Annotated in this window: 188 protein-coding genes, 8 tRNA genes and 2 pseudogenes (1 of these 198 cut by a window edge); 79 read left to right on the top strand and 119 right to left on the bottom strand. The window is 60.5% G+C overall.

Annotated elements, in window-relative coordinates; genetic code table 11:
• The 3 genes in view from J1G33_RS16860 to J1G33_RS16850 are tightly spaced (each overlapping or abutting the next) and all read right to left on the bottom strand, a layout consistent with a single transcriptional unit that may run on beyond the window.
• On the bottom strand, positions 1-1073 hold the 5' portion of the coding sequence (locus J1G33_RS16860) for a hydroxymethylglutaryl-CoA synthase (RefSeq protein ID WP_032877019.1). 193 nt of this gene lie to the left of the window's left edge; only the first 1073 of its 1266 coding nucleotides appear in the window; its start codon is at positions 1071-1073; the stop codon falls past the left edge of the window.
• Positions 1070-2308: a beta-ketoacyl synthase N-terminal-like domain-containing protein gene (locus J1G33_RS16855; RefSeq protein WP_032877020.1), complete on the bottom strand. Its 1239-nt coding sequence runs from the start codon at positions 2306-2308 to the stop codon at positions 1070-1072. The genes J1G33_RS16860 and J1G33_RS16855 overlap by 4 nt, the downstream gene beginning before the upstream one ends.
• Complete coding sequence (locus tag J1G33_RS16850) at positions 2295-2531, bottom strand: acyl carrier protein (RefSeq protein ID WP_032877021.1); 237 nt, start codon at positions 2529-2531, stop codon at positions 2295-2297. The genes J1G33_RS16855 and J1G33_RS16850 overlap by 14 nt, the downstream gene beginning before the upstream one ends.
• A gap of 161 nt (positions 2532-2692) precedes the next feature.
• Here J1G33_RS16850 and J1G33_RS16845 point away from each other — a divergent pair, with 161 nt between their 5' ends.
• Positions 2693-3703: an NAD-dependent epimerase/dehydratase family protein gene (locus J1G33_RS16845; protein WP_223018436.1), complete on the top strand. Its 1011-nt coding sequence runs from the start codon at positions 2693-2695 to the stop codon at positions 3701-3703.
• 20 nt (positions 3704-3723) lie between these two features.
• Here J1G33_RS16845 and J1G33_RS16840 read toward each other — a convergent pair whose 3' ends face one another.
• The 16 genes from J1G33_RS16840 to J1G33_RS16765 all read right to left on the bottom strand — a co-directional run bounded on the left by J1G33_RS16840 (position 3724) and on the right by J1G33_RS16765 (position 48656).
• Positions 3724-3975, bottom strand: coding sequence for an acyl carrier protein (locus J1G33_RS16840; RefSeq protein ID WP_032877023.1), 252 nt, complete (start codon positions 3973-3975; stop codon positions 3724-3726).
• Positions 3976-4031: 56 nt separating this feature from the next.
• Positions 4032-5054 carry a zinc-binding dehydrogenase gene (locus J1G33_RS16835; protein WP_032877025.1) on the bottom strand — a complete coding sequence of 341 codons (1023 nt, stop codon included), beginning with the start codon at positions 5052-5054 and terminating at the stop codon, positions 4032-4034.
• A 23-nt stretch (positions 5055-5077) separates the two neighbouring features.
• On the bottom strand, positions 5078-5821 hold the full coding sequence (locus tag J1G33_RS16830) for an SDR family NAD(P)-dependent oxidoreductase (protein ID WP_032877026.1): 744 nt from the start codon (positions 5819-5821) through the stop codon (positions 5078-5080).
• 40 nt (positions 5822-5861) lie between these two features.
• On the bottom strand, positions 5862-6140 hold the full coding sequence (locus tag J1G33_RS16825; protein ID WP_032881025.1) for a phosphopantetheine-binding protein: 279 nt from the start codon (positions 6138-6140) through the stop codon (positions 5862-5864).
• Positions 6141-6218: 78 nt separating this feature from the next.
• Positions 6219-7478, bottom strand: a complete 1260-nt coding sequence (locus J1G33_RS16820) for an NADH:flavin oxidoreductase/NADH oxidase family protein (protein WP_032877027.1) — start codon at positions 7476-7478, stop codon at positions 6219-6221.
• Between the two features lie 32 nt (positions 7479-7510).
• The gene (locus J1G33_RS16815) at positions 7511-27073 is read right to left on the bottom strand and encodes an SDR family NAD(P)-dependent oxidoreductase (protein ID WP_223018435.1); all 19563 of its coding nucleotides are present in this window, start codon (positions 27071-27073) and stop codon (positions 7511-7513) included.
• Entirely contained in the window at positions 27070-30402 is a 3333-nt protein-coding gene (fabD, locus tag J1G33_RS16810) for an ACP S-malonyltransferase (protein ID WP_223018434.1), read from the bottom strand. Before fabD ends, J1G33_RS16815 begins: the two co-directional genes overlap by 4 nt.
• Before the next feature lie 73 nt (positions 30403-30475).
• Positions 30476-36706, bottom strand: a complete 6231-nt coding sequence (locus tag J1G33_RS16805) for an SDR family NAD(P)-dependent oxidoreductase (protein ID WP_223018433.1) — start codon at positions 36704-36706, stop codon at positions 30476-30478.
• A gap of 141 nt (positions 36707-36847) precedes the next feature.
• Positions 36848-37753: a hypothetical protein gene (locus J1G33_RS16800; RefSeq protein WP_223018432.1), complete on the bottom strand. Its 906-nt coding sequence runs from the start codon at positions 37751-37753 to the stop codon at positions 36848-36850.
• Positions 37754-37787: 34 nt separating this feature from the next.
• Entirely contained in the window at positions 37788-46325 is an 8538-nt protein-coding gene (locus J1G33_RS16795) for an SDR family NAD(P)-dependent oxidoreductase (protein ID WP_223018431.1), read from the bottom strand.
• The gene (locus tag J1G33_RS16790) at positions 46322-47431 is read right to left on the bottom strand and encodes a MupA/Atu3671 family FMN-dependent luciferase-like monooxygenase (RefSeq protein ID WP_223018430.1); all 1110 of its coding nucleotides are present in this window, start codon (positions 47429-47431) and stop codon (positions 46322-46324) included. The genes J1G33_RS16795 and J1G33_RS16790 overlap by 4 nt, the downstream gene beginning before the upstream one ends.
• Before the next feature lie 30 nt (positions 47432-47461).
• Entirely contained in the window at positions 47462-47830 is a 369-nt protein-coding gene (locus tag J1G33_RS16785) for a hypothetical protein (protein WP_032877032.1), read from the bottom strand.
• Between the two features lie 306 nt (positions 47831-48136).
• Positions 48137-48213: transfer RNA gene (locus tag J1G33_RS16780), tRNA-Asp, on the bottom strand.
• 19 nt (positions 48214-48232) lie between these two features.
• Positions 48233-48308, bottom strand: a tRNA-Val gene (locus J1G33_RS16775).
• A 176-nt stretch (positions 48309-48484) separates the two neighbouring features.
• Positions 48485-48561: transfer RNA gene (locus J1G33_RS16770), tRNA-Asp, on the bottom strand.
• A gap of 19 nt (positions 48562-48580) precedes the next feature.
• Positions 48581-48656 (bottom strand) — tRNA-Val (locus J1G33_RS16765).
• Between the two features lie 159 nt (positions 48657-48815).
• Between J1G33_RS16765 and rdgC the strand changes: the two genes are divergently transcribed.
• The 3 genes from rdgC (at position 48816) to sugE (ending at position 51289) form a co-directional block, all read left to right on the top strand.
• The gene (gene rdgC, locus J1G33_RS16760; RefSeq protein ID WP_003172886.1) at positions 48816-49736 is read left to right on the top strand and encodes a recombination-associated protein RdgC; all 921 of its coding nucleotides are present in this window, start codon (positions 48816-48818) and stop codon (positions 49734-49736) included.
• 166 nt (positions 49737-49902) lie between these two features.
• Entirely contained in the window at positions 49903-50862 is a 960-nt protein-coding gene (locus J1G33_RS16755) for a bile acid:sodium symporter family protein (protein ID WP_032877033.1), read from the top strand.
• A gap of 112 nt (positions 50863-50974) precedes the next feature.
• Positions 50975-51289 carry a quaternary ammonium compound efflux SMR transporter SugE gene (gene sugE / locus J1G33_RS16750; protein WP_010211634.1) on the top strand — a complete coding sequence of 105 codons (315 nt, stop codon included), beginning with the start codon at positions 50975-50977 and terminating at the stop codon, positions 51287-51289.
• A gap of 106 nt (positions 51290-51395) precedes the next feature.
• Here sugE and J1G33_RS16745 read toward each other — a convergent pair whose 3' ends face one another.
• The 3 genes from J1G33_RS16745 to J1G33_RS16735 form a co-directional block, all read right to left on the bottom strand.
• The gene (locus tag J1G33_RS16745) at positions 51396-53270 is read right to left on the bottom strand and encodes an MFS transporter (protein ID WP_032877034.1); all 1875 of its coding nucleotides are present in this window, start codon (positions 53268-53270) and stop codon (positions 51396-51398) included.
• Positions 53271-53329: 59 nt separating this feature from the next.
• Positions 53330-54478: a TDT family transporter gene (locus J1G33_RS16740; RefSeq protein ID WP_032877036.1), complete on the bottom strand. Its 1149-nt coding sequence runs from the start codon at positions 54476-54478 to the stop codon at positions 53330-53332.
• A 111-nt stretch (positions 54479-54589) separates the two neighbouring features.
• Entirely contained in the window at positions 54590-55777 is a 1188-nt protein-coding gene (locus tag J1G33_RS16735) for an MFS transporter (protein WP_223018429.1), read from the bottom strand.
• Positions 55778-55867: 90 nt separating this feature from the next.
• On the opposite strand from J1G33_RS16735, the gene J1G33_RS16730 reads away from it, so the two are divergent.
• Positions 55868-56407, top strand: coding sequence for a TetR/AcrR family transcriptional regulator (locus J1G33_RS16730; RefSeq protein ID WP_032877039.1), 540 nt, complete (start codon positions 55868-55870; stop codon positions 56405-56407).
• Positions 56408-56553: 146 nt separating this feature from the next.
• Here J1G33_RS16730 and J1G33_RS16725 read toward each other — a convergent pair whose 3' ends face one another.
• The 4 genes from J1G33_RS16725 to J1G33_RS16710 form a co-directional block, all read right to left on the bottom strand.
• Positions 56554-57333, bottom strand: a complete 780-nt coding sequence (locus J1G33_RS16725) for an ABC transporter permease (protein ID WP_005786689.1) — start codon at positions 57331-57333, stop codon at positions 56554-56556.
• Positions 57330-58262 (bottom strand): ABC transporter ATP-binding protein, encoded by a 933-nt coding sequence (locus J1G33_RS16720; protein WP_032877040.1) that lies wholly within the window; start codon positions 58260-58262, stop codon positions 57330-57332. The genes J1G33_RS16725 and J1G33_RS16720 overlap by 4 nt, the downstream gene beginning before the upstream one ends.
• 135 nt (positions 58263-58397) lie before the next feature.
• Positions 58398-59015, bottom strand: a complete 618-nt coding sequence (locus J1G33_RS16715) for a glutathione S-transferase (protein WP_005786686.1) — start codon at positions 59013-59015, stop codon at positions 58398-58400.
• 56 nt (positions 59016-59071) lie between these two features.
• Entirely contained in the window at positions 59072-59731 is a 660-nt protein-coding gene (locus tag J1G33_RS16710) for a transglutaminase family protein (protein WP_216090979.1), read from the bottom strand.
• A gap of 191 nt (positions 59732-59922) precedes the next feature.
• On the opposite strand from J1G33_RS16710, the gene J1G33_RS16705 reads away from it, so the two are divergent.
• Both J1G33_RS16705 and J1G33_RS16700 read left to right on the top strand, forming a co-directional pair.
• Entirely contained in the window at positions 59923-62370 is a 2448-nt protein-coding gene (locus J1G33_RS16705; RefSeq protein ID WP_223018428.1) for an acyl-CoA dehydrogenase, read from the top strand.
• Positions 62371-62445: 75 nt separating this feature from the next.
• Positions 62446-62853 (top strand): PA2817 family protein, encoded by a 408-nt coding sequence (locus J1G33_RS16700; RefSeq protein WP_003190109.1) that lies wholly within the window; start codon positions 62446-62448, stop codon positions 62851-62853.
• Positions 62854-62913: 60 nt separating this feature from the next.
• On the opposite strand, the gene J1G33_RS16695 is transcribed toward J1G33_RS16700, so the two are convergent.
• The gene (locus J1G33_RS16695) at positions 62914-63888 is read right to left on the bottom strand and encodes a LysR family transcriptional regulator (RefSeq protein WP_050549327.1); all 975 of its coding nucleotides are present in this window, start codon (positions 63886-63888) and stop codon (positions 62914-62916) included.
• Positions 63889-63977: 89 nt separating this feature from the next.
• Here J1G33_RS16695 and J1G33_RS16690 point away from each other — a divergent pair, with 89 nt between their 5' ends.
• Positions 63978-64658 (top strand): alanyl-tRNA editing protein, encoded by a 681-nt coding sequence (locus J1G33_RS16690; protein WP_223018427.1) that lies wholly within the window; start codon positions 63978-63980, stop codon positions 64656-64658.
• Positions 64659-64723: 65 nt separating this feature from the next.
• On the opposite strand, the gene J1G33_RS16685 is transcribed toward J1G33_RS16690, so the two are convergent.
• Positions 64724-66298: an alkaline phosphatase D family protein gene (locus tag J1G33_RS16685; protein WP_223018426.1), complete on the bottom strand. Its 1575-nt coding sequence runs from the start codon at positions 66296-66298 to the stop codon at positions 64724-64726.
• Positions 66295-66417: a hypothetical protein gene (locus tag J1G33_RS16680; protein WP_262416846.1), complete on the bottom strand. Its 123-nt coding sequence runs from the start codon at positions 66415-66417 to the stop codon at positions 66295-66297. Before J1G33_RS16680 ends, J1G33_RS16685 begins: the two co-directional genes overlap by 4 nt.
• A gap of 190 nt (positions 66418-66607) precedes the next feature.
• Between J1G33_RS16680 and J1G33_RS16675 the strand changes: the two genes are divergently transcribed.
• The 6 genes from J1G33_RS16675 to J1G33_RS16650 all read left to right on the top strand — a co-directional run bounded on the left by J1G33_RS16675 (position 66608) and on the right by J1G33_RS16650 (position 73834).
• The gene (locus J1G33_RS16675) at positions 66608-67015 is read left to right on the top strand and encodes a biopolymer transporter ExbD (RefSeq protein WP_005786670.1); all 408 of its coding nucleotides are present in this window, start codon (positions 66608-66610) and stop codon (positions 67013-67015) included.
• Between the two features lie 2 nt (positions 67016-67017).
• Positions 67018-67743 carry an energy transducer TonB gene (locus J1G33_RS16670; RefSeq protein ID WP_148852257.1) on the top strand — a complete coding sequence of 242 codons (726 nt, stop codon included), beginning with the start codon at positions 67018-67020 and terminating at the stop codon, positions 67741-67743.
• A gap of 24 nt (positions 67744-67767) precedes the next feature.
• Positions 67768-70053 carry a TonB-dependent receptor gene (locus tag J1G33_RS16665; protein ID WP_223018425.1) on the top strand — a complete coding sequence of 762 codons (2286 nt, stop codon included), beginning with the start codon at positions 67768-67770 and terminating at the stop codon, positions 70051-70053.
• A gap of 24 nt (positions 70054-70077) precedes the next feature.
• Positions 70078-70725: a MotA/TolQ/ExbB proton channel family protein gene (locus J1G33_RS16660; RefSeq protein WP_005786664.1), complete on the top strand. Its 648-nt coding sequence runs from the start codon at positions 70078-70080 to the stop codon at positions 70723-70725.
• A gap of 56 nt (positions 70726-70781) precedes the next feature.
• Positions 70782-71999, top strand: a complete 1218-nt coding sequence (locus J1G33_RS16655; protein WP_223018424.1) for a phospholipase D-like domain-containing protein — start codon at positions 70782-70784, stop codon at positions 71997-71999.
• A 95-nt stretch (positions 72000-72094) separates the two neighbouring features.
• Complete coding sequence (locus J1G33_RS16650; RefSeq protein WP_223018423.1) at positions 72095-73834, top strand: dipeptidase; 1740 nt, start codon at positions 72095-72097, stop codon at positions 73832-73834.
• Positions 73835-74165: 331 nt separating this feature from the next.
• Here the strand turns inward: J1G33_RS16650 and J1G33_RS16645 are convergent, their stop codons facing one another.
• On the bottom strand, positions 74166-75827 hold the full coding sequence (locus J1G33_RS16645; RefSeq protein WP_223018422.1) for a M24 family metallopeptidase: 1662 nt from the start codon (positions 75825-75827) through the stop codon (positions 74166-74168).
• A 78-nt stretch (positions 75828-75905) separates the two neighbouring features.
• Here J1G33_RS16645 and J1G33_RS16640 point away from each other — a divergent pair, with 78 nt between their 5' ends.
• The 3 genes from J1G33_RS16640 to J1G33_RS16630 all read left to right on the top strand — a co-directional run bounded on the left by J1G33_RS16640 (position 75906) and on the right by J1G33_RS16630 (position 80681).
• The gene (locus J1G33_RS16640) at positions 75906-77396 is read left to right on the top strand and encodes a PLP-dependent aminotransferase family protein (protein WP_223018421.1); all 1491 of its coding nucleotides are present in this window, start codon (positions 75906-75908) and stop codon (positions 77394-77396) included.
• A 113-nt stretch (positions 77397-77509) separates the two neighbouring features.
• Positions 77510-79690: a hypothetical protein gene (locus J1G33_RS16635; RefSeq protein ID WP_223018420.1), complete on the top strand. Its 2181-nt coding sequence runs from the start codon at positions 77510-77512 to the stop codon at positions 79688-79690.
• On the top strand, positions 79677-80681 hold the full coding sequence (locus tag J1G33_RS16630) for an FAD-dependent oxidoreductase (protein ID WP_148852263.1): 1005 nt from the start codon (positions 79677-79679) through the stop codon (positions 80679-80681). The genes J1G33_RS16635 and J1G33_RS16630 overlap by 14 nt, the downstream gene beginning before the upstream one ends.
• Positions 80682-80779: 98 nt before the next feature.
• On the opposite strand, the gene J1G33_RS16625 is transcribed toward J1G33_RS16630, so the two are convergent.
• From J1G33_RS16625 to J1G33_RS16600, 6 genes are all read right to left on the bottom strand, one after another.
• Positions 80780-81067: a hypothetical protein gene (locus J1G33_RS16625; protein WP_005786654.1), complete on the bottom strand. Its 288-nt coding sequence runs from the start codon at positions 81065-81067 to the stop codon at positions 80780-80782.
• A gap of 48 nt (positions 81068-81115) precedes the next feature.
• Positions 81116-82219 carry a polyamine ABC transporter substrate-binding protein gene (locus tag J1G33_RS16620; RefSeq protein ID WP_078820751.1) on the bottom strand — a complete coding sequence of 368 codons (1104 nt, stop codon included), beginning with the start codon at positions 82217-82219 and terminating at the stop codon, positions 81116-81118.
• 316 nt (positions 82220-82535) lie between these two features.
• Positions 82536-82611: transfer RNA gene (locus J1G33_RS16615), tRNA-Gly, on the bottom strand.
• 3 nt (positions 82612-82614) lie between these two features.
• Positions 82615-82690, bottom strand: a tRNA-Glu gene (locus J1G33_RS16610).
• Between the two features lie 105 nt (positions 82691-82795).
• A tRNA-Gly gene (locus tag J1G33_RS16605) sits at positions 82796-82871 on the bottom strand.
• A 3-nt stretch (positions 82872-82874) separates the two neighbouring features.
• Positions 82875-82950: transfer RNA gene (locus J1G33_RS16600), tRNA-Glu, on the bottom strand.
• Positions 82951-83319: 369 nt separating this feature from the next.
• Between J1G33_RS16600 and J1G33_RS16595 the strand changes: the two genes are divergently transcribed.
• Positions 83320-84078, top strand: a complete 759-nt coding sequence (locus J1G33_RS16595; RefSeq protein ID WP_005786648.1) for a hypothetical protein — start codon at positions 83320-83322, stop codon at positions 84076-84078.
• Positions 84079-84213: 135 nt separating this feature from the next.
• Positions 84214-85026, top strand: a complete 813-nt coding sequence (locus tag J1G33_RS16590; RefSeq protein ID WP_032877070.1) for an alpha/beta hydrolase — start codon at positions 84214-84216, stop codon at positions 85024-85026.
• A 35-nt stretch (positions 85027-85061) separates the two neighbouring features.
• On the opposite strand, the gene J1G33_RS16585 is transcribed toward J1G33_RS16590, so the two are convergent.
• From J1G33_RS16585 to J1G33_RS16575, 3 genes are all read right to left on the bottom strand, one after another.
• Positions 85062-87029: a methyl-accepting chemotaxis protein gene (locus tag J1G33_RS16585; RefSeq protein ID WP_223018419.1), complete on the bottom strand. Its 1968-nt coding sequence runs from the start codon at positions 87027-87029 to the stop codon at positions 85062-85064.
• Positions 87030-87142: 113 nt separating this feature from the next.
• Positions 87143-88555 carry a PLP-dependent aminotransferase family protein gene (locus J1G33_RS16580; RefSeq protein WP_032877072.1) on the bottom strand — a complete coding sequence of 471 codons (1413 nt, stop codon included), beginning with the start codon at positions 88553-88555 and terminating at the stop codon, positions 87143-87145.
• A gap of 200 nt (positions 88556-88755) precedes the next feature.
• On the bottom strand, positions 88756-89517 hold the full coding sequence (locus J1G33_RS16575) for an SDR family oxidoreductase (protein WP_223018418.1): 762 nt from the start codon (positions 89515-89517) through the stop codon (positions 88756-88758).
• A gap of 228 nt (positions 89518-89745) precedes the next feature.
• Between J1G33_RS16575 and J1G33_RS16570 the strand changes: the two genes are divergently transcribed.
• Complete coding sequence (locus tag J1G33_RS16570) at positions 89746-90753, top strand: NADP-dependent oxidoreductase (RefSeq protein ID WP_148852269.1); 1008 nt, start codon at positions 89746-89748, stop codon at positions 90751-90753.
• 580 nt (positions 90754-91333) lie between these two features.
• On the opposite strand, the gene pyrF is transcribed toward J1G33_RS16570, so the two are convergent.
• A complete protein-coding gene (pyrF, locus tag J1G33_RS16565) occupies positions 91334-92032 on the bottom strand; it encodes an orotidine-5'-phosphate decarboxylase (protein WP_005786636.1) in 699 nt (232 codons plus the stop codon).
• A 257-nt stretch (positions 92033-92289) separates the two neighbouring features.
• Here pyrF and J1G33_RS16560 point away from each other — a divergent pair, with 257 nt between their 5' ends.
• A complete protein-coding gene (locus J1G33_RS16560; RefSeq protein WP_032877075.1) occupies positions 92290-93054 on the top strand; it encodes a response regulator in 765 nt (254 codons plus the stop codon).
• Positions 93054-94088 carry an ATP-binding protein gene (locus J1G33_RS16555; protein ID WP_005786632.1) on the top strand — a complete coding sequence of 345 codons (1035 nt, stop codon included), beginning with the start codon at positions 93054-93056 and terminating at the stop codon, positions 94086-94088. Before J1G33_RS16560 ends, J1G33_RS16555 begins: the two co-directional genes overlap by 1 nt.
• 452 nt (positions 94089-94540) lie before the next feature.
• On the opposite strand, the gene J1G33_RS16550 is transcribed toward J1G33_RS16555, so the two are convergent.
• The 9 genes from J1G33_RS16550 to J1G33_RS16510 form a co-directional block, all read right to left on the bottom strand.
• Entirely contained in the window at positions 94541-95605 is a 1065-nt protein-coding gene (locus tag J1G33_RS16550) for an AI-2E family transporter (protein WP_005786630.1), read from the bottom strand.
• A gap of 72 nt (positions 95606-95677) precedes the next feature.
• Positions 95678-96496, bottom strand: a complete 819-nt coding sequence (locus tag J1G33_RS16545) for a DUF4892 domain-containing protein (RefSeq protein WP_148852271.1) — start codon at positions 96494-96496, stop codon at positions 95678-95680.
• A 102-nt stretch (positions 96497-96598) separates the two neighbouring features.
• Positions 96599-97453 carry an alpha/beta fold hydrolase gene (locus J1G33_RS16540; protein ID WP_223018417.1) on the bottom strand — a complete coding sequence of 285 codons (855 nt, stop codon included), beginning with the start codon at positions 97451-97453 and terminating at the stop codon, positions 96599-96601.
• The gene (locus J1G33_RS16535; RefSeq protein WP_032877079.1) at positions 97450-98253 is read right to left on the bottom strand and encodes an alpha/beta hydrolase; all 804 of its coding nucleotides are present in this window, start codon (positions 98251-98253) and stop codon (positions 97450-97452) included. Before J1G33_RS16535 ends, J1G33_RS16540 begins: the two co-directional genes overlap by 4 nt.
• A gap of 97 nt (positions 98254-98350) precedes the next feature.
• Complete coding sequence (locus tag J1G33_RS16530) at positions 98351-98794, bottom strand: hotdog fold thioesterase (protein WP_078820736.1); 444 nt, start codon at positions 98792-98794, stop codon at positions 98351-98353.
• Between the two features lie 30 nt (positions 98795-98824).
• On the bottom strand, positions 98825-100474 hold the full coding sequence (locus J1G33_RS16525) for an AMP-binding protein (protein ID WP_223018416.1): 1650 nt from the start codon (positions 100472-100474) through the stop codon (positions 98825-98827).
• A 604-nt stretch (positions 100475-101078) separates the two neighbouring features.
• A complete protein-coding gene (sixA, locus tag J1G33_RS16520) occupies positions 101079-101534 on the bottom strand; it encodes a phosphohistidine phosphatase SixA (RefSeq protein ID WP_032877082.1) in 456 nt (151 codons plus the stop codon).
• Positions 101531-101878, bottom strand: coding sequence for a DUF4389 domain-containing protein (locus J1G33_RS16515; protein ID WP_032877083.1), 348 nt, complete (start codon positions 101876-101878; stop codon positions 101531-101533). The genes sixA and J1G33_RS16515 overlap by 4 nt, the downstream gene beginning before the upstream one ends.
• Positions 101879-101888: 10 nt before the next feature.
• Positions 101889-102914: an NAD(P)H-dependent glycerol-3-phosphate dehydrogenase gene (locus tag J1G33_RS16510; protein WP_223018415.1), complete on the bottom strand. Its 1026-nt coding sequence runs from the start codon at positions 102912-102914 to the stop codon at positions 101889-101891.
• Positions 102915-103109: 195 nt separating this feature from the next.
• On the opposite strand from J1G33_RS16510, the gene J1G33_RS16505 reads away from it, so the two are divergent.
• The 5 genes from J1G33_RS16505 (at position 103110) to fabB (ending at position 110059) form a co-directional block, all read left to right on the top strand.
• Positions 103110-105233, top strand: a complete 2124-nt coding sequence (locus J1G33_RS16505; RefSeq protein WP_316247298.1) for a TonB-dependent receptor — start codon at positions 103110-103112, stop codon at positions 105231-105233.
• Between the two features lies 1 nt (position 105234).
• A complete protein-coding gene (locus J1G33_RS16500; protein ID WP_078820727.1) occupies positions 105235-106164 on the top strand; it encodes an ABC transporter substrate-binding protein in 930 nt (309 codons plus the stop codon).
• On the top strand, positions 106161-108062 hold the full coding sequence (locus J1G33_RS16495) for an ATP-binding protein (RefSeq protein ID WP_032877085.1): 1902 nt from the start codon (positions 106161-106163) through the stop codon (positions 108060-108062). The genes J1G33_RS16500 and J1G33_RS16495 overlap by 4 nt, the downstream gene beginning before the upstream one ends.
• A gap of 249 nt (positions 108063-108311) precedes the next feature.
• Positions 108312-108827, top strand: a complete 516-nt coding sequence (fabA, locus tag J1G33_RS16490) for a 3-hydroxyacyl-[acyl-carrier-protein] dehydratase FabA (RefSeq protein ID WP_003210552.1) — start codon at positions 108312-108314, stop codon at positions 108825-108827.
• An 11-nt stretch (positions 108828-108838) separates the two neighbouring features.
• Positions 108839-110059: a beta-ketoacyl-ACP synthase I gene (fabB, locus tag J1G33_RS16485; protein ID WP_005786601.1), complete on the top strand. Its 1221-nt coding sequence runs from the start codon at positions 108839-108841 to the stop codon at positions 110057-110059.
• 187 nt (positions 110060-110246) lie between these two features.
• On the opposite strand, the gene J1G33_RS16480 is transcribed toward fabB, so the two are convergent.
• Together J1G33_RS16480 and J1G33_RS16475 are read right to left on the bottom strand one after the other, a co-directional pair.
• Positions 110247-111872, bottom strand: a complete 1626-nt coding sequence (locus tag J1G33_RS16480) for a methyl-accepting chemotaxis protein (RefSeq protein WP_223018414.1) — start codon at positions 111870-111872, stop codon at positions 110247-110249.
• 97 nt (positions 111873-111969) lie between these two features.
• Complete coding sequence (locus J1G33_RS16475) at positions 111970-112992, bottom strand: amidohydrolase family protein (protein ID WP_216090965.1); 1023 nt, start codon at positions 112990-112992, stop codon at positions 111970-111972.
• Between the two features lie 137 nt (positions 112993-113129).
• On the opposite strand from J1G33_RS16475, the gene J1G33_RS16470 reads away from it, so the two are divergent.
• On the top strand, positions 113130-113546 hold the full coding sequence (locus J1G33_RS16470; protein WP_005786596.1) for an OsmC family protein: 417 nt from the start codon (positions 113130-113132) through the stop codon (positions 113544-113546).
• A gap of 64 nt (positions 113547-113610) precedes the next feature.
• Positions 113611-114477, top strand: coding sequence for a pirin family protein (locus tag J1G33_RS16465; RefSeq protein ID WP_223018413.1), 867 nt, complete (start codon positions 113611-113613; stop codon positions 114475-114477).
• Between the two features lie 98 nt (positions 114478-114575).
• Here the strand turns inward: J1G33_RS16465 and J1G33_RS16460 are convergent, their stop codons facing one another.
• From J1G33_RS16460 to J1G33_RS16445, 4 genes are all read right to left on the bottom strand, one after another.
• Complete coding sequence (locus J1G33_RS16460) at positions 114576-115304, bottom strand: dienelactone hydrolase family protein (RefSeq protein WP_078820724.1); 729 nt, start codon at positions 115302-115304, stop codon at positions 114576-114578.
• A gap of 65 nt (positions 115305-115369) precedes the next feature.
• Positions 115370-117274, bottom strand: a complete 1905-nt coding sequence (htpG, locus tag J1G33_RS16455) for a molecular chaperone HtpG (RefSeq protein WP_223018412.1) — start codon at positions 117272-117274, stop codon at positions 115370-115372.
• Positions 117275-117363: 89 nt separating this feature from the next.
• Positions 117364-117816, bottom strand: coding sequence for a PaaI family thioesterase (locus tag J1G33_RS16450; protein ID WP_005786590.1), 453 nt, complete (start codon positions 117814-117816; stop codon positions 117364-117366).
• On the bottom strand, positions 117813-118289 hold the full coding sequence (locus J1G33_RS16445) for a PaaI family thioesterase (protein ID WP_005786588.1): 477 nt from the start codon (positions 118287-118289) through the stop codon (positions 117813-117815). The genes J1G33_RS16450 and J1G33_RS16445 overlap by 4 nt, the downstream gene beginning before the upstream one ends.
• Positions 118290-118445: 156 nt before the next feature.
• Here J1G33_RS16445 and J1G33_RS16440 point away from each other — a divergent pair, with 156 nt between their 5' ends.
• Positions 118446-118703 (top strand): hypothetical protein, encoded by a 258-nt coding sequence (locus tag J1G33_RS16440; protein ID WP_005786587.1) that lies wholly within the window; start codon positions 118446-118448, stop codon positions 118701-118703.
• 83 nt (positions 118704-118786) lie between these two features.
• Here J1G33_RS16440 and J1G33_RS16435 read toward each other — a convergent pair whose 3' ends face one another.
• From J1G33_RS16435 to sdhC, 11 genes are all read right to left on the bottom strand, one after another.
• Positions 118787-119527: a DUF599 family protein gene (locus J1G33_RS16435; RefSeq protein WP_005786585.1), complete on the bottom strand. Its 741-nt coding sequence runs from the start codon at positions 119525-119527 to the stop codon at positions 118787-118789.
• A 256-nt stretch (positions 119528-119783) separates the two neighbouring features.
• Entirely contained in the window at positions 119784-121097 is a 1314-nt protein-coding gene (brnQ, locus tag J1G33_RS16430; protein WP_005786584.1) for a branched-chain amino acid transport system II carrier protein, read from the bottom strand.
• 422 nt (positions 121098-121519) lie between these two features.
• Positions 121520-122401, bottom strand: a complete 882-nt coding sequence (gene sucD, locus J1G33_RS16425) for a succinate--CoA ligase subunit alpha (RefSeq protein WP_003190013.1) — start codon at positions 122399-122401, stop codon at positions 121520-121522.
• On the bottom strand, positions 122401-123567 hold the full coding sequence (gene sucC / locus J1G33_RS16420; RefSeq protein ID WP_003190011.1) for an ADP-forming succinate--CoA ligase subunit beta: 1167 nt from the start codon (positions 123565-123567) through the stop codon (positions 122401-122403). Before sucC ends, sucD begins: the two co-directional genes overlap by 1 nt.
• Before the next feature lie 204 nt (positions 123568-123771).
• Entirely contained in the window at positions 123772-125208 is a 1437-nt protein-coding gene (gene lpdA, locus J1G33_RS16415; protein ID WP_005786578.1) for a dihydrolipoyl dehydrogenase, read from the bottom strand.
• A gap of 99 nt (positions 125209-125307) precedes the next feature.
• Positions 125308-126537, bottom strand: coding sequence for a 2-oxoglutarate dehydrogenase complex dihydrolipoyllysine-residue succinyltransferase (gene odhB, locus J1G33_RS16410; protein WP_032877091.1), 1230 nt, complete (start codon positions 126535-126537; stop codon positions 125308-125310).
• A 44-nt stretch (positions 126538-126581) separates the two neighbouring features.
• Positions 126582-129413 (bottom strand): 2-oxoglutarate dehydrogenase E1 component, encoded by a 2832-nt coding sequence (locus J1G33_RS16405; protein ID WP_005786575.1) that lies wholly within the window; start codon positions 129411-129413, stop codon positions 126582-126584.
• Positions 129414-129674: 261 nt separating this feature from the next.
• Positions 129675-130379: a succinate dehydrogenase iron-sulfur subunit gene (locus tag J1G33_RS16400; RefSeq protein ID WP_005786573.1), complete on the bottom strand. Its 705-nt coding sequence runs from the start codon at positions 130377-130379 to the stop codon at positions 129675-129677.
• 11 nt (positions 130380-130390) lie between these two features.
• Positions 130391-132163, bottom strand: a complete 1773-nt coding sequence (gene sdhA / locus J1G33_RS16395; RefSeq protein WP_005786572.1) for a succinate dehydrogenase flavoprotein subunit — start codon at positions 132161-132163, stop codon at positions 130391-130393.
• A gap of 3 nt (positions 132164-132166) precedes the next feature.
• A complete protein-coding gene (gene sdhD, locus J1G33_RS16390) occupies positions 132167-132535 on the bottom strand; it encodes a succinate dehydrogenase, hydrophobic membrane anchor protein (RefSeq protein ID WP_003172805.1) in 369 nt (122 codons plus the stop codon).
• Positions 132529-132903, bottom strand: a complete 375-nt coding sequence (gene sdhC, locus J1G33_RS16385; RefSeq protein WP_003190005.1) for a succinate dehydrogenase, cytochrome b556 subunit — start codon at positions 132901-132903, stop codon at positions 132529-132531. Before sdhC ends, sdhD begins: the two co-directional genes overlap by 7 nt.
• 365 nt (positions 132904-133268) lie before the next feature.
• On the opposite strand from sdhC, the gene gltA reads away from it, so the two are divergent.
• Positions 133269-134558 (top strand): citrate synthase, encoded by a 1290-nt coding sequence (gltA, locus tag J1G33_RS16380; RefSeq protein WP_005786568.1) that lies wholly within the window; start codon positions 133269-133271, stop codon positions 134556-134558.
• 237 nt (positions 134559-134795) lie between these two features.
• Here the strand turns inward: gltA and J1G33_RS16375 are convergent, their stop codons facing one another.
• The 3 genes from J1G33_RS16375 to J1G33_RS16365 form a co-directional block, all read right to left on the bottom strand.
• Positions 134796-136454 (bottom strand): cation acetate symporter, encoded by a 1659-nt coding sequence (locus J1G33_RS16375; protein WP_005786566.1) that lies wholly within the window; start codon positions 136452-136454, stop codon positions 134796-134798.
• A complete protein-coding gene (locus J1G33_RS16370) occupies positions 136451-136762 on the bottom strand; it encodes a DUF485 domain-containing protein (RefSeq protein WP_005786564.1) in 312 nt (103 codons plus the stop codon). Before J1G33_RS16370 ends, J1G33_RS16375 begins: the two co-directional genes overlap by 4 nt.
• Before the next feature lie 258 nt (positions 136763-137020).
• Positions 137021-137872 (bottom strand): glycine betaine ABC transporter substrate-binding protein, encoded by an 852-nt coding sequence (locus tag J1G33_RS16365; protein ID WP_032877092.1) that lies wholly within the window; start codon positions 137870-137872, stop codon positions 137021-137023.
• 333 nt (positions 137873-138205) lie between these two features.
• On the opposite strand from J1G33_RS16365, the gene J1G33_RS16360 reads away from it, so the two are divergent.
• Positions 138206-139759, top strand: coding sequence for a glycosyl hydrolase family 17 protein (locus tag J1G33_RS16360; RefSeq protein ID WP_103735079.1), 1554 nt, complete (start codon positions 138206-138208; stop codon positions 139757-139759).
• Positions 139760-139865: 106 nt separating this feature from the next.
• On the opposite strand, the gene J1G33_RS16355 is transcribed toward J1G33_RS16360, so the two are convergent.
• Positions 139866-140234, bottom strand: a complete 369-nt coding sequence (locus J1G33_RS16355; RefSeq protein WP_148852278.1) for a hypothetical protein — start codon at positions 140232-140234, stop codon at positions 139866-139868.
• A gap of 234 nt (positions 140235-140468) precedes the next feature.
• Here J1G33_RS16355 and J1G33_RS16350 point away from each other — a divergent pair, with 234 nt between their 5' ends.
• Both J1G33_RS16350 and J1G33_RS16345 read left to right on the top strand, forming a co-directional pair.
• Entirely contained in the window at positions 140469-141767 is a 1299-nt protein-coding gene (locus tag J1G33_RS16350) for a serine/threonine protein kinase (protein WP_223018411.1), read from the top strand.
• Positions 141760-142548 carry a VacJ family lipoprotein gene (locus tag J1G33_RS16345; RefSeq protein WP_032877095.1) on the top strand — a complete coding sequence of 263 codons (789 nt, stop codon included), beginning with the start codon at positions 141760-141762 and terminating at the stop codon, positions 142546-142548. Before J1G33_RS16350 ends, J1G33_RS16345 begins: the two co-directional genes overlap by 8 nt.
• Positions 142549-142612: 64 nt before the next feature.
• Here the strand turns inward: J1G33_RS16345 and J1G33_RS16340 are convergent, their stop codons facing one another.
• Complete coding sequence (locus tag J1G33_RS16340) at positions 142613-142987, bottom strand: DUF805 domain-containing protein (RefSeq protein WP_148852280.1); 375 nt, start codon at positions 142985-142987, stop codon at positions 142613-142615.
• Between the two features lie 133 nt (positions 142988-143120).
• Positions 143121-144035 carry a DUF808 domain-containing protein gene (locus tag J1G33_RS16335; RefSeq protein ID WP_032877096.1) on the bottom strand — a complete coding sequence of 305 codons (915 nt, stop codon included), beginning with the start codon at positions 144033-144035 and terminating at the stop codon, positions 143121-143123.
• A 134-nt stretch (positions 144036-144169) separates the two neighbouring features.
• Here J1G33_RS16335 and J1G33_RS16330 point away from each other — a divergent pair, with 134 nt between their 5' ends.
• Both J1G33_RS16330 and J1G33_RS16325 read left to right on the top strand, forming a co-directional pair.
• The gene (locus J1G33_RS16330) at positions 144170-144775 is read left to right on the top strand and encodes a TetR/AcrR family transcriptional regulator (protein ID WP_032881048.1); all 606 of its coding nucleotides are present in this window, start codon (positions 144170-144172) and stop codon (positions 144773-144775) included.
• Between the two features lie 203 nt (positions 144776-144978).
• Positions 144979-145437, top strand: a complete 459-nt coding sequence (locus tag J1G33_RS16325) for a transposase (protein ID WP_103735075.1) — start codon at positions 144979-144981, stop codon at positions 145435-145437.
• Positions 145438-145568: 131 nt separating this feature from the next.
• Here the strand turns inward: J1G33_RS16325 and J1G33_RS16320 are convergent, their stop codons facing one another.
• Positions 145569-146009, bottom strand: coding sequence for a heme-binding protein (locus tag J1G33_RS16320; RefSeq protein ID WP_005786547.1), 441 nt, complete (start codon positions 146007-146009; stop codon positions 145569-145571).
• A gap of 255 nt (positions 146010-146264) precedes the next feature.
• Between J1G33_RS16320 and gcl the strand changes: the two genes are divergently transcribed.
• From gcl to J1G33_RS16275, 9 genes are all read left to right on the top strand, one after another.
• Positions 146265-148040: a glyoxylate carboligase gene (gene gcl, locus J1G33_RS16315; RefSeq protein WP_032877099.1), complete on the top strand. Its 1776-nt coding sequence runs from the start codon at positions 146265-146267 to the stop codon at positions 148038-148040.
• Between the two features lie 10 nt (positions 148041-148050).
• Complete coding sequence (gene hyi / locus J1G33_RS16310) at positions 148051-148833, top strand: hydroxypyruvate isomerase (protein ID WP_032877100.1); 783 nt, start codon at positions 148051-148053, stop codon at positions 148831-148833.
• A gap of 128 nt (positions 148834-148961) precedes the next feature.
• Positions 148962-149852 (top strand): 2-hydroxy-3-oxopropionate reductase, encoded by an 891-nt coding sequence (locus J1G33_RS16305; protein ID WP_103735074.1) that lies wholly within the window; start codon positions 148962-148964, stop codon positions 149850-149852.
• Positions 149853-150031: 179 nt separating this feature from the next.
• Positions 150032-151312, top strand: a complete 1281-nt coding sequence (locus J1G33_RS16300; protein WP_078820718.1) for a glycerate kinase — start codon at positions 150032-150034, stop codon at positions 151310-151312.
• Positions 151302-152717 carry a pyruvate kinase gene (gene pyk, locus J1G33_RS16295; RefSeq protein ID WP_223018410.1) on the top strand — a complete coding sequence of 472 codons (1416 nt, stop codon included), beginning with the start codon at positions 151302-151304 and terminating at the stop codon, positions 152715-152717. Before J1G33_RS16300 ends, pyk begins: the two co-directional genes overlap by 11 nt.
• A 119-nt stretch (positions 152718-152836) precedes the next feature.
• Positions 152837-153712, top strand: a complete 876-nt coding sequence (locus tag J1G33_RS16290) for an urea transporter (protein WP_078820717.1) — start codon at positions 152837-152839, stop codon at positions 153710-153712.
• A gap of 31 nt (positions 153713-153743) precedes the next feature.
• A complete protein-coding gene (locus J1G33_RS16285) occupies positions 153744-154568 on the top strand; it encodes an ion transporter (protein WP_005786531.1) in 825 nt (274 codons plus the stop codon).
• Positions 154569-154662: 94 nt separating this feature from the next.
• On the top strand, positions 154663-155664 hold the full coding sequence (locus J1G33_RS16280) for a sulfate ABC transporter substrate-binding protein (RefSeq protein WP_223018409.1): 1002 nt from the start codon (positions 154663-154665) through the stop codon (positions 155662-155664).
• 241 nt (positions 155665-155905) lie between these two features.
• Complete coding sequence (locus tag J1G33_RS16275) at positions 155906-157102, top strand: MFS transporter (protein WP_223018408.1); 1197 nt, start codon at positions 155906-155908, stop codon at positions 157100-157102.
• On the opposite strand, the gene J1G33_RS16270 is transcribed toward J1G33_RS16275, so the two are convergent.
• The 14 genes and pseudogenes from J1G33_RS16270 to ccmA all read right to left on the bottom strand — a co-directional run bounded on the left by J1G33_RS16270 (position 157099) and on the right by ccmA (position 167760).
• Positions 157099-157503, bottom strand: coding sequence for a type II toxin-antitoxin system HicB family antitoxin (locus J1G33_RS16270; protein ID WP_032877106.1), 405 nt, complete (start codon positions 157501-157503; stop codon positions 157099-157101). The genes J1G33_RS16275 and J1G33_RS16270 overlap by 4 nt on opposite strands.
• A gap of 179 nt (positions 157504-157682) precedes the next feature.
• Positions 157683-159164, bottom strand: coding sequence for a M10 family metallopeptidase C-terminal domain-containing protein (locus J1G33_RS16265; protein ID WP_262416845.1), 1482 nt, complete (start codon positions 159162-159164; stop codon positions 157683-157685).
• Between the two features lie 406 nt (positions 159165-159570).
• Positions 159571-160158: a phosphonate metabolism protein/1,5-bisphosphokinase (PRPP-forming) PhnN gene (gene phnN / locus J1G33_RS16260; protein ID WP_032877108.1), complete on the bottom strand. Its 588-nt coding sequence runs from the start codon at positions 160156-160158 to the stop codon at positions 159571-159573.
• Positions 160158-160319, bottom strand: a pseudogene (locus J1G33_RS27915) (hypothetical protein); the annotation flags it as partial. The pseudogene J1G33_RS27915 and the gene phnN, both read right to left, overlap by 1 nt.
• A gap of 84 nt (positions 160320-160403) precedes the next feature.
• Complete coding sequence (locus tag J1G33_RS16255) at positions 160404-160799, bottom strand: hypothetical protein (RefSeq protein ID WP_005786516.1); 396 nt, start codon at positions 160797-160799, stop codon at positions 160404-160406.
• Between the two features lie 10 nt (positions 160800-160809).
• Positions 160810-162000: a c-type cytochrome biogenesis protein CcmI gene (ccmI, locus tag J1G33_RS16250; protein ID WP_223018406.1), complete on the bottom strand. Its 1191-nt coding sequence runs from the start codon at positions 161998-162000 to the stop codon at positions 160810-160812.
• Positions 161993-162466, bottom strand: coding sequence for a cytochrome c-type biogenesis protein (locus J1G33_RS16245; RefSeq protein WP_005786512.1), 474 nt, complete (start codon positions 162464-162466; stop codon positions 161993-161995). The genes ccmI and J1G33_RS16245 overlap by 8 nt, the downstream gene beginning before the upstream one ends.
• Positions 162463-162999, bottom strand: coding sequence for a DsbE family thiol:disulfide interchange protein (locus J1G33_RS16240; protein WP_005786510.1), 537 nt, complete (start codon positions 162997-162999; stop codon positions 162463-162465). Before J1G33_RS16240 ends, J1G33_RS16245 begins: the two co-directional genes overlap by 4 nt.
• Positions 162996-164984, bottom strand: coding sequence for a heme lyase CcmF/NrfE family subunit (locus tag J1G33_RS16235; protein WP_032877111.1), 1989 nt, complete (start codon positions 164982-164984; stop codon positions 162996-162998). Before J1G33_RS16235 ends, J1G33_RS16240 begins: the two co-directional genes overlap by 4 nt.
• 3 nt (positions 164985-164987) lie before the next feature.
• Positions 164988-165446: a cytochrome c maturation protein CcmE gene (gene ccmE / locus J1G33_RS16230; protein ID WP_005786506.1), complete on the bottom strand. Its 459-nt coding sequence runs from the start codon at positions 165444-165446 to the stop codon at positions 164988-164990.
• Complete coding sequence (gene ccmD, locus J1G33_RS16225; protein ID WP_078820712.1) at positions 165443-165619, bottom strand: heme exporter protein CcmD; 177 nt, start codon at positions 165617-165619, stop codon at positions 165443-165445. Before ccmD ends, ccmE begins: the two co-directional genes overlap by 4 nt.
• On the bottom strand, positions 165616-166371 hold the full coding sequence (locus J1G33_RS16220) for a heme ABC transporter permease (RefSeq protein ID WP_032877112.1): 756 nt from the start codon (positions 166369-166371) through the stop codon (positions 165616-165618). Before J1G33_RS16220 ends, ccmD begins: the two co-directional genes overlap by 4 nt.
• Before the next feature lie 88 nt (positions 166372-166459).
• Positions 166460-167128 (bottom strand): heme exporter protein CcmB, encoded by a 669-nt coding sequence (gene ccmB / locus J1G33_RS16215; protein ID WP_005786500.1) that lies wholly within the window; start codon positions 167126-167128, stop codon positions 166460-166462.
• Positions 167125-167760 (bottom strand): cytochrome c biogenesis heme-transporting ATPase CcmA, encoded by a 636-nt coding sequence (ccmA, locus tag J1G33_RS16210; RefSeq protein WP_223018405.1) that lies wholly within the window; start codon positions 167758-167760, stop codon positions 167125-167127. The genes ccmB and ccmA overlap by 4 nt, the downstream gene beginning before the upstream one ends.
• Positions 167761-167960: 200 nt before the next feature.
• On the opposite strand from ccmA, the gene J1G33_RS16205 reads away from it, so the two are divergent.
• A complete protein-coding gene (locus tag J1G33_RS16205; protein WP_223018404.1) occupies positions 167961-169529 on the top strand; it encodes a flagellar hook-length control protein FliK in 1569 nt (522 codons plus the stop codon).
• Positions 169526-169855, top strand: coding sequence for an EscU/YscU/HrcU family type III secretion system export apparatus switch protein (locus J1G33_RS16200; RefSeq protein ID WP_032877115.1), 330 nt, complete (start codon positions 169526-169528; stop codon positions 169853-169855). Before J1G33_RS16205 ends, J1G33_RS16200 begins: the two co-directional genes overlap by 4 nt.
• A gap of 130 nt (positions 169856-169985) precedes the next feature.
• Here the strand turns inward: J1G33_RS16200 and glp are convergent, their stop codons facing one another.
• Together glp and moaB are read right to left on the bottom strand one after the other, a co-directional pair.
• Positions 169986-171212 (bottom strand): gephyrin-like molybdotransferase Glp, encoded by a 1227-nt coding sequence (glp, locus tag J1G33_RS16195; protein WP_103735065.1) that lies wholly within the window; start codon positions 171210-171212, stop codon positions 169986-169988.
• A complete protein-coding gene (moaB, locus tag J1G33_RS16190; protein WP_032877117.1) occupies positions 171196-171735 on the bottom strand; it encodes a molybdenum cofactor biosynthesis protein B in 540 nt (179 codons plus the stop codon). The genes glp and moaB overlap by 17 nt, the downstream gene beginning before the upstream one ends.
• A 76-nt stretch (positions 171736-171811) precedes the next feature.
• Here moaB and mobA point away from each other — a divergent pair, with 76 nt between their 5' ends.
• Positions 171812-172414, top strand: coding sequence for a molybdenum cofactor guanylyltransferase MobA (gene mobA / locus J1G33_RS16185; RefSeq protein WP_148852293.1), 603 nt, complete (start codon positions 171812-171814; stop codon positions 172412-172414).
• 79 nt (positions 172415-172493) lie between these two features.
• Positions 172494-172715 (top strand): YgdI/YgdR family lipoprotein, encoded by a 222-nt coding sequence (locus tag J1G33_RS16180; RefSeq protein ID WP_005786486.1) that lies wholly within the window; start codon positions 172494-172496, stop codon positions 172713-172715.
• 55 nt (positions 172716-172770) lie between these two features.
• On the opposite strand, the gene J1G33_RS16175 is transcribed toward J1G33_RS16180, so the two are convergent.
• The 3 genes from J1G33_RS16175 to J1G33_RS16165 form a co-directional block, all read right to left on the bottom strand.
• On the bottom strand, positions 172771-173661 hold the full coding sequence (locus tag J1G33_RS16175; RefSeq protein WP_223018403.1) for a pseudouridine synthase: 891 nt from the start codon (positions 173659-173661) through the stop codon (positions 172771-172773).
• A gap of 69 nt (positions 173662-173730) precedes the next feature.
• The gene (locus J1G33_RS16170; protein ID WP_003189932.1) at positions 173731-174066 is read right to left on the bottom strand and encodes a hypothetical protein; all 336 of its coding nucleotides are present in this window, start codon (positions 174064-174066) and stop codon (positions 173731-173733) included.
• Positions 174067-174140: 74 nt separating this feature from the next.
• The gene (locus tag J1G33_RS16165) at positions 174141-174377 is read right to left on the bottom strand and encodes a glutaredoxin family protein (RefSeq protein ID WP_005786480.1); all 237 of its coding nucleotides are present in this window, start codon (positions 174375-174377) and stop codon (positions 174141-174143) included.
• A gap of 153 nt (positions 174378-174530) precedes the next feature.
• Between J1G33_RS16165 and J1G33_RS16160 the strand changes: the two genes are divergently transcribed.
• Positions 174531-176267 carry a monovalent cation:proton antiporter-2 (CPA2) family protein gene (locus J1G33_RS16160; RefSeq protein ID WP_143508419.1) on the top strand — a complete coding sequence of 579 codons (1737 nt, stop codon included), beginning with the start codon at positions 174531-174533 and terminating at the stop codon, positions 176265-176267.
• Here J1G33_RS16160 and J1G33_RS16155 read toward each other — a convergent pair.
• Positions 176254-177462, bottom strand: coding sequence for an ammonium transporter (locus tag J1G33_RS16155; protein ID WP_032877119.1), 1209 nt, complete (start codon positions 177460-177462; stop codon positions 176254-176256). The two genes, J1G33_RS16160 and J1G33_RS16155, sit on opposite strands and share 14 nt — an antisense overlap.
• Positions 177463-177807: 345 nt before the next feature.
• Between J1G33_RS16155 and J1G33_RS16150 the strand changes: the two genes are divergently transcribed.
• The 7 genes from J1G33_RS16150 to J1G33_RS16120 all read left to right on the top strand — a co-directional run bounded on the left by J1G33_RS16150 (position 177808) and on the right by J1G33_RS16120 (position 185449).
• Positions 177808-178122: a YqjD family protein gene (locus J1G33_RS16150; RefSeq protein ID WP_005786475.1), complete on the top strand. Its 315-nt coding sequence runs from the start codon at positions 177808-177810 to the stop codon at positions 178120-178122.
• A gap of 2 nt (positions 178123-178124) precedes the next feature.
• Entirely contained in the window at positions 178125-178529 is a 405-nt protein-coding gene (locus J1G33_RS16145) for a phage holin family protein (RefSeq protein ID WP_005786473.1), read from the top strand.
• Complete coding sequence (locus J1G33_RS16140) at positions 178526-178864, top strand: hypothetical protein (RefSeq protein ID WP_032877120.1); 339 nt, start codon at positions 178526-178528, stop codon at positions 178862-178864. The genes J1G33_RS16145 and J1G33_RS16140 overlap by 4 nt, the downstream gene beginning before the upstream one ends.
• A gap of 163 nt (positions 178865-179027) precedes the next feature.
• Positions 179028-180359: a deoxyguanosinetriphosphate triphosphohydrolase gene (locus J1G33_RS16135; protein ID WP_005786469.1), complete on the top strand. Its 1332-nt coding sequence runs from the start codon at positions 179028-179030 to the stop codon at positions 180357-180359.
• Between the two features lie 169 nt (positions 180360-180528).
• Complete coding sequence (locus tag J1G33_RS16130; protein WP_032877121.1) at positions 180529-180909, top strand: response regulator; 381 nt, start codon at positions 180529-180531, stop codon at positions 180907-180909.
• 269 nt (positions 180910-181178) lie between these two features.
• On the top strand, positions 181179-181805 hold the full coding sequence (locus J1G33_RS16125; RefSeq protein ID WP_005786466.1) for a response regulator transcription factor: 627 nt from the start codon (positions 181179-181181) through the stop codon (positions 181803-181805).
• Positions 181806-181813: 8 nt separating this feature from the next.
• Positions 181814-185449, top strand: coding sequence for a transporter substrate-binding domain-containing protein (locus J1G33_RS16120; protein WP_078820706.1), 3636 nt, complete (start codon positions 181814-181816; stop codon positions 185447-185449).
• A gap of 67 nt (positions 185450-185516) precedes the next feature.
• Here the strand turns inward: J1G33_RS16120 and J1G33_RS16115 are convergent, their stop codons facing one another.
• Both J1G33_RS16115 and J1G33_RS16110 read right to left on the bottom strand, forming a co-directional pair.
• Positions 185517-185999 (bottom strand): GAF domain-containing protein, encoded by a 483-nt coding sequence (locus J1G33_RS16115; RefSeq protein WP_032877122.1) that lies wholly within the window; start codon positions 185997-185999, stop codon positions 185517-185519.
• Positions 185996-186886 (bottom strand): ATP-binding protein, encoded by an 891-nt coding sequence (locus J1G33_RS16110; protein WP_032877123.1) that lies wholly within the window; start codon positions 186884-186886, stop codon positions 185996-185998. Before J1G33_RS16110 ends, J1G33_RS16115 begins: the two co-directional genes overlap by 4 nt.
• Positions 186887-187050: 164 nt before the next feature.
• Here J1G33_RS16110 and J1G33_RS16105 point away from each other — a divergent pair.
• A pseudogene (locus J1G33_RS16105) lies at positions 187051-189358 on the top strand (response regulator).
• Between the two features lie 22 nt (positions 189359-189380).
• Here J1G33_RS16105 and J1G33_RS16100 read toward each other — a convergent pair.
• Both J1G33_RS16100 and msrB read right to left on the bottom strand, forming a co-directional pair.
• Positions 189381-189866, bottom strand: coding sequence for a glutathione peroxidase (locus J1G33_RS16100; protein ID WP_005786456.1), 486 nt, complete (start codon positions 189864-189866; stop codon positions 189381-189383).
• Positions 189867-189940: 74 nt separating this feature from the next.
• Complete coding sequence (msrB, locus tag J1G33_RS16095; RefSeq protein ID WP_005786454.1) at positions 189941-190339, bottom strand: peptide-methionine (R)-S-oxide reductase MsrB; 399 nt, start codon at positions 190337-190339, stop codon at positions 189941-189943.
• A gap of 202 nt (positions 190340-190541) precedes the next feature.
• Between msrB and J1G33_RS16090 the strand changes: the two genes are divergently transcribed.
• Complete coding sequence (locus J1G33_RS16090) at positions 190542-191753, top strand: pyridoxal phosphate-dependent aminotransferase (protein WP_003189906.1); 1212 nt, start codon at positions 190542-190544, stop codon at positions 191751-191753.
• Positions 191754-192057: 304 nt separating this feature from the next.
• Positions 192058-192945 carry a protease HtpX gene (htpX, locus tag J1G33_RS16085; protein WP_005786451.1) on the top strand — a complete coding sequence of 296 codons (888 nt, stop codon included), beginning with the start codon at positions 192058-192060 and terminating at the stop codon, positions 192943-192945.
• A gap of 57 nt (positions 192946-193002) precedes the next feature.
• Here the strand turns inward: htpX and J1G33_RS16080 are convergent, their stop codons facing one another.
• Entirely contained in the window at positions 193003-193659 is a 657-nt protein-coding gene (locus J1G33_RS16080; RefSeq protein WP_223018402.1) for a thiopurine S-methyltransferase, read from the bottom strand.
• Between the two features lie 104 nt (positions 193660-193763).
• Here J1G33_RS16080 and J1G33_RS16075 point away from each other — a divergent pair, with 104 nt between their 5' ends.
• Positions 193764-194531: a class III extradiol ring-cleavage dioxygenase gene (locus J1G33_RS16075; RefSeq protein ID WP_223018401.1), complete on the top strand. Its 768-nt coding sequence runs from the start codon at positions 193764-193766 to the stop codon at positions 194529-194531.
• Between the two features lie 89 nt (positions 194532-194620).
• On the opposite strand, the gene J1G33_RS16070 is transcribed toward J1G33_RS16075, so the two are convergent.
• Positions 194621-196294, bottom strand: coding sequence for a DEAD/DEAH box helicase (locus tag J1G33_RS16070; protein ID WP_223018400.1), 1674 nt, complete (start codon positions 196292-196294; stop codon positions 194621-194623).
• Between the two features lie 422 nt (positions 196295-196716).
• On the opposite strand from J1G33_RS16070, the gene J1G33_RS16065 reads away from it, so the two are divergent.
• Positions 196717-197508 carry a crotonase/enoyl-CoA hydratase family protein gene (locus J1G33_RS16065; protein WP_223018399.1) on the top strand — a complete coding sequence of 264 codons (792 nt, stop codon included), beginning with the start codon at positions 196717-196719 and terminating at the stop codon, positions 197506-197508.
• A gap of 118 nt (positions 197509-197626) precedes the next feature.
• On the opposite strand, the gene J1G33_RS16060 is transcribed toward J1G33_RS16065, so the two are convergent.
• Positions 197627-198382 (bottom strand): spermidine synthase, encoded by a 756-nt coding sequence (locus J1G33_RS16060; protein WP_005786442.1) that lies wholly within the window; start codon positions 198380-198382, stop codon positions 197627-197629.
• 122 nt (positions 198383-198504) lie between these two features.
• On the opposite strand from J1G33_RS16060, the gene J1G33_RS16055 reads away from it, so the two are divergent.
• Positions 198505-199851 carry a 3-deoxy-7-phosphoheptulonate synthase class II gene (locus J1G33_RS16055; protein WP_032877128.1) on the top strand — a complete coding sequence of 449 codons (1347 nt, stop codon included), beginning with the start codon at positions 198505-198507 and terminating at the stop codon, positions 199849-199851.
• On the opposite strand, the gene J1G33_RS16050 is transcribed toward J1G33_RS16055, so the two are convergent.
• Both J1G33_RS16050 and J1G33_RS16045 read right to left on the bottom strand, forming a co-directional pair.
• Positions 199841-201061 (bottom strand): winged helix-turn-helix domain-containing protein, encoded by a 1221-nt coding sequence (locus J1G33_RS16050; RefSeq protein ID WP_223018398.1) that lies wholly within the window; start codon positions 201059-201061, stop codon positions 199841-199843. The genes J1G33_RS16055 and J1G33_RS16050 overlap by 11 nt on opposite strands.
• 45 nt (positions 201062-201106) lie before the next feature.
• Entirely contained in the window at positions 201107-201313 is a 207-nt protein-coding gene (locus J1G33_RS16045) for a DUF1127 domain-containing protein (protein ID WP_032877129.1), read from the bottom strand.
• A gap of 70 nt (positions 201314-201383) precedes the next feature.
• Here J1G33_RS16045 and J1G33_RS16040 point away from each other — a divergent pair, with 70 nt between their 5' ends.
• A complete protein-coding gene (locus tag J1G33_RS16040) occupies positions 201384-202265 on the top strand; it encodes a LysR family transcriptional regulator (protein WP_005786436.1) in 882 nt (293 codons plus the stop codon).
• Here the strand turns inward: J1G33_RS16040 and J1G33_RS16035 are convergent.
• Positions 202255-203004, bottom strand: a complete 750-nt coding sequence (locus J1G33_RS16035) for a sulfite exporter TauE/SafE family protein (protein WP_032877131.1) — start codon at positions 203002-203004, stop codon at positions 202255-202257. The two genes, J1G33_RS16040 and J1G33_RS16035, sit on opposite strands and share 11 nt — an antisense overlap.
• A 106-nt stretch (positions 203005-203110) precedes the next feature.
• Here J1G33_RS16035 and J1G33_RS16030 point away from each other — a divergent pair, with 106 nt between their 5' ends.
• From J1G33_RS16030 to J1G33_RS16020, 3 genes are all read left to right on the top strand, one after another.
• Positions 203111-204061 carry a LysR family transcriptional regulator gene (locus J1G33_RS16030; protein WP_005786433.1) on the top strand — a complete coding sequence of 317 codons (951 nt, stop codon included), beginning with the start codon at positions 203111-203113 and terminating at the stop codon, positions 204059-204061.
• 80 nt (positions 204062-204141) lie between these two features.
• Positions 204142-204594 carry a MarR family transcriptional regulator gene (locus J1G33_RS16025; RefSeq protein WP_223018397.1) on the top strand — a complete coding sequence of 151 codons (453 nt, stop codon included), beginning with the start codon at positions 204142-204144 and terminating at the stop codon, positions 204592-204594.
• A gap of 167 nt (positions 204595-204761) precedes the next feature.
• Entirely contained in the window at positions 204762-205181 is a 420-nt protein-coding gene (locus J1G33_RS16020) for an organic hydroperoxide resistance protein (RefSeq protein ID WP_005786430.1), read from the top strand.
• Between the two features lie 65 nt (positions 205182-205246).
• On the opposite strand, the gene J1G33_RS16015 is transcribed toward J1G33_RS16020, so the two are convergent.
• Positions 205247-205819: an elongation factor P gene (locus tag J1G33_RS16015; RefSeq protein ID WP_003172723.1), complete on the bottom strand. Its 573-nt coding sequence runs from the start codon at positions 205817-205819 to the stop codon at positions 205247-205249.
• Positions 205820-205868: 49 nt separating this feature from the next.
• A complete protein-coding gene (gene earP / locus J1G33_RS16010) occupies positions 205869-207002 on the bottom strand; it encodes an elongation factor P maturation arginine rhamnosyltransferase EarP (RefSeq protein ID WP_103735056.1) in 1134 nt (377 codons plus the stop codon).
• A gap of 132 nt (positions 207003-207134) precedes the next feature.
• Here earP and J1G33_RS16005 point away from each other — a divergent pair, with 132 nt between their 5' ends.
• Positions 207135-207503, top strand: a complete 369-nt coding sequence (locus J1G33_RS16005; protein ID WP_005786426.1) for a hypothetical protein — start codon at positions 207135-207137, stop codon at positions 207501-207503.
• Positions 207504-207508: 5 nt separating this feature from the next.
• Entirely contained in the window at positions 207509-207991 is a 483-nt protein-coding gene (locus J1G33_RS16000; RefSeq protein WP_005786425.1) for a GreA/GreB family elongation factor, read from the top strand.
• Positions 207992-207996: 5 nt separating this feature from the next.
• Here the strand turns inward: J1G33_RS16000 and cysB are convergent, their stop codons facing one another.
• The 5 genes from cysB to J1G33_RS15975 form a co-directional block, all read right to left on the bottom strand.
• The gene (gene cysB / locus J1G33_RS15995; RefSeq protein ID WP_005786423.1) at positions 207997-208971 is read right to left on the bottom strand and encodes an HTH-type transcriptional regulator CysB; all 975 of its coding nucleotides are present in this window, start codon (positions 208969-208971) and stop codon (positions 207997-207999) included.
• A 103-nt stretch (positions 208972-209074) separates the two neighbouring features.
• Positions 209075-209575, bottom strand: coding sequence for a universal stress protein (locus tag J1G33_RS15990; protein ID WP_032877135.1), 501 nt, complete (start codon positions 209573-209575; stop codon positions 209075-209077).
• A gap of 48 nt (positions 209576-209623) precedes the next feature.
• Positions 209624-210541, bottom strand: a complete 918-nt coding sequence (locus J1G33_RS15985) for a 5'-nucleotidase (RefSeq protein ID WP_005786420.1) — start codon at positions 210539-210541, stop codon at positions 209624-209626.
• Positions 210542-210556: 15 nt separating this feature from the next.
• Positions 210557-211519 carry a putative 2-dehydropantoate 2-reductase gene (locus tag J1G33_RS15980; protein WP_223018396.1) on the bottom strand — a complete coding sequence of 321 codons (963 nt, stop codon included), beginning with the start codon at positions 211517-211519 and terminating at the stop codon, positions 210557-210559.
• Positions 211516-211902: a hypothetical protein gene (locus J1G33_RS15975; protein ID WP_005786417.1), complete on the bottom strand. Its 387-nt coding sequence runs from the start codon at positions 211900-211902 to the stop codon at positions 211516-211518. The genes J1G33_RS15980 and J1G33_RS15975 overlap by 4 nt, the downstream gene beginning before the upstream one ends.
• On the opposite strand from J1G33_RS15975, the gene J1G33_RS15970 reads away from it, so the two are divergent.
• Both J1G33_RS15970 and J1G33_RS15965 read left to right on the top strand, forming a co-directional pair.
• Entirely contained in the window at positions 211901-212335 is a 435-nt protein-coding gene (locus J1G33_RS15970) for a pilus assembly protein PilZ (RefSeq protein WP_078820697.1), read from the top strand. The two genes, J1G33_RS15975 and J1G33_RS15970, sit on opposite strands and share 2 nt — an antisense overlap.
• 130 nt (positions 212336-212465) lie before the next feature.
• On the top strand, positions 212466-213542 hold the full coding sequence (locus J1G33_RS15965) for a 3-deoxy-7-phosphoheptulonate synthase (protein WP_032877137.1): 1077 nt from the start codon (positions 212466-212468) through the stop codon (positions 213540-213542).
• Positions 213543-213617: 75 nt separating this feature from the next.
• Here the strand turns inward: J1G33_RS15965 and J1G33_RS15960 are convergent, their stop codons facing one another.
• Entirely contained in the window at positions 213618-213899 is a 282-nt protein-coding gene (locus J1G33_RS15960; protein WP_003189869.1) for a GNAT family N-acetyltransferase, read from the bottom strand.
• A 613-nt stretch (positions 213900-214512) separates the two neighbouring features.
• Between J1G33_RS15960 and oprI the strand changes: the two genes are divergently transcribed.
• Positions 214513-214764: an outer membrane lipoprotei OprI gene (gene oprI, locus J1G33_RS15955; RefSeq protein WP_003172710.1), complete on the top strand. Its 252-nt coding sequence runs from the start codon at positions 214513-214515 to the stop codon at positions 214762-214764.
• 71 nt (positions 214765-214835) lie between these two features.
• On the opposite strand, the gene J1G33_RS15950 is transcribed toward oprI, so the two are convergent.
• The 3 genes from J1G33_RS15950 to J1G33_RS15940 all read right to left on the bottom strand — a co-directional run bounded on the left by J1G33_RS15950 (position 214836) and on the right by J1G33_RS15940 (position 216834).
• Entirely contained in the window at positions 214836-215798 is a 963-nt protein-coding gene (locus J1G33_RS15950; RefSeq protein WP_032877138.1) for a L,D-transpeptidase family protein, read from the bottom strand.
• Between the two features lie 78 nt (positions 215799-215876).
• The gene (locus J1G33_RS15945; RefSeq protein WP_003189866.1) at positions 215877-216170 is read right to left on the bottom strand and encodes a hypothetical protein; all 294 of its coding nucleotides are present in this window, start codon (positions 216168-216170) and stop codon (positions 215877-215879) included.
• 58 nt (positions 216171-216228) lie between these two features.
• Positions 216229-216834, bottom strand: a complete 606-nt coding sequence (locus J1G33_RS15940; RefSeq protein WP_223018395.1) for an arylesterase — start codon at positions 216832-216834, stop codon at positions 216229-216231.
• Positions 216835-216844: 10 nt separating this feature from the next.
• Here J1G33_RS15940 and J1G33_RS15935 point away from each other — a divergent pair, with 10 nt between their 5' ends.
• A complete protein-coding gene (locus J1G33_RS15935; RefSeq protein ID WP_005786391.1) occupies positions 216845-217528 on the top strand; it encodes an ABC transporter ATP-binding protein in 684 nt (227 codons plus the stop codon).
• The gene (locus tag J1G33_RS15930) at positions 217528-220038 is read left to right on the top strand and encodes an ABC transporter permease (protein WP_223018394.1); all 2511 of its coding nucleotides are present in this window, start codon (positions 217528-217530) and stop codon (positions 220036-220038) included. Before J1G33_RS15935 ends, J1G33_RS15930 begins: the two co-directional genes overlap by 1 nt.
• A 38-nt stretch (positions 220039-220076) precedes the next feature.
• On the opposite strand, the gene greB is transcribed toward J1G33_RS15930, so the two are convergent.
• Together greB and J1G33_RS15920 are read right to left on the bottom strand one after the other, a co-directional pair.
• Positions 220077-220556: a transcription elongation factor GreB gene (gene greB, locus J1G33_RS15925; protein ID WP_005786387.1), complete on the bottom strand. Its 480-nt coding sequence runs from the start codon at positions 220554-220556 to the stop codon at positions 220077-220079.
• A 112-nt stretch (positions 220557-220668) separates the two neighbouring features.
• The gene (locus J1G33_RS15920; protein ID WP_078820694.1) at positions 220669-221667 is read right to left on the bottom strand and encodes a hypothetical protein; all 999 of its coding nucleotides are present in this window, start codon (positions 221665-221667) and stop codon (positions 220669-220671) included.
• A gap of 238 nt (positions 221668-221905) precedes the next feature.
• Between J1G33_RS15920 and J1G33_RS15915 the strand changes: the two genes are divergently transcribed.
• The 3 genes from J1G33_RS15915 to J1G33_RS15905 are packed head-to-tail and all read left to right on the top strand — an operon-like array spanning position 221906 to position 225312.
• Complete coding sequence (locus J1G33_RS15915) at positions 221906-222832, top strand: ABC transporter ATP-binding protein (RefSeq protein WP_032877142.1); 927 nt, start codon at positions 221906-221908, stop codon at positions 222830-222832.
• Positions 222829-223554, top strand: a complete 726-nt coding sequence (locus J1G33_RS15910) for an ABC transporter permease (RefSeq protein WP_103735052.1) — start codon at positions 222829-222831, stop codon at positions 223552-223554. Before J1G33_RS15915 ends, J1G33_RS15910 begins: the two co-directional genes overlap by 4 nt.
• Positions 223555-223569: 15 nt before the next feature.
• Positions 223570-225312 carry a Gldg family protein gene (locus tag J1G33_RS15905; RefSeq protein ID WP_223018393.1) on the top strand — a complete coding sequence of 581 codons (1743 nt, stop codon included), beginning with the start codon at positions 223570-223572 and terminating at the stop codon, positions 225310-225312.
• A gap of 4 nt (positions 225313-225316) precedes the next feature.
• Here J1G33_RS15905 and J1G33_RS15900 read toward each other — a convergent pair whose 3' ends face one another.
• The 3 genes from J1G33_RS15900 to J1G33_RS15890 all read right to left on the bottom strand — a co-directional run bounded on the left by J1G33_RS15900 (position 225317) and on the right by J1G33_RS15890 (position 227845).
• Positions 225317-225625, bottom strand: a complete 309-nt coding sequence (locus tag J1G33_RS15900; protein WP_032877145.1) for a hypothetical protein — start codon at positions 225623-225625, stop codon at positions 225317-225319.
• A 259-nt stretch (positions 225626-225884) separates the two neighbouring features.
• The gene (locus J1G33_RS15895; protein ID WP_032877146.1) at positions 225885-226319 is read right to left on the bottom strand and encodes a DoxX family protein; all 435 of its coding nucleotides are present in this window, start codon (positions 226317-226319) and stop codon (positions 225885-225887) included.
• A gap of 104 nt (positions 226320-226423) precedes the next feature.
• Complete coding sequence (locus J1G33_RS15890; protein ID WP_223018392.1) at positions 226424-227845, bottom strand: transglycosylase SLT domain-containing protein; 1422 nt, start codon at positions 227843-227845, stop codon at positions 226424-226426.
• Positions 227846-228081: 236 nt separating this feature from the next.
• Between J1G33_RS15890 and J1G33_RS15885 the strand changes: the two genes are divergently transcribed.
• Both J1G33_RS15885 and J1G33_RS15880 read left to right on the top strand, forming a co-directional pair.
• Positions 228082-228888: a TatD family hydrolase gene (locus J1G33_RS15885; protein ID WP_223018391.1), complete on the top strand. Its 807-nt coding sequence runs from the start codon at positions 228082-228084 to the stop codon at positions 228886-228888.
• Between the two features lie 96 nt (positions 228889-228984).
• On the top strand, positions 228985-230466 hold the full coding sequence (locus J1G33_RS15880; protein ID WP_032877149.1) for a methyl-accepting chemotaxis protein: 1482 nt from the start codon (positions 228985-228987) through the stop codon (positions 230464-230466).
• Positions 230467-230686: the final 220 nt, after the last annotated feature.

Below are 230686 nucleotides of genomic sequence, written 5' to 3'. Positions count from 1 at the left end.
TCGAGTTGTTGTGCGATGGCCTGGGCAGACAGATGATCACGACTCTGGGGCGTGACCGTACCGCTGAAAAACTCCGAGCAGCAACCCGAGCCATAGGAAAAGCATCCAATACGCCGAGGCTCATCGAACCGCGCGGTGCTGATGATGCCGGCCAGGGACAGAAACATCGTGGCCCCCATGATATTGCCCACACGTTGGCAGTACGCCAGCCCAGGCGCCACACGCTGGGCGAAATCAGCTTCGATGGCTGGCGGGTCGGCTGGCGCGAACTTGCGCATCATCAAGCGGTGCGCGCCTTTGACCATGCCACCAAAAGGCGTGTGAAACGCCAGGTAGTCGAACGTGCGCGCATAGTCCACGTCGTCGACCCGAAGGCGATATTCATTGAAGGTTTGCTCACAGCAATCCAGGTACGACATCAACGATAGATCGGCGTCCCCGGCTTCGCTGTCGGGCTCCGGCCGACAGGTGTCCATCACCTCGAAGCTGTAATAACCACTGGCGCCGATGTCGAGGCTGAATACATGCGGCTTGTCACTGATCAACATGGCCACTGCGCCCGCACCGCCACTGGGTTCCGAAAAAGCCCAGTCCTGCGCCGCGGCGCCGCCTTCACCAATCATCAGGAAGCGACACAGGTCCACTGCGACCACCAGTGCCTTGGCATTGGGCGAGGTCTGGGACAACACGAACTGCACCGCGCTATGAAAACCGGCAGTGCCCGAGTAGCAGGCCTGCTTGAGTTCGAAAACCCGGCAGTTTTTTTTCAGCCCCAAGTAGTCATGCACATAAGTACTGACGGACTTGCCGAAATCGATTCCCGACTCGGTACAGGTAATCAACAACTCAATCTGATCGCGCTCTTGCGGGCTCAAGGCATCGATCAGTGGCTTGGCGGCATTCACGGCAAACGTCACCGGGTCTTCGCTGTGCAACGCCACGCTCTTTTCGTGCATCAGCAGGTTGCCGAAACGCTGGGAGTCCAGCTTGCGGTGTCGCGCAAGCATGGTCACATCCAGGCTCGCCGCGCCGCCAAATACGTTCATTGCCTCGATACCCACTTGCCTCGTCATTGCAGCCTTCCTGAGTTTTCCAGACACAACGCTGTATTGATGCCGCCGAAGCCATAGCTGAGGTTGAGTGCACAGCGCAGGGCGTGCTGTTCAGCGCGGTCGCAGACCCATGCGAACCCGGTATCCAGGGGGTGATCCAGGTTGCGGTTGGGGTGCAGTTGCCCGGCCTTCATTTGCAGTACCGTGGCTATGGTCTCCACCAGCCCGGCAGAAGCCAGGCCATGACCGATGAGGGACTTAGTCGCGTTGATCGACGCCTCGCGCAAGCCGCAATGAGCCAAGGCACGCAGTTCGGTTTCATCACCCAGTACCGAGCCACTGCCGTGCGGGTTGATATAGTCCACCTGGCGCGCCTGCCAGCCCGACTTGTCCAGGGCCTGGCGGATCACACAGGACTCCCCGTCAAACGAAGGGTTGGGGTTGCGATTGCCGTCCATCGCCACTGACCAGCCGGCAATCCGCGCATACGGCGAAACGCCACGGCGGCGCACGCTGGCCTCGCTTTCAATCACCACGACTGCACTGGATTCACCGTAGATGAACCCATCGCGATCACGGTCAAAAGGGCGGCACGCCAGGGCCGGACTCTCGGCAAAACGGTCCGAGCCCATCGCCCCCAGGGAGCGAAAGCCATGGCACTCCCAATACGACAGATCCATCACCGGCGCCAAGGCAATGCACACGTCCACATCCCCGGCTCGCACAGCCTGGGCCGCATTGATAATCGCCATCTGCCCACTGGCCGACGCAGCCCCCAGAGTGTAAGCGAACCCCCGAATGGGGAAGCGCTCGGTGCAAACTCCACACAGGTCGGTATCGAGAAACTGCGTCGCGTAGCTGGGCTTGATGAAGTACGGGGTCAGCGCGCAAGGCGCATGGGCCTGCTCGATGGCGCGCTGCTGGAAGTTAGAGCCACCGACCACCAGGCCGATACGCGTCGGGTCACACTGATCCAGCTGCGCATCCGCCCACGCTTCTGCCAAGGTCGCCAGGGCAATGCGCGCAGAGAACGACATACCCCGCGAACCGGATTCCAGGTTGGCGCCGGCTTGCTCGTCCACATCGATTTCAGCACCGATGAATGTGCTTTCCAACTGACGACCCGGGCGGCGCATCATCGAAAAAGCATGATTGCCAGCCAGCAAGGCCTGGATAAAGTCATGCTGACCGGTGCCGATGGACGAAGCCACGCCCAGCCCGCTGATCAACAGCCCTTGCGTGTCAGAGCTTGCCATGAAGCAACTCGGCCAATTCGCCGATATTGCGAGCGGCCTGCGTCTGCACCATTGGCATGCGCAACCCAAGGGCGCTCAAAGTCATGGCGACGATGTCGGCGCGGTCCATCGAATTGGCGCCCAGGTCCACCAGGCGGTCGTTCCGGGCGATGGGTTGTTGAAGCTCAGGGAGGGTTTCGCGGGCATGCTTGACGATCAAATCGAAGACTTCGGCCTGGGTCATTTATCTATCCTTTAGCCGGCTCAACCGGTGGTTGCTCAGGGGGTGCAGCGACTAACTTAGCGGATCGAAATCGGCGGGAAACCTATAAGACCTTGTAGTAGTCAGTGATCGCGGTCTGGGCTATACCCAGCAACCGTGTGAACACCCAAGGATCGCTACCGATGCCCCGACACATCTGTATCACCGGCGCCTCAGGCTTTCTGGGCAGCCATATTGTGGAAAAGCTGCTGCACCACGGCTGCACCGTCGACGCCCTGTTGCGCCGCCCCACTGCGCATTTGAAAGGCCTGGCAGCCCGCCACGCGCAACTGCGCCTACACGTAGTCGACCTGGCGCAGCCAGGCGCGTGCAATGCCCTGTTCAGTGAGTGCGACACCGTTATTCACTGCGCCGCCAGCGTCACTAACAACGCCCGGCCTGGCTCGCGGCTTTGGCAGCAAACCCTGGAAATGAATGTCAACGGCACGCAAAACGTAATCGACGGCATACGCCAGGCCGCCAGCGTGCGCACCTTCGTGTACACCTCGTCGATGGCGGCCATTCTGTCGCCAGACATGCCTGCCGGGCACGCCTTCAGCGAGGCCGACTGGAACCATGCCTCCCTGGAAGCCAGCGACCCATACTGGTATTCCAAGACAGCCGCCGAGCGACTGGTGACGGACGCCTTCCAGCCCTGGCCCTGCGAGCCTCGCGTGGTGTGCATCAACCCATCGGTGATCATCGGGCCGGTGCTCGACCCCCGGCATGCTGCCACCAGCATTGCCATCCTCCATGACCTGCACACGGGCAAGACACCGGCCTGCCCGGACCTGAACTTTCATTTCGTGGATGTGCGCGACCTGGCCGAACTGCATGTGCGCGCGGCGCTGGATGACGTCATTGAGGGGCGCTTTATCGTGCCGGGCCATGAGGCTTCGATGCTGGAACTGGCCACAATGATCAAGCAGCGCTTTCCCGACAGCAAGGCACCCCAAAGACGAGCACCCGACTGGTTGATGTACCTCAGCGCGATGCTGAACCCACGCCTGTCGCGTCGCTATCTGCGACAGAACCTTGGCGTGCGCCGGGTATTCGATGACCAGCGCGCCAGGCGCGCCTTTCAATTGAGCTATCGGCCGCTGGAACACAGCGTCGCCGATACCCTTCAATCATTATCCCCGACAGCACCCTGAATCAAGGTTGCGCAGGGCACCTAGCCATGCGCTACCAGGAGATTGACCAGATCGCCTACGGTGTCAAACTTGTAGGCCTCGTTGTTCAGTTGTGCAAACTGGAAATTCGAGCGTTCCTGCAAGCGCGTGAGCAATATCAGCTTGTGCAGGGAATCGATGCCCAGTTCACCCTGCAAGTGCGTTTCAGTCTCGATCGACGCCGTCTCCCATCCCGGCAACTTCAACTCACGGATCGACTCACTGACCGTTTGCTGCGCCACGTTGATTTCCATCTTCACCTCCTCCTACAAGCGACAAAAACGCCGGCGCGTGCAGGCGCCGGCGCGGATTAGAATTGCAATACGATCTTGCCGAACACATCCCGCTCGCGCAGGCGCTGCAAGCCACTTTCGAAACCAGCCACCGGCATCACGCAGTCGATCACGGGCAACACGCCCTGCTGGATCAACGCCAATGCATCGCGCAGCCCACTCAGGGGCGCACCGAAAGAGCCATGAATGTGAATTTGCTGATTGAACAGGTGCATCAGGTTAGTGGGCGCCTCCACGCCTGTGGTCGAGCCGCAGATCACCAGGCGGCCGCCACGCGCCAGGCTCAGGAGACTCTGCTCCCAGGTATCGGCCCCCACATGCTCGAACACCACGTCGACCCCGCGGCGTGCCGTCTGCTCGCGAATCACCCGCAGGAATCGTTCCTCACGGTAATCAATCACATATTCGGCGCCCAATGCCCGGGCACGCTCAACCTTGTCGGCACGACCAACCGTTGCGAATACCGTGACGCCCAGGTGACGGGCCAGGCGAATGGCGATTGAGCCGATCCCGCTGCCTCCCGCGTGCACCAGCAGGGTTTCGCCGCTCATCAGGCGTGCGTTGTCGATCAACATATGGTGCACCGTGGCGAAGGTCACCGGCGCGCAGGCCGCCATTTCCATGGGCACGCCAGCAGGTATCGGCACCAGCATACGCAGCGGGACATCGACGTACTCGGCGGCAACCCCGTCGCAATGAAACCCCATTACGCCGGGCGAGTCGGCGCACAGGTTCTCCCGGCCGGCTAGACAGGCCGGGCAGCACCCACAAAATACACTGGGGTAGATCGCCATGGCCTGCCCGATCAGTTCGGGGTCACTACCTGGCCCCACGTCCTGCACAAAGCCTGCGCCTTCGGCACCCACCGTGACAGGCAATGTCCGTCGTGCGAAGGCCATCCCGCGGTAACCGAAAAGATCCAGGTGATTAAGCGTCATGAACGCCATGCGCACCCGTGCGTGACCCGGCGCGGGCCTGGCAGGCAACACCAGCTCGCGCAGCGCCAGGCGCTGTTTATCAACCAGTTGAAGCGCCCGCATCAAACCTCCTCATTACAGGTTGGCTAGCCGGCCATGCTGCGTGACAGGCCACCATCGACGGTGAGATGTTGCCCGTTGATGTAGCTGCCGGCCTCTGAAAACAAAAACGCCGCCAGCCCCGCCACTTCTTCCGGCGAACCATAGCGACCCGCTGGGATCCGCCGGTCGATGGCCGAACGCTGTTCGGCGTAGCGATCCAGCAGTGCCGTCTCGATAAAACCCGGCTCGATACAATTGATCGTAATAGCGCGTGAGGCGACTTCGGTCATGCTCGAACGTACAAAACCCCGCAGCGCTGCCTTGCTGCTGGCGTACAACGCATTTCCCTTCATACCGAAGTCGGCTGCGACCGAGCCGATGCACAGGATTCTGCCTGCGCGGCGCATGGACATGGGCCGCACCAGGGCCTGGTACAACTGCACAAATGCCCAGAAATTGACTTGCATCATGTGCCGCGCGGTATCCAGGTCCGCAACGGCGGCCAGGCTGTCCTGGCTGACGCCCGCGCAATGCACCAGACCATAAATGTCTTCTGCCTCCAGCGAGCGGCACAGGCCCTCCACGGCCAAGGCATCGCCCAGGTCGCAGCCAACCCAGCGTGCGCTGCCTGCGCCGTATCGGGCGTCCAGCTCTTCGCACAAGGCAACGCCCGCGCTGATGCCACGGTGCCCGACAATCAATACGACAAACCCGGCCTGCACCAACGCCGTGGAAATACTGGCGCCAATGCCTCGGCCGCCGCCGGTAACGACTACCTGCCTACGCATGCCTGAATCTTCCGGGGCCAACCGACGGCCCAGGTATCACTCATGCCGAGGCTGCCGCACGAGCAGCGATCTGGGCAACGAAGTGTTCCATCACGAAGTAATCAGTCATTGCCGCGTTGCCTTCGTTGACGGCACTCATCCATTGGCCCACCGGGATACGGATGTCGTAGTGCTTCTCGATGCAGAACACCGCATCGAGAAAATCCACGCTATCGATCCCCAGATCGGCGAACAAGTTGGTGGTCGGTTCGATATCGCCGGGTTGAACCTTGCAACTGGAAGCCAGCGTACTGACTACGAACGTATAGATTTCTTCCATGTACATGTTCCGCCTTTCAGGGTTCATGGGAGGGACTGTCGGGCGCAATGTACAAGAGTGCCCAAGGGCTGCCACCTATCAGCGCTTATAGGTTGAGCACTGCGTACTGCGCTTTTTCCTGGCGCAGGCGGCAAAATCCAGCAGGGTCTTGCCCAGGCTGAGCCACTCGCTCAGGCCGGGCTTAGGCAACTGGTGGCGGGCCATACGTTGCAATTGATGTTCGTACCACGACACATCGAGCGTCGCGATGCGGTCCAGGGCGGCAAAGCCTGTACTCAAGGGCCGCAGGTCGACACGGTAAGTGGCTTCGGACAACAGCTTGACCGGCATGTCCGGCTCCAGCGCCAGTGGACGTGCCAGCCCAATGAAGTCGGTGGCCGCGTCTCGCAGCGCCGCGGTCATCGCAGCGCCAGAGCGGAAACCACCGGTGACTACCAACGGCAGCGTACTGACCTCGCGCACCCTGGCCGCGTAATTGAGAAAGTAGGCTTCGCGCTCGCGGGTGCTGGCGGCCTGGTTGCCGACCATCACCGGGCTTTCGTAGGTGCCGCCGGATATTTCCAGTTGATCGAGCCCCAAATTGCCAAGAGCTACCACCACCTGCAACGACTCCTCTTCGGTAAAGCCACCCCGCATGAAGTCCGCCGAGTTGAGTTTGATCCCCACTGGAAACGCGTCACCCACCACGCTGCGGATCGCCTGGTAGACCCGGACCAAAAAGCGCATGCGGTTGGCCAGGCTCCCGCCCCACTGGTCGCTACGCTGATTGTGCAGCGGTGACAGGAACTGGTTGATCAGATAGCCATGGGCCGCGTGGATCTGCACGCCAGTGAACCCGACGACCTTGGCCAGTCGCGCACTGGTGGCGAACTGCGCAATGATCTTTTCGATGCCGTCCTCAGTCAGTGCGCGCGGGCAATTGAAGTGTTTTTCCAGCCCGCTGCCCAGGCTGATGGCCGATGGCGCCACCGGCTCGTCGCACAGCAGCTTGATGATCTGCTTGCCCGGATGGTTGAGTTGGGCCCATAGGTGCGTGCCATGGCTACTGCCTGCCAGGGCCCAGCGCCGGAATGCATTCAGGTCGCTGTGGGCATCCAGCACGACGTTTCTCAACTCGCCGATGGCATTGCGATCGACCATGATGTTGCCGGATATCGACAAACCTATGCCGCCCTGTGCCCACTGGCGGTAGAGGTTCTCCATGCCAGACCCTGGATCATGGCGTCGATCTCCGAGCTGTTCGCTCATGGCGGCCTTGACCAGGCGGTTTTTCAGGCGCACGCCATTGGGCAGCACGAAGGAGCTGCCCAGATCGGGCAGCGCTGGACTCTGGTCCATGGTCACATTCCTTGAGAGTGAAGAGTGATCGGTCATTGGGTGGCGGCCTCGTTCCGGCTTTGCAGGAATTCGGCCAGGGCACGAATGGTGGCGTGCTGTACCAGCCAGCGCGGCTCCACCAGCCAACCCAAGGCCCGACTCAATGCCGAAGACACCTGCATGGCGCCCACCGAGTCCATGCCATACCGGGAAAACGCGGTGTCCAGGTCAGGCTCATCAACCACCAGCACCCGCTCAATCACTTCGCGCACTTGCTCAAGCAGTGCACCCGCGCCGACCGTTGCCGGCCGGGGTGCGCTGGGGAAGAACAAGCGGTCGAGACGGTCAATGGTCGCCTCATCCAGAGCGTCGAGTTCAAAGCGGCTGAGCACTTTGCACCATTGCGCGGCATCCGGCGTCGCCCCGGCCTCGCACGCCTGTTCCCAGGCGTGCAGTTGGGCGTGCAAGCCGATGGCATCGCCAGCCGGCGGCACACTCGACGCGGGTAAAGGTTCGATGCCCAGACCGCGACAGGCCAGGGCCGGATCGAGCACTTTCATCGCGCCGACCACACCCGGTTCGGCGCCGGTATGCAGGTACTCGAACGCCGACTGCATGTCGATCAGCCCTAACCCAAGGGCCTGCAAATGCGCCGGGCGATTGGCCGGCATGTATCGATCCACGCACCAGGCACCCCAGGTGCAAGCACTCGATACGCCATGACGCTTGCCCTGGCGCTCAAGCGTCTGACGGTAGCGCACGAAAGCATTCTGGAACGCGGCGGCATACCCGTAATCGGCTGAACCACGGATGCCATAGGCTGCCATGGACGAAAACACGGTGAAAAACGCCAGGGGTTGATCGGCAGTGGCCAGATCCAGGTTTATCGTGCCCTTGACCTTGGCCCCAATCGAGCGTTCGAACGCCTCCCACTGCTTGGCCACAATCAAGCCGTCATCCACTAGCCGCGCCAAGTGAATCACACCCTGCAAAGGCCCGGCCGCCTGCACGCGACGCTCGACCACCTGTTGCAGCGCCGGCAGGTCAGTGATGTCGACGCTGCTGTAATCGACCGTGGCGCCCAATGCGCGCAGCACATCGCAGCGAGCCTGTTGCTCGGCGTTCGGCGCCGAGCGCGAGACGATGCTCAGGCGCGCCTGGAAGGTGCCCGCCAGTTCCTGGCACAACAACTCGCCCACCGGCCCCAGCCCGCCCACTATCAGGTAATGGCCATCGCGGCGAAAGCGCGGGGCTTGCGCCTCAGCCGCCTCACGCTGAACCAATAGCCGGCGCAAACGCTGGGTACCCTGGTACTTGACCACGGCTGGCGCACTGCCCTGACGGTCGGCGGCCAGCCATTCACGCACAATCAGCTGTAAATCGCTGGCGGGGCCGGCCACGGCGTCACATTCCAATAACGTCCAGCCGTGCCGAGCATTCTCCAGGCTCGCGGAAGCCGCAAAACCGCTGATTGCCTGGGCGTCACAGTCGCTGCCGGAACCGCTTGCGCGATACACGTGGAAGCACTCCACGGCATGCTCCCAATCGGTCGCCATCAGATGCCGGCTGACCTCCAACACTTGCTTGATCGCGTCCAACCCTCCAGGTGGCGACGCCCTCCCGTCGCTGGAGTTCTCACCGATGAAGAAGATCACCTCGGGTAACGCCCCCCGAGCCGGCAGTGCATCCGGCAGCAGGCGCTGGACGGACGGCGGCGGGCTCCCTGCCTGCGCCCACAGCGTGCAGAGCAGTTGGCTGAAGGCATCGAAACGCGCTTGTTCACGAGTGACCACCGCCACGCGCGCGCCAGACCTGGCCTTGATGCTTGCTGCCCAGTCAAAGTTGCTCGGCAGGTCGTGAGCCCGCCATTGCTCCGCGCAGAACAACCACTGGCCCGCCACCTCCTCTGCCGGTACCGCCGTCGGCTCCTCGACCTCGGGCGCCGATACCCAATAGGACTGACGCAAGAACGGATAGGTTGGCAACGGCACGCGACGCCGCTCATCGGCCATGAACAGGCTGGAATAATCCAGCTCATACCCTTGTACAAACGCTTGCGCCAGGGAGGTCAATGCCTCGCCACGTGTCGATTGATCGCGATTGCCCATCAGACGAATCAGGCACTCGCGGGCCGCCTGCAGCACCTCCTGTTGTTCAACGAAACGGCGTACGTCCCAATGCCCGCTGTGCACCGTCGCCTCGTCGCGCCCCTGCAACCAGCCTTCAAGACTTTGCTGCAATTGCCCGGCGTCATGGGTGACCATGGCCAGGCGCCATTCGTGGTGCTTGCGCCCCGCCATCAGCGTATAGGCCATCGCTGCCATGTCCAACCGTTGCACGGCCACACAGTGGGCAGCCAGATTGCTCGCCTGCTCGCGCAATTGCTGCGCGGAGCGCGCCGACAGCACTACCAGCCAGGGCCCGGCCCCGGACGCGCCGCGCTGTTGTGGAAGCGGCGCCTGCTCCATCACCAGGTGAGCGTTGGTACCGCTGAACCCGAAGGAGCTGACCGAGGCACGCCGTGGCACACCGTCGAGTGTGGCCCAGGGACGCAGTTGATCCGGCACATAAAAGGGGCTGCCCTGAACGGCGATGGCCGCATTGGCCTGGGTGAAACCCGCTGCCGGAGGCAACTGGCCGTGGCGCAGCGCCAGCGCCACCTTCAGCACACCGGCGACTCCGGCCGCAGTCACACAATGCCCAAGGTTGGATTTGATCGACCCCAGGGCACAGTAGCCTGCCTGCTGCCCAGGTCGGGCGAACGCTCGCGTCAAGCCTTCGAATTCGATCGGGTCGCCCAGCGGTGTACCCGTCCCATGGGCCTCCACCATCGAAATCGTACCCGGCTCAATCGCGAAGTCACGGTGCACCTGGCGAATCAGCCGCTCCTGGGATTGCGCGCTCGGCGCAGTGATGCCATTGCTGGCGCCATCCTGGTTACTGCCAATACCACTGATCACGCCATGAATATAATCGCCATCCGCCTGCGCCTGGCGAAGGCGCTTGAGGATCAGCACACCGACGCCTTCGGCGGGGACGAAACCGTCGGCACGCGCATCGAACGCGTGACAATGCCCGCTGGGCGAGAGCATGCCGGCGGTTTGCGCCGCCTGATAAAACCCGGCGGTTGACTGCACGAACACACCGCCGGCCAGGGCCATGCCGACCTCCTCGGTCCAGAGCGCCTGGCATGCCAGGTGGATCGCGACGAGCGAACTGGAACAGGCGGTATCCACGGCAATGGCCGGGCCCTGTAAATCCAGATGGTAGGCGATACGTGCAGGAATGATCGAGCTGGCGTTGCCCCAGAAGGCTTGCGCGGGCGCAGCTTCAGCGAACAGGCTGCGATAGTCGCTGGCACTGGCGCCTACATAAACCCCCACCGGTTGCCCCTCAGTCGCCTGCCCTACGTAGCCGGCATCTTCCAGTGCCGTCCAGGCCTGCTCGAGGAACAGCCGCTGCTGCGGATCCATGCAAGTGGCTTCAAGGCCAGAGATATTAAAGAACGACGCGTCGAACTCATCGATCCGGGATAACAGGCCACCGCGCTGGCACAGGCCCTTTCCTGACACATCGGCTTGGGAGCCGCGCAGGTCCCAGCGCTCGACCGGGGTGGTCAGGTCGCGGCCTTGGGCCAGATGTTCCCATAATTGATCGAGGGATTCGGCGCCGGGAAAGCGGCCGCTCATACCAATGATGGCAATGGGTTCTCGCACGAAGGACTCGGGCGACTGAACCCTTGGCGCCGGGGCGGCGGCAGGCGAGGACGCCGTCGGCACTGCAACGGCCAAGGGCGCGACCGGTGCGGCTGCCGCACGTGTCACCGCGGGCTGCGGTAAGTGCGCGCCATGTTGCTCGACAATATGCCGGGCCAGACGCGTGGCGGTAGAAAAGTCGAAGAGTGCCGTAGTGCCCAGGTCGATACCCAGGCGCTCATTCAATACCCGTACCAGGTTGACGCCGGTGATCGAGTCAAGCCCGTAATCGGAGAATGACTCCTGTGGATCGATCACCTCCAGGGCGACCTTCAATGCCTTGGCCACACTGGCCATGACTTCCTGGCGCACCTGGGTAAATTGATCCGCGGCCGCGGCCGGTACCGGTGCCGCCACGCCGTGTTGCAGCGCAGCAGCAGGCTGGGCAGCCACCTTCGGCGCCGCTGGTTGGCTGACACGCCGAGGCACCTGCACGACCCCGTTGCTGCGCGCCATCACCACTTGCTGGCCCAGCCCATGAAACGCCTGGCACGGGAACATCACCCCGCGATAACCCGCCTCTTCCAGCACCTGTTGCCAGCGCTCACTGGACAAGCCCGGCGTACCCGGCAGCCGCAACGCCTCGTCGCGATAACGCCACCAGCCCTCCAGCAGGCCGAAGGTCAGGTGACTGAACAGTGACGCCTGGCTCAGCTCGTTCAACAACAACCAGCCATCCGTCTTCAGCGCTGCCTTGGCGTGCTCGACCACTTGGCGAATATCGGCGGTGGCGTGCAGGACATTGGTCGCGATCACCACATCATAGCTGCCCAGTTCCAGGCCCTGCTGCACCAGGTCTTTCTCCACATCCAGGATGCGGTAATCCAGGTAAGACCGCCCCTCGCCATAAGCCGTCTGGGCGTGCATCAAAAACGCCCGCGACAGGTCGGTGTAGGCGTACTGCCCCACCTCGACACCCAAGCTATCCAGGCCCTGCAGCACCCTTGCACTAGTGCCGCCGGTGCCGGCGCCGATCTCAAGGATGCGCACCGGTGCCGCCCCGGCCTGGTGACCGGCGCGTACCCGCGCCAGCACCGCCTGGGTGATCACCTCGTTGAAATAGTCGGACACCGCATTGTGCTTGTAGATGCCCTCGACCCGCGCCATGGAACCCTCGGGGAACATCACCTCGGTCGCACGCAGGTGCCCACTCAGCACCGCAGGCAAGGCGCGCAGGCAGGCGTCAACCAACTGCGCCTGGGCACGCCGGTCGGCGTCGCCCTCGGCCTCGCGCAACGCACTGTCCCAGGCGGCCCAGGCACTCTCGGCGGCCACCACGCGCTGCACGCGCCAAGTGTCGCCATCAGTGGCCAGCCAGCCCTCATCGGCCAGCCAGCGCAGGCTGTGGGCCAGCCAACGAGGATCGACACCTACCGTCCCGCTGGAGCGTTCCTGCAAGCGTTGATACAGGGCTTGGGTGGTCTGCGGCGTGGGTTGGTCGAACAGCCCGGCTGCCTGCAATTGCACCAAAAGTACCTGGCATTGCGGCAGTCGTTCGCGCTGTGCGTCGCGGCGGTATTTGTCTTGCAAGGCCGCAGCGTGCGCACCATCGGCAGCTACCCACTGCGCCACATCAGCCTCAATGTGCAAAGGCCCGTTGGCTACCATTGCCTGGCTGACCCACTGATCGGCCTCGGCATTGCCGTCCAGGGTGATCGGCCGCAACGTCTTGATGAATGCCATCTGGTCCAGTGGGCTGGCCAGCAACGTGCGCACCGCCTGCATGGCCTCACGCGGCTCGATGGAGCCAATGCCTTCACGCTCCATGCGTTGCCGGTAGGCCGCTGACGACACCACGCCGATGCTCCCCCAATAGCCCCAGTTCAACGTTTTGACCGGTACCGACCCGCTGCTTCCCCAGCGCCGCGCCAGGGCATCTTTGAACACGCACCCCATCGCGTAGTTGGCTTGCCCGGCATTACGCGTGAAGGCGATCAAGGACGAAAAGAACAACACGAAATCCAGTGCCTGGCCACCGAACACCTGGGCCATGCGTACACTGATATCGACTTTGGCCTGCAAACTGCGCCGCAGTTGGTCTTCGCTCATATTCGCCAGGCTGCGGTCGTCCAGCACGATGGCTGAATGCACCAGGCCATCGATACGGCCGAAGCGGCTCAGGATCTGCTCGCAGGCTTGTTGCAACTGCCCGGCATCTGTGGCGTCGACGCTCATGTAAAACGGACGTGGGCCGTGCAGCGCAACCTGATCAAGGGCTGCCTGAATGGAAGCATCCAATGCCCTGCGCCCCAACCAGACCACCTGGGCGGCGTGCTCGCGAGCCACGCTTTCGGTCCACACCTGGCCGATGCCGCCACTGCCGCCAATCACCACATACACGCCGTTGCTGCGATAAGCCGGCTGCGCGGACGCCTGCGGCCGATGAAGCAGCAACTGCCGGCCCTCCCAGACGCCATCGCGCAGGCTCCGCGAGGTATGCGCAGGGTCAACGGGCATCACCGCCAAATGTGTGGGGGCCAGACGCTCCTGATGCGCCAGGTCTACGGCCTGTACCGTCCAATGCGGCATCTCCTTGGCGAGACTGCCCGCCAGGCCGTGGACGGCGGCGTGTACGGGTTGGGCGTCATGGGGCGTCCAAGCGTCGCGAGTCACCACCACATAATGCAGCGCACGCTTGTCAAACCCGCAACGCAGCAACGCTTGCACGATACGCAGCTGCTCCAGGGCGCACGCGTGCTGTTCATCGATCAGGCATTCATCGCCCGCGTGCCGGGCGGCACTCGGTGGGATGACTAGCACCAGGCGGTCGAAGGCCGGCAACCCCTGGAACCGCGTCACCCACTGCTCGACACTGTCCGAGGGTACCGACGCACAACTGAGCAACGGCCCCTGCGCGCCCTCCAGGCTGCGCAGTTGCGAAGCATCGGCACCGATGACCAGTGTGGCCGTCGGCGAGGCAGTGACGGCCTGCATGGCCAACGGGCCCCACTGCGGCACCAGTAGCAGCTCGCCAGCCGGCAGCCCGACCTCTTCGTCCCCCTCGACAAGCCCCCCATTACCGGGCGGCGCCCACTGGCGAACCTTCAGGCCGCGCAGGCTGGCGCACAACCAGCCGAGCTCATCGAACAACTCAAGGTCATAACTCTCGCGCTGTGGGTCGCGGTTAACCTGTACCCACATGCGCGGTTCACACGCAGCAAACACCTGCAACTGGTCCAGGGCGAAAGGCACTTGCAGTAGTGCGCTTTCGTCGCTCAATACGCGCGTCGCTTGCAGCGCCGCATCCAACATTGACGGGTGCAGGCCGTAACTCGCCTCGAACGGCTGCGCTGCAGGCCACTCGATCAGGGCCAGGGCGTGCCCGTCGCCAACATACACCGCGCTGAGGCAACGGTGCGTTGCGCCATAATCGATGCCCAGGCCTGCATAGGCGTCGTAGAGCTGTCCGGGGTTACGCTCATGGAAGTCGGCGCTGCTGCGTAGCCGCGCGAGCAAGGCGGGTAGGTCCACCTGGGGACGGGCCGGCATGGGCACCTGTTCAATGACACCTCGTACGCTGAGCGCCTGTGCCTGGGCGCCGCTCGTGGCGATCTCAAAACGCACACGTGCGGTGTCATCGGGAAACAGGCGTACCCGCAGTTGTGCATCGCCGTCTTCCAGCACCAGGGGTGCCAACCACACCACATCGCTCAGGCGCACCAAGGCGCCCTGCTGGTCAGGCGTGGCCACCGCTACTGCTGCTTTTCGCGCCAGTTCCAGAAACGCGGAGCCCGCCATCATGGCCTTGCCTTGGACGTGATGATCGGCGAGAAAGCTGTCTCGCCCACTGACCTGGCAGGTAAAGCCCAGGCCCGTCAGGTCGGAACAGTTGAGCACACTGAGCGGTGCCGCTTGCACACCGGGGCTGCGAGGGTGCTGCTGGCCGATATCGGAATTGATCCCCGTGTACCAAAAGCGTTCGCGGGCAAACGGATAGCCTGGCAAGGAAATGATCCTGCCCCAGCGTCCGGGCAACAGCGCCTGCCAGTCGATATCGCCGCCGCTGACCCACAGTGCCAACAGTTTGTCCTGCTGCCCGGTGGCCGCCCATTGCGCAACCATGGCCGACAGATCGTCTTCGCCCAACAGCCGAACCAGCGGGTTCTCATCCTGCCGGGCCGACCCGACCTGCACACGCCCGGATGTCAGCGCCCCTTGCAGATACTCGCGCAAACACGCCTGCACATCGTCGATAGAATGTGCCAGGAACCCCAGCCGCGCGTTGAGCGCTTCTCGACCGGTTTGCAGGGTATAGGCCAGGTCGTGCAGGGACAGGTCGTGCGCTTCTGGCGCGGCGCAAAATGCCAGGAGGCGCCGGGCCGAGGCTTGCAGGCGCTCGGCGTTGGCGCCGCTCAACAGAACGGCCACCGGCAGTGGCTGCCGGCTTTGCGACTCAGGCTGCGTCGGCGCCAGGTATTCCTCGATGATCAAGTGTGCATTCGAACCGCCGGCGCCGAAGGACGATAACCCGGCCAGGCGTGGGCGCTCCTCGGTGACGCCCTCTACGCGGCGCACCCGTCGCGGCCAGGGCGCCAAGTGGCGCTGGACTACGAAGGGTGACTGGGCAAAATCGATGGCCGGGTTGAGTACCTCACTGTGCAGCGAAGGCACCAACTGGCCCTTTTGCATTTGCAACAGGACTTTGGTCAGGCCGGCGATGCCGGCAGCACTTTCGCAATGACCGAGGTTGGATTTGACCGAGCCCAACGCGCAGAACGCTGTCTGGTCGGTGTAGTGCCGGTAAGCCTTGGCCAGGCCCGCCAGTTCGATAGGATCGCCCAGGGCCGTACCAGTCCCATGGGCCTCGACATAGCCCACATCGGCGGCGTCTACGCCGGCGGCGGCCAACGCCTGGGTGATCACATCGGCTTGGGCATTGGGGTTGGGTACGGTGAATCCATTGGCCTTGCCACCATGGTTAATCTGGCTGCCACGTATCACGCCGTAGATACGATCGCCATCGGCCACCGCCTGGCTCAAGGACTTGAGCAAGACCGCACCGACCCCCTCGGCCGGCACATACCCATCGCCGCCCTCACCGAAACTCTGGCAGCGCCCCTGGCTGGAGGCAAAATTCCCCTGGGCCAGGCCCAAGTATTTGTTGGGGTGCACGCTGACGTTGACGCCGCCTGCCAGTGCCACGTCGCAGTCACCGCTGCGAATGCCCTGGCACGCCAGATGGATCGCCGTCAGCGACGCCGAACACATCGAATCCACAGCCAGGCTGGGACCACTGAGCCCGAGGCTCCAGGACACCCGGTTGGCGATCGACGCACTGCTGCCGGACAACGCCATAGGGCGCCCCAGCAAGGTTTGCTCGGCACCGAACAGTTGGTACTCCTGGTACATGACCCCTACATAGACACCGGTGCGCCGCAATGCACCGGGGCTACGCAGGCCCAAGGCCATGCCGGCATCCTCAAAGGTCGCGTAGGCGCACTCCAGGAACACACGCTCCTGAGGGTCCATGTATTCGGCGTCGTGGGGTGAGATGTTGAAAAACAGCGGGTCGAACTTGTCCACGTCATCCAGGAAGCCTCCCCACCGACTCAGGGTCTTACCGCCGGGCAAGCGTCCCGGTTGCGCCAGGCCGCCCAGGCTCCAACGTTCGGCCGGCACTTCAGTGACACAATCGACACCCTCGGCCAGGTTACGCCAGAATGCCTGCAAGTCTTCAGCCTTGGGGTAGCGGCCGCTGAGGCCGACAATGGCGATCGGCTGCGCGAGCGAGGCGTCCGGCAGTGCGTTCACGGGCGCCACGGGCGTCGACTCGGCGACCGTAGGAGCCGGAGCCACGGGCCCACTACCGGCCAGTTCGCCGAGCCGCTCGGCATGCCTGCGCGTAAAGTAATCGGCCAGCTCTTTGATCGAGCTGTGTTCAAAGAACAAGGTCTTGGATAAGGAGCCAAAGGACTTTTCCAACTCGGCGGTCATCTGGATGACCATCAGCGAGTCAATGCCGTAGTGTTCGAAATGCCGGTCATCCTGGAGCTGGGCCGGGCTGACCCGGGTCACGGTCACCAACACGGTCCTGAGCAGTCCGATAATGAAATCCCTGGCGTGTCGGGTCTGGCTGTCGTCGCGTGTATCCATGGCGGGAGTCTTCTCCGTCAAATCGGTAAGAGGCGGCTGCACGATATGGTCGAGCAAAGCCTGGAGGCATTCGCAGCGCAAAAGGCGGGCGCCCTGCCCTGCCAGGTCACGTGTCTCGCTCAGGCGCTGCACCAGGGCCTGGCGTATAGGCAGGTCGAAGCCGTAATCGGCAAACGGCTGCTGCAGGTCAATGTCAGCTACGGGCACGCCGGTCAGCGCTGCCACGTTGGCCAGCAGCCACTGCTCGAGCGGCTCGACACGATGCGTCGTCGGCGTCAGCAGACGCCGCACACTCGATGCAACGCCGTAGTGCACCAGCGTGTTCGCCTGGCGGTGCTTGAACGCCTGATAAAGCGCGTGCAACCCGGCGTCGCGTGGCATAGGCAGAAGGCCCCAGGCCTGCTTGAGCAAGCCCAGGGACAACGCATCGATACGCATGCCGCCGTCGGCCCAATATCCCCAATCCACAGCCATGCTCAGGCCGTGTCGCAGGCCCTGCTCGGCTTGACGTTGGCGCGCGCGCACGACCCCATCCATAAAGCAGTTGGCCGCTGCGTAGTCGGCTTGACCGACATTGCCCAACTGCGCGCTGATGGACGAAGACACCAGGAAGAAATCGAGCACCACCTCAGCGGTGGCCGCATCGAGGTTCAACACGCCCTGGACCTTGGGCGCAAACACCTCGCGCACGTCTTCGGCGGTCTTTTGCAACAGGTAAGCGTCGCGTGTCACCCCCGCGTTATGCACCACGCCATCCAGCCGCCCATAACGCTCAAGGATCCGTTCGACCAGGGCCTGGGTGGCCAGCCGATCGCTGACCTCCAGGGTGACCACTTCGACCCGCGCCCCACGCTCACGCAAGCGATTGAATGCGGGGTGTAAGTGCGCCAAGCCCTCTAGCGTTGTTGGCCGATGCGTGGCCAGCACCAGGGTCGCCCCGGGTGCATGGCGGAAAATCTCTTCGGCCAGCACCTGGCCCATGCCGCCTGCGCCCCCGGTAATCAAATAGACCCCGGTCGCCTTCCAGGGCACAACACCGGGGCCGCTCGGCAACTGGCGCCAGACAAAGCTCTGCCACTGCCCGTCACACCAGCGTAAGCGTGGATCGCCCAGGGCCAGCGCCTGATTCACGACATTCACAAGCGACGCCGATGGCGCCTGGATCTCCACCAGCAGGCACTGGACCGTCAGCGCCGGGTTCTCCAATGCCGCCGTTTCGAGAATAGCCGCCAGGCCTTCGAAAAGTGCCCAAGGCCCATGTGGCTCCACCAGCAGTTGCACGTGCAACGGCCGGCCGTCAGCCTTGCGCAGGTGCGCCTGCAAGTGTGTGATCAACGAAATCGCGGCCTGGGTATAGCCCTCGCCCACAGGCCATTCACTCTCCACCAGCGAATGCCAGGGCAAGCCGTGCAGCGCCTGCTCCATCAGCAGTCGCTGCGGCGCGGCGGCCACCATCAACAGGCGCTCTCCAACAGAATCAGGTAACGCCATGGTGGCCTCGCGAGGCTGCCAGTCCCCCGTCCACAGGGTGCTCTCCCCGGCATCCAGCGAAGTACCGCCGGGATGCTGCGGTGGCGGTAGGGCGCGAAAACTCAACCCCTGCAATTGCGCACAGATCGTGCCGTTGGCATCGGCCAGTTGAATATCCACGGCCGGAACGCTCGCCCAACCTGCCGCCTGGCGGCGCACTGCATACGCCCATACCGGTTCAGCGGCACTGAACACATCCAGGCGCTCCAGGGAAAACGGCACCAGCGCCCGCGGCTCCGGCCAATCGCGCGCCAGCCAGTGGGCGGCGGCCTGCAGCGCCGAATCAGTCAGGCCTGGTTCGAGCAGCCAGCCGGTGTTGGGGGTCGCACCGGGGTTGCGCGCCAAGCGCACCAACAGTTGCTGCGGATGGTCGATATCGGCGCTGGCGGCGTACTCCACCAGGCAGCGAAAATTCACCCCGTAATCCACCCCCAGGCCAGTGAAGTGCCGGTAACAGTCATGTGCTGAATGAGGTGCCGTTCGGCAGGCCTCACGCAGGGCGGCCAGATCAAGCGCAGCGGGTGCGGTGGCCGGCGCAGCGTAGTGGCCGGCGCAGTGCACCTGCGCAGGGTGCCCGGAGTGGACCTCAACACCGCCAAGCCCTGTGTGTCGGCTCTGAACATCGAGTGTCACCCGTACCTCGACGGGCTCCGAGACCACGCGCAAGGGTGCCTGCCATACCAGGTTGATCAGGCTCAGTGGTGTCAAAGGTGTATGTGCAGCACGTGCAAGGGCGAGCACCTCCAGAAAAGCCACCCCGGGCACCACCGGCTCGCCGTTGATGCGGTGTTGATCAAGGAAGTATTCGTCACCCTCCAGGCGCAAGACCATGGCCGCCCCGTCATTGGGCATCATGGCGGCCGACAGCGGATGGGTAGCCTTGTCCTGGGCGGGCATCGCCTCCACTACCCAATAACGCTCCCGAGCAAAGGGGTAGCCCGGCAGGGGCATGCGCTGGCAATCCAGGGCGTCGAACAGCGGTGCGAAGTCCACTGCCTGGCCGGCTGCCCAGGCATCGGCAAATACAGCCAACTGCTGCAAGTAGTACAGAGACTGACCCGTGGCGCGAGCAGACAAGCCTTGCAATCGGCGCTGGTGTGCTTCGGCCAGATCGGCCGTGTCAGCCGGCATGCCTCTGCGCAGCGCAGCGATCAATTCGGCGCGATCCGCGACCACAACATGGAAACGCTGCTCGAAACGCTGGCGCCCGGTGAGCAGGCTGTAGCTCATGTCTACGACGGCGAATGACGCGTCCCGCTCACATAACGCCAACAGGTCCGCCATGCGCTGGTGCAGTTGTTCGCGGGTGCGTGCATCGAGCACGATCAGTACCGCCGGCACCAGACTGGCCTGGTGGACGCGCAGGGGTGGCTGCTCCAGGACCATATGGGCATTGGTGCCGCTGAACCCGAAAGAACTGATCGCGGCGCGGCGCGGGGCCCCGTCAATCGCGGGCCAATCGCCCAGGTGCTGATTGAGGAAAAAGGGGCTGTCGGCGAAATCGATGGCCGGGTTGGTGTGTTGGAAATGCAAGGACGGCGGCAGTTGCCGATGCCGCATCGCCAACAGGACCTTGAACAGTCCTGCCATGGCGGCGGCGGTGGCGGCGTGCCCCATGTTCGACTTCACCGAACCGATCGCGCAGTAACCCTTGCGCTGGGTGTAACGGGAGAACGCCCCCTTGAGCGCCTGGAATTCGATCGGGTCACCCAGGCGCGTCCCGGTGCCATGGGCTTCGACCAACTGCACGGTGGCCGGGTCAATGCCATAGCGTGCATAGACCGACTCATGCAGGCGCTGCTGGGACAACGCGCTCGGTGCAGTAATGCCATTGCTGGCGCCGTCCTGATTGATACCTGAACCGCGGATCAACCCATGGATGTGATCGCGATCAGCCAGGGCATCGGCGAGGCGTTTGAGCACCACCGCGCCTGCCCCTTCGCCAGGGACGAAGCCGTCCGCCCGGCTGTCGAAGGTATGGCAGGCGCCAGTGAGCGACAACATGCTTGCCCGGTTGGCCTTTTGGTAAAACGCAGGTGTGGACTGAATGAAAACCCCACCCGCCAAGGCCACCTTTGTATCGCCGGCAAGCAGGCTCTGGCAGGCCATGTGGATGGCCACCAGCGCGCTGGAGCAAGCGGTATCGATGGTGATGGCCGGCCCTTGCAAGTCCAGGTAGTAGGCTATGCGTGCCGGCACGATCGAGGGGGCATTGCCCCAGAACGACTGGGGTGGCGGCATGTCATCGAACAGCTGGTCATAGTCGCCCTGTTCGCACCCGACGTAGACACTCACCTCGGCGCGGCGCTGTTCGCCCAGGCACCCGGCATCGGCCAGCGCGTTCCAGGCTTCCTGCAGGAACAGACGTTGCTGAGGGTCCATATAGGTCGCCTCAAGAGGCGAAATATTGAAAAACAGTGGATCAAACTCATCGATCCTCTCAATGAAGCCACCGCGGTCGCAGCCCTGGTCTGCGCCGGCATAGCAATGCCGAGGGTCCCAACGTTGCACGGTACTGACCAGGTCGGCACCAGCCGCCAGGTGCTCCCAGAAGGCATCCAGATCTCGGGACTGCGGGAACCGCCCACTGATACCGACAATGGCAATGGCTTGGTCATCAACCGCTGGCTGTGCCGGCTCGCCAGTCGGCGGGGTTACCGGCAAGGCGTCCGTAGGCTCGGTTGCAGGCGTTGCGAACTGCGGGTATTGGCCCAGCATGTAGTCGACGAGCCGGTTGATACTCGGGTAATCGAAGAGGCACGTCGTGTGCAGGTCAATTGCCAGGCGTGCATTCAGCTGGCGAACCAGCGCCACGCCAGTGATTGAGTCCACGCCGTAATCGGCGAACGGTTCATCGTCGCGAATGTCGCCCAGTTCAAATTGCAGGCTGCTGGCGACCAATTCGCGTACCGATGCCAGCAGCAGGGGCCGCCCATCCTCGGCGCGCCTGGCAGGCGCTGACACTGGCGCGTGACTCTCGGCCGAAGGTGCAGGTGCAGGCGTTGCCTGCGGTTCCCGGGCATGGCGCACCACTCCATCACTGCGCGCCATCACCACTTGCTGTCCCAGCCCATGAAACGCCTGGCACGGGAACATCACCCCGCGATAACCCGCCTCTTCCAGCACCTGTTGCCAGCGCTCACTGGACAAGCCCGGCGTACCCGGCAGCCGCAACGCCTCGTCGCGATAACGCCACCAGCCCTCCAGCAGGCCGAAGGTCAGGTGACTGAACAGTGACGCCTGGCTCAGCTCGTTCAACAACAACCAGCCATCCGTCTTCAGCGCTGCCTTGGCGTGCTCGACCACTTGGCGAATATCGGCGGTGGCGTGCAGGACATTGGTCGCGATCACCACATCATAGCTGCCCAGTTCCAGGCCCTGCTGCACCAGGTCTTTCTCCACATCCAGGATGCGGTAATCCAGGTAAGACCGCCCCTCGCCATAAGCCGTCTGGGCGTGCATCAAAAACGCCCGCGACAGGTCGGTGTAGGCGTACTGCCCCACCTCGACACCCAAGCTATCCAGGCCCTGCAGCACCCTTGCACTAGTGCCGCCGGTGCCGGCGCCGATCTCAAGGATGCGCACCGGTGCCGCCCCGGCCTGGTGACCGGCGCGTACCCGCGCCAGCACCGCCTGGGTGATCACCTCGTTGAAATAGTCGGACACCGCATTGTGCTTGTAGATGCCCTCGACCCGCGCCATGGAACCCTCGGGGAACATCACCTCGGTCGCACGCAGGTGCCCACTCAGCACCGCAGGCAAGGCGCGCAGGCAGGCGTCAACCAACTGCGCCTGGGCACGCCGGTCGGCGTCGCCCTCGGCCTCGCGCAACGCACTGTCCCAGGCGGCCCAGGCACTCTCGGCGGCCACCACGCGCTGCACGCGCCAAGTGTCGCCATCAGTGGCCAGCCAGCCCTCATCGGCCAGCCAGCGCAGGCTGTGGGCCAGCCAACGAGGATCGACACCTACCGTCCCGCTGGAGCGTTCCTGCAAGCGCTGATACAGGGCTTGGGTGGTCTGCGGTGTGGGTTGGTCGAACAGCCCGGCTGCCTGCAATTGCACCAACAGCACCTGGCACAATAGTGTCTGCAAAGGCTCCAGCATCAGCCCGCCACGCAATTGCAGCGAGCCACGACCTTCGACGGCCATGGCAAACAGCGCGAGCATGTTTGCCATCCGTTGTGTTTCGCACGGCATCACGCTGATCAGTTGCCGCGGGCATTCCAATGCCAGCGGCGTGCGCGCCTCCCGCCCCGTCCCTGCAACGCGCAGCCATGGCCGAGACAACGCCAGGTCAACCACCTCCATTGCCGCCGACAAACCGATCAAGCCGGCGCCTGTTTTCTCACGTAGCACTTGCAGCGCAGGCGAACCGGCCAATGCGCCTGCGTCCGCCCAGTAACCCCAGTCGATAACGGCGACCGCACAAGGCAAGTGCTGCGCCAAATAGCCGCCCAGTTCATCGATGAAACAACACCCGGCTGCATAGTTGCTCTGATTGAGCGATCGCTCGAAGGCATTGATCGAGGAGAAAAACACCAGGAAATCCAAGGGCGGTCGTTGCAGCGCCTGCTCCAGCGCCGCGCCGGTAGCGACCTTTGCCGCCAGCACCTGGCTGAACTCGTCGCGGCTCATACGTTGAACACTCTTGCCCCGCATGACCATGGCTGCATGGATCACGCCATGCACCTGGGCGTGCTGGCCGTGCACCCAGTCCAGAGCCTCGCGCAACGCTTGCGGATCGCCCGCATCGGCAGGCAGGTAAATCGGGGCCGGCCCTTCACTCGCCAGACGCTCGATGTCGGCGCGGATGTTTTCGTCCAGAGGTCGCCGGCCTATCCAGTACACCTGAGCCTGGTAATCGACGATCAGGCGTCGCGTCCAGGCCACACCGATCCCGCCGGCACCACCGATGATGATGTAGCACCCACCCTTTCGGTAGACCGGAGGCGCCGCGCAATAATTGACCTCCCGCAGCACCTGGCAATACCACTGACCTTCGCGCCACGCCCCGCTCGCGCCTACCGGCAGGGCAGCCAGTGGCGCAAGCGACGGTGAAGCCGCCATCGGCGCCAGGGGCAGGTCCACCACGCGGACCTGCCACGTTGGGCACTCGTTCGCCAGCGTGCCCGCCAGACCGTGCACGGGCGCATGCGTGGGGTCATGGCGCTCGCCCGGCAGCACCTGCAGTGCCTGGCGAGTCACCACCAGCAACTCCAGCGGGTGCTCGCGCACCTTCAGCATCAACAGCCCCTGGCACAGCGCGAACAGCGCCATTACCCCGTGTTCCTGCGCAGCAGTGGCAGCCTGTGCAGACCAGGCTTCGCCGCTCGGGATCGGGGCCAGCCAGATCAGGCGTTCGAAAGCGCCGGCATTGCCGAGCGCGTCCCGCCATTGCTCTGCCGACCAATCCGATTGGCCTGCCAGCACGCTGGCCTGGGTGCTGCCAGCTGACCAGGCCTGTGCCTGTGCCGGGTCGGCGCTGATAATCAACGTGCGGCGCTGTGCCTCTGCATGCCCTTCTTCAACAGGGTGCAGCACACGCCATTCGACGCTGTGGACCTTGGCCTTGGGCGATTGCTCTTGTTGGACTGGGGCGGCCTTGAGTACAAAATCTTTGGCCGTGGCGCAAACGCGTCCGTCCTCGGCGATCCATTCAATATTGAATCGGCACTGCTGTGCGCCCGTCGTGGCAGCGCTGACATGCACCCAGTAGCGCTCAGGCAACGGAGCCGACAGCTGCAACTGGCCGACCGAAAATCCCAGCCTGGCTTGCTCACCGGATTGACGTATGGCCAAAAGCACCGCTGCTTGAAAAGCCGCATCGACAGCGGCGGGAGAAAACGGCAGGTCATCGGCCGCACCCGCAGGCACCACGACCAACGCCAGCAACGATTGATCACCTTGCAGGTGGCTGTCCTGCAACACCCGGTATGTTGGCCCATATGCCATGCCGACGTTGCGTAATTGCTCATACAGCACCTCCCGCGTCAGCCAGGCGTCAGGGTGAGCCCGCCTCAACGCATGCACGTCACGCCGCACCTCATCAGTCTGGCCGGGCGCCAGTGTGCCGCTGCACAACGGATGCACCAGGCCCTCGACGCGCACCTCGAAATCGGTTGCCCCGGCGCTTGCTGGTCGCAGGCTCACACGCAGCAGCGCACCCTGTAGCGGCACGTCCAGGGCCTGCAGCCACGCCACCTGGCTGGCGCACCAGCCCCCCGCCGGCAGCGCCCCCCAGGCGCGAGCCGCGACCGCCAGCGTCACAGCCCCGGCGACCCGATGCTGGTCGGCAATCACATGGTCACCAATCGACGGGTCATGCCGTTGCAGGCGGTACTCCAGCAGATCGGTCGGCGCGGTCGGCAACCAGAAGCGGTCACGGGCGAACGGGTAACTCGGCAGGCCCAGGTGGTGGCGCGTCTGGTCACTGAACAGCACGCTGAACTTCACCGGCACCGCGCAGCAATAATGCTCGGCCAGCGTTTGCAGGTGGGCCAGGTAGGCCGACGGCTCGTGTGCCAGCGTCGGCAGTGCCTTGATCAGGCGTGCGGCATCAAGTTGGCGCACCGCTGCGCCCTCCTCGTCCATCTCAGGTGCCTGGACCTCGGCCTGCGAGGCAGCCAGTAGTTGAGCAGTCAGCGTGTCGCGATCACTGACCACCCAGGCCTGCCGGCAGGCCAGGTGTTCGCGGCCGGTGAGCAATGCCTGGCTGAGTTGCGCCAGGCTGGCAGATGCGCCGGCACCCTGCAGCCAGTCATGCAACGCGCTGCATTGGCGGCGCAAGCTGGCCGGTGTCTTGGCCGATAATGCGATGAGCCAGCCGGGACGGGCCGCCACGTCGACCTCGGCACACGCGGGAGGTTGTTCCAAGATAAGGTGACCGTTGGTCCCCCCGAATCCGAAGGAACTGACCCCTGCCCTGCGTACCCCTGACGCTGGTTCCCAAGGCTGCAGGCGGGTCACCGGGTAGAAGGGACTGCCTTGCAGGTCGATCCGCGAACTGAGTGCAGAAAAATGGCAAAGGGGAGCCAGTTGCCCGGCCTTGAACGAGAGCAAGACCTTGATCACCCCCGCGACGCCCGCCGCCGCCTCCAAATGGCCGATATTGGATTTGGCCGAGCCCACCCCACAGGTCTGCGGTTCGCTTGCCTGCGGGCAAAATGCCTGGCGCAGGCCTTGGATCTCGATAGGGTCACCCTTGGGGGTGCCGGTGCCATGGGCTTCGATATAACTGACACTCGACGCCGGAATGTGCGCATCCCCAAGCGCCTGCTCTATCACCTGCGCCTGTGCCGCAGAGCTGGGGTAGGTCAGCGTATGGGTCTTGCCACAGTGATTGACCGCGCTGCCCTTGATCACGCCGTGGATCGGATCACCGTCCGCCAGCGCCTTGGCCAGGGGCTTGAGCAGCAGCAAACCGGCGCCCTCGCTGCGCACATATCCGTCCGCCGCTTCATCAAAACTCTTGCAGGCCCCCGTGGGGGACAACATGCCGGTTTTCGCAAACGCGATATGCCGGGTTGGTGTCAGCAGCAGGTTGACCCCGCCAGCCAGGGCCAGCTCGGTTTCACCCAGGCGCAGTGACTGCACGGCATGATGGATGGCACTCAGCGAACCGGAACAGGCGGTGTCCACCAGCACGCTGGGGCCGTGAAGGTCGTAGAAGTGCGAAATACGGTTGGCAATCACGGCCGCTGCGTTGCCCGTGGAGTGATGGGCATCGATGGGCAACCCGGCGCTTTCCAGCAGTTGCTTGTAGTCATAATTGAACGCGGCAACGAACACCCCGGTGCGCGAGCCGGCCAGCGCGGACGGCACCACGCCTGCGTCTTCAAGGCAGGCCCAGCTCAGCTCCAGCATGATGCGTTGCTGGGGGTCCATGATCCGCGCACTGGCAGGCGCGATGCCGAAGAAGCGTGCGTCGAACGCATCGACCGCATCGATGCACCCGGCGTGACGTGCGTGACTTCTATCGTCTTCACTCGTGGGGTCGCCCCAGAATGCTCGCCAATCCCAACGGCTCGCCGGAATCTCCGTGACGCTGTCCCGCGCGTTCGCCAGGTTCTCCCAAAACTGCTGGTAGTCGCCCGCGCCCGGTACCCGGCAGGCCATCCCGATGATCGCGATATCACCGGGGTGACGATGCTTGCCGGCCTCCGCGGCATCGCCGACGCCTCCCTCAGTGTGCGTGTGCCCGGCCAGACGACGAATCAAGGATGACAGTCGATTCTTCATGTCCGCACACTCCCGGCGATGCGTAAGGGGGCGCCCTCGTAGGCGGGCCGCCCCTCCGTCTGCGCCGGCGCTGCGGGCGTCAGCATGGCGCGCAAGCGGGTGTTCAAATAAGCGGCGGCGGCGTTCATCAGCCGCTCGGCCACGAGGTCGACGTGCCGGTTGCGCCAGTCCTCCAGGTCGGTACCCTTGACCCATTGGTTAAACGCGCCCATCGAGGGCCCGCAATGCACCTGGTAATCAACGCGCTGCGCCTCGCTGCCAGTCATGGCCAAGCGTGTGCTGTGAATGAAATACCAGCGGAACACCAGCGCCATTTTGTGCTTGGGGTTGCTAAGAGCCTTGTCGATTTCCTGCGGCGCAACCTTGCTGTAGTAGGCACGCGTTTCTTCGAAGACTTCATCAAAGCTACGCTTGAAGAAACTGTCCTGAATCTGCCGGGCGGTCTTTTCATCCAGCTCGGCCAATGAGTCGTAACGACGCCACAGGTCGTAGAGTTTGTTGGCCCGTGCCGGGAAAAACACCCCGCGCTTGAGTACCTGTACCCTGGCACCCAGTTCGAACATGTCACCGGCAGGCGCGTAATCGGTGTCCTGCACGTTGATGTCCTGCAGCAGAGTCTTCACCACATCGCTGGTACCGGCCTCGGGCGTGCATTGGTTGATCGAACCGGTCACCACAAAGTCGGCCCCCAGCATGAAGGCCGCCGCCACAGACTCGGGTGAGCCGATGCCGCCTGCGGCCCCCACCCGTACCCGTTCGGTATACCCGGCAGCCTGGCATAGGCTGTCACGCAAACGGATGATCGTCGGCAGCAAGACCACGGTGACGCCCATGTCGGTATGCCCACCGGAATCGGCCTCTACGACCAGATCGTCCGCCATCGGCACCGACTGCGCCCACTGCGCCTGCTCGGGCGTCACCAGCCCTTGCGCAAGCAGCTTTTCCACCACCCGCGCAGGTGCCGGATCAAGAAACTGCTGGGCCACCTCCGGCCGCGAGACTTTGGCGACGATCCGGTGGCGCGCCTCGATCCGGTCACCCACCTTGATCAGGCCGCGCAACCGGTACAGCGCCAGCGCCGGGGTGATTTGCATGAAGGCCGCGGCTTCTATCACCGTAACGCCTTTACGCATGAACAACTCGACCAGCTCGATTTCCTTGTGGGGGTTGGACAGGTTGCAGACCAGGTTCATGCCGAAAGCGCGCGGTTGGGTGCGTTGAGCGATTTCGACAATGGCCTGTTCGACCGCTGCGGTACTCAAGCCGCCCGCGCCGAAGAACGCCAGATACCCTGAGTTGACAAGCTTGACCACCAGTTCCACCGACGCGATGCCCTTGTACATGCCACCGGCCATATAGGCATACCGCAGGTTGTAGGCCTGGCGGAATGCGGCGCTCCCCAACCCCTCGGCTGTCAGCGCCAGGCCCGGCACGCCGTCGTCATGCCGCGCAGCCAAAGGCAGCGGTGCAACCACGGCAGATGCCACGACTGGCTGGGCTGGCGAACGGTTTTTTTCGATTTTCGCTTGCAGATTGGTCAATACATTGCCGGGGCCGATCTCCTTGAACTGGGTGATGCCGGCCTGCAGTAAATACTCGATGCTTTCGACCCACTGCACCGATGACGTCATTTGCCGCGCCAACTGGCTGGCGATAGCTTCCTGCTCATAAGGGCGTGCGTCGACATTGGCGATCACCGGCAGCGTCAGGGGCTTGAAGGTCACACGGGCCAGCTCAGCCGCAAACGCTTCTTGGGCGCCACGCATGTAGCGGGAGTGGAAAGGCGCGCTGACATTCAACGCGACACAAATACCCGAGGCGTCTTCAATCTGCGTACGCACGCTTTCCAGTGCGTCGAGCGGTCCGGCCAATACGGTCTGTTGCGGGGCATTGAAGTTGGCGAAATCCAGCTGTGTACTCCCAGCCTGGCGCAACACCTGTTTGATCGTCGCAAGATCCAGATTCAGCACAGCCGACATGCCGCCCCCGGTGGCCTCGGACATGAGTTCGCCGCGCCGCTTGACCAGGCGCAATCCGGTTTCGAAGTCATAGGCGCCGGCGGCAAACAAAGCGCAGAACTCGCCGAGGCTGTGCCCGAGCACATAGTCAGGGGGCGCGGCATCGCCAGCCTGAGCAAGGTACGACAGTACATTGACCACATACAGGGCAGGTTGGGTGAAGCGGGTCTGGCCAAGTTCGTTGCGCGGATCGTTTTCGCACAGCTCACGGATCGAGTAGCCCAGCACGCGATCGGCACAGGCCGTCAGTTCGGCAAAGCGTTCGAACAAGCCCTCACCCATTCCGCGAAACTGCGAGCCTTGCCCGGGAAACATGTACACCGTTTTGCTTTGTTTCATAGCCATGATCTCCGCGCTGACAACGCGCTGTGCCGAAGAAGTGATGCGCCGCTCGAAGGAGCGTGCCGAGGTATCGAAGGGACTCAGAATGAGGCTGTCGGTGGATGCCGAGTGGGCACTGCGACAGCGTTTGGCGAAATTGGCCATCGATCCGGACGGGCCGGCGTCGAGGTATTCATGGGGGCCCAGGCCTTCAAGGTATTCAATGGCGGGGGCCAACTGCAGTGTCGAGCGCACCACATGCCACAGGTGCTCGGGGGCGAACTGGCTGACGGGGCCGCCAAGGGTTGACGAGACATAGCCCATCCGCGGTGTGCGCAGTTGCAATGCCTGGCTGGTTTGAATGAATGCGTCGCGCAATGGATCCATGTGCGAAGAATGAAATGGGCGGTTCACATCAAGCCTCTGAAACACCACGTTGCGCCGCGCCAACTGCATTTGCGCCGCCGCCAATGCAGAGACTGTCCCGCTGATGACCAGATGTTGCGGATAGTTGATCGCCGCCAGCTCAACCTCGATGCCGTCGGCCTGCAATTGCTCGAACACGGCGATATCGGCCAGTACGGCGGTCATCCCTCCCGCCGGGCAATGCTCATGGAATAATCGAGCCTGACGAACCACAAAGCCCAACGCCTGCTCGGCGTCAAGCGCACCACTCACAGCCGCCGCAGCCACTTCTCCCAGGCTGGAGCCGAGTACATGGTCGGGGTATACACCGTGCTCGATCAGCGACTGCGCCAACGCATACTCGACCATGAAGATGGCCGGGTGCGTCACCAGAATGTCGTCCAGCGCCGCTGCCTGGGGCTGGTCGCCATACAACCCATCCAGCACCGAATACCCGCCGGTTTGTCGCACGACCTCATCCAGCGCGCGCATGTGCCGGCCAAACCCGGCGTGCCGCTCATACAACGCCCGCCCCATGTGACGGTATTGCGACCCCTGTCCTGAAAACATGAAAACAATGGACACGCTGGTTTCTCCTATGAACTGCTCAAACCCGGGCACGGCCGCGCCCTTGAGGCGGAGCCTTGCCGCTCCACCTTCAGAATTCGCCTGCGCGTCGCCCTTGGGACTTACCACCCGGTGTATCAAGGTGCAGGCGTAGCGCACGCGCCAAGGTATGGACGTTGCCCGGGTTGAGCATCGACATATGGCCACCGTCCACCGTGGCCACATGGGGGCTCGCGGTCAGGTAGGCGCAATAGCGCGCCAGGGTGTGGGGAAGACTGCTTGCGCCGAGAATGCTTTGCGCCGCGATGATCACGCAGGTGTCGCCGGTGAAGGTGTGGGTGGGGCGATAGTCGACACTCATGGCGATCTGCGCCGCCAGCCATGCACCCGGACCCTGTGCGGGGCCCTGGTTGAGGCTGGCATCACGCATCAGCTCGCGTACCTGCTTGAGGGACACCACGGCGCCTTTGTCCTGGGCGTCCAGCAGGCGTGCGCAGAGCGGTGTATCACCCAGGAAGTAGCGCAACTGCGCGCTGGTCAACACCTCACCTTGAAGCTCTTGAGGTACATAGAAAAAGCTGTCGAGCATGAACAACTGCACCTGGCGTCCGCGTGCCTGGAGTTCAACCGCCACCTCGAAAGCCACGCTGGCCCCAAAAGAGTGTCCGAGCAAACGGACGACGCCAGCGGGGCAGCGACGGGTGACGGTATGAACATGCGCAGCGACCATGCGCTGCATCGACAGATCTGGCGGTGCCTGCGTATCCAGCGGTGGGTACTCCAGCACCTGCAACTGCGCGACATCGCCAAGGGCCGCGGCCAATGCATGAAAAGACTGCGCGCCCGCACCCGCGGCGGGGAAACAGAAGAGCCCTTGCTCGCCAGCGTGATTGAGCAGCGTCACGACCGGGGCGGGCTCACGCAACGGCGACGCAGGCATGCGGCTGAGCGCGGACGCTGGCGAGTCCGCGCCCGCCAGCGAACGCCAATCCACGTCCAGGCCCTGGGACCACAGCTGCAATAACGGCAAGGTGCCGCCTTGATCCAGCCAGCCCTGCACTTGATCGGCCAGGCCTGGCAATGCCATGACGCGATTGAGCACACTGGCATCGACCTCGGCGTTACCCACTTGAGCGTAAGCGCTGTGCTCATCGGTTTGCAGATAGGCGCGCAACTGCTCGGCCAATGCCTCCAGGCTGACCACACTGAGCCCCAACCGTACGGGCATCAAGCCACTGCCGGCCTGGGTCACCCTGGCGAGGGTGTGCAGGTCCACGTCATGGTCGGCCTGGCCGTCGATCAGGTGCAACAAGTTGTCCGCCACCTGCCGTAACTGCGCCGCACTGCCGGCCGATAACAGCACCACGACCGGGCTTTGCCGGTCGGCCCGTTGCTCAGGCTCCGCCAGGGTAACCACGCGTTGAGGAGCCGGGCGCTCCTGCACCTGCGGCACCCGCAGCGAAGCCGGCTCTGCGCCATGGCGCTGCGCCTGTACCTGAGCCACCAAACCGGCCACGGTCGCATCTTCCAGAACACTCCCGGGGTCGAGTTCGACGCCGTAGGTACTGCTGATCTGTGCCAACAGTTGAGTCAGCAGTACCGAGTCGAAACCGAAGTCATGCAGATCGGTGTGCGGGTCGATATCGCCCGCGACGGTTTTCAACAATTGACACACCAATGCCACCAACTCATCGAGCAGCGCTGTATCAGCAATTACCCCACCGCCAGCGCTGGGCTGGCGCTCGATATCGGCACACGCCATCACCACCTGGATGTCGGCAATCGCGGTGGTCAATTCAAGCACGTTGCCAAAAGCCTGGAACGTATCGGCGGCCAATTGGATATCGAAGCGTTCGTTGAGCAGCCCGGTCATTTGGACACTGCTCACCGAGTCCATCCCGTAGTCACTCCAGGGATCATCATCGCCGATGTCCTCCAAACGCACTTTGAGGGCCTCGGCGACCACTTCCCGCACGCCCTGGGCAACCTGCGCCCGGGTCAAGCCCGGTGCCGGCGGCTGCGATTCGGCCGTCCGCGCCCCTTGCAGGTGCGCCGCCAGTGCTTGCAGCGTCGGATGCTCAAACAGCGCCGCGGTACCCAGTTCGAGTGTGTAGGTGCGATTGATGGCGGTTGCCAGCTCGGTCAGCATCACCGAGTCAAAGCCCATGTCCGCAAATGCCGTGGTGTCGTCGATCTCTTGCGCGTCGACTTTGAGGATCTGCCCGACCAGCCCACGCAAAGTATCGCTTGGGTCCACCTGACTGCGCGGTGCCACGGCAGCGGCAACCCCCACGCCAAGCCCGGCTACCAGTGCCTCGAAGGTGGCGCCCTGCCCTGGCAGTACCAACCAGCGTGCGCCGCCTTGGTGGATGATATGGCGCAGCACCTGTAGTCCCTGCGTCGTCGCCAAAGGCCGCAGACCGGTTGCCTTGGTCATCGCGCCCATGTGCTCAGGGCTCAACTGCATGCCTCCGTCCTCCCACAGCGGCCAGTCGATCGCGATGGTATGGCCCTGTCGAGTGCCGTCAGCCACCTGTCGATTACGATATTCAGCGAATTGATCCATGAACGCGTTGGCGCAGGCATAGTCGCTTTGACCCGCATTCCCCAAGGCACCCGCGATGGAGGCAAAGGCCAGGAAGAACTCCAGGGGCTGGTCTTGCGTCGCGCAGTCCAGGTTCCACAGGCCGTCAACCTTGGGCAGCAACACCTGGCGCAGGTGCTCGGCCGATTTGTTCCTGAGCAACCCATCCTGACGACAGCCGGCGATGTGCAGCACACCCGTGAGCGATCCCACGCGAGCTGATACTTCCTGCACAAGTGCGCGTAAAGCTGTCGCGTCCGCGAGGTCGGCCGTGCGATGCAACACCTGCGCGCCCAAGCTCTCGAGTTGCTCGATATGGGCCGCCATGTCGTCATCCGGCACTCCACGCCCCACCAGTACCAGGCTCACGCCCTCTGCTGCGCGGGCGATATCCAGCGCGATGCTGCGTGCCAGGGCGCCAGAAGCTCCCGTGAGCAGGTAAACCCCCGTAGGTTTCCACGGCGCGGCACCCGGCTCGGCCGGCAGTTGTTCGTCAGGCCGGCGCTGCCAGCTGGCGCTGAACAGTTGACCATCATGACGGTGCAGGGCGAGTTCCGCATCTGCGGTGCAGGCGCTCTGCACCAGTGGCGGCAACGCATCGCCCGGCTGCAGGTGGAGCAGTTGCACCCGCAATGAAGTTTGCTCGCGGGCAAATGATCGCAGCAGCCCGAACAACCCGGCGAACAGGCCTGAGCTATCGTCGTCGGCGACGACCAGTTGCGCCAGGCAACCTTGCCCGTCGTGCGGTAATTGGCGCAGGTGCTCGCTCAATGCTTGCGCGGCCCGGCAGTAGCGCTCAGGCAATGTCAGCCCCTGATCATCGCCGGATTCGAGCAGTACGCATTGGGCTTGGGGAAAGTGCTCGGCAACCTGGGCGGCGTAAGCTTCGCTGCCCGGGCACAGGTAAATCCGGTGAGCGTGTGAAAGGCCGGCCCAAGCAGGTTCGACAAATGCCTCAAGGCCGGGTGTCATCAAGGCCAGGCTGGGCGGCGCAGGCGCTCGTGCCATGACCCGTGAGCGCAGGCCATGCAGATGCACACAGGGCTCGCCTTGAGCGTCGAACACCTCCACATCGAAGGCAAAGCTGCCACGACCGCCACCCGATGTGTGTGCAGTAAGCCTCACCCAGGCGGGTGTGCGCCTGGAACGGCCCAGAGTCAATTGCTCCAGGGAGAAAGGCACCTGGGGCCCTTGCGATGACTCACTGCCTGTGGTGAAACCCATGGCTGCCTGCAGTGCACTGTCGAGCAGACAAGGATGCAAGCGGAACTCATCACCCGGCTTGAGGAAGTCTGGCAAGCGCACATGCCCCAGCACTTGCTCGGCGCCGCCACGCAAGGCATGCAGGCCCTGATGGCCAGGGCCATATTCGATACCAACGGCGGCAAAATGGCGATAGAACTCGGTGGTCGACGCCGCGCCTTGCGCCAGCGCCGCGAGTGCGTTCACGTCCAGGTGGGCCAGGGGGGCGGGCTCTGCAGGCACCGACGCCTGGCCGCGGCAATAGACCTGGCGCACCGGTTCGCCCCCCGGCTCACGGGTAAGCCAGGCAAAGAACTCGAACTCCCAACCGCTGCCCTTACGAGCCTGTTCCACAGCCAGGGTAAGGGTGACTGGATCGTTAAAGCACTCAAAGGGGCGCACCCACAGGATGCTGTTCAGGGCCAGGTCGGCTTGCCCAGAAACCCGCGAAAGCGCCGCCAGCGCCATTTCGAGGTAGACCACGCCCGGCAGCACCTTGCGCCCGTTGACACGGTGGTGGTCGAGAAAAAATTCGTCGCCGCAAAACTGCGCTTCAAATTGCTGGCTGTCACCTGCCGTGATCTGTCGTGACAGCAGCGGATGCGGGCCGTCGCCGGGTGCAGCGAAGCGCCCGAGCACTGCAGTCTGCGGCGCAGGTGGCACCCAGCAGCGTTCCCGAACGAACGGGTACAGCGGCAGGCTGATTCGGGCCGGCTGGAACCCTTGATACAACTGCGCCCACTCGACCTGACCGCCGCTGACCCAGTGACGCATCACCGCCTGGTTATCGTCCATGGCCGGCGATTGCACTGGCACCGCCGTTTCGCCCGCACGCAGGCGTACCGGCTTGAGCGCCTGGCCAATGAGCACGTCGGGATGCTGGGCCCCGTCTGCCAAGGCAACCAAGCGTTCCTTGAGCACCTGCACTGATTGGGCCGTGAACGCGGCCCGCGCGTCCAGGGCTTCGCGGCCCACCTGCAAGGTGTAGGCAAGATCATGCAAACCCGCCAGGTCGCAGGCCAGTGGCGTTTGCTCCAGGCGCCCCAGCAACAGCGCCGCTACCGCCTGCAGGCGCTCATGCGTGCGTGCCGACAGCACGATGAGGACGTCGCTCGGCAACGTCGGTACGTGGGTGTGGGCCTGCGCCTGGGGGGAATACTCCTCGACCACCAGGTGCGCGTTCGAACCGCCGGCACCAAATGACGAAATACCTGCACGGCGCGGTTGCACAGCATCGGCGGCGCCCTTGGGTAGCCAGGGCTCCAGGGTTTGTTGGACGTGAAACGGGCTGCCGGCAAAATCAATATTGCGATTGAGCTGCGTGGAGTGCAGCGACGGCACCAACTGGCGGTGCTTGAGCTGCAACAAGACCTTGGTCAGGCCGGCTATCCCCGCGGCGCTTTCACAATGGCCGATATTCGATTTGATCGAGCCGATGGCGCAGGTTTGCGGTTCAAAGCCGTCAGCTTCGAACACGGTGCGCAAACCTTCGATTTCGATCAGGTCGCCTAGGGCCGTGCCGGTGCCATGCGCTTCTATGTAGCTCAGGTCGCTGGACGCCAGGCCGGCCTGGTGCAACGCCGAACGCACGGCCACGGCCTGGGCCGACGATTTGGGCACGGTAAACCCGGTCGCCCGTCCGCCATGGTTGATTGAACTGCCCTTTATCACTGCATGGATACGGTCGCCGTCGGCGATGGCCTGGGGCAACGGTTTGAGCAACACGGCGCCCACGCCTTCGGCCGGCACATAGCCGTCGCCCCCTTGGCCAAAGGTCTTGCAGCAACCCACACTGGACGCGAAACGGCCCTGGGCATGCAGCAGGTACTTGTTGGGATGGATCGACACATTAACGCCACCGGCAATGGCGTACTCCGACTCGCCACTGCGCAGGCTCTGACACGCCAGGTGAATAGTGGTCAGCGAGGATGAGCACATGCTGTCGAGCGTGAGGCTGGGGCCGCGAAAATCACAGAAGAATGACACGCGGTTGGCGATGGAGGCAGGCAGTGCGGCGACCAGCGTCTGTGCGGTGCTGAAGGCGGTGTATTCGGTGTACTGAACGCCAACATAGACGCCAACCCGGCCTTTGGCGCTCAAGCTCTGGCGTGTGTAGCCGGCGTCCTCGAGCACGTGGTAGGCGCACTGCAGAAACAGGCGCTCCTGCGGGTCCATGATCTCGGCTTCACGCGGTGAAATGTTGAAAAAGCGCGGATCGAATTCATCGACTCCACGCAGGAAGCCGCCCCACTTGCTGTAGGTCTTGCCGGAGACACCCTTGGATGGGTCATAGATCGCGTCGTGGTCCCAACGTTGCGAAGGGACCGTGGTAATGCAATCGCGACCCAGCTTGAGGTTTTCCCAAAGCTCCTCGATATTTTCGGCCTGGGGATAGCGGCCCGCCAGCCCGATAATCGCAATGTCGAAAGCATGCGGGTGGGTATCCGACCCGGACGCATTGCCGGCATTCTCATTGCTGTCGAAGTCTTTGACCATGTTCAGTATCGACCCTTGGAGAATTCTTGAGGAATGGCCGCCAGGCGACCCCACATCATTCTCAACTTACAAGAATTCGATCCTGACCAAACCTATGAGCGGTTATAGGTTTGCCCATACAGCCAAGGTAGCCCGCCGGTTTCAGGCATCACTCACTCGTTGCAACAATGTCTGGCAGCGCAGCCCATCGGCATTGGCAGTCAACATCACCAGGCCGCCATGCACCTGCTGCGCACGCGCCTGGTAATCGCACAGGTTGATCAGCGAATCAGCGGAAAAACAATGCCCCACCCGCGTCACGTTATCCACATACAACTGTGTACCGCTCACCCCCTGCCGGCCTTCCTTGATCTTGAGCACTGGCAGGAACACGTTGCTGCACACCACCTGTTCCAGGTCCGCCGTATTAATCTGCTGGCGGTACATAAACTGCTCATGCACCTCACGGAACAGCCGGGTGTCATCCTCCTTGGGGTCGTGTGCCAGCCCGGCATTTGACCTGGCCAGGCTGCCGAGCATCTCGAAGCCGCGGCGGCGCCCTGAAGTCACCAGGCAACTGGCAGCACCGTCACTGAACAACGCGTAATGCTGGAACCGGAAAGCTTCGTCTTCGATACGATTGGCCGAGACCACCAGCACATTGTCCAGCCCGGCCAATACCTGGGCGCGGGCGACCTCAAGGCCTGCCAACAGCATGGTGCAATCGCCCCATGTCACGCCCAGCGGGAAGGCGCGAGCCAGTTGCAGCTCGCGCAGCAGCGGCAGATAGTCCACCACCTGGCCCGACTCGAAATTGCTGCTGCACACCACCAGCGCATCAATGTCACAGCCCCGTAAGCCGCTGCTGGCCAATGTGCCAGCGACTGACTCAACCAGCAGTTCGCCGACCGAGCGTGTCGTACGCCAGTAGGTGCCCCAGCCAAACACACTGGCGAAATCGGGCATGCTGTGTTGCTTGCACACCGCCTCGAAAGAAGCCGCGTCGCGATAATCATGGGCCTGTTCACCCAAGACATAGGCGGTGGAGGCCAAATAGGCAGTTCTCATCGTTACTTACCTGCGACATTCAAAGTCATGGTTGCTACCGCTGCGCCAACACGTCTTCGACCACTGCGCAAGCGCTGTCAGCCGCCAAGGCGCCACTCTGCACCTGGTTCAGGATCGTATCGAGCAAGTCATCGGAGCTGTGTACAACCTGCACCCGGCGATCGACCTCATCCGCCAGGGACTTGAGCGTGGGCCAGGTGTAGATCGCGTCGGCCGCTAGTTGAATGGAAAAGTGCCGGCTGACCCCGCGCATCCATTGTGTGCCTGTGACCGAGTCCATTCCCAGGTCCAGGAACTGCGCGCCACTGCGCAACTGCCCAGGGTCGAGAAACAACAGTTCACCCAGGCTTTGCTTGAGGTAGTCATGGATCGACTCGCGTTGCGCACTTGCCTGCGCGCCAGGCTGCGGTGCCGATGCCACTGGCTCGCGCTGGACCGGCGCAGCCGTTGCTTGAGTTGGCTGAAGCTGGGTGCCCACCCATTGCGTAAAGGCCTTGAATACCGGATAGGTATAAATGCCGTCGGCGGGAATCTTCAACTGGTAGTGCTTGTTGATTTCACGGATCCATTGCGCGGCGATCACCGAGTCCAGACCCAACTCCAGGAAGCGGCTGCCGTCGCGTATTTGGCCTGGCTCGCAATACAGCATGGCCGCCAGGCTCTGGCGCAGGAACTGTGCACATTCGTCGTCGGCCACTGGGACAACCGGCGCCGCCTTGGCCGCTAAAGGCGCGGGTTGGCTGAGTATCCGCGGCGCGGGCGGCACGATGGGTGCGCTATCAGCCACAGGCAAAGTATCCAGTGCACGCAGGCGAATCTTGCCGCCCTGCGCCACGGACGCCACAGACTCAACCGAGACCGCCACCTCACTCGGCGCCCAATAACGTTGCCGGGCAAACGGGTACGTCGGCAGGCCAAGGCGCGCTGGACGGTGCGAGTGATACAGCGGTGACCAGTCAACCGCTTCGCCTTGCACCCAGCGACGCAGGATGCCCCCCAAGTCAGCCTGGTCGAACATCTGCCGAATGGCGGCGCAGGCTTGCTCACTGGGACGCGTCGCCAGGCTGTGCGCCTCGGGAAGGCAGCCGGACCACCAGGACGGCCCCTCTAGCGCGCCATCGATAAAGGCGCGCAGCTCACGCACCAGTTCGTCGCCCGAAGTGACCAACAGCGCCACCCGCCACTCCCAGGCCTCGCGCCCCACTTGCAGCGTGTAGGCCAGGGCTTGCAGGTCTGGCTCGCGATTGGCCGCAGCGTCCAACCACCAGTCCACGAGCCGCTGCGCCACCTCCAGCAAGGCTTCGCGAGAGCGTGCAGAGAGAACGATGGGTAACGGCGCAGTCACTGTCATCGCCGCGTGAGCAGCTTGGGCCAGCGGCGCCTCGCTGACGATCAGGTGAGCATTGGCCCCGCCGGCGCCAAAGGAGGAAATGGCAGCCATGCGCAGGCCCGGGACGCCATCGGAGCCGAGCGGGCGCTCCCAGGGTGCCAGCGTACGCTGCACACGAAAGGGGGTTTCGCTGAAGTCGATATTGGGATTGAGCGTTTCAGCGTGCAGTGAGCTCACCAGCAGTCCGTGCTTCATTTGCAGCAATACCTTGGTCAACCCGGCGATGCCCGCAGCGCTTTCGCAATGGCCGATATTGGACTTGACCGACCCCAAGGCGCAGAACTGCCGGTCCGGCGTGTAAGCCCGCCACGCACGGGACAGGCCGGCCACCTCGATCGGGTCGCCCAACACCGTACCCGTGCCGTGAGCTTCTACATAACCGATCTGCCGCGGCTGCACGTTCGCCTGGCGCAAGGCACGGCTGATCACCGCGGCCTGGGCTGCCGGATTAGGCACTGCATAACCGTTGGTTCGCCCGCCATGGTTGATGGCACTCCCGCGAATCACTCCATAAATACGGTCGCCATCGGCCTGGGCCTGATGCAGCGGTTTAAGCAGTACAGCCCCCACACCCTCACTGGGCACGTAACCGCTGCCACTGGCACCGAAGCTTTCACAGCGGCCACGTCGGGAGGCAAATTTGCCTGCCCCCAGCATGAGGAACTTGGCGGGGTGAATCGATACATTCACGCCTCCGGCCAGCGCTACTTGGCATTCGCCACTGTGCAGGCTCTGGCAGGCCAGGTGAATAGTCGTCAGTGAGGACGCACACATCGCATCGATGGCCATGCTTGGCCCATGGAAACCGTTGACGAACGAAACGCGATTGGCAATCGACGATGGGCTCATGGACAGCACCAGCGGCCGCCCCTCGGCAGTCTGTTGCGCCCCATACAGTTGGTACTCTTCGTACGTTACGCCGACGAATACACCGACCATGCCCTCGGCATCTTCCTGACGGGCGCTGGCTGCCAGGCCCTGGCGGGTATAACCGGCGTCTTCAATGGCCTCGTGAGCGGTCTGCAGGAACAAGCGCTCCTGGGGCTCCATGGCCATCGCTTCACGCGGCGAGATACCGAAAAACGCCGGATCAAATTCAGCCACTCCATCAATGAACCCGCCCCAGCGCGCGTAGGTCTTGCCCGGCGCGTCTTCATCAGCGCTGTAATAACGGGAGTGGTCCCAGCGCTCGGTGGGAATCTCACTGATACAGTCGCGCCCTTGGCTGAGTACCTGCCAAAACTCTTCCAGGGTGCGGGCCTGGGGATAGCGCCCGGCAAGGCCGATGATGGCGACGTCAAAGCGTTGCGACGTCTCCTTGGCGGATGCAGGCGATTGCGCGGCGTCGGCAGGCACGGGGTCGTGGCTGGCAATACCGGCCACCCGCGCCTCATCGGGGCCTGACGCCAGCGTGCCCGCTACGTCGGCGACCAGCGCCACCAACGTCGATGCATGCTCGCGACACAGGTATGCGGCCAAGGCGCGCAGCGTCGAATACTCAAAGAACAAGGTTTTGGGCAGCGCGCCGAATTGCGCCTCCAGCGCGGCGGTGATCGTCATGACCATCATCGAGTCCAGCCCGTAGCGCTCCAGCGGCTCATCACTGTCCAGACGATCCTCCGGCCATTGCACCACAGGGGATAGCACCCGTTTGAGCACTTGCAACGCATGCTCGAGCAGCACTTGCGCTGAGGCGGTGCCGGCCACGGCACGCGGCGCAGTGCCGGCGCGTGGCTGGGCAGGCAGGTGGGCCACCAAATCGTCGAGGCAACGCACTTGCCGATAAACCAATGGCGACACCTCAAGCCCGCATTCGCGCTCAAGTGCCTGGATCAATTGATTAAAGCGCGCCTGATCCAACCCATAGCTATCAAAGTCGTGGTCACCCTCAAGCTCGCTGGTCGCGATGCCGAGCACTTGCCCCGCCAACCTTTTCACCACGTCAAGCATGCGTGTATCAGCGGGCAGCGTCGCCTCGTTCGACAGCGGATGCAGACGCCGGCGCAGGCGCTGTTCATCCCCTTCTATCACCACGATTCGGCACGCATCACTGTCCATCACTTGATGAAACGCCGCAACGCCGTGTTCGCGACTCAACGGGATCATGCCCGACTCACGCTCCAGCAACGCACTGGCCTGTGCATCCAATTGCATCCCGCCGTCGCGCCACAGCCCCCAGGCAATCGAAACGGTTCGGCCTCGACGCTCGCCCATCTGGACCTGCTGGGTGCGCTGTTCGGCGAACCCATCCATGAAGCCGTTGGCCGCCGCGTAGAACGCCTGGCCCGGGTGCCCGACGGCTGCCGCGGCGGATGAAAACAGCACGAAACAGTCCAGGTCGCAGTGACGCGTCGCCTGATCGATCGACCAGGTACCGCCCACCTTGGCGGCCAGCACCCCATCGCCGTGTTGGTGTTTGAAATTACGCAAGAACTCATCGTGCAGCGTTCCTGCACAATGCAGCACACCATTGAGCGCACCGTACTGGGCTTGCACATCAGCCACGAGCCGTTCGGTAGCCGCCTCGTCACTGATATCGACTTGCTCATAGCTGACCTGGCCGCCCATGCGCCGCAGGGCATCCAGCCGATCCTGGCCGGCCTGGCCCAAGGGGGAGCGCCCCACCAGTACCACGGTTGCGCCTTCGACACGGCTGAGAATATCGGCGGCGAAACACTGCGCCAACCCGCCCATTCCCCCTGTCAGCAGATAGACACCCGCGTTCTTCCACCTACAGCGGTGCGTATCATCCAGTACTGTCGCCTGCGTCCACTGACGGGCATGACCACCTTGAGCGTCGAACCGCAACCACGGATGAACCTCCAGGGCCGCAGCCTGCTCCACGGCGTGCCGAACCTGCGTAAAAGTGAAGCTCTGGTCGATTTCAACCAACTGCGTTCGCAGCTTGCTGCTTTCAAGTTGCGCCGACCTCAGCAGCCCATGAATGCCACTCAGCCACGCAGACCGATTGACGGGTATTACCACTTGTACCGAGATAACTTCGTGCGCCGCATCGACAATGATCTGGCGCAAATGCTCAGCAATTTGCCCGACACAGTGCACGTAGCGTTCTGTCGGCAAGCCCTTTGGCGTCAGCACCTGCCACCCTGGATGATCCGACCGTTCTCCAGGCCACTCACACAGGATGACGTGGCGCCGCCGAGGCGCCGCCGCCGCAGGTGAGGCCTGCACCGGCTGCCAGCGCGGGCGCACCAATAATGTCGCGGCGGTGGTAGGTGGTACGGGCGCCCTGCCAGGCTGCGCCGGGGGCCGGGCCACGCTGCCAAGAGGCACCAGTTGCGGTGCCCTGGGGATGGGTTCACGGTCGAACGAATAGCCCGGCAAACTGATACGACGGGCAGTACCCGGCGCCACCAGGCGCGCCCAGTCGATCACCTCCCCCGCTCTCCATAACTGGGCTAATTGCGCCCATTTGCTCTCGGCATACCACTGATCAAGCAACGTCAGCGCTGATTCATCTTGACCGAACAAACTCAGGCGGTCGGCGTCCTTGAGCGTCGTGGACTGCACGCCCGGGTGGGCCTCACCGGCACAATAGCGACGCAATGCATCCATGAGGTCGGCAGTCGACGTGGCGATGCAACTCAATCGCGCATTCATGGCCTGGCGGCCCACCTGCAGCGTGTAGGCAATGTCACGCAAGGGCAGCGACGGATTGCGTTCCAGAAACACTAACAAGGTGTCCACTTGTCGTACAAGTGCAGCCTCATGGCGTGCCGAAAGGACAATCAGGTAGTCGGCCCGCACATCTTCGGCGGGTTCGGCACGCACAGGGGCCTGGCGCAGGATCACGTGGGCATTGGCACCGCCGGCACCGAAGGATGACAGGCATGCAATGCGCTCTTGCGCGCCCTCGCCGTCGACGACCCACGGTTCCAGCGCCTGAGGCACGCGAAAAGGCGAGAGGCTGGCGTCGATATCCGGGTTCATCTGCTGCGAATGCAGCGACGGCGCGATTTGCCCGTGGCGCATCTGCAGGAGGACCTTGCTCAGGCCGGCAATACCAGCCGCAGCTTCAAGATGGCCGATGTTGCTCTTGACCGACCCCAGGCGACAGAAGCCGGTGCGCTCGGTGTCCTGGCGAAACGCCTCGACCAGGCCGCGAAATTCGATGGGATCGCCCAGCGCCGTACCGGTGCCGTGGGCCTCCACATAGGTAACCTGGTCAGCACTGACGCCGGCCCGGTCCAATGCCAGGCGAATCATGGCGCGCTGGGCTTCGGGGTTGGGCACCGTGTAGCCATTGGCTTTGCCGCCATGGTTGACCGCACTGGCGGCGATGACGCCGTGAACCATATCACCGTCCGCCAGCGCGCGTTCCAGCGGCTTTAGCAACAGCGCCCCCACTCCTTCGCCGGGAACAAACCCATTGGCCCCCGCACCGAACGCTCGCGACTTGCCATCGGCGGATAACACGCCCAGTCGTGCGAACTCGGCAAAGGTGGAAGGGTGGGTGTAGGCATTGACGCCACCGACAACCGCCACGGTGCACTCGCCTGCCTGCAAGTGCAGGCAGGCCTCATGCACCGCGGTCAGCGAAGAAGAACAGGCGGTATCCACGGGCAGGCTAGGCCCGGTAAACCCGAAGCGATAAGACACGCGGTTGGCGATCGAAAAAAACGAATCTTTATAGTTATCGTGCCCGGCCTTGGACACTCCCACGAATACGCCGACCTTCTCCTGCTCCAGAGACGCAGGCGTATACCCGGCATCTTCCAGGGCATGCCATGCGCACTGGATGAATTGACGTTCCTTGGGGTGCATGTAGGTAGCTTCGGCCAGGGAAAAGTTAAAGAACATTGGGTCGAAGTCATCCAGGCCTTCGATGAAACCACCCCATTTACCGTAGCTTTTACCCTCTTGGATCGCACGCTGGCGGTCCGCGTTAAAATGCTCGTCAAGGCTCCAGCGTTGCTCGGGCACGGTTTCGATGCAGTCCCCTGCGTTTGCCAGGCAATCCCAGAACGCCGACAAATCCGCTGACTTGGGATATACCCCGGCCATGCCGATTATCGCGATCTGCCCACGCGCGCCCGGACTGGGCAGGTGGTAAGGGGCGGCAATGCGCTGCGCAGGCGCGCAAGCCAGCCAGGCCACCAGTCGCGCCGGCGTAGCGTGCTCGAACAGTACCGCTGGCTCGACCACGATGTCCTGGTCGCGCATATGCCGGCAGAGTTGACGCACCATCATCGAATCAAAACCCAACTCACTGAACTGCGCGTCCAGATCCAGTGATGCCGCAGGCTGTTCCAGCGCTTGGGCCAATGCTTCACGTACCGCTTGCTCGGCGGCGTCCGGGCTCCAGGCTCGGCGCCCTGTACGCGATGTACCAGGAGCCGGATACGCCGCCATGGGTGCAGGCGCGTCATACCAGAACGACTGGGTATCAAAGGGGGTCGTCGGCAGGGGCACCCGTGGTGCGCGGGTGGCCTTCGCCATCGGGCGCTCACCCGCCAGCCAGAGCTCGGCCCAAGGGTCAAGCGCCGCGTCCGTAGGCGCTGCGACGTCCTTGGCGAAGACAACTGCGCCCGTAAGATCGCCCGTGTGTAACTGGGCTAGCACATCGAGCAAGCCTGGGCGCTCCATGGCCACGATGACCACGGCGGCGGCAAATTTCTCGCGCCCGAATTTGAGCGTGTCGCTGACACTTTCCAGGCACAGCGTCGGCTCATCGATCAAGGCCTGGTGCATTTGTGCCGCGAGCAGCGCCAGCAGCGCCGGGGTCGGCGCGCTAAGGGGGAACAGCAATGGGGCCTGACTCGGCACCACACGACCGGGCGCTTGGTGCACGTATTCTTCGACTAAAATGTGTGCGTTGTTTCCGCCTGCGCCATAGGAATGCAAACCCGCCAGGCGCGGGGTAGCCTGGCGTGGCCAATCAACGGTATGGGTAGCGAGCCTGCAAGGCTGTCCGGCGGTATGCAGGTGGAGATTGGGCTGCTCAAAGTCGAGGATTTTATGAATCTTTTCGGTCTGCAAGCTGCGGATGATCTTGAATAGCGCGCCAATAGCTGAAGCGGCATGCATATGTCCGCTCATCGGCTTGAGCGTGCTGATAGCGCACTGGCCTTCCTGCAACTGCACGCCTTGCTCCCGTCCCAAGGCCAGCAAGCCATGATTAAGGGCATCCCACTCAGCGATATCTGCCACGGGGTTGCCCATGCCCTGGGCTTCGATGTAGCTGACGTGGCGTGGATCGATCCCCGCCCGTCGGTAGCAATCCTGTACCAGGCTTGAATGTGCGGACACACTGGGCGCAGCGATTGACGCAGCGTCGCCGCCGTTGTAATTGACCGCCGTATTGCGGATCAGCCCATAAATATGATCGCCGTCGGCCTCAGCCTTCGACAACGGCTTGAGCAACAGGCTGCACACGCCTTCGCCGCGCAGGTAGCCGTCAGCGCCGGCGCCGAAGGATCTCACGGTCGGTTCGGGGCTCATTTGCCCGCTTTGCGACAACGTCACGAACACGTCCGGGCGCAGCAGCAAGTTGCAGGCACCGACGATCGCAGCATTGATCTGGCCACTGCGCAGCGCGGTGACCGCGTGATGAAGCGCGACGGCACCGCCGGCACACATCGCATCGATTCGTTCGCTTGGCCCACGCAGGTCATAGAAATGTGACACCCGGTTGGCGAGCATACTGGCCGCCTGGTCCAGCCCTTCGCCGGGATCAATCTGGGCCTGGAGTAGGTTGAGGTGGTATTCGTTACGCTCGGCGGCGATAAATACACCGGTGGCCGAGCCTTTCCAGTCAGTGTGGCGATAACCGGCGTCTTCAAACGTCTGGCGCACCGACATCAGCAACAAGCGTTGTTGCGGATCCATCTTGCGCGCCTCCGCCGGCAACATGCCAAAAAAGACCGGATCGAATTGATCGATGGCGGGTATAAACCCGCCCCAACGGGTGCGCATTTTCCCTTCTTCAATATTCGATCCGGCGTACCAGGACGTGAAGTCAAAGCGCGTCGCCGGGATCTCCTCGATCAACGAACGATCATCATCCAGCGCCTGCCAGAACTGACGTACGCTAGCCGACTGCGCGACGTTGGCGGACAACCCGATGATCGCCACCGGTTCAGGAAAGGACGGGGCAGGCTGGGCCTTGAGCGAGGCATTGATGGCGGCGGCGAGGCGAGCTTTCTTGCGTTCGATATTCACTGTGCTGACCGCTCCTGGAACGAGGCTACGAGTTGTTCAAGGTAGGGCAAGGACTGATGCACCACGGCGTAGTCCACGCCGAAATCCATCAGGCAGGCAATCTCATCGACGCCGGTCTCAAGCACTTGGCCGACTCGATACCGAACCTCATCGACCGTACCGAACAACGCGCCGGTTTCGTAATACCGCTCAAATGCGTATTGCAGGACGTTTTCCTGCTCTGTGGCATCCAGGGGACGACCGTCAGGCGTCGCCCGTGCTTTCATGTGGGCTACCAGTGAGCTGCGGATATAGTCTTTGAACGGTGCTTCGACGGCTCGGCGAACCCAGGCGCTATCGGGCCCGACCAGGGTATGCAGCATAAGGGTGACGCGCCCGGAAGCCGGGTCGAATCCCGCATCGCGGCGCGCTTGGCGATAAAGCCCAATTTTTTCGGCCAGGTCCGGCAGGTCAATGCCGTACAACATCGTGAAGACGTTGAAACCCGCCTTGCCAGCGGCAATGAACGACTCTGTATTCTGCGCTACCAGGATCCAGACATTCAGGCTGGTCTGTAGGGGTCGGGGAAAGGTGACGACCGACACTGGATCGCCACCAGGCCCCGGGAATGAAAGGCGCTCACCCGCCCATAAGCGACGTACCTGCTCAATGCGTTGCCACATCACCTCGCGCCGGTCCTCGTAGGCGTGCGGCGCCAAGAGAAAATCAGGCCGGCTCCAACCTGAGCCGAACCCAAGGTCTACCCTTCCGCCAGAGAGTACATCGTTCATCGACCAACTTTCGACCACGCGCGCCGGGTGATGCAGGGGCAAACTGATGCCTGCGGTGCGAAAACGAATGTGTCGGGTTTGGGGGATGAGTGACGCCGCCATTACTGCGGAATCGGGGTAAATCGCGCCAAACTCGTGGAAATGACGCTCAGGAAAATACACGGCCTCAAAACCCTGCGCATCGCCAAACAACGTCAACGACCGAGCGAACTCATATTTCTCGCTGGCGCTGATGTCTTCGCGCACATCGGAAAAAAACAACAGGCTGAAGGCAGGCTGACGCGGCGCACGCGCAACGTTCGTCACACCCAGGCCGAGTAATTGTTCAACTGACATGTCTTGAGGCCTCTTGTAGATACATCGGGTTCACGCCACCACAGACGGTCGGCTGAAACACTGTTCCAGTTCGAAGAACTGCGGCTTCATAAACGCCAGGGGGCCACGTAACTTGTCCAGCTCCTCTCGGGGCCCATGCACTTCATAGCGAACAATTGAAGCCAGGTGAAACGCCTCGGAATTCAGCTCAGCGATATTGACCAAGTGGTTCAAAAGCCCTTGGGCATCGCTGTAGACCTCCCGGCAATGGCCTTGGGTGCCATTGAAGCTGAAACCGTAGTACAGGCATCCGGGCTCTTTAGAGGTCTTTTCGATAAACACGGCGCAATACGCCTTGAACGCTTCAAGGTGACGTTCGGGGATTTCGAAATAAGGCATGGCCATGCAGGTGCGATTCATCTTCGGCCGTTCCGTTAGAACCAATGTCCACGAGACCTTACCGCAGCAAGACGAACTGGCACTCCTATCAGCACTTAGGATTGACAAGGTTCTTCAATAGGGATAGAGGCTGCGCACGAACCCTGAAGGCGTGACGATTGACAGCGCAGGATTGGCGACCCAAATAAGACGATGAGGACGCTAGGATGGGCGAGCGAACGCTATGGTTGGAGAGCAACGGCGAGAAAAAATCCGGGCACAAAAAAAGCGGCCAATGGCCGCTTTGTTCGTAGTCTCCAGGTGTTCAGTGGGCCTGGAAGCAAAATATGGCGCAGCGGACGGGACTCGAACCCGCGACCCCCGGCGTGACAGGCCGGTATTCTAACCGACTGAACTACCGCTGCGCGTAACACTTGAAGCGAATGGTGGGTGATGACGGGATCGAACCGCCGACCCTCTGCTTGTAAGGCAGATGCTCTCCCAGCTGAGCTAATCACCCTTCGTTTCGGTGTGGGCGCATCATACACCAAAAAATCGTAATGTCTTGATTTAAATGCAATTTATTTAAAAAAAGTTCCGCGTACGATTTTTTGCCATATTCCGGACAAAGAAAAGCCCGCGATTAAGCGGGCTTTCTGTGGTGACCTGGCGTTCAGCGTTCCAGGTGACCGAATATGGCGCAGCGGACGGGACTCGAACCCGCGACCCCCGGCGTGACAGGCCGGTATTCTAACCGACTGAACTACCGCTGCGCGTAACACATGAAGCGAATGGTGGGTGATGACGGGATCGAACCGCCGACCCTCTGCTTGTAAGGCAGATGCTCTCCCAGCTGAGCTAATCACCCTTCGTTTCGGTGTGGCGCGCATTCTACGTAGCGACCCCATGTCTGGCAAGCACTTTCTTAAATCTTTTTTTTCAGCCCTTCCAATGGCTTAGGCAGGGTTGGCCTACGGCGTGATCAAGAGAATAATGCCCCCCTTTGTATAGAGGAGAGACTCACCCCATGTGGTTCAAGAACCTGCTTATCTATCGCCTGACCCAAGATCTGCCTGTTGATGCCGAGGCGTTGGAAGCGGCCATGGCCACCAAGCTGGCGCGCCCGTGTGCAAGCCAGGAGTTGACCACTTACGGTTTCGTTGCACCCTTCGGTAAAGGTGAAGACGCTCCCCTGGTTCACGTCAGCGGAGATTTTTTGCTGATCGCCGCGCGCAAGGAAGAACGCATCCTGCCAGGTAGCGTGGTGCGTGACGCACTGAAAGAGAAAGTCGAAGAGATCGAAGCCGAGCAAATGCGCAAGGTCTATAAGAAGGAGCGCGACCAGATCAAGGATGAAATCATCCAGGCCTTCCTGCCGCGTGCCTTTATTCGTCGCTCGTCGACCTTTGCTGCGATCGCGCCGAAACAGGGCCTGATCCTGGTCAACTCGGCCAGTCCCAAGCGTGCGGAAGATCTGCTGTCGACCTTGCGTGAAGTGATCGGCACCCTGCCCGTCCGTCCGCTGACGGTAAAAACCGCACCGACCGCAATCATGACCGACTGGGTCACTACCCAGAAACCGGCCGATGACTTCTTCGTCCTCGACGAATGCGAACTGCGCGACACCCATGAAGACGGCGGCATCGTGCGCTGCAAGCGCCAGGACCTGACCGGCGAAGAGATCCAACTGCACCTTACCACCGGCAAGGTCGTGACCCAACTGTCCTTGGCGTGGCAGGACAAGCTGTCCTTCATGCTCGATGACAAGATGACCGTCAAACGCCTGAAATTCGAAGACCTGCTGCAAGACCAGGCGGAACAGGACGGCGGCGACGAAGCCCTGGGCCAACTGGATGCCAGCTTTACCTTGATGATGCTGACCTTCGGTGAGTTCCTGCCGGCGTTGGTGGAAGCGCTGGGCGGGGAAGAAACCCCACAGGGCATCTAAACAACACCGATCCAATGTGGGCACGGTCAGTGTGGGAGCTGGCTTGCCTGCGATAACGGAGTGTCAGCCAGAGTAGTGCCGACTGATACACCGCTATCGCAGGCAAGCCAGCTCCCACATTTGATCGCGTCGCCCTATTCAACACTCTAATAACAAGGACATCCCCATGCGTGCACTCGCTGCCTTGAGCCGCTTCGTCGGCAATACCTTCGCCTACTGGGTGTTGATATTTGCCGTGCTCGCCTTCCTCGAACCCAGCTGGTTCATCGGCCTGAAAAGCGCCATCGTCCCGCTGCTGGGCCTGGTGATGTTCGGCATGGGGCTGACCTTGAAACTTGAAGACTTCGCCGAAGTCGCTCGCCATCCATGGCGCGTGGCCTTGGGCGTGGTCGCGCATTTTGTGATCATGCCGGGCGTGGCATGGTTGTTGTGCCAGGTCTTTCACCTGCCGCCGGAAATTGCCGTCGGCGTGATCCTGGTCGGCTGCTGCCCAAGCGGCACCTCGTCCAACGTGATGACCTGGCTGGCCCGCGGCGACCTGGCGTTGTCGGTGGCGATTGCCGCCGTCACCACCCTCCTCGCCCCACTGCTCACACCTGCGTTGATCTGGCTACTGGCCTCGGCCTGGCTGCCGGTATCGTTCATGGAGCTGTTCTGGTCGATCCTGCAAGTGGTGCTGCTGCCGATTGTGCTCGGCGTGGTGGCGCAACGGGTGCTGGGCGAGCGGGTTCGTCATGCGGTGGACGTGCTGCCGCTGGTGTCGGTGGTCAGTATTGTGATCATCGTCGCGGCCGTGGTTGCCGCAAGCCAGGCGAAGATCGCCGAATCGGGCCTGCTGATCATGGCGGTGGTGATGCTGCACAACAGCTTCGGTTACCTGCTGGGCTACTTCACCGGGCGCTTGTTCAAGTTGCCGCTGGCGCAACGCAAGTCGTTGGCGTTGGAAGTCGGTATGCAGAACTCCGGGCTGGGTGCCGCGCTGGCCAGTGCGCACTTTTCGCCGCTGGCGGCGGTTCCCAGTGCGTTGTTCAGTGTCTGGCACAATATTTCCGGCGCATTGCTGTCGACGTATTTCCGCCGCATGAGCGAAAAGGAAGACCGTCGCGCCCTGGAAACCGCCCCGTAAGCTTGATCGCCTGATCCGTTTTCGGCACTCTACCAAGCTTCGCGAGGACGACCTCGCGACGCTATCAGGCGCTTACCAGGGGACGACCCCACTTTGTAGAAGCGAGGTCATCATGTCCTGGATCATTCTGTTTTTTGCCGGGTTGTTTGAAGTTGGCTGGGCCGTCGGCCTGAAATACACCGACGGTTTCAGCAAGCCACTGCCCACCGCCCTGACGATTGCCGCCATGGCCGTCAGCCTTGGGTTGCTGGGGCTGGCCATGAAAGAGTTGCCGCTGGGCACCGCCTATGCGATCTGGACCGGCGTCGGTGCCGTGGGCACCGTGATTGCCGGGATTATCCTGTTTGGGGAGTCCATGGCGTTGTTTCGGTTGGCGAGTGTGGCGTTGATTATTTGCGGGCTGATTGGGCTCAAAATTTCCACTTAAGCCACTACGCTATCGCAGGCAAGCCAGCTCCCACATTTGACTGTATTCACAATTCAAAAGGTGGGAGCTGGCTTGCCTGCGATGAGGCCCTGACAAACAACGAAAACTACCTGACACTCCCCCGCAAACCACCCACTACTGCCTGCAACTGCACTGGCGTTGCCGCCTCCACAACAATCGGCTCACCCGCCACCAACACCACCCGCGACCAGATCCGATGAAAGAAGCCCTTGTGCGGATCGCGACTGAAGAAACTCCCCCACAGCCCCTGCAACGCCATCGGAATCACCGGCACCGGTGTCTCCTCCAGAATGCGCGTCACCCCACCACGAAATTCATTGATCTCGCCATCGGCTGTCAGCTTGCCTTCCGGGAAGATGCACACCAACTCACCTTCCTTCAGATACTGGGCAATCCGCGCGAACGCCTGTTCGTAGATCTGCATATCTTCATGGCGCCCGGCAATCGGAATCGCCCCGGCGGTGCGGAAGATAAAGTTGAGTACCGGCAAACGGTAGATCTTGTAGTACATGACAAAGCGAATCGGCCGACGCACCGCGCCACCGATCAACAGCGCATCGACAAACGACACATGGTTGCACACCAGCAACGCCGCGCCTTCATCCGGAATGGCCTCCAGGTTGCGATGTTCCACGCGGTACATGGAATGGCTGAGCAGCCAGATCATGAAGCGCATGGTGAATTCGGGGACGATCCTGAAGATGTAGGTGTTGACCGCAATATTGAGCAGCGACACCACCAGGAACAACTCGGGGATCGACAGCTTGGCCACGCTCAACAGCAGGATCGAAACGATGGCCGAGACCACCATGAACAATGCGTTGAGAATGTTGTTGGCCGCGATAACCCGTGCCCGTTCGTTCTCGGCGGTGCGCGATTGGATCAGCGCATACAGCGGCACAATATAGAAGCCACCGAATACGCCCAGGCCGAGGATATCGAACAACACCCACCAGGCCTGGCCGTAGCTGAGCACCGCGAGCCAATCGTTGGCCTGGACGTTCTGCGGGAAGCCGCCGGAGTGCCACCACAGGAGCAGGCCGAACACCGTCAGGCCAAACGAGCCGAACGGCACCAGGCCGATTTCCACCTTACGCCCGGAAAGCTTTTCGCACAGCATCGAGCCCAGGGCGATGCCCACGGAAAACACAGTGAGGATCAGGGTCACCACGGTTTCGTCGCCGTACAACCACTCCTTGGCGTACGCCGGGATTTGCGTGAGATAGATCGCACCGACAAACCAGAACCACGAGTTGCCGACAATGGAACGCGACACCGCCGGCGTCTGCCCCAGGCCCATGCGCAACGTCGCCCAGGACTGGGTAAAGATATTCCAGTCCAGGCGCAGTTGCGGCGTCGAAGCCGCCGCGCGCGGGATGCTGCGGCTGGCAAGGTAGCCCAGCACCGCCACGCCGACAATCGCCACCGCCACCACCGGCGCGTAATGGGTGGAAGACATCATGATCCCGGCACCAATGGTGCCGGCCAGGATCGCCAGGAACGTGCCCATTTCCACCAGGCCGTTACCGCCGACCAGCTCGTCGTCGTGCAATGCCTGAGGCATGATCGAGTACTTCACCGGGCCGAACAGCGCCGAGTGGGTGCCCATGGCAAACAGCGCCAACAGCATCAATTCAAGATGATTGGTCAGGAAGCCCGCCGCGCCGACGGCCATGATCACGATCTCGCCGATCTTGATCGCACGGATCAACGCGTCCTTGTTGAATTTCTCGCCAAACTGTCCGGCCAGTGCCGAGAACAAAAAGAACGGCAGGATAAACAACAAGGCGCACAGGTTGACCCAGATAGAGCGGTCGCCCTCGATGCTGAGCTTGTAAAGGATGGCCAGGATCAGCGATTGCTTGAAGATGTTATCGTTGAACGCGCCCAGCAACTGGGTGATGAAAAACGGCAAGAAACGCCGTGTGCGCAGCAAGGTGAATTGGGAAGGATGGCTCATCGTCGTCCGTGTTCCTGCGTGGCCTTTATTTATCAGGCCACGACTTTACCTAATCCTGCTTACTTATTCGCTAGTCCTGCAATGCAGGGCGAAACAAAAAGCTCGCCTTTATAAGCCCCCTGCACGGTGCGCTTGGCCACGATCAGCCACATCAACGCCAACGCCACCACCAGCGCACTGCCGAAGATGCTGAAGAACCCCAAATGCAACACGTTCGCCAGTTTCAGCGTGGCCAAGGCGTAAACCCCCAGCGGGAAGGTGAAGCCCCACCAGCCCAGGTTGAACGGGATCCCGGCGCGCAGGTAACGCAGGGTGATCAGCACGGCGATCAACATCCACCACAGGCCAAAACCCCATAGGGTGATACCTGCAATCAGGCCCAGGCCATGGGCCATTTCACCGACATTCTCCAGGCCATTGGCGGCGAAGATCGCTGGCGCATCGCCCCCCAACAGCAACATGCCCAAGGCACCGGTACCAATCGGCCCCAGCGCCAACCAGCTCGACGCCGCCATATTGGCGTGGGGCAATTTATGCAAGGCCATGCGCAGCATCAGGATGGTCAGGATGCTGAACGCCACCGGCAGGGAAAACGCCCATAGTACGTAGCTGGTCACCAGCATCACCAGTTGCGCATGGGCATCGGCCAGGTGCGGCGCGAGCAAGCCGCCGCTGGCCGCCGCCACTTCTGCCGCCACCACGGGCAACAGCCAGACGGCGGTCATCTGGTCGATGCTGTGCTCCTGGCGGGTGAACATCATGAACGGGATGAGTACGCCGCAGGCCAGGGACATGGCCACGTCCAGCCACCACAGGGCTTCGGCCAACGGGATGACATCACTGCCCCAACGTGGCAGGCCGAACAACAGCAATCCGTTGAGAATGGTCGCCAGCCCCATGGGGATGGTGCCGAAGAACATCGAAACCGTGGAGTGCCCGAAAATGCGCCGCGCCTCGTGGAAAAACATCACCCAACGGGCGGCATACAACACGCTGAACAACACGAACAGGCCGATGGTGAACATCCACAGGCCTTCAGCGACAGCGTGCAAGCCTGGCAAAGTGACCGGCAACTGAGCCAGGGCCAGCGCCAGCACCCCGGTGCCCATGGTGGCGGCAAACCAGTTCGGGGTGAACTGGCGAATCACTTCCCGGGGACGGGTCAGGTGGCTGAAAGGTTTGTAACGGTGGGTGGTCGAGCAGGTCATGATTTGATCCTCTTCCTCGCATGAGGTTGAGGTCATGGTAGAACCTGAATGAATATCTATATAACGGGTAATATCTCTAACTGTTATCTACTTTATAGATATTTGCCATATCTACGCAGCTGCCCGGCCCCGGGCAGAGCCCTGCCACAACTGCCCGCCAAGAGCCCCCAACGCCAACAGAATAAGGACCGCAGCGTAGCCATCGGTGGTGACGACGAGGCCAAACTCCCGGCTCAGATTGCCCGCCACCAACGCCGGTACGCAGAATGCCAGGTAGCTCAGTACATAGAATGCCGACATCAACCCCGCGCGCTCATGGGGCAACGCCAACCCGACGATACTGCGCACGCTGCCCATAAAGCCGCCGCCGAAACCAAAGCCGGCGATCACACTGGCGACAAAGAACAACCACAGGCTGGCCGTCTGTACGGCAACCAGCAACAGCCCCATGCCGACGGCCAGCAGCGCCGCCGACAGGCGCATGACCTTGTCAGCCGCACGGTTGCGCAGGCTGTAGATCATGACCGCGCCACTTAACGTGACCACCGCGACCAGCCCCCCGCCGATCAAATGCGAGGTCGACCCGGTGGCGACCCGCACCAGCGAAGGCGCCAAAGAAGAAAAGAACCCACCCAGCGCCCATACCGCCACATTCAACGGCATCGCCAACCACAAGGCCCGACGCGCTTGCGGTGGCACATGCAGGGTGGGCGCCAGGGACTGCAAGGCCCCCGGTATACGACTGACCGTCTCGGACAACCGCCAGACATACACGGCCTGCAGCACCATCAAACCCAGCAGAGTGAGATAGATCAATTGCGTCGGCCGTGGCGCGTACTCCACCAGCAAACCGCTACCCAGCCCGCCACTGGCCATGCCCAGCATCGGCGCAAGGCTGTTGAGCATCGGGCCGCGCACCCGGTCAGTATCGAGCAGCGTCGCACTCAGCACCGCTGTGGCAGTACCGGTCGCAAAACCCTGTAATGCACGTGCAGCGAGCAGATAGGCCGTACTGTCCGCGTTGATAAACAGCAGCATCGCTACGATATTCAGCAGCAACGCGGCAAAGATCACCGGCTTGCGCCCCAGGTAATCGGAAAGCGAACCCACCGTCAGCAGCGCCGCCAACAGGCTTAGGGCATAGACGCCAAAGATAGCCGTCAGCATCGCGGCCGAAAAATGCAGGTTGTCCTGATACACCTGGTACAACGGCGTCGGCGCGCTGGAGGCGGCGAGAAAGGTCAACACTGCGATCACGAGGAACGTCAGGCTGGACCGCTGGGAATTGACGCTGATCATGGCACACTCCGCTAAAGCTAATATTTTGCTTTTGTGGAGTGTGCTACTCGCTGACGCTTAAAGCAAATTCTTTGTGTTAAGGTTTTAGCCATGGCAATCAAAGAAGGCCTCCGCCCGGGGGGCCGTAGTGCCCGGGTACAAGAATCCGTCCACAGGGCGGTGCGCCAATTGCTGGAAACCCATGAGCGTTCCGGTGTCACCGTGCCAATGATTGCGGCGTGCGCAGGCGTCACGCCGTCGACCATTTACCGGCGCTGGGGCGACCTGTCAGTACTGCTCGCCGACGTCGCCCTGGCACGTATGCGCCCCGATACCGAACCGGCCAACACCGGTAGCCTGCGCGGCGACCTGCAAGCCTGGGCTGAGCAATATCTGGATGAGATGAGTTCGGACGTTGGGCGCAATATGATGCGCGACGTGCAAAGCAGCCCGACGCCGGGGTATTGCGTGAGCATCCTGAGCGGGCAGTTGCAGGTGATGGTTGATCGCTATCCGCTATCAGCGCCACCGAGCGTCGACCGGCTGATCAACCTGCTCGCGGCGCCGACGGTGTTTCGTATTCTGTTTTCGGCCCAGCCTTTGGCGGTTGAAGAACTGCATGCCCTGATAGAGCTGGCCCTGAAAAACTAAAAACCTACACAAACCAAATGTGGGAGGGGACTTGCTCCCGATAGCGATCTCTCAGTCACTGCATGTGTGACTGAACCACTGCTATCGGGAGCAAGTCGAATCGTCGCACCGCCCCTCCAACATTTTTACTGCATTAAGCTCAGTCCTTATGTACGCATCCCGCGCCCACTCACCAGCAGCCGCGCACAACCGATATACAGCACCACGGTCGCCACGATCATAAAGGTGATCGCTACGCTGATCTTGATATCCGACACGCCCAGAATGCCGTAGCGGAAGGCGTTGACCATATGCAGCACCGGGTTGGCCAGCGACACGGTCTGCCAGAACGGCGGCAGCAAGGTAATGGAATAAAACACCCCGCCCAGGTAGGTCAACGGCGTCAGCACGAACGTCGGGATGATCGAAATATCATCGAAGTTGCGCGCGAACACGGCGTTGATAAAGCCCAGCAGCGAGAAAATCGTCGCCGTGAGCACCACCACCAGAATGGTGACCCCAAGGTGATGCACTTGCAGGTGGGTAAAGAACAGTGACAGCAGCGTCACGATCACCCCGACCATCAGGCCACGCAGCACACCGCCCAGCGTATAGCCGATCAGGATGGTGTGCGGTGACACCGGCGAGACCATGAGTTCTTCGATGGAGCGCTGGAACTTGCTGCCGAAGAAACTGGAGACCACGTTGCCGTAGGAGTTGGTGATCACCGACATCATGATCAGGCCCGGCACGATGTACTCCATGTAGGTGAAACCACCCATGTCGCCAATCTGCCGGCCAATCAGGTTACCGAAGATCACAAAGTACAGAACCATGGTGATCGCCGGCGGCAGCAGGGTCTGCGGCCAGATCCGGGTAAAGCGTTTCACTTCGCGATAAACGATGGTTTGCAGCGCGACAAGGTTGGGTTGCAGTTCGGAACTCATACCGCCACCTTCGCCAGATTTTTCTCCACCAGGGACACAAACAACTCCTCAAGGCGATTGGTTTTGTTACGCAGGCTCAACACTTCGATGTTCTGAGTCGCCAGCTGGGTGAACAGCGCGGTGATGCCCATGGCTTTGTCCACCTGCACCTCCAGGGTGTGGCTATCTACCAGGCGGCTTGGGTAACCCAGCAGGTGCGGCGCCACCGACAGATTGTTCTTCAGGTCGAGCAGGAAGGTTTCCACATGCAACTGGCCCAGCAGGTTGCGCATGCTGGTGTTCTCGACAATGGTGCCGTGGTCGATGATGCCGATGTTGCGGCACAACTGCTCAGCCTCTTCCAGGTAATGGGTGGTGAGGATGATGGTGATGCCTTTCTCGTTCAGCTCGGTGAGGAAGGTCCACATCGAGCGACGCAGTTCGATGTCCACGCCTGCAGTGGGTTCGTCGAGGATCAGCAGGCGCGGCTCATGCACCAGCGCACGGGCGATCATCAGGCGCCGCTTCATGCCGCCGGACAACGAGCGCGAAGGCACATCGCGCTTGTCCCACAGGCCCAGTTGGGTCAGGTACTGCTCGGCGCGTTCCTTGGCGATTTTCGCCGGGATGCCGTAATAGCCAGCCTGGGTCACAACAATGTCGAAGGTCTTTTCGAACTGGTTGAAATTGAATTCCTGGGGCACCACACCGATGGAGCGCTTGAGCGCCGCCGGGGACTTGTCCAGGTCGTGGCCGAAGATGTTCACCGTGCCGCTGGTCTTGTTGACCAGGGTGGAGAGAATGCCGATGGTGGTGGATTTGCCGGCGCCGTTGGGGCCGAGCAAGGCGAAGAAATCACCTTCGGCGACGTCCAGATCAATACCACTCAGGGCCTGGAAACCGTTGCCGTAGGTTTTGGTTAGCTGCCGGATGGACAGAGCGGAACTCATATCGGAATACGCACCAAAGAAGGGAATAGAAAGAATAGATGAGGGCACAGCGCAGGTAGTTCAACCGACGATTCAATGCGGGCATGGTGCTTGCCCATGCCGCACAAGTACAGTCACCCGTATTAATAGTGTGTATTAAGTCAACGCGGTCATCACCGCTTTGCGATACGCCGGGCGCTGTTGCAGGCGCTGGTACCAGGCCTCCAGATGGGGCATTGCCGGCCGCTCGATGGGCATCTCGAACCAGGCATAGATGAAGCAACCCAGAGGGATATCACCCATGCCGAACGCCTGACCGGACAGGTAGGGTTGCTCGGCAAGGGCCTGGTCGACGGTTTTGAGCGCGTCGATACAGGCTTGGCGCCCGGCATTGATACTGTCCCAGTTTTGCCTGTCAGCCGGGGTGCGCACGATCCCCCAGAACACCGCCTTGAACGGGTCGGCGAGCGTGGAGGTGGTCCAGTCCATCCACTTTTCGGCATTGGCCCGGGCTTGCAGGTCGCTGGGGTAGAAGTCCGATGCCTGTTTGGCGCACAGGTAGCGCACGATGGTGTTGGATTCCCACAGCACAAAATCGCCATCTTCGATCATCGGCACCCGGCCATTGGGGTTCAGGGCCCGATATTGCGGGGTGTCGACCACACCAAAAGCCCCGCCCGCATCAATTGCCTCATAGTCCAGGCCGAGTTCCTCGGCGCACCACAGTGCTTTCCTGACGTTTGATGAATTTTTACGACCCCAGATTTTCAGCATGACCGCGCCTTATTGTGGATGAACTTGGCTGGATGAAGGCAGCAGCATACGCCGGATCAGCCACGGCTTAAATCGTCCTGCAGATCGCCCAGCAGGGTCGGTGCATTGTCGGCAAACAAGTGCGGGTAACACTGGCGGATATGCGCGAAAAAGAATGCCTCGGGGACGTCAACAAATTGCCCGTGATCCATCACATATTCCATTGAGCGACGGCCCTGGCGATTGAACGCATGGAAGACACTGTCATGCAAGCCATCGAATTCCAGTGGCGGCACATCAAACACGTCGCACAGTTGCTGATTGAACGCCGGAGTCGCTTTGACCCAGCGGCCGTTCAGGTACAACTCGGTATAACCGTGCATGGCGAACACGTCACTTTTGAGCAGGGCAAGCAGGCGCGGTGTGGACAGGTGGTTGCGCACGTCTGCCAGGCCAATGCGCGCGGGGATGCCACAGTGACGGGCGCAGGCGGCCAGCAAGGTGGCCTTGGGCACGCAATAGCTTTCGCCGGCAGCCAGTGCGAAGCTGGCATTCAATGTGTTGGGGTCGCGGCTGAAGGTGTAGGGGTTGTAGCGAATCGCCTCACGTACGGCGTAATAAAGACTGACTGCCTGGTCACTTAAATCCGTGCGGGTTCCGCGATGTTTTTCGGCGAACTCCACCACCGCAGGGTGGTCACTATCGATGAAGCGGCTGGGACTCAAGTACGCATTCATAAGCTTGATCTCCGAAGTGAGCCTGGAGTTTAACGACAGGCCTGCCACAGAGATAACGACGATTACGCCAAATGTCGGCGCCTGCTGATGGGTATCCCCAGTACAACTTGTAACACCCTGATCACCCGGCTTGTTCGGATGCGGACTAAGCTCCCTGGTGGTTTCGCCCCTGGTTTCACGGAGGATTGCATATGCTGTTGTTGTGGATACTGGTGCTGGTGGTCGGCATTGCCTACCTGGCACACCGCCGAACTGCCCCCCTGCCCGCCCTGGGCGTGGTCGCCGTCTACCTGCTGGCGATGGGCGCCTGGAGCCACGCGCCGGGCTGGCTGCTGCTGATCTTCTGGGTGCTCATCGCCGTGGTGGCCGCGCCGTTGCTGCTGCCTGACCTGCGCCGCCAATACTTCACCAAGCCGCTGTTCAGCTGGTTTCAGAAAGTACTGCCACCGATGTCCGAGACCGAACGCGATGCGATCGATGCCGGCACCGTCTGGTGGGACGGCGAACTGTTCAGCGGGCGCCCCGACTGGGATAAATTGCTGGCCTACCCCAAGGTTCAATTGACCGAAGAAGAACAGGCGTTCATCGACGGCCCCACCGAAGAACTCTGCGCCATGGTCAGCGACTGGGAGATCGGTCAAGGCATGGACCTGCCGCCAGCGGCCTGGGAGCACATCAAGACCCACGGTTTCTTCGCCCTGATCATTCCCAAGGAGTATGGCGGCAAGGGCTTCTCTGCCTATGCGCACTCTCAGGTTGCGATGAAGCTTGCGACCCGCAGCGGTGACCTTGCGTCCACCGTGATGGTCCCCAATTCCCTGGGCCCGGCCGAGTTGCTGCTGCACTACGGCACCGAAGAACAACGCAACCACTACCTTCCGCGCTTGGCGCGTGGCGACGACATCCCGTGCTTCGCCCTCACCGGCCCGCTGGCCGGTTCCGATGCAGGCGCCATGCCCGACACCGGGGTGATCTGCAAAGGCGAATGGCAAGGCAAGGAAACCCTCGGCCTGCGTCTGAACTGGGAAAAACGCTACATCACCCTTGGCCCGGTCGCGACCTTGCTCGGCCTGGCGTTCAAGGCTCATGACCCAGACCACCTGCTGGGCGAAGAAGAAGACCTGGGCATCAGCCTCGCGCTGATTCCAACCGATACGCCCGGCGTAGAAATAGGCCGTCGTCACCTGCCCCTCGGCGCTGCCTTCATGAACGGCCCCAACTCCGGCAAGGACGTGTTCATTCCCCTGGAATACCTGATCGGTGGCCAGGAAATGCTCGGCAAAGGCTGGATGATGCTGATGAACTGCCTGTCGGTAGGCCGCTCGATCTCCCTGCCTGCCGTCGGCACCGGCGCCGCCAAGTTCACCAGCCTGGTGACCGGGCAATACGCGCAGGTGCGCGAGCAGTTCAATGTGCCACTGTCAGCCTTCGAAGGTATCCAGGAAGCCTTGGCGCGCATCGGCGGCAATGCCTGGCTGATGGACAGCGCGCGTATGCTCACCGCCAATGCCGTTGACCTGGGGGAGAAGCCCTCGGTGTTGTCGGCGATCCTCAAATATCACCTCACCGAGCGTGGCCGCGAGTGCATCAGCCACGCCATGGATGTGCACGGTGGCAAGGGCATCATCATGGGGCCTAACAACTACCTGGGCCGCAGCTGGCAAGGTGCGCCGATCTTCATCACCGTGGAAGGCGCGAATATTCTCTCGCGCAACCTGATGATCTTCGGCCAGGGTGCAATTCGCTGCCATCCTTTCGTGCTCAAGGAGATGGCCCTGGCCGGTCGCGAAGACCATGACCAGGCGTTGAAAGAGTTCGACGGCCTGCTAATGCAACACATCGGTTTTGCCGTGAGCAACGCCGCCAGCACCCTGGTGCTGAACCTGGGCTTCGGCCATTTCGAAAAAGCCCCCGGCAACCGTTTGAGCCAGGGCTACTTCCGCGCCCTGAACCGCCAGGCGGCTGCATTTGCCCTGCTGGCCGACCTGAGCATGATGCTGCTGGGTGGTGAGCTCAAGCGCCGCGAACGCCTGTCCGCCCGCCTGGGTGATGTACTGAGCCATATGTACCTGGCGTCCGCAGCGCTCAAGCGTTATCACGACCTGGATTCGCCAGACCATCTGGAGCCGCTGTTTGCCTGGGCCATGGAAGAGAGCCTGGGTGAATCGGAACGCGCACTGGATGAACTGCTGAGCAACTTCCCGAACAAGATACTCGGCTGCCTGCTGCGGGTGATCGTATTCCCGTTCGGGCGTCGGCATACCGGGCCCTCCGATGCACTGGATGCCGAAGTGGCGGCGGTAATCGGTCGTGCCAAGGGCGACCCGACCCTGGAAGAACTGCTAGCCGGGTGCTATCGACCGCAAGCGGCGGAAGATCCAGTAGGCGCTCTGCAACATGCCTACGATTTGCTCGGCGCCAGCCATCCGTTGCAGAAAAAACTGCATACCGCGCTTAAAAGCGGGCAGGTCAAACCGACTGCCGGTGAGTCTGCCATCGATGCCGCCTTGCATGCCGGCGTGCTGCAACCAGGTGAAGCGCAAACCCTGCGCGATGCCGAAGCGGCACGGCGCAAGGTGATTGACGTGGATGATTTCAGCAAGGAAGAGCTGATGCAGGCAGAAGGTAAAGTCCGCTGAGTCGAGCGGTCATATAAAAACGGGCGCGAGAGGCTTATACTCTCGCGCCCGTTTTTGCTTTAGAGGCCTTATCTCGTGTCCAACGTCGTTGCCGATCATCTCGTCTTGCTCGACCACTTGCGCAGCATCCTGGTTGCCGTCGGCGAAGCCGAACAGGTACCCGAGGAAAGCCACTCGCTGTTCCTGGAGCGTTTCGACGAACTGCGCGCCCTGTTGCCGATCGATCCGATCGAAAGCCAGTACCTGGGCCAGGACCTGATGAGCCAGGTCATCCTGCGCTACCCGCAAATCGCCCACTTGGTGCCACGCGACCTGCTGTGGTTCTTTGGCGGCGACTGCCTGCACTTCATGCCCGACGAAGAACTGGACCTGTACCAGGCCCTGGAAGAACGTCGCTATGAGGCCGAACAGAACGACGAACCGTTCGACTGGAACCAGGAAAAGCAACTGCTGGCCATGCCCCAGGACCAGAGCAAGCACTGACTTTTCAAGCACTGAGATTCAAATGTGGGAGGGGGCTTGCCCCCGATAGCAGTGGGTCAGTCAATGTAAAGGTGACTGACAGACCGCTATCGGGGGCAAGCCCCCTCCCACATTTAGCTTTGGCTCCTTGGCCATGCACTCCACCAGATAATCGATAAACACCCGCAACTTCGGCGGCAAGTACCGCGTTGGCGAATGCAGCAACCACGCCTCGCCATGGTAAGACGCAATAAAGTCCCACGCTGGCAACACTTGCACCAACTGGCCCGCCGCCAACGCATGCCGCGCCGTGAAATACGGCAAGCTGCCAATCCCCACATGCTGCAATACCGCATCCAACCGCACCCCAGTGTGGTTCGCTGCATAACGCCCGCGTACGCCAACCGTCACCGCCTTGCCGGCCTGGCGAAATTTCCAACGTGAATCGCCGGGCGTTTCCCCCAGGTAGATGCAACTGTGTTCAAGCAAATCGTGGGGATGGCTTGGGGTGCCATGCTCGGCCAGGTACTGCGGCGTCGCGCACAGCAGGTGTTCGATGGGCAATAGCTGGCGCCCGACCAAGCCCGGCGGCGGGCTGTCAGTGATGCGAATGCTCAAGTCGACGTTATCGTCGATCAGGTCCACATGCCGATCTTCAAGGATCAATTGCACATCCACCTTGGGGTAGCGCCGCAGAAATTCCGGCATATGCGGATGCACCACGAACCGCCCCACCGCCTTGGGCACGCTGACCCGTACCAGGCCCTCGGCTTCATCGGTGAACTGGCCGCTGATTTCCATCACCGAGCGGGCCGCGCTGACCATCTCCTGGCAACGCTTGAACACCTCTTCACCGCCCTCGCTCAGGCGCAATTTGCGCGTGGTGCGTTGCAACAAGCGCGTGGCCAGGGCTTGCTCCAGGCGTGAAATGCTGCGGCTCACCGCCGAGGGGGAGACGCTCAGTTGCCGCGCCGCTTCGGAGAAGCTGCCGGTTTCCACGACCTTGACGAAAATCGCCATTTCACCCAACAACGGCAAAGGAAGATTGATGCTCATGACGCACAGGTCCATTGATAATTGAGCGGATTATCACTCATCTGCGCACTATTTATACTGCCCACAGAACCCTGATGCGGATGTAGACCATGACCGAGCGCCTGTTTTTTACCCATGACCACCTGACAGCTGAGCTGGAAGTGCTCAGTTGCACCCCGCACGAAGAGCAATTCGCCGTGATTGCGCAGTCGACGATTTTTCATCCCCAAGGCGGCGGCCAGCCGTTCGACACCGGCTGGCTCGGCGATAGCCAGGTACTGCGGGTCGTGCAGGAAGCCGAACAGGTGGTGCATTACGTCGACCGACCTCTGGAACCTGGACCGGTCGTTGCACGAGTCGACGCACAGCGTCGCGCCTTGCACAGCCGCCTGCATTCGGCGGGCCATTTGATCGGCAACGCCGGCGAACGTCTGGGCTGGATGCCGATCAAGGCCCACCACTGGCCAGGCGAAGGCAAGATCACCTTTATCCGTGGCCAAAGCGCGCAAGACATGGATGCGCAAACGCTCCAGCAATGGGTCAACCAATGGATCGCCGCTGACTATCCACGGCATATGACGCTGGATGAAGGCACCCGCGAAGTCGGCTTCGGTGAATTGCCGGCTTACGCCTGTGGCGGCACTCATGTGCAAGCGTTGAGCGAGCTGGGCCAGGTGACGATCCTGGCGCTATCGGAGAAAAAGGGCGCATTGTCGGTGCGCTATGACATTGAAACTAATGTGGGAGGGGGCTTGCTCCCGATAGCGGGGTGTCAGTCAGCTTACCTGTAACTGATCCACCGCTATCGGGAGCAAGCCCCCTCCCACAGTGGACCGATGCGCCACAGAGAAATAGGCTAGACGGCAATCGCCCCTGCCCTGCCCGGCTCGACCACGAACGACTTCAACGTCGACACCGTCGCCGCCGGGTCACGCGGGTCACTGATCGCCCGAAAATTCGTCAACATGCTATCGGCCGCCAACTCCACCGACACATACCCGCGCTGGCGGCTGTCGAAGAACTTCACATGGGGGTTAAGCGGCATGATCTTCATGAACGCGTCATAGGGCGGGCCGTCGGAGGTCACCGACGAGCCAACGAACTCGGTGGCAACCACCGCCGAGTCCGGATTGTCGGCGTTAGCATGCAGGTCAGTGGCCCAGAACGAATGAATGTCCCCGCCCCAAAACACCGGGTTCTTCACGCGATTGCGCACAATCGACGCCAGCATCCGTGAGCGGTTAGCCATGTAGCCATCCCACCCATCGGTCCAGCGCCCCGGCTTGTGGTTGGTGAGATCGCGCTGGATCAGCGGCGCCACCAGCAAATCCTGGGCGATCACATTCCAATGCGCCTTCGACTGGGCAAAACCCTGGTCCAGCCAGGCTTCTTGTTGCCAGCCGAGCAACGTGCGGGCGGGGTCGCGCAAGTTGCTGCAAGGGGTGGTGACAACATGCCCCTGGTGGCTGCCATTGGCTGCGATGCACGGTTGCTCGGAACGATACTGACGCCCGTCGAGCACATGGAAACGTACAAGCCGGCCGTAGTCCAGACGTCGATAAATACGCATGTCCGCGCCCTTGGGCACGCTACTGGCGCGCAAGGGCATGTGTTCGTAAAACGCCTGGTAAGCCGCCGCCCGTTGCTGGAGAAACTGCGCCACCGCAACCTTGGGATCCTGGGACCAGCGGTTGGCATAGTCATTCTGCACTTCATGATCGTCCCAGGTCGCCACGCTGGGTGCGGCGGCGTGCAGGGCTTGCAGGTCCGGATCGGTCTTGTACAACGCGTAGCGGTTGCGATAGTCGCTCAGGCTTTGCGCATTGCCACTGCCGTGAGAACGAAAAACCTTGCCAGAATCCGCCGCGTAGGAGCTGTCATAGATATAGTCGCCGAGGAAAAACACCAGGTCGGGCTGCTCCGCGGCAAGGTGTCGGTAGGCGCTGAAGTAACCGCGCTCCCAGTGCGAGCACGACACAAACCCCAGCCGGGCCGATGCCATGGCCTGCAGCGGCGGCATCGTGCGGGACTGGCCCACCGGGCTCTGCGCACCGAGCCCTTCAAACTGGTACCAATACGGCCGATCCGCCGCCAGCCCCACCACTTCGACATGCACTGCGTGAGCGAAACGCTGCGTCGCCAGCACCTCCCCCTGCCTCACAATACGCGTCATCGCCGCATCGCTGGCCACCCGCCAACGCACTGGCACTGAGCGACTCAGCCCGCCACGGCCATCCGCGGCGTTGAACAACGGCGCCAGGCGCGTCCATATCACAAAGCCATCCGGCAACGGGTCGCCGGAAGCCACGCCGAGGGTGAACGGATAATCCACCCCGGCACTGCGCGCAAACGGGCTGAGGATCGAAAACGCGGTAGCGACCGCCAGCCCGCCAAGTATCCGGCGCCGGTTGTGGTCTACCCCGCCGCTCACAGACAGCGCTCCCAGTCGTCACGCACGGTGGCAAGGGTAAAAAGCACCTCGGCCTGACGCATTTCAAGCGCTCGTAACAGCAGGCGTGCGGTAGTCAATTGAGGCAATGCTGTGTCCATGGAAGCTGGCTCTCAAGATAAATTTCTCAAGCATGTACGCCCCGAGTGTCAGTTTCATTACGTGCCAAAACTGACCGGTAAGTTTTCTGAAAGACCCGTCCTAGAGCCTTTAAACCGTCAATTAAAGTTAACCATTCGGTCATTTTTGCTTGCTAGCGTGTTGCCCCTAATTCAATAACGGGGTAACGGAATGAGAACCTGGGACGAACCCAAGAAACGCAAGGCGCACATCGAACTGATCCCGATGATCGACGTGATGATGTTCCTGCTGGTGTTTTTCGTACTGGTGAGCCTGAACGTGATTCCCGCGCTCGGCATGAAGACCCAATTGCCCAGCGCCAGCAGCTCGCAGCAGCTCAAACCGCAAAACAAATTCATCCTTACCCTGGGCCTGGAAGGCCAGTTGCAACTGGACGGCAAGGACCTGACGGTGGATGCCCTGGTGCCGGCCTTGAAGGCGGCCGAGAAGCCCGACACCAAGTCGACGATCATCGTCAACAGCGACAAAGGCGTAGAGGTTTCGCGCCTGGTGGAAGTGATGGACACCCTGCGCCTGGGTGGCTTCACCTCCGTGTCCATTGCTACGCGTAAGTCTTGATCATGTACGTTCTGTTTCGTGCGCGTCAGCTGCTGGGCAGTGTCCCGGCCCTGATCGCCCTGGTGCTGATTGCACTGGGTATCCAGTCCCAGACCTTGAAGGTCGAGCCGGTGTATGACGAGTCGGCGGTCGAATTGGCCTTGGTCGAGCCGGAACCGGAAGTCATACCGGAACCGGTGGTGGAACAAGAACCGCCACCGCCGGTAATAGAAGAGGAAGAGGCCGCGCCGGCGCCACCGCCACCGCCCAAGCCGCTGCCTAAACCCGAACCCAAACCCAAGCCAAAACCTGTGCCCAAGCCGGCGCCCGTGGTCGCCAAGCCCGCGCCAACGCCGCCACCGGTGGCCGCCAAGCCAGCCCCGGCCGCCGTCGCCCAAACGGCACCGACGCCCGCCCCACCGGCGCCACCGAAGGTCGATGGCCAGGCCCTGGAAGGCGGTTACCTCAAAGGCTTGCGCAACGAGTTGGACACCTACAAGCAGTACCCCACCGGGCGCCAGGCGTCGCTCGAACGCCCCAGCGGCGAGGTGGTGGTGTGGTTGCTGGTGGACCGCCAGGGCCGTGTGCTCGATTCCGGCTTGCAGACTCAGGCCTCAAGCATGTTGCTCAACCGGGCCGCCACCAACAGCTTGCGTCGCATCAAGCAAGTCAAACCGTTCCCCGAACAAGCCTTCGGGGGCCGCAATGAGCAGCGCTTCACCGCCACCTTCAACTACAGCGTGCAATAAGCACCCGACATCAGGACGACAGTGATGAAGTTCACCCGCATTCATCTGGCACTCGTTGCCGCGACCAGCATGAGCCAGGGACTGGTCATGGCAGAGACCAGCGACAGTGATGTCGGCACCATTGGGGTACAAGGCAAGGCGAGCGCAGGGGGCGGTTACATGGTCCCGGAAGAAAGCATCAAGGGCCGCTCCACGGTGACCAAGGAAGCACTGGACAAGCAGGCAGCAACAGGCAATGCCATCGATAAGCTCAAGTACACCCCAGGCTTGAACATCTCCAGTGAAGACAACACCGGCCTCTCGGGTTTTCGCTTCACCATGCGCGGCATGAACTCCGACCAGGTGGGCATGTCGGTGGACGGCATGCCGATCAACGACTCCGGCAACTACGCGCTGTACTCCAACCTGCTGGGCGACCCGGAAAACATCGACCAGATCTTCGTCACCCAGGGTGCTTCGGAATCCGACGGCCCGCACATTGGTTCCAGCGGCGGCAACATCGGCATCGTGACCATTCGCCCGACCAAGGAAACCGGCGCGTTCGTCAAACAGGTGGTCGGCAGCAACGCCACGCGCAAGACCTTCGCCCGCCTCAATACCGGTGAAATCAACGGTCTTAGCAACTGGCTGTCGGTGTCCCATACCGAAGGGCAGATGTGGCGTGGCTCAGGCGCGGTGCGTGCGGACAAGGTGGAGTGGAACAGCTTCTTCGACGCCGGCAACGGCAACACCGCCAACCTGATCCTCAAGTACCACGAGCAGGACAACAACAGTTACAGCCAGTTGACCAAGGCGCAGTTCCAGCAGAACGGCCGCAAGTACGATCCCTACCCGGCCACGCCGAGCGTGGGCAGCAACGGCAAGTACAACAGCTACTACGCCCTGGCGCAGAACCCGTTCCAGACCTTCACCGCCGTGCTCAACACCCAGTTCAAACTGGCCGACAACCTGGCGCTGTCGGTGATCCCGTATTACTACTGGGGCAACGGCAGCGGCGTCGGCTCGTCCGCCTATGCGCTCAACCGTGGCTCCAACCAGGGTGGCGTGTTCGATCTGGGCAACCTGCCCACCGCCGCCCAGTACAACGCCGATGGCACACCGAACAGCGGCGTGTACTACCGCCCTTCACGCACGCAAACCTGGCGGCCGGGCATCACCACCAAACTGACCTGGGACCTGGGCGACCACAGCCTGCAATTCGGCTACTGGTACGAGCGCGCACGCCAGAGCCAGACCCAGCCGTTCATTCCCCTAAAGAGCAACGGCAAGCCAGTGGATATCTGGCCGGATTCCAACAGCGCCATCGTCGATGCCAACGGCAACCAGGTCCAGGGGCGCGACCGCTTCACCGTGACCCCGGCGCAAAAGGTCTGGGCCCAGGACACCTGGTACATCAACCCGGATTGGACCTTTATCGCCGGCCTGGCCTACATGAACGTCGAGCGTGAAGGCACCAACCATGGCAGCCTTAACGAACGCCCGGAAAAACGTAACCAGACCTACAACAAACTGCTGCCCAACGCCGGCCTGAAATACCAGCTGGACGAGCGTGACCAGTTGTTCTACAGCCTGTCGCGCAACATGCGGGTACCGCAGAACTACGTGCTCTACGACAAAGGCGCCGGCTCGATCGACGCCGAACCGGAAACCAGCTGGAACCATGAACTGGGCTGGCGCTACAGCGGCGACGACATGACCCTGGCCGCCACCCTGTTCTACATGGACTTCAAGAACCGCCAGGTTTCGTCCCGGGACATCAACGGCGACTTTGCCGACATCAACGCGGGCTCCGTGGTCAACAAAGGCCTGGAGCTGGAATGGAGTGGCCAGTTGCCCCACCACTTCAACTACTACACCTCCTACACCTACACCAAGGCCGAGCAGCAGGATGACCTGACCGTCTACAACGCCGGCAAGCCCATCGTGCTGCCCACCAGCGGCAAGCAGTTCGCCAACGTGCCCAAGAACATGCTGGCGGCCAACGTTGGTTACGACGACGGGCGCTTCTACGGCACCTTCGGCGGCAAGTACACCAGCAAGCTCTATGGCGACCTGACCAACGACGAAGCCATTTCCGGACGCACCGTGTTCAACCTTGGCGCCGGTATCTACCTGCCGGTGGACAAGAAAGTCGTCAAGGACGCGACCCTGCGCCTGAACGTCGACAACCTGTTCGACAAGAAGTACCTGGACGGCGTGTACACCACCAAGACCAACGCGGCCAGCTACAGCGGTTTTCGCGATGGCGACCCGGCCTACATCGTTGGCCTGGACCGCACCGTAACGGTTTCGCTGGAAGCGAATTTCTAAGACTGACCCAAGAGGAACACCAGCATGGATATGAACCTGCTCCACGACGTCACCTTCTATGTGATGTACGCGGCGATGGCCATTGCGATCTTCATCGCCATCGAACGCGGCATCTACTTTGCCTACGTGCGCCGCCAGGCTCGGGCGTTGATCGACGCCCTCGGCGCCCCCGTGCACAGCGAGCGTGACCTGCCGGAAAACCTGAGCCGTCGCGACAGCCTGCCGCTGAACATGATCCTGCCGGTGCTGGCGCAGAAAGCCTCCAACGGTTCACGCAAGGACCTGGACGACGAAATCGACACCCAATACCTCAAGACACGCGCCCCGCTGGCCCGCAGCCTGTGGATCATCGAGACCATTACCACCGCCGCCCCGCTGCTGGGCTTGCTGGGTACCATCCTCGGCATTATCGACACCTTCAAGGCGCTGGCCACGGCGGGTGTTTCCGACCCAGGGCAGATTTCCGGTGGTATCGGCACGGCCTTGTTCGCCACCGGCCTGGGTATTGCCATCGCGCTGTTCTGCGTGGTGTTCCACAACTTTTTCCAGGACAGCCTGGAACGCATCAACGACCAGTTGAAGATCCTGTTGATCCGCGCGGCCAGCGGAGCCCGCGTACAAGGCGAAGTGCCGCACCTTGTACCGACCTCCCTGCACAGCCGCACAGCGTGACCCGTCGGGCGGGCGCGTAATACGCCCGCCCCTTTGTTTTGTCCGATGAGACGCCTATGTCCCTTTCGATGAAGTTGCGTATCGCCAGCCTCGCCGGCGTGTTGCTCAGTCCGCTGGCCCAGGCGGACTTTTCCATTCCGGGGTTTGAGCTGGTGCACACCGTGCCGGTGGATACCGCCCTGGTCACCGCCGATTTGCGCCAGACTGGCCCGGTATGGATCGAGCTGTTCGACAGTGCGAAGAGCCGCATTGATATCGGCCAGTTCTACGCCGTCGACCATCCCGGCTCGGTGATGAACACGGTCATCGAACGCCTTGAGGCTGCCGGCAAGCGCGGCGTGAAAATTCGTTTTTTGCTGGAAGAAAAAGGCCTCAGGCTGTCGGAAGCTGCCACCCTGGAACGCCTGCGTGCGATCCCCAACCTGACCTTGCGGGTGCTGCCCTACGGGCAACTGAGCGGCGGCATCATCCACGCCAAATACCTCCTGGTGGATGGCACGCAGGCGTTTATCGGCAGCCAGAATTTCGACTGGCGCTCCCTGGAACATATCCACGAAACCGGGCTGCGCATCAGTGACGCAGCCGTCGTGGGCCAGGTGCAGGCGATCTTCGATCAAGACTGGCAAGCCCAGGCCGCGCTCGCCGATAAACAACCGGTACCGCTGCCCGCCACCGGCCAGGTGCCCGCACGTACCGGCAACTACCTGGTGGCCAGCCCGCAACGCTACAACCCGCCAGGCGTAGGCGACTCACAGCTGGAGCTGCCACGCCTGCTGGGCGAAGCCAAAAAAGAAGTGCGTGTGCAACTGCTCGATTACGCGCCACTGTCCTACGGGCCTGATCGAACCCGCCCGTACTACGCGGTGATCGACAACGCCGTGCGTGCCGCTGCTGCCCGTGGGGTGTCGATCAAACTGATGGTGTCCAACTGGAACACCGATAAGCTGGAACTGCCCTACCTCAAGAGCCTGGCGGTATTGCCCAACGTCGAAATCAAGATCGTCACCCTGCCCGAAGCCAAGCAAGGTTTTATCCCTTATGCCCGAGTGATCCACAGCAAGACCATGGAGATCGACGGGCAAGTGGCGTGGATCGGCACCAGCAACTGGTTGGGCGGTTACCTGGATAACTCGCGCAATCTGGAGGTGGTGATGCGCAGTGAAGCGATGGCCAGCCGTGTAGGGCAATTGCATGAGCAACTGTGGGACGGGCCCTACGCCAGAGCCTTGAGCGTGACGGATGAATACCCTGAGCCCCATCCTGGCCAGCATTGACCTTGGGCACCTGAGTAGTGGTAGTGTGTGGAAATGTTTCCGACTTGCCTGTCAGAAACACCCTACTCACTACCTGCAAAGGAATGCCTTAAACAATGCACTTTCCACTCAAGCAATTGGCCGTTGCCACCCTGTTCGCGGCTAGCCTTTCGGCACTCTCAACCCCCGCTTTCGCCAACATCAGCGCAGACCAAAGCGCGGCGATTGTGAAGAGCTTCGGCGAGACATCGGTCACCGATTTCCGCAGCTTCCTCGGCAACCTGGCCAAGGGCGAGCTGGGTAAATCGGCTGACGTCGGCCCGGCTATCAGCGCCTTTCTCGACAACAAAACCCTGAACGCCGAGCAACAGAACGAGATCAATCGCCTGCTCGGTATCTACACCCGTGTGAAGTACGGCAAGGCTGCCCTGGAAACCTTACGCGAACTGGTGGAGATTCCGACCTTCAACGTAGACGGGCTGCCACAGTACAAAAACCCGGAATTCCTCAAGATCGCCGACAAGATCCAGGCCCTGGCCAAATCCTTCAACCTGAACTTCCGTAACGTCGATAACCGTGTGTACGAAATCTCCCTGGAAGGCAGCGGTGATGAAGTCGTCGGCGTACATGCCCATGCCGATGTGGTGCCGGTCACGCCGGAAAACTGGGTGCTGCAAGATGGCACCAAGCTCGACCCGTTCAAGGTCACGCTGATCGGCGACCGCATGTATGGCCGTGGGACCGAAGATGACAAGAACGGCATCGTCGTGGCGATGTATGCCATGAAGGTGATCAAGGAAGAAAAACTGCCGCTGGCGCGCACGCTCAAGCTGCTGGTGGACACCACCGAAGAAACCGCCGGTGACGCGATTCCCTACTACTTCGAACGCAACCCCGTGCCGCAATACAACCTGGCGCTGGATGGCGGCTACCCGGTGGTGATCGCCGAGAAAGGCTCGGGCACAGTCATGGCGACCTTCCCGGTGCGCAAAGGCGAAGGCACAGGCGCGGAAATCATCGCAATGACCGGCGGCAAGGCCACCAACCAGATTCCATCGGTGTCGGTCGCCACGCTGGTCAGCGATAAGCCTGCTGAGTTAGCGGCCAGCCTGCAGCAGGCCGGTAATGATTATGCCAAGCGCAACGGCGGCAATTTCCAGGTCAGCGCCAAGGTCGATGGCAAGGACGTCAAACTCACTGTCACCGGCGTATCCGCCCACTCCTCCGAACCCGAAACCGGGGTCAACCCGGTGGCTCGTATGCTGGAACTGATCCACGGCGTCGACGGCAAGATTGCCCTCAAGCACAACCACATCACTGATGCAGCGCGTTATGCAGCGGACAACTGGGGCCTGGATTACCTTGGCGGCAAATTGGGCGTGGGCTTCGCCGATGACTTCATGGGGCCGTTGACCACCTCGCCGACCTTTGTCGGCCTGGATGACAAAGCCTTCAAGCTGGCGGTGAACCTGCGGGCGCCGAAGGGTAAAACCCCGGAGGCACTCAAGGCACAGATCGAACAGAAACTGAATGCCTGGAACCAGCAAGCCAAGGTCAACGTGAGCTTCGCCTATTCGCTGGATACACCGATGTACCGCAACCCTGAAGGTGAGTGGGTCAAAGCCTTGCTGGCGGTCGCCACGGAAAACCTGGGCATGCCGCACAAGTTCGGCACCTCGGCCGGTGCAACCTCGGTGCACGACTTGCCCAATGGGGTGCAGTTTGGCCTGGCCCGTCCGGAAGAGAAGTACACCGGGCACACCGACAGTGAGTTCAAAACGGTTGAGCAGTTCCTGCTGGACCTGCAGATCGTCACTGAAATGATGGGCCGCGTCGGGCAGTTGCCGAAGCTCTGACCCATGCTCATCGCCTGAACCACCGCTTTCGCAGCCTCGCTAAAGCTCGACAACTCCCACAGGGGATCGGCAGTGCTGGGTTGATCTCGGTTGGCAGCACCATCGCGCCAAGCACAACTCCCGACAACAACACCGCCCAAATGTGGGAGCTGTCGAGCCCCGGCGAGGCTGCGATGGCGGCGGCACAGGCAACATTTTCATCGCCTGAATCACCGCTTTCGCAGCCTCGCTGAAGCTCGACAGCTCCCACAGGGGATCGGCAGTGCTGGGTTGATCTCGGTTGGCAGGGCCATCGCGACAAACACAATTCTCGGCAGCAATGGCAGGCTCTTCAGGCTTGCAACATCAACATGTCTTCAAAGAACCCACCCACTGGCTCAGTGGGATGGCACAACTGGATCTCCAGCACCCAGGCCATTTCGCTCGGTGGGATCTCCAGGTCAGCCAACTCCTTGCTTTCGAACAAGGCATGGGGGAAATCCGCAAGGCGATGCCCCGCCAGATTGCGTGCCAGCCTCCAGCCTTTCGACACGGCGCTCTGTTCGGCGAAGTCGTAGAGCTCGCGCCCGGTCAGCCCACGCAGCCACGCTTGGCGGGTCTCATCGAACACCTCATGCAACGCAGTCCTGCACGCCAGATGCAGCGGCAACTCACCGAAGATGAACGTGTCGCCGTAGTCGCCTTCATAGCCGTCCCATACCGGCCCCAGGTCGACCACGACGATATCGCTGGCGCGCAGTTTGCGCTGACGATCAACACCTTCGCGGGAGGGCCGGATGGTGTCGGGGCCAAAGCGAATGTAAGTCGGGTGCCACGTGTGCGAGGCGCCCATGGCCGTGAGTTGCTGGGCGGCCATCTCCAGGGCTTCGCCGGTGGTCATGCCGACCGTCAACCGGCTGGCGATGGCCGCCAGGGCGCGTATGGATTTTTCTCGCGCCGCCAACATCCCGTCCAGGGAATAGCGCGGGCCGACTTTCTCCCAGATCGGGTCGAACGACAGCGACACCGCCTGCGCGCTTGACCGGCCACTGGCGACAAACGCCTCCGCGACAAACCGATGGCTCGGCAACCCCGCCTCGACGCAATGGGCACGCACCTGGCTAAGCATGGGGCCGTTACCACACGCATAGACCTGGGCCGCCTCCCAATGATGCCCGTGGCTCAATGCAACCTCCTGCACCCGCCCCTCGGATGATCGCACCGAATGCCAGCGAAAACGGGGGTGCTCGAGCATCGATTCATCCAGAAAGGCGCCGTCATAAAAGTCGGTTGACTGCGCGCCGCCCCAATACAACGTCACCTCGACATTGCGTTTGAGCGCGGTCAACAGGATCGGCTTGATGCCCGCGTAACCGGTACCCGTGGCAAACAGCACGACGGGCGCTGCGTCATCGTCCTGCCAGGTGCAGGCGCCAAACGGTCCTTCCAATTGCATCCGCGCCCCCACGGCCAAGCCATCCAGTACGCCCTCGGAAAAGTACCCGCCGCGCACCCGACGAATCTGGAAGACCAAACGCCCCTCGTCCTCTGTTGGCAGGTTGGCAACCGAGAAGCAACGCGTGTCGCCGTCTGCCAGGTGGAACTTGAGGTATTGGCCAGCTCGCACCTTCAACGGTGTATCGGGCTTGAGCATCAACTCAATGACATCAGGCCCGAGCGCGCGCTTGCCAATAACCTGAGCGCCAACGACCAACGCAGGCGTATCCAGGGACCAGCCGGGAATCTCCAGGCGCATGTCGGTGCAGGCATGGCTCTGGCAAAGCAACATTTCATTGGCGGCCAGGGGGTAACACGGCGCCGGCGCATCCGGCGCCAGGCGCTTGGCCCGGTACTCACCTGCGGCGACCACCACCTTGCAGGAGCCGCACGCGCCGCGGCGGCACGAGAACGGCACGGCCAGGCCGCTGGCAAGCATGGCGTCGAGCAACAGTTCGTCGCCGGTCTCAAAAGTTTTTCCCGAGGGAGACAGTTCGATGACATGGCGTGTGTTCATAAAGACCTCGGGGTAAGTGAGGCCTGGATTGTTACGCTAGACTAGGACCATTAAAACCTCCAGATTTGGATACTTCAGATGGTCCAGTTGCGTAAATGGCGCCCCCTGCTCAAGCTTGACGACGACACCCGCCAGGCGTCCTATCGCAAGATTGCCGAAGGCTTGGTCGCCGCGATTGTCGAAGGGCGCCTGCCGCCTGGGACGTTGCTGCCGGGCACACGGGAAATGGCACAAATGCTCGACGTCAACCGCAAGACGGTGATCCTGGCCTATGAAGAAGCGATGACCAAAGGCTGGCTGATCAGCGAGCCGCGCCGTGGCACATTCGTCAATGCGCAACTGGCGCCAAAGCCCTTGCCCTGTGCGGTGCAACCGTCTTTCGCCCCACTGCTGCTGGACCAGCCGGTGGTACCGTATTTCACCCATAACGCCCAGGTGGTCGCGCTTCAACATCGGCACAGTGCGCTGTTCTTCGACAATGGCACCAGCGACCACCGCTTGCTGCCCCAGGCCGTGTTGCATCGCTACTATCGCCATGCGCTGCGTAACAGCTTCGCCTCCAACACGGTGCGTTACGGCAGTGAGGGCACCGGCTATCAGTTGCGCTGCGCCCTGGCCGAGATGCTGCGCAATAACCGCGGGCTGACAGTGACTGCCGAAAATATTTGCCTGACCCAAGGCACGCAGATGTCCCTGTACCTGAGCGCCAGCCTGCTGATCAAGCCTGGCGACGTGGTACTGGTGGAGCGTTTGAGCTACCCGCCGGCGTGGGAAATTTTCCGCAAGCTCGGCGCGCAGTTGGTCACGGTCGACATCGACGATGAAGGTTGCCGCACCGACCAGGTCGAGCGCTTATGCCGCGAGCACACGGTGCGCCTGATCTACCTCACGCCCCACCACCAATTTCCCACCACCGTGAGCCTGCATGCCGCACGTCGACAACACTTGCTGGCATTGGCCGCGCAACATGACTTTTGCGTGATCGAAGAAGACTACGACCACGAATATCACTTCAGCGGCCGCCCTTACCTGCCGCTGGCCAGTGACCGCGCCCAGCACCATGTGATCTATATCGGCTCGTTATCCAAGGTGCTGGGCTCGACGTTTCGTTGCAGTTACATCGTGGCCCCCACGCAAGTGATTGAAGCCCTGCAGCGCAATGCCGCACTGATGCTGGGCGATGCCGATGCGGTCGCACAGACCATGCTGGCGGACTTGATCAATCACGGTGAGTTGAAAAAACACCTGCGCCGCGTTTCGAAGGAATACAGGGCGCGCCGCACCGTGCTGCGCGACTGCCTGGACCAGGCATTCGGTGAGCGCATACAGATACGCGAGCCCGAAGGTGGCTTGGCGCTCTGGGTGCGTTTCGAGGATAGCCTGGACGTGGATCGCTTGGTGCACACCGCCTTGGAGCATGGGCTGGTGGTACGCAGCGGTCGTCAGTTTTCACCCAGCGACCAAGCAGAAAACGCACTGCGCCTGGGCTTTGCCTCCCTGGACCGGGATGAGATCCATCACGCAACACAACGGCTGGCGCAGGCTATGAAAGCGATGGATAGGCGCTGAACGCGTGATGGCCCGGTGCAACGGTTCCTTTCCCGCTTACCTAGCCGTTCGGTCAGTTACCGCGCCGCCCCCTTTAACGTACCCTGGCCTCTGAACCTGTCGGAGCACTCGGGATGTCGCTGATCAATGCTGTCGAACGCGCCTGCACACGCCTGGCTCCCACCGGCTGGCGTGATCTGTTGCTGCACCATGGCTTGGACATAACCTCGACAACCCTGCGCGATGAACTCGCCAAACCCCTGCTCATCGATCGTACCCAGCCCGGCTTTGAAGACTTTTCGGCCGATGGCGTACGTGGCGTCGAGCCTGGGCACCCGGCCGCCAGCCTGCTGTTTCATGCATTCGCCTCGCCGAATGTGAACCTCGGAATCAACGGCAGTGCACTCACAGCCTTCCCTACCCCTGCTGAAACCGAACACATCCTTAATTATGTCTACGGTGCCAATCCTCCCAGCATGGAGGTTTTGCGGCTGGCCGCCGGTGATGCAGAGCTGGCGATTGCCGTGTTTGCCTATGAATACCGCCCCCGCCCCGAGACCGTGCATGGGCGCCAGGCCGACCTGTGCTTTTCCCGCACCGGAATCGCCCGGGTCGGTACGGCGCCAGCGCTGTATGACCCGCAACGCAGGGGCTTTTTGCCCTTTGTCGAGGACCAGCCCAATCAAATGCGCGTTATCCCGGCGCGCTACGGCGCGTTCATAGCGGCACGGCATGTGGGTCAGCCCGAGCGGTTCGGCCCGATGAATGCTCAATCCATCGACCATGATCTTGAGTTCTGGGTGCCCTTGCATAAGGTATTCGATGGCGACGAGTGCGTGGCGGGTATGGACCTGAGCGTTCAGTTGGGCAATCACCAGGTCAATGAAAAGATCGGTCAAATCCACAGACGCTTTCGCAATACCGGTTGGCAAGAGCCTGACATTCTCAACGCACCGTTCGTCATTACCGAGGGGTTATGTCATTGGGCGGATATCGATGGCTTTGCACCAGGCTTGCTGGTGCCCAACGCCAAGGAGCGGCTGGTGCAGCTGGCTCACTACCAAGGCCGACCGTTGTCCTTCATGATGCCTCCGGGCACCGGCGGCCTGGTGCATGGGCGCCATCATGTGCGTGACGACGGCTCGATTGAAGACCTGAATCAACGTGAGGATGTCGATGCCATCGTCAAGGCCGGAGGCTACCGAGCCTTACACTATCAGGACGCAATGGCCGATGGCTGGGTGCGCGCACTCTGTCCAGCACTGGAACTGCAGAGCATCGCCGCCTATTCGATTATCGGAGCACCGGATTTTTACCCGTTGTGTGGACAACGGGAACTCAAGCAATGGTCCAGCGACCCGCAGGTTTTTCCTTGTCCTACCCCACCCTGTCCGCAGGTATGGCACACGCGAGTCAACCCACTGTCCGATGTGCGGTTTTTCATCAATCAATCGCTCAGGGGCGGTTATTTTTCCGCTGAAGACCGCGGCGCCACTGCGATCGTCTCGCACCCCCAAACGTCCACGACTCCAAGCCCCGGACATCCGGCGGCCTATGCCCAGCGACAATCCTGGCTGCCGGATTTCGCCAGCGGCGTCTTCGGGCCTGGCTGGGAAGTCGGCCGTGGTTTGGTAGATGCCCCATTCACCAATATGCTGTGTGGCTATCAGTTAGCCAGCCCGTTCACGGAAGATGCACGCATCTGTGCTGCGCTGGGTTCGTACTGGCCAGGGGTGGCGCCTGATTCAACCCGTACGTTCGAACCACGCAATGTCTCTGCTACGGTCATCCCGCTGACTGACAACGAAATCGGCCTGCTAGACCAGCCTGCCTGGGATGGGCGTAGCGGCCCCTCACTGATCGAACTGGAGGGGCGCACGCTGGTTCAATACCAGGCTTATGAATACGGCGACTACACCCAGGCCGCGCTGGATGGCCGGATCTCACTGGCCGCGACCGGGCAGACCAGCACCAGGCAGTACCATCAGCGTGTCCTGGGCATGCGCCGCGCCTATCAAGCAGTCGGTGCGGGCTCAGACAGCGAGCAACGAAAACGCTGGCCGCTGCTGTCGTTTTTTCAGGTGCAATTACCGGACGAAGCTTTCGACGTCGCACAGCAAGAGGCCGGTTTGCGACTGGAAGGCGAGGTGGCGTACTACAGGCTTTACAAACACGGCGCGATCAGCACCCCAGCGCACGACTTCAAACTTCGTCATGTGGAAATAGAGCAAGAGATCGAACTGTATATGAGCCAGGACGCGCTGCTTATCCGCCGGGACGGGGAGCCCTGGCGACACCTCGATGAGTCACTTTGACGTCGTTGTTGTCGGCGGCGGCCCGGCTGGCTGCGCTGCAGCAATCCACTGCGCACAGCGAGGGCTACGGGTAGTCCTGCTGGAGAAGACCAGTTTTCCCAGACACCGGCCAGGAGAAACACTGCACCCTGGCGTTGAGCCGCTGCTGCGCCAACTGGGGATCACCCTCCAGAATTACCACCGCCACACGGGCCATTGGGTTCACTGGGATGGCCCGCCTCGTTTCCAGGCATTCAGCGCAAGTGGCGACGAGCAATGGAGGGGCTTCCAGATTCCGCGAGCGTTACTCGACCAGCAATTACTTGAACAGGCACGCAATCTGGGCGTGCAGATCGTTCATCTCAGACATCCGAGCCGGGTATTGCTGGAGCAAGGTCGTGTTCAAGGCGTCCAGGCGCAAGCAGCACAATGGACCGGGCAATTTGTAGTAGATGCCACTGGGCATCACGCCTGGCTGCAACGCCAATTGAAAATACCCTTGCGCCGTTTTTCACCGCGGTTGGTCGCACGTTACGGCTACTGCGAAGACAGCAACCTGCCGGATGAAAAACTCGGGCTGTTTGCCCACTCAGACGGCTGGCACTGGATTGCCCGTATCAGCCCAACCTGCCTGCACTGGACCCAACTGGCGTTTGCACAAGACGTGCCGCACCGCCTGATACCCAAGGGATTGGAGCCACTGAGGATGATCGGCCGGATTCGCGGAGCAGATGTCTCGTGGCGACTGTGCCGCACGACAGCCGGGAGCGGTTATTTTCTAGTCGGTGACGCCGCTGCGACGCTGGACCCGTGCGCCTCTCACGGCGTGATCAAGGCATTGATATCCGGCATGCAGGCGGCCTCGGCGATTATCGATTGTCGGTCCTGGCCGGCTGGCGAAATGACAGTGCAAGCGGCTTATCAGGCTTGGGTAAAAAAAACCGTCGAGCGAGACGTGCTCGCCCTACGTCGCTTCTATCGAGCCCACCCTTATCCACCTGGCTGGCTATGAGACGACCTCAACGAGCCCCAGCGCCGTAGCCAGTGCAATATGCCTTACATGGATATCCTGCGATCAAGCTTTGCTTTGCATAGGCGCTGCGCAGGGCGTTATCCACGATGCCTGCGCAACAAAGGCCAGTTGGACGCGAGTGCTCCGGGCTCATAGTCTCGCCCCCTGACCCGTACCAGGTCGGGGAATTCAAGCAACAATGCGCGATTCCCCCTGCCGATGTGCTCCATCACCGCCAGGGTGATGTTTTCTCGCACCATGCCCGTTGAGACGTAATACATGGCCCAGGCTTGTTCCGGCGTGCAGAGGCCGATCTGCTCTTCAATCTCTTTGTACGCTTTGTAGTCGTCTGACTCCAAATAGCACTGATCACCGCCTTGGCGCATGCTGTTGCCCTCCCCGGCCCCTGGGTCAAACGCCCAATAGGCCTACACTCACGTACCGCTCTTGACCTTGGTCCAGACCCGGGTACGAATACGCTCCGCCTTCAACGGCAACGGCTCAAGCGGAACCAGCGTGGCCATGGTCTTTTTATCGGGATAAATCCACGGGTTATCGCGCAACTTCTGCTCGACGAACTGCGTGGCATCTTTATTGGCGTTGGGATAGAGCATGTAGTTGGAAGTCTTGGCAATCACCGGGGGGCGCAGCATGTAATTAATGAACTCCAGCGCAGCCTTGGGGTGCCGAGCGTCTTTGAGCAGTACCCAGTTTTCAGACCAGACCAATGCGCCTTCTCGAGGCAGGCTGTAGGCAATCTTGCGTCCGCTGTTGGATTTTTCATTGATCGCCTGCGCAGCCAGCGCACCATTGGCCCAGCCTACAACTGCGCAAATATTGCCGTCAGCCAAATCGGTGTCGATTCGCGAGGAATCGAAATAGAGCACGTAGGGACGGATTTTCAGCAGCAGAGCCTGGGCCTTCTGGTAATCCTCAGGGTTGGTACTGTTGCTGGGCAGCCCCAGGTAGTGCAAGGCGATCGAAATGATTTCGCTGGGCGAGTCGAGCATGGCCACGCCACAGGCCTTGAGCTTGCTGATATTTTCTTCTTTGAAGATCAGATCCCAGCTGTCCACCGGGGCGTTATCACCCAGGGCGGCCTTGACCTTGTCCACATCGTAGCCAATGCCGGTGGTGCCCCAGACGTAGGGTACGGCGTAGCGATTACCAGGGTCATTGACCGCCAGCAGAGACAGGATATCGGGATCGATATGCGACAGATTACTCAGTTGCGAGCGGTCCAGCTCTTGCAACACCCCCGCCTTGATCAGGCCGGGCAGCACATTGGAAGTAGCCACGACCAGGTCATAACCGGTGCGCCCGGCCATGACTTTGCTCTGCATGGTTTCGGCGCTGTCGAAGGCATCCATATGCAGCTTGATGCCGCTTTCCTGCTGGAACTCCTTCGGGGTTTGCGGCTCGAGAAACCCGAACCAGTTATACAGATACACCGAAGATTGCGCGGCGCTGGCCGGCGTGCTGATGGCGGCGCCAAGCAGCGAGGCTAAAAAAATAGCTCGCAAGTGTGATCGACTCATATGACTATCCCTGTTACCCGAAGCGCCTTCATGGCTATCGTAAGCTCGGGGTGAATATACCGGGCGTTGTCGAATAGTAAATACCTACAAGTACTTAGCCCTGGCCTGCAAATCCCTAACCCTAAAGGGGTAGAACATGTCGCTTGACCTTCACAACCTGGCTTGGCTCGATCGGTTGGCAAACTGATCATGCAGCTCGTTTTTATGCCAAGGCCGCAAGCCCATGCGGCCATTTGAACGCGGCAAAACCGTATCGGGCCAAATTCAGCACAAACAAAAACGCCGATCATTGCTGATCGGCGTTTTCGTTTAAATATGGAGCGGGAAACGAGACTCGAACTCGCGACCCCGACCTTGGCAAGGTCGTGCTCTACCAACTGAGCTATTCCCGCAAATGGCGTCCCCTAGGGGACTCGAACCCCTGTTACCGCCGTGAAAGGGCGGTGTCCTAGGCCACTAGACGAAGGGGACACGCTACTGAAACACATGGTGTGTGTTCCAGTGCCCAGAGGCCTCGTCCGAAGACTTGGTCCTGGTTTCACTCAATGCCGCCATAAGGCCACATTGCTTGTAAATTGGAGCGGGAAACGAGACTCGAACTCGCGACCCCGACCTTGGCAAGGTCGTGCTCTACCAACTGAGCTATTCCCGCATATGGCGTCCCCTAGGGGACTCGAACCCCTGTTACCGCCGTGAAAGGGCGGTGTCCTAGGCCACTAGACGAAGGGGACACACGTACAACATTCACTCCCTACCGCGTTTCGCTGTGTGCTTTACGCTGTAAGTGGCGCGCATTCTATGGATGGATTGAAAGGTCGTCAACCCCCAAGGATAAATTTATTTAAATCAATGACTTCGCCATGGTTTGCCGGCCCGTGCGGGCATTGTCGCCGCTGGAGCCTTGGCGCCTATATTCTGGCGTTCAACAAGGCGTTATAGTCTGCCTGGGCAAGTGATGGCAATGTGCACCCATTCGGAAGCGCTTACCTATATAGAAGAAACTACCCGGGCAACTGGTCGATCGGTCCTATCCGCCGGGTGCCCCAGTCACTACACTCCACAGCAAACCCTATAAAGAGGTCACACCGGTGACACCACTCATGATCACCCTGCTGGTAATAGCCGGGATCGTAATACTGATCGCCATTGGCTACATGAACCACGTGGTGGAAAACAACAAGCTGGAAAAGAAGCGTACCGAGATCGAGCTTAACGATCGGCTGCGTCGCTGCGGTGAAATCACCGAGACTTTCCCCGGCCAACTGATGACCCCGGCGCTCAAACTGTTGCTGGCTCGCCTGGAACTGAACGTCAACCAGCGCCTGTTGAACCTCAATAAGTCCAGCGCACCAATCAAGGCACGTATCAGCGAGCTGAATGCGTTGATCGCCCAGGGCGAATCGATTCCGGTGGCCAACCCACCTGCGCCGATCCAGACCGAAGCCAAGGCCAAGGACGTGCGCTTTTTGCTCGAAGCCCTGCACGGCCAAGTCACCCGCGCAGCCCAGGACGGTTTCCTGCCAACCAATGAAGCCAAGCACTGGATCAAGGAAATCCGTCATATCCTGGTACTGCTGCATATCGAGTTCTTCAACAACCTCGGCCAACATGCCCTGCTGCAAGGCCAGCCCGGCCAGGCGCGCCTGGCGTTCGAACGCGGCGTGCAGTACTTGCGCAAACAACCGGAACCGGTGCTCTACAGCGCACAGTTGCAACTGCTGGAGTCACAACTGGCCCGCGCCAACTCCACGGTGCTGACCAACAGCCAACCGGCAGAAGACGAAGTCAACGAGCTGACCGAAGGTTTGAAGGTCGTCGATGCCGACGCCGAGTGGAAAAAGAAAGCTATCTACGACTGACAGCCCAGTCAATAACGTGGGAGGGGTGTCAGTTGGATGGCACCCTCACACCATATGCCATCACTTTGCATCTATCCCCCCGCCCCCGACTAGCGTAAAAAAGTGCCCCTCACTCCGTGAAGTTAGAGGCCTGCTATGCCTGTTGCCGTGATTGATGGACAACCGCTGCATTACCTCGACCAGGGCAGCGGCCCGGTCGTATTGCTTGGTTCAAGTTACCTGTGGGCTCGCGACATGTGGACGCCGCAGATTGAAGCGCTGTCCCAGCAATACCGTGTAATCGTCCCCGAGCTGTGGGGCCATGGCGAGTCGGGCCCGATGCCCACGCAAACCCGGTCCCTGGATGATCTGGCTCGCCAGGCCCTGGCGCTGCTGGATCACCTGGACGTCGAGCAGATCAACCTGGTGGGCCTGTCGGTCGGTGGCATGTGGGGCGCGCGCCTGGCACTACTGGCGCCCGAGCGCATCAACAGCGTGGTGCTGATGGACACCTACCTCGGCGCCGAACCTGAAGCGACTCGCCAGTATTATTTCTCGCTGTTCAAGATGATCGAAGACGCCGGCGCCATCCCCGAGCCGCTACTGGATGTGATCGCACCGATCTTCTTTCGCCCGAACATCGACCGTGAATCGGCGCTGTATCAGGACTTTCGCAAATCCCTGCAGGGATTCCCCCGCGAACGCCTGCTCGATAGCATCGTACCGCTGGGCCGCCTGATCTTCAGCCGTGAAGATATCCTGGAGCAATTGCCGCGTCTGGACGCCGACACCACCCTGATATTGTGCGGCGAGCAAGACACCCCCCGCCCACCTGCCGAATCCGAGGAAATGGCCGGACTGATTGGTTGCGACCTGATCCTGATCCCCGAGGCCGGGCATATCTCAAGCCGCGAAAACCCGGACTTCGTCAACGAAGCACTGCTGACCTTCCTCGCCAACAACGCCTGACCCCCTTCGCCTTGCTCGCCGCACCCCAGCGGCGATCACAGGCGGAAATGCCCCACCATCCCCTGGAGTTCCACGCCCAACTGCGCCAGCTGGACGCTTGATGCTGCATTGCCTTGCATACTCAGCGCCGAATGATCGGCACTTGCCCGAATACTGGTGACGCTGCGGTTGATCTCTTCGGCCACCGAGCTTTGCTCCTCGGCGGCGGCGGCGATCTGTTGGTTCATTTGCTGGATCAGTGACACGGCGGCCGCAATGCTGCCCAAGGCACTTTCGGTTTCCAGCGCATCACCGACCGCCAGTTTCACCAGTTCGCCACTTTGCTGGATCTGCTGCACCGACGACTGCGCCGCACTGCGCAAGGTGCTGACCAGCCGTTCGATCTCCTCGGTCGATTGCTGGGTGCGCTTGGCCAGGGCCCGTACCTCGTCGGCCACCACGGCAAAGCCACGCCCCTGCTCACCGGCACGCGCCGCTTCGATGGCGGCGTTCAAGGCCAGCAGATTAGTCTGCTCGGCCACGCTATTGATCACGCTCAGCACGGCGCCAATGTTCTGGATCTCTGCGCTGAGGCTTTCGATACTCGCGCTGGCACTGTTGCTTGACGTGGCCAGCAATTCGATACGCTGCAAGCTCATGCGCACCACCTGCTGGCCGCTGTCGACCTTGGCATCCGCCGTCTGTGCAGCTTGCGCCGCTTGCTCGGCATTGCGCGCCACATCGTGCACCGTGGCGGTCATCTGGTTCATCGCCGTGGCAACCTGTTCGGTTTCTTCCTTCTGACTGTTGACCTCGTGGTTGGTCTGTTCGGTAACGCTGGACAGCGAATGCGCGGAACTGGCCAGTTGTTCAATGCCGGCCTGCAACCCGCTGACCATCTGGCTCAAACCGCTGCTCATCTGCTGCATGGCTTGCATCAATTGGCCAATTTCATCGCGGCGGCTGACCTCCATGCGCCCGCTCAGGTCACCCGAGGCAATCTGCTGGGCCACGGCGATCACGCTGCGCAACGGCGCAACGATCAAACGGGTAATCAGCCAAGCAGCAATCAAGCCCACCAGCAACGCCAAGGCGGAGGAAGCGATGATCAGCAGCGTGCTGTGCTGCAACTGCACCTGCATGGACTGATCTTCAGCGGCGTATGCCTGATTGACCTGGCTGACCACTTGCTCGGCGCGATCATGCAGTTGCGTATAGACCAGCTTTTCCTGGGCCAGCAGCCCGGTGTACTCGCCGAGCTTTTCACTGAATGACGCGATATGCCCGCTGACTTCGTTGAGTACGGTCTGGTAGCCCGCGTCCTTGACGCTGGTTTTCAGCTTTTCGACCTCGGCCAGGGCCTGGTCGGCCTGCTCGATCTTCCCCTGTGCGCCGTCGTCTGTTTCAGCCTTGCGGCTCTGATCCAGGCGCACTCGCGCTTCGTTCATGGCTTGCAGCATCAAGCGCGACACCTGGCTGACCTGCCCCGCCTGCGTGATAAACTCGGCGCCCTCCTTGCCCTGGCTCTCCTTGAGGCCATAGGCACCATCGTCAGCAAGGCCCGCTTGCAACACGTCCAGGTTATTCGCCACGCTGGACACCGACCAACTGGCCATTTCCAGCGCCAGGTCCTTGGCCTGGGTCAAGTCGACGAACTCATCGAACGCCTTGCGATAGGCGATCAAAGCTTGCTCGACATCGCTCATCACCTGCTCGTTGATGACGGACCGGGCCTTGAGGCTGATGGCCTGGGCCAGCAACGCGTCAACACTGTTATGCAGGGCGTCAACAGCCTTGGGGTCGGCGTGCAGCGCGTAGTTCTGCTCGATCAGGCGCACCTTGAGCAGCTCGCTATTGAGCGAAGACATCTGCTTGAGGCCATCAAAGCGCTGACCGACGGCGTGCAGGGACCCCACACCGATCGCCGCTACCAGGGCCGTCAGAAGGAGTACCAAGGTAAAACCCAAGCCCAGTTTTTTTGCCATGCCAAGGTTGGCGAATCGTCGTTGCACGCCCCAAATCATTGCACTTGATCCTCTTGCAATGGCAGATGCCATAAACCAGGTTTACAAGCAGTGAGAGTGGCAACCCCGAGGCCCCGAGCACAAGCCGCTGGCGTCGCAATAATGGCAAAAAGCTACATGCCCGTCGTTTTCAGAATGGTCGAGGTCGATCTGGTCGGCCCCATGGCACGGAACAACGCCAGTGCGCGCTGATCCCCTGCATAGGCCACATTGATGCGTAGCCAGTCGCTACGCTCCCCGGTGGGGCTGAACAGCGCGCCGGGCGACAGCAGCACGCCGAGCCGCCGTGCACAGGCCTGCAGCCGCGATGGGTCCGGGATGCCCGGTCGCGCCCACAGGAACATGCCCCCTGCGGGAACGGCAAAGACCTGCCACTCTTCATCCTCCAGCACCTGTAAAGTCGCAGCCATCTGCGCATTCAGGTGCTTGCGCAGGCGCTGCACCCACTTACGGTAAGTGCCGTTGCTCAACAAGGTTGCCACCATGGCTTCAGCAAAGCGCGAGGTGCCGAGCCCCGTCAGGGTCTTGAGGTGAGCCAATTGCGCAATGAGCGTGGCACTGGCGCAGAGGTAACCCACGCGCAGGGCGCTGCTCAGGGTCTTGGAAAAACTCGACACATAGATCACCCGGTCATTGTGGTCCAGCGCCGACAAGCGCGTGCAACTGGCATGTTGCAGGTCGCCGTAGACATCCTCTTCGATGATCAGGAAATCCCGCTCTCGCGCCAGTTCCAACAACCGCTGCGCCACCGAGCGGCACAGGCTGGTGCCGGTGGGATTGTGATAAAGGCTATTGATGAACAGGCACTTGGGCCGATGGGTTTGCAGCAATATCTCCAAGGCTGGGATATCCGGGCCGCCACGGGCGCGCGGAACCTCCAGCAGCGTGACACCCTGCAACGCCAACTGGCGATAGAGGTTGCCATACCCGGGTGTTTCCACCACAACCTCATCACCAGCCTTGAGCAAGGTACGTATCAGCAAGTCCTGGGCATGGCTGACGCCATGGGTGGTGAGAATACAGTCCAGGCGGGTGGCTATGTGAATCTGGGTCAGGCGCTTGAGTAGTTGTTCGCGCAGCACCGGCAGCCCCAAGGGCGTACTGTAATTGAACAAGGCCCCGGTATCGGTACGACTGAGTTCGCGGATCGCATAGCTGATGTCATCGCTTTCGCGCCAGGCGTCCGGCAGCCAGCCGCATCCCAGCTTCAGCTCGCCCAGCGGGCTATCGGTAAAAGCGCCCCACAGTTGCTCCGCGCCTTCGTACCAGTGGCGTTCCTGGTCAGTGGCGGGTTGCGCCACCACAAAACCCGAGCCGTGCTTCGGAGCCAACAGGCCCTGGGCCACCAACCGCTCGAACGCCTCGATCACGCTGGACTGGCTCAGCAGGTTGTCGAGGGCCAGTTGCCGAATGGACGGCAAGCGCGTTCCAGGGCTCACTCCTTCCTTGCGAATCCAATGGGCCACCGCGCTGACGATTTGCTGAACAACCGGTACCAGGGCTTGTCGATCGATCCCTAAATCCATGAGCCACTCACTTCAACTGTTTGTTAACCCAAAACAGTTAAGCACAGAAGCCCGCCAAAACTTGCTGCCAAGTTTTATTAAAGTATTGATTTTATTGGATTATTTACCTACTGATACATATTCGAACACGGCCCACTGCCCCCTATGGAAACGCCCCACAGCACCTCGCCCTATTTTCGAATGCCGTGCGACTTGCCGTCCTAGATCGCCGTCGCGCCGCCATCCACCGCCAGGGACTGGCCGGTGGTAAAGGCGGCACCATCACTGCACAGGTACAATACGGCGCTGGCGACTTCCTCAACCTTGCCGATGCGCCCGACCGGATGCATGGCCGCCGCGAATTCGGCTTTGCGCGGGTCGGCCTCGTAGGCGCGGCGAAACATGTCGGTATCGATCACGGCAGGGCAGACCGCGTTCACGCGGATCTTCTTTTTCGCATACTCAATGGCTGCCGACTTGGTCAGGCCGATCACTGCGTGTTTGGACGCCGCATAGATGCTCATCTTCGGCGCCGCCCCCAGCCCGGCCACCGATGCCGTGTTGACGATTGCTCCGCCGCCCTGGGCCAACAACAGCGGCAACTGATACTTCATGCACAACCAGACGCCTTTGACGTTAACCCCCATGATGGCATCGAACTCATCCAGGCTGCCGTCGGCCAGCTTGCCTTTCTCGATCTCAATCCCGGCGTTGTTGAAGGCATAGTCCAGTCGTCCATAGATGGCGACCGTCTGCGCCATCAATTGCTGTACGTCCGTTTCGAGCGTGACGTTGCAACGCACAAACACCCCTTCGCCGCCGGCCTGGCGGATCAGCGCAACAGAGCCCTCGCCCCCCGCCACGTCGAGGTCGGCAACAACCACCTTCAAGCCTTCGGCCGCGAACGCCAGCGCAGTGGCGCGACCAATACCCGCGGCGGCGCCGGTTACCAGGGCGACCTGGCCAGAAAATGTCATGCTCATGGGAACTGTCCTATGGGAGTGGTAGCGGTGGCGCGAGTCTAGCCAACACAGGGATCAGCGCGTCAGCACTATCAGACGGCGGGTTAGCGCTGCATGAATCGCAGTGATAAGTCTACCGGGATGGTTATCAGCGATGCCTATCGACGGGCATTCGCCTCCCGCAGACAACCTTGCCCTGGCGTCACTGAAGGGCTATCACTCATGATTCATTTCCAAAGAGTCCTTGCCATGACCGCCCAGACCAACCGCCAATTCCTGCTCGCCAAACGCCCGGTCGGTGCGGCCACGCGAGAGACCTTCACCTACCAGGAAGTGCCGGTGGGCACGGCTGCCGACGGCCAGGTCCTGGTACGCAATGAATACCTGTCCCTCGACCCGGCCATGCGTGGCTGGATGAATGAGGGCAAGTCCTACATCCCGCCGGTCGGCATCGGCGAAGTGATGCGGGCGCTGGGCGTCGGCAAGGTGATTGCCTCGAACCATCCGAACTTCGCGGTGGGGGACTACGTGAATGGCGCCCTGGGCGTGCAGGATTACTTCCTCGGCGAGCCCCGTGGTTTCTACAAGGTCGACCCCAAGCTTGCGCCCCTGCCCCGTTACCTGTCTGCCCTGGGCATGACCGGCATGACGGCTTACTTCGCCCTGCTGGAGACCGGTGCGCCGAAAGCCGGTGACACCGTGGTCATTTCCGGCGCCGCGGGTGCCGTGGGCAGCATCGCCGGGCAGATCGCCAAGATCAAAGGCTGCCGCGTGGTGGGGATTGCCGGCGGTGCCGACAAGTGCAAGTTCCTGCTCGATGAGCTGGGCTTTGACGCCGCCATCGACTACAAAAGCGAAGACGTACCTGCCGCCCTCAAACGCGAGTGCCCCAAAGGCGTGGACGTGTATTTCGATAACGTCGGCGGCGATATTCTCGACGCCGTGCTCAGCCGCCTGGCACTCAAAGCCCGCGTGGTGATTTGCGGCGCGATCAGCCAATACAACAACAAGGAAGCCGTCAAAGGTCCGGCCAACTACTTGTCGTTGCTGGTCAACCGTGCGCGCATGGAAGGGTTTGTGGTGATGGACCACGCGGCGAACTTCGCGGCGGCCGGGCAGGAAATGGCCGGCTGGATGGCCCAGGGCAAGCTCAAGAGCAAGGAAGATATTGTCGAGGGGCTGGAGACCTTCCCGGAAACGCTGATGAAGCTGTTCAGCGGCGAGAACTTCGGGAAGTTGATACTGAAAGTCAGCTGACACACGGCAGATCTAAATGTGGGAGGGGGCTTGCCCTAGGCTTTTGTAGGAGTGAGCTTGCTCGCTCCTACAGAGGGCGATGTACGCTTGACTGACTGGCATTAGGGCTTGCCCACGATGACCATGCTGACTCGCTGCTTGCTCTTGCTCTGCTTTTGATCTTAGGCGCCCCGTTAAACCACGCTGGCCGGAATTCGACAGGGATTTGGGGGGTAAACCGGCAGGGATGCCGGTTTAGCCGCCCCGCGCCATGGATGGCGCGTGGCGGCGGCCCCCCAAATCCATGGCGGATTACGGGCACACCGAGCCCAGGCGAGGTGCCGAGTGGTGGGGCAAGAGCCCTTTGGTTACTTTGGGGCTCTTTTCCAAAGTGACCCGCTGTAAAAGCGGAACCAACAGTGGCCGTTACCTAAATAACAGATATGTACTCGGTCTGATCCAAGATCCTGGTCGGCCCCAAGGCCGCCATCGGGAGCAAGCCCCCTCCCACAGGGTCCGGCGGCGTACAGAAGTTGTATAGATACCCATGGCTAACGGGGGCAAGCCCCCTCACACATTTTTTACCGTGTTCCCCTGAGTATCAGGCGATTTCGGCAACCACCGCGGCCAGTGCTTTGGCCGGATCCGCCGCCTGGCTGATCGGACGGCCGATCACCAGATAGTCCGAACCGGCATCCAGGGCCTGGCGCGGGGTCAGGATACGGCGCTGGTCATCCTGCGCGCTGCCCGCCGGGCGAATACCCGGCGTCACCAGTTGCAACGACGGGTGGGCGTTCTTCAGGGCCTGGGCTTCCAGGGCCGAGCATACCAAGCCATCGAGGCCGGCTTTCTGCGCCAGAGCCGCCAGGCGCAATACCTGCGTCTGAGGCTCGATATCCAGGCCAATACCGGCCAGGTCTTCGCGCTCCATGCTGGTCAGCACGGTCACGCCGATCAGCAGCGGCTTGGGGCCGCTGCGCTGTTCCAGCACTTCGCGGCACGCGCTCATCATGCGCAAGCCGCCGGAACAGTGCACATTGACCATCCACACGCCCATTTCGGCGGCAGCCTTCACGGCCATTGCCGTGGTGTTGGGGATGTCATGGAATTTCAGGTCCAGGAACACTTCGAAGCCTTTGTCCCGCAGGGTGCCGACGATTTCCGCCGCGCAACTGGTGAACAGTTCCTTGCCGACCTTGACCCGGCATAGCGTGGGGTCCAACTGGTCAGCCAGCTTCAGTGCGGCGTCACGAGTGGGGTAATCCAGGGCGACGATGATAGGAGTCTGGCAGACGGACATTGGAATGGGCTCTCAGGCAAGTCGAAATCGGCGCGGATTGTAGCGCAAGCAGCGCCGTTGCGGGATCCGATGATCGGTAAATACTGATCAAGTGCCCGATACACGCGATTTCGAGCACTTGTTTCAAAGTCGATACATTCACGACACGCCCTCAACACGCCGCCCGGCTAGCCTCGCACACTATCGCACGCCCAGCATTTCCAGCCACGGCGCTGGGCGCCTATGCTGACAGCACTACTCAGGCAGATGATCGCACTATGCAGACCCCTTCCGTCCCCGTAAACGAAGAGCCTAAAGGCACGACGATCGCCGAAGACAAGCGCTGGACCACCCGAGCGCTGATCGTCGACGACGACGTGCCGATCCGCGAACTGCTGATCGACTACCTGGCGCGCTTCAATATCCTGGCCTCGGGCGTCACCGACGGCACCGCCATGCGCCAAGCCATGCAAGCCGAAACCTTCGATGTGGTAGTACTGGACCTGATGCTGCCGGGCGAGGACGGGTTGTCGCTGTGCCGCTGGCTGCGTGCCGAGTCGGACATTCCGATCCTGATGCTCACGGCCCGCTGCGAACCCACCGACCGCATCATCGGCCTGGAACTGGGCGCTGATGACTATATGTCCAAACCATTCGAACCCCGGGAGCTGGTGGCCCGTATCCAGACCATCCTGCGCCGGGTGCGCGATGACCGCACCGAGCAACGGGCCAACATCCGCTTCGACACCTGGCGCCTCAACAGCGTACTGCGCCAGTTGGTGGCCGATGACGGCCTGGTGGTGCCGCTGTCCAACGCAGAGTTTCGCTTGCTGTGGGTGTTCATCGAACGCCCGCGCCGCGTATTGAGCCGCGAGCAACTGCTGGATGCGGCCCGTGGTCGCTCCATCGAAGCCTTTGATCGCAGCATCGACTTGCTGGTATCACGCCTGCGCCAGAAACTGGGGGATGACCCCAAGGCCCCGCAGTTGATCAAGACCGTACGCGGCGAAGGCTACCTGTTCGACGCCCGGGATATCGGTTGATGCGCGCCACCTTCAATACGCTGTTCGGGCGACTGTTCGGCCTATTGCTGGTGGCCATTGTGCTGGCCCACGTGCTGGCGCTCTTCTGGTTTCACCACTACGGCCGGCCACCGCCTCCGCCTCCCCAGGCGTTCGTCGAACAACCGGATGGCACCCTCAAACCGCTGCGCAAGGAACCTCGCCCTTGGTTTGGTGGCCCGCTGGTACCGCTGACGTTTCAATTCATCTCGTTGATCATTGCAGCCTGGTACGGCGCCAAGCTGCTGAGCCGGCCGATCCAGCGCCTGAGTGCCGCAGCCGAGCGCTTGAGCGTCGACCTCGACAGCCCGCCGCTGGTGGAATCCGGCCCGCGCGAGGCAAGGCAAGCGGCCTCGACCTTCAACCTGATGCAAAAGCGCATCCGCGAACAAGTCAGCCAGCGGGCACGTATGCTCGGTGCGGTCTCTCACGACCTGCGCACCCCGTTATCACGCCTCAAACTGCGCCTGGAACAGATCGAAGACACCAAGCTGCAAGGCCAGATGCGTCAGGACCTGAACGACATGATCGATATGCTCGACGCCACCCTGAGCTACCTGCACGAACAACGCACCAGCGAGACGCGGCATTGGCTCGACGTGCAGGCGCTGGTGGAGTCCCTCAGCGAGAACGCCCAGGACCAGGGCTGCGACGTGCAATTTTCAGGCACCTGCGCGCCCTTGCAAGTGCAGCCCATGGCCCTGCGCTCATGCCTCAACAACCTGATCGACAACGCGCTGCGCTATGCCGGCATGGCCCGGGTAGAACTGGCCGACAGCCGTGGCGCACTGGTGATCAGAGTGATCGATAACGGCCCGGGAATCGCCGCCGATAAACGCGAGGCGGTGTTCGAACCGTTCTTTCGGCTGGAGGGATCGCGCAACCGCAATTCCGGAGGGGTCGGTTTGGGGATGACCATTGCCAGAGAGGCCGTCGAGCGGCTTGGCGGGCACTTGAGCCTGGAGGACACGCCGGGGGGTGGGTTGACTGCGGTGATGTGGTTGCCGAGGGGCTGAGGCTTCTCCCTTCTATACAACTGTGCAGCTTGCCGCCCCCACGGTAACCACGATGCGAAGCGAGCCGCTCTTGATCTGCTTTTGATCTCAGGCGCCCCGTTAAACCACGCTGGCCGGAATCCGACATGGATTTGGGGGGTAAACCGGCAGGGATGCCGGTTTAGCCGCCCCGCGCCATGGATGGCGCGTGGCGGCGGCCCCCCAAATCCATGGCGGATTACGGGCACACCGAGCCTAGGCGAGGTGCCGAGTGGTGGGGCAAGAGCGTTTGGGTTACTTTTGCGCTTTTCAAAAGTGACCCGCTGTAAAAGCGGAACCAATATCAGCCGTTACCCAAATAACGGATATGTACTCAGTCGGATCCAACATCCTGGCCGGCCCTGAGGCCGCCATCGGGAGCAAGCCCCCTCCCACAGGTGCAGCGTCGCATCACATCCTGATGCCTAGCCCCCTCAATTACACGGCTTGTCGTCACGACGCACTTGCGCCTGGGTAGCGCTCCAGTCCGTCAACAGGCTGTACGCCACCGCCAGCAGCGTCGGCCCGATAAACAGCCCGATAAAGCCAAAGGCGATCAACCCCCCAAACACCCCCAGCAGCACAATCACCAACGGCAGGTTACCGCCACGACTGATCAGATACGGCTTGAGCACGTTGTCCACACCGCTGATCACAAACGTACCCCATACCCCCAGGAACACCGCATAGGTGTAGTCACCCTTCCACGCCAGCCAGGCCGTGGCCGGAATCCACACCAGCGGCGGGCCCATGGGGATCAGGCTGAGCAGGAAAGTGACGATACCCAGCACCAGCGCACCCGGCACGCCGGCGATCAGGAAGCCGATCAGCGCCAGCAAGGCCTGGGCCGCCGCAGTGCCGATCACACCATTGACCACCCGCTGCACCGTACCGGCCACCAGCTCGATGTAATAGCCGGCACGTTCACCGATCAGCCGTTCCAGCAGACGGTGCACAAACATCGCCAGGCGCGGCCCATCACGGTAGAAAAAGAACACGAAGACCAGGCTCAGGGTCAGCTCAAGAATACCGCCGCCAATTTGCGCACTGCGTGCCAGCAACCAGTTGCCGACCTGGCCGAGGTACGGCTTGATGCTGACCATCAGCGCCGCGCCTTGTTGGTCAATGCTGTCCCACATCGCCACCAGGCGCTCGCCGACGAACGGGATCGAGCCCAACCAGGTCGGCGCCTCGGGCAAGCCGTCGACCTGAATGTCTTTGATCAGCGCCACCGCATCGCGCACATGGTCGGCCAGGTTGAACCCCAGCCACACCAGCGGCACCGCCACCAGCAGCATCCAGCCCAGGGTCAGGATGCCGGCAGCCAGAGACTCCCGCCCGCCCAGCCAGCGAGTGAGCAAACGCATCAGCGGCCAACTGGCAAACGCCAGCACCGCGCCCCAGAACAGCGCCGACCAGAACGGCGCCATGACCCAGAAGCTGGCGCCAAACAGCACCAGCAGCAGGATTTGCACCAGCAGGCGATCGTTATTGAGCATCGGGTATCTCGAGAATAAGGCTGTAGGAAGAGAGCTTAGGCGAACGGCACGGGTCCGTTCGCCTTGTAACGGTCAGCGTATCAGATGCAGGTGCAAACCCTTAGCGTCACCGCTGCCGGTTTCCAGGCGTGCGGCGCGTACGCCCTTGTCGACCAGGGCCTGGCGCCAGGCCTCGGCTTTCGGGCCGGTCAGGCTCACGCGCAAGGTGGTATCAAGGTTCAACCCACGGGAAATCAAGGTCAGCCAGGTGTCATCAGGCTCGGCGGCCAATGCAGGGAGATCCAGCTCGCCCGTGCTTTTGAGCTCTCGCAGCAGGGTGGCCGAGGTGGGTAGCAGATCGCCCAAGGGCGCGCTGGCATCGAGTTGCTCCACATGCAGGTAAGCGCGTCGGTTGCCGCGAGTAATGCCGTACAGCGCGACCAGCGAGTTGTTCTGCGGGGCGGCCAGGCGCAGTAGCAGGTATTCCTGCTGGCCGTCGGCCCCCACCAGCTTGGCGTTGCCGAACACTTCATTGGCCCACAGGCTGCTCTCGCCGCAATCGCGGGCCTGGCACCAGAACAACAGCTGCGCGCCCTTGGCCTGCAAAGCTTCACGCGTTGCAGTAAAGGCGGCGCTGGAGCTGTGCTCCGCAGGCAGTTCATAGGTGATTGCAGTGGCTTGGCCGCGCGCAGTGGCCTGGCCTTCATAACGCAATTGGCCGCTGATCTTGCGAATCGCGCCCATGGGGTAGATGCGTTCCTTCTCTTCAGCGGGGCGATAGTCGACAATTTGCGCGTCAACCTGGCGGGACACGGCAGGTAAATCCTGGCTGCCTGGCACATCGGCGGCAAACACCAGGGGGCTGAAACAGCAAAGGCCAAGGGCACGGATACATCCTTTACCCAGGCTCATCGGATCGATAGGCCCTGGCCAATGGAGGTCACAGCGATGTTGAGTGTGTTCATGGTTGACTCCCTTTCAATCCGCCCAGCCTCGGCAGTTGACCCCGCCAAGTCAAGGCGTGGAGAAGAACCGATTGAAACAGTCTGCAACAAGAGCGGCGCCGGACTCATCATTCAGGTGCAAATGATGGCCACCTGGCAGCGTAGTAACGCTGAAGGGTAGCTGAGAAAGCAATTCAGCATGTTTCGCCAACATGCCGTCAGCCGCCACCACCAACTGCGCCGGGCAACTGACGCGACGCACAAAAGCCATGGCCTGTTCATCGGTCAGACGCATCGGCGATGCCAGGGTCAGGCGACTGTCGCTGCGCCAGGTGTAACCGTCCGGTACCGGCATCAAACCGCGCTGGGCCAGCAGTTGCGCCGCTTCACGACTGACCGCCACCACGCCCTTCATTCGCGCTTCAACCGCTTTTTCGAGGGTGTTGTAGACTGGCTTGCGCTTTTCTTGCAGGTTCAGTTGCGCCTGCAAGGCCATGCCCAGACGCTCGGCTGCATTCTCGCCGCTGGCGGTCGGCGGGATCACACCGTCGATCAAACCCAGGTGCGTCACTCGCTCCGGCAGCGCCCCGGCCAACACCAGCGAGACGATGGCGCCCAGGGAGTGGCCAAGTAATGCAAAACGTTTCAACCCCAGTTGTTCGGCCACCTGCAGCACGTCGTAGACATAATCCCACAAGGCGTAACCGGCGCCTGCCGGGCGATGAGCCGAATGCCCGTGCCCAGCCATATCCAGAGCGATGATGCGCATCCCGTGCAGCTTCGGCGCCAGGCGCGCAAAACTGTTGGCGTTGTCCAGCCAGCCATGCAGGGCAATCACTGGCAGGCCATCCTCGGGCCCGAACAGGTGCGCGGCCAATTCGATATGCCCCAGGCTCAGGCGAACCTCTTCGACCGGTGTACTCATGCGCAACTGCGCTCGCGGGCTTGCCAGCGGGCGAACAGGTTCTTGATCAAGGCAGCCGTGTCCTGGGGGCGTTCGAGGGGGAACATATGACCGCCTGGCATAGTGAGCATTTCGCCCATGGGCAAGCGGCCGACGCCGCTGGCATGGTGACGCATGACCACTCGGCTCTGGCGACCACGCACCACGGCCAGTGGCACTTTCAGCTGGCGTACCTGGCCCGGGCTGGTGTGCGGCACGCCGCGGTAGATGCTGATTTCGGTGGCCGGGTCGAAGCGCAGGCGCAGGCGGTCGCCGACTTGCTGCAAGCCATGCTGCAAATACGCGTCAAAGCATTCGGGGTCGAAGCCACGAAACAGGGTTTTGCCGGCGAAGTAGCTGCGTGCGGTGTCCAGGTCGGTGAATTCTTCACGCCGGCCAAGGGTACGTCCGGCCGGTGTCAGTCGATCGATAAAACCAAAGCGCTTGGCGGCGCGGATCACCCAGCGGTCGGCACGGGTGAGCACCGGCGAATCCAACATCACCACGCCACGGTACAACTGCGGGCAACGCATGGCCGCGTACAAATGCAGCACGCCACCGAGGGAATGGCCGACGCCCCACACGGGTTCCGGCTGTTGCTCAAGGTGGTGAATCAACTCGTCCACCAGGTTCTGCCAGTTATCATCCACCGGGAACCTGGGGTCGTGACCGTGCTGGGGCAGATGCGCCACCGTATATTCCGGGGCCAGCGCGGCAAACAGCTTGCCGTAGGTGGCCGAAGGGAAGCCATTGGCGTGGGTAAAAAACACGTGCTGCGACATACAGGTTCCATCGATAAAAACAGAGGTTGATTGTCACCATACCGGCCGCCTACAGCAATGACTGTAACTGCCAGGAATGATGACACTCACGCCACGCCTATCGTGCCGGCGGGTTTTCGCCCAGCGGCACCACGGCCATGGTCAGGCGCGAGACGCAACTGGCCTTGCCATCATCGCTGCTCAGGCGGATATCCCATACCTGTGTAGTGCGCCCGATATGAATGGCCTTGGCCACCGCCGTCACCCGCCCGCTGCGCACGCCACGCAGGTGGTTGGCATTGACCTCAAGGCCCACGCAATAAAACTTGCTGGCGTCGATGCACAGGTAAGCAGCCATGGAGCCGACGCTCTCGGCCAACACCACCGAGGCGCCACCATGCAGCAGGCCGTAGGGCTGATGGGTGCGGTGATCGACCACCATGCTGGCAGTGAGGGAGTGCTCGTCGAAGCTTTCGAAACGAATATCGAGCAACTCACCGATGGTGTTTTTCTGGATCGCGTTGAGTTGTTCGATATTCGGTTGGGTGCGCCACAGGCTCATAGGGTTGTCCTTGTTGGTTTTATTACGATCCTAATCCTGCCACAGAACGGTTTCAGCGCGCTCGCTCCAAGTGTGCAAATGTGGCCCGTACGTCGACTCGATCACGTTGCGCTTGATCTTCAAGGTCGGCGTGAGAAAGCCGTTTTCCACCGCCCAGTTGTCTTTCACCACCACCAATTGGCGCAAGCGCTCATGTTTATCCAGCCCGGCGTTGACCTGTGCCAGCCAGTGGTCAAGGTGGGTTTCAAGCGTTTGGCGGGCTTGGCCCTGTGCCGACAACACGCATAGCCCGATCGGTGCGCCAAGCCCCTCGCCGACTACACACACCTGTTCGATGCGTGCATGTTCGGCCAGGCGATTTTCAATCGGCGCCGGGGCCACGTATTTGCCTTTGCTGGTCTTGAAAATCTCCTTGAGGCGCCCGGTCAAGCGCAGACGGCCGTCTGCGTCCTGCTCACCCTTGTCGCCGGTACGCAGGAAGCCATCTTCGGTAAGGGTCTCAGCGGTTTTTTGCGGGTCCTTGAAGTAGCCCAGCATGGTCGCGCCGCTGCGTACCTGCACTTCGCCTGATGGGTCGATGCGCACTTCTACGCCTGGGCAGGGCAGGCCAATCCAACCCAGCATCTGTGCACCGGGGCGGCATACATGGGAATAGCCGCAGTTTTCGCTCATGCCGTACACCTCCAGCACGTCCAGGCCAAGGCGCTGATACCAACCCAGCAACGCCTCGGGCACGGGTGCCGCACCGGACAGGGCAATACGCAGTGCATCCAGCCCCAGTCCCGCGAGCACTTTATGACCGACGCGCTTGCCGATAAAAGGCAGGCGTAACAGGGTGTCGAGGCGTTTTTCCGGGATCTTGGCGTAGACACCCAACTGGAACCTGGTCCAGATACGTGGCACGCCAAACAAGGCCGTCGGCCGTGCCCTGCGCAAATCTTGCAGGAAGGTATCCAGGTTTTGCGCAAAAAATACGGTTTGCCCGGTGTAGATCGCCGCCATTTCCACAAACATGCGTTCGGCGACGTGGCACAGCGGCAGGTAGGACAGCAACCGATCGCCCTCCCCCAGGCCGAACAACTCGGTGCCGCGGGTGGCAGCGAAGCCCAGTGCCCCGAACGTTTGCATCACACCCTTCGGCAAACCGGTCGTCCCGGAGGTGTAGACGATGGTGGCCAGTGTCGAGCCAAGGGGTTCGGGGTGGTCCTGGATCGGTGAGCAGGCTTGCAGGTCCGCCCAGCTGAAATCGAACGTCCCCGCCGGGCACAGCGGCAGGCTAATGGTTGGCACACCCGCTGGCACACCCGTCGCCATTGCCGGCCAGTCATCGAGCTTGCCGATCAACGCCAACGCCGCCTCGGAATGGGTCAGCACATGGGCGACAGAGTCAGCGGTGAGGTTGGGATAAAGCGGCACCGAAACGTGCCCGGCCATCCAGATCGCCAGATCGGCGATGATCCAGTGTGCGCAGTTTTTCGAGATCAGGGCGATGTGCGAACCTTGGGGCAAGTCACGTGCACGCAACCAGTGGGCAGCGCACCGGGCCTGGTGGCCGACATCGCCCCAGGTGAGGGTCTGCACCTCGCCACCGTCAATGGGCTGCACCAGAAAAACCTTACGCGGGTGCCGCGCTTCACGCTCGAAGAAGACCTGCAACGGCAAACGAAAAGCGACAGGCATGGCACGCGCTCCTTTGTGATCCGAGATACAGCCAACCAAGCACTTGCTTGGCTGACTGTATAGCACACACAAAGCCAACCATTTCTCAGGGAACACAGAACAGCCAACCGTAACCACGATGCGAAGCGAGCCGCTCTTGCTCTTGATCTGCTTTTGATCTCAGGCGCCCCGTCAAACCACGCTGGCCGGAATTCGACAGGGATTTGGGGGGTAAACCGGCAGGGATGCCGGTTTAGCCGCCCCGCGCCATGGATGGCGCGTGGCGGCGGCCCCCCAAATCCATGGCGGATTACGGGCACACCGAGCCTAAGCGAGGTGCCGAGTGGTGGGGCAAGAGCCTTTTGGTTACTTTGGGGCTCAACCATGTGTCCGGTCCGTACAGGCTCTTTTCCAAAGTGACCCGCCGTCAGGGCGGACCCCTAAGTGGCCTTTACCTAAATAACGGATATGTACTCGATTTGATCCAACATCCTGGCCGGCCCTCAGGCCGCCATCGGGGGCAAGCCCCCTCCCACATTTGGACCCCAGCACATCAGATATCGATTCGGCGACTTACAGGTCGTCACGGGAGCAAGCTCCCTCGCCACAGGCCCAGCCTCGCCCCTTATGCCTCGGGATTCTTCACCCCCACCAGACTCATCAAACCCGCCAGCGGAAAATCCCCCTCAAGCTCCGCCAGGCTGGCCGTATACATCGGCTGTGGCTGGCGCTGATGCCCATGCTGCAAAAAGCTGATCAAACTGCCCACCAAAGGCTGATGGCTGACCAGCAACACGTTGTCATCAGTATCAAGCTCCCTCAGCACCTGCTGAACATCACCATCAGGCGTCAGCCACGGCACCGTGCGCACATCCGGCTCGAACCCCAAAACTCCGCGCACCAATTGAGCCGTCTGCTGCGCCCGCACATAAGGGCTGGCGATGATGGCACTGAGAGGCTGCCCGATCAGGTGCGCAGCGCTGAGCAATACTTCGGCACGGCCATGCTCGGTAAGATTGCGTTCAGCGTCCGTGCGGGCGTGCACCTGGGCCTCCCCGTGGCGCAAAACCCACAACTTCATAGCTTTGGCTCTTCATCACGCACCGGGTGCGGTGCTGGCGGCACGCTGTGGGCGGCTTCGCCTTCGGGTGCACGCGGGGCTGGCCAATCGGCAAACGGCCAAGGCTTTTGGTCGGTGTGGAAGCTACCGAAGCGGCCGATCTGCGCCAGGAACTGGCTGAGGCTATCGCCAAAATTCATCAGGCCCAGGTTCGGCGCACCGTAGACAAGCCGGTAAATCAATTGCACCACCACCAACGCGCCGAGCAGCAATTGCGCCACCTGCCACACCAGCGCAAACGCCAGCATCCACAGAATGCGCAAGGCAATCGACTCATATTTGGGGGCTGCTTTCGGATCGTTCATGGCGCGTTCCTCAGTTGAAACCACTGGTAGAAATAAAGTCGACATCGGTCTTGGGCTCGGCCCGCATCAGCAACTCGATGACCTGCTCCAAGGTGAGCCCTTCGAACAGGATCGCGTGCAAACCGGCGACCAGCGGCATATACACCCCCACTTCCTGGGCCTTGGCCTTCAATACCTTGAGGGTGTTGACCCCTTCGGCCACTTCACCCAGACGCGTCACAGCGTCTTCCAGGCTCAGCCCTTGGCCCAGGGCAAAACCTACCTGATAGTTGCGGCTTTTGGGCGATGAGCAGGTGACGATCAAGTCACCCACGCCCGCAAGGCCCAGGAACGTCATCGGGTTGGCACCCTGGTTCACCGCAAAGCGGGTCATCTCGGCCAGCGCACGGGTGATCAGCATACTCTTGGTGTTTTCACCCATGCCCAAGGCGACGGCCATGCCGGCAATGATCGCGTAGACGTTTTTCAGCGCCCCGCCCAACTCGACACCAAAGCGATCGGCGCTGGCGTAGACCCGGAAGGTGCGGCCATGCAGCACGGCCTGTACCTGCTCACACAAGGCGTCGTCTTCACTGGCGACCACCGTGGCGGTCAAGGCGTGTTCGGCCACCTCCCGCGCCAGGTTCGGGCCGGACAGCACGCCAATGCGCGCCAGTGGGGCAATCTCGGTGAGGATTTCACTCATCAGTTTGAAGGTCTGGGCCTCAATGCCTTTGGTCAGGCTGACCAGCAACTTGCCTGCCAGGCGCTCGGCGTGCGGCGCCAGCACTGAGCGCAACGCACTGGAGGGCAGCGCGACGAAGCACAGGTCGCACGCAGTGAGCGTTTCCAGCAGGTCGGTAACCGGTTCGACAGCTGGATGAATCTTGATGCCTTTAAGGTAACGGGGGTTTTCCCGGTGCACGCGAATGGCTTCAGCCTGCTCGGGGTCGCGCATCCACTGACGCACGGCGTGGCCGTTCTCGGCCAGCAGGTTAGCCACGGCGGTGCCAAAACTTCCGCCTCCCAGGACCGCAATAGGGCGCTGTTGAGTCATATGCAATCCGTTAATCCATACCAATGGCGATGGCGGCATTATACGGGCCGCCCGGCTTGCGGCCAGCCCCCGTATCAATTCGCGCACTTGTCGGAAAATGCCACGTTTGTACGAAGTAATTGCAAGTCCGACGACTGGCAAATAGCCCCACCTCAGTTAACATGGGCGGCTATCCGTCATTAACAAGGCCGTGCCGTGTACCTGGGCCCTCCTCCTCGCTCATCTCTATGGTTGATGCTGTTGTGCAGCGTACCTGCCCTGGCTGACGATCTGTTTCTCGACAGCCAGCCGCTGCCGCAGGTGTTGACCGCCACGCGCCTCAAGCAATCGGCCGCCGCCGTGCCCGGCAGCATGACGGTGATCGACAGTGAGCTGATCAAGGCCAGCGGCGCCCGGGACATCGCCGAACTGCTGCGCCTGGTTCCCGGGATGATGGTCGGCTATACCACCGGCAACCAGGCGTCGGTCAACTACCACGGCACCAGCGCCAGTGATGCGCGGCGGATGCAGGTGCTGATCGACGGGCGTTCGGTGTACCGCGCCGGCCTGGCCACGGTGGACTGGAGCGATATCCCGGTGGCCATGGAAGATATCGAACGCATTGAGGTATTTCGCGGCCCCAATACCGTCAGCTATGGCGCCAATGCACTGATGGCGGTGGTCAATATCCTCACCCGTTCCCCCGCCAACAGCCAGGGCTCGCGGGTGAAGGTCACCCGCGGCGAACGGGGGATCAACGACTTCTATGCCAGCCAGGGCGTGGGTTGGGAAACCGGCGATTTGCGCTTATCCCTGTCCGGGCAACAGGACGACGGTTTTGACAGCGACGCGGTCGGCGCCGACCGCCGTGACGGTCGCCGTCTCAACCGTTTCAGCCTGGCGGTGAGCCAGACGCTGAACGCGCAACAAAGTATCGACTGGCAACTCAATGCCAAGGAAGGCACCAATCAGCGCCCTTATACCTACACCCCGGTGTTTGACGGGATCAGCGAAGGCGGCAGCAATTCCGATGTTGTCGCCAAGGACTACGCCGGCTCTTTGCGCTGGAATTTCGACTTCAATCCCGATCACAGTCTGTATATCCAGGGTTCAGCCCAGCAATGGGACCGCCGACAGGTCTGGAAAGCCTGTGATGCCAAGGTCTCGTTCAGCCCGCAGCTGACCCAGTTGTGGCAACTGAACCCCAACTATGCCGAACTGTTGGCGCGGCACATGGACACCTACAGCCAAGGCTCTCCACCCCCGGGAAGCGCCGCCGAGCAGGCATTGGCCAACCAGGTGCTGGATCAATGGAAGAACCACGGCGGCAAGGACACCGTCTGCGGCGATATCGACCAAAGCACCCGCGAAAGCCGCTACGACGTGGAGATCCAGGACACCTTGAGCCTATCCGACAGCTTGCGCCTGGTCAGCGGCATCAACTATCGCTATGACCGCGCCGACTCGGATACCTACTTCAATGGAACCCTGGACGACACCACCTGGCGCCTGTTCGGGCACCTGGAATGGCGGGCCAGCGAACACTGGCTGCTGCAGGGTGGCGCCATGTACGAAGACAGTCACCTGAGCGGCGACTCACTGACGCCGCGTGTGGCGGTCAATTACCTGATCAACCCGCGTCACGGGTTGCGGGCGGTTTACTCCGAGGCGATCCGCTCGCCGGACATGTTCGAGAACAACGTCAATTGGAGCTACCGCGTCAACAACCTCAGCTCCCCGGCCTACGGACAAAACTCCGGGCAATATTTTGTCGTGACGCGCGGCCCTGGCGACCTCGACAAAGAGTTGATGCGCTCCCGAGAACTGGGCTACAACGGGTTCTTTGCCGACCTGGGGCTGAATGTCGACGTGAAGCTGTTCTATGACGAAATCACCGACATGATCAGCTCGCCGCTGCGCAACAACCAATACATCGCCAGCAACGCCAACAGCTCGCGCTTTACCGGTGCCGAATCACAGTTCGACTGGCGCATGAGCAACACCGACCGCCTGCGCCTGACCTACGCTTATGTCGACGCTACTTCCAGCAACCCACGGGACAAGGCGCAAACCGCGCGCAACAGCGGCTCGGCCGGTTGGCTGCGCGAGTGGGGCCAAGGGTGGTCCAGCGCCCTGTTCTACTATGGCGACGACGCTCTTAACCAGTATCGCTTCCAACGGGTCGACCTGCGGGTAGCCAAACGCATTGCCGTGGGCAAAACCAATGTGGAGCTGGCCGGCATGTTGCAGCAACGCCTTGATGACCAGCCCACCACCTGGGCCGACAATAATTACGACCATCGTCACGTTCTCTACTTCAGCGCCGAGCTGGACTTCTGACATGGCCGATCAGTCACGGATGACCCTCTTGCTGCTTTCACGATTGTGGCGCCGTGGCGTGCTGCTCGCGTGCCTGCTGCTGGCGGTGCCGGCGTGGAGTGCCGATATCCTGCTGACGGCTGCCGAAGACGGCGCCGGGGTGCAAGCCTTCACCCAGGCCCTTGCCCAGCAGCGCCCCGACGACCGGGTCAGCTTCACCCCGCTCAAGGACTTGCCGACACCGAGCCAGTTGCCCGCCGGCACTCGCTTGATCCTCCTGGACCTGCCCAGCCTCGATTGGCGCCTGCTGGATACCCAGGGACCGCCGACCCTGGTGCTGCGCATCAGCCGCCTGCAGGCGCGGCAACGCCTGGGTAATACGCACCCGGCCAAAATCAGCCTGCTATGGAGCGACCCGCCGCTGGAGCGCCAGTTGCGCCTGATCGCCGACACCCTGCCGCAGGCACGACGCATCGGTGTGCTTTACGGTGCCGACAGTGAATTCCTGCTGCGCGAGCTGATCCGGTTTGCCACCCCCCTGGGCCTGGAAATCGTGCCTCAGCTCTGGGACAACACCAGTGACAGCCGCCCGCTGCAAACCCTGTTCAAGAACAGCGATGTGCTGCTCGGCCTTGACGACCCGCAACTGTACAACCCCAAAACGGTAAAGAACCTGTTGCTGAGCAGCTACGCCCAGCAACTGCCCCTGATAGGGCCCAATGCCGGGTTTGTCCGGGCCGGCAGCCTGGCCAGCACCTACAGCGATCAGCCCGACTGGCTTGCCGTGCTCGACCGCCTGCTGGATCACCCGCCGGCCAATTGGCCGCACACGTTGTACCCGCAACACTTCAAAGTCGTGGGCAACCCGCAAGTCGCGCGCTCACTGGGCATCGAACAGGTTGATGAAACCGCCGTCGCCGCCCGCTTGGCCGAAGGAGAGAAACGCCCATGACCTTGCGTCGCCGTTGGGATATCAACACCCGCACCCAGCTCATTACCCTGGGCCCCGCGTTATTGTTGACCCTGCTGTTGATCAGCTTCTTTACCTTCGTACGGATCCAGGATTTGCGCCAGGAGCTGGACCACACCGGCCAATTGATCGCCAACCAACTGGCGCCCGCGACTGAGTATGGAGTGATTTCCGGCAACAACGATGTGCTTGAAGCGCTGCTGCGTGCGACCTTGGCCACGCCTCACGTGCGCTTCCTGGAGATTCAGAACAGCGCCGAAAACATTCTGGTGTATGTCGAGCAGCCGTCGGAAAGACATGACCGCTCGCTGTCCGTGAAGGTGTTCCAGGCGCCAATCCGCCTGCAACACATCCAGCTCAACAATGACTTTTTCCAGGACAACCTCAACGAACCCAAGGCACCCCGAGCCGACTACCTGGGGCGGGTGATTGTCGGCATGTCCAATGACGCGTTCAGCCAGCGCCAGCAGGAAATCCTGTTCAAGGCCGGGATCCTGGCGCTGTTCGCCTTGCTGTTTACCTTCCTGCTGGCACGACGCCTGGCGGCAAGCCTGTCGCAACCAATAAGCGCGATGGGCCATGCGGTCAAGGCTATCCAGCAAGGCGATTACAAAACCCCGCTACCGATTGTCGATGACTCGGAGCTGGGTGACCTTTCGCGGCATATCAACAACCTGGCCGAAGGCCTGAACCAGGCCAGTCGCGAGCAGCAACAAGCCATGGCCCAGTTGATCCAGACCCGCGAGGAGGCCGAGCGCGCGAACAATGCCAAATCAGATTTCCTGGCGATGATGAGCCATGAACTGCGCACGCCCATGAACGGCGTGCTGGGCATGTTGCAACTGCTGGAAACCACCGACATGACTGCCGAACAGACCGAGTACGCGGCGCTGGCCTCCGAGTCCACCGAGCACCTGCTCAAGGTGATCAACGACATCCTCGACTTCTCACGCATTGAGCGCGCCGCCCTGGAACTGGAACATATCGCGTTCAACCTTGCCGACCTGATCAACAGTTGCGCCCAAGCCTTCCAGCACAGTGCCCAGCAACGCGGGCTGAGCCTGGAGCTGCCGATTCCTGCGGGCATGGAGGCCCTACGGGTGCGAGGCGATCCGACGCGGATCCGGCAGATCCTGGTAAACCTGATCGGTAATGCGTTGAAATTTACCGAACGCGGCAGCGTGACCGTCGAGCCCCATTGGCAAACCCTGGACCACGAACTGGTGTGGTTCACCTGCACCGTGCGCGACAGCGGTATCGGTATTTGCGCCGAACGCCTGGAGCTGATGTTCGATGCGTTCCAGCAGGCCGACAGCTCCATTTCCAGACGCTACGGCGGGACTGGCCTGGGCTTGCCCATCGCCCGCACCCTGGCCGAACGCATGGGTGGCACCTTGCGGGCCCAAAGCGAAGAAGGCCGGGGCTCGGTGTTTACCCTGGAAATCCCGCTGGCCATCGATCAGCAACAAGTACAGGCCATTACGCCCGACGCCCTCGGCAAGGCCAGTGCCGGCGACGGACGCCACGTATTGCTGGTGGAAGACAACCCGGTCAACCGTACCGTGGTCGAAGCAATGCTGCGCAGCCTGGGCTTTGAAGTCAGCCTGGCCACCGACGGCGCCGAGGCGATCCGCAGCGCCGAGAGCCTGATCTTCACTGCTATCCTGATGGATTGCCGGCTGCCATTGATCGACGGCTACGAAGCTACTCGCCAGATTCGCCAACTGCCTGGCTGCGCCGATCTGCCGATCATCGCCCTGACGGCCAATGCCTTGCAGGGCGACCGCGAAGCCTGTCTGGCAGCCGGAATGAACGATTACCTGGCCAAGCCGTTCAAACGCACGGATTTGCAGCAAATCCTGCAACGCTGGGTGCAATAGCGCCGCGCCATCAACCAACTGCGACTGGCGTGAAAGACGAAAGTGCGGCAGTCTTAGGCACCCGAACGGGCCGATAAACAGGCCCGGTTTAAAATTTCAGTGAACAAGTGTACATTGAGTGCCTTGCCGCTGTGACTTTCACTACAACGCAATAGTCTATGTGTAGGCTGCCGCTATGAGGCATGAACGCTTCATTCGGTTCGGGAAGATTTGCCCAACCCAGCCGCATGGGATTATTGAGGAGCTCGCATGACCAAACAAAACGCCTTTACTCGGGAAGACCTGCTGCGCTGCAGTCGCGGTGAGCTGTTCGGCCCAGGTAACGCGCAACTGCCCGCCCCGAACATGCTGATGGTGGATCGCATCACCCATATCAGCGAAGAAGGTGGCAAGTACGGCAAAGGTGAATTGGTCGCCGAGCTGGATATCACCCCGGACCTCTGGTTCTTCGCCTGCCATTTCGAAGGCGACCCTGTGATGCCAGGCTGCCTGGGCCTCGACGCCATGTGGCAACTGGTCGGCTTCTACCTGGGCTGGCAAGGCCTGCCGGGCCGCGGTCGCGCCCTGGGTTCGGGCGAAGTGAAGTTCTTTGGCCAAGTCCTGCCGACCGCCAAGAAAGTCACCTACAACATTCAAATCAAGCGCGTCCTCAAGGGCAAGCTGAACCTGGCCATCGCCGACGGTTCGGTGACTGTCGACGGTCGCGAGATCTATACTGCCGAAGGCCTTCGGGTCGGCGTATTCACTTCCACTGACAACTTTTAAGGGTTATCCGCATGCGCCGCGTCGTTATCACTGGTCTGGGCATCGTTTCTTGCCTGGGCAATGACAAAGAGACCGTCACCGCTAACCTGCGTGCAAGTCGCCCTGGCATCCGCTTCAACCCGGAATATGCCGAAATGGGTCTGCGTAGCCAGGTTTCCGGCTCCATCGACCTGCCCCTCGAAGAACTGATCGATCGCAAGATCTATCGCTTCGTCGGCCACGCTGCCGCCTACGCCTACCTGGCCATGAAAGACGCGATCGCCGATTCGGGCCTGAGCGAAGACCAGGTTTCGAACGTACGCACCGGCCTGATTGCCGGCTCCGGCGGCGCATCGACCCTCAACCAGATGGAAGCGCTGGATATCCTGCGCGAAAAAGGCGTGAAGCGCGTTGGCCCGTACCGTGTAACGCGGACCATGGGCAGCACCGTTTCCGCCTGCCTCGCGACGCCGTTCGCCATCAAGGGTGTGAACTACTCGATCTCCTCCGCGTGCGCCACCAGCGCCCACTGCATCGGGACTGCCGTTGAGCAGATCCAGCTGGGCAAGCAGGACATCGTATTCGCCGGCGGCGGTGAAGAAGAGCATTGGAGCCAGTCGTTCCTGTTCGACGCCATGGGCGCACTGTCCACCCAGTACAACGAAACCCCAGAGAAAGCCTCTCGCGCCTACGACGCCAAGCGTGACGGTTTCGTCATTGCCGGCGGTGGTGGCATGGTCGTGGTTGAAGAGCTGGAACACGCTCTGGCCCGCGGCGCCAAGATCTACGCGGAAATCGTCGGCTACGGCGCGACGTCCGACGGCTACGACATGGTTGCCCCAAGCGGCGAAGGCGCGATCCGCTGCATGCAGATGGCCATGTCCACCGTTGATACCCCAATCGACTACCTGAACACCCACGGCACCTCGACTCCGGTCGGCGACGCCAAGGAAATGGAAGGCGTGCGCGCGGTATTCGGCGACAAGGCTCCGGCCATCAGCTCTACCAAGAGCCTGTCGGGTCACTCCCTGGGCGCCGCCGGCGTTCACGAAGCGATCTACTGCCTGCTGATGATGGAAGGCAACTTCATGGCCGGCTCGGCCAACATCGACGAGCTGGACCCAGCCGTTGCTGATATGCCGATCCTGACCAAGACCCGTGAAGATGCAAAAATCGACACCGTGATGAGCAACAGCTTCGGCTTCGGTGGCACCAATGCCACCCTCGTGCTGAAACGCTGGCAGGGCAAGTAAGCCTCGCAGGTTGATCACATGAAAAAGCCCCGACTGGTTCGGGGCTTTTTTTTGCGCTTTGATTTGAAACCGCGTCGCCTTCATCGCAGGCAAGCCAGCTCCCACCTTCGATCGCGTTCATCCTGAAGGAATGCAGTCCAGTGTGGGAGCTGGCTTGCCTGCGAACGGGTCAACCCGGTTCCCCGCCCTACACCGAAAACCGCGCCACCATCGAATTCAGGTCCACCGCCAACCGCGACAACTCCTGGCTCGCCGCGCTGGTCTGGTTCGCCCCGGCAGACGTCTGGTGCGCCAGGTCGCGGATATTCGTCAAGTTACGATCCACCTCCCGCGCCACTGCTGCCTGCTGCTCCGAAGCACTGGCAATCAACAGGTTGCGCTCGTTGATCAGGGTGAATGCCGAGGCGATCTCTTCCAGCGCCGTGCCGGCAGACTTGGCGATATCCAGCGTAGAACGCGCCCGCGTGTTGCTCTGTTGCATGGAACTGACGGCCTGGTCGGTGCCCTGCTGAATCCCACTGATCATCTGCTCGATTTCCTGGGTCGACTGTTGCGTGCGATGGGCCAAGGCACGCACTTCATCGGCCACTACCGCAAAACCGCGCCCGGCATCCCCGGCTCGCGCCGCTTCAATGGCCGCGTTCAGTGCCAGCAGGTTGGTTTGCTCGGCAATCGAGCGAATCACGTCCAGGACTTTACTGATGCCATAGACCTTTTGCGCCAGCGCCTCGACCTGGGTCACATTGGCGGTCACATCGGTAGCCAGGGCTTCAATCGACACCACCGTCTGCTGCACCTGCTCACGGCCCTGCTGGGCAATGCGGTCAGAATCGCGTGAAGCATGGGACGTGGCCACCGCGTTGCTCGCCACCTCTTCCACCGCCGCCGTCATCTGGTTGACCGCCGTGGCCGCCTGTTCGATCTCCTGGTTCTGCTGATGCAGGCCGCGCGTGGCATCCTCCGTCACGCAACTGAGTTCTTCGGAAGCAGAAGCCAATTGGTTGGACGATTCAGCAATGCGCCGGATAGTATCGCGCAGATTCTCTTGCATGCCCTTGAGAGCCTGCTGCAAACGCGCCGGCTCATCGCTGCCGCTCACGCGGATCTCACCGGTCAGGTCGCCGCTGGCCACGCCCTGAGCTACTTTCAGCGATTGGGCCAGCGGTAGCACGATGCTGCGGGTCAGCCAGACCGCCAGGCCAATGGTGATCAATGCCGTGAGGATGATCATGCCAATCACCCCGGTACGCGACTGGCTGAAAACGCTTTGCGTGAGGCTGGCCGCCTGGTTGGCACTGGTTTTATTGAGGGTGACCAGATCGCGCAACGTGACGGCGATTTGATCGGCGAGCTGATTCATCTCACCGTTGGCCACTTTGATCGCTTCATCGAGCCGGTTGGCCTTGGAAAACGCCATTACCTGATCCTGACGTTGCAGGTATTGCTGTTCCTGGGCCTTGAAACGATCGAAAAGCGTGCGCTCTTCAGGGAGCACGATCAGCCCTTCGTAGAGGGCTTGCGCATGGGGCATGCCATTCTTGAGGTCGGTCAGTTTCTGCTCGTTTTGTGCCAACGCCTGCGGATCGCGGTTAACCAACAAGCGCAGGGTCAGCGCACGCACGCGCAGCAGGTCCTGATTCATCTCCCCCACCGCCATGACGCTGGGCAACCAGTTGTTCTCTACCTGGTCCGACTGCTGGCGCATATTGGCCATCTGCAACAGGGCAAAGCCGCCCAACGCGAATACCATCAAGGCCAGCACGCCAAAGCCCAAGCCGGCGCGAGGCGCGATATTCAAACTACGGATATTCATGCCTGGATTCCTTCCAAAAAAGTACTGCATCCACCTGCAGTGTGGTCCTGGAAGTTATCGGCACCCTCCGCCATTTATGTAAGACGAAAACGCGATATCAATGCACCTGACCATTGCCAGGCGGCTTGGGCAGGATGGCAAGGAAATTATCCCGCGCCACCTTGTGCGCCACCTCCTCGGGCAATGCATCGAGGAAGGGCTCGAAGCGACGCATCTCCTTACCTAACTTATTGAAACGCCCTACCACGTCAGATCCCAGCATAAAGCGCTCAGGGAAGCGCTCCACCAGCTTCACCCACTCCTGCCGAGGCTGACCCGCCTCATCCAGCAGATAGGGCGTGAGCATGCTCCAGGACAGGTCGATATACAGGTTGGGGTACGCCTCGAGCATGCGGTTCAAGGTGGGCAGCAAAAAGTCCATCTGCACCTGATGCCGGTGAATTTCCTTGCTGGTGCCAGCATGGGCCCAGATAAAGCGCGTATGCGGGTGGTTACGCAACGGCTCTTCGACTTCCGCCAGGTACAGTGGGTTACGCTCTCGCTTGGAAGTGATGTTGGAGTGCAGCATCACGGGCAGGTCGTTTTCGGCGGCCAGGTGGTAGATACGCGTCATGGCTTCGTTGTTGGCGCGGGGCGTGTCGCCTGAGGTCAGGGCGGTAAGGTCGTCATGGCGGGTAAACACTTCACCGATACCCTGCCACAACCCGGGGTTGAGGTCGATCATGCGCTGGATATGGGCAGCGGAGTTCTTGTCGTTGGGGTTGAAGCCGGCCAGGAACGGGTGAAAGTGCTGGCGCTGCTCGGGGGTCAGCTTATTGACCGCTGCCGCGACAATCACATCGGTGGCGCTGTACCAATAGGCATCGGCGTCATCACCAGCGTAGTAGCGGGGGCGCTTGGGCTCGTCTTCGTGCCATTTCTTGGCCACGGGAATGCCGGAAATCATTACATGTTCGATGCGGTTCTCGGACATCGCCTTGAGCAGTTTGCCCATGCCTGCCGTTTCCTGGAAAAAATCCACGTAATGCATGTGCGCGTCACTGTAGGCATAGTCGCGGGCCTGCGCGGCAAGGCTGCTGGCAGCGAGCAACAAGGCAAGACTCAGGCGGGTCCGAAGCACGGTGAAACCTCAATCAGGGCTGATACGGGTAGACCTTGCGCCTACCTTCGAGGTTCAGCGCGGAAAAACTGGAACACTTGGGCGCCAGCATGCTCTATAACTGCATGACCTTCATCCTGCCCCTTGAGAGGTTCGCCATGCCTGTTACCGTTAATACATTGAACGCTGAAAACTTCCGTCACAGCGTCAATATCAATCACCACGAACTGTTTACCGACCTGCCAAAGAGCCTGGGTGGCGACGACTCGGCGCCCTCTCCCCACGACTATTTCGATGCTGCGCTGGCGTCATGCAAAGCCCTGACGGTCAAGCTCTATGCGCAGAAGAAAGATATCCCGCTCACCGGCGTGACCGTTGAAGTGACCCACGACGCCGCCGAAGAGCAGAAAGGCAAATACAAACTCAGCGTCAAATTGACCCTCAAGGGTGTGCTGAGCGATGAGCAGCGCGAGGAGTTGCATCGCGTTGCGGACAAGTGCCCGGTACACAAGCTGATGACCACCGCCGAAATCAGCATCGAGACGAAATTATCGGAAGGTGCCTTCAGCGCATAGCGCCAACGTCCCATCGGGCGGGTTATGCTCAGACGCATCCAACCCGCTCAGACAGGGATGCACCATGACCACCCTTACCGTGATCCGCCCCCGCGCCGAAGATGTCGAAGGGCAGCCGATCCTGCGCCCGCTGCCTTCCCGTGAATGCCGTAGCGTCGGGCCCTTTGTGTTTTTCGACCATATGCTGCGGACCGCCTATGCACCGGGTACCGGCATGAATATCCGCCAACATCCGCATATCGGCCTGTCTACCCTCACCTACCTGTTTGAAGGCGCCTTGCAGCACAAGGACAGCCTCGGCTCGGATCAGGTGGTGCAGGCCGGCGATGTCAGCTGGATGACCGCTGGCAGCGCGATTGCCCATGTCGAGCGTACCCCCGAAGCGCTCAAGGCCAGTGGTTTCAACCTGCACGGCCTGCAGGTGTGGCTGGCCTCCCCCAAGGACCACGAGACCGGCCCCGGCCATTACAGCCATCACCCGGCGGCGAGCTTGCCGGTGAGCGATAACCTGGGCGTGCAGGTGCGCCTGATTGCCGGTGATGGTTTCTGTCTCAAGTCACCAGTGCCGGTGCTCTCGCCGACGTTGTATGCCGAGGTGCAGATGCAAACAGCCACCACCTTGCTGATCCCCGATGAGCATGAGGAGCGCGCGGTGTATGTGCTGGAAGGTGAGGCGCAGCTCGACGGTGAGCCGCTGGCAGTGCATAGCCTGGTGGTATTGCCGCCAGGGCAAGAGATGACATTGTTTGCCGAAACCGACTGCCATGTGGTGGTGTTTGGCGGGGCGCCGCTGGACGGGCCGCGGCGGATCAACTGGAATTTCGTGGCGAGCGATCCGGCAGTGATCGAGCACGCCAGACAGCGCTGGGCTGCTGGGGACTGGCCGAGGGTGCCGGGGGAGTCAGAACGAATTGAGTTGCCTGTGAAATAGCTATCGCAGGCAAGCCAGCTCGCACACTGGGTGGGTGTGCACCTTTAAATGTGGGAGCTGGGCTTGCCCGCGATGGCGTCAGGTCAGGCGCCGCAGAGTCAGCCCTTGAACACTTCATCCAACAAGTTATGCATCGACTGGAAAGCCCGCGCAGCGGTCTTCGCGTCGTACATCATCTTGCCTGGCACATTGGCATGGGGATCGGTGAAGGAATGCACTGCGCCGCCGTAGCTCAGCAACTGCCAATCCACACCCGCTGCGTTCATTTCCTCTTCGAACGCTGGCAGTTGCTCTTTGGGCACCAATGGATCGGACGCACCATGCAATACCAACACTGAACCCTTGATGTTTTTCGCATCCGCCGGGTTCGGCGTGTCGAGGGTACCGTGGAAAGAGACAGCCGCCTTCACCGGCGCACCGGTACGTGCCAATTCCAGAGCGCAGCAACCGCCGAAGCAGAAACCGAAGGCTGCCAGCTTCGACGTATCAACGGCTGCCTCGGTCTGGCCTTGCAGTTGCTCGAAGGCCGCCTGCATACGCTTGTTCAACAATGGACGATCATTTTTCAACGGCATCATCGCTGCGCCGGCTTCATCGCCATTGGTCGGGCGTACAGTTTGCCCATACAAGTCGGCAATCAGCACCACGTAGCCTTTGCCGGCAACACTCTTGGCGATTTCTTCGGCACCCGCACTCACGCCCATCCAGTTCGGTGCCATCAGCAGCCCCGGCAGCGGGCCCTTGTGGCTGGCATCGAACGCCAGGCGGCTTTCATAAGACTGGCCATCAATCTGATAGACCACGGAACGTACTGTGACTTGGCTCATCATTTTCTCCAGTTGAGGAGGATTAACGAAAAAACCCGCCGAAGCGGGTTTTTTCTACAACGGTGTTAAACCGACAATTCAACCAACAGCTTGTTCAGTCGGCGCACATAGGCGGCCGGGTCTTTGAGGCTGTCGCCAGCGGCCAGAGCCGCCTGGTCGAAGAGGATGTGCGACAGGTCGCCAAACCGCTCTTCGCTCTGCTCGCCATCGAGTTTCTCGATCAGCGGGTGAGCCGGGTTGAATTCGAAGATCGGCTTGGAGTCCGGGACCTTCTGGCCGCTGGCTTCAAGGATCTGACGCATCTGCATGCCCAGGTCCTGCTCGCCAATGGCCAGGATCGCCGGGGAGTCGGTCAGGCGGTGGGAAACCCGCACTTCACTGACTGCTTCGCCCAGGGACGCCTTGATCCGTTCAACCAGGCCCTCTTTGGACTTGGCGACTTCTTCGGCGGCTTTCTTGTCTTCCTCGGAATCCAGGTTGCCCAGGTCCAGGTCGCCACGGGCAACGTCAACGAACGACTTGCCGTCGAACTCGGTGAGGTAGCTCATCAGCCACTCATCGATACGGTCGGTCAGCAGCAGCACTTCGATGCCTTTCTTGCGGAAGACTTCCAGGTGCGGGCTGTTTTTAACCTGCGCGTAGGTTTCGCCAGTCAGGTAGTAGATCTTGTCCTGACCTTCCTTGGCGCGTGCCAGGTAGTCAGCCAGGGACACAACCTGCTCGCCGTCTTCGCCCTGAGTCGAAGCAAAACGCAGCAGGCCGGCGATTTTTTCCTTGTTGGCAAAGTCTTCCGCCGGGCCTTCCTTCATCACCTGACCGAAGTTTTTCCAGAAGCTCTTGTATTGCTCAGGCTCGTTCTTCGCCAGTTTTTCCAACATGTCGAGCACACGCTTGGTCAGCGCCGACTTCATGGAGTCGATGATCGGGTCTTTTTGCAGGATTTCCCGCGACACGTTCAGCGACAGGTCGTTGGAGTCGACCACGCCCTTGATAAAGCGCAGGTACAGCGGCAGGAAGGATTCCGCCTGGTCCATCACGAACACGCGCTGCACGTAGAGCTTCAAGCCCTTCGGCGCTTCGCGCTGGTACAGATCGAACGGAGCACGGGCCGGTACGTAGAGCAGCGAGCTGTATTCCAGCTTGCCTTCAACCTTGTTGTGGCTCCAGCTCAGCGGGTTTTCGTAGTCGTGGCCGATGTGCTTGTAGAACTCCTGGTATTCCTCGTCCTTGATCTCGGTACGCGGACGGGTCCACAGGGCGCTCGCGCGGTTGACGGTTTCCCATTCCTCGGCAGGCTTCTCTTCGCCTTCGGCAGCCGCCTGTTCTTTCGGCAGCTCGATCGGCAAAGCGATGTGGTCGGAGTATTTCTTGATGATGTTGCGCAGGCGCCAGCCATCAGCGAATTCGTCTTCACCGGATTTCAGGTGCAGCACGATGCGGGTACCGCGATCTGCCTTGTCGACAGTGGCAATTTCAAACTCGCCCTCGCCTTTGGACGCCCAGTGCACGCCTTCGCTGGCGTCGAGGCCGGCACGGCGGCTGAATACTTCAACCTTGTCGGCAACGATGAAGGCCGAATAGAAGCCCACGCCGAATTGGCCGATCAGATGAGAGTCTTTTTTCTGGTCGCCCGACAGGTTCTTCATGAAATCTGCGGTGCCGGATTTGGCGATGGTACCCAAGTGGGTAATCGCGTCTTCACGGCTCATGCCGATACCGTTGTCTTCGATCGTGACGGTCTTGGCGTCCTTGTCGTAGCTCACACGGATTTTCAGTTCCGCGCCACCTTCCAGCAACTCAGGCTTGGACAGGGCTTCGAAACGTAATTTGTCGACAGCGTCAGAGGCGTTCGAGATCAATTCGCGAAGGAAGATTTCCTTGTTGGAATACAGCGAATGGATCATGAGGTGCAGCAGTTGCTTCACCTCGGTCTGGAAGCCCAGGGTTTCCTTTTGAGTTTCCACACTCATGGTCATCAAACTCCAATTGGATGGCAGTGGCCGCGCCCGAAAGGGTTGGCGGCGGGTTGTCATCAAAGTTGGGGGCTAAGACCGGGATTTCAAGGGCGGGCCAATTCCTCAATCTTGAAATGTGCGCGGGCGGTGGCAATCGGCTCGGCCTCGGTGGTTTGCCAGGCGGTGATCGCCACATTGGCGACGCGCCGGCCCTGGCGGCACACCTGGCATTTGGCGTAAGTGTCGCGAAACTGGCCGGCGCGCAGGTAATCCAGGGAAAAATCGATGATTTTTGGCAGGCCCGGAGCCCCGGTAAATACCCTTAGATGCAGGGCCGCCGACAGCTCCATGAAGCCGGCGATCACCCCGCCGTGCAACGCCGGCAATATGGGGTTACCAATATTGTCCTTGTTGGCCGGCAGGCGAAACAGCAGCTCATCTCCCAGACGGGTGCATTCGATGCCGATCAGCTTGGCGTAGGGCACCAAGCCCAGCAGTGCGTCGTAGTTGCCACGCTCGAGAGCCTGCTCCAGACGGGTCTTGAATCGATGCGTCATGCCTGCTCTCCCTTGATCGTGCTGCCCAGCCCTTGCGTACCTTTTAGGCGCTTGCCCATACGCATGAACGTGCCCACCACATGGGCGATGGGTTGTTGCGGGTCATCCTGATAGGCGAACCCGCGCGTGAATATCACATCGGTGGTCACCCGGTAACATTGCGCGAAGCCATACACCGGCTTGTGCGGCTCGGCCGCACGCATGTAGTCGATACGCAGGTCCAGGGTCGGGCACACCTCGAATTCGGGTAACACGCACAAGGTGGCCATGCCGCAGGCTGTGTCCATCAACGAGGTCAGGGCGCCACCATGAATCACGCAGGTTGCGGGATCACCAACAAGATGTGGCCCATACGGCAACACCAGGGTCATGCCCTCCTCGCTTGCAGCGTGGACAGCCACACCCAGCACCTGACAATGGCGCAGCGCCGAGACAAAGCGCGCAGCACGCTCTAACAAGGGGTTTTCGGTCATTGTTTTTAGACTCTTATTAGTGTGAAAGCAGCGGACTAAATCGCCGGAAAAAGTTTTTGTGCGAAAAGCGTTATATATCTGTGGGACAAAAGGAACTAATGCTGGCCCCTTGGGTTCGAAAGGCCAGTAGATATCTTCAATAAGGAGAAACACCCCATGCGCAAGACATTAGCTATTTCCATGATGCTGGCCGCTGCACTCGGTCTGGCTGCCTGCGACAAGAAATCCGAAGACAAAGCCCAAGATGCCGCTGCACATTCTGAGCAAGCACAGCAAGACATGGCTAAAGCACAGGATAAAGTGAACGACGCTGCGAAAGAAAACGCCGAAGCTGCCAAAGCTCAGGCTGAATCGAACGCCGAAGCTGCAAAAGAAGCTGCACCTGCCGCACCTGCAGAACCTGCCAAGCAGTAATTGCCGGGTGTGAACCTGTAGTGCTGCAAAAGAAAGCCCGCTTATAAAGCGGGCTTTTCTTTGCCTGCTGTTTTATCCGGCCTTTAAGAAACACTCTCTTTTGCAGCATCCGAAGCTTGCATATTAGTCGGGGTATACACCATCACCTGCAAGACGTCGGAGTGAAACTCGCGGCGATAAAGCACCAATACCACCCCGCTGCTCATCAACATGAACAACCAAGGGCTGACAAACCAGGCCAGCATGGTCATGCCGAAGTAATAAGCGCGCAGCCCAAAGTTGAACTGGTTGGCCGCCATCGAAATCACCCGCGCCGCCCGCAAGGCAAATGCATTGCGCTCCTGCTCCGACACGTGCCGCTCACCAATCATCGGCGCCGAGCCCACCAGCACCGCAGCGAAGTTGTACTGACGCATGCACCAGCTGAAAGTAAAAAACGCATAGACAAATACCAGGGCCAGGCACAGCAACTTGATCTCCGACATGCCTTGGGAGGCCTGCTGCACCATAGGAATGTCTGCCAGCAACGACACCGCCCGCTCGGAAGCACCGAGCACGGTCAGAATACCCGCAAGGATGATCAAGGTGCTGGAGGCAAAGAACGAGGCATTACGTTCCAGGTTGCCGATCACGCTGGCATCGGCGATGCGGTTATCGCGCAACAACATGCGACGCATCCAGTCTTCGCGGTACAGGTGCAATACGCTGGCCAGGCAGGCCGTATCCCGGGCTTTCCAGGTGGCATAACGGGTATAGCCACCCCAGCACAGGATGAACCAGAGGGCGGCAAGCAGATGGACTTGATTGGTTTCGACGAACGACATGCGGGTCCTTGTACACAGGATGATAGGGCCGACACGGTCCAAATGTGGGAGCTGGCTTGCCTGCGATAGCGTCTTTGCAGTCACCACCGCGCCAACCGATGTACCGCCATCGCAGGCAAGCCAGCTCCCACACCGACCGGTGTTTTCAACTTGAGATTTTTGACGCCATCCCCAAAAAAAAGACACTGCCATCGACTCAAAAAAAATGCCCCGTATCGTTTGATACGGGGCATTTCAGTGCAGCACAAACCGCGGGTTATGCGACGGCTTCGCTACGCTTGCCCAGCATACGATCGATCACCACGGCCACCACCAGCGTCATCACTGATGGCACCAACCACGCCAAGCCTTGCTCGCTCAGCGGCAAGTTTGCCAATTGTGTAGGCATCCAACCCGCCAGGCCCGCGCCCTTGAGTGCGTCGATACAACCAAAGATGAATGACACCAACATCACCGGGCCGACGATACGGCCCTGTTCCTGCCAGAAGCCTTTGCAGAAACTCAGGGCTACCAGCACGATGCACGGCGGGTAGATCGCTGTAAGCACCGGAATCGAGAACGCGATCAGTTTGGTCAGGCCCAGGTTGGACACGAACAGCGAGAACAACGCCAGAATCACCACCAGTGTCTTGTAGGACAGCGGCAGGATTTTGCTGAAGTACTCGGCGCAGGCGCAGGTCAGGCCGACGGCAGTGACCAGGCACGCCAGGGAGATCAGCACGGCGAGGAAGCCGCTGCCCAGGGAGCCGAAGGTGTGTTGCACATAAGCGTGCAGTACGGCTGCGCCGTTGCTGGCACCGGCAGCCACGGCATGGCTGCCCGAACCCAGGCGGAACAGGCTGATGTACACCAGCGCCAGGCCCACGCCGGCAATCAGGCCGGCGATAATGGCGTAACGGGTGATCAATTGGGGCGACTCGACACCCCGTGAACGGATCGCGTTGACGATCACGATGCCGAACACCAGCGCACCCAGCGTATCCATGGTCAGATAACCATTGATAAAGCCCTGGGAGAACGGTGCGGCCACGTATTCCGGCGTAGCGACGCCCACTTCACCGGCCGGCAAGGCAAACGCGGCAATGCCGAGGATGGCCAGGGCGATGATCTTCAGCGGCGCGAGGAAGCGGCCCACGGTATCCAGCAGTCGACCTGGGTACAGGGACACAAAGAACACCACCAGGAAATACACCGAGCTGTAGAGGAACAGCGCCAACGGGCTTTCACCGGTCAGTGGCGCCAGGCCCACTTCGAATGACACGGTCGCAGTACGCGGGGTAGCGAACAGCGGCCCCACCGCCAGGTACGCCGCCGCCGCCAGCAGGCCACCGGCGATCTTGCCGATCGGGCTGCTCAGCGCATCCATGCCACCACCGACCTTGGCCAGGGCAATCACGGTGACCACCGGCAAACCGACCGCGGTGATCAAAAAGCCAAGCGCCGCCATCCAGACATGGGGCCCGGACTGCAAACCCACGATAGGCGGGAAGATGATGTTGCCAGCGCCCACGAACAGAGCAAAGGTCATAAAGCCCAGCGCCAGGATATCCTGGCTTTTCAACACTTTCATTTGAGGAAATACCACACTACTGAATCGGAATTTAGAGAGGGCTTCCCTATGGATGAGGGAAATGCTGCCGGCCCTTATGGGGACCGACCGGTCTAGCGCGCAGCTTCCTTTTGGGATGCGGACGCATAAAGAGGCGGCTAGAGTACAGAATCAGGCTGACAAACGCACTGTTGCGGGGCGAACTGTCCGATAAGCGACATTTGAATGTCGCGTTTTCATACTTAATTGGGCAATGCTGGCCCCTGTGGGAGCTGGCTTGCCTGCGATGGCATCGACTCGATGTGTCTGATGCACCGAGGTGCCTGCATCGCAGGCAAGCCAGCTCCCACACGGGACCAAGTACATCCTCACTCTATTTCAGAATGCACAAAGGCCACCCGAAGGTGGCCTTTGTGTGGTGAAGCGTCAGCTAAGCGCGAGGCTTACTTGACAGCCCAACCGGTCAGCTCGGCCAGGGCCTTGCCGATGTCTGCCAGCGAACGCACGGTTTTCACACCTGCGTCTTGCAGTGCAGCGAACTTCTCGTCTGCAGTGCCTTTGCCGCCAGAGATGATTGCGCCAGCATGGCCCATGCGCTTACCCGCAGGGGCAGTCACACCAGCGATGTAGGAAACAACCGGCTTGGTCACGTGTGCCTTGATGTAGGCAGCCGCTTCTTCTTCAGCCGAACCGCCGATCTCACCGATCATCACGATCGCTTCGGTCTTCGGGTCTTCCTGGAACAGCTTCAGGATGTCGATGAAGTTGGAGCCTGGGATCGGGTCACCGCCGATGCCGACGCAAGTCGACTGACCGAAACCGGCGTCAGTGGTCTGCTTCACAGCTTCGTAGGTCAGGGTGCCGGAACGGGAAACGATACCGACCTTGCCTGGCAAGTGAATGTGACCTGGCATGATGCCGATCTTGCATTCGCCTGGAGTGATCACGCCTGGGCAGTTAGGGCCGATCAGGACTACACCCAGTTCGTCGCACTTAACTTTAGCGTCCAGCATGTCCAGGGTAGGAATGCCTTCGGTGATGCACACGATCAGCTTGATGCCGCCGAATGCCGCTTCCAGGATCGAGTCCTTGCAGAAAGGAGCTGGAACGTAGATCACGCTGGCAGTGGCGCCAGTGGCTTCTACCGCTTCTTTCACGGTGTTGAACACTGGCAGGCCCAGGTGCTCGGTGCCGCCTTTGCCCGGAGTTACGCCACCAACCATCTGAGTGCCGTATTCAATGGCTTGCTGGGTGTGGAAACTACCTTGCGAACCGGTAATACCCTGGCAGATAACTTTGGTGTCTTTATTGATCAGGACGCTCATTACTTGCCCTCCGCAGCTTTGACAACTTGTTGAGCAGCGTCGGTCAGGCTGGTAGCCGCGATGATGTTCAAACCGCTTTCTGCCAGTACTTTAGCGCCCAGTTCAGCGTTGTTACCTTCAAGGCGAACAACAACCGGGATTTTAACGCCGACTTCTTTCACTGCACCGATGATGCCTTCGGCAATCATGTCGCAACGAACGATGCCGCCGAAGATGTTGACCAGTACTGCTGCGACGTTGGAGTCGGACAGGATGATCTTGAACGCTTCGGTAACGCGTTCCTTGGTAGCGCCACCACCTACGTCGAGGAAGTTGGCTGGCTTGCCGCCATGCAGGTTGACGATGTCCATGGTACCCATGGCCAGGCCGGCACCGTTGACCATGCAGCCGATGTTGCCTTCCAGGGCCACGTAGTTCAGTTCGAACTTGGCAGCGTGCGCTTCGCGCGGATCGTCTTGCGACGGATCGTGGAAAGTCTTCAGCTTAGGCTGACGGTACATGGCGTTGGCGTCGATGTTGATCTTGGCATCAAGGCAATGCAGATCGCCGTCAGCCTTGATCACCAGCGGGTTCACTTCCAGCAGGGCCAGATCGTGATCCTGGAACAGTTTGGCCAGACCTACGAAGATCTTGGCGAACTGGGCAACTTGCTTGCCTTCCAGACCCAGCTGGAACGCCAGTTCACGACCCTGGAACGGCTGTGCGCCAACCAGTGGATCGATAGTGGCCTTCAGAATTTTTTCTGGGGTTTCGTGAGCGATTTTCTCGATGTCCACGCCACCTTCGGTGGAAGCCATGAACACGATGCGACGGCTCGAACGGTCAACGACAGCGCCCAGGTACAGCTCTTTAGCGATATCAGTGCACGATTCAACCAGGATCTTGGTGACTGGCTGGCCATTGGCATCAGTCTGGTAAGTCACCAGACGCTTGCCCAGCCACTGCTGTGCGAAGGCCTTGGCGTCTTCTTTGCTGCGAACCAGCTTAACGCCGCCCGCTTTACCGCGACCACCGGCGTGGACCTGGGCTTTGACAACCCACTCGCTGCCACCGATTTTGTCGCAAGCTTCTGCTGCTGCTTCCGGGGTGTCTACTGCGTAGCCCTTGGAAACTGGCAGGCCGTATTCAGCGAACAGCTGCTTACCCTGATACTCGTGAAGATTCATGCTTTTTACCGTCTTCGTTAGGTACTGCGCATTCGGCGCTGCGCTCATTATGAGTGCCGCACCACCTGTGACTGCTGCTTGCGCAACTTGCGGGGCTTATGGCCCGTAAAGCTGCGCAAGGCTGCGTCCAGCGGATATTCCGCGGTGAGTCTTGCGCGCAAGGCTCACGACGGGCAACTCCGCCGTGGTTTCTTATTATCTCGCTTAGCGCTTCTTCTTGTTGGCGATGTGGATGGCACCGCCATTCACTGCCAACGCTGCTTCGTGCAACGCTTCGGACAGGGTCGGATGGGAGAAGACCATCATACCCAGGTCCTCGGCACTGGTGCCGAATTCCATACCGATCGCGCCTTGCTGAACCAGTTCTGCAGCGCTTGGGCCAATCACGTGGACGCCCAATACGCGGTCAGTCTTGGCATCAGCGATGACTTTGACAAAACCACCGGTGTCGTTGGCTGCCATGGCACGGCCGGAAGCGGCAAACGGGAAGGTGCCGACGTTAACTTCAACGCCTTCAGCTTTCAACTGCTGTTCGTTCTTGCCGACCCATGCGATTTCCGGGTGGGTGTAGATAACCGACGGGATCAGGTCGTAGTTCATCTGGGTCTTGTGACCCTTGATGCGCTCGACGACCATGATGCCTTCCTCGGAAGCCTTGTGGGCCAGCATCATGCCACGAACCACGTCGCCGATCGCATATACGCCCGGTACGGTGGTTGCGCAGTGATCGTCAACGTGGATGAAGCCACGCTCGTCGATGTTCACGCCGCTGTCGGAAGCCAGCAGGTCGTTGGTCACTGGACGGCGACCAACGGCAACGATCAGCTTGTCGAAGGTGATGGTCTGCTCGCCGTCTTTATCGGTGTAGGTCACCACGACTTCTTCGCCGTTGACCTTGGAGCCGGTGACACGGGCGCCGAGCTTGATGTCCAGACCTTGTTTGGTCAGGGTTTTCAGCGCCTCTTTGGAGACTGCAGTGTCGGCCGCCAGCAGGAACGTGTCCAGGGCTTCCAGCACGGTGACTTCAGCGCCCAGACGGGACCATACCGAACCCAGTTCCAGACCGATTACGCCAGCGCCGATCACGCCCAGGCGCTTAGGCACAGCCTGGAATTCCAGGGCGCCAGTCGAATCAACGATCACGTTGTTGTCAACTGGAGCAGGCGGAATGTCGATTGGACGCGAGCCAGGAGCCAGGATCACGTTTTCGGCTTCGATGACTTCAACCGAACCGTCTGGCTTGGTGACTTCGACTTTCTTGCCGGCCAGCAGCTTGCCGTGACCCTGAATGGAAGTCACACCGTTGGCCTTGAACAAGGTGGCAACGCCGGAAGTCAGGCCTTTGACGATGTTGGCTTTACGGCCGACCATTGCTGGCACGTCCATGGTCACGCCAGCATGGTTGATGCCGTGGATCGCGAAGCCGTCTTGGGCTTCGTGGAATTTCCAGGAGCTGTCCAGCAGCGCCTTGGAAGGAATGCAACCAACGTTCAGGCAGGTACCGCCCAGCGCCAGCTTGCCTTCCTTGTCGGTGTACTTTTCGATGCAAGCAGTCGAGAGGCCCAGTTGCGCAGCCTTGATGGCGGCAACATAGCCGCCAGGGCCTGCACCAATCACTACAACGTCAAATTTCTGTGTCATGAAAATAGATCCTCTATTTGCGACAAGCTTCTAGCCACAAGCTGCAAGCCAAGCTGCTTTTTCCTACAGCTTGTAGCTCGCAACTTGCAGCTGCTTCTATCAGATGTCCAGGAGCAGGCGAGCCGGGTCTTCCAGCAGGTTCTTGATGGTCACCAGGAACGTCACGGCTTCTTTACCATCGATCAGGCGGTGATCGTAAGACAATGCCAGGTACATCATTGGGCGGATCACGACCTGGCCGTTGATGGCCATCGGACGCTGGATGATGTTGTGCATGCCCAGGATCGCGGCTTGCGGTGGGTTGACGATCGGCGTCGACATCATCGAACCGAAGGTACCACCGTTAGTGATGGTGAAGGTACCGCCGGTCATCTCGTCGATGGTCAGCTTGCCGTCACGGGCTTTCTTGCCGAAGCCGGCGATGCCGCCTTCGATTTCGGCCAGGCTCATCAGCTCGGCGTTACGCAGCACTGGAACCACCAGGCCACGGTCGCTGGACACGGCAACGCCGATATCTGCATAGCCGTGGTAAACGATGTCGCCGCCGTCGATGGAAGCGTTGACTGCCGGGAAGCGCTTGAGTGCTTCGGTGGCCGCTTTCACGAAGAACGACATGAAGCCCAGGCGCACGCCGTTGTGGGACTTCTCGAACAGGTCCTTGTACTTGGAGCGCAGGGCCATGACTTCGGTCATGTCGACTTCGTTGAACGTGGTCAGCATCGCCATGTTCGACTGCGCTTCAACCAGGCGCTTGGCCACGGTGGCACGCACGCGAGTCATCGGTACGCGCTTCTCGGTACGGTCGCCGGCAGCGAACACCGGGGCGGCAGCCGCTGGAGCAGCAGCCTTGGCAGGCGCGGCAGCCGGAGCGTTCTTCTTGGCTTCAACCGCAGCAACCACGTCTTCCTTGGTCACGCGGCCGTCTTTGCCGGTGCCCTTGATGGAAGCCAGGTTGATGCCGTTCTCTTCAGCCAGTTGACGCGCAGCTGGTGCAGCGATTGGATCTTCGCCACCGGCTGCCGGTGCAGCGGCAGGCGCCGAAGCAGCCGGTGCAGCAGCAGCGGCGGCAGGAGCAGGAGCTGCAGCAGCGCTGCCCTCTTCGATCGAACCCAGTACCTGGTTCGACAGAACGGTAGCGCCCTCTTCAGCCACGATCGCGCCCAGCACGCCGTCAGCTTCGGCCAACACTTCCAGTACGACTTTGTCAGTCTCGATGTCGACGATCAGGTCGTCACGCTTGACGGCCTCGCCTGGTTTCTTGTGCCAGGTGGCAACGGTGCCATCGGCAACCGATTCCGGGAATGACGGGGCTTTGATTTCGATAGCCATTATCTGTAGGTCCTTAAAATTCGGTTTCAGTCAGCGCGAAGGCGTTAAACAGTGAAAGCATCTTGCAGCAGTTTTTCCTGCTGCTCGGCGTGCATCGACGCATAGCCACACGCAGGTGCAGCAGAAGCATCACGACCGGCGTACTCAAGGACCAGGGCCTTGTTGTGGTTGCCGATGCTGCGACGCAGATGATGCTGGCTGCTGTACCAGGCGCCCTGGTTCATCGGTTCTTCCTGACACCACACCACGTTCGTGAGGTTGGTGTAAGGCGCGATGATCTCCATGAGGTCATCTTCCGGGAACGGGTAAAGCTGCTCGATACGCACGATGGCGATGTCTTCGCGGCCTTCGGCACGGCGTTTTTCCAACAGATCGTAGTAGACCTTGCCGCTGCACAGGATCAGGCGAGTGACCTTGGCGGCGTCCAGTGTATCGATCTCTGGAATCACGGTCTGGAACGAACCTTGGGCCAGATCTTCCAGGGTCGAAACGGCCAGTTTGTGACGCAACAGCGATTTCGGGGTCAGCACGACCAGCGGCTTGCGCAGCGGTCGGATCACCTGGCGACGCAGCAAGTGGTAGATCTGCGCCGGGGTGGTCGGCACGCACACCTGGATGTTGTGCTCGGCGCACAATTGCAGGTAACGCTCCAGACGGGCCGAAGAGTGCTCCGGACCCTGGCCTTCATAACCGTGTGGCAGCAGCATGGTCAGACCGCACAGGCGGCCCCACTTGTGCTCGCCGCTGGTGATGAACTGGTCGATAACCACCTGGGCACCGTTGGCGAAGTCGCCGAACTGGGCTTCCCAGATCACCAGCGCATTAGGCGTGGTGGTGGAGTAGCCGTATTCGAACGCCAGTACGGCTTCTTCGGACAGGAACGAATCGTACAGGTCGAAACGTGGCTGGCCTTCGTACAGGTTCTGCAACGGGATGTAGGTGCCCGCGTCTTTCTGGTTGTGCAATACAGCATGACGGTGCGAGAACGTACCGCGGCCGATGTCCTGGCCGGTCATGCGGATTGGGTGACCTTCGAACGCCAGGGTCGCGTACGCCATGGTTTCGGCGTAACCCCAGTTGATCGGCAGGCCGCCGGCTTGCATCTTCTGACGATCTTCGTAGATCTTCGCCACCTGGCGCTGTACGACGAAGCCTTCGGGAATTTCCAGCAGCTTGGCGGACAGTTCCTGCAACGTCTTCAAATCGAAGGATGTATCGTGACGTGCAGTCCAGGTGTGGCCCAGGTACGGACGCCAGTCAACGAACAACTCTTTGTTCGGCTCCTTGACCAGGCTTTTCACTACATGCAGGCCATTGTCCAGCGCGTTGCGGTATTCATCGACTTTCGCCTGAACACGCGCATCGTCAACCACGCCGGCCTTGGTCAGGCTTTCGGCGTACAGCTCACGGGTGGTGCGCTGCTTGGTGATCTGCTGGTACATCAACGGCTGGGTGCCGCTTGGCTCGTCCGCTTCGTTGTGACCGCGACGGCGGTAGCAAACCAGGTCGATCACCACGTCACGCTTGAACTGCATGCGGTAGTCGACTGCCAGTTGGGTCACGAACAGCACGGCTTCCGGATCATCGCCATTCACATGGAGGATCGGCGCCTGGATCATCTTGGCAACATCGGTGGCGTACTCGGTGGAACGCGCGTCCAACGGGTTGCTGATGGTGAAGCCGACCTGGTTGTTGATGACGATGTGAACGGTACCGCCGGTCTTGAAGCCGCGAGTCTGCGACATCTGGAACGTTTCCAGGACCACGCCTTGACCGGCGAATGCCGCGTCACCGTGGATGGAAATCGGCAGAACCTTCTCACCGGTGGCATCGTTACGACGATCCTGGCGCGCACGTACCGAACCCTCGACCACTGGCGAAACGATTTCCAGGTGGGATGGGTTGAACGCCATGGCCAGGTGAACTTCACCGCCGGTGGTCATCACGTTGGACGAGAAGCCCTGGTGGTATTTAACGTCACCGGAACCCAGCTCGACCTTCTTCTTGCCTTCGAACTCGTCGAACAGCTCGCGCGGGTTCTTGCCGAAGGTGTTGACCAACACGTTCAGGCGACCACGGTGAGCCATGCCGATCACGATTTCCTTGGTGCCGTAGGAACCGGAACGCTGGATCAGCTCGTCGAGCATCGGAATCAGGCTTTCGCCGCCTTCCAGGCCGAAACGCTTGGTGCCCGGGTATTTGGTACCCAGGTATTTCTCGAGGCCCTCGGCCGCGGTCACGCGCTCCAGCAAGTGGCTGCGGACATCGGCGGACAAGACCGGACGGCCACGCACGCCTTCCAGGCGGTGCTGGAACCACTGGCGCTGCTCGGAATCGGTGATGTGCGTGAATTCAGCGCCGATGGTGCGGCAATATGTCTGCTGCAACGCTTCGTGAATTTCGCGTAGGCTCGCTTCCTCTTTGCCGATGAACAGGTCGCCGGCACGGAAGGTCGTATCAAGATCGGCATTGGTCAAGCCGTAATGATTGATCGACAGGTCTGCAGGTGCAGGACGCTGCCACAGCCCCAGCGGGTCAAGCTGGGCTGCCTGGTGGCCACGCATACGGTAGGCCTGGATCAGTCGCAGTACTTCAACTTGCTTCTTCTCGTGCTCACTGCTCACGCTGCCGGCGGAAACCGGTTGGGCGCGGCGCTGGTTCTTTGCCAGCAGCACGAACTGATCGCGAATTGTTGCGTGCGATACATCGGTGGCAGCGTTGCCGTCTGAAGACAACGTCTGAAATTTGGTGCGCCATTCTTCTGGCACAGCGTTAGGGTCGTGCAGGTAGAGCTCATAAAGCTCTTCCACATAGGCAGCGTTACCACCTGAAAGATAGCCGCTGTTCCACATGCGCTGCATCACGCTTTCTTGCATGCTTGGTCACCCTCGATTTGGGGACACCACCGGCGAAAACACCGAGTTTGCTTGCAAAAGGCCAAGTGCAGCGACCAAAACAAGCCACTTAGGATCACGCTGATAGTTCGGGTACCAACCCGAATGCCCCTGCTTGTCTCATTTCTTCAAAATAAGAGCCGCGGCTTTGTAAGTCGCTGCTCAAGTTAAAACTACGGCGCCGGTTGAAGCCTGCGCCGCAGCATTTACGGGCACAACGGTCCTGCTTTACTACAACGTCAGTTACACGCCGCTGTGCAGCAGCATGTTACGGATGTGACCAATGGCCTTAGTCGGGTTCAGGCCTTTGGGGCATACGTTGACGCAGTTCATGATCCCGCGGCAGCGGAATACGCTGAACGGGTCATCCAGCGAAGCCAGACGCTCGGACGTCTTGGTGTCACGGCTGTCTGCCAGGAAGCGGTACGCTTGCAGCAGTGCAGCTGGACCCAGGAATTTGTCCGGGTTCCACCAGAAAGACGGGCACGACGTCGAGCAGCAAGCACACAGGATGCACTCGTACAGACCGTCGAGCTTCTCGCGCTCTTCCGGGGATTGCAGACGCTCGATGGCCGGAGCCGGCGTGTCATTCTGCAAGAACGGCTTAACTTTCTCGTATTGCTTGTAGAAGATGCTCATATCGACGACCAGGTCACGGATAACCGGCAAACCTGGCAGAGGACGAACGATCAGCTTGTTGCCTTTGACAACAGCAGACAGCGGCGTGATGCACGCCAGGCCATTCTTGCCGTTGATGTTCATGCCGTCGGAGCCGCAAACACCCTCACGGCAAGAGCGACGATAGGAGAAACCTTCGTCCTGCTCTTTGATCAGTGCCAGTACATCCAGCACCATCAGGTCTTTACCACCGGTATCGACCTGGAACTCCTGCATGAACGGCGCAGCGTCCTGATCAGGGTTGTAGCGATAAACACTGACTTTCAACATGGCAGCCACCCTTAGTAAGTCCGAATCTTCGGTTCAAACGTCGGCACCGTCTTCGGCGAGAAGTTCACGGCACGCTTGGTTACGCGCTTGTCACCCGGGAAGTACAGGGTGTGGCACAACCAGTTTTCGTCATCGCGATCTTCAAAGTCTTCACGAGCGTGAGCACCACGGGATTCTTTACGAACCTCGGCGGCGATCGCCGTCGCTTCAGCCACTTCCAGCAGGTTTTGCAGCTCAAGGGCTTCGATACGAGCGGTGTTGAACGCCTGGCTCTTATCGTTGATCTTGACGTTGGCGATACGCTTGCGCAGGTCAGCCAACTGGGCGATACCTTTCTGCATGTATTCGCCGGTACGGAACACACCGAAGTAGTTCTGCATGCAGTTTTGCAGCTCGCGACGCAGGGTTGCCACGTCTTCGCCATCTGTGCGCTCGTTCAGAGCGTTCAGGCGCGCCAGGGCCGCTTCGATGTTGGCGTCGGTGGCGTCATCGTATTCGATGCCGTCGGTCAGCGCCTTTTCCAGATGCAGGCCGGCCGCGCGACCGAACACTACCAGGTCGAGCAACGAGTTGCCGCCCAGGCGGTTGGCACCGTGAACCGATACACAAGCCACTTCACCTACCGCGAACAGACCATGGATGATCTCGTCCACGCCTTCGGCATTCTGGGTGATCGCCTGGCCGTGAATGTTGGTCGGTACGCCGCCCATCATATAGTGGCAGGTCGGAACAACCGGAACCGGAGCAACCACTGGATCAACGTGAGCAAAGGTCTTGGACAGTTCGCAGATACCTGGCAGGCGGCTGTGCAGCACTTCTTCACCGAGGTGATCGAGTTTGAGCAGTACGTGGTCACCATTCGGGCCACAACCGTTACCGGCGATGATCTCTTTAACCATCGAACGGGCCACGACGTCACGACCAGCCAGGTCTTTGGCGTTCGGAGCATAACGCTCCATGAAACGCTCGCCGTGCTTGTTGATCAGGTAACCACCTTCACCACGGCAACCTTCGGTTACCAGTACACCGGCGCCGGCGATGCCGGTGGGGTGGAACTGCCACATTTCGATGTCTTGCACCGGTACGCCAGCACGCAGTGCCATGCCGACGCCGTCACCGGTGTTGATCAGGGCATTGGTGGTCGAGGCGTAGATACGGCCTGCACCGCCAGTCGCCAGCACGGTAGCCTTGGCGCGGATGTAGGTGGTTTCACCGGTTTCGATGCAGATGGCGATCACGCCGACGAACTCGCCCTTGCCGTTCTTCACCAGATCAACAGCGTAGTACTCGTTCAGGAACGTGGTACCGGCTTTCAGGTTGCCCTGATAAAGGGTGTGCAACAGCGCGTGACCGGTACGGTCGGACGCAGCGCAAGTACGGGCAGCCTGCCCGCCTTTACCGTAATCCTTCGACTGGCCGCCGAATGGACGCTGGTAGATACGACCTTGCTCGGTACGCGAGAACGGCAGACCCATGTGGTCCAGCTCGAACACTGCGGCCGGGCCTTCCTGACACATGTACTCGATAGCGTCCTGGTCACCGATGTAGTCGGAACCCTTGACGGTATCGTACATGTGCCAGCGCCAGTCATCGTTCGGGTCGGCGGAGGCGATGGCGCAGGTGATGCCACCCTGGGCCGATACGGTGTGGGAGCGCGTCGGGAACACCTTGGTGATCACGGCAGTCTTGTGACCACCCTGAGCCAGCTGCAGCGCAGCACGCATGCCCGCACCGCCGCCACCAATAATGATGGCGTCGAATGAAATAGTTGGAATGTTAGCCATGAATCAGATACCCCAAAGAATCTGCACACCCCAGACGAAGTAAGCGAACATCGCGACGCCGCATACTGCCTGGAAGAGGAAACGTACTGCAGTCGCGGACTTGCCAAGCGCCATAGGCGTCAGGTAGTCGGTCGCAATGGTCCACATGCCAACCCAGGCGTGTGCGCCCAGGGCTACAAGGGCCAGCAGACTGAAGATTCGCATCGCATTGTGGGAAAACAGGCCGTGCCACTGCTCATAGCCGATGCCCGGGTTTGCGACGAGGTATCCGATCAGAAAAATGAAATAAGCCGCGAGAACGACCGCAGACACACGCTGTGCCATCCAGTCATAGAGGCCCGAACGCGACAGATTCGTTACGCTGGTTACCATATCCAAACTCCTGCCAGAACGATCAGCACCACGGAAATGGCGATGATGATTTTCGAGCCCAGGCGGCCGCCTTCCAGCGTCTCACCGATGCCCATGTCCATGATCAAGTGGCGCACACCGGCTACCAGGTGATACAGAAGAGAGGACAGGAGGCCCCATGCTACGAACTTGGCCAGCGGGCTGGTCAAGCATGCCTTCACCTCGGCGTAACCTTCCTCGGAACCCAGGGATTTGCTCAATGCATAAAGCATGATGCCCAAGCCCAGGAACAGGATGATGCCGGAAACACGGTGCAGGAACGACGTAACGCCGGTGATGGGGAGTTTGATGGTCCTTAGGTCTAGGTTTACAGGTCGTTGGCTATTCACGGCTTTTTTTCACACTGAAGAGCCCCTAACAATCAGGGCAAAGTTGTTGGGGAGTGCGACTGGTCAGGTAAGCACCACCCAGGGAGTGCGACCCCCAATGAAAGCAAGCCCAAAAGCCCTTGGCGGTCGGTGGCCGAGTATAGACAGTTAGGTTACTAATGACAACGCGCACACCTCACCCTAATAGCTGATTGCGCTGGCGGGATAAAAGGCGTAAATGGCAGGCAATTTCGACGAAAAAGTACGGTTAAAGCCTTCTGGCGCAAGACTTTAGGCAAATTGACATCTGGATTTATATCAATATAGTGGTGCGGGCCCTGCGTGGGGGGTCTGTCTGATGATTTGAAGCATAAATAGGAGGCCACATGGCTGACAAAAAAGCGCAGTTGATCATCGAGGGCGCAGCCCCCGTCGAGCTGCCCATTTTAACCGGCACCGTTGGTCCCGATGTTATCGACGTACGGGGCCTGACGGCCACGGGCCGTTTTACTTTCGACCCAGGCTTCATGTCGACCGCTTCCTGCGAGTCGAAGATCACCTATATCGATGGTGACAATGGCATTCTGCTTCATCGCGGCTACCCGATCGAACAACTGGCTGAAAAGTCGGACTACCTGGAAACCTGCTACCTGCTGCTAAATGGCGAATTGCCAACAGCCGAGCAAAAGGCCCAGTTCGTCAGCACCGTGAAGAACCACACCATGGTTCACGAGCAGTTGAAGACCTTCTTCAACGGCTTTCGTCGCGACGCCCACCCGATGGCCGTCATGTGCGGCGTGGTCGGTGCCCTGTCGGCCTTCTATCATGACTCCCTGGACATCAATAACGCCGAGCATCGCGAAATTTCCGCGATCCGCCTGGTTGCCAAGATGCCGACCCTGGCCGCAATGGTTTACAAGTACTCCATGGGCCAGCCCATGATGTACCCGCGCAACGATCTGACGTACGCGGAAAACTTCCTGCACATGATGTTCAACACCCCGTGCGAGATCAAACCGATCAGCCCGGTGCTGGCCAAGGCAATGGACCGGATCTTCATCCTCCACGCCGACCATGAACAAAACGCCTCCACTTCTACCGTCCGCCTGGCCGGCTCTTCGGGTGCCAACCCGTTTGCCTGTATCGCCGCCGGTATCGCCGCACTGTGGGGCCCTGCCCACGGCGGTGCGAACGAAGCCGTATTGACCATGCTCGATGAAATCGGCGATGTATCCAACATCGACACGTTCATCGCCAAGGCCAAGGACAAGAACGATCCATTCAAGCTGATGGGCTTCGGTCACCGGGTCTACAAGAACCGCGACCCTCGCGCGACCGTCATGAAGCAGACCTGCGACGAAGTGCTGAAGGAACTGGGCATCAAGAACGATCCGCAACTCGAACTGGCCATGCGCCTGGAAGAGATCGCCCTGACCGACCCGTACTTCATCGAGCGCTCGCTGTACCCGAACGTCGACTTCTACTCGGGGATCATCCTCAAGGCGATCGGCATTCCAACCAGCATGTTCACCGTGATCTTCGCCCTGGCGCGGACCGTGGGCTGGATTTCCCACTGGAAGGAAATGCTCTCCAGCCCGTACAAGATTGGCCGTCCGCGCCAGCTGTACACCGGCTACGAGTCGCGTGACATTACCAAGCTGGAAGATCGCAAGTAAGCACTTAGCGGTTTGCTTGTAATGAGAACGGCCTCCCTTAGCGGAGGCCGTTTTTGTTTGTGTGGCCTGATCTACCGCCATCGCAGGCAAGCCAGCTCCCACAGTCGATCGTGTTCACACAGTCAACCTGTGGGAGCCGGGCTTGCCCGCGATGAGGCCAGCCCAGGCAACACAAAAGACCCAGGCAAAAAAATACCCCGGCCTTGCGACCGAGGTATCTCTTATGCATCTGACGACTTAGTGATTAACCGCCCCACTCGCCCCCAGGCCAGTCTGCGAACGCACAAACTGCGGGAAGTACAGCGCACGCTCTTTCTCTGCCGCCGCCGATTTGTCGGTGATGGAGAAGAACCAGATGCCGATGAACGCAATGATCATCGAGAACAGCGCCGGATACTCGTACGGGAAGATGGCTTTTTCATGGTGCAGGATCGACACCCAGATGGTCGGGCCGAGGATCATCAGGCCCACGGCACTGATCAAGCCCAGCCAGCCGCCGATCATGGCGCCACGGGTGGTGAGATTTTTCCAGTACATGGAAAGCAGCAACACCGGGAAGTTACAGCTGGCGGCAATCGAGAACGCCAGGCCGACCATGAACGCAATGTTCTGGCTTTCAAACAGGATGCCCAAGCCAATCGCCAGCACCGCCAGGGCGATAGTGGTGATCTTCGATACGCGAATTTCATCCTTCTCGTTGGCCTTGCCTTTCTTGATCACGCTGGCATACAGGTCATGGGACACCGCCGAAGCGCCGGCCAGCGTCAAGCCGGCAACCACTGCAAGAATGGTGGCGAAGGCCACGGCCGAGATGAAGCCCAGGAAGATACTGCCGCCCACCGCGTTGGCCAGGTGCACCGCCGCCATGTTGTTACCGCCAAGCAAGGCGCCTGCTGCATCCTTGAACGCCGGGTTGGTGCTGACCAGCAGAATCGCGCCAAAGCCGATAATGAACGTCAGGATGTAGAAGTAACCAATGAAGCCGGTCGCATACAGCACGCTTTTACGTGCTTCCTTGGCATCGCTCACCGTGAAGAAGCGCATCAGGATGTGCGGCAGGCCGGCGGTACCGAACATCAGGGCCAGGCCAAGGGAGAATGCCGAGATCGGGTCTTTCACCAGCCCACCCGGGCTCATGATCGCTTCACCTTTAGGGTGAACCTTGATCGCCTCGGCAAACAGCGTGTTGAAGTCGAAGTTGACGTGCTTCATCACCATCAGCGCCATGAACGAAGCACCGGAGAGCAGCAGCACTGCCTTGATGATCTGCACCCAGGTGGTCGCCAACATGCCGCCGAACAACACGTACAGGCACATCAGGATGCCGACCAGAATCACCGCCACATGGTAATCCAGGCCAAACAGCAGCTGGATCAACTTGCCCGCGCCAACCATCTGCGCGATCAGGTAGAACGCCACCACCACCAGCGAGCCACAGGCCGACAGGCTGCGGATCTGGGTTTGCCCCAGGCGATAGGACGCCACGTCGGCAAAGGTGTACTTGCCCAGGTTACGCAGGCGCTCGGCGATCAGGAACAGAATGATCGGCCAGCCCACCAGAAAGCCGATCGAGTAGATCAGGCCATCGTAGCCGGAGGTGAACACTAGCGCGGAAATCCCCAGGAAGGACGCGGCCGACATGTAGTCACCGGCAATCGCCAAGCCATTCTGGAAACCCGTGATCTTGCCGCCTGCTGCATAGTAGTCAGCCGCCGACTTGTTGCGCTTGGACGCCCAATACGTGATGCACAGGGTGGCGCCGACAAACGCGACGAACATCACGATGGCCGAGACGTTCAGCGGTTGCTTGTGCACTTCACCGGTCAATGCGTCCGCCGCCCAGACGGCCGGAGCAAACAGCGAAGCGCCGAATATAGCCAATAGACGCCGGATCATTGCGCAGCCTCCTTGAGAATCGCATTGTTCAGGTCGTCAAATTCGCCGTTGGCCCGGCGTACGTAGATGCCAGTGAGAATGAAGGCAGACACAATCAGCCCGACGCCAAGGGGAATGCCCCAGGTAATCGAGGAACCGGGGCTGATCTTGGCCCCCAGTATTTGCGGCCCGTAGGCAATCAACAGGATGAAAGCGGAGTAAAGCCCTAGCATGATCGCCGAGAGAATCCAGGCGAATCTTTCCCTTTTCCTGACCAGCTCCTTGAAACGCGGGCTGTTTTGAATCGAGAGGTAAATGCTGTCGTTCATTGTTTTTATCCTCGCAGCACAGCTTTTTTATTATTTTGGAACATATCCACTGTATGCGGCTGCGGAAGAGGTTCCAGACGACCTTAGTAGTAGATCGAGTGTAGCGAGGGATGGCCAAAGCGCAGGAAGATTTGAGGCGGTGCGAAACCAATGTGGGAGGGGGCTTGCTCCCGATAGCGGTGTGCCAGTCAAAAAATCTGTGACTGACCTACCGCTATCGGGAGCAAGCCCCCTCCCACAGGGGTGCATCAGTGGCTTTTATTTAGCGGTCCACTCAGCGACGCGCTCAGGGTGCTTGGCCACCCAATCCTTGGCCGCGGCGTCTGGTTTGGCGCCTTCCTGGATAGCGAGCATGACTTCACCGATTTCGTCCTTGGAGGCCCACTGGAATTTTTTCAGGAAAGCTGCCACTTCCGGCGCTTTCTTTTCCAGGCCCTTGCTGCCGATGCTGTTGACGGTTTCAGCAGCACCATAAATCCCTTTTGGGTCGTCCAGGAAACGCAGTTTCCACTTGGCGAACATCCAATGGGGCACCCAACCGGTTACCGCAATGGATTCCTGCTTGTCTTCGGCACGTGTCAGTTCAGCGATCATCGCCGCGCCCGAGCTGGCTTGCAGTTTGTAGTCCAGGCCGTATTGCTTGATGGCGTCGTCGGTCTTGAGCATCACGCCTGAACCGGCGTCGATGCCGACGATCTTGTTTTTGAAGGTGGTGTCGGTCTTGAGGTCTTCGATGGATTTGGCCTTGACGTACTCCGGTACGATCAAGCCAATTTTTGCATCCTTGAAGTTGGGGCCGTAGTCGACCACCTTGTCCTTGTTCTTGGTCCAGTATTCACCATGGGTCACCGGCAGCCAGGCAGACAGCATGGCATCGAGCTTGCCGGTGGCGACGCCCTGCCACATGATCCCCGTGGCGACCGCTTGCAGTTTCACGTCATAACCGAGCTTTTGCTTGATCACTTCCGCCGCCACATGGGTCGTGGCAACGCTGTCGGACCAACCGTCCACGTAACCGATGCTCAGGGTTTTGCTGTCGGCACTGACCAGTGTGGAGCCCATCGCAACTACCAGCGTGGCAGCTGCGCCCAAGAGTCGTCGCATCTTCATATGTACTTCCCCGAAAGTGCTGCGCCCGACGGATGCCGAGCGACATCAACCTGTTGTTATGCGGTGCACCGCGCCCCCTTCACGCGCATCGATCCGGTTGCTGAGGCATCAGTGGAGTACTGACAGTTTTATCATCAACCTGCGTAGGCCTTTGCCCTGCTCTGTGGGCGACCTTGGTTGAGCAAGAAACGACATCACATCGCCAGCAGGACGTTTTGTAGGAGTTATCGTCAGAATCCCGCCCGAAGTTTGCATGTCAAAATTATGCAGCCGCACTGGCACGCGCCAAATCCGGGTAAGATGCGCGCCTTTGCTCCCCCAGATAAGCCGACCATGCCCGCGACTGCCCGCTTTCCTGCCCTGCCCTATTTTCTTGCCTTGATCCTTGGTGTGCTTGCCCTCGCCGGCTACTGGTATGGCCTCGGCCGGCCGGTAGTGCTGCCGGATGTGGCGAGCGCCAGCCACAAGTTGCAGTGTGCGTCCTACACGCCCTTCGACAAGGACCAGTCGCCGTTTGACCAGCCATTCAAGCTGCGTCCCGAACGCATGGATGCCGACCTGGCCTTGCTGGCCACACGCTTTGAATGCATCCGCACCTACTCCATGACCGGCCTGGAAGCCTTGCCGGACATGGCGCGCAAGCATGGTTTGAAGGTCATGGCCGGCGCCTGGGTCAGCAGTGATCCGGTGGCGACCCAGAAAGAAATCAACGAACTGATCGCGGCGGCCAACACCAATCCCGATATCGTCACTTCGGTGATCGTCGGCAACGAGGCGCTGCTGCGCAAGGAAGTCACGGCCAAGCAACTGGTGGCGCTTATCCATCAAGTCAAAAGCCAGATCAAGCAACCGGTCACCTATGCCGATGTGTGGGAGTTCTGGCTGCAACACCCGGAAATCGAGCCGGCGGTGGACTTCCTGACCATTCACCTGCTGCCGTACTGGGAAGATGAGCCGTCCGGCATCGACCAGGCGCTCAAGCATGTAGGCGACGTACGCCAGACCTTCGGCCACAAGTTCGCGCCCAAGGACATCGTGATCGGCGAGACCGGTTGGCCCAGCGAAGGCCGTCAGCGCGAGACTGCCGTGCCGAGCCGGGTGAATGAAGCCAGGTTCATGCGCGGCTTTGTCGCCATGGCCGAAGCCAATGGCTGGCGCTACAACCTGATCGAAGCGTTTGACCAACCTTGGAAGCGCGCCAGTGAAGGTGCCGTCGGCGGGTATTGGGGGCTGTTCGATGCAGACCGCCAGGACAAGGGCATCCTCGCAGGGCCGGTGACCAATGTGCCGTACTGGTCGTTGTGGCTGGGCGTAGGCGCCGTGATTCTGCTCGGTACCCTGGCGCTCGGTGGCCGCATTCGCAGCAAGCGCTCCGCGGTGCTCCTGCCACTGCTCGGTGCGGTTGCTGCCTGCTCCATCGGCACCTGGGCCGAACTGACCCGCGTCACTGCGCGTTTCAACGATGAATGGGTATGGGCAGGCTTGCTGGTGGCCTTGAACCTGTTGGTGCTGGCCCACGCCGCCCTGGCCCTCAGCGCCCGTGACGGCTGGCGCGAGCGTGCATTCAACTGGCTGGAGCAACGCGCTGGCTGGCTGGTGGCGATTGCCGGGTTTGCGGGGGCGGTGATGATGCTGGCGCTGGTGTTTGACCCGCGTTATCGCAGCTTTCCAAGCGCGGCGCTGGTGCTGCCAGCCCTGGTGTACCTGGTGCGCCCGGTGACCGGGCCGCGTCGGGAGATTGCGCTGCTGGCCTTCATTATCGGTGCCGGCATTGCGCCGCAGTTGTACCGCGAAGGGCTGTTGAATCAGCAGGCCTGGGGTTGGGCTGTGGTCAGCGTGCTGATGGTTGCGGCTTTGTGGCGTTGCTTGCGAGTGCGCAAGGCTTAAGATCGCTATCGCAGGCAAGCCAGCTCCCACATTTGACCGTGCTCACAGATAGAAATGTGTGAACCCAATCAACTGTGGGAGCTGGCTTGCCTGCGATGAGGCCACATCAGGCGCAGCCAGGCTTCCTGACCAACCGCAATCCCGCAATCACCACCGCAAACACCGCAAACGTCGTGTTGTACAACGCCAGTGCCGGCAACCCGAACACCAACCCCACTACTGCCAACGCCCATCCCGCACGCCCCGGTACAAAAAAGCCCAACACCGAGGTGATCAACGCCGCCCAGCCCAGCACCTTGAAGTGAATCATCAACCCAAGGTTCGCACGCACCTGGCACTCCCAGCGGCTGGCCTCCTCTGCGCAGAGGCCGACCCACTGCCCATCCTCCATAAAGCCATAACGTGCGGCATAACTGGCAGCCAGCCATAACGGCAGAGCAACAAGCAGCAAAATCAACGGCAAGCGGCGGGACATGGGGCACTCCGATAGGCAAAAACGGCGCTCAGCTTAATCCCACCGCGGCCGTTAGCAAGGTGTTCGCGCAGATATCTGTTCAACAATGCATGGCAAAGTGTATCGTCTGGCTACTATTACCCCGATTCCGACGTTTTTTCCGACTTTTCGTGCCGCTGCCTGGCACTTCGGTGGCAACGCGGTGGTCATAGCCTGCGAATTTCATTCAGCACGTTTCCTCTTAGGGATTAAGTCATGCTCCGTTCCTTGCGCTGTGCTGCCTTGCTGGGCAGCCTATTTTTGAGTGCGTCAGCACTGGCCGTCGATATCGACCAGGCCAGCTATGGCTACCCTTTGACCAACCCGTTCGAAGCGACCATCGCCACCACGCCTCCCGACCTTCGGCCAACCTTGCCGACCGATGATGAGATCAACCAATCCGATTACACCCTGAATATGCGCCCCGAGCGTGAGTTCAGCTTGCCGGACAATTTCTGGCCGGTGAAGAAACTCACCTACCGCATTGCCAAGCAAGATCGCGCTGCGCCGTTGATCTTCCTGATCGCCGGCACCGGTGCGCGGTTCGACAGCAGCATCAACGAATACCTGAAGAAGCTGTATTACCAGGCCGGCTACCACGTGGTGCAGTTGTCATCGCCCACCAGCTTCGACTTCATCAGCGCTGCCTCGCGCTTCGCCACCCCGGGTATCACGCAGGAAGACGCCGAAGACATGTACCGCGTGATGCAAGCCGTGCGCGCGCAGAACGCCTCGCTGCCGGTCACCGACTTCTACCTCACCGGCTATAGCCTGGGGGCGCTGGATGCGGCGTTTGTCAGCAAGCTGGATGAGACGCGCCGCAGCTTCAACTTCAAGAAAGTGCTGCTGCTCAACCCGCCGGTCAACCTCTACACCTCGATCACCAACCTCGACAAGCTGGTACAGACCGAGGTCAAGGGCATCAACAACACCACCACTTTCTATGAACTGGTGTTGAGCAAACTGACCCGCTACTTCCAGCAAAAAGGCTACATCGACCTCAACGATGCGCTGCTCTATGACTTCCAGCAGTCCAAGCAGCACCTGAGCAACGAACAGATGGCCATGTTGATCGGCACCTCGTTCCGCTTCTCGGCTGCCGACATTGCCTTTACCTCGGACCTGATCAACCGCCGTGGCCTGATCATTCCGCCTAAATACCCGATCACCGAAGGCACCAGCCTCACGCCGTTCCTCAAGCGTGCCCTGCAATGCGACTTCGACTGCTACCTCACCGAGCAAGTGATCCCGATGTGGCGCGCCCGTTCCGACGGCGGCAGCCTGCTGCAACTGATCGATCAGGTCAGCCTGTACGCCCTCAAGGACTACCTGCGCGACAGCCCGAAAATCGCCGTAATGCATAACGCCGATGACGTGATCCTCGGCCCTGGCGATCTGGGTTTCCTGCGTAAAACCTTCGGCGATCGCTTGACCGTCTACCCGCTGGGCGGCCACTGCGGCAACCTCAATTACCGCGTCAACGCCGACGCCATGCTGGAGTTCTTCCGTGGCTAAATATCTTCTGCTGCTCGCCGCACTGATGTGCGCAGGCGTGGCCAATGCCGACAACAGCAAGGCTCAAGAGCCCATCAAGGTCGATGCCGACGGCTTCAAGGAGCCGCTGACCAAGCTCAAGTTCAACCCGGGCCTGGACCAGCGTGAATTCGAGCGTTCCACGCTTACCGCGCTCAACGTCTACGACCCGCTGGAGTCGTGGAACCGCCGCGTTTACCACTTCAACTACCGCTTCGACCAATGGGTGTTCCTGCCGGTGGTCAATGGCTACCGCTACGTCACGCCGAGCTTCCTGCGCACCGGTGTGAGCAACTTCTTCAACAACCTGGGCGATGTGCCCAATCTGTTGAACAGCCTGTTGCAACTCAAGGGCCATCGCTCCCTGGAAACCACCGGGCGCCTGCTGGTCAACACCACCATCGGCGTCGCCGGCCTGTGGGACCCGGCAACGGCCATGGGCCTGCCACGCCAGAGTGAAGACTTCGGCCAGACCCTGGGCTTCTACGGCGTACCGGGCGGTGCCTATGTGGTGTTGCCGATCTTTGGCCCGTCGAACCTGCGTGATACCACCGGCTTGCTGGTGGACTACACGGCAGAATCGCAGATCAACTTCCTCAACGTGTCCGAAGTCAGCTCCAACCATCCGGAAGTCTGGGCCCTGCGCGCCGTCGATAAGCGCTACCAGACCAGCTTCCGCTACGGCCAGATGAACTCGCCGTTCGAGTATGAGAAGGTGCGGTATATCTACACCGAATCGCGCAAGTTGCAGATCGCCGAATAAACAGCAGCGACAAAAAAAGGCCATTCGATCGAATGGCCTTTTTTATTGCATTGATTTTACTCGCTTACTCAGATAGAAATTTTCTACTAGGAGGCAAGCCATAATCGTTCTCCCCCTTATCGCCTTGGGTGAACAGGCGGACGGACACCATTATGAAACCAACGACCGGTATCAAAAACCAAAGCGCATACGCCCCAGTAATGTTCACATCATGAAGCCTGCGAAATGTCACTGACACCGCAGGTGGGATCATGAACAAGACGTAAAACCCAAATGGAACGATAAACCACGGACTCGAGAGAACCTCCGCCAAGTACGCTATCAATATAGAGCCCCAAATCAGCATTATGTCCATCACTACAAACGCCCAATATTCCCTTCTACAGGCTCGCCCACTGAACTTGGCATAGTTTTTTATCGCTTGAAAACACCAGTTCATCCTTAACCCCTTATCGATCCATTTTTCGCGCCACTTCACATGAAGAAGCGCGATGCATCCTATAAATGCATGGAAAACCGAGCTGTAGGATTAAACTTAAACAGCGTTTCGATTTGCAATCAATGCGAACTAATCAGCGCTTAGCTGTTCGCCATACCTTGCCGACTGCTTGGACAACGATCAGCACCAAAGCCCCTGCAACGATCCCCGCCAGCGCATTGAGCAACGTCGGCATCAACCATGCCAGCGCCCCCGTGCTTTGGCTTACCGTTTCGATCCAATGATGCACCACAGGCACGCCATGGGTGAGGATGCCGCCACCGACCATGAACATCGCCGCCGTGCCGATCACTGACAGGCTCTTCATCATGTAGGGGGCCGCACTCAGGATCGCGCCGCCAATACTGCGCGCCACCTGACCCGGCTTCTGCGTCAGCCACAGCCCCAGGTCGTCGAGCTTGACGATACCGGCCACCAATCCATATACGCCGATGGTCATGACAATGGCGATACCCGACAGCACGATCACTTGCTGCGTCAGTTGCGCATCGGCGACGATGCCGAGGGTGATGGCAATGATCTCGGCCGACAGAATGAAGTCGGTACGGATCGCGCCCTTTATCTTGTCTTTCTCGAACGCCACCAGATCGGTTGCCGGGTCGGCCACCGCTTCAGCCAACTGCGCGTGTTCGGCTTGATCTTCAGCCTTGCTGTGCAGGAATTTGTGGGCGAGTTTTTCGAAGCCCTCGAAACACAGGTAAGCGCCGCCCAGCATCAATAAGGGGGTCACGGCCCAGGGAGCGAAGGCGCTGATCAGTAACGCGGTAGGCACCAGGATCAACTTGTTGATAAACGAGCCCTTGGCCACCGCCCACACCACCGGGATTTCCCGCTCGGCGCGCACGCCGGAGACCTGCTGGGCGTTCAGTGCAAGGTCATCGCCCAGCACGCCCGATGTCTTCTTGGCGGCCATTTTTGTCATCAGCGCGACGTCATCGAGTACCGCCGCGATATCGTCGATCAACACCAATAAGCTGCTTCCTGCCATGAACCGGACTTCCGTTAGAGAGAGATGACGCGAGCATAGCCCGGCGCACGGCCTTGCGGCCAGATTGTTGAGGCCTGCTGATGGCCGGTGCTACCATGCGCAACCGCCTGTCATGGCAAGGAAACGTCTGGTTTATGAGCAGCATTCGCGAGCGCAACAAAGAAAAAATCCTGCGGGCGGCGAGCGAGGAGTTTGCCGACAAGGGCTTCGCCGCGACCAAAACCAGCGACATCGCCGCCAAGGCCGGGCTGCCCAAGCCCAACGTCTACTACTATTTCAAATCCAAGGACAACCTCTATCGCGAGGTACTCGAAAGCATTATCGAGCCGATCCTGGCCGCTTCCACGCCGTTCAACCCCGAAGGCGAGCCCAAGGAAGTATTGAGCAACTACATCCGCTCCAAAATCCGCATCTCCCGCGACCTGCCGTTCGCCTCCAAGGTGTTCGCCAGCGAAATCATGCACGGCGCCCCACACCTGAGCGCCGAGCAGGTTGAACAGCTCAATGCCCAGGCCAAGCACAATATCGATTGCATCCAGAACTGGGTGGATCGTGGGTTGATTGCGGCTATCGACCCTAATCACCTGATGTTCAGCATCTGGGCCGCGACCCAGACCTATGCGGACTTTGACTGGCAGATCTCAGCCGTTACCGGCAAGGCCAAGTTGGATGAAGCCGATTATGAGGCGGCGGCGCAGACGATTATTCGGTTGGTGCTCAAGGGGTGTGAGCCGGATTGATAGACCGCGGCGAGGCTATCGCAGGCAAGCCAGCTCCCACACGGATTTGCGCCGGACACAAAATGTAAAGTGGTCACAATCCCCTGTGGGAGCGGGCTTGCCCGCGATAGCGCCCATCCAGACACATCCTGCTAAAAGCCTGCCGATCAGCCTTCGCCCCTCAGTCTGGCCTCTCAGAACACCATCTGAAGAGAGGCCAAGGAATGCCTGATCTACCTGCTTCAAAACGCCTGCGCATCGGTCGCTATAACGAATCCAACCGCATTTACCTGCTCACCACCAACACCCTTGAACGTGAGCCCATCTTCAGCGACTTCAGACTTGGCCGTCTGGTCGTACACCCATTCAGGATCGCTCAATATAAAGGGCTCGCAACATCATTGGCCTGGGTAGTGATGCCTGATCATTTCCATTGGCTTGTTTCTCTGGAGAAAGGTTCGCTTGCCGACTTGATGCGCCAAGTTAAATCCAAGAGCACCCGAGTGGTGAATGCGGTGGCGGGCCGCCAAGGTCGCCTCTGGCAGCCGGGCTTTCATGATCATGCCGTGCGTCGAGAGGAAAGCCTTGAGGGGATTGCACGTTACATCGTAGCCAATCCACTCAGGGCCGGGCTGGTAAAGAAATTTGGCGACTATCCGCTATGGGATGCCATTTGGGTTTGACTGTAGACCGAGTCGACTGCATCGCAGGCAAGCCAACTCCCACACTGAGTGGGCTCACACAGTTAGATCTGTGAACACCGTCAATGTGGGAGCTGGCTTGCCTGCGATAGCTTACTCACAGTCAGAACGACTCAAGCCGACACCCCCGCATCCGCCATCAACCCCACCCCCTCAATCGCCGTGATCGCACACTGCTCGTCAATATCCGACGTATCCCCGGTGATTCCAATCGCCCCCAACACCACCCCCGACTGATCCCGTATCAACACCCCGCCCGGCGCCGGCACCACACTGCCCTGCCCCAGGCTGTTCAACGCTGCGATAAACGCCGGCCGCTGCTGCGCATCCAGTGCCAGTAAACGTGAGCCCTTGCCCAAGGCAATCGCCCCCCAGGCCTTGCCGATGGCGATTTGCGGGCGCAGCAGGCTGGCGCCGTCTTCGCGCTGCAAGGTAATCAAGTGCCCCCCGCTATCGAGTACCGCGATGGTCAGCGGCGCTGCAGAAATCGTGCGGCCTGCGGCGATGGCCTGGCCGGCCAATTGGGTGGCGAGTTTCAAGGTTAAAGCGCTCATGGTGCCGTCCTTCTTTTGTTATTGGAAAGGGGTGGAGTTCTGTTTGATCAGATGCTCGATCGAATAAATAGAACACAATGACATTTGTTTTTGTATACAATATTTTCAAACAAAGGCTCCATACGTCGAAAAAAGCCGTTCCGACGAACGCAAAGGCCGTTTCATAAAATGCATTGACCTGCGCCGTCCGCCGTGAATACACTTTGGACAGACACCACTTGTATACAATTACAAAACGCAAGAGGCACCAAAACCATGAGCAAAATGAGAGCAATCGAAGCCGCTGTCCTGGTGATGCGCCGTGAAGGTGTGGATACCGCCTTCGGTATCCCGGGCGCCGCGATCAACCCGCTGTATTCAGCCTTGCAGAAGGTGGGTGGCATCGATCACGTCCTTGCTCGCCACGTTGAAGGCGCCTCGCACATGGCCGAGGGCTATACCCGCACCAAGGCCGGCAATATCGGCGTGTGCATCGGCACTTCGGGCCCGGCGGGCACTGACATGGTCACCGGCCTGTACAGCGCCTCGGCCGACTCGATTCCGATCCTGTGCATCACCGGGCAAGCGCCACGTGCACGGATGCACAAGGAAGACTTCCAGGCCGTCGATATCACCAGCATCGTCAAGCCCGTGACCAAGTGGGCCACCACCGTGCTCGAACCCGGCCAGGTGCCCTACGCGTTCCAGAAGGCTTTCTATGAAATGCGTTCCGGGCGCCCAGGCCCGGTACTGATCGACTTGCCGTTCGACGTACAAATGGCCGAGATCGAATTCGACATCGACGCCTACCAGCCACTGCCCCTGGCCAAGCCCTTGGCCACCCGTATCCAGGTCGAGAAAGCCCTGGCGATGCTGGACCAGGCTGAACGCCCATTGCTGGTGAGCGGTGGTGGCGTGATCAACGCCGACGCCAGCGAGTTGCTGGTGGAGTTCGCTGAGTTGACCGGCATCCCGGTGATTCCGACCCTGATGGGCTGGGGCACCATTCCCGATGACCACCCGCTGATGGTCGGCATGGTCGGCCTGCAGACGTCCCACCGTTATGGCAACGCGACGATGCTCAAATCGGACGTGGTGCTGGGTATCGGCAACCGCTGGGCCAACCGTCACACCGGCTCGGTGGAGGTGTACACCGAAGGGCGCAGATTCATTCACGTTGACATCGAGCCGACGCAGATTGGCCGCGTGTTCACCCCGGACCTGGGTATCGTCTCCGACGCCGGTTCCGCGCTGACGATGTTCATTGAAGTCGCCCGCGAATGGAAAGCCGCCGGCAAGCTCAAGGATCGCAGCGCCTGGTTGCATGACTGCCAGCAACGCAAAGCCACGCTGCACCGCAAGACGCACTTCGACAACGTGCCGGTCAAGCCGCAACGCGTGTACGAAGAGATGAACCAGGTGTTCGGCAAAGACACCTGCTACGTCAGCACCATCGGCCTGTCGCAGATTGCCGGCGCGCAATTTTTACATGTGTACAAGCCACGCCACTGGATCAACTGCGGCCAGGCGGGCCCGCTGGGCTGGACCATTCCGGCGGCACTCGGCGTGGTCAAGGCCGACCCGAGCCGCAAGGTGGTGGCGCTGTCAGGCGACTACGACTTCCAGTTCATGATCGAAGAACTGGCGGTGGGCGCGCAGTTCAAGCTGCCGTACATCCACGTGGTGGTGAACAACTCTTACCTGGGGCTGATCCGCCAGGCCCAGCGCGGCTTTGAAATGGACTACTGCGTGCAGCTGTCTTTCGACAACCTCAACGCCCCGGAACTCAACGGTTATGGCGTCGACCATGTGGCCGTCGCCGAGGGCCTGGGCTGCAAGGCGCTGCGTGTGTTCGAGCCGGGCCAGATCCAACCGGCCCTGCGCAAGGCTCAGGAAATGATCGAAGAATTCAAAGTGCCGGTGATCGTTGAGATTATTCTGGAGCGAGTGACCAATATTTCCATGGGCACCGAGATCAACGCCGTCAACGAATTCGAAGACCTGGCCCTGGTCGGCAACGATGCGCCGACTGCCATTTCCCTGCTCGATTAAGGAGAACCCTATGCCGCGCTTTGCCGCCAACCTGTCCATGCTGTTTACCGAACAGGACTTCCTTGCTCGCTTCAAGGCAGCCGCCGATGCCGGCTTCGAAGGTGTGGAATACCTGTTCCCGTACGAATTCAGCTCTGCCGATATCAAGGCACAGCTCGATGCCAACGGCCTGACCCAGGTGCTGTTCAACCTGCCGGCCGGTGATTGGGCCAAGGGCGAGCGCGGCCTGGCCTGCCACCCGGACCGGGTCGAGGAGTTCCGCGCCGGGGTCAAGCTGGCCATCGCCTATGCCCAGGTATTGGGCAACACCCAGGTCAACTGCCTGGCGGGTATCCGGCCACAAGGCGTCGATGACGAGACCGTGGAAAAAACCTTCGTCGCCAACCTCAAGTACGCCGCCGAGAAGCTGCAGGCGGCGGGTATCAAGCTGGTGATGGAGATGATCAACACCCGCGACATTCCGGGCTTCTACCTCAACAACACGGCGCAGGCTCTGTCGATTCGCGAGCAAGTGGGCAGCGCCAACCTGTTCCTGCAATACGACATCTACCACATGCAAATCATGGAAGGCGACCTGGCGCGGACCATGCAAACGCACCTGGGTGAGATCAACCATATCCAGCTGGCAGACAACCCGGGGCGCAACGAGCCAGGTACCGGTGAGATCAACTACCGCTTCCTGTTCGAGCATCTGGACCGCATTGGTTACGCAGGTTGGGTCGGCTGTGAGTACAAGCCGTTGACCACGACCGAGGCGGGTTTGGGTTGGCTCAAGACCCATAACGCCATCTGACAACTGACACAACATAAAACAATGTGGGAGCTGGCTTGCCTGCGATGCAAACACCTCGGTGTATCAGTCAGGTCCGGTTGATGCCATCGCAGGCAAGCCAGCTCCCACATTAAAAGAGGATTTTGATCATGGCTAAAATCGGATTTATCGGCACCGGCATCATGGGCCAACCCATGGCCGCCAACTTGCAGAAAGCCGGTCACCAACTGTTTCTCTCCGAGCACCACGGCAAAGCGCCCGCCGAGCTGCTTGCTGCCGGCGCCATCGCCTTGGCCAACCCGCAGCAGGTCGCCCAGGAATCGGAATTCATCATCGTCATGGTGCCCGACACCCCACAGGTCGAAGACGTGCTGTTGCGCGCCGATGGCGTGGCCGCCGGTCTGTCACCCAATAAAGTAGTGATCGACATGAGCTCGATCTCCCCCACCGCCACCAAGGCGTTCGCGGCGAAGATCAACGAAACCGGCGCGCAGTACCTGGATGCACCGGTGTCTGGCGGTGAAGTCGGCGCCAAGGCCGGTACCTTGAGCATCATGGTCGGTGGTGAACCGCAGACGTTCGAACGCGCATTGCCTCTGTTCCAGGCCATGGGCAAGAACATCACCCTGGTGGGCGGTAACGGCGATGGCCAGACCGCCAAGGTCGCCAACCAGATCATCGTCGCGCTGAACATCCAGGCGGTGGCCGAAGCCTTGCTGTTTGCCTCGAAAAACGGTGCCGACCCGGCCAAGGTGCGTGAAGCGTTGATGGGTGGCTTTGCATCGTCGAAGATCCTGGAAGTGCACGGCGAACGCATGATCAAGGGCACCTTCGATCCGGGCTTCCGCATCAACCTGCATCAGAAAGACCTGAACCTGGCATTGGCCGGCGCCAAGGAACTTGGGATCAACCTGCCGAACACCGCCGGCACCCAGCAAGTGTTCAGCACCTGCACGGCGATTGGCGGCGGTAACTGGGACCACTCGGCACTGATCAAGGGCCTGGAGCACATGGCCAATTTCTCCATCCGCGACAAGTAACCCACCTTGGAATGCAATCCAGTGTGGGAGGGGGCTTGCTCCCGATAGCAATCGGTCATTCAACCACTATGTCGACTGATACACCGCTATCGGGAGCAAGCTCCCTCCCACATTTTGACCGCATTTCAAATCTGAAATGGCTGCACTCCTAACAACAAGAATCCCCCGGGAGCCCGCTTATGTCGGTCGATCCGCAACACCTGCTTCGCGAGCTGTTTGCCACAGCCATCGACGCCGCCCACCCCCGGCAAGTCCTTGAACCCTACCTGCCTGTTGACCGCAGTGGCCGAGTGATCGTGATCGGCGCCGGCAAGGCCGCGGCCGCCATGGCGCTGGTCGTCGAAGACTGCTGGCAGGGAGAGGTATCGGGCCTGGTGGTCACCCGCTACGGGCACGGTGCGCCGTGCAAAAAAATCGAGGTGGTCGAAGCGGCCCACCCGGTGCCGGATGCTGCCGGCCTGGCTGTGGCCCAGCGCGTACTGGCGCTGATCAGCAACCTGGGCGAAGAAGACCGTGTGATTTTCCTGCTGTCCGGCGGCGGTTCGGCGCTGCTGGCCTTGCCCGCCGAAGGCATCAGCCTGGCCGACAAGCAAAGCATCAATAAAGCCCTGCTCAAGTCCGGTGCCACCATTGGCGAGATGAATTGCGTGCGCAAGCACCTCTCGGCGATCAAGGGCGGGCGACTGGCCAAGGCCGCATGGCCGGCTACCGTGTACACCTACGCAATTTCCGATGTGCCGGGCGACCAGGCCACGGTGATCGCCTCGGGCCCAACCGTCGGTGACCCGAGCACTTCGCAGCAAGCCCTGGCAATCCTCAAGCGCTATGGCATCGACGCTCCCGCCTCGGTGCGCAGTTGGTTGCAAAACCCCGCCTCGGAAACCGTCAAGCCTGGCGACCCGATACTTGCCCGCAGCCACTTCCAATTGATCGCCCGCCCCCAGCAATCCCTGGAAGCCGTGGCCGTGAAGGTCCGCCGGGCAGGGTTCAGCCCACTGATCCTCGGTGACCTGGAAGGTGAAGCGCGGGAGGTGGCCAAGGTGCATGCCGGCATCGCCCGGCAGATTGTGCAGCACGGCCAGCCCCTGGCAGCGCCGTGCGTGATCCTTTCGGGCGGCGAAACTACCGTCACCGTGCGCGGCAACGGCCGTGGCGGACGCAATGCCGAATTCCTGCTCAGCCTCACCGATAGCCTTAAGGGCATGCCCGGCGTTTACGCCCTGGCCGGCGACACCGACGGTATCGACGGCTCGGAAGACAATGCCGGCGCGATCATGACCCCCTGCAGCTACCGCCGTGCCGAAGCCCTCGGCCTGAGCGCCAGCGACGAGTTGGATAACAATAATGGCTACGGCTATTTCGCCGCCCTGGGCGACTTGATCGTCACCGAGCCGACCCGCACCAACGTCAACGATTTCCGCGCCATCCTGATCCTTGAGACTGCCAACCATGACGCCTGACAAGAAGGTCAAAATCCTCGCCACCCTGGGCCCGGCCACCGACGGTATCAATGACATTCGCGAGCTGGTGCAAGCCGGGGTGAATATCTTCCGCCTCAACTTCAGCCACGGTGAGCACGCCGACCATGCGCAGCGTTACCAGTGGATTCGCCAAGTGGAGCGCCAGCTGAATTACCCGCTGGGCATCCTCATGGACCTGCAAGGGCCGAAGCTGCGGGTCGGACGTTTTGCCGAAGGCAAGGTACAGTTGATTCGCGGCCAGGCTCTGCGCCTGGACCTCGACCCGACACCCGGCGACCAACGCCGCATCAACCTGCCCCACCCAGAGATCATCGCAGCCCTTGAACCGGGCATGGACCTACTGCTCGACGACGGCAAGCTGCGCCTGCGGGTGATCACCAAACACGCCGATGCCATCGACACCACCGTGCTCAACGGCGGCGAGCTGTCCGACCGTAAAGGCGTAAACGTCCCACAAGCGCTATTGGAACTCAGCCCGCTCACCGCCAAGGACCGCCGCGACCTGAGCTTTGGCCTGGAGCTGGGCGTGGACTGGGTGGCGCTGTCCTTTGTGCAGCGCCCGGAAGATATCCGCGAGGCCCGCGAGCTGATTGGCGACAAGGCCTTCCTGATGGCCAAGATCGAGAAGCCCTCAGCCGTGCAGCGCCTGCAGGAAATCGCCGAGTTGAGCGATGCGATCATGGTGGCCAGAGGCGACCTGGGCGTGGAAGTGCCGGCCGAAAGCGTGCCGCAGATCCAGAAAGACATCATCAGCACCTGCCGCCAACTGGGCAAGCCGGTAGTGGTCGCCACGCAGATGCTCGAATCCATGCGCTTCTCCCCGGCGCCGACGCGTGCCGAAGTCACCGATGTCGCCAACGCCGTGGCCGAAGGCGCGGACGCGGTGATGCTGTCGGCCGAAACCGCGTCGGGCGAGTACCCGCTGGAAGCGGTACAGATGATGAGCAAGATCATCCGTCAGGTGGAAAATGGTCCGGATTACCAGGCGCAACTGGACGTCAGCCGGCCCAAGGCGGATGCCACAGTGTCGGACGCCATCAGCTGCGCGATCCGGCGCATCAGCAGCATCCTGCCGGTGGCGGTGCTGGTGAACTACAGCGAGTCGGGCAGTTCCAGCTTGCGCGCCGCAAGGGAGCGCCCGGTGGCGCCGATCCTCAACCTCACGCCGAACCTGTCCACGGCGCGACGCTTGAGCGTGGCGTGGGGCGTGCATTCGGTGGTCAATGATCGTTTGCGTCAGGTCGACGAGGTGTGTTCCACCGCGCTGGAAATTGCCCAGGCCCAGGGTATGGCGCAGCGTGGGGATACCTTGGTGATTACCGCAGGGGTGCCGTTCGGGCAGCCGGGGTCGACCAACTCGCTGCGTATCGAGACATTGCTCTAGCGCCTGTAGGGGCCTCATCGCAGGCAAGCCAGCTCCCACATTTGGATGTGTGAACACCGTCAAATGTGGGAGCTGGCTTGCCTGCGATGGGGACAACTCGGTCTCATTGAATACCTATCATGCACAACCACACCTGCCCCGACTGGGCCGAAGCCCTGCTCAACGGCTTCAGCCAGATTTTCCTGCAGCGCCACCCGCTGTGCGGCCTGCTGTGCCTGCTGGCGATCCTGATCGGCGCCCCGGACTTGCTGGGCGGTGCGTTGCTGGGCGGTGTCGCGGGGTTGCTCACCGCCCAGCGCCGTGGGTATCCCAAAGCTGAGCGTCAGGCCGGGCTGTATAGCTACAACGGCGTACTGCTGGGCTTGTTGATCAGCCAGCACTTTGCCTGGTCGGCGCTGGTGCCGCCGCTGATCCTGGCGGGCGGCGGCTTGAGCGCTATCCTCACCCGGCAATGGTTGAAACACGCCAGCCGGCCCCACAATTTGCCCGCCTACACTGCCCCCTTTGTTGGCCTCGGCTGGCTGCTGCTCGGCCATGTACCTCAAACTACGCTTGCGCCGGCCCAGGCCGACATGTTCGCGGTACTCACGGCGCCCTTTTCCGGTCTTGGGCAAATCATGCTGCTGGAACAGCCCCTGGCGGGTCTTTTAATCGCCCTGGGTTTGCTGCTGGCTGACCGCCGTGCCGCCGCATGGGCCATGATCGGCGCCAGCCTCGGTGTGCTGGCCGGCCTGTGGTTGAATGAGCCTTCCGGTGCCCTGCTCGGTCTGCACAGCTATAACCCGGCATTGGCGGCCCTGGCCCTGAGCCCGTTACGTCGCCAGCCCTGGTTACCGCTGCTGGGCATCGGCCTGGCCATCCTGCTCACGCCGGGCTTCACCGCCCTGCACCTGCCCGCACTGACTGCACCGTTTATCCTCGCCTGCTGGCTGGTGCGCGCCGGTCACCGGTTGCTTCACAAACCCCGCATGGACAGCCCGTTCGAATCCCCCTAGGCTTGCTCGATATTCGCTTCAGGCAGGATTTATGGACAGCAACAACGACTGGCGCCAGCGGCTCTACATCATGGTGTTTCAAAGCGATACCGTCGCCGGGCGGCGCTTTGACGGCATCCTGCTGCTGATCATCCTCGCCAGCCTGGTGATCGTGATGCTCGACAGCATCGACCAGATCCACCAGAACTACGCGGACGTGCTGGCCTATATCGAGTGGGGCTTCACGCTGATCTTCGCCATCGAGTACGGCCTGCGCCTGTATTGTTCACCCAAGCCGCTGCGCTATGCCTTCAGCTTTTATGGCCTGGTGGACCTGCTGGCTATCGTCCCCGGCATCCTCGCCCTGTACTACAGCGATGCGCAGTACCTGCTGATCATCCGCATCATCCGGATGCTGCGAATCTTCCGCGTGCTCAAGCTCAGCCCGTACCTCAAGCAAGCCAATTATTTGATGGCGGCGCTGCGCGGCAGCAAGCAGAAGATCGTGGTGTTCCTGGTCAGCGTGTGCACGCTGGTGACGGTGTTCGGTACCTTGATGTACGTGATCGAAGGCCCGGAACACGGGTTTACCAGCATTCCCAAGGGCATCTACTGGGCCATCGTGACCCTGACCACCGTGGGCTTCGGCGATATCGTGCCCAAGACACCGCTGGGCCAGGTGATTTCATCGCTGGTCATGATCACCGGTTATTCGATCATTGCCGTACCCACGGGCATTTTTACCGCCGAGCTGGCCAGTGCCATGCGTGGTGAACAGCTGCGTACCGAGTGCCCGGCGTGCAAGAAAGACAGCCACGAACCCAACGCCGCGTTTTGCTCGCGCTGTGGCAGCAATCTTTTCCATAAACTGGAATAAGCAAAGTTCGTTTTAATCTTTAAAGGTCTATGCAGGCCCGGCTATAGTCGCTGGCAAATTGCCTCCCCTCTTCTCGAACAACAAGGAATGAGCAGTGAAAAAAATCCTCAGCGCCTCTCTTCTGGCCGCCGGCCTGGCCCTGGCGGGCTCTGCCCAGGCAGCGACCACCCTGCTCAACGTCTCCTACGACGTGATGCGCGACTTCTATAAGGACTACAACGCCGCTTTTCAGAAGCATTGGGAAGCCGAGCACCCGAACGACAAGTTGACCCTGCAGATGTCCTTCGGCGGCTCCAGCAAACAGGCGCGCTCGATCATCGACGGCCTGCCGGCTGATGTGATCACCATGAACATGGCCACCGACATCAATGCCCTGGCCGACAATGGCAAGCTGGTGCCGGACAACTGGGTCACGCGCCTGCCGAACAACAGTGCACCCTTTACCTCTGCGACCGTATTCATCGTGCGCAAAGGCAACCCCAAAGCCCTGAAAGATTGGCCGGACCTGCTCAAGGACGGCGTGCAGGTGATCGTGCCCAACCCGAAAACCTCGGGTAACGGCCGCTACACCTACCTGTCGGCCTGGGGTTATGTGCTCAAGAACGGCGGCGACGAAGAGAAGGCCAAGGCCTTCGTCGGCAAACTGTTCAAACAAGCGCCAGTGCTGGACACCGGTGGGCGTGCCGCGACCACCACGTTCATGACCAACCAGATCGGCGACGTGCTGGTGACCTTTGAGAACGAAGCAGAAATGATCGCCCGTGAGTTTGGCCGCGATCAGTTCGAAGTGATCTATCCAAGCGTTTCCGCCGAAGCCGAGCCGCCCGTTTCGGTGGTCGACAAAGTGGTCGAAAAGAAAGGCACCCGTGCTGCCGCTGAAGACTACCTGAAGTACCTGTGGTCGCCAGAGGGTCAGGAAATTGCGGCCAACAACTACCTGCGCCCACGGGATCCGAAGGTGTTGGCCAAATACACCGACCGCTTCCCGAAGGTGGACTTCCTGTCGGTGGAGAAAACATTTGGTGACTGGCGCACGGTGCAGAAGACCCACTTCAACGATGGTGGGGTGTTTGACCAGATCTACTCCGGCCAGTGAATGATCTTGGCTGAATAGACTCGATCAAAATTGTGGGAGGGGGCTTGCTCCCGATAGCGGTGTGTCAGCCAATGCCTGTGCTGACTGACACACTGCTATCGGGAGCAAGCCCCCTCCCACATTGGGTTTTGCATTGAGTCATTATTTCGCGGCATGACAGTTATCACGCCAAGCGGCCTACTCACTGCCGGCCCTTGCCTTTACTCTCTCACCCCATCGTCCTTCGCCTTACGAGCACGCCATGAACGCTACCTCTCACGCCACAGGCACCATGACCCGGAGCATGGTCATGCTGTTCGCGTTTTGCTGCGGCGCCATCGTCGCCAACATCTACTACGCGCAGCCAATCATCGAACTGATTGCCCCGGACATCGGCCTGACGCCGGCGATGGCCAGCCTGATCGTGTCGCTGACGCAAATCGGTTATGCCTTGGGCCTGTTCTTCCTGGTGCCGTTGGGTGATTTGCTGGAAAACCGCAGGCTGATGATCTTCACCACCGTGGTGGCTATCGCGAGCCTGTTGGGCGCAGCGTTCACCGAACAGCCCAACCTGTTCTTGCTGGTGTCGCTACTGATCGGTTTCAGTTCGGTATCGGTGCAGATCCTCATCCCGCTCGCCGCGCACCTGGCCCCTGCCGAGTCCCGTGGTCGTGTGGTCGGCAGCATCATGGGCGGCTTGCTGCTGGGCATTCTGCTGGCGCGGCCGGTGTCCAGCGTGGTGGCCGACCACTTCGGCTGGCGTGCGATGTTTATGGCCGCCGCCGCCTTGATGGCGTTTATCAGCGTGGTGCTGATGCTGACCATTCCCAAGCGTCAACCCGATCACAGCGCCAGCTACGCCCAATTGCTGCGCTCCCTGGGCACCTTGCTGCGTAAGCAGCCGGTATTGCGCCAGCGTGCGTTTTACCAGGCGTGCATGTTTGCCACCTTCAGCCTGTTCTGGACCGCTGCTCCACTGGAGCTGGCGCGCAACCATGGCCTGAGCCAAAGTGAAATCGCGCTGTTCGCCCTGGTGGGTGCCCTGGGCGCCATCGCCGCGCCCATCGCCGGTCGCCTGGCCGATGCCGGCCACACCCACCGCGCCTCGCTGCTGGCAATGCTGTTTGGCGCGTTGAGTTTCCTGCCCGCGTTCGTGCATCCGGTGTACAGCGTGATCGGCCTGGCAGTGACCGGCGTGGTTCTGGACTTCTGCGTGCAGATGAACATGGTCCTCGGCCAGCGCGCTGTATACGCCCTGGATGCCCACAGCCGCAGCCGCCTGAACGCGCTGTACATGACCAGCATCTTCATCGGCGGTGCGTTCGGTTCGGCAATTGCCAGCAGCGTGTATGAACACGGCGGCTGGCTGAGCGTGATGCTGGTGGGCAGCGCTTTCCCACTGGTGGCGTTGTTGCGTTTCCTTTCTGCATCGCACCAGGTGAAGGTGGCAACCACCTAAGAGCGCACCAACTTCTCCAGCGCCGCGTCCGCCAGAAAGGAGGACCGGCTTTTGACCTTGTGCTCGCGCACATAACGGTCAATGCGCTGAATGACATAGCCGGGCAAGGTCACATTGACCTTCTCGGTCTTGCCAAGATAAGGCGAGATGTCCAGTTCCAACATGCCCCAGCCCATGCCCAGATAGTCTTCATGAGCGTGATGAGTGGCGACCGAGGTTGGCATCGGAATCACCCCACCCTCTGCGGCGATTTCCTGCAAAAGGATATGCGCCACTTCCACGGCGGCATTGTAGGCTTCTTCGAAACTGTCCCCGGCAGTGACCGCGCCTGGGATATCAGGGATCTGGATACCGGTGGCGGTGAAATCATCGCCCCATTCGATACAGATTGGGTATTGCATGAATGCTCTCCTTAAAACTGAAACAACCCGGCGCGCTTCCTGCAACTCCTTGATCAATAGCCTGCTCTGCACCGCTGCCTCCGTGGCTTGGCCTGAATAAAAGCAACCCTAGAGTTACCATTATTCAAGCGCAAAAAGCATCGCCCGGACTGGCGGCTGTTTTACCGAATGTTGAAAACTCACGAAAAAATCGAAAACAGCCTGCTTATAAAACCCGTGAACGATGAAAAAACGTTCTGGATAAAGCTCCCCCCTGGCCTGGGACCCGGTTCGTGCGGATGGTCTGTGTCTGGAGTCGGAGTCGGTTCTGGAATGGGCATCGGGAGAGGTTCTGGAACAGGCGCGACAATGGTTTCAGGGGTGGGGAAAGGAATCACCGTTGGGGCCTGCCCGCTCCACACCACATCCGTCTGTTTGATCTGGCCTTGGCTGGTCACCAACAGATCCGCTGTGCCAGTGCCAGTCGTATCCACCGCCAGGGTGAAACGCCCCGTCGCCGAGTCATGCCCGAGCACCGCATCCCCCGCCCGGCCTTTGAATCGGTCGGAGAAATTCAGCGACTTGAGCTGCGCAGTCTGAAGCACTCCGGTCAGGTCAATCTTGTCGATCCCGCTTTGGAAGTCCTGGATGATGTCCGGGTTCTGCGGCGTTGAATCGACGACACGGTGATAAACGAACGTGTCCGCCCCAGCACCACCGTGAAGCTTATCCGCACCCCGGCCGCCCGTAAGACGATTGCCAGCTTCGTTGCCTATCAATGTATCGTCGCCGGAACCACCAATGGCATTTTCCACGCTCACGCCCTTGGCAATCGACACATTCCCCCGCAAGCCACCTACATCCGAGAACGTTTCGGCCTTGAGGCTGATGGTTTGGTTCTGGGTGAACCCGGAGAAGTCGAGCGTGTCGTTACCACCGCCGTCCCAAACGGTGAAAATCGGTTTGTCACTCCCGCGCTTGAGGCTATAGAACTCCCGAGCGGAGTTGGAGTTGAAGCCGTAGGTGGTATCGGTATTGCGGGTTTTGCTATTCGCCCCGTAAAGCCGCTGGGCCGCGGCGATATCATCCATCATCGGCGCTACCGGGCTGTGCCTTGCAAAATTATGCCCAGGCTGATAAGTCTCCGCCCAATAACTCATGACACTGCGTGCCTTGGTGTCCTGGGCATATTCGGCAGAGCGCTCGTAATTGAAGCCACCACCATCGTATCCACCCGGATGACTCAACCCGAGGGTGTGCCCCAGTTCATGGATCAACAAACCCAGGAAGTGGCTGCCCATGGTCGGGTTATGCGCACCGCTGGTGCCGATGTTGGCCTGGACTCTGGAGTAATGCCTGTTAGGCAGCCTTGCCCAGCCCGACGAACCCGACGTGCCCTTGATACTGATGGTGCCATCGGTGTTCGAGCCGTTTTCGACAAATTCGATATTGGCGACATCCGCCCAGTATTGCAGGGCTTGTCTGGCTCGCTCTTTCTGCGCGGCATTGAAACCGCCAGCAAAATTAAAGCCGACGACAACCTTGCCATCTTTATTGAGATCATGAAACTTGGATCCACTGCGCGTAATATGTTTCGCTGCCTGATCCGTGGTGAAGGTTTTTTTATTGTTTGCCCAGAGAACAACTGCGTTCTCAGCGGCTGATAACCGGGACTGCGACATCGCCGGAGCGCGCGTACGGGCAGAATACCTAACAGGGATTTGCATGGTGTATTGATACTCTGAACAGTGAAGAATTAACCGTCCATATATGAATTACCGACACTGACTTATCCGTGGCCAGCCCGATAAAAATCCCATATCAAAAACACCTTAACTACCGTTATTTTTTTGCGAAAGCATTTATTAAACACAACAGCAAAAAGTCCGTACAAGTATTAATCGGATCGACACACCCCTACATACCAATCGCCACAAAGGCGTTAAGCCACAGAAGAAACAGTTTTCAACAAATCAACTTAATTCAATCAAGAGTTTTACTTAACAACATCAAGAAACCCACTCAAACATACCGAAGAAAACACGCTTGAGGTGAAGGCTTTTATCTGATCTGAAACATGATCAATGCCTACACACCTTGATTGCCCGCAGCTACCGAGTGCGCCTGATCCAGGCAGCACAGCAAGCGTTCGACGGTATGCACCAAGGGCCCGGAATTATCCAACACAAACAAACCCGCGCCGTTTCCGGCAATCAGCTCAGCGGTAAATCGCGCGTTGCGCGCCAATCGCTCTTCGATGTCCGCCAATGACTCACGCCCGCGTGCGATCAAACGTTGGCGCAATACGGCTTGATCGACCGTCAGCAGCAACACCAACAATGTCGGGTAACGCTCACGGGTCTGCGCCAGGTGGGCGCGAGAGCCATTGACCAGCACATCGTCCCCTGCGGCCAGCCACTCGTCGATTTCCCTGGGGATGCCATACGACAAGCCATTGGCCTGCCAGCTCAAGGCAAACGCGCCCTCGGCGTCCATCCGCGCAAACTCCTGCGGGCTCACCCCTTGCGCCGCTTCGCCGACTGCCTCCGCCGAGCGTGTGATCACCCGGCGCACCATGCGACAACCACGCGCCTGCAAGCGCAGGCGTGCGGCATCCAGCAGGCTGTCCTTGCCCGAACCCGATGGCCCGATGAGATAGATCAACCTGCCCGTCATCAAAACACCCTCTTGGCTTGTCTCCAGGCTTGTTGCGCCCCCGGCAACGCTTCGCAGCAACCGACCTGCGCCAGGTAGCGGCCACTGGAAAGTATATCCAGCAATTTTTCGCCAGCCAGGCCGGCGGCGGCCACATTACCCGAGTGCGCGCTGCCGCGCACCTGTGGGAGGGGGCAAGCCCTGCTGCAAGTCAGTTAAGACAGAACTGGCAACTGTGGCGAGGGAGCTTGCTCCCTCGCCACAGGTCATTGCGCGTACTGCTTGCTCAACCCCGGCGGCACGCCTTGCACATTGGTTTCTTCCCAGGGCCCGTTGGGGCTGATGGAACGGCTCCAGCCGTTGCTCCAGCGGTAGTAGGTACGCTGGCGGTAGAAGGTGTCGGGCTGGTCGTCGAGCACGTACACCTGCATCTTGCCGTCCCAGTGGCTGGCAGCCCCCGGTGGTGGAGCAAAGGTGGGTGACTTGCTTGGCAGTGGCTTTGGCGGCGGGGTCACCGGGCCGGAAGGCTTGGTACTCGGCTGAGTCGACGGGCCCGATGGCGGGATGGTCGGGCCGGTGGGTGCCGCAGGTGGGCGGTGGACCGCACAGGCGCTCAGGCCGAGTACCAGGCTGAGCAGGGTGATGCGTGCAAATGCGGTCATGGGCGTTTCCTCAGAATGACTTGTCCGGAGTGTCGATGGCCAATTGCTGCAGCGCAGTGGTGCTGCTGGCCAGCGGTTGGCTGCGGCCGATCCATTCGCCAGTGGTCGGTTGGCCGGCCCGGGATATGCGCGCAACCAGTTGGACTTCGGGGAAGTTGGACAGTTTCAACTGCGGCATCATCGCGTCGGCATCGCCCAGTTCGACGGTGATAGGCAGTTCGGCAACGGTGACGCGCTTGGCCGCCAAGGGTGCCGGTGGGCCGCTGACTGCACGGGCGAAGATGAACACAGTGTCGGTCGGCAAGGCTTTGGCTTTCGCTTCGGCGGACAGGTCTACACGCACGGTCATTACCGCCTTGCGCGCGACAGTACCGCCGCTCTCTTTAAGCTTCTCGCCAGCCCGGTCAATACCGCCTTGCAGCGCTACACGGGAGTTGTCCTGCGGTGGCAGTTGCGCCAGCAGACGGTTCCAGTAATCGATCGCTTCCTGATAACGCTGGCCTTCAAAAGCCGCGATCCCCAACAGGCCAAGGCTGGTGACTTCCTTGGGATCGAGCTTTAACGCCTCGTCGGTCAGCGCCTGCACCTTGGGCGACCACTGTTTATTGTCGGCAAAATATTGTGCCTGGGCCCACTGGCCAAGCAATTCCGGCTGGCGCCCGGCCAAGGCTACGGTGCGTTCAAAGACTTTGGCGGCATCGGCGGAACGGTCCTGAGCCATGTAGGCGCGCCCCAGGAAATAAAGGCCCTCGGCCGAATCCGGCTGGGCTGCCGCGGCACGCTCCAGGCGCTGAGTCATGTCGGCCATGGACACCGGAGGCTGTGAGAATTCACGGGTCAGTTCGACCTTGTCGCTCGCCCCATAATGCAGGTACAGCGCAACGCCAAGCACCGGCACCAGAAACGCCGCCAAAAACGGCAGCGGTTTGCCCAGGCGCGATTCACGGGGCTTTTCCACGCCCTCGGTATCGGCCAGCAACTCGCGAGCCGCCTCGGCGCGGCCCGTATCCAGTTGCACGGCGTTCAATACACCTTCGTCCTGCTGCACTTGCAGCTCGGCGACGCGTTCCTGATACAGCGCCACGTTCAGCGCGGTACGATCCTCTTCACGCTGGGCGCGACGGTCACGCAGTACAGGAATCAACAGGAAACTCAGGGCAATCAGAAGCAGCAAGCCGGCTGCGAGCCAGAAATCAATCATCAGTCTTGGTGTCCAGCAATTGGTCGAGGCGTTTGCGCTCTTCAGGGGACAGCGCATCGGAGCCATCAGTCGGCGCGGCGCGGCGACGGCGTACGATCACGGCCATGACCACAACGCCGGCCAGCAGCAGCCCGGCGGGGCCGAACCAGAGCAGCGCGGTTTTGCCGGTAAGGGCCGGTTTGTAGCGCACGAAATCACCGTAGCGGTCGACCATAAAGTCGATGATCTGCTGGTTATCCTTGCCCTCCCCCAACATGCGGAAGATTTCTTTGCGCAGGTCAGCGGCGATGGGCGCGTTGGAGTCGGCGATGTCCTGGTTCTGGCACTTGGGGCAGCGCAGTTCCTTGGTCAGGTCGCGGAAACGCTCACGCTCGGCGTCATTGGCAAATTCATAGGTGTCGATGGCGGCATGGGCCACACCGGCCAGGCCCAGGGCTAAAACAGCAGCGGTCAACCAACGCTTCATGGCTTGGCCTCATCGACCAGGGCCTGGTACTTGGCGGCCAGTTGCTCACGCCAGACTACCTCGTCGATCACGCCGACGAACTTGTCACGGATCACGCCCTTGGCGTCGATGAAGAAGGTTTCCGGCGCGCCATAGACGCCCAGGTTCAAACCCAGGTTGCCGTCTTCATCACGGATATCGAGCTGGTAAGGGTTATGAAACTCGGCCAGCCATTTCAAGGCCGCCGCATTGTCGTCCTTGTAGTTGATGCCGTAGATCACCACGCCCTTCTCGGCCAGTTTGTTCAGCACCGGGTGTTCGACGCGGCAGGAGATGCACCAGGTGGCCCACACGTTGACCAGCGCCGGCTTGCCCTGCAGGTCGGCCTGGGTCAGGGTCTTGTCACCCTGCACCGTCGGCAGGTTGAACGCGGGAAACGGCTTGCCGATCATCGCCGAGGGTAACTCGGCCGGGTCCAGGTACAGCCCGCGATACAGGAACACTGCCATCAGCAGAAACAATGCCAGCGGCACCACCATCAACCAACGTTTCATACCGCAGCTCCCGAAAGGCCCAATGCTTCACGCACACGGCTGCTGACCTTGACCCGATAACGCCGATCCAGCGCGGCGAGCAACCCCCCAAAGCCTGTGAGCAACCCGCCGAACCAGATCCAGCGCACGAAGGGTTTGACATGCACCCGCACAGCCCAGGCGCCGTCGCCCAAGGGTTCACCCAGCGCCACATACAGGTCACGGGTGAAACCGGCGTCGATACCGGCTTCGGTCATCATTGAACTTTGCACTGTGTACAGGCGCTTTTCAGGGTGCAATACGGCGATTTCCTTGCCATTGCGCACTACGCGCACGGTGCCTTTATCCGAGGTGAAGTTCGGCCCTTCGAAGTGCCTGGCACCTTCGAAGATGAACTGGTAACCGGCCAGGTCCATGGACTCACCTGGCGCCAGGCGCAGGTCGCGCTCGGCGCTGTTCTGGCTGGAGAGCACTACGCCCAAAGCGCACACGGCGATGCCAATGTGAGCGATCTGCATGCCCCAGTAACTGCGGGTCAGGGTGGGCAAGCCTTTGATCAGGCCTTTGTGGCGCGTCTTGTCGAAGATGTCCCGCACGCCGGCCAGCAACACCCAGGCTGCCAGCAGGAACGTGGCGAGTACCGCCCAATTGAAGTCGCCGTAGGCGAACCCGGCGATCACTGCCAGGGCCACGCTGCCCAACAGCACCGGCATCAACATGCCTGCCAGCCATTTCACCGGGGTGTCTTTCCAGCGCACCAGCACACCGACCGCCATCACTACCATCAACAGGCCCATCAACGGGATGAACAACGCATTGAAGTACGGCGGGCCCACGGACAGCTTGGCGCCGCTCAAGGCATCCAGCACCAGCGGGTAGAGGGTGCCGAGCAGGATCATTGACGCGGCTACCACCAGTACCAGGTTATTGCCCAGCAACAGGGTTTCGCGCGACCACAGGTTGAAACCGACCTGGCTCTTGACCACCGGCGCACGCAGGGCGAACAGGGTCAGGGAACCGCCCACCACAAACAGCAGGAAGATCAGGATGAACACGCCGCGTTCGGGGTCGGAGGCAAACGCATGCACTGACGTCAGCACCCCCGAACGCACAAGGAACGTGCCGAGCAGGCTGAGGGAAAACGCGGCGATGGCGAGCAATACCGTCCAGCTTTTGAATACGCCACGCTTTTCGGTCACTGCCAGGGAGTGAATCAGCGCCGTGCCCACCAACCAGGGCATGAAGGACGCGTTTTCCACCGGATCCCAGAACCACCAGCCGCCCCAGCCAAGTTCGTAGTAGGCCCACCACGAACCCAAGGTGATACCGATACCGAGGAAAGCCCAGGCGACGATGGTCCAGGGACGCGACCAGCGCGCCCACGCCGCATCCAACCGCCCGCCAAGCAAGGCCGCGATGGCAAACGCAAAAGCTACGGAGAAGCCCACGTAACCCATGTAGAGCATCGGCGGGTGCACGATCAGGCCGATGTCCTGCAACAGCGGGTTGAGGTCATGCCCGTCTGCGGGGATCTGCGGCAGGATGCGGCTGAATGGATTGGAGGTCATGATCAGAAACAGCAGGAAGCCGATGCTGATCATGCCCATCACCGCCAGGACTCGCGCCAGCATCACTTGCGGCAGTTGGCGCGAGAATACCGACACGGCAAAGGTCCAGCCGCCGAGGATCAGCGCCCACAGCAGCAACGAACCTTCGTGGGCGCCCCACACGGCGCTGAACTTGTAGTACCAGGGCAAGGCGCTGTTGGAGTTGTTCGCGACATAGGCGACGGAAAAGTCGTCGGTCATGAAGGCATAGGTCAGGCAACCGAAGGCGAACAGCAGGAAGGCAAACTGCCCCCAGGCGGCCGGCTGCGCCAGGCTCATCCACAAACGATCGCCGCGCCAGGCACCGAGCAACGGCACCACAGCCTGGACCACGGCAAAGCACAGGGCGAGGATCATCGCCAGTTGGCCCAGTTCAGGAATAAACAATGCGGACGTCATCACTTAGCCCTCCTTGGCTGGGGTCGCGGGCGCGGACTGGCCACTGTCTTTCAGGGCCTTGGTGACCTCGGGCGGCATGTACTTTTCATCGTGCTTGGCCAGCACTTCGTCCGCCACTACCACACCATCGGCGTTGAGTTTGCCCAGAGCGACGATGCCCTGGCCTTCGCGGAACAGGTCCGGGAGGATGCCGCGGTAAGTGATGGTCACGGCCTTGTTGAAATCGGTGACCACGAAGGTCACGTCCAGAGAATCGCCGGAACGCTTCAACGAGCCCTGCTCCACCATGCCGCCGGCGCGGATGCGCGTGTCCAGCGGGGCTTCGCCGTTGGCGATCTGGGTGGGGGTGTAGAACAGGTTGATGTTCTGCTGCAGGGCGCTCAAGGCCAGGCCCACGGCAATGCCGACGCCGACCAGGATGGCAAGGATGATCAACAGACGCTTTCTACGCAGCGGATTCACTTTTCGGTCTCCCGGCGCAGACGTCGCGCCTCTTGTTGCAGGTAACGCTTGCGGGCCAGGATCGGCGCGGCAACGTTGAGGGCCAGCACTGCCAGGCAGATGCCGTAGGCGCTCCAGACATACAGGCCGTGGTGGCCCATGGCGAGAAAATCACTGAAAGAAGCAAAGTTCATCCCCGCGCTCCCAGGCTGGTTTGCACTTGGGCTTTGACCCAACTGGTGCGGGCTTCACGCTTGAGCACTTCAAGGCGCATGCGCAGCAACAGCACGGCGCCGAAGAAGCAGTAGAACCCCAGCACCATCAGCAGCAGTGGCGCCCACATTTCCACGGGCATCGCCGGTTTTTCGGTGAGGGTGAAGGTGGCGCCCTGGTGCAGGGTGTTCCACCACTCTACAGAGTATTTGATGATCGGGATGTTGATCACACCGACAATCGCCAGCACCGCGCAGGCCTTGGCGGCACTATCGCGATTGCTGATGGCGTTGCCCAGGGCAATCAGGCCGAAGTACAGGAACAGCAGGATCAGCATCGAGGTCAGGCGTGCATCCCACACCCACCAGGAACCCCAGGTCGGCTTGCCCCAGATCGCGCCGGTGACCAGCGCCACGGCGGTCATCCACGCACCAATAGGTGCAGCGCATTGCAGGGCCACATCGGCCAGTTTCATCTTCCACACCAGGCCGACGATGCCGCAAACCGCCAGCATCACGTAGCAGGACTGGGCCAGCATCGCAGCAGGGACGTGGATATAGATGATGCGAAAGCTGTTGCCTTGCTGGTAGTCCGGCGGCGCGAAGGCCAGGCCCCAGACCAGGCCGGTGCCGATCAGCAATACGGCGGCGACGCTCAACCACGGCAGCAGCTTGCCACTGATGCCATAAAACCATTTGGGCGAGCCGAGCTTGTGAAACCAGGTCCAGTTCATTGCATTTTCCATCACGGGTGCTTTTCGTCGTGGCGAAAAGCTTAGGGTCTTTACTGACTCAACGTCATTAACGCCGAGTCAGACCTCATTATTCACCGACGCTGATTTTCAGGCCGGCGGCTATAGCAAAGGGTGTCAGGGTTACCGCCAGGGCGGTCAGGCTACCAAGCCACAAGAGGTAACCGGTCGCCGGCATCCCCATGAGCGCGGCTTGCAAAGCGCCGCTGCCCAGGATCAACACCGGGATATACAAAGGCAGAATCAACAGGGCCAGCAGCAGGCCACCCCTTTTCAGGCCCACAGTCAAGGCGGAGCCCACCGCCCCCAACAGGCTGAGCACCGGCGTACCGAGCAACAAGGACACCAGCAACACGGGCAGGCATTCGACGGGCAAGCCCAGCATCATCGCCAGCAGCGGCGAGAGCAAGACTAGCGCCAGGCCGGAAAAAGCCCAGTGTGCCAGTACCTTGGCCAGTACCAGAAGTGGCAGGGGGTGCGACGAAAGGACCCACTGCTCCAGGGATCCGTCTTCGAAATCACTGCGAAACAGCCCGTCCAGCGAGAGCAGGACCGATAAAAGCGCCGCGACCCACACCAGTCCCGGGGACAAGGTTTGCAACAGTTTAGTCTCCGGGCCGACCGCCAACGGAAACAGCGCGATCACAATTGCAAAGAACACCAGCGGGTTGGCCAGCTCGGCCGGGCGACGGCACAACAGCCGCGCTTCACGGGCCACCAACAGGGCAAACACACTCATGCCGACCACCGTCCAAGATCCAGCTCCCGGTAACCACCCGGCTTGCGCGCCAGGGTATGGTGGGTGGTGAGCACCACCAGGCCGCCCTGCTCGCAGTGCCGGGCCAAGTGCTCTTCGAGTTGGGCTACGCCCTGTTTGTCGAGAGCGGTGAAGGGTTCGTCGAGAATCCACAGCGGCGGGCCGGACAGGTACAAACGCGCCAGGGCCACGCGGCGCTGCTGGCCGGCTGACAGCGTGTGACAGGGCACATCTTCAAAGCCCTTGAGGCCAACGGCGGCCAGGGCCTGCCAGATGCCATCGCGGGTAGCAGGGTGATGCAGGGCGCTGAGCCAGCTGAGGTTTTCTTCGGCGCTGAGCACGTCCTTGATACCGGCGGCGTGGCCGATCCAGACCAAGTTGCGTGCCAGCTCGGCACGTTGTTCGTGCAGGGGCTTACCGTTGAGCCGAACAACACCCGCCGTGGGCTGCATCAAACCGGCCAGCAGACGCAGCAAACTGGTCTTGCCGCTGCCATTGGGGCCGCTGATTTGCACCATGTCGCCAGCCGCCAGACGCAGGTCGAGTTGCTCGAACAACAGGCGAAGGTCGCGTTCACAGGCAAGCGCTACGGCTTCAAGAAGAGGGCTGGTCAAGAGATCGCGGGCCTTTACGGTTCAAGTCGGCGGTGCAGCGGCCGTTATAGAGAGATGCACAATAACGACTTTGGCGACCGATTTTAGAGAGCTGGATCAAATAGTTGTGCGGTTTTTACCGCTCTCTTTGCAGACGGGCGGCATTATACATGCGATGCCCTACTCTAAAGAGGGCAATTTCCCCAGAGACGATGCGCACGATGACCGGTGAGATCAATCTTCCTCCACTGCCTCCAGCCTCAGCACCCAAGGCTGCCCCGCTGCCTGCGGCTGGCGAGTTGCTCAAGCTCCTGGAGCCACAGGCCGGGTTGATTGGCGCCGGGAAAACCGTAAACGCTGAAGTCATCGCGCTGAAACAAGGCAGTGAAGCCTTTCAGCTGTTGCTCAAGCTGACCCTTGAAGGTGGTCGCCAGACCCTGGTTCAAGCCAGCAGCGCCCAGCCCTTGCCTCTGGGCAGCAATGTCGCAGTGAGCCAAACGCCTGCGGGCAACCTGGCCATCAGCTTGCAGCAAGCCATGAGCGCCAACGTGGCCGCCCTCACCCGCCTCGACACCACACAAATGCCGGTGGGCACCCTGCTGCAAGCCAAGGTGCTGACCACCCAGATGCTGCCTCAAGGCTCAGCGCAAGCGGCGATCTATCGCTCGCTGGTGAGTGTGCTCAATAATGCCCTGGCCGGTACCACGCTGACGCTGGAAAGCCCTCAACCCTTGAGGGTCGGCAGCTTGCTCAGTGCCGTGGTGCAGAACGCGCAAACCCTGAATTTTGTGCCGCTGAGCGGGCTGAAAGACCAACTGGCCGTGACGCAGCAACTGGCAACCCAGCAAAGTCGCCAAGGCTCGCTGGATGCGGTGTTCACTGCCCTGCAGAACCTGCCCCGTGGCGACAACACCTCGGCCGAGCTGCGGGCCGCTGCCGAGCGTTTACTGGCAGCCTTGCCCGATCTGGCGCAAGTCAGCAATCCCAAGGTACTGGCACAAGTGGTGCAAAACAGCGGCGCCTTCCTGGAAGCCAGATTGCTCGCTGGGCAGAACCCACAAATCCCACCGCTGGATATGAAAGGCGCGCTGTTGCGCCTGGTCGCGGACCTGCTGCCCGCCAACACCAACCTGAATGCGATCCTCGCCGCCAATACCCTGGCCCAGGTGCTGCCGAACTTTGTGCGCAGCCCGTTGAACACTCTCGGCCAGGTCGGCGCTCGGCAGATACCTGCCGGTTTCCCGTTGCCAGAGCGGCTGATCGCGAAACTGGAAGGTGAAGGCGACCTGGAAAACCTGCTGCGCCTGGCCGCCGGGGCGATCTCGCGCTTGCAGAGCCACCAACTGTCGAGCCTGGAACAGACCGGCACCACCGCCGATGGCCGCCTGCAAACCACGTGGCAGTTGGAAATCCCCATGCGCACCCTGCAAGACATAGTGCCGTTGCAGGTCAAGTTTCAGCGCGAGGAGCCTGCGCCTGACAAGGATCAGCCCGAGCGCAAGGATAAAAAAGATCCGAAGCAGATGCTTTGGCGCGTCGAACTGGCCTTCGACATGGAGCCGCTGGGGCCGCTGCAAGTTCAGGCGCAGTTGTCCCAAGGCAAACTGTCCAGCCAGTTGTGGGCCAGTCGCCCTTTCACCGCCAGCCTGATCGAAAGTCACCTGGGCAGCCTGCGCGAGCGCCTGGTGTCATCCGGACTTAACGTCGGCGACCTGGATTGCCACCTGGGCACCCCGCCACGCGGTGCAAAAACCGGATTGGAACAACGCTGGGTGGATGAAACCGCATGAAGAACGCCGCCCCACCCCGCCAGGCCATCGCCCTCAAGTACGACGGCCAACAAGCCCCCACCCTGACCGCCAAGGGCGATGACGCCCTGGCCGAAGCGATTCTCAAGCTGGCACGGGAGAATGAAGTACCGATCTATGAAAATGCCGAGCTGGTGAAGCTGCTGGCGCGTATGGAACTGGGGGACAGTATTCCAGAAGAGCTCTATCGCACGATTGCCGAGATCATTGCGTTTGCATGGACGTTGAAGGGCAAGTTCCCGGTGGGCTACGACCCGGATGCGGGGCCGATGGAGCGGGATGTCACTGAGCGTGGCGACGATTACTGAGTAGCCACAGGCATACCAAGATCCACTGTGGGAGGGGGCTTGCTCCCGATAGCGTCATTACAGCCAACCTATCTGGGGCTGATACACCGCTATCGGGAGCAAGCCTCCTCCCACATTTTTTGATCTGTGTTCAGTTCAGGACTTCACTCAGAGGAATGAAATTGACCCGGTCGCCAATGGCCAATGTGGTCCCCTCCATCACCTCCACAAACCCCTCCGCCCACGCCGCACTGCGCAGCACCCCGGAGCTCTGGTTGCGATAGATAATCGCCTTGCCCTGCTCGATACGCCCGCGCAGGTATTCGCGGCGGTTGCCAGGCTTGGGCCAGTCGAATCCTGCCGGCACCTCGAAACGTAGCGGCTGCACCTGCGCCACGCCTTGGCGGCGCAGCAGGTACGGGCGCGCCAATAGCGCAAAGGTCACCAGGGTCGAGGCCGGGTTACCTGGCAGGCCGATCACCGGCACGCCACGAAAATGCCCGAAGGTCAGCGGTTTGCCTGGCTTGATCGCCAGCTTCCACAACGCCAACTCGCCCTCTTCACGCAAGGCAATGCCGAGGAAGTCCGCTTCGCCCACCGACACACCGCCGGTAGACAAGATCAGGTCGACGCTACCCAGGCCGGCCAGACACGTGCGGGTCTGTTCCAGATCATCCGGCAGAATCCCGGCATCGATCACTTCGCAGCCCATGCGCGCCAGCCAGCTGCACAGCACGCGACGGTTGCTGTTGTAGATCTGCCCCGGGCCCAACGGCAAGCCTGGCTCGATCAATTCATCGCCGGTCGACAGCACGGCCACGCGCGGGCGGCGCACCACATCGAGCCGATCCCGCCCCAGAGACGCAGCCAGGCCCAACTCGATGGGCCCCAGGCGCGTTCCGGCGCTGAGTACGCACTCACCCAACGTAGTCTCCTGGCCCTGTGGTCGGATGTTGTCGCCCACCCGTAACGGCTCGGTGAAACTCACGCGCTGATCGGCATGAACCACCGCGTTTTCCTGCATTTGCACGCAGTCTGCGCCTTCGGGTACCGGCGCGCCGGTAAAGATCCGTGCGCAGGTGCCGGCCGCCAGCGGCTCGGGCGCAGTGCCAGCGAAAATCCGTTGGCTCACCACCAGCGGTTCCCCGGTCCAGTCCGCCAGGCGCACGGCGTAGCCGTCCATGGCACTGTTGGGCCACGGCGGCAGGTCGAGCGTCGAGATCAGGTCCTGAGCCAGTACGCGGCCATCGCACTGCGCCAGGGGCAGCACATGCTGGTCACGGATCGGCGCCGATTCCGCCATGGCGAGCAGCCGCTGCAAGGCTGCTTCCACCGGCATCAGTGCGCCGGTCTTGCCCGGCTTATCCACGGGATTCACAGGGTTGGGCCTGCTTCAGGTGCGGGACGAAATTGCATGGGCGGTGACGATTATCCAGTTGCTCGGCGAGGATGCCATCCCAACCGGTGCGCACGGCATTGGTGGAGCCCGGCAGGCAGCACACCAGGGTGCCATTGGCCAGGCCGGCCAGGGCGCGCGATTGCACGGTGGAGGTGCCGATATCGGCCACGGAGATCTGGCGGAACAGTTCGCCGAAGCCATCGACCTGCTTGTCGAGCAGGCAGCTCACGGCTTCAGGGGTGCTGTCACGGCCGGTGAAGCCGGTGCCCCCGGTGATCAGCACCACTTGCACCACGTCTTCGGCGATCCAGTGGGCAACCTGGGCGCGAATCTTGTAGAGGTCGTCCTTGAGCAGCACGCGCTCGGCCAGGTGGTGGCCGGCGGCGGTCAGGCGATCGACGAAGACCTGGCCGGAGGTGTCGGTGTCCAGGGTGCGGGTGTCGCTGACGGTCAATACAGCAATATTCAGGGGTACAAAGGGCGCATCGGCCTTGGCTTTCATGGCTCGGTCCAGTTGTCGAAAAAACAGCCCGATGTTATATCACAGGCCCCTCTTTACCTGCCGCAGTGGAACCGCCATGTCTCTTGAATCTTCACCCCTGCCTTGTTCGATTCTGTTGTTGGCCGGTGGTCGTGGCCAACGCATGGGCGGCCAGGACAAGGGGCTGCTTCAATGGCGGGGCGAGCCCTTGATTGCCCACCTGCAACGGCTGGCCAGGCCGCTCACGGATGACCTGATCATCTCGTGCAATCGCAACCTTGAACACTACGCGCCCTATGCCGACCAACTGGTCAGTGATGACAGCCCGGACTTTCCCGGCCCGTTGGCGGGTATCCGAGCAGGACTCTTCGCTGCACGCCATGAACATCTGCTGATCTTGCCGTGCGATGTGCCGCAGATTGATGAGCGACTGCTGGCCGACTTGCGTCAGATTGCCCAACGCAATCCGCAGGTTCCCGTCATGGTGCGTCATGGCGAGTTCTGGGAACCCTTGCTGTGCATTATCCCAACAGACCTGAAAGATCAGGTGGAACGGGCCTGGCAAGCGGGTGAACGCAGCCCGCGCAAGGTCCTGCTGCAACTGGGTGGCGTCGGCCTGGAATGCCCGGCCGATGACCCGCGCCTGGCCAATCTTAATACGCCCGAGCTGTTGCACCCACGGGCTGGCGTGTCAGAATGAGCCTTTCACAAGGAACTTTGCCGACGTCCCATACGTCACAAGGTCAGCAATTTAAAAGTATTTTCTCGGAGACAAACTCATGACTCAACGGACCATCGCCGCTCTCATGCTTGCACTGGGCCTCGCCACCCTCGCCGGTTGCGCCTCGCCAACAGTGATCACCCTGAATGACGGTCGCGAAATCCAGGCCGTCGACACCCCGAAATTTGACGAAGATTCGGGTTTCTACGAATTCCAACAGCTTGACGGCAAGCGCACCCGCATCAATAAAGACCAGGTTCGCACCGTTAAAGATCTGTAAGCCTTAACGCTTGCCAACAAGGCCCGCCTCGCGCGGGCCTTGTCGTTTGCGGCGTTTACCAGTCGAGGGTGATACGGCTGTGAAAACTGCGTTCTTCACCATTTAGCGGGTCGATGAAACGCACGCCCTGGGCCAGCAGCTTCAGGGGGTGGGCGTAGTCGTCCTCGGCGTCCTTGACCACAACGGGATAGAACGGGTCATTGCAGATACTCGCCCCGAGGGCAGTCATGTGTACGCGCAGTTGGTGTTTCTTGCCGGTCACCGGGAACAGACCGTAACGCCATAAACCACCCTTTTTCTCGCGCACTTCAACGGCCGTCTCGGTGTTGCTGGCGCCCGGCCCTTCCTGCATCCGAAAGAAGGGTTCGCCATCCACCAGGCGGCTTTTATGCACCAGGGGAAAGCTCAGATTCGGCAGGGCCGGGGCGATGGCTTCGTAGAATTTGTCGATACGCCGCGTGGGAAACAGTTGCTGGTACGCCGAGCGGCTTTGCGGGTTGGCCGAGAACAGCACCAGCCCCGCCGTGTGCCGGTCAATGCGGTGCAACGGCACCAGGGCGGGGTTGTCCAGGCGACGGATCAGGCGACGCAACAGGGTTTGCTCAACGTACTCGCCGGCGGGAGTCACCGGCAGGAAATGCGGCTTGTCCGCCACCACCAGATGTTCATCGGCGTACAGGATAGTTTCCTGTACCGGAATCACTTTTTCGTTGGGTACTTCGCGAAAGTAATAGATGCACAGGCCTTCCTTGTAGGCCAGGCCCAGGCTGATCGGGCTGCCATTGATATCCAGCACTCGTTCCCGGGCAATGCGGTCCAGCCACTGCTCACGGGCAATGGCCGGGAAGTGATCGCACAGGCAGTCGATCACCGTTGCCCAAGGCCCCGGTGGCAGATACAACGTGCTGGCTTGGTGCTGGGCGGCGGAAAAACCGGAAGTGGACATGCAAATGCTCGAACCTGGAAACAGGCGGGCATTATCCCGCATGGAGCGCGATTGAGCCTAGGGCCGTTCTCATGCCTTGGCCAGTTGGGCCCGCAGCACCGGCGAAGCGCTCGCCGCCTCGGTGAACTCCTTGAGCCAGCGCAGTACGTCCACTGCTTCCCAACGGCCCGGATCATAGAGCGCGTAGAGCAAGCCTTGATAACCCACCACATCCAACTGTTTGTGATAACCGGCACGCTGGAACAGCGCCTCGATTTCCGCAAAGCAGGTGTTGAAATGCACTTTGTTGAAGGGCGTCTTGCCTTCCGTGACCAGCCCATCGAGGCGCAGTTCGTTGACCGCGTCGCGCACCACATCGGCGGACATGCGATTGACGCTGCTTTTCAATTGTTCAACATTCACCACGGGCGTTCCCTCTACTCAATCGCTGTACGAATATACAGTAACGTAATATTCGCAAGCCCGCCATCGGATAAACGTCAGCGCAGAAAGGCAACGACCTGGTCGGTGTCGAACGGCCAGTCCAGTTCCGCCCCGGTGTCCTTGCGGCGAAGCACCGGAATCCGCAGGCCGTAGTCTTCTGTCAGGTCATCTGGCTCAGTGATATCCACCAACTCCACCAGCAGCCCGTGTTCGACGAGCGGCATGATTTCGGCTTCGGCAATTTCACACAGATGGCAACCCAGGGTGCCGAACAGCTGGCATTCAGGAGGCATGACGAAAGAACCCGGTCAGAAAAACAAGTGACCATTCTAAACCCGCTCGCGCCGTGAAATCCCATTGCCGACAAAACACCTGATCCAGGTCACCATGGCCTATAACTGATTCAGCGATTCTCGCGGCTTTTTGCCCGTCCACCTGCAATGGAGATGCCTGTGTTTGCCAACCTGCTGATCATCCTGGCCTCATCCCTGGTGGTGATTGCGCTGTTTCGCCGGCTGCAACTGCCGCCCGTGCTGGGCTACCTGTGCGTGGGCCTGGCGGTGGGGCCGACTGCTTTGGACTGGGTGAACGACAACGAGGACCTGCCGGACTTGGCCGAGATGGGCGTGGTGTTTCTGCTGTTCTCCCTGGGCCTGGAGTTTTCCCTGTCGAAAATGTTCGCCCTGCGCCGCGTGGTGTTCGGCCTGGGCAGTTTGCAGGTGTTGGGATGCGGCGCCCTGCTCGGCGCTGCGCTGATGGGCTTGGGCCTGGCGCCGGGCATCGCGCTGTTACTGGGTGCAGGGTTGGCGTTGTCGTCCACGGCCATCGTCAGCAAGGAACTGACCAGTCTTGGGGAGATCTTCAGCAGCCACGGCCAGAATGCGATAGGCGTGCTGCTGTTCCAGGATGTGGTGGCGGTATTGCTGCTGACACTGGTGCCGGTGTTTGCCGGCAGCAGTGACCAAGCCTGGTACTGGGCATTGCCGCTGACCCTGGGCAAAACCGTGGTGTTGTTCGTCGGCCTGTTATTCGCCAGCCGCTGGTTGCTGCCGCGGTTGTTCCATGAGGTCGCCGCGTCCCATTCCGCAGAGTTGTTCGTGCTGCTGGCGCTGGTAATTGTCTTGCTCACCGCCTGGCTCACCCACCTGCTCGGCCTGTCCCCTGCCCTTGGTGCGTTTCTGGCCGGTATGTTGCTGGGCGAGAGTCATTATCGTCACCAGATAGAAGCGGATATCCGGCCGTTTCGCGACATTCTGCTGGGGCTGTTTTTCGTCAGCATCGGCATGTTGATCGACCTGCAGTTATTCGTCAGCCACAGCCTGTTGATCCTCGGCCTGACCCTTACGCTGATGTTGGTCAAAGGCTCTGTGGTGGCCGTACTGGTCAAGCTGCGTGGCAGCGACACTGAAACCGCCTGGCGCAGCGGCCTGGCCCTGGCCCAGGGTGGCGAGTTCTGTTTCGCGCTGATGGCGCAGATGCAGCAGAGCCGGTTGATTCCGGATGAGTTCAACGGCCTGCTACTGGCCGCCACGTTCTGCTCGATGCTGTTGACGCCGCTGCTGTTGCGCGCAGCGCCGGCCATTGCCCTGCGCCTGCATCGCAAGCCCAACCAGCAAGTGCAACTGGAGCACATCACCGCGCTCAACGCTCAGTTGCACGGGCACGCGGTGATTTGCGGTTATGGTCGGGTGGGACAATCGATCGGGCGGTTTTTGCGCCGCGAGCACCAGGCGTTTATCGCCCTGGATGACGACCCCGAACGGGTGCAGGAGGCCGCTACCGAGGAAAGCAGCGTGCATTATGGCGACTGCCGCCGGGGTGCCTTGCTCAGTGCCGTGGGCCTGGAGCGCGCGCGGTTGGTGGTGATCGCCGTCGACAACAGCGATGTCGCCCTGGTGGTGCTCAAGGAAGCGCGACGGATCAACCCACAGGTGCCGATCCTGGTGCGCACCCGTGATGACAGCCAGTTGGCTGAACTCAAGGCCGCGGGGGCCAGCGAAGTGGTGCCCGAGTTGCTTGAGTCAAGCCTGATGCTCGCGTCCCACGCCCTGATCCTGCTGGGCCTGCCGGACCAACAGGTACAGGCTCGGGTGGATGAAGTGCGGCAGAACCACTATCGCTTGCTGCACGGGTTTTATCCGCCGCCACACACTGATGAACAAGCGCCGATCAATCCTGACTGACCGCACCGATCTTGTGGATCGACAGGTCCGCGCCGTAATACTCCTCTTCCTGACTCAAGCGCAGCCCTTGCACGCGCTTGATCACGCCGTACACCAGCAAGCCGCCACCAAACGCCACCGACACGCCCAGGCCGGTGCCGATCAACTGGCTGATCAAGCTGACGCCGCCAAGCCCACCCAGGGTGGCCTGCCCGAAGATGCCGCAGGCGATGCCGCCCCACACGCCACACAAGCCGTGCAACGGCCATACGCCCAGCACATCGTCGATCTTCCAGCGTGCCTGGGCGGCGATAAAGCACCACACAAACAAGCCGCCTGCGACTACTCCGGTGACCAGCGCGCCAACCGGATGCATCAGGTCGGAACCTGCGCAGATCGCCACCAGCCCGGCCAAGGGGCCGTTGTGCAGGAATCCTGGGTCGTTACGGCCGATCACCAGCGCGGCCACGGTACCGCCAACCATAGCCATCAACGAATTGACGGCCACCAGGCCGCTGACCCCGTTGAGGGTCTGCGCACTCATCACGTTAAAGCCGAACCATCCCACGATCAGGATCCACGACCCCAGCGCCAGGAACGGGATGCTCGACGGTGCAAACGCCACCAGGCGCCCTTCGCGATAACGTCCATTGCGCGGCCCCAGCAGCAACACCGCCGCCAGCGCCAGCCAGCCGCCCATGGCGTGCACCACCACGGAACCGGCAAAATCGTGAAAACTGGCGCCAAAGCTTGCAAGCAGCCAGGCTTGCAGACCGAAATTGCCGTTCCACACCATGCCCTCGAAGAACGGGTAGATAAACGCCACGATCAGTGCAGTGGCGCACAACTGCGGCGCAAACTTCGCACGTTCGGCTATGCCACCGGAAATGATCGCAGGGATCGCCGCGGCGAAGGTCAGCAGGAAGAAAAACTTCACCAGGCCATAGCCATGATCGGCGCTGATGACGGCTGCCGGTTGCATGAAGCTCACACCGTATGAGATCCAATAGCCTATAAAGAAATAGGCCAGGGTGGAGATGGCGAAATCGCTGAGGATTTTCGACAGGGCGTTGACCTGATTCTTCTGGCGCACCGTGCCGACTTCAAGGAAGGCAAAGCCGGCGTGCATGGCCAGGACCATGACCGCGCCAATCAGGATAAACAGGGTGTTGGAACTGTGGACGAGTGTATCCACCGCACTTTGCAGATTTTCCATGGAGGTTGGCAGGCCTGCATCAAGGCAAAAAGCACCAAATCGGTTCAAGCTGAGGGTTGGCGCACTAAATGGGTACCACCGGCTTCGTCCCTCTTGGGAGGGCACGAACCGCTTTAGCGCAGCGATCAACACAACGGACCGTTGCCGACAGGGTTTTTCCGCGGGTTTTAGTTATTTAGGGTAAGGTTTTTCAAGGCGTGCGCCCCGACCGCCCATATTCGGCGCGGGCCTCTGAGCCTGCGCACCAATGCAAAGCAAAAGCTGTACCACACAATTGCAGTGAACCTTCAGCGAACGCCGCGACTCGAAACCACACGTACAGATCAGCCACACACGGAGACAACCATGGCCGGTAAAACAGCAAAGACTGCTCAAGAGATACTGATGGCGGATTTTCAAACCCTGGTCAGTGATACCGAAAGGTTGCTGGACGACACCGCAGTGCTGGCCGGCGATCAGGCCGACGAACTGCGCACCAAGATCCACGAGAGCCTGCTCAAGGCCCGCGAGACCTTGCAACTGACCGAAGACTCCCTGCGCGAGCGCGGTCAGGCGGCCATCACCGCCACCGAAGACTACGTGCAAGCCAACCCATGGCAGTCAGTCGGCATCGCTGCCGGCGTGGGCTTTTTGATCGGTCTGCTGGCTACAAGGCGCTAATCATGTCTATCGGCGAATCCAGCTCATCAACGAGCGCACATTCTTCGGCAAGCGGTTCCACCTCCCGACGCCTGGGCGCCGCTGTGCTGGGCTTGCTGCACAGCCATGTCGAGTTGTTTGGCATCGAATTGCAGGAGCAAAAGGCCCGCACTGTCAGCCTGTTGTTGTTTGCCGGTCTGGCGTTGGTGTTCGCCCTGCTGTTGCTGGTAGGGTTGTCGACGCTGGTGATGATCCTGGTGTGGGATACCGGCTACCGCCTGACGGGGATCATCTGCCTTTGCGTGTTCTATAGCCTGGCCGCGGCCTTCTGCGGTGTGCGCCTGAAAGCGGCGGTGTTCGATGAATCCACGCCCTTCCACGCCACGCTCGAAGAGCTGGCCAACGACCGGGAGCGCCTGCTGCCATGAGCATGACCGAGATCCCGAAAAATACCTCCCGCCGGGAAATGCGCAAGACGCTGATCCGCCTGCGCATGGAAATGCACCGCCAGGAAATCCGTCATGAGTCCCAGCAACTGATGGCCCCTCTGCAGAAAATGCGCAACATGCGCCACAACTGGCAGGACAGCCTGGGCATCAAGCACGCGCCACTGTGGGGCGTGGCGGCGGTGACGCTGATGGGCTTTTTCACCGGCAAGGGCGCCAAGGGCGGCAGTATCAGCAGCGTGACACGTCTGGTGCGGCTGGGTGCAGGGTTGATCCCATTGATCAAATTGGCCATGCAAGGCTCGCGCAAAAGTTAAACCTTTGCCGGCGTTTAGCGTGCCGATACCAGTGGCCCGGCCCTCGTCAACGGGTGCCGGGCCTTTTTTCGCCCGCACCGCCGACCTGTAGATTTTTGCTTGCTCCGCCACGCCGGAAACGGGAAGCTGGCGGATGTCATTCACCGAACGGAGAGTAGTTGCCTTGGATTGGCCCACCCTGCTGAACCGCGAACGCCTGGGAAAACCTCTGCACAGCCCTGAAGAACTGGGCCGCAGCCCCTTTCACAAAGACCACGACCGTATTATTTTCTCCGGCGCGTTCCGGCGCCTGGGCCGCAAGACCCAGGTGCATCCGGTATCGAGCAACGACCATATCCACACGCGCCTGACCCATTCGCTGGAAGTCAGTTGCGTCGGCCGCTCCCTGGGTATGCGCGTGGGTGAAACGTTGCGCGGCGCCCTGCCCGACTGGTGCGACCCGAGTGACCTGGGCATGGTGGTGCAATCGGCTTGCCTTGCCCACGATATCGGTAACCCGCCGTTCGGGCACTCCGGCGAGGATGCCATTCGCCACTGGTTCCAACAGGCCGCCGGGCGCGGCTGGTTGGACGACATGAGCAGCGCCGAACGCAATGACTTTCTCAACTTCGAAGGCAATGCCCAGGGCTTTCGGGTACTGACCCAACTTGAATACCATCAGTTCGACGGCGGCACGCGGCTGACCTACGCCACCTTGGGGACGTACCTCAAGTACCCCTGGACCGCCCGCCACGCCGACTCGCTGGGCTACAAGAAGCACAAGTTCGGCTGTTACCAGAGCGAGCTGCCGATTCTGGAGCAAATCGCCCATAAGCTCGGCCTTCCCCAGCTTGAAGAGCAACGCTGGGCCCGTCACCCGCTCGTATACCTGATGGAAGCGGCCGACGACATCTGCTATGCGCTGATCGACCTGGAAGACGGCCTGGAAATGGAGCTGCTGCAGTACGCCGAAGTCGAATCGCTGTTGCTTGATCTGGTGGGCGATGACTTGCCGCAGACGTACCGCCAATTGGGCCCGCTTGACTCTCGGCGCCGCAAGCTGGCGATCTTGCGCGGCAAAGCGATTGAGCACCTGACCAATGCAGCGGCGCAGGCCTTTGTCGAACAGCAGGACGCCCTGCTCGCCGGCACGCTGCCGGGCGATCTGGTCGAGCATATGCACGGGCCGGCGAAGCGCTGTGTGCTGGATGCCAAGGACATGGCGCGCAAGAAGATCTTCCAGGACAAGCGCAAGACACTGCACGAAATCGGCGCCTACACCACCCTGGAAATCCTGCTGAACGCCTTCTGCGGCGCGGCCCTTGAACAACATGGCGGGCGCACGCCGTCATTCAAGAATCGGCGCATTCTGGACTTGCTCGGCAATAGCGCGCCGGATCCGGCCTGGCCGCTGCACGCCTCATTCCTGCGGATGATCGACTTCATCGCCGGTATGACCGACAGCTACGCCACTGAAATGGCACGGGAGATGACCGGGCGCTCCAGCCCTCAATAACGATCCGATCAAGCCGCCCGTTCCCTGAAACGAATCGCCCTACGATGGGAACAGAGCGGCCTGATCGAATTCGTACAGGCACCCGAAGAATAATCACGCACGCTCCTAACGGGCCAGCCGCGCAATTCCTACCGCCCCCATCGACGCTTGCATCACTGTGTGCACTTTTATGCCCAGACACTCTCTTCGTATTCTTTTGGTGGAGGATCACCCTTTTCAACTTCTGGCCACCCAGTGCCTGCTCAAAAGCTTCGGCTTCGAGCAACTGACACCTGTGGAAAATGCCGAGCAGGCCATACACACGATGAGTCGGTCCGAACACCCCTTCGACCTGATGCTGTGTGACCAATGCCTGCCTGACCTGCCGGGGCTTGAACTGATCGAAATCGCCAACCGCCAGCGCTTCATCACTGGCGCCATTCTGTTAAGCGGCTTACCCACACAGGAATTGATCAACCTGAGCAGGCAAGCCTTGCAACGACGTCTTCCACTGCTTGGCTATTTGTCCAAGCCCTTGAACAAAGATGAGCTGGAAAGGCTAATAGGTTAATTTTTAACTCTCTCATGTAGGAACTTAAACATCATTTTCAATGAAAAACACTATAAGGCCCGTCGTAAAATCCAAGGCCCCGTTTATTGGCGCAACCACCTTCAAATTGTTGATATACCCTGTAACGCCCCCCTAACAACTTGTAGGCTTTTGCCTTATTAAACGTAGGAACTTTCCTGTTTTGCATTTACTCCCTGTGAGCTTCATGCTGAGCCCTCATCTTCTGAGCTAATGTGCCCGCTTTATTTGCACCAGCATGGAATGTGATTATGAACTCAGTTTTTATTATCGATGACCACCCGGTAATCCGGCTTGCCATTCGAATGTTACTGGAGCATGAGGGTTACAAGGTCGTCGGCGAAACAGACAATGGGTGCGATGCGATACAGATGGTCCGCGAATGCCTTCCAGACCTGGTGATTCTCGACATCAGCATCCCGAAACTCGACGGCCTTGAGGTGCTCTGCCGATTCAACGCCATGAACACCTCGATGAAAACCCTCGTGCTCACGGCGCAATGCCCTACGCTGTTTGCCACGCGATGCATGCGCTCGGGTGCCGAGGGCTATGTGTGCAAGGAAGGGGACTTGAGCGAGTTGCTGAGCGCCATCCGTGCGGTCCTGTCCGGTTACAACTACTTCCCCAGCCAGGCGTTGAACGGCCCCGGAACGGAAGGCCTGGATGTACAAGAACTGGAACTGTTCAAGACAGTCAATGACCGGGAGCTGATGGTCTTGCAACTTTTTGCACAAGGCCGCACTAACAAGGAAATAGCCAAAGGCATGTTTTTGAGCAACAAGACTGTCAGTACTTATAAAAAGAGGTTAATGCAAAAACTCAAAGCCAAATCCTTGGTAGAACTCATCGAGATGGCAAAACGAAACGCGCTAGTGTGAGAAAGCGGATGCCCAGGCGTATAAAGGACTATCTGATTATATTGAGTGCCGGTCTGTACTTCAGCACTGCCGTGCTCGCAGAGCACCAAACAAACCCGGAACGCTTCACCTTATTGAGTCGTGCGGGAGCCGTTCAACTCGGCACTCATTTTGACAAGGCTCAGCACCAGTGGCTACAGAACAAACGCGAACTGGTGCTGGGCACCTCCGCGCCCGATTACCCGCCATTCGACCTGACGTCCAGCGGCTATGATTATGAAGGGCTGACCGCCGATTACGCGGGGTTGTTGGCCAAAGCACTCTCCTTGCCGGTCAACGTAATGCGCTACCCGTCCCGGGATGCAGCCATTCGAGCCTTGGAAACCGGGGAAATCGACTTGTTGGGCTCATCCAACGGTTTTGAGGCTGCGACACCGAACCTTATCCTCTCTGAACCCTACGCCGTGGACCAACCGGTACTGGTCACCCGCGAGGGAGAAACCCGTAGCCTCAACGAGGGCCTGGACGGGCTGCGCTTGAGCCTTGTCTACCATTACCTGCCGCTCAATGAGGTAGAAAAGCTGTACCCCAAGGCCATCATCCGCGCCTATCCGTCTTATCAGAACGCCTTGAATGCGGTGGCCTTCGACCAGGCGGATGTGTTTCTGGGTGACACCATTTCCACCCACTACATGATCAACAAGGGTTATCTCAAAAACATCCGCATGGCCAATTTCGGCAAGCATGAGGCTTATGGTTTCAGCTTCGCCATGCGTGAAGATAACCGCGTGCTGCTGAGCATTGTCGACGCGGTCCTGGCTGCGGTCCCCATCACCGAACGAGACAGCATCGCCAAACGCTGGAGCGCCGGCAGCGATATCCTGCTCACCGACAAGAAATTGCAACTGACCCAACGCGAAGAGCGCTGGCTTAAAGAGCATCCGGTGGTCAAGGTGATCGTCAATGAAACCTTCGCGCCTCTCACGTTCTTCGATGCGGACGGCAACTTTCGCGGCATTACCGCCGATCTCCTGGAGCTGATTCGCCTGCGCACCGGCCTACGCTTTTCGATTGTACGCGGGCGTGATGTCAACGCGATGATCGATCAGGTCACCAGCCAGAAGGTCGATATGATCGGGGCCATTGTGCCGAGCAACACAAGGGACTCGCAGCTCAATTTCAGCCGACCCTACCTGGAAAACTCCTACGTATTGTTGACACGCAAGGAGCCAGGGCCACCCGCGAACATCGCACAAATGGCAGGAAAGCGCCTGGCGATAACCCAGGGCAACCCCTTGATCGAGACCTTGACCAACGATTTCCCCCAGGTTCACCTGGTCGAAACCAGTGATACTTTCAGGGCATCGGAGTTACTCGCACAGGGCCAAGTGGATGGCGCAGTGAGCACACTGGTGATCGCCAACTACCTGCTGTCTTCCAAGGCTTTTCAGGACAAGCTGCAGATCAGCGCCAGCATTGGCACTACGCCGGCAACTTATACCCTGGCGACATCGCGCCACGCCACGGAACTGAGCTCGATCCTCGACAAGGCGCTGCTCAGCATCGCCCCGGATGAAATGGGCGTGATCAACAGTCGTTGGCGGGGTTACACCGCCGCGTCCGACAGCTACTGGCGCAACTACCATCAATTGATATCTCGAATCATCATCGGTACCGGGCTGTTGCTACTGATTTCCCTGACCTGGAACGCCTACATGCGGCGCCAGATAAAACACCGCAAAATGGCCGAACGGGCCCTGAACGACCAATTCGAATTCATGCGTGCGCTGGTCAATGAAACCCCCCATCCGATCTACGTGCGTGACCGCAACGGCCTGCTGCAAACCTGCAACGACAGCTACCTGCAGGTATTCGACGTCAAACGCGAAGACGTGATCGGCAAAAGCGTCACCCAGATGAGCATGGCCCTGGAGTCGGAGGCGGCGCAATACCATGCCGACTATCTGCGCGTAGTGGCCGAGGGCATTCCGCTGATCCTGGATCGCACATTGCATATCCACGAGCGCAAACTGACGATCTATCACTGGATCCTGCCGTACCGCGACTCCACAGGCGAAGTCCAGGGCATCATCGGCGGCTGGATCGACATCAGCGACCGACGCGAGTTGTTTGATGAGCTACGCGCCGCCAAAGAGCGGGCCGATGAGGCCAATCGCGCCAAGAGCACGTTCCTTGCCACCATGAGCCACGAGATCCGTACGCCCATGAACGCCGTGATCGGAATGCTCGAACTGACGCTCAAGCGCGCCGATCAAGGGCATCTCGACCGCCCAGCCATCGAAGTGGCGTACAACTCGGCCAAGGATCTGCTGGAGTTGATCGGTGACATCCTGGACATCGCGCGTATCGAGTCCGGCCGTCTCAGCCTGGCGCCGGAGCGCGTCAACCTGCGCGAGGTGATTGAGTCGGTGGTGCGTGTCTTCGACGGTCTGGCACGCCAGAAAACCCTCAGCCTGCTGCTGGAATTCAAGCCCGACCTGAACGATATCGAAGTGCTGATAGACCCTCTGCGCTTCAAGCAAGTACTGTCGAACCTGGTGAGCAACGCGATCAAGTTCACCGAGCAAGGCCAGGTGAAGATCAAAGTGGAAGTACAGCCGACCCAGGCACCGGAGCAGATCGAGCTGAAGCTGGTGGTGGAAGACACCGGCATCGGCATCAGCAGGGAGGATCAACTGCGTCTGTTCGAACCCTTTGCCCAAGCGGACAATTCCGGTCAACTGGCCAGGAGCGGCGCGGGGCTGGGGCTGGTGATCTGCCGCAGCCTGTGCGCCATGATGGGCGGCCAGTTGAGCCTGAGCAGCGTGCCCATGGTAGGTACCCAGGTGCACGTCAACCTGAGCGTACCCCGCCTGCAAACGATCACGGTGGTGGGTGAGCAACAGCCTGAAGCACCGGCCGCCACTCGGGTGCTGAATGTACTGGTGGTAGACGACCACCCGGCGAACCGCCTGCTGATGTGCCAGCAACTGGGCTACCTGGGTCATCAATTCACTGCCGCCGAGCACGGTGCTGCAGGGTTCCAGGCCTGGCGCAAGGAGCATTTCGACCTGGTGATCGCCGATTGCAACATGCCCATCATGAATGGCTATGAGCTGAGCCGTTCAATCCGTGAATATGAGCAACGCGAGCAATTGGTACCTTGTGTGGTGCTGGGCTTTACTGCCAACGCCCAGCCAGAGGAAAGACAACGTTGCGTGCAGGCCGGCATGGATGACTGCCTGTTCAAGCCCATCAGCCTGACCGTACTGGAACGGCAACTGGCGCAAATCGCTCCCAAACCTGCGAACCAGCGCCTGAACCTCGAGTGCCTGCAAGCGTTGACCGGCGGCGACCCGCAATTGAGTCGACGCCTGCTGGAGGAGCTGCTGAGCAGCAGCCGTGACGACCGTCAGGCGCTTGTCACGCTGTTGAACCGGCAGGCCCACCCCCCCGAGATCATTGAACAAGCCCACAAAATCAAGGGCGCTGCCCGTATCGTTCAGGCCCATTCATTGGCTGGGCAATGCGAAGCGCTGGAGCAAACCTGCGCTCGCAATGAAGAGTGGGCAACCATTGAAACCGGCATCAAGGCGCTGGAGCATCTCATGCTGGAACTGGAGAGGATGCTGCAGATTCAACTGGCCGAGCTGCAAGGCCAATAAACGCCCGAGCCCGCAACGGCAGGAGCGAGTCACTCGCTCCTGCACTCCTCTGCCGTGGCTCCCAGGTTCAGCAGTCGGTCAGCCGCAGGAAAATCGCCGCCAGCCGTTCAATCCCTGCCTGGTCCTGAGGTGTAAAACGGGCCAGCGAGGGACTGTCGAGGTCAAGCACGCCAATCAGCTGACCGTCTTTGACCAATGGCACCACCAACTCACTGTTCGAGGCGCTGTCACAGGCGATATGGCCTGGGAACGCATGCACATCCTCTACTCGCTGGGTTTGTCGTGAAGCCGCAGCAGCGCCACATACGCCACGGCCGAACGGGATACGTACGCAGGCTATCTGACCCTGGAACGGCCCAAGCACCAGTTCTTCATTGCGATTAAGGTAAAAGCCTGCCCAGTTCAGGTCATCGAGCTGGTTGAACAGAAACGCAGAAAACTGTGCACTGTTGGCAATAAAGTCACGCTCATCCGCCAGCAATGACTCCAGTTGTGCACACAGCATGGCGTAGCCATCAAGACCGCTGCCGGCCTGTTGCAAATCGATCATGGTTGACGTTCCAGCAATTTAAGACCTACCCAGTAACGGGCAAACTGATAGGCACAACGGCCATTGCGGTTACCGCGCCCTGTGGCCCAGCGCACCGCGAGTACATCAAGCTGCTCATCGCGCTGCCACTGCAAGCCGGCCTTGCCGGCCAACTCGCCGATCCAGTGTTCCACCACATCCAGGAAATGCTCCTGGGAAAACGGATAGAACGACAGCCACAAGCCAAAACGGTCCGACAAGGCAATCTTGTCCTCTACCGCCTCGCTCGGGTGCAACTCGCCATCCACACGTTTCCAGTTGTCGTTGTCGCTCTGGTTCTCCGGCACCAGATGACGGCGGTTGGACGTGGCATACAGCAGCACGTTTTCGGGCGCCTGCTCCAGGGAGCCGTCCAGCACGCTTTTGAGCACGCGATAATCGCCTTCGCCGGCTTCGAACGAGAGGTCATCGCAAAACAAAATGAAGCGCTGCGGCAGTTTTATCAACTGTTCGACCACGCGCGGCAGGTCGGCCAGGTGGTCGCGTTCGATTTCGATCAAGCGCAGACCCGCCGTGGCGTGCTGAGCCAGCAAGGCGCGCACCATGGAAGACTTGCCGGTGCCGCGAGAACCCCACAGCAGCGCATGGTTGGCGGGCAGGCCATCGAGGAACTGCTGGGTATTACGCGCCAGTTGTTCACGTTGCTTGTCGACGCCAATCAGGTCCGACAAGCGCATATCCAGGCTCACTTCCAGCGGCAACAGGAAGCCACTGCGACCTTCGCGCTGCCAACGAGCGGCCAGGCATTGGCGCCAGTCGATGGCTTGGCGCGGGGCCGGCAATAAGGGTTCCAGGCGAGCAAGTACGGCGTCGGCCCGCTCAAGGAAGGCATTCAATCGAGAATCCATGATTATTCCTCTGGCAAGTTCTTGTAAAAGATGGCGTATTGGCAACCCTGCGGCAGACCGCATGAGGCTGCGTCAAAAAACGATTCGTGCCCGGCAAGCAGAAGCTTGGGGATGTTCAGCTATGCTTGCCGGGCGAAAGGAAACGTGAAGTGGTTCAACACTCGATGGATATCAAGTTCGCCCACCGCTTGTCTTATAAACAAGCCAGATTGACTGTGCTGGTCGGTTTCGTGTTGGGAACCTTGCTCAGTCTGATCCAAATCGGCATTGATTATGCCAGTGAAGACGCATCCATCAACCGTGAAATACGCTCACTGATTGAAATCAGCCATAACCCCGCGTCGCGTATCGCCTACAACATCGATGCCGAACTCGCCCAGGAGCTGACCCTGGGCCTGCTGCACTCCCCTGCCATCACCCGTGCGCAGCTGATCGACAACAATGGCGCGGTGCTGGCCGACGTCAACCGCCCGCGCAAAGAAAGCAACTATCGCCCGGTCAGCGATTTTCTGTTTGGCGCCAATCGTCAGTTCGAGGACCGACTGTTTCTCAACCATATGCCCAACGAATCCCTCGGCGTATTGCGCCTCGACGTCGATACCTATGCCTTTGGCAGCCGTTTCCTGCATCGCGCCGAGATCACCCTGCTCAACGGATTTACCCGCAGCCTGCTGCTGACCGGGATCTTGCTGGGCTTATTCTACGTAATGCTCACGCAACCGCTGGTACGTATTATCCGAGAGTTGAGTACCCGCAAACAGGCACGCCTGGATTGCCCGCCGGGGCATGAGCACGACGAAATCGGCGTATTGGTCGACGTCGCCAACCAGCAATTTGAAAACATGGAAACCGAGATCCATCAGCGGCGTCACGCCGAGGACCGCCTCACCGAATACCTGGGCCAATTGGAAAATATCGTTTCGGCGCGCACCCTTGAACTCAAGGCCAGCAACCAACGCTTGAGCCAATCCAATGATGAACTGGAAGCAGCCAGGATGACCGCGCTGGGGATGGCACAGGCACGGGCCGCGTTCCTGGCCAATATGAGCCATGAAATCCGTACGCCGCTCAATGGCCTGCTGGGGATGATTGCACTGTCGCTCGACAGCCCACTGAATGCCGAGCAGCGCCAGCAACTGTCGATCGCCCATGACTCGGGCAAAGTGCTGGTCGAATTGCTCAACGATATTCTCGATCTGTCCAAGTTCGATGCCGGCCAACTGGAACTGGAACATATCCCCTTCGACCTGGGCTCACTGGTGGAAGACACTGCCAACCTGCTGTCGCAGAATGCGGCGCCGAGTGTCGAGCTGACGTGCCTGATTGATCCACAGTTTCCCGCCCAGGTCATCGGCGACCCGACCCGGGTGCGGCAAATCGTCAGTAATCTGCTTTCCAATGCCTTGAAGTTCACGCGCTTCGGCCGGGTCGATGTGCGCCTGCGTGCCCTGGAAGGCAGGGTCAATATTGAAGTCTGTGATACCGGCATCGGTATCGCCCAGGAAGCCCAGGTGAAAATCTTCCAACCCTTCACCCAGGCCGGTGCGGGCATCACCCGTCTTTGGCGGTACGGGTTTGGGACTGGCCTTGACGCACAATCTGTGTGAAGCCATGCAAGGCCGCTTGAGTATCAGCTCGGAGGTGGGCTTTGGCAGCCAGTTCTGCGCCGACCTCCCGCTACCGACCCATTTACCTGCCACGCGCTATACACCGCTCACAGGTGATGTAATCGCCATCACCCATGCCGGTGGCGGGTTGACAGAGCTGCTCACCACCCTGCTGCCCTCTTGGGGGCTGACACCAAGGTGCTATTCCCAAGACGATGATTTGAGCGCACTGGCCCCTGACCTGTTGATTACCGACTGCCCTGAATGCTTGTTCCGCTTGCGCCCGGCAATCAGCGCGCCGATTCTGCTGGTCACCGCCTATGGCAACTTCATGCCCAGTGAAGAAGTCGCGGCGCTGGCACCGCTGCAGCAACAAGCACGCCCATTGAGCCGTAACGCGCTGTACCAGATCCTGCAACGCAACCTGCGCAGCAGCACGCAACCGATCCTCGACCCGATCCAGATGGAAGCCGCGCCGCTGGCTCACCGCGCGCGCATCTTGTTGGTGGAGGACAACGCGGTCAATCAACTGGTGGCCAAGGGGATGCTCAGCAAGCTGGGGTGTGAGGTGATTGTGGCTGCCCATGGTGGGGAAGCGCTCAAGCTGCTTGAGGACCAGCGCTTCGATATGGTGCTGATGGACTGCAACATGCCGGTGATGGATGGCTACGAGGCCAGCCGGCAAATTCGCCGTAGCGGGCGCTGGCCAGACCTGCCCATTGTCGCCTTGACCGCCAATGCCCTGTCCGAAGAGCGCGAGCGTTGCCGGGCGGCGGGCATGAACGATTACCTGGCCAAGCCGTTTCGCCGCGAAGAGCTCCATGCGCTGCTGGAGTTGTGGGTACCGACGACGACAAGCCTCTGAGGCTGCGCCCGCACTATCGTGGTCATTTGAGCAAGGCTTCGATCTCCTGGCTCAGGTCCTGTGGCTTGGTCGTTGGCGCAAATCGCTTGACCTGCTTGCCGTCGGGGCCGATGAGGAACTTGGTGAAGTTCCACTTGATATTCTTGGAGCCCAGCAGCCCCGGGGCCTGCTTTTTCAACTGTACGAACAATGGGTGGGCATCGCTGCCATTGACGTCGACCTTCTTGAACAGCGGAAAACTGACACCGAAGTTCAGCTCGCAGAACTCGGCTATCGCGCCTTCGTTACCCGGTTCCTGCTTGCCGAACTGGTTGCAGGGAAACCCCAGCACCACCAGCCCCTGGTCCTTGTAGCGCTGCCAAAGTTGCTCCAGGCCCTTGTACTGGGGGGTGAAGCCACATTTGCTGGCGGTGTTGACCACCAAAATGGCCTTGCCGGCGAAATCGGCCAGGGTCTTTTGCTCACCCTTGATGGTGGTGCAAGGGATGCTCAGCAGGGAGTCGCTCATGGCAATGCCTCAATTCAGGGGAAGAAGTGATACGCGTACGCTTGACCGACTGGCATTCGGGCCTGTTTATCGCTTCAAGCCGAGCGCGGCACCAGGTCCAGGCACACCGAGTTGATGCAGTAGCGCAGGCCCGTCGGCGGCGGCCCGTCCGGGAACACATGCCCCAGGTGTGCGTCGCACTTGGCGCAGGTGACTTCGGTACGAATCATGCCGTGGCTGACGTCACGAATTTCGATCATCGCGCTGTCGGCAATCGGCGCGTAGAAGCTCGGCCAGCCGCAGCCGGAATCAAACTTGGTGGTCGAATCGAACAGCGGCTCATTACAGCAGATGCAGTGATACACGCCGTCGGTCCTGGTGCCGTTGTACTTGCCGCTGAAAGGCCGCTCGGTGCCCTTGAGGCGGCACACGTTGTACTGCTCAGGGTCGAGCATGGCCTTCCACTCATCAACGGTTTTCTGCAACTTTTCCATCGGTACACCTCGGCAACTGAAAAACCCTGATCTGTGTCTTTTCCATGGATCAGGCGGCACGTATGATTGCGCCTCTTCAAAACGCCAGTCTGGCACCCGCGCCATCGGCATTCAAACGTATTTATGGGGGCGAACCGCGCAGGATTCACCCTACGGTAGTGCCTACGCCGTCTGAATCGTTCATTTTCAGGATCACATCGCCATGCAGGTCAGCAAATCGAACAAGCTCGCCAACGTCTGCTACGACATTCGCGGCCCAGTGCTCAAGCACGCCAAGCGCCTGGAAGAGGAAGGCCATCGCATCCTCAAGTTGAACATTGGCAACCCGGCGCCGTTTGGTTTCGAAGCGCCGGACGAAATCCTCCAGGACGTGATCCGCAACCTGCCGACCGCCCAAGGCTACAGCGACTCCAAGGGCCTGTTCAGTGCACGCAAGGCGGTAATGCAGTACTACCAGCAGAAGCAGGTCGAAGGTGTCGGCATCGAGGACATCTACCTGGGCAACGGCGTGTCCGAGCTGATCGTGATGTCGATGCAGGCGCTGCTCAACAATGGCGATGAAGTGCTGGTGCCGGCACCGGACTATCCGCTCTGGACCGCTGCCGTGACCCTGGCTGGCGGCCATCCGGTGCATTACCTGTGTGATGAAGGCGCCGACTGGTTTCCGGACCTGGCCGACATCAAGGCCAAGATCACCCCCAACACCAAGGCGCTGGTGATCATCAATCCGAACAACCCTACCGGCGCCGTGTACTCCAAGGAAGTGCTGCTGGGCATGCTTGAACTGGCACGCCAGCACAACCTGGTAGTGTTCTCCGACGAGATCTACGACAAGATCCTCTACGATGACGCCGTTCACATATGCACCGCCTCCCTGGCTCCGGACCTGCTATGCCTGACCTTCAACGGCCTGTCCAAGTCGTATCGCGTGGCGGGCTTCCGCTCCGGATGGATCGCCATTTCCGGCCCCAAGCATAATGCCCAGAGCTACATCGAAGGCATCGACATGCTGGCCAACATGCGCCTGTGTGCCAACGTGCCGAGCCAGCACGCCATCCAGACCGCCCTCGGCGGCTACCAGAGCATCAATGACCTGATCTTGCCCCAGGGTCGCCTGCTGGAGCAGCGCAACCGCACCTGGGAGTTGCTCAACGCGATCCCCGGTGTGAGCTGTGTGAAGCCTATGGGCGCGTTGTATGCGTTCCCGCGGATCGACCCGAAAGTCTGCCCGATTCTCAACGACGAGAAGTTCGTGCTCGACCTGCTACTGTCGGAAAAGCTGCTGGTGGTCCAGGGCACTGCGTTCAACTGGCCATGGCCGGATCACTTCCGCGTGGTGACTTTGCCACGTGTGGATGACCTGGAAATGGCCATCGGTCGCATCGGCAACTTCCTGAAGTCCTATCGCCAGTAAGGAAATTGACGCTGTACGACTCACATTGGGTCGTACAGCGATTATCTGGCAACACTTCTTTCTCGCTTACGCGCGGTGGTAGTTCACTCAGCCCCTGCCCGAGGCGTGCCCCCTGTAATCACGGGGCGGCAAGGCAAACTTACGCCGGTCATGGCCGACAATACAGGTCGGAAAATCCCTTCAGGGCCTTACGTTCACGCTGTAGGACACAGTTTGAAATAGTCGCTCGGTTGAATCACCCCATGCGGCACCTTATATACCCCGCAGTACGCGACATATTAAGCATGAGGAGAACCCTACAACCATGATGCGCATCCTGCTGTTCTTGGCCACTAACCTGGCGGTCGTGCTGATTGCCAGCATCACCCTGAGCCTGTTCGGCTTCAACGGGTTCATGGCGGCCAACGGGGTTGACCTGAACCTCAATCAGCTGTTGGTTTTCTGTGCGGTCTTTGGTTTTGCCGGCTCGCTGTTTTCGCTGTTCATCTCCAAGTGGATGGCGAAGATGAGTACCAGCACCCAGGTCATCACTCAACCTCGCACTCGCCATGAACAATGGCTGATGCAAACCGTGGAGCAGCTATCTCAAGAAGCAGGCATCAAAATGCCCGAAGTGGGGATTTTCCCTGCCTATGAGGCCAACGCCTTCGCCACCGGCTGGAACAAGAACGACGCGCTGGTGGCCGTAAGCCAGGGCTTGCTGGAGCGTTTTTCGCCCGATGAAGTCAAGGCGGTGCTGGCCCACGAGATCGGTCACGTGGCCAACGGCGACATGGTCACCCTCGCGCTGGTACAGGGCGTAGTGAACACCTTCGTGATGTTCTTTGCGCGGATCATCGGCAACTTTGTCGACAAGGTCATCTTCAAGAACGAAGAAGGTCGCGGCATTGCCTACTTCGTGGCGACCATCTTCGCCGAGTTGGTGCTGGGCTTCCTGGCCAGCGCGATCACCATGTGGTTCTCGCGCAAACGCGAGTTCCGCGCAGATGAAGCCGGCGCACGCCTGGCGGGCACCAGCGCAATGATCGGCGCGCTGCAACGCTTGCGCTCCGAACAGGGCCTGCCGGTGCATATGCCGGACAGCCTGACGGCCTTTGGCATCAACGGTGGCATCAAACAGGGCATGGCTCGCCTGTTCATGAGCCACCCGCCGCTGGAAGAGCGGATCGACGCACTGCGTCGTCGGGGCTGATAACCCAGGCAAGACAAAAAAGGGGCGATTGAATCGCCCCTTTTTCGTGGACGTGATTTACCGCCTGGTCAGCCGATAAACACGCTCATCAAGCCGAGTAACGCCGTCCGCCTTGAATTTGCTGCTTTCACTCAAAATGTCCCGCTCTTGCAGCGTGACCACATTCCAGTGCGGGCCCAGCAACGACTGCACTTCCTCATCCGGGACGGCGAAAGGCGGGCCAGCCCTTTGTGCCTGGTCGTAGTCGACAGTGATCAACAACCCCTCACAGACGGGGGTCAGCAGGGTATCGAGATGCTCGGTGTATCGCGAGCGCATTGGCTGCGGCAAGGCGATCAGTGACGCACGGTCATACAGCGCTGTGCAATCAGCCACTGCACTTGAGTCAAGGGCGAAGAAGTCACCGCACCACACTTCGACCAGACCCGCCTGATACACCTTGAACACGCCTCTCTGATCGATCTGCGGCGTAAGCCCCTGCTCGCTGAAGAACGCCTCAACGGCTTGATCAGACACCTCCACACCCATCACGCGATGCCCGCGATCCGCCAACCACTTCATGTCCAGGCTCTTGCCACACAAAGGCACGAAAACCCTGGCACCATCAGCCAGGCCCAACGTTGACCAATGCCGCTGCAAGTAAGGATTAACGTCGGACTGATGAAAACCGATCTGATTGGTTGCCCAGCGTTCCTGCCAAATTTTTGCGTCCATGCATCACCTTGAAAAAATCGATCAAAAGACACTAAATCTTATATTAGATCTCGATTAATGATCTGAATGAAGATAGCGCCATATTATTCTTCAGGACCCCTCTTATGCTCCCCAGCCTGTTTATCTCCCATGGCTCCCCGATGCTGGCCCTGCAACCCGGTGCCAGCGGCCCGGCGCTGCAGGCCCTGGCAGCCGCGTTGCCACGGCCCAAGGCGATTGTGGTGGTATCGGCGCATTGGGAAAGCCACGAGTTACTGGTGAGTGGCAGCGCCGCGCCCGAAACCTGGCACGACTTCGGCGGCTTCCCTCGCGAACTGTTTGCGGTGCAATACCCTGCGCCGGGTGATCCACAGCTGGCAAATGAAATTGTCGAGTTATTGCAGGCTGACGGCCTGACTGCACGCCTCGACAACCAACGGCCCTTCGACCATGGTACATGGGTGCCCCTGTCGCTGATGTACCCGGCGGCGGATATTCCGGTGGTGCAAGTCTCCCTGCCAAGCCGCATGGGCCCGGCTTTTCAAACCCGGGTTGGACACGCCCTCTGCAGCCTGCGCGATCAAGGTGTGCTACTGATCGGCTCCGGCAGCATCACCCATAATCTCGGTGAGCTGGACTGGCGCGCCGGGCCGGAAACCATCACGCCATGGGCGCTAGCCTTTCGCGACTGGGTGGTCGAAAAACTCGCTGCCGGTGACGAAACAGCCTTGCATGACTATCGCCTCCTGGCGCCCCATGCAGTGCGCAGCCACCCCAGCGACGAGCATTTGTTGCCGCTGTACTTTGCGCGGGGTGCCGGCGGTGATTTCAGCGTGGCACATCAGGGCTTCACCCTCGGCGCCTTGGGCATGGACATCTACCGCTTTGGCTAACGCAGATGCACAGCCTGAAATCCCAGGCAAAAAAAATCCCCGAACCAGTCGGGGATTTTTTATGTGCGATCAATCAGCCCAGAGGCGGATCAATCTTCGCGGTAGCGACGCAGTTTGAGCTGCTTACCGGCAACGCGAGTGTCTTTGAGCTTGGCCAGCAGTTTTTCCAGGCCATCCTCCGGCAGCTCCACCAGGGAGAAGCTGTCACGTACCTGGATGCGACCGATGGCTTCACGCGCCAGGCCACCCTCGTTGAGGATAGCGCCCAGCAGGTTCTTGGCAGCGATACCGTCACGCGCACCCAGCGCGGTACGGCAACGAGCACGACCTTCAGCCAATGGAACCGGAGCACGACGCTCACGATCGCCACGTTCTGGACGGTCGCCGGAACGCTCTGGACGATCACCGCGCGGGGCGTTGTTCGGTACCAGTGGGCGCTCTTTCTCGATGGCAGCCAGGGTCAGGGCTTGACCATTGGTCGCTTTGCGCAGCAGGGCTGCAGCCAGGGCACGCGGGGTGCAACCGATATCGGCGGTCAGGCGGTCCAGCAGGTCGCCGTGGGTCGATTCAGCGTCAGCCACCAATGGCGCCAGGCTGTTGGTCAATTTCTTGATGCGAGCATCAAGAACGGCCTGGGCATCCGGCAGGCGTACTTCGGCAACTTTCTGACCGGTGACACGCTCGATCACTTGCAGCATGCGGCGCTCGCGCGGAGTCACCAGCAGCAGTGCACGACCTTCGCGACCCGCACGGCCGGTACGGCCGATACGGTGAACGTAGGACTCTGGATCGTACGGCATGTCAACGTTGAACACGTGGGTGATACGTGGAACGTCGAGGCCACGGGCAGCAACGTCGGTCGCCACAACGATGTCCAGACGGCCATCCTTGAGGGAGTCGATCACGCGCTCACGTTGGTTCTGGGCGATGTCACCGTTCAGCGCAGCGGCTTTGTAGCCTTTGGCTTCCAGGGCACTGGCCAGGTCCAGGGTCGCTTGCTTGGTGCGCACGAACATGATCAGGGCGTCGAAGTCTTCGACTTCCAGCAGGCTCAATACAGCCGAGGTCTTCTGGTCAGCGTGAACCAACAGGTGAGCCTGTTCGATCGCGGTAACGGTCTGGGTCTTGGTCTGGATCTTCACGTGTTGCGGATCGCGCAGGTGGCGTTCGGCAATGGCACGGATCGACTGCGGCAGGGTAGCCGAGAACAATACGGTCTGACGGGTCGGTGGCAGTGCCTTGAAGATGACTTCCAGGTCATCCATAAAGCCCAGCTTCAACATTTCGTCAGCTTCGTCCAGAACCAGGTGGTTCACGGTCGACAGGACTTTCTCGTCACGACGCAGGTGGTCGCACAGACGGCCCGGGGTGGCGACAACGACCTGTGCGCCGTTACGGATAGCCTTGAGTTGTGGGCCCATCGGCGCGCCGCCGTAAACGGCCACAACGGTTACGCCTGGCATTTGCTTGGCGTAGGTTTCAAAAGCGGTTGCTACTTGCAGCGCCAACTCTCGGGTTGGCGCCAGGATCAGGGCTTGCGGCTCGCGCTTGGCAGGATCGATGCAATGCAAAATAGGCAGGGCGAACGCGGCGGTTTTACCGGTACCGGTTTGCGCCTGGCCAATCATGTCCTGGCCGGCCATGATGATCGGGATCGATTGCTGCTGAATAGCCGAAGGTTCTTCGTAGCCAGTCGCGATGACAGCGGCGAGAATGTTCGGGTTAAGATTAAAAGCGGCGAAGCCGCCGGTTTCCTGGGTCATGGGTCTGCCTCTAAGTGCATCCGCAAAGACCCATGCTCCAAAGCTGCGCATGCCGTGTTGAGACTCAAGAGTCGCCCTGGCTGCTTTGTCGGCGGGGATTTGCGAAAACGAATGAATGAAAAAGATTCGTCAAGGGAGAGTCCGCTGTGCGGACGTGCAGCCGAAGCTGACTTCGGGGAATTGCGCTACCTAAACGCGGCCCGGTTAAAGGCCGGCGCGCACTATACCGGAAATAGCTGAAAAAGGGAGCTTTTTTTATCGCAGCGCACTGATAAACCGCGCTGCGTCGCGGGCTTTGCAGATCTGTGCGCCAGGGTCTATTTTTCAAAGGCCCGGCCCTGCTGGTCATCAAGCTTAAACGGTTCACCCACCCACTCAGGCCCTTCGGTCTGAAACCCTACCCGCGCCCGAGGGCACACCCGATGAAACAAGCCAGCAGTAGCCGCGTCAGCCGTGCACTTGAGGGCCATGTTCTGTTGCTGGGCCTGGACCGCGTGGCCAAACGCAATGCCTTCGATCTGGATTTACTCAATGAGCTGAGCCTGGCCTATGGCGAATTTGATCGAAACGATGACGCCCGGGTGGCCGTGGTATTTGCCCACGGCGATCACTTCACGGCGGGGCTGGACTTGGCCAATGTCAGCGGCGTGATGGCGGGCGGCTGGCAACCGCCGCTGGGCGGGTGCGATCCCTGGGGCGTATTCGCAGGGCCCAGGGTCAGCAAACCGGTGATCGTCGCGGCCCAGGGCTACTGCCTGACCATTGGTATCGAGTTGATGCTGGCGGCGGATATCAACCTCTGCGCCAGCAATACACGCTTTGCACAGATGGAAGTGCAACGTGGGATCTTTCCGTTTGGCGGCGCGACAATGCGCTTGCACCAGATCGCGGGCTGGGGCAATGCGATGCGCTGGCTGCTTACCGGAGACGAGTTCGACGCCCATGAAGCCCTGCGCCTGGGCCTGGTACAGGAAGTAATGGCCAGTGAAGACCTGTTGCCCCGCGCCATCGAACTGGCCAACCGCATTGCTCGTCAGGCGCCGCTTGGCGTGCAGGCGACGTTGATGTCGGCGCGTCTGGCGCGTATGGAAGGCGAAGCTGTCGCAGCCGTCGCCCTGCCGCCCATGGTGGATAAATTGCTCAACAGCGAGGATGCCAAGGAAGGTGTGCGGGCGATGATCGAGAAGCGACCGGGGGTGTTCAAGGGGATTTGAGTTGGCAATACCGACGCGATCGGGGGCAAGCCCCCTCCCACATGTGTACGTGTAAACGGATCTGAAATGCGGTCGAATGTGGGAGGGGGCTTGCTCCCGATCGCGCCGGAGCACACAACTAGGTCGCCGGCCGAATAGCCTTGATCAACGGCTGCAACGAGTACCCCAATCGCGGCGCCAAGGCTTCGGCGCGGGCTGACAGGGCATCGAGGTCCAGTTCCTGATCCAGCTCGGAAGGCACCAGCAGAATCACATTGCCCTCCTTCACCGGCAGCTCCCAGTAGTGTCGGTGATACAACCCACGCAGCAATGCCGCGCCCAGCGGTTTACCATCATCGGTGGCCCACTGGTTGATCACCAGCCAGCCGCCGGGGTTGAGTTTCTTCTGGCAGCTTTCCAGAAAGGTCCAGGCCAGATGCCCCACACCGGGGCCGACATCGGTGTAGAGGTCGACGAAGATCAGGTCGGCCGATTCAGCGGTATCGAGCAATTGCAGGGCGTCCCCCACTCGAATGTACAAGCGCGGGTCGTCATCGAGCCCCAGGTATTCGATGGCCAGGCGCGGTACATCAGGGCGCAGTTCAATGGCCTCGACGTCTTCCAAAGGCAGAAACCTGAGGCATGCCTGGGTCAACGTGCCCGCGCCCAAACCGAGGAACAACGCGCTCTCCGGCTGCTCATGGCACAGCGCACCGATCAACATGGCCCGGGTATAGTCATACTCCAACCAGCTAGGGTCGGCGGTGAACACGCAGCTTTGCTCGATGGCGTCGCCGAATTCGAGAAAGCGGTAATCGGCTACTTCGAGCACACGGATCATGCCGAAATCATCATGGACTTCGGCCAGCAGGCGCTCGACACGCTCCTCGGTCATCACTACTCCTAAGGGGTTACCGCTTGGCAAAGGCGCGATTGTCGGCCAACCGGCAGCAACAGGTCACGCACTAATTGCTGATAACATCAGCGTTATCCGTCAATCACCCAATCGAGTTCATGATGAGCCAACCTTGGAGCCCCGACAGCTGGCGCGCCCTGCCAATCCAGCAACAACCCCAGTATCCGGACGCTGCACACCTGTTGCAGGTGGAGCAGAACCTGGCCAGCTACCCGCCGCTGGTGTTTGCCGGGGAAGCCCGTGAGTTGCGTCGCCAGTTTGCCGAAGTGACCCAAGGCCGCGCCTTCCTCCTGCAAGGTGGCGATTGTGCCGAGAGTTTTGCCGAGTTCTCCGCGGCAAAAATCCGCGACACCTTCAAGGTGCTGCTGCAGATGGCGATTGTCATGACCTTCGCTGCCGGTTGCCCGGTGGTGAAAGTCGGACGCATGGCCGGCCAGTTTGCCAAACCGCGCTCGTCCAACGATGAGACCATCGACGGTATCACCCTGCCTGCCTACCGTGGCGACATCGTCAACGGCATCGGCTTCGATGAAAAAAGCCGTGTGCCGGACCCGGACCGCCTGTTGCAGTCCTACCACCAGTCCACCGCCACCCTCAACCTGCTACGCGCGTTTGCCCAAGGGGGGTTCGCCGACCTGCACCAGGTGCACAAGTGGAACCTGGACTTTATCGCCAACTCAGCCCTGGCCGAGAAGTACAGCCAACTGGCCGACCGCATCGACGAGACCCTGGCCTTCATGCGCGCCTGTGGCATGGACAGCTCGCCGCAATTGCGCGAAACCAGCTTCTTCACCGCCCACGAAGCGTTGCTGCTCAACTATGAACAAGCCTTCGTGCGTCGCGACAGCCTGACCAACGACTACTACGACTGCTCGGCCCATATGCTGTGGATCGGCGACCGTACACGCCAGTTGGACGGCGCCCACGTCGAATTCCTGCGCGGGGTGAACAACCCGATCGGCGTGAAAGTCGGGCCGAGCATGAACCCGGACGATCTGATCCGCCTGATTGATATCCTTAACCCGAACAATGACCCTGGTCGCCTCAACCTGATTGCGCGCATGGGCGCAGGCAAAGTCGGCGACCACTTGCCCAACCTGATCCGCGCCGTACAGCGCGAGGGCAAGCAGGTGCTGTGGAGCTCCGATCCGATGCACGGCAACACCATCAAGGCCAGCAGCGGCTACAAGACCCGCGACTTTGCGCAAATCCTCGGCGAAGTGAAGGAGTTCTTTCAGGTGCACCACGCCGAAGGCAGCTACGCCGGCGGTATTCATATCGAGATGACCGGGCAGAACGTCACCGAATGCATCGGCGGCGCACGGCCGATTACCGAAGACGGGCTGTCGGACCGCTATCACACCCATTGCGACCCACGGATGAATGCCGATCAGTCGCTGGAGCTGGCGTTTCTGATTGCCGAGACCTTGAAACAGGTCAAACGCTGATCAACATCGCCGCCCTTAATCGGGCGGCATCGGGTCGCTGGCAATTGAGCTGGACCTGCTCCAGCCCCAGCCAGGCGGCCATTCGCCGCAGGTTGACGGCCAGCGCCAACATGCCTTCGTCATCCAGCCCCGATTCTTCTTCGTGCACTGCATGCACCGCCAGCCGCCCGTGGGCACGCTCGGCGCGCAGGTCGACGCGCGCAGCGATCCGCTCATTGTGCAAAAACGGCAGCACGTAGTAGCCATACACCCGCTTGTCTTGCGGGGTGTAGATCTCCAGTCGATAGCGGAAATCGAACAGGCGCTCGGTGCGGCTGCGCTCCCATATCAATGAATCGAACGGTGACAGCAAGGCGCTCGCCGGCACTTTGCGTGGCACTTTGGGCTCCGGCAGACAGTACGCTGGTTGCTTGAAGCCTTGCACCTGGCACGTCAGCAACTGCCCGTCCTCGACCAGTTCGGCCAAGCGCGGGCGGCTGTCCGCGGGGTCGAGACGGAAATAATCGCGCAGGTCTTTTTCGGTGGCGATACCCAGCGCCGTTGCGCTATGCATCAGCAAGCCGCGCTGGGCTTGAGCCTCGCTCATGGACGTTTGAAGAATCTCGCCCGGGATCACACGCTCCGGCAAATCATACAGTCGCTCAAAACCTCGGCGCCCCGCGACGGTGACCAAACCGGCGGCGAACAGCCATTCCAGTGCGTGCTTCTCATCACTCCAATCCCACCAGGGCCCAGCACGCTCCTCTCGGGTCGACAAACTGCCCGCACCCAAGGCGCCCTGTTGCTCGACGCTGTGCAACACACGCCCAATAGTCGCCTGCTGCTCACGGCCAAAACGCGCCATCTGCGCATAGATGCCCTGCCCTTGCCTGGCCCGCTCCATGCGCCAGCGCATCAGCGGGTACATCGCCATCGGCAACAGCGACGCCTCATGCCCCCAATACTCGAACAATGAACGCCGCCGCCCCTGGCTCCAGGCTGCTTGCTCAAGGAGCAACGGAGTGTACTGGCCAAGGCGGGAGAACAACGGCAGGTAGTGGGAATGCACCAATGCGTTGACCGAGTCGATTTGTATAACGCCCAGGCGTTCGATCAGCCGGTTGAGGTGCGCAGCTTTTATCTGGGCAGGCGCCTGGCGCCCCGAGAAACCCTGGGCGGCCAGCGCCATGCGTCGAGCTTGCTTGAGTGAAAAGGACAGGTCGGCGGGCATGGCAATCTCCATAAAAGCTCGCCCCCTACCCTACTGCATCCTGGCTTACTTTCGCAGCGGGTCTTCCCAGAAATGCCGATGGCTTTCCTGCTCGACGTCGGCGCGGTTGAGCCCGATATCCTTGAGTGCGTCATCGCTCAACGTCGCCAGCATATTGCGCTCTTGATGCAACAACTGCCAACGCGCAACCCTATTAAACAGACCGGCAAACCACCACTTATTCAGTAATACAAAACCTTTTTGACCTTTCATCTTCTCGCCCTCCAGTAGGGATGACGAAAGTGTGTGCCTGCCGCTATGATCAATCCAACGAATGTTTCTTATGCAATACATCTCGGAGATTGATCCATTGTCCGGCTACCCGAGTATCGACACTGACGTGCTACGCACCTTCGTGGCCATTGCTGACCAAGGCGGCTTTACCCGCGCCGGTGAGCTGGTCAACCGCACTCAATCGGCGGTGAGCATGCAGATGAAACGCCTGGAGGAGGATGTGTTGCAGCGCAAGCTGTTCGAGCGTGACGGCCGACAAGTGCGGCTCACGCCCGAAGGCCAGGTGCTGCTGGGGTATGCGCGGCGCATCCTGAAACTGCACAGCGAGGTGTTCAATACCCTGCGCGAGCCACATATGGTGGGGCTGGTACGCATCGGCACGCCGGATGACTACGTCATGCGTTTTTTGCCGGGAATCCTGAAGCAGTTTTCCAAAGCTTACCCACTGATTCAGCTTGAGATGCACTGCGAGGCGTCGTCTGTATTGATGCAACGGCGGGACCTGGCGCTGACCGTCATTAGCCGCGAGCCCGGTAATGATATCGGTGAGCTGTTACGCACTGAACGCATGGTGTGGGCTGCGTCACCGTGCTTCTGTGTCGATGAGCACGATGCCCTGCCACTGGCGATTTCCGGCGATGACTGCCTGTACACCCATTGGGCACGCGCCGCACTGGATGCGGCCGGACGGGATTATCGCCTGGCCTATCACAGCTCCAACGGCGCGGCGATCCAGGCGGTGGTCAGTGCTGGCCTGGCGGCGATGGTCAGCATGGAAAGCCTGATCACCGACGACCTGCGAGTGCTTGGCAGCGAAGAAGGCTTTCCCCCGCTGCCGTCGATGAATCTGCGCTTGCTGCGCAACCCGCAGATGACGTCGCCGATCACGGAATGCCTGGCGGAGTACATCGTTGAAGGCTTCAAACTTTAAAGGTCAGCATCACCGCGCACACCACTAAAAAACCACAGAACAGGCCGCGCAACAGGCGCTCCGGCATGGCGTGCGCGACTTTCACACCCCAACTGATACTGAGCAGGCCACCTACCGCCAGTGGCAGGCCGATCATCCAGTCCACCTCGTGGTGCCAGGCATAAGTGACCAGGGTCACGCTGGTGCTGGGCAGCGCCAAGGCCAACGATAAGCCTTGGGCAACCACTTGGGTGGTGCCGAACACACTGGTGAGTACCGGCGTGGCGACCACCGCGCCACCCACGCCGAATAATCCGCCCATGGAGCCGGACGCCGCACCCAATACCCCAAGCCACGGCCATGAATAGCGCATCTGCGCCGTGGGCGGTGCGTTGCGGGTGAACATGCGCAGCAGATTGTAGGCCGACAACGCCACCAGGAACGCAATAAAGCCGATACGCATTGCGCCCGCATCCAGCCCCACCGCCCAGATAGATCCCAGCCAGGCAAAGCAGAATCCCATCACGCCCAATGGCAAGGCGTGACGCAACTCGATGCGATTACGCTGGTGATAGCGCCACAGGGCAAGCATCACATTGGGCACCACCATGACCAAGGCGGTGCCCTGGGCGATCTGCTGATCCAGGCCGAACAGCACGCCCAGCACCGGGATAGCAATCAGCCCGCCGCCAATGCCAAACAGCCCACCCACCGTGCCCAGGGCCGCGCCCAATATCAGGTACATCACTAAATCCAACACCGCACTACTCCGTCATCCCAAGCCTTGCATGCTACGCAGTCGGCTCTAGCGCGGAAACGCACAGCAACGCACAATGGCTATGCCAATCTCGCACAAGCGCTAGCCAATGAACCCCAATACCCTCACCGAACAACTGGGCCTGTTTCTGGACGTATTGGAAACCGGCAGCTTTTCCGCCGCCGCACGGCGCCATCCGCTGACGCCCTCCGCGGTGGCTAGGCGTATCGACAGCCTGGAAAGCTCAGTGGGCAGCCAGCTGTTCCAGCGCAGCACCCATGCGGTGCTGCCGACACCGGCGGGTTTGGCCTTTGCCGAACGGGCCCGGCGGATCGTCAGTGAGTTGCAACTGGCGCGGGCGGAAGCAGTGTCCCTGAGCCACGCGCCGGAAGGCTTGATCCGGGTGGATGCACCTGCGGCATTCGGTCGACGGCACCTGGCACCGGTGATTGCGGATTTTTTGAACGTGTACCCGGGCCTGGACGTGCACCTGCACCTGATCGACAGCTTTGTCGATATGCAGGGCGCACACCTGGGCAAGGTCGACCTGGTGCTGCGCGCCGGGCATATCGTAGACACGCGGTTGATCGCTACCCCGCTGGCGAGCATCGTGCGTATCGCCTGTGCCAGCCCGGCCTACTTGAAGAGCCGCGGCACACCGACCCATCCTCGAGAACTGAGCGAGCATGACGGCCTTGACTGGGATGGCCTGGCGCCGATGTTTGCCTGGCGCTTTGAGCACGACGGGCGCCGCACCACTTATCGTCCGCGGCGTATCCGCCTGAGCGCCAACAACGCTGAGGCCCTGCTCAGCGGTGCGCTGGCGGGGCTGGGCATCGCGCATTTGCCTACCTGGCTTGCCAGTGAATACCTGGTACGGGGTGAGCTGCTGCCGCTGTTTTGTGAAAACGGCCTGCCCAGCCCGGAGACCGCCGGCATTTATGCGCTGCGCCTGGAACAACAACCCAACGCCCGTAGCCGATTACTCCTTGAATACCTCAAGTCGCGCTTCAGCCCAGTGCCGCCTTGGGATTTGGCCTTGCAAAGCGGCCTGATCTGACCCGCCAGGCAAAATTACCTGGCGCATTAAAGATTTGCCCGCTAGATTCCAGCGCAGACACGCTTTTACGAGGCACCCCAATGAGTAAAAACCCTGATCCCTGCCAATCGCTGCTGCTGGACAATCAGCTGTGCTTCGCCTTGCATTCCACCTCGTTGCTGATGACAAAGGTGTACAAACCCTTGCTCCAGGCGCTCGGCCTGACCTACCCGCAGTACCTGGCCATGATGGTGCTGTGGGAAGAGGATGCTTTGACCGTCAGCGAAATCAGCAGCCGCCTGCTGACGGACCCCGGTTCACTCACGCCATTACTCAAACGCCTGGAAGCCGAGGGCCTGCTTAGCCGCACCCGTAGCCGCGAAGATGAGCGGGTGGTGGTGGTAGAGCTGACCGACGCCGGGCGTGCCTTGCAGGGCAAGGCCAAGGATGTGCCCCAATGCATCCTGGGCGCCAGCGGGATGCAGCTTGCGCAATTGCGCAAGCTGCAAGCCGACCTGATCGCGTTGCGCGGCAATCTGCAAAGCGCTATTTAGAAAACAGCAAATCACTTGAATGTGGGAGGGGCGGTGCGCCCTCCCACATTAAATTTCAGCAAGTCAAAAACATTTATCTTGCGCGCAAAACATTAGCGCTATACATTGGCCCTACCAACTACTTAGCGCGCAAATATTTAGCGCTAACAATCAAAGAGGAACGCCCCATGCAAACGCTCTATACCGCTGTAGCCACCGCCACTGGCGGCCGTGATGGTCGCGCTGTTTCCAGCGATAACATCCTCGACGTCAAACTCTCTACCCCCAAGGAACTGGGCGGTGCTGGTGGCCAGGCTACCAACCCGGAGCAACTGTTCGCCGCGGGCTACTCCGCTTGCTTTATCGGGGCGCTGAAATTTGTCGCCAGCCAGACCAAACGCAAAATCCCGGATGACGCCTCTATCACCGCCCACGTTGGCATCGGTCAGATCCCCGGCGGTTTCGGCCTGGACATCGACCTGCACGTCAGCCTGCCGGGCCTGGCCCAGGAGGATGCGCAAAGCCTGGTCGACGCCGCCCACCAGGTATGCCCTTATTCCAACGCCACCCGTGGCAACGTGGATGTGCGCTTGCATGTAACAGTCTGATAAACAGACGCCCACAAAAAAGCCCGACACCAGGTCGGGCTTTTTGCGTACCGGCGGGGCCAGAATTACTTCTTGGCGCGACCTTTGTACGAACCACCTTCGCGGGTGTCGATCTCGATCAGGTCGTCGATTTCGATGAAATCGGCCACTTGCAGTTCGGTACCGTTGCTCAGCTTGGCAGGCTTCATCACCTTGCCCGAAGTGTCGCCGCGAGCGGAACCTTCGGTGTAGGCAACCTTACGCACGATGGTAGTCGGCAGCTCTACGGACACCAGGCGCTCTTCGAAGAAAATCGCTTCGCAGACGTCTTCCATGCCTTCTTCGATGAACGGCAGAACGGCTTCGATATCTTCAGCGTTCAGCTCGTACATGGTGTAGTCGGTGGTGTCCATGAACGTGTAGGTGTCGCCGCTGATGAAGGACAGGGTCGCTTCCTTGCGGTCGAGGATCACGTCGTCCAGTTTGTCGTCAGCGCTGTAGACGATCTCGGTCTTGTAACCGGTCAGCAGGTTCTTCAGCTTGGTCTTCATGATTGCGCTGTTACGACCAGACTTGGTGAACTCAGCTTTCTGAACCAGCCAAGGGTCGTTTTCGAGACGGATCACTGTACCGGGTTTCAGTTCTTTACCAGTTTTCATTGCATATATCCGAAATTTGGATGGGATTTACAAAAATCAAGGTGGCGTATCATATCCAACTTTCATAAAACTGTACCAGCGCCGTCGCAAGATCGGCCTGCAAGCCTTGTTCCAGACACCAGTTCTGCGCGTGCTCATTCACCTCGGGCCAGTGTTCCAGCAGCATTTTCCAGGACTGTGCCATGTCGCCATCAGCGTTCCAGGCTTGCCAAAGCGCAAAGACAGCCGCTTTGGCGGCAGGCGAGAGTGCAGCGGTGTACAACTCAAGGAAGGCATCCAGTTTGTCCAGGTGGATGTCTTCATCCTGGCGGTAGATATGCCACAGCAACGGCCTCCCCGCCCATTGGGCGCGCACGAAGGAATCCTCACCGCGCACGGCGTTGAACTCGCAACACCACAGCAAATGGTCATATTGCTCCTGGCGCATGAATGCAATGACCTGCACCGTCAGCGCCCCGCGTACCTGGATGTCTCCCGCCGACAGGCTGGTCACGCCCAACCAGCGTTGCACATCCCCCAGAATTCGCCCTTCCGGCACCAGCAAGTGAGTGGCACGCCCATCCTTGGCGAGCACGTCCAGCCAACCGGCCAGCCCAGGATTCTCATAGGCAAACAATGAGATCAATCGTGCCCCGCCCACAGGAGACACGCCCAGGCTCTGCAGGAATTGTCGTTGCGCAACGTCATCCTGCTGAAAAGCCTGGCGTCGCTCCACCAACCCGGCTTCACGCAGCAAACCACCGGTACCAGGACGAAAGCCGGGGAAGAAAAAGTACTTCTGCACCCCCTTGAACTTCACCGAAGGCAGGCGATGACAACCCACCACCCAGTCTTCTGCGCTGAGATAATCCAGGTTCATCCACAACGGCGGGCGCTCACGCTCGGCCATGCGCTCCATGTAGTGCGGCGGCAGCTGGCAGGCGAATGCAGCAATCACCACATCGGCCGACTGCGCGCCCGGCCACTCGGCCGGCCAGTGCCGCACCTCTACGCCCTCTTGCCATTGCTGGTCCATCTGCACATCAATGTGCGGGCACATGCGCTCGAACGCCCGCAGGTCATCGACCCACAAGCGCACCTCACAACCATGCTCCGCCACCAACTGTCGGGCCAGGCGCCAGGTCACGCCGATGTCGCCGTAGTTGTCGACGACGCTGCAAAAAATATCCCAGCGGGCTTTCATTCCGGGCTCCATCGTCCAAAGGCTCGATTGTCCGCATAAATGCGCTGATGCAGAAGGCTTGATCGCGATTATTCTGCACGGCGGCTGTGCGACAATCGGCACCACGCCGTCAATGTCTGCAAGGAGGCCATCATGTCCGACCGTCAGCTGTCACTGTTCAAGCTGTGCATCGCCATTGCCGCAGGCGTGTGGCTGGGGTTTATCGCCATTGCGCTGACCGCCTGGCTGGCAACTCGCTATCTGTTTCCCCAAAGCCTGGCACCCGTGGCCCAGGCGGTTCAGCAGTTGGGCGAGCCGGCCGCAGTTGTGCCGCAGCCACCGAACCGCATGTTCGAACAGTATCAACAAAACCTGCAAAAGCAGGAACAACAACAGGCCCTGGACCAGGCCCGCAGCAATGCGCGCAACCTGTCCAACCCCAAATGCCAGTTCTGGCTGCAACAGGACCAGAACGCCCCCAGTGAAAAGACTCGGGCCAATGTCCTGCAATTTTGCGATTGAAGACCATGAATAAACACGCCGTCCTCCAGTTGATCCTGGAAAAACTTACCGCCGACCTCGATATTGCCCAACGCGCCGCGCAGACTGCCTACGAAACCGCGACCCACGAAGAAAACATCGCCGAGAACAAATACGACACCCTGGGGTTGGAGGCGTCATACCTGGCGGCTGGGCAGGCCAAGCGGGTCGAGGAGATCAAGCAATCGCTGACGCTGTGCCAGAACCTTCAGTTGCGAGGGTACGATGAACAACGCGGGATAGAAGTCGGGGCGCTGTTGGGCCTGGAAGACGAGAACGGTCGCCAGCAATGGCTATTTTTGGCGCCGGATGCGGCAGGGTTGAAAGTCGATGTGGTCGGGCAACCGGTGACCGTCATCACCCCGCGCTCGCCCCTGGGCAAAAGCCTGCTCGGCAAGTTTGAAGGCGATGAGGTAGAGATTCTGGTGGCAGGCGCCCGGCAACACTTTATGGTTACCGAGGCCCGATAAATCACTCAGTGGACGGGCAATTCAACGCCGTCGAACAAATCTTCCAGCTCTTGCTTGTTGTGGCACTGGATCGCCTTGGCCATGACTTCGCGGGTCAGGTGCGGTGCGAATTTCTCGATGAAATCGCACATGAACCCCCGCAGGAAGGTGCCGCGACGGAAGCCGATCTTGGTCACGCTCGACTCGAACAATTCGCTGGCATCCAGCACCACCAGGTCTTTGTCGAGGTTGGTGTCGACCGCCATCTTGGCGACGATCCCGACGCCCAGGCCCAGGCGAACATAAGTTTTGATCACGTCGGCATCCGCCGCGGTGAACACCACTTTTGGCGTCAGACCACGATGACTGAACGCTTCGTCGAGCTTCGAACGACCGGTAAACCCAAATACATAAGTCACAATCGGGTATTCGGCCAGGGCTTCCAGCGTCAGCTTCGGCAGCTTGGCCAAGGGGTGCCCCTGGGGCACGACCACGCAGCGGTTCCAGCGGTAGCACGGCATCATCACCAGGTCGCCGAACAGCTCCAGGGCCTCGGTGGCGATGGCAAAATCGACGGTCCCATCAGCGGCCATCTCTGCGATCTGCATCGGTGAACCCTGGTGCATGTGCAGGGCTACGTCTGGGTATTGCTTGATGAAATCGCGAATCACCGGCGGCAATGCATAACGCGCCTGGGTGTGGGTGGTGGCGATCGACAGGGTGCCCTTCTTTTCGTTGGAGAATTCCTGGGCGATCTGCTTGATGCTCTCGACTTTACGCAAGATCTCGCCAGCGGTGGTGATGATCCGCTCGCCAGCCGGGGTGACGCGGGTCAGGTGCTTGCCACTGCGAGCGAACACTTCGACGCCCAACTCGTCTTCGAGCAGGCGGATCTGCTTGCTGATACCGGGTTGCGAGGTGTAAAGGCTTTGAGCGGTAGCGGAAACGTTGAGGTCGTGGTGCGCCACTTCCCAGATGTAGCGCAGTTGTTGAAGCTTCATATCAATCCCTCAAAGCAGATAGACGCCACGGGTATCAGCGACGATATATAACTATATTAAAGGTTAGACAGATAAATCTAGAACTTTTTATCGTTTTTACCGATCAGCTATCTTCGCTGCGTCTACGCTGCAGCGACGGCACCAGATAAACCGGCACCGGAGACAGCTGCAACACGCGAGCAGCGGTGCGCCCCAAGGGCACGGCCACGCCGGTTGCCTGGCTATGACTCCCTACGATCAGCAAGTCGACGGAAAGTTTTCGCAGTTGGTCGAGAATCACCTCGCAGGTATCCCCTTGGATCACCCTGACCGAACGAATCAATTGCAGGTCCTGCTCCCCTTCTCCCAACTCATCGCGAAAGCCGTCCAATACGCGCTGTTCGATGGTCGCCATGACCGTGCTCACCCCCTGGCTCTGCCATTCGCTCAGCGCCTTCTCATCAAGGTAGCTCTGTAATACTGATTCGGCGAACAACCCGATGGGCTCGACCACATGGATCACATACAGGTCAGCCTTGAACGTTCGCGCCAGCGCCAGCGCATGTTGCATCACGTACGGCGCATACAGACCCAGGTCCGTGGCATACAACATCGAACGAATCATAGAACCTCCTGGACTGCCAGGATGGCGGAGATTGAATGAGCTTAGCAGCTAGCTCTCGGTCTGGATTCTCAACTCGTTACTGATGCCATGGGGCACATGCCCGGTGGCCACCACCTCCCTGGCTTTCTCGCAATGCCCGGCCTGGTCATCAAAAAATACATCGGCCGCAAAGGCCTCCAGGAAGGCGGATTTTTCCAGCCCCCCGAGAAACAGCGACTCGTCCAGGCGGATATCCCACTCACGCAGCGTACGAATTACACGCTCATGGGACGGCGCCGAACGTGCAGTGACCAGCGCCGTGCGGATCGGGCAGGCGTCATCGGCAAACTCGCGCTGCAACAGGTTGAGCGCCGCCAGGAAGCCTTTGAACGGGCCGCCGTGCAACGGCTGGCGCGCCGACTCCCGCTCACTGGCCTGAAAGGCTTCCAGCCCGCCAGCCTGGTAGACACGCTCGGACTCGTCGGAGAACAACACTGCGTCGCCGTCGAATGCGATGCGCAGTTCTTCGCTCGAAGCCCGACGCGCACCGCCCGACAGAATCGTCGCCGCGGCAAAACCGGCATCCAGGGCGCTGCGCACATCTTCAGCATGGGTGGAGAGAAACAGATGACAACCGAAGGCAGCCAAATAAGGATAAGGACTACGCCCGCCGACGAAAGCGGCGCGCGAAATGTCCAGGCCGTAATGCTGGATCGAGTTGAACACCCGCAACCCGGTATCGGCACTGTTGCGCGACACCAGTACCACCTCAACCCGCGCACGGCCCAAGCTGGCATTCAGGCTCAGCAGTTTTTTGACCAGCGGGAAGGCATCGCCGGGCTCGAGGGTTTCTTCCTCGTGTTCGATCTGGTATTTGCGGTAAGCCTCAACACCTTCAGCCAGGTAGACCTTGTGACTGTCACTGAGGTCGAACAGCGCCCGCGAGGAAATCGCCAGCACCAGCTTGTCACCTAACCCCTTTGCCATGGTGTCTCCCCCCAATCAGCGATTGTGCCGATCAATAAAACTCAAGGCCTGGAACAGCGCCTGCATACGCGGCAGCTCGCAACCGGCCGCCCTCGCAGCGGCCAGGGGCCTGGCGTAGATCGCCGCCAATTCCAATGGGCGCTTATGCACGTGATCGTGATACATGCTGGGCAAGTAATCGTCCATGGTTTCGGTCATGGCAAACATCTGCCCTGCGTAGCTGACGGGAATTTCATGGCCGCAGGCACGGGCGCCTTGCACCACTTCGGCCATCAAGGCCTGGATCAATTCGCGGCTGGACTCATCCGCCATCATGGCCTTGGTTCCCGTGCCCAGCAACACAGACAGGCCGTTATACGGCACGTTCCACACCAGTTTATGCCAGCGCGCCTGATGCACGTTGGCCATGGCCTGGGACTCGATGCCGGCCCGGTGAAACAGCCCCGCGCCTTCTTCGACAATTGCCTTTTGCTGCGCCTCATCGTTGGCAGCCGTACCGCTGTGATACCCCAGGTTGACCCGGCCCAGTGCCTGATGCTCGACCACACTCGGAGCGGACCGGTACACGCCGATGTAGCACAGCCCGCCGAGCAGGTGCAGCGACGCTGGCAAATGTTCACGCAGACTGTCCTCTACATCGAGGCCGTTTTGCAGCAGCACCACCTTGGCATCCGGCGCCGCGACCTGGGCGATAGTAGGCGCCAGGTCCACGTTGCCGGTGGATTTGGTGCCCACCAACAGCCAGTCGCATGAAGGCATGTCGGCGGCGCAGGCATAGGCCTGAACCGGATGCAGGTGCAACGGGCCATGCACCGTGCTGTTGACGTGCAGGCCCTGTTGACTGACCGCTGCATATTCGCTGCGCAACAGGAAATGCACATCGAAGCCAGCACGCGCCAGCATCAAGCCGTAGTAACCACCAATGGCACCCGTGCCAATAATGCCAATGCGTGGCGACGGGGATGAAAGGGCTGTCATGGCAAATCCTCTGGTGTGCGTGTGAGCGCCTGGTTTACACATTTGGCGAGGTCGGATGCCGTAAGCCGTGTCTGTAATTGCCCGAGGAACTGACCCTCGCACACCAGGAACAACGCCGGCAAATGAAAGATCTGGTAGCGTTCGACTGCACCGCCATTGTGCCCGGCATCAACCCAGCACACGCGGTCCACCGGCAGCGGCCAGCTCGGCAGTTGCTGGCGTGCCCAACGGCAACTGGAGCAGCCGACACTGGTAAACACTACCAGCGAAATACCTGGCAATCCCAGCAATTGCTGGTCAATATCCAGGTCGGTCAATTCCAGTTCCTTCACTATACTGCTGCCACTGCCGTCAACCGGACGGCGCTCGGAGTCCGTGTACATGGGTCGTTTTTTACCTCACCCTGATGATGTCGCTGTCGAGTTGATCCAACGTCCCTCTCCTGCCCTGCCCCGTCAACGCCTGCACACTATCGGCCGCGGCGGCGTCGCCTGCAATTGGCCGCGAGCCTGGCGCCCAGGCACGGCGGTCGACCTGCATATCCCCTCCCTGGGGCCCAGCGCCCGTTATCCGGGCTATGTAGCCTGGTGCCGCAAAGGCGAAAACGCTTATCGCGTCGGTATTTGCTTTACCGATGAGCACGCCTTGTTCGGTGCGCGAATGGGCGAGCAAGTGTGCCAGATCGAACGTTACTGTCGCCTGCACGAAAACACCGAGCCAACACCTGCGCAACTGGAAGCCATGGCCCGTGACTGGGTGTCGCGCCACGCCGCCGAGTTCTCCAATGAGGCCGTTGTGCAATCGGCGCTGGATTAAACCGGGCTTTGCCCATTGTCGCGGGCCCGTGTTACGCGCTAAGGTTCCTCCCCCCTGCATTCAAATCATGCTGTGCCCGCCGCACGGGGATGGCTGGCGGCCGGCACCCGTGACCCTGGCGAGTAACACGATGGCTGATTTACCGATCAATGACCTTAACGTCGAATCCAACGAGACCCTGATCACACCCGATCAGCTCAAGCGCGAAATCCCCCTGAGCGACGCTGCCCTGCAGACCGTCACCAAGGGTCGCGAAGTCATCCGTGACATTCTCGATGGCACCGACCACCGTCTTTTCGTGGTGATCGGGCCTTGCTCGATCCACGACCTCAAGGCTGCCCACGAATACGCCGAGCGTCTCAAGGTGCTGGCCGCGGAAGTGTCCGACACCCTGTATCTGGTGATGCGCGTCTATTTCGAGAAACCGCGTACCACCGTCGGCTGGAAAGGCTTGATCAACGACCCGTACCTGGACGACTCGTTCAAGATCCAGGACGGCTTGCACATCGGGCGCAAACTGTTGCTGGACCTGGCTGAAATGGGCCTGCCCACTGCCACCGAAGCGCTGGACCCGATCTCCCCGCAGTATCTGCAGGACCTGATCAGCTGGTCGGCCATTGGCGCACGCACCACCGAATCCCAGACCCACCGCGAAATGGCGTCCGGCCTGTCTTCGGCCGTAGGCTTCAAGAATGGTACCGACGGCGGTCTGACCGTGGCGATCAATGCCTTGCAATCGGTCTCCAGCCCTCACCGTTTCCTGGGTATCAACCAGGAAGGTGGCGTCTCCATCGTCACCACCAAGGGCAACGCCTACGGTCACGTAGTGCTGCGCGGTGGCAACGGCAAGCCCAACTACGATTCGGTCAGTGTCGCACTGTGCGAACAGGCGCTGAACAAAGCCAAGATCAAGCCAAACATCATGGTTGACTGCAGCCACGCCAACTCCAACAAGGACCCGGCCTTGCAGCCACTGGTGATGGAAAACGTCGCCAACCAGATCCTGGAAGGCAACCAGTCGATCATCGGCTTGATGGTCGAAAGCCATTTGAACTGGGGTTGCCAGGCAATTCCAAAGGATCTGGCCGATTTGCAGTACGGCGTGTCGATTACCGATGCCTGCATCGACTGGGCGGCTACCGAAAACACCCTGCGCAGCATGCACGCCAAGCTCAAGGACGTGTTGCCCAAGCGCAAACGCAGCTGAACCACGCATTTTTCTGGATCAGACGCACACAAAAACGCCGGGCTAAGCCCGGCGTTTTTATTGGCAACTGGTCAGTTACAGCTTTGCGGCATGGCGCTGGTGGCGCTCCATGTAGCGTTCGACATACGAGCACGACGGGATCACCGTGTAGCCGGCCTCTTCGGCAAACTTCAAGGCTTCTTCTGTCAACGCGGCGGCAATGCCTCGTCCGCGCAGCGCGTTGGGCACGAACGTGCGATAGATATCCAGCGTCTGCTTCCCGAGGTCCATATAGGTCAGATAGGCACGATGACCGTCCACATTGGTCTCGAACTGATGACCAGCCTGGTCATGGTGGATGGACAACGCCTCGCTCATCACTACTCCTCGCGGGTCTTGAATATTGACCCTACCTTACCGATGTTTTTCCGGCGAAGGAACATCTACGCCACCCCGTGCCGGTTTCGACAACGAAAAAACCCTGAGCGCTCACAGCCAGCACGTAGGGAATAGTAGGCACCAATCCTGCAATTGCTCAAGGCGCACTCATCATTCCCTGCCCCGGCTGGATATATAGAAAGGGCCTCGATCAACCGTTGACCGATAGCCTGAACATTGCCGGCAGTTGAAGCTTGAGACGAACTGCCGCTCTTAAAGTCACCTCTAGATGCGCAAAAGATGCCAGCCGGAGTAAAGCCGATGGCAACGAAAGTGCCCGCTTCGATATATAAATTTTCATCTGTTTACAAGGCTTAACACATGCGGGCCGGCCCTTTCAGCCTGGATCCAATGTCGATCGAGATGAAAAAAATTGGACAGTTTTCATACAAACCTTCAAAAGGTTAGCCAAAATAGATTCGGCACAGGAATTTTTTTTGCTTCTTGCGCAACGTCAGTTTACTTACTACAAGTAATGGGTAGTATGTACGCCGGCTATTAGCTCACTCTGAGCAAGTAGCCATCTAATTGAAAGTCCTTGAAGGGGAACACGATGAACAACGTTCTGAAATTCTCTGCTCTGGCTCTGGCCGCAGTTCTGGCTACCGGTTGCAGCAGCGTCTCCAAAGAAACCGAAGCTCGTCTGACTGCAACTGAAGACGCAGCAGCTCGCTCCCAGGCTCGTGCAGACGAAGCCTACCGTAAAGCTGATGAAGCTCTGGCTGCTGCTCAAAAAGCACAACAGACTGCTGACGAAGCTAACGAGCGCGCTCTGCGCATGCTTGAGAAAGCAAGCCGCAAGTAATAATCCTTCGGGGTTGTTATCAAGCCGATCCATTTATGGGTCGGCTTTTTTTTGCCTCGCGCTTGACGCGCCTACAGGTCGGCCGGCGTGCTGGAGGCCACCGGCGCCGCGCCCGGCACGCCAATCTCGGTCGGCAAACCATCCTCGGCCGCGACCACATCACGCACCTGGTCCCAGTTCACGCGCAGGTTGTTGGACAGGTCTTCACGCTTGAGCAACGCGTTGATGACCGCCGTGTGCTTGTCGACCACCGAAGGCGTGCCGTCATCGTTCAACGGGGTATGAGCTTCAAGGTAGACCTTGCCACCACTGCTGCCGAACTTGTAGGCGTCGTTGATAATGCGTACCGAGGTGCCCACCGGCACCATGCCGGCCATTTCCAGTACGTTGTTATTGAACATGCGGAAACAGCCGTGGCTGGTACGCGTGCCGATACCAAATTTCATGTTGGAGCCATGGATCAGGTAACCCGGCGTGCCCAGCGTGAACTTGAACGGCCCCAGCGGGTTATCCGGACCGGCAGGCACCACGTTGGGCAGCGGGTCACCGTTGGCGGCGTGCTCGGCCTTGATCGAGGCCGGTGGCGTCCAGGTCGGGTTCGGCGTTTTGGCGATGATACTGGTGTGGGCGATCGGCGAGCCCCAGCCTTCACGGCCGATGCCCAGCGGGAAGGTGTAGACGACGTCCTGGCCCTTTGGATAGTAGTAGAGTCGGTACTCGGCCAAATTGATCACAATGCCTTCCCGTGGCCCCGGCGGCAGGATAAAACGTGTCGGCAGCACAATATCGGTGCCCGCGCCCGGCAGCCAGGCATCGACGCCGGGGTTGGCCGCAACCATTTCCGAGTAGCCCAGGTCGTACGTGGTGCCCAGGTCGGCAAAGGTATCTTCGTACTTGGCCTTGATGACCTGGACCTGACCGACAATGTCCTCGCCTGGCGGCGGCAGGGGCAACTGCAAGGCTGCCGCCGGACCGGCCGCACAAAGCGCAGCGAGAGACAGGCAGCAGGTGACGACGGAAAGGCGCGACAACATCCGGAAAATCCTTCGCAAGACGACGGGTAGGGAAAAATTGATTGTATACGGCTTCGCAGCGCCAGGCTTCAAGCTGTTTTATAGCTCGAACCGCAGCTCCGGCCAGATCGGCGGCGTGCCGCGCTTTTGCGATTCCAGAATCGCCCGGCACAACGGGCACAGGCGCTGATCCTGGAAGATCGAGCGATTCACCGACGACCAGCGTGGCTGCGCCGGCAATAAAGTGCCACAGAGCGTGCGGTCGATCGAGCCGCCCAACTCCAATTGACGCGCCACCAGATGCACCCGAACTTCCTGACAGGCGAACAGATCCAGCTGCTCGTCCGGCTCGATCAGTTGGTAGTTAAACAGGGACCAGGCAGGGCGCGACATCGAGGGCTCCAAATCAGGGGGGCGCCACCTTAGCCGAAAGCCTGCCGGTAGAAAAGCGTCATAACAGCGGTTTTAGCGCCGGCCAGACATTTTCCAGCAACTTGCCTTGGGCCGCGACCGCCGGGTGCAATTGATCAGCCTGCATCAGCTCTGGATGACCGCCCACCCCCTCAAGGAAAAACGGCACCAGGGGAATGTCATTTTCCTTGGCCAACTCACCATAGACTTGTGCAAATGCGGTGGTGTATCGAGGCCCGTAATTGGGTGGCAACTGCATACCCAGCAGCAGCACCTTGGCACCGCCAGCCTTGGACTGGTCAATCATCGACGCAAGATTTTGTTTCAATTGCGCCGGCGGCTGCCCGCGCAAGCCATCATTGCCCCCAAGTTCGATAACCACTACGTCAGGCTTATGCTCTGCAAGCGCCGCAGGCAGGCGTGCGAGGCCACCCGCACTGGTGTCGCCACTGAGGGATGCGTTGACCACTTTGTCGTCAAAACCCTCCTGCTTGAGCTGTTGCTCCAGCAGCGCAACCCACCCTTTGCGGGTATCCAGGCCGAAACCGGCACTGATACTATCGCCAACGATCAGGACTGTACCCGCCGCTGCGTTCTGGGCCATGCACATCAAGGCCAGGCCAGCACTCAAAAACCACATTCGCATCGGATTCTCCATGGGCGCAAGCATTCTCACCGCGCGAAACCTTAGCAAAGTGGTTCCCAGCGCGGAAGGTGAACTGACTATCCTGCACGAACTGAGCCTGGAACTGAACAAGGGCGATAGCCTGGCTATCGTCGGTAGCTCCGGTTCCGGTAAATCCACCCTGCTGGGCCTGCTGGCCGGCCTCGACCTGCCCAGCAGCGGCGAAGTCACTCTGGCGGGGCAAGCCTTGAGCACGCTTGACGAAGACCAGCGTGCACGCATCCGTGCCGAACATGTGGGTTTCGTCTTTCAATCCTTCCAACTGCTCGACAGCCTCAACGCACTGGAAAACGTGATGCTGCCGCTGGAGCTGGACGGCCGCAAGGACGCCCGCGAGCGTGCCCGGCATCTGTTGGAACGTGTGGGTCTGGGCCAGCGCCTGACCCACTCGCCGCGCCAACTGTCCGGTGGCGAGCAGCAACGGGTCGCCATTGCCCGCGCGTTTGCCGCCGAACCGGACGTGCTGTTTGCCGACGAACCCACCGGCAACCTCGACAGCCATACTGGCGAGCGCATCAGCGACCTGCTGTTCGAGCTCAATAAAGAGAGCGGCACGACCCTGGTACTGGTCACCCATGACGAGCGCCTGGCCCACCGTTGCCGACGCCTGATCCGCCTTGAAGCCGGCCTGATGGTCGCGCCCCTGGAGCCTTGATGGCACGTTTGCCGCTGTTGCGCCTGTTCAGCCTTGCCATGCGCCAGTTACTGCGCGACGCCCGCGCAGGTGAACTGCGCGTGCTGTTCTTTGCCCTGCTGGTGGCCGTGGCGGCCAGCACCGCCATCGGCTACTTCGGCGCGCGCCTCAACGGCGCCATGCTGTTGCGTGCCACCGAGTTCCTCGGCGCCGACCTGGTGCTCGAAGGCAGCTCACCTGCCCGCCCCGAGCAAATCAGGTCCGGGGCCGAACTGGGCCTGGATCACGCCCGCATCGTGGAGTTCTCCAGCGTTATCGCCACGGACAATGGCATTCAGCTTTCCAGTATCAAGGCCGTCAACGAGCAGTACCCCTTGCGCGGCGAGTTGAAAAGCAGCGCCGAGCCCTTCGGTACGCAAACGCAGGGCGGCGGCCCCAAACCCGGTGAAGCCTGGGTGGAAGCAAGGCTGCTGACCGCGCTGGACCTGAAAGTCGGCGACAGCATCGATGTCGGCATGAAGACCCTGCGCCTGGCGCGTATCCTGACGTATGAGCCCGACCGGGCCGGCAACTTCTACAGCCTCACGCCCAGGGTGATGATCAACCTGACCGACTTGGACGCCACCGGAGTAGTCCAGCCAGGTAGCCGTGTGAGTTACCGCGAACTGTGGCGCGCCCCGCAAGGCAGCACGGCGCTGCAAACCTATCGCGACTTGATCAAGCCTGGCCTTGCCGCCAACCAGCGACTGCAGGACTCGCGCGATGGCAACCAGCAGATCGGCGGCGCCCTGGGCAAGGCCGAGCGCTACCTGAACATGGCCAGCCTGGTGGCCGTGCTGCTGGCCGGCGTAGCCGTGGCACTGTCGGCCAACCGATTCGCCAGTCGTCGTTTCGATGCCAGCGCGTTGTTGCGCTGCCTGGGATTGTCACGACGTGAAGCCATGTTGCTGTTCAGCCTGCAACTGAGCGTACTGGGCTTGCTGGCAAGCCTGGTCGGCGCCCTGCTCGGCTGGCTGGCGCAATTTGGTTTGTTCTATTTCCTCCACGACCTGCTGCCCGCCGATGTGCCGCCGGGCGGATTGCTGCCGGCCGTCGCGGGGATCGGCACCGGGCTGGTCGCCCTCGCAGGCTTCGCCCTCCCACCACTGGCGGCACTGGGGCGCGTACCGCCGCTGCGGGTATTGCGCCGCGATTTGCTGCCCATCCCCTCAAGCACCTGGATGGTCTACGGCGCGGCGCTGTTTGCCTTGGGCCTGATCATGTGGCGCCTGAGCCTGGACCTGGTATTGACCTTCGCTCTGCTGGGCGGCGGCGTGGTCGCGGCATTGTTCCTTGGCGGCTTGTTGCTGCTGATGTTGCAAAGCCTGCGACGCCTATTGGCTCGCGCCTCCTTGCCCTGGCGCCTGGGCCTGGGCCAATTGCTGCGCCACCCGCTGGCGGCGGCAGGCCAATCCCTGGCCTTTGGCCTGATTCTGCTGTCCATGGGATTGATCGCACTGTTGCGGGGCGAATTGCTCGACACCTGGCAAAATCAACTGCCCAAAGACGCGCCCAACTACTTCGCATTGAATATCCTGCCGGCCGACAAGGACACCTTTGGCGCCCGCCTGCTGGAAGTACAGGCGCAAGCGGCACCGTTGTATCCGGTAGTGCCGGGGCGATTGATCAGCATCAACGGCGAACCCGTGCAAGAGATTGTCAGCAAGGACTCCAGTGGCGACCGTGCGATTCAACGCGATCTGAGCCTGACCTGGGCTGCCGATTTACCTCCGGGTAACGCCCTGACGGCGGGCGCCTGGTGGTCGGCGCAACCAAGCGATGAGATTCCTGGCGTGTCGGTGGAAGCCAAGGTGGCCGAGAGCCTGAAACTCAAGCTCGACGACCATTTGCTGTTCACCATCGGCGGGGAAAACCGCGAGGCACGGGTCACCAGCCTGCGGACCATCAACTGGGATAATTTCCAACCCAACTTCTTCATGATCTTTCAGCCCGGCACCTTGAAAGGCTTACCCGCGACCTACCTGACCAGTTTCTACCTGGCACCCGGTCACGACCAACAGATCGTCGATCTTGCACGGGCCTTCCCGGCTGTCACTATCCTGCAGGTCGAAGCGTTGCTGGAGCAGTTGCGCAGCATCCTTGCCCAAGTGACCCTGGCGGTGGAGTACGTGCTGTTGTTTGTGTTGGCGGCGGGCATGGCGGTGTTGTTCTCCGGCTTGCAGGCCACTCTGGACGAACGCATCCGCCAGGGAGCCTTGCTGCGAGCCCTGGGTGCCGAGCGCAAATTGCTGATCAAGGCGCGACGCATTGAGTTCGGCCTGCTGGGGGCCGTCAGTGGCCTGCTGGCGGCATTGGGCACCGAACTGGTGACGTGGGTGCTGTACCGCTACGCCTTTGACCTGGCGTGGCACCCCCACCCGTGGCTGCTACTGCTACCCGTGATCGGGGCCGTGCTGATCGGCGCTGCCGGGGTATTCGGCACGCGTCGCGCACTGAATGCCAGCCCGCTGACCGTATTGCGCGAAGGCTGAGACCTGGCTGGCCCGTGCTCGGTTCAGAGCACGGGCCATTATGCCTGCTTCACATATTCAATCTTGGTGATCCACCAGCACACCTCGCCGCCTGGGGTGTGCACGATTGCCTCATCGTCCACCTCCTTGCGCAGCAGAGCCCGTGCCATGGGCGAGTCGATGGAGATGTAATCCATTCGGTCATAAATCTCGTCATAACCCACGATACGAAAACGCTTGGTGTCACCCTGTTCGTTTTCGATTTCGACCCATGCGCCGAAAAACACCTTGCCCTCCTGCTCGGGCATGTATTCCACCACGCGCATATCTTCCAGGCGTTTACGCAGGTAGCGCACCCGCCGGTCAATCTCCCGCAACAGTTTCTTGTTGTACTGGTAGTCCGCGTTTTCACTGCGATCGCCCAGGGAGGCCGCCCAAGTCACTTTGCGCGTGGTGTCCGGACGCTTTTCCCGCCACAGGTAGTCCAACTCTTTTTTAAGCGCTTCATGGCCTTCTTTGGTAATCAGCTTGGTACTCAAACGCTTGCATCCCCAGGCAGTGTCCAATGGTGCCAAATACGCCAGGCATCATGCCCAGGCGTTGGCTGGCTGGGGGTGATGATAAATGAACCTGGGCGGCGAGCCCATCGGCTTATCCCTGGCCATCCAGGACCTGATCCAGGCCAAAGAGCGTCCCGTGCAGATGCTGGCGCACTCCTGACAGCTGCGACATCATCATCGCCAGCTTTTCCGCCTTTTGGTTGACCTCTGATTGCTGATCCTGCAATTGAGTATGACGCTGCTCCAGCTCTCGGTGTTTTTCGTCCAATTGGCTTTGCTGCTCTTGCAGCCGCATCTGCCACTGCTCAAGTTGCTCTTCCTTTTCGAGGACAGCGCGTTTTTTTTGCGTCAGCTCCTGAGCGACCTTGGCGAGATTGCTCAGGGTGCTGTCCATCTCAAGCAAAGACTCTTGCTCCAGCGGCGCAGGCTCCTCAAACGGTGGGACTTCAGGCTGTTCAACCTGAAAAGGCACCTTAACTGCCTCAGCGGGCGCCTGCGGCATCTGCACAAACGATGGCACCGGTTCTTCCACGATATCTTCAACCACAGGCTGTGGCGCAATCCTGGGTGGGGTTGGGTTGCGTGGCGGTGCAACCATTTGCGATGAGAAGCGGATCGACGGCACGATCACCGTACTACTTTCGATGGCAGGCAACGCAGGGGCTGACATGCCCAAGGTAATCACCTTCATCACCAATGCTTTCTTGATGATCACCGAGTGGTGATCCTCGGGTCGGGCAGGCGGCAACCTGCACCCCTTCAGGTCAATGAAATGGAACGGAACTTGGGGCTCGGCAGCCGGAATCGCCTTGGAGCCAGGTGCAGCCGCCTGCGTCAGAACCTGCTTGAAGACCTGCATCGCCACCTGCAAATCCTCCTTCGAATCAACGCCGCCCAGGAAGTAGCGTTCAAGCTTTTTACGCAGAACCGCGATGTAGACCCTGGAATGACCAGGTTCGGCTTCTTCATCGAGGCTATACACAAGAAAGTTCGACGCCGTTTGGGCGACAGCAAACCCACAGAGCAACGCACCGTTTACAGGTGCCTGCGCATCGCTGCGCTCAAGAACAAGAGTACGTAGAAGCATCATGGCGATCAGGCCTCGTTACAAAAGAGAAAACCTTATATAAACATCAGATAAACATCCGAACATTAATAAGCCCTCCAAACAAAACAATTGTTTCAGCGAATTATCGAGCCGAACGTAGGATTCTTCTTATAAGTCGCGCCGTGCGTTCCCAACCACAACTAATGAACGTACTCTTTTTAAGGCCCTTCCCTATACAGCGCCGCTTCGCACACGCCCCGAACACTTATTCGGTAACGACATGATCGAGATAAGCAACTTAACAAAACAGCTGGGCAGAACAAGCGCAATTACCAACATCTCCTTCAGTGCGCAGCATCAGGAATGCGTGGGCCTGCTGGGAGAAAGTGGCGCAGGGAAAACGACCTTATTGAACTTGATCGCCGGTACGATCAAACCGACTTCTGGGCAAATCAATATTCTGGGGTTCAATACCCAAACTCATTCACTTCAAGCCAAAAAAGCCATTGGCTATCAACTTCAAGGCGGACTCACCCACCATAGAATGTCCGTCAAAAACATGCTTAATTTTATTGCGGCCATTCGTGGTTTGAGGGGCCTGGAAAAGCGCAGCCAGGTAGAGCAGGTAGCCGCACGGCTGGACCTGATGCCCGTGCTCGACTGCCCCGCCGACATACTGCCCCCTGATTTGAAGCGCAGGGTTGCATTGGCCCAGGCATTAGTCCATTCCCCAAGCCTGCTCCTGCTCGATGAACCCACGCAAGGGCTATGCCCTGATCAACGGCTCAAGTTCAGCGCACTCATCAAGTCCCTGACCGAGGACATGACGGTCATTATCGCCTCCCGCCACTACCACGAACTGACGGACATGTGCACCCGTGCCCTGGTCATCGCCGGTGGCCGCCTGGCCGCCGATGCTTCGCTGGCGGATCTGCAGCGCAGTTCCCGGCATTTCCAGGCGGTGACCCTGGCATCAGACAGCCCCTTGGATTTACTCGCACTTGCCGTATTACCCGGTGTCGCGGGCATCGAGGAGGACCGACATGCACAGGGCAAGGTGACTGTCCTGGCCATGCCCGGGCACTCCATCTTCCCCTCGATTAACGCGCTTATCGCACATCGCGGCTGGAACATAACGTCTTTGAGCCTGGAGCCGGGTCGCCTGGGCGATGTCGTTCACCATCTGAGCCAGGAGATACCTGCTTGAGACTGCTACCTGTTATTTTCAAGCGTCAACTCGCCAGTTATGCCTGCTCACCAAGCACTTACCTGAGTGTGGCGGTTTTCCTCGTGCTGTGTGCGACATTGGGATTGGACACCCAGCAATGGATGGAGCGAAACAGCAGCGATTTGCAGGCTTTCTTCGAACTGCACCCCTGGCTTTATCTATTGTTGGTCCCCATTTTATCGACGCAGTTGTGGTCGGATGAATACAACAGCAGCTTTTGCGACACGCTGAAATCCTTGCCTGTCACCGCCACTGAACAGGTGGTCGGAAAATTCATGGCAGCCTGGACCGTCTGCGCCATTGCCTTAATGTTTAATTTCCCTTTGGTGATCGCGGTCAACTATTTGGGCACACCGGATAATGCCGTTATCGCGTCACAATTCCTGGCCAGTTGGTTGTTGGCCGGAAGTTATCTCTCGGTGGGCTGCTTCATCTGTGTACTTGCCAAGCAACGCATCATTATTTTCCTGCTCACGCTGGGCTTATTGCTGATTGCCAGCGCGCTTTCCTCAATGCTGGATGCACTTGATAGCCAGACACCCATTTGGATTATCGACAGCCTGATGTCCCTTGACCCTATTGCTCGCTTTAGCACGATGGATAACGGCAAACTGACACTGCATGACGGCTTTTACTTTATAAGTATGATCCTGGCTTTTCTCTTTGCGACGACCATCACACTCAACTACAAGAACAGCTGAGAAGGAAAGCCACTGATGGGATCCGCTCTTCGTGCGGGTATGACCTTACTTGTCATATCGCTACTGTTTCTGGCCTTCAATCTGGTCTGGGTACCGAAACTACCCAATATCCGCTGGGACTTTTCACACACACAAATGCATACCTTATCGTCATCAACGCGCCAACTGCTGACAACACTTGAAACCCCACTGGACCTGTATTACTTCAATGCGATCAATGCCCCTCAACGGAGCCAGGCAGTGAGTCGTTACGGCCGTCGCGTTGAAGACATGCTCAAGGAAGTCGAAAAAGCGGCCAACGGCATGATCAATCTACATGTCATCAACCCAACGCCTTTTTCAGAAGACGCTTACAAAGCCGGTTTGTTTGGCCTGGATGACACGCAAGGATTCCTAGGCCTTATTGGCACCCGTGCCGGACATAGCGCGCAACGCATTGACCTGTTCAGTCCTGAGCATGAGTCATTGCTTGAATATGAAATCAGCCACCTGCTCCACAAACTCATGCACCCTGAACGTCCCACTATCGGCCTGCTGTCGGGACTGGCGCTACATGAACCTGCCGGCGAACTACTGGAACAGATGCGCGAACAATTCAACGTGGTGGAACTGGCATCGACCATCGCTCAAGTGCCGTCATCGATAAGTACATTGATGGTCGTACAGCCCGGTGCCCTGCCCGAGCAGGCTCTGTATGCCATTGAGCAAGCGGTAATGAGAGGCGCAACGCTGATGGCCTTTATCGACCCGGTGAGCGAGATAGCTGCGCAAGCCATAACGACCAACGCCAGGCTGGATGCGCTGCTCACTGCATGGGGTATACAAATGCCTGCGGACAAGCTGTTGGTCGATAATATTTACGCCTCATCGGCTACGCCCGGCCCCGGAATGCCAAAGGTACTGCACCCAGCCAGGCTGGAACTTCCACGGCAGGCAATGAACCCGACAGACCTGAGCATCTGGAACCTGGATGCCGTGACCGTGTCCAGCAGCGGCGCCCTCTCCCTGTCCAACAAAAATCGTACGCTGCTGACCCCCTTGCTACAGAGCTCCCGGCAGTCCGCACTGCTGGATGCAGGGCGCTTTGCTTCTGCGACCACGTTCGACTCACTCATCGATGAAACCGCCACGACAGGAGAGCGCCACGTGATTGCCGCCCGTGTCGAGGGCCCCGCTTATTCGGTATTTCCCGACGGCCTCAAGGGCCAGCCACCGGGGATGCAACACGCCGAGCAGATCCAGGTGGTGGTCGTGGCCGACACTGACGTGCTCGCGGACGCTGTCAGCAACGCTCAGCCCAACGGTAATGCGCAATTTGTATTGAATACCCTGGATAACCTGGCAGTTCCGGAGATACTCAGGCGCATCCGACCGCGCGTCATCACCCAGCCACTGCACAGGCTCGAACACATGCGCGAAGAAGCCGCACAGGCTTATCGCAAAAGTGCGGTTGAACTGGAGCGACGACAAGAGCTCACAGAGCAAGCATGGCAAAGGCTGAATCCAGGGCACGCAAGCCTGGTCACACAGGCCGTGGATACCAACACCCAGTTGCAGGCACTCAACAAGGAACGCCTGCAATTGCCCATCGAGTTGCATGCACTCAAAGCCCAGGCATACGCGCCCTTGCAGCGTTTCGAGCGATACCTTAAAGGGCTGATGATCGCCACGATGCCGTTACTGTTATGCCTGATTGCCTGGGGACTTTCCCTCCACCAACGTCGACGCCGATCAGCCGCGCCAGCGGTCTATGACTGACGGCTCAACGCCGCGCAATCAACCCCTGGCGGGCAATACGCGTCAGTTGGTGAATCACTTCATGGGCGTCGCCGGCATTGGGCGCCTGGATCACTGCAAGGTCGAAACTATTGCTGGCAAAACGAGCCAGGGATTCGCCGTCCTCGACAAACTGGATCAGGAACGCCGAGGGCCGACCGCTACGGCGTGGCCAGCCGTCCAGATAACGCAGGAGCGTCGGCTGGTGTTTACCACCCAGGAGGATTTTCGGATTGCGTTGAGTCAGGTCCGCGGTAATCGGGGCCAGGCGTATGAGAGGGCGTGGTGCATTCATCGTGTCGTGTCTCTGCCTCAAAAGTCTGCGGGCAGGTGAGAGGCAACACCGAACCAGCGCTTTAGCGGTATTTCGAAGAGCGCCCTGGGTGAGGATACGGACTTCTATCGGGCTGCATTGAGTCCCAGTGGCGCCCCGCAATTAGCTGTTTAAATCGGCGCATGAACAGCATCCTAGAGAAGCCGGTGGGGCAGTGTCAAGAATCCCGAGCAACGAAAAGGCCCGCAGATGCGGGCCTTTTCCGGGACATGCAAACAGATCAGTCAGTGATGGCGCGATCAACCGACAGTTTGCCCGCACCTTCGAGCAATACCGCCAGCGCCCCGCCGAGCAAAGCCAAAGCAAATTCATACCCGTTGTTGGCCATGAACAAGCCGTTATGGATATGCACCGAGAAGATCGCAACCAGCGTGAGGAAGGTCAGGCCCAATGCTGCCGGGCGAGCGAGCAAACCAATGATCAGGGCCAGGCCGGCGAAAAACTCGGTACCGCCCGACAACACTGCCATCAGGGTACCCGGCGTCAGGCCGAGGCTTTCCATGAATTGGGCAGTACCCGCCAGGCCGCCGCCGCCAAACCAGCCGAACAGTTTTTGCGAACCGTGAGCGGCAAAGATGATGCCGACGAAGATGCGCAGGATAGTCAGGCCGTAACCGGCGCGGGTGGACAGGACGCGTGTAATCATTGGGCTCATTTAAGTAAATCCTTTTCCAGGTAGGGGTTGGTTGGCCGCTATATTAATCAGTTTAAACAATGACAAAAGCGCAAATATTGCCTAATTAATATCGATAAATTTGATTATTTGCGTAAGGCAATTTTTGCTGCAGGCGGCTCCAGGGACTCTCGCTCCCGGTCGAACGCCAAGTAATACTTGTTGACGCTATTAACATAGCTGACGCCGCCCATCCCCACCTGCTCCATGGCGATGCGTTCAACCTGGAAGAACCATTGATTGGGGTTCAGCCCGCGGCGCTTGGCCTCGGTGCGCATCCCCTGGACCCGCTCCGGGCCCATGTTGTAGGCCGCCAGCACAAAAGCCATGCGCTCGCGCTCGTTGAGCTTGGGGCTGGAGAAAAATTTACGCCGGATCAACGCCAGGTAACGTGCGCCAGCTTGCACATTGCTATCGAGACTCTCAATGTTGTTGACCCCCACCCGCTGCGCCGCCGAAGGCGTGATTTGCATCAGGCCGGTCGGGCCGCCGCTATTGCGTGCGCCTGGGTCCAGGGAGGACTCCTTGAACGCCAACGCCGCCAGGTTCAGCCAGTCCATCCCTTGCTCGCGCGCATGTTTTTGCAAGACCGGGCGCAGTTTTTCCAGACGCTGGCGGTCGGCGCGCGCCAGCGGGTTGCGCACCTGATAGAGGCGTCGGTAGATACGCTGGAACGCCACATCCTGATCGGCAGGGGTTCGATAGGTCTTGAGAAATCGGTCAATGCTGGCGCGCAGCATCGAAGCGTCCTGGCGCACGAACCAGAACTCGTCACCCGGTTCGCTGATTACCACCTGCTTGTCAAAGCGCAGCTTGGGCAGGATTTTCGACCAGCGCTCGGCAATCGGTTTTTCAACGATCGTCAGGTGAAAAATCCCGGCCTGCACCATCTCCAGTACATCCTCTACCGCCAGGCTAGGGTCAACCCACTCCACCTTCACCGGCGCTCGTTTGTGCAGCGCCAGTTTCTGATTGACCTGACTGATGGCATCCGCCGCCGCACTGCCGGTGGTCAGCGTCAACGTGCGACCAGATAATTGCTCCAACTTGGTAAATCGTCGCTCTCCCTTGACGCCGACCAGCCACAACGGCACATCGCTGACAATCGGCTCGCTGGCGCTGATTTTGTGTATGGCCTTCACATCCAGCAACTCGCCGGGCGCCACCAGGTCGCCTTCGCCACGGGCCAACGCGCCGAGTAACTGGTCCTTGGCCTTGGGGATGATCTTGAGGTTGATTTCCTGGCCATCGCGGGCGTGACCGTTGAGGTACTGTTCGAAGGCACGCAACCGATGGTATTCGACGCCGATGGCCTGGCCCTGCACTTCACCGGAGCTGTTGCGGCTCTGGTTGACCAGTACGCGCAGGGTGCGACTGGAACGAATTTGCGCCAGGTCACGCACCTTGCCAGGCTTGGTGACTTCCAACGGCCCGTCCAGACGTGCGACCGCCGCCATGGGCAGCAGTAACGTCAGGCACAACACAAGCATCGCCGAGGGTCGGATCATCCGCTCTCCGGAAAGAATACTGGCCAGCGCCTTCACGAATAACAAAGTGCTGGAGGTCAGAAACAGAGCGCTCTATGCGCTGGCAAGGCGCGCAACGGCGACACAGTGACAGGCAACTGGCCAACCACAATGTCGCTTGCGACGTTCAAAGACAGCGATAACGCGTTGTAGTTCTTGGTTTTTCTTATAAATCTACAGCTCTGATATGCTTTCCGGCCGCAGGCGGAGATAGCACCATGCAACTCATTGATATCGGCGTCAACCTGACCAACCCCAGTTTCGACGAGAGGCACCAGGCTGTCCTCGAACGCGCCTACGCCGCTGGCGTGCAGCAATTGGTGCTCACCGGCACCAGCATCGAGGGCAGTGAACAGGCCCTGGAGCTGTGTGCAAAACTTGATGAAAGCGGCCAGCGCTTGTTCAGTACCGCTGGCATCCACCCTCACTCTGCCAGCGACTGGAACGGCGACAGTGCACAGCGCCTGCGTAGCCTGTTGGGAGAAAGTCGGGTGCGTGCCGTGGGCGAGTGCGGGCTGGATTTCAACCGCGACTTCTCCCCTCGCCCCCAGCAGGAAAAAGTCCTCGAACACCACCTGGCCCTGGCCGTCGAGCTGAAACTGCCGGTGTTTCTCCACGAGCGCGACGCCAACCAGCGCCTGCTGGAGATCCTCAAAGACTACCGCGACCACCTGCCCGCCGTCGTGGTGCACTGCTTCACCGGTGAACAAGCGGCGCTGTTCAGCTACCTGGACCTGGACTTGCATATCGGCATCACCGGCTGGATCTGCGACGAACGCCGTGGGACGCACCTGCATCCGCTGGTCAGGGAAATTCCCAGGGGCCGCCTGATGCTGGAAAGCGACGCGCCGTACCTGCTGCCGCGCACCCTGCGCCCCAAGCCAAAAAACGGTCGCAATGAACCGGCGTACTTGCCCGAAGTCCTGCGCGAAGTGGCCTTGCACCGTCATGAAACCCTCGAAGACCTGGCATTGCACAGCACCGCCTGCGCCCGCCGTTTTTTCGGCTTACCTGATGTGGATTGATGCCGTGCATTGACGCATGTCAAAAACGCTTTTCTGAGTAGCGGCACAATAATGGCACCTTGCCAATACTGTTTCCGCTATCAGAGAAAACCTTCCATGGGTGCCTGGCTTAGCAATATCTCGCTTAAGTACAAATTCTGGGCCGTCAATGCGGTCGCCTTCATTACCACCCTGCTGCTGGTGCTGTACGCGGTACAGCTTGAGCAACAGGCACGCAGCCAGGCATCCCAGGCTTCGGCCCAGGCTCAGGGGCGGTTGCTCAGCGCCTGGCCAGCCGACAAAGCCCTGCCCACCGGCGAGCAATGGCTGGCCTATGCCCAGGGGCAAATCCCACAATTGGGCGACCAGCCTCTTCCAGCCTTGAGTACTGCCAGCGGCTGGGTCGAACTCAATCACATGCCGCTGTTGGGCAAAAACCCACTGATAGGCGCCGAGGTGATCGATCGCGTTGACGGTCAACACGTCGCCGTCCTCGCCTACGCACCCAGCCTTGGCCAAGTGTTCAGCGAGCGCTTCGCCAACTATGCCGTCGCCGTGGCAATCCTGATGCTGGCCATGCTCGGCGCCTCACAACTGTTGATCCGCTTCCTGCTCAGCCAACTCAACACCCTCAAGGACGTGATGCTGCACGTCGAGAAAACCGGCGACCTGTCGGCACGCGTACCCTTGGCCTGCAAGGACGAAGTCGGCCAGATGGCCAGTGCATTCAACGCCATGCAGGCCGGCTACCAGCGCGTGGTCAACACCGTGGCACGCACCGCCCGACAACTGGATGACGGCGCCGCACGCCTGGCCAGCAGCATGAACGAGGTGCAGCACGGTATGCTCGGCCAGCAGAGCGAAACCGACCAGGCCGCCACCGCCATCAATGAGATGACCGCCACCGTCCACCATATCGCCCAGCACGCCGGCGCTACCCGCGACCTGTCCCAGACCGCCGACACCCTCGCCGGCAGCGGCCAGGAGGTGGTCATCCGCGTACAGCGTTCAATCGCCGGGCTGTCCAACGGCGTACAACAGACCGCCGAAATGATCCAGAAACTGGCCCAGGACAGCCAACAGATCAACGGCGTGGTCGGGGTGATCCACAGCATCGCCGAACAGACCAACCTGCTCGCCCTCAACGCCGCCATCGAAGCCGCCCGCGCCGGGGAAATGGGCCGAGGTTTCGCGGTGGTTGCCGACGAAGTTCGCAACCTGGCCAAGCGCGTGCAAAGCTCTACCGACGAAATCACCCGCATGGTCTCGGCATTGCAAGCCGGTACTCGCGATGCGGTGGACTTTATGCAGGAAAGCTCATTCAAGGCCGACGACTGCGTACAACAAGCCCAGGAAGCTGGCGCCGCACTGGCGCAAATCACCGGTGCCGTGGCGCAGATGCGCGAAAGCAATACTCAGATCGCCGTCGCCGCCGAACAGCAAAGCCATGTGGCCGAAGAGATGAACCGCGCCGTGGTGAGTATTCGCGATGTCACCGAAAACACTGTACAGCAGACCGTGTCGTCGGCGACCACCAGCAATGAACTGGCGACGTTGGCGGGTGAGTTGAGCAAGGCGATTGGGCAGTTGAAGCTGTAAGACTGTTCCACCTGTAATCCGATTCCTACCACCAAGCCTCGGTTTACCTGAAGTTTAGGCGAAACTTCCTCGCCATCTCCGCGAATAACGCCGACTTCTTTTACCCAAGAACCTCTGCAAAGTCCCTCGCCTGATTGAACAGTGCGAGGGATTGCAGATGGTTGTTTTCGTTAGAGCCCTGGTTGACAGGGCTGGCTCTTGATTCCGGTGATCGCTGGCT

The sequence above is a fragment of the Pseudomonas sp. P867 genome, assembly GCF_019891455.1.
Classification (GTDB): Bacteria; Pseudomonadota; Gammaproteobacteria; order Pseudomonadales; family Pseudomonadaceae; genus Aquipseudomonas; species Aquipseudomonas synxantha_A.
Note: the sequence above shows the minus strand (reverse complement) of the source record. Positions and strands in the feature narration are given on the sequence as shown.

Bases quoted from the DNA above. Each gene is read 5' to 3' on its own strand.
- J1G33_RS16220 (WP_032877112.1), bottom strand. From the start codon at position 166,371: ATGAACTGGACCTGGTTTCACAAGCTCGGCTCGCCCAAATGGTTTTAT.
- brnQ (WP_005786584.1), bottom strand. From the start codon at position 121,097: ATGAAAGTGTTGAAAAGCCAGGATATCCTGGCGCTGGGCTTTATGACC.
- J1G33_RS16205 (WP_223018404.1), top strand. From the start codon at position 167,961: ATGACCGGTGAGATCAATCTTCCTCCACTGCCTCCAGCCTCAGCACCC.
- J1G33_RS16800 (WP_223018432.1), bottom strand. From the start codon at position 37,753: ATGAGAACTGCCTATTTGGCCTCCACCGCCTATGTCTTGGGTGAACAG.
- J1G33_RS16650 (WP_223018423.1), top strand. From the start codon at position 72,095: ATGCACTTTCCACTCAAGCAATTGGCCGTTGCCACCCTGTTCGCGGCT.
- J1G33_RS16030 (WP_005786433.1), top strand. From the start codon at position 203,111: ATGAACCCCAATACCCTCACCGAACAACTGGGCCTGTTTCTGGACGTA.
- J1G33_RS16065 (WP_223018399.1), top strand. From the start codon at position 196,717: ATGAAACAAGCCAGCAGTAGCCGCGTCAGCCGTGCACTTGAGGGCCAT.
- J1G33_RS16635 (WP_223018420.1), top strand. From the start codon at position 77,510: ATGTCGCTGATCAATGCTGTCGAACGCGCCTGCACACGCCTGGCTCCC.
- J1G33_RS16115 (WP_032877122.1), bottom strand. From the start codon at position 185,999: ATGATCGATTTGCAACAGGCCGGCAGCGGTCTTGATGGCTACGCCATG.
- J1G33_RS16570 (WP_148852269.1), top strand. From the start codon at position 89,746: ATGACCGCCCAGACCAACCGCCAATTCCTGCTCGCCAAACGCCCGGTC.
- J1G33_RS16655 (WP_223018424.1), top strand. From the start codon at position 70,782: ATGTCCCTTTCGATGAAGTTGCGTATCGCCAGCCTCGCCGGCGTGTTG.
- J1G33_RS16550 (WP_005786630.1), bottom strand. From the start codon at position 95,605: ATGCTCAATAACGATCGCCTGCTGGTGCAAATCCTGCTGCTGGTGCTG.
- J1G33_RS16835 (WP_032877025.1), bottom strand. From the start codon at position 5,054: ATGCGGGCGCTTCAACTGGTTGATAAACAGCGCCTGGCGCTGCGCGAG.
- J1G33_RS16805 (WP_223018433.1), bottom strand. From the start codon at position 36,706: ATGGTCAAAGACTTCGACAGCAATGAGAATGCCGGCAATGCGTCCGGG.
- J1G33_RS16350 (WP_223018411.1), top strand. From the start codon at position 140,469: ATGCTCCGTTCCTTGCGCTGTGCTGCCTTGCTGGGCAGCCTATTTTTG.
- J1G33_RS16540 (WP_223018417.1), bottom strand. From the start codon at position 97,453: ATGAGTACACCGGTCGAAGAGGTTCGCCTGAGCCTGGGGCATATCGAA.
- J1G33_RS16690 (WP_223018427.1), top strand. From the start codon at position 63,978: ATGACCGAGCGCCTGTTTTTTACCCATGACCACCTGACAGCTGAGCTG.
- cysB (WP_005786423.1), bottom strand. From the start codon at position 208,971: ATGAAGCTTCAACAACTGCGCTACATCTGGGAAGTGGCGCACCACGAC.
- J1G33_RS16530 (WP_078820736.1), bottom strand. From the start codon at position 98,794: ATGAGCCTGTGGCGCACCCAACCGAATATCGAACAACTCAACGCGATC.
- J1G33_RS16480 (WP_223018414.1), bottom strand. From the start codon at position 111,872: ATGAATATCCGTAGTTTGAATATCGCGCCTCGCGCCGGCTTGGGCTTT.
- J1G33_RS15920 (WP_078820694.1), bottom strand. From the start codon at position 221,667: ATGATGCTTCTACGTACTCTTGTTCTTGAGCGCAGCGATGCGCAGGCA.
- J1G33_RS16005 (WP_005786426.1), top strand. From the start codon at position 207,135: ATGTCCGACCGTCAGCTGTCACTGTTCAAGCTGTGCATCGCCATTGCC.
- sucC (WP_003190011.1), bottom strand. From the start codon at position 123,567: ATGAATCTTCACGAGTATCAGGGTAAGCAGCTGTTCGCTGAATACGGC.
- J1G33_RS15985 (WP_005786420.1), bottom strand. From the start codon at position 210,541: ATGGCAAAGGGGTTAGGTGACAAGCTGGTGCTGGCGATTTCCTCGCGG.
- J1G33_RS16180 (WP_005786486.1), top strand. From the start codon at position 172,494: ATGACTCAACGGACCATCGCCGCTCTCATGCTTGCACTGGGCCTCGCC.
- J1G33_RS16090 (WP_003189906.1), top strand. From the start codon at position 190,542: ATGCAGGTCAGCAAATCGAACAAGCTCGCCAACGTCTGCTACGACATT.
- J1G33_RS16465 (WP_223018413.1), top strand. From the start codon at position 113,611: ATGACCACCCTTACCGTGATCCGCCCCCGCGCCGAAGATGTCGAAGGG.
- J1G33_RS16625 (WP_005786654.1), bottom strand. From the start codon at position 81,067: ATGCGCCAAGGCGGTGATCAGTGCTATTTGGAGTCAGACGACTACAAA.
- J1G33_RS16160 (WP_143508419.1), top strand. From the start codon at position 174,531: ATGCCTGTGTTTGCCAACCTGCTGATCATCCTGGCCTCATCCCTGGTG.
- J1G33_RS15975 (WP_005786417.1), bottom strand. From the start codon at position 211,902: ATGTACACGGACTCCGAGCGCCGTCCGGTTGACGGCAGTGGCAGCAGT.
- J1G33_RS16290 (WP_078820717.1), top strand. From the start codon at position 152,837: ATGCACAACCACACCTGCCCCGACTGGGCCGAAGCCCTGCTCAACGGC.
- J1G33_RS16015 (WP_003172723.1), bottom strand. From the start codon at position 205,819: ATGAAAACTGGTAAAGAACTGAAACCCGGTACAGTGATCCGTCTCGAA.
- J1G33_RS16630 (WP_148852263.1), top strand. From the start codon at position 79,677: ATGAGTCACTTTGACGTCGTTGTTGTCGGCGGCGGCCCGGCTGGCTGC.
- mobA (WP_148852293.1), top strand. From the start codon at position 171,812: ATGTCTCTTGAATCTTCACCCCTGCCTTGTTCGATTCTGTTGTTGGCC.
- J1G33_RS16785 (WP_032877032.1), bottom strand. From the start codon at position 47,830: ATGAATCGCACCTGCATGGCCATGCCTTATTTCGAAATCCCCGAACGT.
- lpdA (WP_005786578.1), bottom strand. From the start codon at position 125,208: ATGACACAGAAATTTGACGTTGTAGTGATTGGTGCAGGCCCTGGCGGC.
- J1G33_RS16595 (WP_005786648.1), top strand. From the start codon at position 83,320: ATGATCACCCTGCTGGTAATAGCCGGGATCGTAATACTGATCGCCATT.
- J1G33_RS15960 (WP_003189869.1), bottom strand. From the start codon at position 213,899: ATGAGCGAGGCGTTGTCCATCCACCATGACCAGGCTGGTCATCAGTTC.
- J1G33_RS16585 (WP_223018419.1), bottom strand. From the start codon at position 87,029: ATGATTTGGGGCGTGCAACGACGATTCGCCAACCTTGGCATGGCAAAA.
- J1G33_RS16675 (WP_005786670.1), top strand. From the start codon at position 66,608: ATGAGAACCTGGGACGAACCCAAGAAACGCAAGGCGCACATCGAACTG.
- J1G33_RS16080 (WP_223018402.1), bottom strand. From the start codon at position 193,659: ATGGACGCAAAAATTTGGCAGGAACGCTGGGCAACCAATCAGATCGGT.
- J1G33_RS16175 (WP_223018403.1), bottom strand. From the start codon at position 173,661: ATGTCCACTTCCGGTTTTTCCGCCGCCCAGCACCAAGCCAGCACGTTG.
- J1G33_RS15965 (WP_032877137.1), top strand. From the start codon at position 212,466: ATGGCTGATTTACCGATCAATGACCTTAACGTCGAATCCAACGAGACC.
- J1G33_RS16255 (WP_005786516.1), bottom strand. From the start codon at position 160,799: ATGACCGCATTTGCACGCATCACCCTGCTCAGCCTGGTACTCGGCCTG.
- J1G33_RS16575 (WP_223018418.1), bottom strand. From the start codon at position 89,517: ATGAGCATGACATTTTCTGGCCAGGTCGCCCTGGTAACCGGCGCCGCC.
- J1G33_RS16060 (WP_005786442.1), bottom strand. From the start codon at position 198,382: ATGACCGAGGAGCGTGTCGAGCGCCTGCTGGCCGAAGTCCATGATGAT.
- J1G33_RS16370 (WP_005786564.1), bottom strand. From the start codon at position 136,762: ATGAACGACAGCATTTACCTCTCGATTCAAAACAGCCCGCGTTTCAAG.
- J1G33_RS16130 (WP_032877121.1), top strand. From the start codon at position 180,529: ATGCCCAGACACTCTCTTCGTATTCTTTTGGTGGAGGATCACCCTTTT.
- J1G33_RS16450 (WP_005786590.1), bottom strand. From the start codon at position 117,816: ATGACGCATCGATTCAAGACCCGTCTGGAGCAGGCTCTCGAGCGTGGC.
- J1G33_RS16140 (WP_032877120.1), top strand. From the start codon at position 178,526: ATGAGCATGACCGAGATCCCGAAAAATACCTCCCGCCGGGAAATGCGC.
- sucD (WP_003190013.1), bottom strand. From the start codon at position 122,401: ATGAGCGTCCTGATCAATAAAGACACCAAAGTTATCTGCCAGGGTATT.
- J1G33_RS15900 (WP_032877145.1), bottom strand. From the start codon at position 225,625: ATGAATGCACCACGCCCTCTCATACGCCTGGCCCCGATTACCGCGGAC.
- hyi (WP_032877100.1), top strand. From the start codon at position 148,051: ATGCCGCGCTTTGCCGCCAACCTGTCCATGCTGTTTACCGAACAGGAC.
- J1G33_RS16815 (WP_223018435.1), bottom strand. From the start codon at position 27,073: ATGAAGAATCGACTGTCATCCTTGATTCGTCGTCTGGCCGGGCACACG.
- ccmB (WP_005786500.1), bottom strand. From the start codon at position 167,128: ATGAGTGTGTTTGCCCTGTTGGTGGCCCGTGAAGCGCGGCTGTTGTGC.
- J1G33_RS16000 (WP_005786425.1), top strand. From the start codon at position 207,509: ATGAATAAACACGCCGTCCTCCAGTTGATCCTGGAAAAACTTACCGCC.
- J1G33_RS16755 (WP_032877033.1), top strand. From the start codon at position 49,903: ATGCGTGCACTCGCTGCCTTGAGCCGCTTCGTCGGCAATACCTTCGCC.
- J1G33_RS16670 (WP_148852257.1), top strand. From the start codon at position 67,018: ATGTACGTTCTGTTTCGTGCGCGTCAGCTGCTGGGCAGTGTCCCGGCC.
- J1G33_RS16645 (WP_223018422.1), bottom strand. From the start codon at position 75,827: ATGAACACACGCCATGTCATCGAACTGTCTCCCTCGGGAAAAACTTTT.
- sdhA (WP_005786572.1), bottom strand. From the start codon at position 132,163: ATGGCTAACATTCCAACTATTTCATTCGACGCCATCATTATTGGTGGC.
- J1G33_RS16040 (WP_005786436.1), top strand. From the start codon at position 201,384: ATGCAATACATCTCGGAGATTGATCCATTGTCCGGCTACCCGAGTATC.
- J1G33_RS16660 (WP_005786664.1), top strand. From the start codon at position 70,078: ATGGATATGAACCTGCTCCACGACGTCACCTTCTATGTGATGTACGCG.
- J1G33_RS16445 (WP_005786588.1), bottom strand. From the start codon at position 118,289: ATGACCGAAAACCCCTTGTTAGAGCGTGCTGCGCGCTTTGTCTCGGCG.
- J1G33_RS16705 (WP_223018428.1), top strand. From the start codon at position 59,923: ATGCTGTTGTTGTGGATACTGGTGCTGGTGGTCGGCATTGCCTACCTG.
- J1G33_RS16850 (WP_032877021.1), bottom strand. From the start codon at position 2,531: ATGACCCAGGCCGAAGTCTTCGATTTGATCGTCAAGCATGCCCGCGAA.
- odhB (WP_032877091.1), bottom strand. From the start codon at position 126,537: ATGGCTATCGAAATCAAAGCCCCGTCATTCCCGGAATCGGTTGCCGAT.
- J1G33_RS16020 (WP_005786430.1), top strand. From the start codon at position 204,762: ATGCAAACGCTCTATACCGCTGTAGCCACCGCCACTGGCGGCCGTGAT.
- J1G33_RS15930 (WP_223018394.1), top strand. From the start codon at position 217,528: ATGGCACGTTTGCCGCTGTTGCGCCTGTTCAGCCTTGCCATGCGCCAG.
- J1G33_RS16460 (WP_078820724.1), bottom strand. From the start codon at position 115,304: ATGAGCCAAGTCACAGTACGTTCCGTGGTCTATCAGATTGATGGCCAG.
- J1G33_RS16555 (WP_005786632.1), top strand. From the start codon at position 93,054: ATGCGCGCCACCTTCAATACGCTGTTCGGGCGACTGTTCGGCCTATTG.
- J1G33_RS15950 (WP_032877138.1), bottom strand. From the start codon at position 215,798: ATGTTGTCGCGCCTTTCCGTCGTCACCTGCTGCCTGTCTCTCGCTGCG.
- J1G33_RS16820 (WP_032877027.1), bottom strand. From the start codon at position 7,478: ATGGACCAGAGTCCAGCGCTGCCCGATCTGGGCAGCTCCTTCGTGCTG.
- J1G33_RS16150 (WP_005786475.1), top strand. From the start codon at position 177,808: ATGGCCGGTAAAACAGCAAAGACTGCTCAAGAGATACTGATGGCGGAT.
- J1G33_RS15915 (WP_032877142.1), top strand. From the start codon at position 221,906: ATGATCGAGATAAGCAACTTAACAAAACAGCTGGGCAGAACAAGCGCA.
- pyrF (WP_005786636.1), bottom strand. From the start codon at position 92,032: ATGTCCGTCTGCCAGACTCCTATCATCGTCGCCCTGGATTACCCCACT.
- J1G33_RS16580 (WP_032877072.1), bottom strand. From the start codon at position 88,555: ATGGATTTAGGGATCGATCGACAAGCCCTGGTACCGGTTGTTCAGCAA.
- J1G33_RS15980 (WP_223018396.1), bottom strand. From the start codon at position 211,519: ATGACAGCCCTTTCATCCCCGTCGCCACGCATTGGCATTATTGGCACG.
- fabB (WP_005786601.1), top strand. From the start codon at position 108,839: ATGCGCCGCGTCGTTATCACTGGTCTGGGCATCGTTTCTTGCCTGGGC.
- J1G33_RS16100 (WP_005786456.1), bottom strand. From the start codon at position 189,866: ATGAGCGACTCCCTGCTGAGCATCCCTTGCACCACCATCAAGGGTGAG.
- J1G33_RS16340 (WP_148852280.1), bottom strand. From the start codon at position 142,987: ATGAACTGGTGTTTTCAAGCGATAAAAAACTATGCCAAGTTCAGTGGG.
- J1G33_RS16470 (WP_005786596.1), top strand. From the start codon at position 113,130: ATGCCTGTTACCGTTAATACATTGAACGCTGAAAACTTCCGTCACAGC.
- J1G33_RS16305 (WP_103735074.1), top strand. From the start codon at position 148,962: ATGGCTAAAATCGGATTTATCGGCACCGGCATCATGGGCCAACCCATG.
- J1G33_RS16590 (WP_032877070.1), top strand. From the start codon at position 84,214: ATGCCTGTTGCCGTGATTGATGGACAACCGCTGCATTACCTCGACCAG.
- moaB (WP_032877117.1), bottom strand. From the start codon at position 171,735: ATGAAAGCCAAGGCCGATGCGCCCTTTGTACCCCTGAATATTGCTGTA.
- J1G33_RS16715 (WP_005786686.1), bottom strand. From the start codon at position 59,015: ATGCTGAAAATCTGGGGTCGTAAAAATTCATCAAACGTCAGGAAAGCA.
- J1G33_RS15945 (WP_003189866.1), bottom strand. From the start codon at position 216,170: ATGTCGCGCCCTGCCTGGTCCCTGTTTAACTACCAACTGATCGAGCCG.
- J1G33_RS16855 (WP_032877020.1), bottom strand. From the start codon at position 2,308: ATGGCAAGCTCTGACACGCAAGGGCTGTTGATCAGCGGGCTGGGCGTG.
- J1G33_RS16790 (WP_223018430.1), bottom strand. From the start codon at position 47,431: ATGTCAGTTGAACAATTACTCGGCCTGGGTGTGACGAACGTTGCGCGT.
- msrB (WP_005786454.1), bottom strand. From the start codon at position 190,339: ATGGAAAAGTTGCAGAAAACCGTTGATGAGTGGAAGGCCATGCTCGAC.
- J1G33_RS16335 (WP_032877096.1), bottom strand. From the start codon at position 144,035: ATGGCAGGAAGCAGCTTATTGGTGTTGATCGACGATATCGCGGCGGTA.
- J1G33_RS15940 (WP_223018395.1), bottom strand. From the start codon at position 216,834: ATGCGAATGTGGTTTTTGAGTGCTGGCCTGGCCTTGATGTGCATGGCC.
- J1G33_RS16285 (WP_005786531.1), top strand. From the start codon at position 153,744: ATGGACAGCAACAACGACTGGCGCCAGCGGCTCTACATCATGGTGTTT.
- J1G33_RS16330 (WP_032881048.1), top strand. From the start codon at position 144,170: ATGAGCAGCATTCGCGAGCGCAACAAAGAAAAAATCCTGCGGGCGGCG.
- J1G33_RS16360 (WP_103735079.1), top strand. From the start codon at position 138,206: ATGCCCGCGACTGCCCGCTTTCCTGCCCTGCCCTATTTTCTTGCCTTG.
- J1G33_RS16500 (WP_078820727.1), top strand. From the start codon at position 105,235: ATGGCCGATCAGTCACGGATGACCCTCTTGCTGCTTTCACGATTGTGG.
- J1G33_RS16120 (WP_078820706.1), top strand. From the start codon at position 181,814: ATGCCCAGGCGTATAAAGGACTATCTGATTATATTGAGTGCCGGTCTG.
- J1G33_RS16055 (WP_032877128.1), top strand. From the start codon at position 198,505: ATGAGCCAACCTTGGAGCCCCGACAGCTGGCGCGCCCTGCCAATCCAG.
- ccmD (WP_078820712.1), bottom strand. From the start codon at position 165,619: ATGAACTTTGCTTCTTTCAGTGATTTTCTCGCCATGGGCCACCACGGC.
- J1G33_RS16045 (WP_032877129.1), bottom strand. From the start codon at position 201,313: ATGAAAGGTCAAAAAGGTTTTGTATTACTGAATAAGTGGTGGTTTGCC.
- J1G33_RS16075 (WP_223018401.1), top strand. From the start codon at position 193,764: ATGCTCCCCAGCCTGTTTATCTCCCATGGCTCCCCGATGCTGGCCCTG.
- sixA (WP_032877082.1), bottom strand. From the start codon at position 101,534: ATGAAGTTGTGGGTTTTGCGCCACGGGGAGGCCCAGGTGCACGCCCGC.
- J1G33_RS16200 (WP_032877115.1), top strand. From the start codon at position 169,526: ATGAAGAACGCCGCCCCACCCCGCCAGGCCATCGCCCTCAAGTACGAC.
- ccmI (WP_223018406.1), bottom strand. From the start codon at position 162,000: ATGATTGATTTCTGGCTCGCAGCCGGCTTGCTGCTTCTGATTGCCCTG.
- J1G33_RS16620 (WP_078820751.1), bottom strand. From the start codon at position 82,219: ATGAGTCGATCACACTTGCGAGCTATTTTTTTAGCCTCGCTGCTTGGC.
- J1G33_RS16560 (WP_032877075.1), top strand. From the start codon at position 92,290: ATGCAGACCCCTTCCGTCCCCGTAAACGAAGAGCCTAAAGGCACGACG.
- earP (WP_103735056.1), bottom strand. From the start codon at position 207,002: ATGAAAGCCCGCTGGGATATTTTTTGCAGCGTCGTCGACAACTACGGC.
- pyk (WP_223018410.1), top strand. From the start codon at position 151,302: ATGACGCCTGACAAGAAGGTCAAAATCCTCGCCACCCTGGGCCCGGCC.
- J1G33_RS16155 (WP_032877119.1), bottom strand. From the start codon at position 177,462: ATGGAAAATCTGCAAAGTGCGGTGGATACACTCGTCCACAGTTCCAAC.
- J1G33_RS16240 (WP_005786510.1), bottom strand. From the start codon at position 162,999: ATGAAACGTTGGTTGATGGTGGTGCCGCTGGCATTGTTTCTGCTGATG.
- J1G33_RS16275 (WP_223018408.1), top strand. From the start codon at position 155,906: ATGAACGCTACCTCTCACGCCACAGGCACCATGACCCGGAGCATGGTC.
- J1G33_RS16745 (WP_032877034.1), bottom strand. From the start codon at position 53,270: ATGAGCCATCCTTCCCAATTCACCTTGCTGCGCACACGGCGTTTCTTG.
- htpG (WP_223018412.1), bottom strand. From the start codon at position 117,274: ATGAGTGTGGAAACTCAAAAGGAAACCCTGGGCTTCCAGACCGAGGTG.
- J1G33_RS16510 (WP_223018415.1), bottom strand. From the start codon at position 102,914: ATGACTCAACAGCGCCCTATTGCGGTCCTGGGAGGCGGAAGTTTTGGC.
- J1G33_RS16740 (WP_032877036.1), bottom strand. From the start codon at position 54,478: ATGACCTGCTCGACCACCCACCGTTACAAACCTTTCAGCCACCTGACC.
- J1G33_RS15885 (WP_223018391.1), top strand. From the start codon at position 228,082: ATGCAACTCATTGATATCGGCGTCAACCTGACCAACCCCAGTTTCGAC.
- phnN (WP_032877108.1), bottom strand. From the start codon at position 160,158: ATGACGGGCAGGTTGATCTATCTCATCGGGCCATCGGGTTCGGGCAAG.
- J1G33_RS16070 (WP_223018400.1), bottom strand. From the start codon at position 196,294: ATGACCCAGGAAACCGGCGGCTTCGCCGCTTTTAATCTTAACCCGAAC.
- J1G33_RS16320 (WP_005786547.1), bottom strand. From the start codon at position 146,009: ATGAGCGCTTTAACCTTGAAACTCGCCACCCAATTGGCCGGCCAGGCC.
- J1G33_RS16545 (WP_148852271.1), bottom strand. From the start codon at position 96,496: ATGAGCCTGGGTAAAGGATGTATCCGTGCCCTTGGCCTTTGCTGTTTC.
- J1G33_RS16825 (WP_032881025.1), bottom strand. From the start codon at position 6,140: ATGGAAGAAATCTATACGTTCGTAGTCAGTACGCTGGCTTCCAGTTGC.
- J1G33_RS16400 (WP_005786573.1), bottom strand. From the start codon at position 130,379: ATGTTGAAAGTCAGTGTTTATCGCTACAACCCTGATCAGGACGCTGCG.
- J1G33_RS16710 (WP_216090979.1), bottom strand. From the start codon at position 59,731: ATGAATGCGTACTTGAGTCCCAGCCGCTTCATCGATAGTGACCACCCT.
- J1G33_RS15895 (WP_032877146.1), bottom strand. From the start codon at position 226,319: ATGAGCCCAATGATTACACGCGTCCTGTCCACCCGCGCCGGTTACGGC.
- sugE (WP_010211634.1), top strand. From the start codon at position 50,975: ATGTCCTGGATCATTCTGTTTTTTGCCGGGTTGTTTGAAGTTGGCTGG.
- J1G33_RS16050 (WP_223018398.1), bottom strand. From the start codon at position 201,061: ATGCCCGCCGACCTGTCCTTTTCACTCAAGCAAGCTCGACGCATGGCG.
- J1G33_RS16300 (WP_078820718.1), top strand. From the start codon at position 150,032: ATGTCGGTCGATCCGCAACACCTGCTTCGCGAGCTGTTTGCCACAGCC.
- J1G33_RS16680 (WP_262416846.1), bottom strand. From the start codon at position 66,417: ATGGACACAGCATTGCCTCAATTGACTACCGCACGCCTGCTGTTACGA.
- J1G33_RS16730 (WP_032877039.1), top strand. From the start codon at position 55,868: ATGGCAATCAAAGAAGGCCTCCGCCCGGGGGGCCGTAGTGCCCGGGTA.
- J1G33_RS16145 (WP_005786473.1), top strand. From the start codon at position 178,125: ATGTCTATCGGCGAATCCAGCTCATCAACGAGCGCACATTCTTCGGCA.
- J1G33_RS16830 (WP_032877026.1), bottom strand. From the start codon at position 5,821: ATGCGTAGGCAGGTAGTCGTTACCGGCGGCGGCCGAGGCATTGGCGCC.
- J1G33_RS16165 (WP_005786480.1), bottom strand. From the start codon at position 174,377: ATGCCTCCTGAATGCCAGCTGTTCGGCACCCTGGGTTGCCATCTGTGT.
- J1G33_RS15880 (WP_032877149.1), top strand. From the start codon at position 228,985: ATGGGTGCCTGGCTTAGCAATATCTCGCTTAAGTACAAATTCTGGGCC.
- J1G33_RS16110 (WP_032877123.1), bottom strand. From the start codon at position 186,886: ATGGATTCTCGATTGAATGCCTTCCTTGAGCGGGCCGACGCCGTACTT.
- J1G33_RS16375 (WP_005786566.1), bottom strand. From the start codon at position 136,454: ATGATCCGGCGTCTATTGGCTATATTCGGCGCTTCGCTGTTTGCTCCG.
- J1G33_RS16265 (WP_262416845.1), bottom strand. From the start codon at position 159,164: ATGTCGCAGTCCCGGTTATCAGCCGCTGAGAACGCAGTTGTTCTCTGG.
- J1G33_RS15970 (WP_078820697.1), top strand. From the start codon at position 211,901: ATGGGTCGTTTTTTACCTCACCCTGATGATGTCGCTGTCGAGTTGATC.
- J1G33_RS16840 (WP_032877023.1), bottom strand. From the start codon at position 3,975: ATGGAAATCAACGTGGCGCAGCAAACGGTCAGTGAGTCGATCCGTGAG.
- oprI (WP_003172710.1), top strand. From the start codon at position 214,513: ATGAACAACGTTCTGAAATTCTCTGCTCTGGCTCTGGCCGCAGTTCTG.
- J1G33_RS16025 (WP_223018397.1), top strand. From the start codon at position 204,142: ATGAGTAAAAACCCTGATCCCTGCCAATCGCTGCTGCTGGACAATCAG.
- J1G33_RS16720 (WP_032877040.1), bottom strand. From the start codon at position 58,262: ATGAGTTCCGCTCTGTCCATCCGGCAGCTAACCAAAACCTACGGCAAC.
- htpX (WP_005786451.1), top strand. From the start codon at position 192,058: ATGATGCGCATCCTGCTGTTCTTGGCCACTAACCTGGCGGTCGTGCTG.
- J1G33_RS16525 (WP_223018416.1), bottom strand. From the start codon at position 100,474: ATGCCTGTCGCTTTTCGTTTGCCGTTGCAGGTCTTCTTCGAGCGTGAA.
- J1G33_RS16245 (WP_005786512.1), bottom strand. From the start codon at position 162,466: ATGAAGCGTTGGTTGACCGCTGCTGTTTTAGCCCTGGGCCTGGCCGGT.
- J1G33_RS16640 (WP_223018421.1), top strand. From the start codon at position 75,906: ATGGTCCAGTTGCGTAAATGGCGCCCCCTGCTCAAGCTTGACGACGAC.
- gcl (WP_032877099.1), top strand. From the start codon at position 146,265: ATGAGCAAAATGAGAGCAATCGAAGCCGCTGTCCTGGTGATGCGCCGT.
- J1G33_RS16735 (WP_223018429.1), bottom strand. From the start codon at position 55,777: ATGATCAGCGTCAATTCCCAGCGGTCCAGCCTGACGTTCCTCGTGATC.
- J1G33_RS16535 (WP_032877079.1), bottom strand. From the start codon at position 98,253: ATGTCGCAGCACGTGTTTTTTACCCACGCCAATGGCTTCCCTTCGGCC.
- J1G33_RS16515 (WP_032877083.1), bottom strand. From the start codon at position 101,878: ATGAACGATCCGAAAGCAGCCCCCAAATATGAGTCGATTGCCTTGCGC.
- gltA (WP_005786568.1), top strand. From the start codon at position 133,269: ATGGCTGACAAAAAAGCGCAGTTGATCATCGAGGGCGCAGCCCCCGTC.
- J1G33_RS15990 (WP_032877135.1), bottom strand. From the start codon at position 209,575: ATGATTCGTTCGATGTTGTATGCCACGGACCTGGGTCTGTATGCGCCG.
- J1G33_RS16235 (WP_032877111.1), bottom strand. From the start codon at position 164,984: ATGACGTCCGCATTGTTTATTCCTGAACTGGGCCAACTGGCGATGATC.
- sdhD (WP_003172805.1), bottom strand. From the start codon at position 132,535: ATGGTAACCAGCGTAACGAATCTGTCGCGTTCGGGCCTCTATGACTGG.
- J1G33_RS16725 (WP_005786689.1), bottom strand. From the start codon at position 57,333: ATGAGTTCCGAACTGCAACCCAACCTTGTCGCGCTGCAAACCATCGTT.
- J1G33_RS16665 (WP_223018425.1), top strand. From the start codon at position 67,768: ATGAAGTTCACCCGCATTCATCTGGCACTCGTTGCCGCGACCAGCATG.
- J1G33_RS16845 (WP_223018436.1), top strand. From the start codon at position 2,693: ATGCCCCGACACATCTGTATCACCGGCGCCTCAGGCTTTCTGGGCAGC.
- rdgC (WP_003172886.1), top strand. From the start codon at position 48,816: ATGTGGTTCAAGAACCTGCTTATCTATCGCCTGACCCAAGATCTGCCT.
- J1G33_RS16695 (WP_050549327.1), bottom strand. From the start codon at position 63,888: ATGAGCATCAATCTTCCTTTGCCGTTGTTGGGTGAAATGGCGATTTTC.
- J1G33_RS15935 (WP_005786391.1), top strand. From the start codon at position 216,845: ATGGGCGCAAGCATTCTCACCGCGCGAAACCTTAGCAAAGTGGTTCCC.
- J1G33_RS16405 (WP_005786575.1), bottom strand. From the start codon at position 129,413: ATGCAAGAAAGCGTGATGCAGCGCATGTGGAACAGCGGCTATCTTTCA.
- J1G33_RS16365 (WP_032877092.1), bottom strand. From the start codon at position 137,872: ATGAAGATGCGACGACTCTTGGGCGCAGCTGCCACGCTGGTAGTTGCG.
- J1G33_RS16495 (WP_032877085.1), top strand. From the start codon at position 106,161: ATGACCTTGCGTCGCCGTTGGGATATCAACACCCGCACCCAGCTCATT.
- J1G33_RS16435 (WP_005786585.1), bottom strand. From the start codon at position 119,527: ATGTCGTTCGTCGAAACCAATCAAGTCCATCTGCTTGCCGCCCTCTGG.
- J1G33_RS16325 (WP_103735075.1), top strand. From the start codon at position 144,979: ATGCCTGATCTACCTGCTTCAAAACGCCTGCGCATCGGTCGCTATAAC.
- J1G33_RS15905 (WP_223018393.1), top strand. From the start codon at position 223,570: ATGGGATCCGCTCTTCGTGCGGGTATGACCTTACTTGTCATATCGCTA.
- J1G33_RS16125 (WP_005786466.1), top strand. From the start codon at position 181,179: ATGAACTCAGTTTTTATTATCGATGACCACCCGGTAATCCGGCTTGCC.
- fabA (WP_003210552.1), top strand. From the start codon at position 108,312: ATGACCAAACAAAACGCCTTTACTCGGGAAGACCTGCTGCGCTGCAGT.
- J1G33_RS15890 (WP_223018392.1), bottom strand. From the start codon at position 227,845: ATGATCCGACCCTCGGCGATGCTTGTGTTGTGCCTGACGTTACTGCTG.
- J1G33_RS16440 (WP_005786587.1), top strand. From the start codon at position 118,446: ATGCGCAAGACATTAGCTATTTCCATGATGCTGGCCGCTGCACTCGGT.
- J1G33_RS16355 (WP_148852278.1), bottom strand. From the start codon at position 140,234: ATGTCCCGCCGCTTGCCGTTGATTTTGCTGCTTGTTGCTCTGCCGTTA.
- J1G33_RS16270 (WP_032877106.1), bottom strand. From the start codon at position 157,503: ATGCAATACCCAATCTGTATCGAATGGGGCGATGATTTCACCGCCACC.